195 protein-coding genes, 4 tRNA genes and 3 pseudogenes (1 of these 202 only partly in view) are annotated in these 230,686 nt (G+C 63.9%); 85 read left to right on the forward strand and 117 right to left on the reverse strand.

Features of this window, described 5'->3' with window-relative positions; translation table 11 throughout:
* Positions 1-453 precede the first annotated feature (453 nt).
* Positions 454-5,775 carry an RHS repeat-associated core domain-containing protein gene (locus AWB83_RS00555; protein WP_087042307.1) on the reverse strand — a complete coding sequence of 1,774 codons (5,322 nt, stop codon included), beginning with the start codon at positions 5,773-5,775 and terminating at the stop codon, positions 454-456.
* Between the two features lie 102 nt (positions 5,776-5,877).
* On the reverse strand, positions 5,878-8,589 hold the full coding sequence (locus tag AWB83_RS00560; RefSeq protein ID WP_087042308.1) for a beta strand repeat-containing protein: 2,712 nt from the start codon (positions 8,587-8,589) through the stop codon (positions 5,878-5,880).
* A gap of 249 nt (positions 8,590-8,838) precedes the next feature.
* On the opposite strand from AWB83_RS00560, the gene AWB83_RS37040 reads away from it, so the two are divergent.
* Entirely contained in the window at positions 8,839-9,348 is a 510-nt protein-coding gene (locus AWB83_RS37040; RefSeq protein WP_244197514.1) for a hypothetical protein, read from the forward strand.
* Positions 9,349-9,381: 33 nt separating this feature from the next.
* Positions 9,382-10,425, forward strand: coding sequence for a cytochrome-c peroxidase (locus tag AWB83_RS00570; protein ID WP_087042309.1), 1,044 nt, complete (start codon positions 9,382-9,384; stop codon positions 10,423-10,425).
* 21 nt (positions 10,426-10,446) lie between these two features.
* On the opposite strand, the gene AWB83_RS00575 is transcribed toward AWB83_RS00570, so the two are convergent.
* On the reverse strand, positions 10,447-11,052 hold the full coding sequence (locus tag AWB83_RS00575) for a TetR/AcrR family transcriptional regulator (protein WP_087042310.1): 606 nt from the start codon (positions 11,050-11,052) through the stop codon (positions 10,447-10,449).
* Positions 10,988-12,163 carry an iron-containing redox enzyme family protein gene (locus AWB83_RS00580; protein WP_087042311.1) on the reverse strand — a complete coding sequence of 392 codons (1,176 nt, stop codon included), beginning with the start codon at positions 12,161-12,163 and terminating at the stop codon, positions 10,988-10,990. The genes AWB83_RS00575 and AWB83_RS00580 overlap by 65 nt, the downstream gene beginning before the upstream one ends.
* A 297-nt stretch (positions 12,164-12,460) precedes the next feature.
* Here AWB83_RS00580 and AWB83_RS00585 point away from each other — a divergent pair, with 297 nt between their 5' ends.
* Entirely contained in the window at positions 12,461-13,561 is a 1,101-nt protein-coding gene (locus AWB83_RS00585; RefSeq protein ID WP_087042312.1) for an ornithine cyclodeaminase, read from the forward strand.
* Between the two features lie 30 nt (positions 13,562-13,591).
* Here the strand turns inward: AWB83_RS00585 and AWB83_RS00590 are convergent, their stop codons facing one another.
* The 8 genes and pseudogenes from AWB83_RS00590 to AWB83_RS00625 form a co-directional block, all read right to left on the reverse strand.
* Positions 13,592-14,782, reverse strand: a complete 1,191-nt coding sequence (locus AWB83_RS00590) for a porin (RefSeq protein ID WP_087042313.1) — start codon at positions 14,780-14,782, stop codon at positions 13,592-13,594.
* A gap of 148 nt (positions 14,783-14,930) precedes the next feature.
* On the reverse strand, positions 14,931-16,109 hold the full coding sequence (locus AWB83_RS00595; RefSeq protein WP_087042314.1) for an NAD(P)/FAD-dependent oxidoreductase: 1,179 nt from the start codon (positions 16,107-16,109) through the stop codon (positions 14,931-14,933).
* The gene (locus tag AWB83_RS00600; protein WP_087042315.1) at positions 16,106-17,497 is read right to left on the reverse strand and encodes an FAD/NAD(P)-dependent oxidoreductase; all 1,392 of its coding nucleotides are present in this window, start codon (positions 17,495-17,497) and stop codon (positions 16,106-16,108) included. Before AWB83_RS00600 ends, AWB83_RS00595 begins: the two co-directional genes overlap by 4 nt.
* Complete coding sequence (locus AWB83_RS00605) at positions 17,484-17,786, reverse strand: (2Fe-2S)-binding protein (protein WP_087042316.1); 303 nt, start codon at positions 17,784-17,786, stop codon at positions 17,484-17,486. The genes AWB83_RS00600 and AWB83_RS00605 overlap by 14 nt, the downstream gene beginning before the upstream one ends.
* Positions 17,783-18,577, reverse strand: a complete 795-nt coding sequence (locus AWB83_RS00610) for an ABC transporter permease (RefSeq protein WP_087042317.1) — start codon at positions 18,575-18,577, stop codon at positions 17,783-17,785. The genes AWB83_RS00605 and AWB83_RS00610 overlap by 4 nt, the downstream gene beginning before the upstream one ends.
* On the reverse strand, positions 18,574-19,473 hold the full coding sequence (locus tag AWB83_RS00615) for an ABC transporter permease (RefSeq protein ID WP_087042318.1): 900 nt from the start codon (positions 19,471-19,473) through the stop codon (positions 18,574-18,576). The genes AWB83_RS00610 and AWB83_RS00615 overlap by 4 nt, the downstream gene beginning before the upstream one ends.
* A pseudogene (locus AWB83_RS00620) lies at positions 19,466-20,536 on the reverse strand (ABC transporter ATP-binding protein). The gene AWB83_RS00615 and the pseudogene AWB83_RS00620 overlap by 8 nt, the downstream one beginning before the upstream one ends.
* A 69-nt stretch (positions 20,537-20,605) precedes the next feature.
* Positions 20,606-21,661 (reverse strand): ABC transporter substrate-binding protein, encoded by a 1,056-nt coding sequence (locus tag AWB83_RS00625; RefSeq protein ID WP_244197515.1) that lies wholly within the window; start codon positions 21,659-21,661, stop codon positions 20,606-20,608.
* 126 nt (positions 21,662-21,787) lie between these two features.
* Between AWB83_RS00625 and AWB83_RS00630 the strand changes: the two genes are divergently transcribed.
* The 5 genes and pseudogenes from AWB83_RS00630 to AWB83_RS37810 all read left to right on the forward strand — a co-directional run.
* Positions 21,788-22,717, forward strand: a complete 930-nt coding sequence (locus AWB83_RS00630) for a LysR substrate-binding domain-containing protein (protein ID WP_087042320.1) — start codon at positions 21,788-21,790, stop codon at positions 22,715-22,717.
* A gap of 92 nt (positions 22,718-22,809) precedes the next feature.
* Complete coding sequence (locus AWB83_RS00635) at positions 22,810-23,598, forward strand: AbiJ-NTD4 domain-containing protein (protein ID WP_143749998.1); 789 nt, start codon at positions 22,810-22,812, stop codon at positions 23,596-23,598.
* Entirely contained in the window at positions 23,595-26,909 is a 3,315-nt protein-coding gene (locus AWB83_RS00640) for a nuclease-related domain-containing protein (RefSeq protein WP_087042322.1), read from the forward strand. The genes AWB83_RS00635 and AWB83_RS00640 overlap by 4 nt, the downstream gene beginning before the upstream one ends.
* Positions 26,910-26,922: 13 nt before the next feature.
* Positions 26,923-27,081: pseudogene (locus tag AWB83_RS00645) on the forward strand (DUF1525 domain-containing protein); the annotation flags it as partial.
* A gap of 20 nt (positions 27,082-27,101) precedes the next feature.
* Positions 27,102-27,236 (forward strand): annotated as a pseudogene (locus AWB83_RS37810) (TIGR03756 family integrating conjugative element protein); the annotation flags it as partial.
* 48 nt (positions 27,237-27,284) lie between these two features.
* Here the strand turns inward: AWB83_RS37810 and AWB83_RS00655 are convergent.
* The 4 genes from AWB83_RS00655 to AWB83_RS00670 all read right to left on the reverse strand — a co-directional run bounded on the left by AWB83_RS00655 (position 27,285) and on the right by AWB83_RS00670 (position 30,503).
* On the reverse strand, positions 27,285-27,977 hold the full coding sequence (locus AWB83_RS00655) for an SDR family NAD(P)-dependent oxidoreductase (protein ID WP_087042324.1): 693 nt from the start codon (positions 27,975-27,977) through the stop codon (positions 27,285-27,287).
* A complete protein-coding gene (locus AWB83_RS00660) occupies positions 27,974-28,426 on the reverse strand; it encodes a DOPA 4,5-dioxygenase family protein (protein ID WP_087042561.1) in 453 nt (150 codons plus the stop codon). The genes AWB83_RS00655 and AWB83_RS00660 overlap by 4 nt, the downstream gene beginning before the upstream one ends.
* 185 nt (positions 28,427-28,611) lie before the next feature.
* Entirely contained in the window at positions 28,612-29,658 is a 1,047-nt protein-coding gene (locus AWB83_RS00665) for an aldo/keto reductase (RefSeq protein ID WP_087042325.1), read from the reverse strand.
* A gap of 92 nt (positions 29,659-29,750) precedes the next feature.
* The gene (locus AWB83_RS00670; protein ID WP_087042326.1) at positions 29,751-30,503 is read right to left on the reverse strand and encodes an SDR family NAD(P)-dependent oxidoreductase; all 753 of its coding nucleotides are present in this window, start codon (positions 30,501-30,503) and stop codon (positions 29,751-29,753) included.
* A gap of 164 nt (positions 30,504-30,667) precedes the next feature.
* On the opposite strand from AWB83_RS00670, the gene AWB83_RS00675 reads away from it, so the two are divergent.
* The 6 genes from AWB83_RS00675 to AWB83_RS00700 all read left to right on the forward strand — a co-directional run bounded on the left by AWB83_RS00675 (position 30,668) and on the right by AWB83_RS00700 (position 36,223).
* Positions 30,668-31,243: a TetR/AcrR family transcriptional regulator gene (locus tag AWB83_RS00675; RefSeq protein WP_208636683.1), complete on the forward strand. Its 576-nt coding sequence runs from the start codon at positions 30,668-30,670 to the stop codon at positions 31,241-31,243.
* Positions 31,244-31,674: 431 nt separating this feature from the next.
* Positions 31,675-31,998, forward strand: coding sequence for a TIGR03757 family integrating conjugative element protein (locus tag AWB83_RS00680; protein WP_244197517.1), 324 nt, complete (start codon positions 31,675-31,677; stop codon positions 31,996-31,998).
* Positions 31,995-32,936, forward strand: a complete 942-nt coding sequence (locus AWB83_RS00685) for a TIGR03756 family integrating conjugative element protein (RefSeq protein WP_087042329.1) — start codon at positions 31,995-31,997, stop codon at positions 32,934-32,936. Before AWB83_RS00680 ends, AWB83_RS00685 begins: the two co-directional genes overlap by 4 nt.
* 8 nt (positions 32,937-32,944) lie before the next feature.
* Entirely contained in the window at positions 32,945-34,360 is a 1,416-nt protein-coding gene (locus AWB83_RS00690) for an integrating conjugative element protein (RefSeq protein WP_374729036.1), read from the forward strand.
* Positions 34,361-34,386: 26 nt separating this feature from the next.
* On the forward strand, positions 34,387-34,704 hold the full coding sequence (locus AWB83_RS00695; RefSeq protein ID WP_244197518.1) for a hypothetical protein: 318 nt from the start codon (positions 34,387-34,389) through the stop codon (positions 34,702-34,704).
* 13 nt (positions 34,705-34,717) lie between these two features.
* Positions 34,718-36,223 carry a conjugal transfer protein TraG N-terminal domain-containing protein gene (locus AWB83_RS00700; protein ID WP_087042331.1) on the forward strand — a complete coding sequence of 502 codons (1,506 nt, stop codon included), beginning with the start codon at positions 34,718-34,720 and terminating at the stop codon, positions 36,221-36,223.
* A 7-nt stretch (positions 36,224-36,230) separates the two neighbouring features.
* Here AWB83_RS00700 and AWB83_RS00705 read toward each other — a convergent pair whose 3' ends face one another.
* Positions 36,231-36,599 (reverse strand): DUF3742 family protein, encoded by a 369-nt coding sequence (locus AWB83_RS00705; protein WP_087042332.1) that lies wholly within the window; start codon positions 36,597-36,599, stop codon positions 36,231-36,233.
* A gap of 200 nt (positions 36,600-36,799) precedes the next feature.
* On the opposite strand from AWB83_RS00705, the gene AWB83_RS00710 reads away from it, so the two are divergent.
* From AWB83_RS00710 to AWB83_RS00720, 3 genes are all read left to right on the forward strand, one after another.
* Positions 36,800-37,558, forward strand: coding sequence for a type IV toxin-antitoxin system AbiEi family antitoxin domain-containing protein (locus AWB83_RS00710; protein WP_087042333.1), 759 nt, complete (start codon positions 36,800-36,802; stop codon positions 37,556-37,558).
* Entirely contained in the window at positions 37,551-38,471 is a 921-nt protein-coding gene (locus AWB83_RS00715; protein WP_087042334.1) for a nucleotidyl transferase AbiEii/AbiGii toxin family protein, read from the forward strand. The genes AWB83_RS00710 and AWB83_RS00715 overlap by 8 nt, the downstream gene beginning before the upstream one ends.
* A 184-nt stretch (positions 38,472-38,655) precedes the next feature.
* The gene (locus tag AWB83_RS00720; protein WP_143749999.1) at positions 38,656-39,111 is read left to right on the forward strand and encodes a hypothetical protein; all 456 of its coding nucleotides are present in this window, start codon (positions 38,656-38,658) and stop codon (positions 39,109-39,111) included.
* A gap of 7 nt (positions 39,112-39,118) precedes the next feature.
* Here AWB83_RS00720 and AWB83_RS00725 read toward each other — a convergent pair whose 3' ends face one another.
* A complete protein-coding gene (locus AWB83_RS00725) occupies positions 39,119-41,035 on the reverse strand; it encodes an MASE1 domain-containing protein (RefSeq protein WP_341866671.1) in 1,917 nt (638 codons plus the stop codon).
* An 86-nt stretch (positions 41,036-41,121) separates the two neighbouring features.
* Here AWB83_RS00725 and mobH point away from each other — a divergent pair, with 86 nt between their 5' ends.
* The 3 genes from mobH to AWB83_RS00740 all read left to right on the forward strand — a co-directional run bounded on the left by mobH (position 41,122) and on the right by AWB83_RS00740 (position 45,902).
* A complete protein-coding gene (gene mobH / locus AWB83_RS00730) occupies positions 41,122-43,011 on the forward strand; it encodes a MobH family relaxase (RefSeq protein ID WP_087042337.1) in 1,890 nt (629 codons plus the stop codon).
* 201 nt (positions 43,012-43,212) lie between these two features.
* Complete coding sequence (locus AWB83_RS00735; RefSeq protein ID WP_087042338.1) at positions 43,213-44,799, forward strand: hypothetical protein; 1,587 nt, start codon at positions 43,213-43,215, stop codon at positions 44,797-44,799.
* A gap of 11 nt (positions 44,800-44,810) precedes the next feature.
* Positions 44,811-45,902, forward strand: coding sequence for a DUF3800 domain-containing protein (locus AWB83_RS00740; RefSeq protein WP_087042339.1), 1,092 nt, complete (start codon positions 44,811-44,813; stop codon positions 45,900-45,902).
* Positions 45,903-46,224: 322 nt separating this feature from the next.
* Here AWB83_RS00740 and AWB83_RS00745 read toward each other — a convergent pair whose 3' ends face one another.
* From AWB83_RS00745 to cysS, 9 genes are all read right to left on the reverse strand, one after another.
* Positions 46,225-49,347: a hypothetical protein gene (locus AWB83_RS00745; RefSeq protein WP_087042340.1), complete on the reverse strand. Its 3,123-nt coding sequence runs from the start codon at positions 49,345-49,347 to the stop codon at positions 46,225-46,227.
* A 187-nt stretch (positions 49,348-49,534) separates the two neighbouring features.
* Complete coding sequence (locus AWB83_RS00750; protein ID WP_087042341.1) at positions 49,535-54,721, reverse strand: NACHT domain-containing protein; 5,187 nt, start codon at positions 54,719-54,721, stop codon at positions 49,535-49,537.
* Positions 54,722-54,938: 217 nt separating this feature from the next.
* Positions 54,939-58,025 (reverse strand): TrlF family AAA-like ATPase, encoded by a 3,087-nt coding sequence (locus AWB83_RS00755; RefSeq protein ID WP_087042342.1) that lies wholly within the window; start codon positions 58,023-58,025, stop codon positions 54,939-54,941.
* Between the two features lie 377 nt (positions 58,026-58,402).
* Positions 58,403-58,495: transfer RNA gene (locus tag AWB83_RS00760), tRNA-Ser, on the reverse strand.
* A gap of 182 nt (positions 58,496-58,677) precedes the next feature.
* On the reverse strand, positions 58,678-59,928 hold the full coding sequence (locus AWB83_RS00765) for an aspartate kinase (protein WP_087042343.1): 1,251 nt from the start codon (positions 59,926-59,928) through the stop codon (positions 58,678-58,680).
* 321 nt (positions 59,929-60,249) lie between these two features.
* Complete coding sequence (gene tilS, locus AWB83_RS00770; RefSeq protein WP_087042344.1) at positions 60,250-61,677, reverse strand: tRNA lysidine(34) synthetase TilS; 1,428 nt, start codon at positions 61,675-61,677, stop codon at positions 60,250-60,252.
* Positions 61,678-61,706: 29 nt separating this feature from the next.
* Positions 61,707-62,678, reverse strand: coding sequence for an acetyl-CoA carboxylase carboxyltransferase subunit alpha (locus AWB83_RS00775; RefSeq protein ID WP_087042345.1), 972 nt, complete (start codon positions 62,676-62,678; stop codon positions 61,707-61,709).
* A gap of 140 nt (positions 62,679-62,818) precedes the next feature.
* Positions 62,819-63,871, reverse strand: coding sequence for an endonuclease III domain-containing protein (locus AWB83_RS00780; protein ID WP_087042563.1), 1,053 nt, complete (start codon positions 63,869-63,871; stop codon positions 62,819-62,821).
* Positions 63,872-63,918: 47 nt separating this feature from the next.
* The gene (cysS, locus tag AWB83_RS00785) at positions 63,919-65,316 is read right to left on the reverse strand and encodes a cysteine--tRNA ligase (protein ID WP_087042346.1); all 1,398 of its coding nucleotides are present in this window, start codon (positions 65,314-65,316) and stop codon (positions 63,919-63,921) included.
* Between the two features lie 489 nt (positions 65,317-65,805).
* On the opposite strand from cysS, the gene AWB83_RS00790 reads away from it, so the two are divergent.
* The 4 genes from AWB83_RS00790 (at position 65,806) to AWB83_RS00805 (ending at position 68,687) form a co-directional block, all read left to right on the forward strand.
* A complete protein-coding gene (locus tag AWB83_RS00790; RefSeq protein ID WP_244197528.1) occupies positions 65,806-66,606 on the forward strand; it encodes a tetratricopeptide repeat protein in 801 nt (266 codons plus the stop codon).
* A 111-nt stretch (positions 66,607-66,717) separates the two neighbouring features.
* The gene (locus tag AWB83_RS00795) at positions 66,718-67,299 is read left to right on the forward strand and encodes a peptidylprolyl isomerase (RefSeq protein ID WP_087042347.1); all 582 of its coding nucleotides are present in this window, start codon (positions 66,718-66,720) and stop codon (positions 67,297-67,299) included.
* Positions 67,300-67,381: 82 nt separating this feature from the next.
* On the forward strand, positions 67,382-67,873 hold the full coding sequence (locus AWB83_RS00800) for a peptidylprolyl isomerase (RefSeq protein ID WP_087042348.1): 492 nt from the start codon (positions 67,382-67,384) through the stop codon (positions 67,871-67,873).
* Between the two features lie 13 nt (positions 67,874-67,886).
* On the forward strand, positions 67,887-68,687 hold the full coding sequence (locus AWB83_RS00805) for a UDP-2,3-diacylglucosamine diphosphatase (protein ID WP_087042349.1): 801 nt from the start codon (positions 67,887-67,889) through the stop codon (positions 68,685-68,687).
* Between the two features lie 42 nt (positions 68,688-68,729).
* Here the strand turns inward: AWB83_RS00805 and cysE are convergent, their stop codons facing one another.
* From cysE to AWB83_RS00820, 3 genes are all read right to left on the reverse strand, one after another.
* Positions 68,730-69,527 (reverse strand): serine O-acetyltransferase, encoded by a 798-nt coding sequence (gene cysE, locus AWB83_RS00810; RefSeq protein ID WP_087042350.1) that lies wholly within the window; start codon positions 69,525-69,527, stop codon positions 68,730-68,732.
* 199 nt (positions 69,528-69,726) lie between these two features.
* The gene (locus AWB83_RS00815) at positions 69,727-70,497 is read right to left on the reverse strand and encodes an RNA methyltransferase (protein ID WP_087042351.1); all 771 of its coding nucleotides are present in this window, start codon (positions 70,495-70,497) and stop codon (positions 69,727-69,729) included.
* Between the two features lie 85 nt (positions 70,498-70,582).
* Positions 70,583-70,780 (reverse strand): hypothetical protein, encoded by a 198-nt coding sequence (locus AWB83_RS00820; protein ID WP_087042352.1) that lies wholly within the window; start codon positions 70,778-70,780, stop codon positions 70,583-70,585.
* Here AWB83_RS00820 and AWB83_RS00825 point away from each other — a divergent pair.
* The 5 genes from AWB83_RS00825 (at position 70,779) to AWB83_RS00845 (ending at position 77,967) form a co-directional block, all read left to right on the forward strand.
* Positions 70,779-71,582 carry an inositol monophosphatase family protein gene (locus tag AWB83_RS00825; protein WP_087042353.1) on the forward strand — a complete coding sequence of 268 codons (804 nt, stop codon included), beginning with the start codon at positions 70,779-70,781 and terminating at the stop codon, positions 71,580-71,582. The genes AWB83_RS00820 and AWB83_RS00825 overlap by 2 nt on opposite strands.
* Before the next feature lie 199 nt (positions 71,583-71,781).
* On the forward strand, positions 71,782-73,080 hold the full coding sequence (gene lplT, locus AWB83_RS00830) for a lysophospholipid transporter LplT (protein WP_087042354.1): 1,299 nt from the start codon (positions 71,782-71,784) through the stop codon (positions 73,078-73,080).
* Between the two features lie 202 nt (positions 73,081-73,282).
* Complete coding sequence (locus tag AWB83_RS00835; protein WP_087042355.1) at positions 73,283-73,651, forward strand: ElaB/YgaM/YqjD family protein; 369 nt, start codon at positions 73,283-73,285, stop codon at positions 73,649-73,651.
* A 286-nt stretch (positions 73,652-73,937) separates the two neighbouring features.
* Entirely contained in the window at positions 73,938-76,640 is a 2,703-nt protein-coding gene (gene mutS, locus AWB83_RS00840) for a DNA mismatch repair protein MutS (RefSeq protein ID WP_087042356.1), read from the forward strand.
* On the forward strand, positions 76,627-77,967 hold the full coding sequence (locus AWB83_RS00845; RefSeq protein WP_244197519.1) for a hypothetical protein: 1,341 nt from the start codon (positions 76,627-76,629) through the stop codon (positions 77,965-77,967). The genes mutS and AWB83_RS00845 overlap by 14 nt, the downstream gene beginning before the upstream one ends.
* A gap of 57 nt (positions 77,968-78,024) precedes the next feature.
* Here the strand turns inward: AWB83_RS00845 and AWB83_RS00850 are convergent, their stop codons facing one another.
* Complete coding sequence (locus AWB83_RS00850) at positions 78,025-78,579, reverse strand: FKBP-type peptidyl-prolyl cis-trans isomerase (protein ID WP_087042357.1); 555 nt, start codon at positions 78,577-78,579, stop codon at positions 78,025-78,027.
* Between the two features lie 33 nt (positions 78,580-78,612).
* Here AWB83_RS00850 and AWB83_RS00855 point away from each other — a divergent pair, with 33 nt between their 5' ends.
* Both AWB83_RS00855 and AWB83_RS37045 read left to right on the forward strand, forming a co-directional pair.
* A complete protein-coding gene (locus AWB83_RS00855; protein WP_087042358.1) occupies positions 78,613-79,851 on the forward strand; it encodes a cupin domain-containing protein in 1,239 nt (412 codons plus the stop codon).
* A 268-nt stretch (positions 79,852-80,119) separates the two neighbouring features.
* Positions 80,120-80,374, forward strand: a complete 255-nt coding sequence (locus AWB83_RS37045; RefSeq protein WP_074168913.1) for a hypothetical protein — start codon at positions 80,120-80,122, stop codon at positions 80,372-80,374.
* A 104-nt stretch (positions 80,375-80,478) separates the two neighbouring features.
* Here the strand turns inward: AWB83_RS37045 and AWB83_RS00870 are convergent, their stop codons facing one another.
* Positions 80,479-81,252, reverse strand: coding sequence for an MBL fold metallo-hydrolase (locus AWB83_RS00870; protein ID WP_087042359.1), 774 nt, complete (start codon positions 81,250-81,252; stop codon positions 80,479-80,481).
* 37 nt (positions 81,253-81,289) lie between these two features.
* Complete coding sequence (bamC, locus tag AWB83_RS00875; protein ID WP_087042360.1) at positions 81,290-82,432, reverse strand: NlpB/DapX family lipoprotein; 1,143 nt, start codon at positions 82,430-82,432, stop codon at positions 81,290-81,292.
* Between bamC and AWB83_RS35925 the strand changes: the two genes are divergently transcribed.
* Entirely contained in the window at positions 82,431-82,664 is a 234-nt protein-coding gene (locus AWB83_RS35925) for a hypothetical protein (RefSeq protein ID WP_143750001.1), read from the forward strand. The two genes, bamC and AWB83_RS35925, sit on opposite strands and share 2 nt — an antisense overlap.
* Here AWB83_RS35925 and dapA read toward each other — a convergent pair.
* The 8 genes from dapA to AWB83_RS00915 all read right to left on the reverse strand — a co-directional run bounded on the left by dapA (position 82,616) and on the right by AWB83_RS00915 (position 89,673).
* Positions 82,616-83,521: a 4-hydroxy-tetrahydrodipicolinate synthase gene (gene dapA, locus AWB83_RS00880; RefSeq protein WP_087042361.1), complete on the reverse strand. Its 906-nt coding sequence runs from the start codon at positions 83,519-83,521 to the stop codon at positions 82,616-82,618. The two genes, AWB83_RS35925 and dapA, sit on opposite strands and share 49 nt — an antisense overlap.
* A 63-nt stretch (positions 83,522-83,584) precedes the next feature.
* Positions 83,585-84,169: a class I SAM-dependent methyltransferase gene (locus AWB83_RS00885; RefSeq protein ID WP_087042362.1), complete on the reverse strand. Its 585-nt coding sequence runs from the start codon at positions 84,167-84,169 to the stop codon at positions 83,585-83,587.
* Positions 84,169-85,371 carry a tryptophan--tRNA ligase gene (locus AWB83_RS00890; protein ID WP_087042363.1) on the reverse strand — a complete coding sequence of 401 codons (1,203 nt, stop codon included), beginning with the start codon at positions 85,369-85,371 and terminating at the stop codon, positions 84,169-84,171. Before AWB83_RS00890 ends, AWB83_RS00885 begins: the two co-directional genes overlap by 1 nt.
* A gap of 4 nt (positions 85,372-85,375) precedes the next feature.
* Positions 85,376-86,041, reverse strand: coding sequence for a site-2 protease family protein (locus AWB83_RS00895; RefSeq protein ID WP_087042364.1), 666 nt, complete (start codon positions 86,039-86,041; stop codon positions 85,376-85,378).
* A 141-nt stretch (positions 86,042-86,182) separates the two neighbouring features.
* Entirely contained in the window at positions 86,183-86,812 is a 630-nt protein-coding gene (locus tag AWB83_RS00900) for an L-threonylcarbamoyladenylate synthase (protein ID WP_087042365.1), read from the reverse strand.
* A gap of 152 nt (positions 86,813-86,964) precedes the next feature.
* Positions 86,965-87,795, reverse strand: a complete 831-nt coding sequence (locus AWB83_RS00905) for a 3',5'-nucleoside bisphosphate phosphatase (protein WP_087042366.1) — start codon at positions 87,793-87,795, stop codon at positions 86,965-86,967.
* A 93-nt stretch (positions 87,796-87,888) separates the two neighbouring features.
* On the reverse strand, positions 87,889-88,773 hold the full coding sequence (locus AWB83_RS00910; RefSeq protein WP_087042367.1) for an alpha/beta fold hydrolase: 885 nt from the start codon (positions 88,771-88,773) through the stop codon (positions 87,889-87,891).
* Positions 88,774-88,833: 60 nt separating this feature from the next.
* Complete coding sequence (locus tag AWB83_RS00915) at positions 88,834-89,673, reverse strand: ferritin-like domain-containing protein (protein WP_087042368.1); 840 nt, start codon at positions 89,671-89,673, stop codon at positions 88,834-88,836.
* 193 nt (positions 89,674-89,866) lie between these two features.
* Here AWB83_RS00915 and AWB83_RS00920 point away from each other — a divergent pair, with 193 nt between their 5' ends.
* The 3 genes from AWB83_RS00920 (at position 89,867) to AWB83_RS00930 (ending at position 91,915) form a co-directional block, all read left to right on the forward strand.
* Positions 89,867-90,391, forward strand: coding sequence for a gamma carbonic anhydrase family protein (locus tag AWB83_RS00920; protein WP_087042369.1), 525 nt, complete (start codon positions 89,867-89,869; stop codon positions 90,389-90,391).
* Between the two features lie 53 nt (positions 90,392-90,444).
* On the forward strand, positions 90,445-91,395 hold the full coding sequence (gene hslO, locus AWB83_RS00925) for an Hsp33 family molecular chaperone HslO (RefSeq protein WP_087042370.1): 951 nt from the start codon (positions 90,445-90,447) through the stop codon (positions 91,393-91,395).
* 163 nt (positions 91,396-91,558) lie between these two features.
* Positions 91,559-91,915: a hypothetical protein gene (locus tag AWB83_RS00930; protein WP_087042371.1), complete on the forward strand. Its 357-nt coding sequence runs from the start codon at positions 91,559-91,561 to the stop codon at positions 91,913-91,915.
* A gap of 85 nt (positions 91,916-92,000) precedes the next feature.
* Here AWB83_RS00930 and ftsB read toward each other — a convergent pair whose 3' ends face one another.
* The 9 genes from ftsB to AWB83_RS00975 form a co-directional block, all read right to left on the reverse strand.
* Positions 92,001-92,471 carry a cell division protein FtsB gene (gene ftsB, locus AWB83_RS00935; RefSeq protein WP_087042372.1) on the reverse strand — a complete coding sequence of 157 codons (471 nt, stop codon included), beginning with the start codon at positions 92,469-92,471 and terminating at the stop codon, positions 92,001-92,003.
* Positions 92,472-92,573: 102 nt separating this feature from the next.
* A complete protein-coding gene (gene eno, locus AWB83_RS00940) occupies positions 92,574-93,857 on the reverse strand; it encodes a phosphopyruvate hydratase (RefSeq protein WP_087042373.1) in 1,284 nt (427 codons plus the stop codon).
* 414 nt (positions 93,858-94,271) lie between these two features.
* Complete coding sequence (gene kdsA, locus AWB83_RS00945; protein ID WP_087042374.1) at positions 94,272-95,126, reverse strand: 3-deoxy-8-phosphooctulonate synthase; 855 nt, start codon at positions 95,124-95,126, stop codon at positions 94,272-94,274.
* The gene (gene pyrG, locus AWB83_RS00950) at positions 95,123-96,817 is read right to left on the reverse strand and encodes a CTP synthase (RefSeq protein ID WP_087042375.1); all 1,695 of its coding nucleotides are present in this window, start codon (positions 96,815-96,817) and stop codon (positions 95,123-95,125) included. The genes kdsA and pyrG overlap by 4 nt, the downstream gene beginning before the upstream one ends.
* A gap of 170 nt (positions 96,818-96,987) precedes the next feature.
* Positions 96,988-97,809, reverse strand: coding sequence for an alpha/beta fold hydrolase (locus AWB83_RS00955; protein ID WP_087042376.1), 822 nt, complete (start codon positions 97,807-97,809; stop codon positions 96,988-96,990).
* Between the two features lie 30 nt (positions 97,810-97,839).
* Positions 97,840-100,362, reverse strand: a complete 2,523-nt coding sequence (locus AWB83_RS00960; RefSeq protein WP_087042377.1) for a ComEC/Rec2 family competence protein — start codon at positions 100,360-100,362, stop codon at positions 97,840-97,842.
* A gap of 76 nt (positions 100,363-100,438) precedes the next feature.
* Positions 100,439-101,227 (reverse strand): TatD family hydrolase, encoded by a 789-nt coding sequence (locus AWB83_RS00965; RefSeq protein ID WP_087042378.1) that lies wholly within the window; start codon positions 101,225-101,227, stop codon positions 100,439-100,441.
* Between the two features lie 42 nt (positions 101,228-101,269).
* On the reverse strand, positions 101,270-101,983 hold the full coding sequence (gene lolD, locus AWB83_RS00970) for a lipoprotein-releasing ABC transporter ATP-binding protein LolD (protein WP_087042379.1): 714 nt from the start codon (positions 101,981-101,983) through the stop codon (positions 101,270-101,272).
* Entirely contained in the window at positions 101,976-103,229 is a 1,254-nt protein-coding gene (locus tag AWB83_RS00975; protein WP_087042380.1) for a lipoprotein-releasing ABC transporter permease subunit, read from the reverse strand. Before AWB83_RS00975 ends, lolD begins: the two co-directional genes overlap by 8 nt.
* Before the next feature lie 268 nt (positions 103,230-103,497).
* Between AWB83_RS00975 and AWB83_RS00985 the strand changes: the two genes are divergently transcribed.
* The 6 genes from AWB83_RS00985 to AWB83_RS01010 all read left to right on the forward strand — a co-directional run bounded on the left by AWB83_RS00985 (position 103,498) and on the right by AWB83_RS01010 (position 112,417).
* Entirely contained in the window at positions 103,498-104,592 is a 1,095-nt protein-coding gene (locus tag AWB83_RS00985) for a regulator (protein ID WP_087042382.1), read from the forward strand.
* A gap of 22 nt (positions 104,593-104,614) precedes the next feature.
* A complete protein-coding gene (gene recJ / locus AWB83_RS00990) occupies positions 104,615-106,318 on the forward strand; it encodes a single-stranded-DNA-specific exonuclease RecJ (protein ID WP_087042383.1) in 1,704 nt (567 codons plus the stop codon).
* A gap of 83 nt (positions 106,319-106,401) precedes the next feature.
* A protein-coding gene (prfB, locus tag AWB83_RS00995; protein ID WP_208636685.1) for a peptide chain release factor 2 occupies positions 106,402-107,506 on the forward strand; the annotation gives its coding sequence in 2 pieces (ribosomal slippage) (positions 106,402-106,473 and positions 106,475-107,506; 1,104 coding nt in all).
* Positions 107,507-107,591: 85 nt separating this feature from the next.
* Positions 107,592-109,118 carry a lysine--tRNA ligase gene (gene lysS, locus AWB83_RS01000; RefSeq protein WP_087042384.1) on the forward strand — a complete coding sequence of 509 codons (1,527 nt, stop codon included), beginning with the start codon at positions 107,592-107,594 and terminating at the stop codon, positions 109,116-109,118.
* 288 nt (positions 109,119-109,406) lie between these two features.
* Positions 109,407-110,174 carry a glycine zipper 2TM domain-containing protein gene (locus AWB83_RS01005; protein WP_087042385.1) on the forward strand — a complete coding sequence of 256 codons (768 nt, stop codon included), beginning with the start codon at positions 109,407-109,409 and terminating at the stop codon, positions 110,172-110,174.
* 386 nt (positions 110,175-110,560) lie between these two features.
* On the forward strand, positions 110,561-112,417 hold the full coding sequence (locus AWB83_RS01010; protein ID WP_244197520.1) for a hypothetical protein: 1,857 nt from the start codon (positions 110,561-110,563) through the stop codon (positions 112,415-112,417).
* Between the two features lie 93 nt (positions 112,418-112,510).
* Here AWB83_RS01010 and pssA read toward each other — a convergent pair whose 3' ends face one another.
* From pssA to AWB83_RS01035, 5 genes are all read right to left on the reverse strand, one after another.
* Entirely contained in the window at positions 112,511-113,377 is an 867-nt protein-coding gene (gene pssA, locus AWB83_RS01015) for a CDP-diacylglycerol--serine O-phosphatidyltransferase (RefSeq protein ID WP_087042387.1), read from the reverse strand.
* Positions 113,378-113,390: 13 nt separating this feature from the next.
* On the reverse strand, positions 113,391-114,035 hold the full coding sequence (locus AWB83_RS01020) for a phosphatidylserine decarboxylase (protein ID WP_087042388.1): 645 nt from the start codon (positions 114,033-114,035) through the stop codon (positions 113,391-113,393).
* Positions 114,036-114,142: 107 nt separating this feature from the next.
* Positions 114,143-115,159, reverse strand: a complete 1,017-nt coding sequence (gene ilvC, locus AWB83_RS01025) for a ketol-acid reductoisomerase (RefSeq protein WP_087042389.1) — start codon at positions 115,157-115,159, stop codon at positions 114,143-114,145.
* Positions 115,160-115,236: 77 nt separating this feature from the next.
* Positions 115,237-115,728, reverse strand: a complete 492-nt coding sequence (ilvN, locus tag AWB83_RS01030) for an acetolactate synthase small subunit (RefSeq protein ID WP_008341906.1) — start codon at positions 115,726-115,728, stop codon at positions 115,237-115,239.
* A 109-nt stretch (positions 115,729-115,837) separates the two neighbouring features.
* Positions 115,838-117,601 carry an acetolactate synthase 3 catalytic subunit gene (locus AWB83_RS01035; RefSeq protein ID WP_087042390.1) on the reverse strand — a complete coding sequence of 588 codons (1,764 nt, stop codon included), beginning with the start codon at positions 117,599-117,601 and terminating at the stop codon, positions 115,838-115,840.
* 409 nt (positions 117,602-118,010) lie between these two features.
* On the opposite strand from AWB83_RS01035, the gene AWB83_RS01040 reads away from it, so the two are divergent.
* The 10 genes from AWB83_RS01040 to AWB83_RS01085 all read left to right on the forward strand — a co-directional run bounded on the left by AWB83_RS01040 (position 118,011) and on the right by AWB83_RS01085 (position 125,311).
* Positions 118,011-118,574, forward strand: coding sequence for an RNA polymerase sigma factor (locus AWB83_RS01040; protein WP_087042391.1), 564 nt, complete (start codon positions 118,011-118,013; stop codon positions 118,572-118,574).
* Complete coding sequence (locus AWB83_RS01045; RefSeq protein WP_087042392.1) at positions 118,571-119,023, forward strand: DUF3619 family protein; 453 nt, start codon at positions 118,571-118,573, stop codon at positions 119,021-119,023. The genes AWB83_RS01040 and AWB83_RS01045 overlap by 4 nt, the downstream gene beginning before the upstream one ends.
* 28 nt (positions 119,024-119,051) lie before the next feature.
* Positions 119,052-119,819, forward strand: a complete 768-nt coding sequence (locus AWB83_RS01050; protein ID WP_087042393.1) for a DUF3106 domain-containing protein — start codon at positions 119,052-119,054, stop codon at positions 119,817-119,819.
* A 16-nt stretch (positions 119,820-119,835) separates the two neighbouring features.
* A complete protein-coding gene (locus AWB83_RS01055; protein ID WP_087042394.1) occupies positions 119,836-120,360 on the forward strand; it encodes an RDD family protein in 525 nt (174 codons plus the stop codon).
* A 113-nt stretch (positions 120,361-120,473) separates the two neighbouring features.
* Positions 120,474-121,439, forward strand: a complete 966-nt coding sequence (locus AWB83_RS01060; protein ID WP_374729039.1) for a UDP-2,3-diacylglucosamine diphosphatase — start codon at positions 120,474-120,476, stop codon at positions 121,437-121,439.
* A gap of 80 nt (positions 121,440-121,519) precedes the next feature.
* Positions 121,520-122,551, forward strand: a complete 1,032-nt coding sequence (locus AWB83_RS01065) for a glycosyltransferase family 4 protein (RefSeq protein WP_087042395.1) — start codon at positions 121,520-121,522, stop codon at positions 122,549-122,551.
* Positions 122,548-123,099: a diacylglycerol kinase gene (locus AWB83_RS01070; RefSeq protein WP_087042396.1), complete on the forward strand. Its 552-nt coding sequence runs from the start codon at positions 122,548-122,550 to the stop codon at positions 123,097-123,099. The genes AWB83_RS01065 and AWB83_RS01070 overlap by 4 nt, the downstream gene beginning before the upstream one ends.
* A 143-nt stretch (positions 123,100-123,242) precedes the next feature.
* The gene (locus AWB83_RS01075; protein ID WP_087042397.1) at positions 123,243-123,968 is read left to right on the forward strand and encodes a TetR/AcrR family transcriptional regulator; all 726 of its coding nucleotides are present in this window, start codon (positions 123,243-123,245) and stop codon (positions 123,966-123,968) included.
* Complete coding sequence (locus tag AWB83_RS01080) at positions 123,968-124,552, forward strand: LOG family protein (protein ID WP_087042398.1); 585 nt, start codon at positions 123,968-123,970, stop codon at positions 124,550-124,552. The genes AWB83_RS01075 and AWB83_RS01080 overlap by 1 nt, the downstream gene beginning before the upstream one ends.
* Positions 124,553-124,564: 12 nt before the next feature.
* The gene (locus tag AWB83_RS01085) at positions 124,565-125,311 is read left to right on the forward strand and encodes an SDR family oxidoreductase (protein WP_087042399.1); all 747 of its coding nucleotides are present in this window, start codon (positions 124,565-124,567) and stop codon (positions 125,309-125,311) included.
* A gap of 22 nt (positions 125,312-125,333) precedes the next feature.
* On the opposite strand, the gene AWB83_RS01090 is transcribed toward AWB83_RS01085, so the two are convergent.
* The 6 genes from AWB83_RS01090 to sugE form a co-directional block, all read right to left on the reverse strand.
* Positions 125,334-125,924 (reverse strand): DUF924 family protein, encoded by a 591-nt coding sequence (locus AWB83_RS01090; protein WP_087042400.1) that lies wholly within the window; start codon positions 125,922-125,924, stop codon positions 125,334-125,336.
* A 2-nt stretch (positions 125,925-125,926) separates the two neighbouring features.
* Positions 125,927-126,658, reverse strand: a complete 732-nt coding sequence (locus tag AWB83_RS01095) for an alanyl-tRNA editing protein (RefSeq protein ID WP_087042401.1) — start codon at positions 126,656-126,658, stop codon at positions 125,927-125,929.
* Positions 126,659-126,764: 106 nt separating this feature from the next.
* A complete protein-coding gene (locus AWB83_RS01100) occupies positions 126,765-127,187 on the reverse strand; it encodes a group II truncated hemoglobin (RefSeq protein ID WP_087042402.1) in 423 nt (140 codons plus the stop codon).
* A 21-nt stretch (positions 127,188-127,208) separates the two neighbouring features.
* On the reverse strand, positions 127,209-129,725 hold the full coding sequence (locus AWB83_RS01105; protein ID WP_374729040.1) for an ABC transporter permease: 2,517 nt from the start codon (positions 129,723-129,725) through the stop codon (positions 127,209-127,211).
* A gap of 83 nt (positions 129,726-129,808) precedes the next feature.
* Positions 129,809-130,438: a DUF4126 domain-containing protein gene (locus AWB83_RS01110; protein WP_087042404.1), complete on the reverse strand. Its 630-nt coding sequence runs from the start codon at positions 130,436-130,438 to the stop codon at positions 129,809-129,811.
* 253 nt (positions 130,439-130,691) lie between these two features.
* Complete coding sequence (gene sugE, locus AWB83_RS01115) at positions 130,692-131,012, reverse strand: quaternary ammonium compound efflux SMR transporter SugE (RefSeq protein WP_087042405.1); 321 nt, start codon at positions 131,010-131,012, stop codon at positions 130,692-130,694.
* Positions 131,013-131,257: 245 nt separating this feature from the next.
* Between sugE and AWB83_RS01120 the strand changes: the two genes are divergently transcribed.
* Complete coding sequence (locus AWB83_RS01120; RefSeq protein ID WP_087042406.1) at positions 131,258-132,724, forward strand: cytochrome ubiquinol oxidase subunit I; 1,467 nt, start codon at positions 131,258-131,260, stop codon at positions 132,722-132,724.
* A gap of 44 nt (positions 132,725-132,768) precedes the next feature.
* Positions 132,769-133,776: a cytochrome d ubiquinol oxidase subunit II gene (cydB, locus tag AWB83_RS01125; protein WP_087042407.1), complete on the forward strand. Its 1,008-nt coding sequence runs from the start codon at positions 132,769-132,771 to the stop codon at positions 133,774-133,776.
* 2 nt (positions 133,777-133,778) lie between these two features.
* Here cydB and AWB83_RS01130 read toward each other — a convergent pair whose 3' ends face one another.
* The 3 genes from AWB83_RS01130 to AWB83_RS01140 all read right to left on the reverse strand — a co-directional run bounded on the left by AWB83_RS01130 (position 133,779) and on the right by AWB83_RS01140 (position 136,258).
* Entirely contained in the window at positions 133,779-134,261 is a 483-nt protein-coding gene (locus tag AWB83_RS01130) for a hypothetical protein (RefSeq protein WP_087042408.1), read from the reverse strand.
* Positions 134,262-134,291: 30 nt separating this feature from the next.
* Complete coding sequence (locus AWB83_RS01135; RefSeq protein WP_087042409.1) at positions 134,292-134,849, reverse strand: peroxiredoxin; 558 nt, start codon at positions 134,847-134,849, stop codon at positions 134,292-134,294.
* Between the two features lie 110 nt (positions 134,850-134,959).
* Complete coding sequence (locus AWB83_RS01140; RefSeq protein WP_087042410.1) at positions 134,960-136,258, reverse strand: EAL and HDOD domain-containing protein; 1,299 nt, start codon at positions 136,256-136,258, stop codon at positions 134,960-134,962.
* Positions 136,259-136,734: 476 nt separating this feature from the next.
* Between AWB83_RS01140 and AWB83_RS01145 the strand changes: the two genes are divergently transcribed.
* Positions 136,735-138,660 (forward strand): putative bifunctional diguanylate cyclase/phosphodiesterase, encoded by a 1,926-nt coding sequence (locus AWB83_RS01145; RefSeq protein WP_087042411.1) that lies wholly within the window; start codon positions 136,735-136,737, stop codon positions 138,658-138,660.
* A gap of 152 nt (positions 138,661-138,812) precedes the next feature.
* Complete coding sequence (locus AWB83_RS01150; protein WP_087042412.1) at positions 138,813-140,285, forward strand: HDOD domain-containing protein; 1,473 nt, start codon at positions 138,813-138,815, stop codon at positions 140,283-140,285.
* Between the two features lie 29 nt (positions 140,286-140,314).
* Here AWB83_RS01150 and AWB83_RS01155 read toward each other — a convergent pair whose 3' ends face one another.
* Both AWB83_RS01155 and AWB83_RS01160 read right to left on the reverse strand, forming a co-directional pair.
* Positions 140,315-140,764, reverse strand: coding sequence for a hypothetical protein (locus AWB83_RS01155; protein ID WP_087042413.1), 450 nt, complete (start codon positions 140,762-140,764; stop codon positions 140,315-140,317).
* A 156-nt stretch (positions 140,765-140,920) separates the two neighbouring features.
* Positions 140,921-142,582 (reverse strand): methyl-accepting chemotaxis protein, encoded by a 1,662-nt coding sequence (locus tag AWB83_RS01160; RefSeq protein ID WP_087042414.1) that lies wholly within the window; start codon positions 142,580-142,582, stop codon positions 140,921-140,923.
* 336 nt (positions 142,583-142,918) lie between these two features.
* Between AWB83_RS01160 and AWB83_RS01165 the strand changes: the two genes are divergently transcribed.
* The gene (locus AWB83_RS01165) at positions 142,919-144,187 is read left to right on the forward strand and encodes an MFS transporter (RefSeq protein WP_087042415.1); all 1,269 of its coding nucleotides are present in this window, start codon (positions 142,919-142,921) and stop codon (positions 144,185-144,187) included.
* An 85-nt stretch (positions 144,188-144,272) separates the two neighbouring features.
* Here AWB83_RS01165 and AWB83_RS01170 read toward each other — a convergent pair whose 3' ends face one another.
* The 5 genes from AWB83_RS01170 to AWB83_RS01190 form a co-directional block, all read right to left on the reverse strand.
* Positions 144,273-146,165: a propionate--CoA ligase gene (locus AWB83_RS01170; protein WP_087042416.1), complete on the reverse strand. Its 1,893-nt coding sequence runs from the start codon at positions 146,163-146,165 to the stop codon at positions 144,273-144,275.
* Positions 146,166-146,302: 137 nt separating this feature from the next.
* A complete protein-coding gene (locus AWB83_RS01175) occupies positions 146,303-146,752 on the reverse strand; it encodes a hypothetical protein (RefSeq protein WP_244197522.1) in 450 nt (149 codons plus the stop codon).
* A gap of 26 nt (positions 146,753-146,778) precedes the next feature.
* The gene (locus AWB83_RS01180) at positions 146,779-147,066 is read right to left on the reverse strand and encodes a hypothetical protein (RefSeq protein WP_087042418.1); all 288 of its coding nucleotides are present in this window, start codon (positions 147,064-147,066) and stop codon (positions 146,779-146,781) included.
* Between the two features lie 128 nt (positions 147,067-147,194).
* Positions 147,195-147,947 carry a 5'-methylthioadenosine/adenosylhomocysteine nucleosidase gene (locus AWB83_RS01185; protein ID WP_087042419.1) on the reverse strand — a complete coding sequence of 251 codons (753 nt, stop codon included), beginning with the start codon at positions 147,945-147,947 and terminating at the stop codon, positions 147,195-147,197.
* Positions 147,944-150,310 carry a UvrD-helicase domain-containing protein gene (locus tag AWB83_RS01190; protein ID WP_087042420.1) on the reverse strand — a complete coding sequence of 789 codons (2,367 nt, stop codon included), beginning with the start codon at positions 150,308-150,310 and terminating at the stop codon, positions 147,944-147,946. Before AWB83_RS01190 ends, AWB83_RS01185 begins: the two co-directional genes overlap by 4 nt.
* A gap of 174 nt (positions 150,311-150,484) precedes the next feature.
* Here AWB83_RS01190 and AWB83_RS01195 point away from each other — a divergent pair, with 174 nt between their 5' ends.
* Entirely contained in the window at positions 150,485-153,352 is a 2,868-nt protein-coding gene (locus tag AWB83_RS01195; protein WP_087042421.1) for a valine--tRNA ligase, read from the forward strand.
* A gap of 78 nt (positions 153,353-153,430) precedes the next feature.
* Positions 153,431-154,312, forward strand: coding sequence for a UTP--glucose-1-phosphate uridylyltransferase GalU (galU, locus tag AWB83_RS01200; RefSeq protein WP_087042422.1), 882 nt, complete (start codon positions 153,431-153,433; stop codon positions 154,310-154,312).
* A 511-nt stretch (positions 154,313-154,823) separates the two neighbouring features.
* On the opposite strand, the gene AWB83_RS01210 is transcribed toward galU, so the two are convergent.
* On the reverse strand, positions 154,824-155,051 hold the full coding sequence (locus AWB83_RS01210; protein ID WP_087042423.1) for a sulfurtransferase TusA family protein: 228 nt from the start codon (positions 155,049-155,051) through the stop codon (positions 154,824-154,826).
* A 181-nt stretch (positions 155,052-155,232) separates the two neighbouring features.
* On the opposite strand from AWB83_RS01210, the gene AWB83_RS01215 reads away from it, so the two are divergent.
* Positions 155,233-155,577 carry a type II toxin-antitoxin system RelE/ParE family toxin gene (locus tag AWB83_RS01215; RefSeq protein WP_087042424.1) on the forward strand — a complete coding sequence of 115 codons (345 nt, stop codon included), beginning with the start codon at positions 155,233-155,235 and terminating at the stop codon, positions 155,575-155,577.
* The gene (locus AWB83_RS01220; protein WP_087042425.1) at positions 155,574-155,909 is read left to right on the forward strand and encodes a helix-turn-helix domain-containing protein; all 336 of its coding nucleotides are present in this window, start codon (positions 155,574-155,576) and stop codon (positions 155,907-155,909) included. Before AWB83_RS01215 ends, AWB83_RS01220 begins: the two co-directional genes overlap by 4 nt.
* Positions 155,910-155,966: 57 nt before the next feature.
* Here AWB83_RS01220 and AWB83_RS01225 read toward each other — a convergent pair whose 3' ends face one another.
* Genes AWB83_RS01225 through AWB83_RS01235 form a run of 3 tightly spaced genes read right to left on the reverse strand, consistent with a single transcriptional unit; the run spans position 155,967 to position 158,852 of the window.
* Positions 155,967-156,983, reverse strand: coding sequence for a Gfo/Idh/MocA family oxidoreductase (locus tag AWB83_RS01225; RefSeq protein ID WP_087042426.1), 1,017 nt, complete (start codon positions 156,981-156,983; stop codon positions 155,967-155,969).
* Entirely contained in the window at positions 156,980-157,984 is a 1,005-nt protein-coding gene (gene iolG, locus AWB83_RS01230) for an inositol 2-dehydrogenase (protein ID WP_087042427.1), read from the reverse strand. The genes AWB83_RS01225 and iolG overlap by 4 nt, the downstream gene beginning before the upstream one ends.
* Positions 157,974-158,852 (reverse strand): MurR/RpiR family transcriptional regulator, encoded by an 879-nt coding sequence (locus AWB83_RS01235; RefSeq protein WP_087042428.1) that lies wholly within the window; start codon positions 158,850-158,852, stop codon positions 157,974-157,976. The genes iolG and AWB83_RS01235 overlap by 11 nt, the downstream gene beginning before the upstream one ends.
* Before the next feature lie 228 nt (positions 158,853-159,080).
* On the opposite strand from AWB83_RS01235, the gene AWB83_RS01240 reads away from it, so the two are divergent.
* From AWB83_RS01240 to iolB, 7 genes are all read left to right on the forward strand, one after another.
* Entirely contained in the window at positions 159,081-160,133 is a 1,053-nt protein-coding gene (locus AWB83_RS01240; protein WP_087042429.1) for a sugar ABC transporter substrate-binding protein, read from the forward strand.
* Between the two features lie 142 nt (positions 160,134-160,275).
* Positions 160,276-161,442: an ABC transporter permease gene (locus AWB83_RS01245; protein WP_087042430.1), complete on the forward strand. Its 1,167-nt coding sequence runs from the start codon at positions 160,276-160,278 to the stop codon at positions 161,440-161,442.
* Positions 161,443-161,455: 13 nt separating this feature from the next.
* Positions 161,456-162,244: an ATP-binding cassette domain-containing protein gene (locus tag AWB83_RS01250; RefSeq protein WP_087042431.1), complete on the forward strand. Its 789-nt coding sequence runs from the start codon at positions 161,456-161,458 to the stop codon at positions 162,242-162,244.
* Between the two features lie 20 nt (positions 162,245-162,264).
* Positions 162,265-164,274, forward strand: coding sequence for a bifunctional 5-dehydro-2-deoxygluconokinase/5-dehydro-2-deoxyphosphogluconate aldolase (locus AWB83_RS01255; protein ID WP_087042432.1), 2,010 nt, complete (start codon positions 162,265-162,267; stop codon positions 164,272-164,274).
* On the forward strand, positions 164,271-166,166 hold the full coding sequence (gene iolD / locus AWB83_RS01260) for a 3D-(3,5/4)-trihydroxycyclohexane-1,2-dione acylhydrolase (decyclizing) (protein WP_087042433.1): 1,896 nt from the start codon (positions 164,271-164,273) through the stop codon (positions 166,164-166,166). Before AWB83_RS01255 ends, iolD begins: the two co-directional genes overlap by 4 nt.
* Before the next feature lie 160 nt (positions 166,167-166,326).
* Positions 166,327-167,229: a myo-inosose-2 dehydratase gene (gene iolE / locus AWB83_RS01265; protein ID WP_087042434.1), complete on the forward strand. Its 903-nt coding sequence runs from the start codon at positions 166,327-166,329 to the stop codon at positions 167,227-167,229.
* The gene (iolB, locus tag AWB83_RS01270; RefSeq protein WP_087042435.1) at positions 167,226-168,038 is read left to right on the forward strand and encodes a 5-deoxy-glucuronate isomerase; all 813 of its coding nucleotides are present in this window, start codon (positions 167,226-167,228) and stop codon (positions 168,036-168,038) included. The genes iolE and iolB overlap by 4 nt, the downstream gene beginning before the upstream one ends.
* On the opposite strand, the gene AWB83_RS01275 is transcribed toward iolB, so the two are convergent.
* The 9 genes from AWB83_RS01275 to alaS form a co-directional block, all read right to left on the reverse strand.
* The gene (locus tag AWB83_RS01275; protein ID WP_087042436.1) at positions 168,035-168,733 is read right to left on the reverse strand and encodes an ABC transporter ATP-binding protein; all 699 of its coding nucleotides are present in this window, start codon (positions 168,731-168,733) and stop codon (positions 168,035-168,037) included. The two genes, iolB and AWB83_RS01275, sit on opposite strands and share 4 nt — an antisense overlap.
* Positions 168,730-169,470, reverse strand: coding sequence for an ABC transporter ATP-binding protein (locus tag AWB83_RS01280; RefSeq protein WP_087042567.1), 741 nt, complete (start codon positions 169,468-169,470; stop codon positions 168,730-168,732). Before AWB83_RS01280 ends, AWB83_RS01275 begins: the two co-directional genes overlap by 4 nt.
* Positions 169,467-170,561 carry a branched-chain amino acid ABC transporter permease gene (locus tag AWB83_RS01285; RefSeq protein WP_087042437.1) on the reverse strand — a complete coding sequence of 365 codons (1,095 nt, stop codon included), beginning with the start codon at positions 170,559-170,561 and terminating at the stop codon, positions 169,467-169,469. The genes AWB83_RS01280 and AWB83_RS01285 overlap by 4 nt, the downstream gene beginning before the upstream one ends.
* On the reverse strand, positions 170,554-171,435 hold the full coding sequence (locus AWB83_RS01290; protein WP_244197530.1) for a branched-chain amino acid ABC transporter permease: 882 nt from the start codon (positions 171,433-171,435) through the stop codon (positions 170,554-170,556). Before AWB83_RS01290 ends, AWB83_RS01285 begins: the two co-directional genes overlap by 8 nt.
* Before the next feature lie 69 nt (positions 171,436-171,504).
* Positions 171,505-171,942: an acyl-CoA thioesterase gene (locus tag AWB83_RS01295; protein ID WP_087042439.1), complete on the reverse strand. Its 438-nt coding sequence runs from the start codon at positions 171,940-171,942 to the stop codon at positions 171,505-171,507.
* A 13-nt stretch (positions 171,943-171,955) separates the two neighbouring features.
* Positions 171,956-173,104 carry a 4-hydroxybutyrate dehydrogenase gene (gene gbd, locus AWB83_RS01300; RefSeq protein ID WP_087042440.1) on the reverse strand — a complete coding sequence of 383 codons (1,149 nt, stop codon included), beginning with the start codon at positions 173,102-173,104 and terminating at the stop codon, positions 171,956-171,958.
* A 92-nt stretch (positions 173,105-173,196) separates the two neighbouring features.
* The gene (locus AWB83_RS01305) at positions 173,197-174,252 is read right to left on the reverse strand and encodes a threonine aldolase family protein (protein ID WP_087042441.1); all 1,056 of its coding nucleotides are present in this window, start codon (positions 174,250-174,252) and stop codon (positions 173,197-173,199) included.
* A 132-nt stretch (positions 174,253-174,384) separates the two neighbouring features.
* On the reverse strand, positions 174,385-174,621 hold the full coding sequence (locus tag AWB83_RS01310) for a hypothetical protein (RefSeq protein WP_087042442.1): 237 nt from the start codon (positions 174,619-174,621) through the stop codon (positions 174,385-174,387).
* Between the two features lie 134 nt (positions 174,622-174,755).
* A complete protein-coding gene (alaS, locus tag AWB83_RS01315; RefSeq protein WP_087042443.1) occupies positions 174,756-177,380 on the reverse strand; it encodes an alanine--tRNA ligase in 2,625 nt (874 codons plus the stop codon).
* Positions 177,381-177,626: 246 nt separating this feature from the next.
* Between alaS and AWB83_RS01320 the strand changes: the two genes are divergently transcribed.
* Entirely contained in the window at positions 177,627-178,847 is a 1,221-nt protein-coding gene (locus AWB83_RS01320) for a CaiB/BaiF CoA transferase family protein (RefSeq protein WP_087042444.1), read from the forward strand.
* A gap of 27 nt (positions 178,848-178,874) precedes the next feature.
* Here the strand turns inward: AWB83_RS01320 and AWB83_RS01325 are convergent, their stop codons facing one another.
* Positions 178,875-179,087 (reverse strand): ornithine carbamoyltransferase, encoded by a 213-nt coding sequence (locus AWB83_RS01325; RefSeq protein ID WP_087042445.1) that lies wholly within the window; start codon positions 179,085-179,087, stop codon positions 178,875-178,877.
* 382 nt (positions 179,088-179,469) lie between these two features.
* Here AWB83_RS01325 and AWB83_RS01330 point away from each other — a divergent pair, with 382 nt between their 5' ends.
* Positions 179,470-181,179, forward strand: a complete 1,710-nt coding sequence (locus AWB83_RS01330; protein ID WP_087042446.1) for a glutamine--tRNA ligase/YqeY domain fusion protein — start codon at positions 179,470-179,472, stop codon at positions 181,177-181,179.
* Positions 181,180-181,299: 120 nt separating this feature from the next.
* Positions 181,300-182,289: a transporter substrate-binding domain-containing protein gene (locus AWB83_RS01335; RefSeq protein WP_087042447.1), complete on the forward strand. Its 990-nt coding sequence runs from the start codon at positions 181,300-181,302 to the stop codon at positions 182,287-182,289.
* 18 nt (positions 182,290-182,307) lie between these two features.
* Here AWB83_RS01335 and AWB83_RS01340 read toward each other — a convergent pair whose 3' ends face one another.
* The 3 genes from AWB83_RS01340 to AWB83_RS01350 all read right to left on the reverse strand — a co-directional run bounded on the left by AWB83_RS01340 (position 182,308) and on the right by AWB83_RS01350 (position 184,688).
* Positions 182,308-182,757 (reverse strand): NUDIX hydrolase, encoded by a 450-nt coding sequence (locus tag AWB83_RS01340; RefSeq protein WP_087042448.1) that lies wholly within the window; start codon positions 182,755-182,757, stop codon positions 182,308-182,310.
* Between the two features lie 19 nt (positions 182,758-182,776).
* Positions 182,777-183,175 carry an RT0821/Lpp0805 family surface protein gene (locus AWB83_RS01345; RefSeq protein ID WP_087042568.1) on the reverse strand — a complete coding sequence of 133 codons (399 nt, stop codon included), beginning with the start codon at positions 183,173-183,175 and terminating at the stop codon, positions 182,777-182,779.
* Positions 183,176-183,323: 148 nt separating this feature from the next.
* On the reverse strand, positions 183,324-184,688 hold the full coding sequence (locus AWB83_RS01350) for a cytochrome-c peroxidase (protein ID WP_087042449.1): 1,365 nt from the start codon (positions 184,686-184,688) through the stop codon (positions 183,324-183,326).
* A 247-nt stretch (positions 184,689-184,935) separates the two neighbouring features.
* On the opposite strand from AWB83_RS01350, the gene AWB83_RS01355 reads away from it, so the two are divergent.
* Positions 184,936-186,498, forward strand: coding sequence for an acid phosphatase (locus AWB83_RS01355; protein WP_087042450.1), 1,563 nt, complete (start codon positions 184,936-184,938; stop codon positions 186,496-186,498).
* An 82-nt stretch (positions 186,499-186,580) separates the two neighbouring features.
* Here AWB83_RS01355 and AWB83_RS01360 read toward each other — a convergent pair whose 3' ends face one another.
* Positions 186,581-187,282 (reverse strand): GntR family transcriptional regulator, encoded by a 702-nt coding sequence (locus AWB83_RS01360; RefSeq protein ID WP_087042569.1) that lies wholly within the window; start codon positions 187,280-187,282, stop codon positions 186,581-186,583.
* Positions 187,283-187,456: 174 nt separating this feature from the next.
* On the opposite strand from AWB83_RS01360, the gene AWB83_RS01365 reads away from it, so the two are divergent.
* On the forward strand, positions 187,457-188,647 hold the full coding sequence (locus AWB83_RS01365; RefSeq protein ID WP_087042451.1) for an amidohydrolase family protein: 1,191 nt from the start codon (positions 187,457-187,459) through the stop codon (positions 188,645-188,647).
* On the forward strand, positions 188,644-189,894 hold the full coding sequence (locus tag AWB83_RS01370; RefSeq protein WP_087042452.1) for a cyanate transporter: 1,251 nt from the start codon (positions 188,644-188,646) through the stop codon (positions 189,892-189,894). Before AWB83_RS01365 ends, AWB83_RS01370 begins: the two co-directional genes overlap by 4 nt.
* A gap of 27 nt (positions 189,895-189,921) precedes the next feature.
* Here AWB83_RS01370 and AWB83_RS01375 read toward each other — a convergent pair whose 3' ends face one another.
* The 3 genes from AWB83_RS01375 to AWB83_RS01390 form a co-directional block, all read right to left on the reverse strand.
* Positions 189,922-190,377 (reverse strand): response regulator, encoded by a 456-nt coding sequence (locus AWB83_RS01375; protein ID WP_087042453.1) that lies wholly within the window; start codon positions 190,375-190,377, stop codon positions 189,922-189,924.
* 395 nt (positions 190,378-190,772) lie between these two features.
* Positions 190,773-190,849: transfer RNA gene (locus tag AWB83_RS01385), tRNA-Arg, on the reverse strand.
* A 92-nt stretch (positions 190,850-190,941) separates the two neighbouring features.
* Positions 190,942-191,772 carry an undecaprenyl-diphosphate phosphatase gene (locus tag AWB83_RS01390; protein WP_087042570.1) on the reverse strand — a complete coding sequence of 277 codons (831 nt, stop codon included), beginning with the start codon at positions 191,770-191,772 and terminating at the stop codon, positions 190,942-190,944.
* A gap of 567 nt (positions 191,773-192,339) precedes the next feature.
* On the opposite strand from AWB83_RS01390, the gene AWB83_RS01395 reads away from it, so the two are divergent.
* The 3 genes from AWB83_RS01395 to AWB83_RS01405 all read left to right on the forward strand — a co-directional run bounded on the left by AWB83_RS01395 (position 192,340) and on the right by AWB83_RS01405 (position 194,409).
* A complete protein-coding gene (locus AWB83_RS01395) occupies positions 192,340-193,242 on the forward strand; it encodes an aldose epimerase family protein (protein ID WP_087042455.1) in 903 nt (300 codons plus the stop codon).
* Between the two features lie 124 nt (positions 193,243-193,366).
* The gene (locus tag AWB83_RS01400; RefSeq protein ID WP_087042456.1) at positions 193,367-194,059 is read left to right on the forward strand and encodes a peptidoglycan DD-metalloendopeptidase family protein; all 693 of its coding nucleotides are present in this window, start codon (positions 193,367-193,369) and stop codon (positions 194,057-194,059) included.
* Positions 194,060-194,088: 29 nt separating this feature from the next.
* Positions 194,089-194,409: a hypothetical protein gene (locus AWB83_RS01405; protein WP_096059345.1), complete on the forward strand. Its 321-nt coding sequence runs from the start codon at positions 194,089-194,091 to the stop codon at positions 194,407-194,409.
* Positions 194,410-194,442: 33 nt separating this feature from the next.
* Here AWB83_RS01405 and AWB83_RS36645 read toward each other — a convergent pair whose 3' ends face one another.
* From AWB83_RS36645 to AWB83_RS01410, 3 genes are all read right to left on the reverse strand, one after another.
* The gene (locus AWB83_RS36645) at positions 194,443-194,595 is read right to left on the reverse strand and encodes a DUF2147 domain-containing protein (protein WP_167389043.1); all 153 of its coding nucleotides are present in this window, start codon (positions 194,593-194,595) and stop codon (positions 194,443-194,445) included.
* 302 nt (positions 194,596-194,897) lie between these two features.
* Positions 194,898-195,068: a hypothetical protein gene (locus AWB83_RS36650; RefSeq protein WP_167389044.1), complete on the reverse strand. Its 171-nt coding sequence runs from the start codon at positions 195,066-195,068 to the stop codon at positions 194,898-194,900.
* Between the two features lie 96 nt (positions 195,069-195,164).
* Positions 195,165-195,241 (reverse strand) — tRNA-Pro (locus AWB83_RS01410).
* Positions 195,242-195,376: 135 nt separating this feature from the next.
* Between AWB83_RS01410 and AWB83_RS01415 the strand changes: the two genes are divergently transcribed.
* Together AWB83_RS01415 and AWB83_RS01420 are read left to right on the forward strand one after the other, a co-directional pair.
* Positions 195,377-195,835, forward strand: coding sequence for a SixA phosphatase family protein (locus AWB83_RS01415; protein WP_087042458.1), 459 nt, complete (start codon positions 195,377-195,379; stop codon positions 195,833-195,835).
* Positions 195,836-195,975: 140 nt separating this feature from the next.
* Entirely contained in the window at positions 195,976-196,800 is an 825-nt protein-coding gene (locus AWB83_RS01420) for a GNAT family N-acetyltransferase (RefSeq protein WP_087042459.1), read from the forward strand.
* A gap of 64 nt (positions 196,801-196,864) precedes the next feature.
* On the opposite strand, the gene ppx is transcribed toward AWB83_RS01420, so the two are convergent.
* Positions 196,865-198,376 (reverse strand): exopolyphosphatase, encoded by a 1,512-nt coding sequence (gene ppx / locus AWB83_RS01425; protein ID WP_087042460.1) that lies wholly within the window; start codon positions 198,374-198,376, stop codon positions 196,865-196,867.
* Positions 198,377-198,615: 239 nt separating this feature from the next.
* Between ppx and ppk1 the strand changes: the two genes are divergently transcribed.
* A complete protein-coding gene (gene ppk1, locus AWB83_RS01430) occupies positions 198,616-200,679 on the forward strand; it encodes a polyphosphate kinase 1 (RefSeq protein ID WP_087042461.1) in 2,064 nt (687 codons plus the stop codon).
* Between the two features lie 737 nt (positions 200,680-201,416).
* On the opposite strand, the gene phoR is transcribed toward ppk1, so the two are convergent.
* The 11 genes from phoR to AWB83_RS01490 all read right to left on the reverse strand — a co-directional run bounded on the left by phoR (position 201,417) and on the right by AWB83_RS01490 (position 213,705).
* Entirely contained in the window at positions 201,417-202,730 is a 1,314-nt protein-coding gene (gene phoR / locus AWB83_RS01440; RefSeq protein WP_087042463.1) for a phosphate regulon sensor histidine kinase PhoR, read from the reverse strand.
* A 63-nt stretch (positions 202,731-202,793) separates the two neighbouring features.
* Positions 202,794-203,495 carry a phosphate regulon transcriptional regulator PhoB gene (gene phoB, locus AWB83_RS01445; RefSeq protein ID WP_087042464.1) on the reverse strand — a complete coding sequence of 234 codons (702 nt, stop codon included), beginning with the start codon at positions 203,493-203,495 and terminating at the stop codon, positions 202,794-202,796.
* Between the two features lie 51 nt (positions 203,496-203,546).
* Entirely contained in the window at positions 203,547-204,251 is a 705-nt protein-coding gene (phoU, locus tag AWB83_RS01450; protein WP_087042465.1) for a phosphate signaling complex protein PhoU, read from the reverse strand.
* A gap of 39 nt (positions 204,252-204,290) precedes the next feature.
* Complete coding sequence (gene pstB / locus AWB83_RS01455) at positions 204,291-205,166, reverse strand: phosphate ABC transporter ATP-binding protein PstB (protein ID WP_087042466.1); 876 nt, start codon at positions 205,164-205,166, stop codon at positions 204,291-204,293.
* Positions 205,167-205,181: 15 nt separating this feature from the next.
* Entirely contained in the window at positions 205,182-206,069 is an 888-nt protein-coding gene (pstA, locus tag AWB83_RS01460) for a phosphate ABC transporter permease PstA (protein WP_087042467.1), read from the reverse strand.
* Positions 206,066-207,049, reverse strand: coding sequence for a phosphate ABC transporter permease PstC (gene pstC / locus AWB83_RS01465; RefSeq protein ID WP_087042468.1), 984 nt, complete (start codon positions 207,047-207,049; stop codon positions 206,066-206,068). The genes pstA and pstC overlap by 4 nt, the downstream gene beginning before the upstream one ends.
* Positions 207,050-207,170: 121 nt before the next feature.
* Positions 207,171-208,202: a phosphate ABC transporter substrate-binding protein PstS gene (gene pstS / locus AWB83_RS01470; RefSeq protein WP_087042469.1), complete on the reverse strand. Its 1,032-nt coding sequence runs from the start codon at positions 208,200-208,202 to the stop codon at positions 207,171-207,173.
* Between the two features lie 207 nt (positions 208,203-208,409).
* The gene (gene glmM / locus AWB83_RS01475) at positions 208,410-209,771 is read right to left on the reverse strand and encodes a phosphoglucosamine mutase (protein WP_087042470.1); all 1,362 of its coding nucleotides are present in this window, start codon (positions 209,769-209,771) and stop codon (positions 208,410-208,412) included.
* Positions 209,772-209,887: 116 nt separating this feature from the next.
* Entirely contained in the window at positions 209,888-210,715 is an 828-nt protein-coding gene (folP, locus tag AWB83_RS01480; protein ID WP_087042471.1) for a dihydropteroate synthase, read from the reverse strand.
* A gap of 254 nt (positions 210,716-210,969) precedes the next feature.
* Positions 210,970-212,856: an ATP-dependent zinc metalloprotease FtsH gene (ftsH, locus tag AWB83_RS01485; protein WP_087042472.1), complete on the reverse strand. Its 1,887-nt coding sequence runs from the start codon at positions 212,854-212,856 to the stop codon at positions 210,970-210,972.
* A 186-nt stretch (positions 212,857-213,042) separates the two neighbouring features.
* Positions 213,043-213,705, reverse strand: coding sequence for an RlmE family RNA methyltransferase (locus tag AWB83_RS01490; RefSeq protein WP_087042473.1), 663 nt, complete (start codon positions 213,703-213,705; stop codon positions 213,043-213,045).
* 295 nt (positions 213,706-214,000) lie between these two features.
* Between AWB83_RS01490 and AWB83_RS01495 the strand changes: the two genes are divergently transcribed.
* Positions 214,001-214,546 (forward strand): YhbY family RNA-binding protein, encoded by a 546-nt coding sequence (locus AWB83_RS01495; protein ID WP_087042474.1) that lies wholly within the window; start codon positions 214,001-214,003, stop codon positions 214,544-214,546.
* A 57-nt stretch (positions 214,547-214,603) separates the two neighbouring features.
* Here AWB83_RS01495 and AWB83_RS01500 read toward each other — a convergent pair whose 3' ends face one another.
* From AWB83_RS01500 to gloB, 7 genes are all read right to left on the reverse strand, one after another.
* On the reverse strand, positions 214,604-215,119 hold the full coding sequence (locus tag AWB83_RS01500; protein WP_087042475.1) for a DUF4149 domain-containing protein: 516 nt from the start codon (positions 215,117-215,119) through the stop codon (positions 214,604-214,606).
* Positions 215,119-215,595 (reverse strand): transcription elongation factor GreA, encoded by a 477-nt coding sequence (gene greA, locus AWB83_RS01505; protein ID WP_087042476.1) that lies wholly within the window; start codon positions 215,593-215,595, stop codon positions 215,119-215,121. The genes AWB83_RS01500 and greA overlap by 1 nt, the downstream gene beginning before the upstream one ends.
* 113 nt (positions 215,596-215,708) lie before the next feature.
* Entirely contained in the window at positions 215,709-218,963 is a 3,255-nt protein-coding gene (gene carB / locus AWB83_RS01510; protein ID WP_087042477.1) for a carbamoyl-phosphate synthase large subunit, read from the reverse strand.
* Positions 218,964-219,005: 42 nt separating this feature from the next.
* On the reverse strand, positions 219,006-220,148 hold the full coding sequence (carA, locus tag AWB83_RS01515; RefSeq protein WP_087042571.1) for a glutamine-hydrolyzing carbamoyl-phosphate synthase small subunit: 1,143 nt from the start codon (positions 220,146-220,148) through the stop codon (positions 219,006-219,008).
* Positions 220,149-220,510: 362 nt separating this feature from the next.
* Entirely contained in the window at positions 220,511-221,767 is a 1,257-nt protein-coding gene (locus tag AWB83_RS01520; RefSeq protein ID WP_087042478.1) for an MFS transporter, read from the reverse strand.
* Positions 221,768-221,881: 114 nt separating this feature from the next.
* A complete protein-coding gene (locus AWB83_RS01525; RefSeq protein ID WP_087042479.1) occupies positions 221,882-223,537 on the reverse strand; it encodes a transglycosylase SLT domain-containing protein in 1,656 nt (551 codons plus the stop codon).
* 162 nt (positions 223,538-223,699) lie between these two features.
* The gene (gene gloB, locus AWB83_RS01530) at positions 223,700-224,542 is read right to left on the reverse strand and encodes a hydroxyacylglutathione hydrolase (RefSeq protein WP_087042480.1); all 843 of its coding nucleotides are present in this window, start codon (positions 224,540-224,542) and stop codon (positions 223,700-223,702) included.
* An 18-nt stretch (positions 224,543-224,560) separates the two neighbouring features.
* Here gloB and AWB83_RS01535 point away from each other — a divergent pair, with 18 nt between their 5' ends.
* From AWB83_RS01535 to AWB83_RS01550, 4 genes are all read left to right on the forward strand, one after another.
* Positions 224,561-225,394, forward strand: a complete 834-nt coding sequence (locus AWB83_RS01535) for a class I SAM-dependent methyltransferase (RefSeq protein WP_087042481.1) — start codon at positions 224,561-224,563, stop codon at positions 225,392-225,394.
* On the forward strand, positions 225,394-225,855 hold the full coding sequence (gene rnhA, locus AWB83_RS01540) for a ribonuclease HI (protein ID WP_087042482.1): 462 nt from the start codon (positions 225,394-225,396) through the stop codon (positions 225,853-225,855). Before AWB83_RS01535 ends, rnhA begins: the two co-directional genes overlap by 1 nt.
* A 27-nt stretch (positions 225,856-225,882) precedes the next feature.
* On the forward strand, positions 225,883-226,620 hold the full coding sequence (gene dnaQ, locus AWB83_RS01545; RefSeq protein WP_087042483.1) for a DNA polymerase III subunit epsilon: 738 nt from the start codon (positions 225,883-225,885) through the stop codon (positions 226,618-226,620).
* 69 nt (positions 226,621-226,689) lie between these two features.
* Positions 226,690-226,764 (forward strand) — tRNA-Val (locus AWB83_RS01550).
* A 107-nt stretch (positions 226,765-226,871) separates the two neighbouring features.
* Here the strand turns inward: AWB83_RS01550 and AWB83_RS01555 are convergent.
* The 3 genes from AWB83_RS01555 to AWB83_RS01565 all read right to left on the reverse strand — a co-directional run bounded on the left by AWB83_RS01555 (position 226,872) and on the right by AWB83_RS01565 (position 229,536).
* Positions 226,872-227,345, reverse strand: coding sequence for a DUF2214 family protein (locus AWB83_RS01555; protein WP_208636687.1), 474 nt, complete (start codon positions 227,343-227,345; stop codon positions 226,872-226,874).
* A 78-nt stretch (positions 227,346-227,423) separates the two neighbouring features.
* Positions 227,424-228,254 (reverse strand): hypothetical protein, encoded by an 831-nt coding sequence (locus tag AWB83_RS01560; protein ID WP_087042484.1) that lies wholly within the window; start codon positions 228,252-228,254, stop codon positions 227,424-227,426.
* 217 nt (positions 228,255-228,471) lie between these two features.
* A complete protein-coding gene (locus AWB83_RS01565; RefSeq protein ID WP_087042485.1) occupies positions 228,472-229,536 on the reverse strand; it encodes a glycosyltransferase family 4 protein in 1,065 nt (354 codons plus the stop codon).
* A 914-nt stretch (positions 229,537-230,450) separates the two neighbouring features.
* On the opposite strand from AWB83_RS01565, the gene AWB83_RS01575 reads away from it, so the two are divergent.
* Positions 230,451-230,686: the beginning of an ABC transporter ATP-binding protein gene (locus AWB83_RS01575; RefSeq protein ID WP_087042487.1), read on the forward strand. Its footprint extends 1,588 nt past the window's final position; the window shows 236 of its 1,824 coding nt (coding positions 1-236); it begins with the start codon at positions 230,451-230,453; its stop codon lies off the right edge, out of view.

A 230,686-nucleotide genomic window follows, 5' to 3' on the forward strand; every position in this document is an offset into this window, starting at 1 on the left:
CGCCATACTTGAACCCATATCTGATTGAGCGATTCTTTAAAAGCGAGGCCATTACGTCAGACCACTGCTCGATGGCTTGCTCGCGTGACGTCGAGGTCTGCGATAGTAACGGGCGATTTTTATCGCTCATCGCTTTGCTTGTGGAATGTGTCTACTTGGCATCAGGTGGAATGAGTGGCATGTCGCTGTAAGTCACGACGCCCAAACGAGCAAGCTTCGCTTGCTCGTCCCGCTTAGCGGTGTGCTGGCATCAAGAGTGCGCTTAACGGAACTCCAGTAGTCCGCTTACTCAGCTGTCCTTCTTTCGATCTTCCCATTCCGCGATCAATCCATTCAGCAAAAGTGACGCCGCAGCCAGCCCTAGCGCAATCCAAAAATTCATGCCAAGGAGATATCTAGCAACAACGCCAACAACACAACAGATAAGGGCAAATACGATGAAATGTCGAATGCTCATTTGCAGCCACACCCCGTACCATTAATGTCCAAATTAGAAAAATAGCCAGCTACAGCATCAGCGGCGGGCGCATTAAACAACGTAGACGTGCGGCCTGCCGCAGCTTGCACAGCCTCATCAGTTCCATATTTACCCAGCATTTGCTCATAGGTATATGCACGATAGCTTGTAGCGATGCCGCCGCGGAAAACAGCCTTCAACGCATTGCGTCCAGCACTGGCTGCTAGACCGTCAACTGCCACCTTCGAGATTACTTTAGCCGAGGCCGCATAACCAAGACGCCCTACTCCAACAAACAGGGAAGCGTACCCGCCGTATTTGTACGCCTCAGAACAACGATCTGGACCAGCAATATCGTATTCAGCCCGAAGCAATGGACCGATGCCAAAAGAAAGATCATCGGCCATGCCAAGGGCAAAATTATAAATAGGGGTGGGGATTGCTGGAGGAAGCCACAGGCCATAGGGATCGTTGTAATCCAAAGGATCTGCACCGGCGTAACCATAAAACGTGAGCTGCCCGCCTAGGAACTCCGCAGGATCTTCACTGATATATCCGCCCATCATCGGGCTGTAATATCGCGCGCGGTAGTAGTAGAGCGCCGACGTATCGGCTTCGCGGCCGGTGAACTGGTACGGGTTCGTGAATCCCGTCGTCGTATCATTCGGCGTGACGTTGCCGTACGGGTCGTAGCTGTATTGCTGTTTGATCGCCCCCATCGAATCAGTCAACGCAATCGTGGTGTTGAGCAGGTCCGCTAGGAAGTACGTTCGCCCAGTCACGTCGTTTCGCGCAAATCGCTCATCAACGCCGAGCCCCACCAGAATCGGATTGATCGCGCTCCCTTGCGTTTCTTGCACGGCGTTATTGCCGTCATACAGGAACTGTGTTGCCGTTCCTTGCATCGTCTTGCTGATACGACGGCCTAACGCGTCATAGCTGAAGCTCAGTCGTGCGGTTCCACCCTGGCTGATCTGCGTTAACTGATTGCGCGCGTTCCACGTATAGGTGTTCGTGCCGTCACTGGTCAGGTTGCCGTTCGCATCGTACGTCAGCGCCTGACCGCTGAAGCTCGTCTCCCGATCATTAAGGTCGAACGTCGCCGGCTGCGTGGTGGCGGTCGGCAGCACGTCCGTCGCAAACGTGCCGCTCTTGCTGATGATCCGGCCATCGGCATCGTAGCCGTATGTCAGGTTGCCTAGGCTGGTGCCGTTGTTCTGGTTATACGTGAGCCCGGCTAACTCACTGGCATTGTCATAGCCGTAGTTGACAGTGATACCGTTGGGCAGCGTCAGCGTGGTGCGGCGATTATCGGCGTCGTACGCCAGTTGCACCGTTTCGCTGCCTTGGGTGATACCGGTCAAGCGATTGGCGTTGTCGTAGGTGTAAGTGGCGGTCGCCTGCGCAGCCGCCGTCATGCCGGTGCGTCGGCCGGCCGCATCGTACGTGTAGCTGAGACTACCTTGCGCGCTGCTGGTGCCGGTGACGCGGTCCAAGTCGTCGTAGCCCCAACTCAAGGTGCCGCTGGCGGAGTCCACGAGGCTAGTCAGGCGGTTGCCAGCATCGTAGTTGGCTTGGGTGCCGGAGCCGTCGGCGTAGGACACCAGGCTGCGCCGGTTGAGCGCGTCGTAGCTGATTTCCGTGATCTGCCCTTTGCGGTCGGTGTGGGTGAGCACCTGGCCCAGGCCGCTATACGCCCACGATTCGCTTTGGTTCATCGCATCCGTGCGGGTGATCAGCCGGTTGCGGTTGTCGTAGACGTAGGTAATGACGCCGGTGTTGGGCAGCGCCACGCTCGTGAGGTTGCCGTTGCCGTCGTAGTTGAGCGTGGTGGTCTGGTTGAGCGCGTCCGTAGCCGACACTACACGGTCATTGGTGTCGTAGGCGACCAACGTTACATTGCCCAGAGGATCGCGCGTCGCGGTGCGGCGACCGAGCGTATCGGTCACATAATGGATGCTTCGGCCCAAAGGGTCGGTGATGCGGCTCAAGTCGTAACCGTTGTAACCAAAGCTCACTTTGTTACCCAATGCGTCGGTCGCCGCGCGAGGCTGGCCAGCGGTATTGCAGGTAATTGTGCTCGCGTGGTTGAGCGGGTCAGTGACTTGCGTGAGGCAGCCGTTGGTGTAGCCAAACTGCGTGACGTGACCCAGCGGATCGGTGACCGAGGCCAGTTGGTTGTAGTCGGTGGTGTAGGTTAATTGCGTCGTCACGGCATTCGTCGTCCCGGCTAAACGCGTCACACTGGTAACGTTGCCGAGTGCATCGTAGCTATAGGCCGTTTTTCGGCCCAGCGCATCGGTTTCGCTATCGACGAGACCGGACGCCTCACGGACGTAGGTGGTGGTTTGCGCCAAGGCGGTGCCATAGGCATAAGTGTCCGTTGCGGTGTAACCACTGACCGGATCGAAGGTGACGTTTTCGTTGTTGCCGTTGGGGTCCGTGATGGTGGCCGCGGTCACGTTGTTATGGGTGTCCGTCGTGTACACAAATTGGTAGGCCGTATGATCCGCATACGTCTGCATGCTTACACGGCCGTTGGCGTCGTAGACGTTCGTCACCCACGCATTGCCGCGCCGATCCTGCATGGTCAGCATGCGTTTGTTACTGTCGTAGGTGTATTTCTCGCTAGTTTTATCAGGAAAATCCACCTCGGCCAACGTGCCGGTACTGTTATAGCGGTAGCTGATGGCACGACCGCTATTATCGGTGGCGGTGCTGATGCGGTTGCCGCTGTCGTAGTTGAGCGTGATGCTGCGGCCACTGGGCGATATCAGTTGATCGACCAGACCACCGTTGTAGTTCAAGGTCAGCGCGTTGCCGAAGCGGTCTTTTATCCATAGCAATTGATTGGGCACCTCGGACTGAAAGCCCATGGTGGTGCCGTCTTTCAGGGTAATGATCCAGATTTCGCTAGGACTGTTGAAGAACTGCAGCGTTGCGCCGTAGAAGGCCGAGTCGGTACCGGTGTGTTCCCATACAGTGCCGGCTAACGGCCAGGTGGTCTGTGTGCCAGCCACGATATTGAAGACGAGGCCCTCGCCACTGGCCAAGACCAATTGCAGCGTGTTGAACGAGCTATCCGCACTGTACAGGTGCATACCAAAGAACGCATTGGCGCCAATGCCGAACACATGCGAATTGCTGTCCGCCGAGGAATACTTGCGGTCCAGCGACAAGGGCATGATGTCATTGACCTTCAAGTCGTTCCACGTGTTGTAGAACGCACCGGTTTGCACGTCGATAGGTTCTGCGACTGCTTTGTTGTTGGGCTTTTGCGTGGTGGGCGGATTGGCATTGCCTGCCGACACACCTGCGCCCATCGCCCATACGAGAGCGACGCCGGGATCCGGTGCCATATGCAAACCGTCCCGCGTCACATGGCCGCCGCCGTACATCCTCCATCCATCCTGCGCACTGTAGACCCAGAAATTACCAGGGGTATTGGGTTTGTCATGGCCATAGTTGGGATAGACCACGCGCATGCCTTTGGCCGCATCTGGCGTTAGGCCCTGTACCACCGCATCGCCCGGCTGGATGGTGAAGTACATCGGGAAGTTGTCAGGCAGCGGGAAGGGAGCGTGGTCGACGGGTGTGGGCACAATGGCGACATGCGTAAGGACATGGCCATCTTTGTCTTTGAACACCGCTCCGGCGGGGATGCGCAGCTCCAGGCCGGGCATGTCCGGATGTTGCAATACCACTTCGCGCGTGGTTGGTGACGGCAGAGTGATCTCATCGCGCGGCAAGATACGCGGCAAGTACATCACGTACGGCATGTGCGTGATGGCCTTGGCTTTGACATCTGCACCCACGAGAAACCGGCCATAGTGCACGTCGTCGTGACTGGCAGGAGCGCCATCGACGAAGACATGCTCGCGACCTTCATGCAGTCCCTTGAGCACAAACACGCCACGCGCATCGGTGTAGACCGTCTCATCACCGACGCTTATGGCCACATGAGCGACGGGCTTTTCATCGATCTGACGAACCTGTCCAATCAGCACAGTGTCGTCCTTGCTCAAACGCGCCTCCAAGGCACGGGTGTCGGGGAGGCTTTGATGGGCGGCATATAAGCGCCAGTGGTCGCCGGTGGACGTGGGCGCGTTATTCTGGCCTGGATAAAACGCGCCATCGCGCACATAGCCGTGAGCGCGACAGAGTTGATCGTCGTGTAGCGTGCAAGACTGCACGCCACCACCGGCCATCAGAGACAACGGCGGTTCATTGCTCTCATATGAAGTTGGCAGCGTTGGCGACGGCATGGCACCCTGCCCGGCCATCACCACACCCGTGGCAACATGGCGTGCGGTGGTGAAACCGACCGCCGTATAAGGCACGAGATGACCGCTCGCGGTCTGCAACCCTTTGACGAAGAGTGTATAGCGTGACCCTGGATAGAGATCATCGGGCAATTGCACGAAGGCTTGACGACCCTCATTAGTCGCAACCACGTGAATCGGCACCGCACCTTCCGGACCGATCAGGGTGACGGTTTTGGGATCGAGCGTGCGCACGTCCATGGCCGTGCCAAAGCGCAGGTTTAATGGCCCCTGCAACGGTGCCGATTTCACGTCGACGTCCGGCAGTGCTGCGATCAGCGGCGCCGAAGTTCGAGTAGCGGCAACGGCGCTTAGGCGTTGTGTATGCAGATCGAAGCGTTCCGCCACAGCCACCGGCAAACCGCGTGCATCCACACCGCCTTCCAAGCGAATCGAGCCATCGGGTTGCAGGTCAGCATCGCCGTCGATACGTGGGATTGAGGCATCATGCACCACCGCGACTTGATGCGATTGAGGTGCCCATACCAACGCCTCGGTCGCCGGCCTGCCATCGGCGGACCAGCCACCGGTCATCAACAAGGACCCATTGCTCAATACCGTGAGGCTGTGACCGGCCCGGGCAGGCAAACCCAAAAGACCGGTCGGCACGAATCGCTCTCTGCGGGGATCGAACCATTCGCCGGTGTCCAGCACATGGCCCTTAGCATCAATGCCCCCCCAAAACAGCACTTGGCCGCCAGGCATCACAGTGACGGAGGCGAAGCGCCGAGTTTCAGGTAACGGCAGGCGCTTACGACCCGTTTTGTCGCTGATGTAGGCAGTACCTTCAGTCCCGGCAACATTGAGCATACGCCCATCCGGTAGCAGGACGCGGCTGGTTTCAGCACTATCCGGCACGGCGTAAAGATGGCCGTTGATGATCACGTGTTCCGGCGACTTTGCTGCAGGCAGCGATAGCGCAGCGGTTGTGAGCAGGCCGAACGTCACCGCTGCAAATACGGTCGCACGACCGATCGTCATCCCTTTCACATTCATTGCCGAATCCTCAGGCCTGTCATCGTGTACAGCGACATAAACGTATCCATGCCCTCGTAAAAGCTACTTTCCATCGTGGTGCCTTCCATCTGCTGGCTCATATCAGTTGGCCGGGGCGGGCTTGAGTGACAGCTGTGCGCTGGAAGCCTGCGCATCACCGGTATAAGTAATTACCGTGTACGTGCCCGCGCTCAGGTTCGATAGGTTGACGGTGTTGGAGCTTGTTGCGTTGAAGCTGGTGGATGCGTTTGTTGGCGTGATGGTGCCGACGCTTGGGTCGTACACATTTACATAAACGGTATCCGACGAAACGCCAGAGAGCGTTAGCGTGTAGGAGTCGCCCGTGTTGGCGGTAAACGTAGTACGTTCTACTTGACCGACGCCTAAGGCGACATTTGATGTTCCGCCTGCGATTAGTGCCGGTCCCACCACATCCGGCTGCACCGTCGCATTGAACGCCACCACATCATTGCTGTACCACGGCACGACCTGGATCGTGTACGTCCCGCCCGCCAGGTTCCATACCGGCAACCGGCACTCGCTGGTGCTGCCCCGGCAGCTGCCGCTGGCGAGGTTCGTGCCGTTGGCATCGAGCACGTTGATGTGGACCGGATCGCCGTTGGTGTTTTGCAACTGGTCGATCAGCACTTCCAGGTTGTCGCCTGCGTTCGCGGTGAACGGCACGTTGGCCGTTTCGCCGGCCAGGTACCCTGTATAGGTGCCGGCCTGCCCATTTGTTGACGCTGTCACCGCCGCCAGTGTCATCTGCAACGAGGCGGGCAAGCCGGTGGTGGACACCACCACCGTGTACGTGCCCGTCGCCGGCAGGTTGCTCAGTTGCAGCGTGCCGCTGCCGGTGTAACTGGTACTGAGCAACGCATTGGTCGTCAGGATCGTGCCCGGGCTGTAGACCGATACCTGCACGGGCTGGCCGCTCGGCGTGGTGGTGATCCCGGCGATACTGAGCGACAGGTCCTGACCGGCGGTGGCATTGAGCGTGAACCGTTCGACCTGGCCGTTAGCCAGCGTCGCCGTCACTGGCGTGTTGAGCGCCAACGCTCCGCCCACGACATCCGGCTGCACCGTCGCATTGAACGTCACCACGTCATTGCCCCACCACGGCACGACCTGGATCGTGTACGTCCCACCCGCCAGGTTCCATACCGGCAACCGGCACTCGCTGGTGCTGCCCTGGCAGCTGCCGCTGGCGAGGTTCGTGCCGTTGGCATCGAGCACATTGATGTGGACCGGATCACCGTTCGTGTTCTGCAGGTGATCGATCAGTACTTCCAGGTTGTCGCCTGCGTTTGCGGTGAATGGCACGTTCGCCGTTTGGCCGGCTGAGTATCCTGAGAAAGCTGCCGAAGCTTCACCGACTACCACGTTGTCACCGGATACAACGGCAGCCTGTGCAGTGCCCGTTGCATTCGCTCCGGGCGAAACGATGAGCTGGTAAGAGCCCGTCATAGGAACAGGGATCGGCAGCGTCGCTATGGTAGCGGTGGCTACGCTCGTGAGCGCCTGATAGGCAGGAGTCAAAATCGCGTAAGAGATGAGCTGATTTGCTGGATTCGTGGATAGTGTACTAACCTGCAACGTCAATGGTTGACCCGCGACCGCGGGAACTATCAGTCGCTCGCTCTGACCGGCAAAAGCCGTCGTCACACTAGATTGTGAGGCAGATACAGTGCGGTCTTTTTCGGATGTAACGACGAATTGCACGCCAGAAGCAGCCGACTGAAACGCTACAAGGTACGTACCGCCTACGCTCAATTGATGAACGTGAATAGATGAGTTTGATGCCGAAACAGTACCCTGTTGAACAACTGCGTTAGTAGGACTGTAGATCGAGTAAGTCAACGTTCCAGCAGTTGTGGCGATGTTTGCCAACTGCAAACTAACCCACGCGCCTGATTGACCATTGAAAGTCACCAACCCTTCCTGACCAGCAGAAGCGATCGTCACGGTCGCGTTTGTGACACTGCCCTGCAGATAACTCACGCTTGAGACATTGCTTGCGGACATACCGCCCGGAAGCACGATTATCGGGTTAGCGCTCCTGGCTTTTCCGTAAGGGTTAGCGACAGTTACGTAGCCGCTCTTTGTACTATTTGAAACAGGAAATTGAATCTGCGTATCCGACACCAGGCCAGGAATCACTGTGGCGCCGCCCATGTCCGTGTCAGGCGCCATACCAGATGGCTCAAAATGCGATCCGGCCACGGTAACGGTGCCACCGACACTGACCAAAACCGGAGCAATCGAAGTTATGACGGGTGCGAGACCGGTGCCATCCACGGAAAAAGACGTGGCGCTTGTTGCCGCCTGTGAATCCGCCGCAATGGAGATGGGGCCGCTGGTTGCTCCTGCAGGAACGTGCACGGTCAATTGCGACGCAGTCGCCTCCGTTACCGGCGCCGTCGTTCCATTGAAGGCGACCACGTCGTTGGCCGCGTTAGGATCAAAATCCTGCCCCTGGATAATGACTTCAGTGCCCAATTCGCCATGCGTAGGCGAAAACGCAAAGATCGCCAACTGACTCGTGGCGATCGGCGTACTGACTTGGCGGGTATGGCCGAGGGTGTTGTAACCGTACTGGGCGCTAGTGCTGTTCCCCGCGGTCACCGCCACAATACGCCCATTGGCATCGTAGACGTAACCGGTCGATTGGGCTTGAACGGCGCCGCTCCCGAACGCGGCACTACAGAGCAACCAGAAAATCCAAGCGATCAGGTGTTCTCCTGATCCGTATCGCCACGTCAAGCCAAATCGACGGATACGGCCCCGGCCTGCTCCGCTGCGCTGCGACTTCATATGCACGTCCCTATCTGCCGCTTCCTTGGAAACGGTCGGCTTGATATGAAAACTTGAACCCCTTAAAAAGCCCCTCGTCCCTCTTCCACGGCGTGAAAGGACCGTGAAGCCATCACGTTGTCATCGCAACAAATTCAGCGTGAAGAATTTGTGAAATTTCACAGTAGGCAGACGCAGTGTTGTTGTGGTCTCATGGAGCGGCCTTGTAATGGGATGAGGCACGCTGGGACTGACCGCCTCGAGGGAATCATGCACCGCCGTTTAGGACACCTGTCGCTGACCGTCACGCTGGGAGCACTGCTTGCTGCGTGTAACCATCCAACCACGCCCGCCCTCACCTCTTCCAACCCCTCGATAGGCTCCAGCGCGCTGGCCCAGCCAGCCGCAACCGCCAGCGACAGCACATGGGGCAACTACCTTGCTGGGCAAGGTAAGCTTTACGGCAAAGATGTGAGCATGCGGCCCTATATCTACGTGATTCCGGCCGGCGCGAACCCCGCCGCCAAGGCAAGACGCCAAAGCGAAGTCGATTCGGTGGTACACAGCATCGGGTCCATCGTGTTACCAGGCGGCATGCTGATCGTTGGCGGCTCCGATCCCAAGCAGACCACTGCGTTTCTCGGCGACGTGGCCAAACAGGTAAAGGCTGATTCGCTTAAAGGCATCGTGGTGATGGTGGTGAGCGATGCCTCCGAGCAAGCGGCGGTGACCGGCACGCTCAAGGCCAGCGGCGCGACCGTGCGCTTCGTGACGATGTAATCAAGCTCACGGCAGAAGGGAGCGCTGCGCAGGATGTCGCGTCTACGTTGGATGGGGGAATTTATCGCAGGCGCTGTAGCCTGCGCGGCCGTTATTGTCGCGGTTCGCCCGCTGGCCCACGCATCGCCTGATGCGACATGGCTCACTCAGCGTGTCGCGTTGGGCAAGCAGTTGTTCAACGATCCTTCGTTGAGCGCTGATGGCACGGTACGCTGCGCGTCCTGCCACATCCCGGAGAAAGCCTATACCGACGGGCGCGCGGTAGCCATTGGCGTATATGGGCATGCGGGTACGCGCAACACGCCGAGCCTTCTTAACATCGCCACCGCAAGCGAATCGGCCTTCTTTTGGGATGGTCGTCGTACGGCGCTGGAACATGCCGTGCTCGATCCACTCACTAATCCGGTGGAGATGGGTCTTCACGATCAATCGGAACTGCTGCAACGGATTACGCAAAACAACGCGTATCGCGTGGCGTTTTCTCAAGCATTCCCGAATGACCGCGGATCCCTCACATCTGCCGAAGTCGGCGCGGCGCTCGCCGCCTACATACGTTCGCTGGCACCATCTCAAAGCGCGTTCGATCACTACCTACACGGCGACCGCACAGCGTTGAATCCCCGTGCGCAGCTCGGATTGGCGCTTTTCCAAGGCAAGGCTGGCTGCGCCGAATGCCACCGGCTCGACGACTCGCCACCCACGTTGACGGATCATGGCTACCATCGCACTGGCGTCGGTCTGGATGGCATCATGGCCAACCTGCCTGTTCTCACGGAGGGGGTGATCGCGCGTTCGTTGCAAGGCGCGGCGATCGGTGATGGTGTCGCTACACACGCAGATGAAGCGCAGCTCGGACGCTTCAACGTGACGCAAGATCCGGCGGACATTGGTCTCTTTCGTACACCCTCGCTGCGTGGTGTCGCGCACACCGCGCCCTATATGCACGACGGCAGCGTATCTACGCTCGAAGATGCGATCGATCGCGAGGTCTATTACCGCAGTTTGCAAACCGGTCGACCGTTGAATCTGAGCGTGGAGGAAAGATTGGATCTCGCCGAGTTCCTGCGCTCGCTATAACGGTGACAAACTTCCTACATGTCAATGCGCGGAACGCTGACGTGCCTCGGCCAACAACGCCTGCATTGCCCGCCACGCCTGCCGTGCCATGCGCGGATCGCGGAACGCTCGCGCATGCGCTGTGGCGCCGTCGATCAACATGAGAATAACGCTGGCCAGTCGTTTAGCTTCACCCGCATCGAACTCTTCACGTAAGACCTCTTCGAACAGATTCAACAGGGCTTTCTTATGCCGTACCGCGACGTCTGAAACATCGGGTTCGCTCATGCCGTATTCGGCGATGGCGCGCTCGAACAGACATCCGGAAAACACTTCGCTGGTGAACCATACCTCGTGCCAGTCGAAGATCGTTTTGAGCTTGGCATCGACACCTTCCACGGCAGCGATGCGCGCAGTGAGTTCCTCGATCACTCCACGGTGCCTCCATTCGAGCACTTCCTTGGCCAACGTCTCCCTTCCCTCGAAGTTGTTGTACATCGACTGGAAGGCCACACCGGCCTCCCGGGTAATCTGACGCACGCTGACCGCATGAAATCCATAGCGGCCGAAGAGCTCCGCGGCTTTACCCAGTACCTTCGTGCGTGCTCGGCGACGGGCGAGATCGTTTTTTTCGTGGATGATGGTCATGGTCGTCCCCGGCCTGTGAGCCCTCGACGCGCGTCATCAATGACACCTGCCGATGCAGGGCATCGTAGTAGTCGTTGCAACTGGCGAGCCGGAGCATACACCCAACCCATACCTCGGACATGGCACGCGGTTCACGCCGTGCGAGTGGCCGAATCACGTTTTCGAGCCAACCTTCGCCGTGTATGTCATCGACCGTGATGTGCTCGTCGTAATACCGTGTCGTCGACGGGCCGAGACCCAGCCGGCGACACCCGACGATGAGCTTGCGGTACTGCGGCGGGTCCAGCAGTTCGGTGGCCGCCATCACGCCCAGCAGTTTGTAATAGTGCTGCCGGTTCAAGGCGCACAGCATGAACAGGTTGTACCCGCGCAGCCCCTGCCAGGTCAGCGTCGATGCAAAATCGTCGCCGGAGGGCGTGATACCGACGTCAAGCAGGAGTTGCCGGAATAACTGCACATGGCTGCGTTGCGGATCGCCCCGCCCCACTTCGTCCCAAAAATTCGAGGCCAGTTCTTTCCGGGCCTCGGGGCGTGAGCCAATCATCGACATCACGATCAGATCAAAAAAACGGACGTTGAGCGCGGTGTCACTCCGAAAGAACCGTTCGAGCTGTTCCCGTGTGGCGCCCGCCTCGAGCAGGTCGAACAACGGATGATGCGACGCAGGGTGTGCGGCGACCACCTTGCGCACGGCAGCGATCAAAGCGTCTGGCGTCTCGAAAACCGGTACGGCGCCGATCCGCTGGTGTTCGGCCGCAAGCCAATGCCGTTCGATCGTACCGCGCAGCCCGGTCAGGAACGGATCGAACTGATTGATCGCTGCCGGCGTCGCCGGATCGGCCACATGCAAGTCGTACAGCGTGAACAACGCGCGATGCACGTCCGCCAAGGCGACCTCGTCCCCCTCTCCGAAGGCGCGGCGCAGCAACCGCGCGAGACGAGCGTGCAATCGCGCCGCCAACCGGTCGTCACCTTGCACGGTCCGATCGAAGCGCGGTGTGCGTGTCAATGCGGCGATCGCTTCGCCGACTGGCAAGGCCAGCAGGTCCGCCCGTGACAGGGGCGGCATGAACGCCTTGGATCCGGCCTGCGTTTCCCAATCCGTGAACATCGTGAGGTGTCCTCCACACTGATCGTCTCAGCCTGGCACGAACTGGATCATGTGCTCTAGCCCATCACCCGTCTCGTGCCCATCACATGGCGATGCAGCCTCCGCGACCGCTGGATGCGCGCGACGCAGGAAGGGCGACGTTGCCCCATCTCGCGGGAGGAAAATACGACATGTGTCACAAAAATGACATGGTCCCGTTGACATCCCCTACGCGAAGGTCCGAACTGGCGCCCCACGAAAATGGATCAATCGTTCTAGTCTTCACAGGCCATCCATGGGCCTTTCCGGAGGCGACGCATGCGTGAGACATCGGAGTCAGAGGATGCAGGGGCGGCGGCGGGATCGCCGTGCGAGCCACGCGGTACCGTCCTGCGCGGACCCGCGAGCCGCGTCACGGTCGCACCGCTCGCGCCGCGCCTCGTAGGGCAACGCGTGCGGGCTGCGCTGCGAGCGCTACGCGACGGCGAGGCTTATGGCACGAAGGCGGTGCTCGAACCGGATTCGGACGAATTGCGCGCCTTGCTCGGTGAGGCAGCGAGTGCTGCGTATGCCAACGGCGAGCGGCCGAACTGGAAGCTCAGCGCGCTCGTCAGCATCAACCCTTCGTACGGCGCCGTGAAGATCGTGGGCTCACACACCTACAATCGCCTGCACGGCGTGCCGCGCTCGACGTCGACGGTGCTGCTGTACGACAAGCTCACCATGCAGGCCGTGGCGATCCTGGATGGTTCGACGTTGTCGGCGCAACGCACGGGTGCCTACGCCTCGATCGTTGTCGACCGGCTGTTGCAGCCTCGTGCGCGGTTTTCGGTCTTTCTGTTCGGCGCAGGCCGCGTGGCACATGCCGTCGTCGAGGATCTCCACGCTCATCACCCCGAACGCGTCGACACGCTGTATGTCCGAAGCCGCACGCAGGCTAGCGCTGAAGCCTTCGTCGCCGGACTCACGCCCCATGTGTCGTTTCCGCTCGTCGCCGCGCCCACGCTCGATCCGTTGCCCGACTGCGCGCTGATCATCACCGCCTCGAACGCCAGTGCGCCCCTCTTCGAAGCCTGGCAGGTCGGCGACGCGTCGGTCGTGCTGCATCTGGGCGGCGATGAAACACCGAACGAACTGATCCGCTACCTGCTCGAAGCCGGGACGGTGATTTGCGACGACATCGAAACGGTCGCGCATCGTCGCTCGCAAAGTCTGCCGCTCTTCTTCTTGCGTACGGGCCGTTCGCTGGAGGCGATGGCCGATGCCTATCAGATGCGCAATCTCTGGCAGATGCTGGACGACGCCACGCCGTATCGGTTGCCGGCACTCGTCACCTGCGTGGGCTTGCCGGTGCTGGATCTTTATCTGGCTCAACACGTGTACGAAACGGCGCGCGACTCGGAAACCGGACCCGACTGACGCGCGCCAACCGCGGCCGCTCACTCATGGCTAGAACCGATGACGCACGCCGGTCGCAATGGTGAACTGCGTGTTGGTGGACGAGGCGCCGCCCGCGGCCGTCATGGCGGCGATCGGCACGTAGTGACCGGCAACGAGCGTCGATCCATCACCCAGTGCCTTCTGATAGCCCGCCGTGACATACAGCTCCGTGCGTTTAGACAACAGATAGTCGACCGCCAGATTCACCTGATGCCACGTCGGCTTGAGATCGGCGCCTCCGGAACCGGGCAGTCCCATCGCGCGGCCCTCGGTGAATGTGTAGTCCGCAATGATCATCCACGGCGCACTCAGCCGGTAGCGCAGATTCGCGTCGTAGTTGTTGAGCTTGCGTGTCGCGCCATCGTTGTAGTCGAGCTGCACGTGACTGAAACCCAGCCCCACGGTCGCCGGCCCCCACGCGACATTGCCACCGAGCGCCGCGATGCGCTGCCGCGCCACACCGCCATCGATACCGTAGAAGAATCCGGAGCTGTAGTCATCGCCCGTGGTCGAGGATGCACCACCTACCGCGCCGCTCGTATTGCTGGTGGCATTTGGGTGATTGAGCTGCATGTAGCCGCCACCGAACGACACCGGGCCTTGCGTGTAGTTGGTGGCGAGCGCCCACGCGTTGTTGTTGGCGAAGCCTTGCGAGCCGCTGCCCGAGGCCTGGTTGCTGAAGCCATACAAGGCGTCGACTTGCCAGCCGCCAAAAGACTCGGAGCGGACCTTCACGGCATTGTTGATGCGAAAGGACTGGTCGAGGTTGTCGTTGTCGCCCACGTGCGTGGACGGTATCCAGAAACCGGACCCGAAGTACGGCGCGATGAGATCGGCCAACGGGTCATATTGGCGGCCAAACGTCACCGCACCGACGTCTTGTTTGGACAGCCCCACAAACGCCTGCCGGCCGAACACGCGTCCGCCCTGCCCGAGCGTCCCGTTGGTGGAATAGAAACCGCTTTCGAGCGTGAAGACAGCAGCAAGTCCCCCACCGAGATCCTCCGTACCCTTCATGCCCCAGCGGTTACCGCCAAGCTTGCCGGAAGTTTCCTGCCACAGCGAACCGCCCTTGACGTTGTTGGTATAGGAAACGCCGGCGTCGATGATGCCGTACAACGTGACGGTGCTTTGCGCCATGGCGCTGGACATGAGCAACGACAATGCACTCCCTGTGGCGATGAGACATCCCTGTTTCATGGTGGTGATTCCCCCGTAGTGAGGTGGGTTGATGAATCCTTCGTCGAGCCATGGCACGTACCGAAGTGCAGTGCGTACCTAGCTAGTAGTCCTTAGTAAGAAATCTGTGTTGATATCGGATTGGCGACGGTGTGCCGCGGTTTGCGTGTTACGCGGCGGTTCCGGTCACACCCCGCGACACGGTGGCGGGTTCCATGTCGTGTGCCCTCGTCTCGTCAAAACGATCGACACGAAAGGCGTCAAGCGGCAACGACGAACGCCCTTCGCTGATGAATTCGGCCAGGAGTTGCCCGACCATCGGCCCGAGCTGAAAGCCGTGCGCCGAGAAGCCGAACGCGTGAAACGCGGACGGCGACGCGCGGCTCGGCCCGATCACCGGCAATCCATCCGGCAGGAAACCCTCGATGCCCGACCAGAACCGCACCGCGCGCGCCGTGCGCATGATCGGAAACAGATCGATCGCCGTGCGCGCAGCGCGTGCCAAACCATCGAGGTCGAGCGAAGTGCCGTTCGTGTCGAGATTCACCGCCGCGCGATGACCGCCGCCGATCAGCACCGTGCCATTGGGAAACTGCTTGAACGAGAGCGAGCGCCCTGCCGCCCCCACGACCGGCCCGACGAACGGCGACATGCGTGCCGTCACCATCAACATCGAACCGTTGGGCGCGAGCGGCACGGGATCGCCGAGTGCTTCGGCCAGTCGTCCACCCCATGCGCCCGATGCGTTGACGAGTGTCGCGGCGCGATAGCACGCGCCATCCGACGTGCGCACGGTCCACAGCCCCCGCTCGTACTCCGGCATCGCGGCGGTCACGCCTTCATGGATGTGCGCGCCGAACCGTTCGGCCTGACCCTGGAAAGCGCGCGTGGTGGCGTACGGCAAGGCGTACCCGTCGTCGTCCACCAGCAAGCCACCGACGCAATGCGATGCCAACGCCGGCAATCGCGCGTAGAGCTCGCTCGCGTCGATCACGCGTTCGGTGTAGTCGAGCCCCAGCCTCGCGACCGTTCGACTACGCGTGCGCAAGCGTTCGAGTTGTTCGTCGGTTTCGGCAATGCGGATCTGTCCGACCGGCCGAAAACCGCCATCGCTACCGACGAGGTCGGGCAAGGTATGCCACAACCGTTTGGCCGCGACCGACAGTGGCAATTCGGGCAGTGCGCGTCCGAGCGTGCGCACCCCACCGGCATTGACGCCCGACGCGTGTCGCGCCACGTAATCCTTCTCGATCACGCGCACCGACATGCCGCGTCGCGCGAGATGCAAGGCGGTTGAACAACCAATCAACCCGCCTCCGATGATCAACACGTCCGTCGCTCCCGTCATCGCATCACCTCATCCGCCTCGCGCAACCCCGCCAACTCATCGAGGGGAACCGGCACGATGGGAGGACGGGCACGCAACGGCGACGGCATCCCTTCGCCGGGCGACGTCCCCGCCATCAGATGACTCAACGTCAACGCACACATGCGCCCCTGGCATGGCCCCATGCCGCAGCGCTGGGTACTTTTCATCTGGTTTGGATCGCGGCCGCCGCTTGCGACGAAGCGCTGCACATCACGCACGCGAACGTCCTCGCAACGACAGACGAACGTGTCGGCATCCGTCGGCGCGAGGCACGCATGGGCGGGGTGATACAGCGTATCGAGGAACGGCCGTACGGCCGCATCACGCGCGAGGTCGCGCTGCAGGCGATGACTCGTCGCTGCAAAGGTATCCTCGCCCACCTTGCCAAGCTCATGCGCGATCGCCAGCGCCGCGAGGCGACCGCGAGGCGGCGCGGAGGCAGCGCCTGTGATCGCGGCCGCATCGCCCGCCACAAACACCTGTGGTTGCGAGGTCCTCCCGTAGGCATCCCTGACGAGATGCCAGCACGATGTACGTGCGTCCCAGCGTCGTTCACAACCGGCCGCCAGCGCGGCGTGAATATGCGGCACCACGCCCTGATGCAAAAACAAACCGGTCACGCCTTCCAACCGGCGATGGCGTCCCCGATGCTGAAACGTGATCGCTTCCAGTGTCTCCCGGCCGAACGCACGCACATCGCGAACACCGGTGAACACAGGTGTACCCGAGCGACGCAGTTGCCACAGCAAACCGATGCCGCGCCGCAGGTACGCAGGCGTGCGCATGGCCGCCGGGAAATACGGCACGGCCTGCGCGTAATGCGCAAGCGGCGTGGTGTCCAGCACCGCACGCACCGGCACGCCCAGGCGCCGATACTGCACAGCGACGAGATACAGCAAGGGGCCCGATCCCGCGAACACCGCCTCGCGATGCACGAGACCCGTGGTTTTCAGGAGGATTTGCGCGGCACCGGCCGTCATCACGCCGGGCAAGGTCCAGCCCGGCAGTGGCCATGGTCGTTCCATCGCGCCGGTGGCGAGCAGCACGCGACGCGCGCTCACCCGATGGGCCTGCCCCGCTACGGCAAACACCACCTCGCCGTTCGGCGCGAGGAACCATACTGACGCGCCAGACCGATAGTCGGCACCGCACGCGCGAAAACGCGTCGCGAGTTCCTTCCCCGTCGCGGAACCGAGATCGAGTTGCGCATGGCGCTCGGCGTGCGCTTCGATGCCGCGATAGATTTGCCCACCCGGCGCGGGCTGTTCGTCGAGCACCAGGACCGACAGACCCCACTCGCGCGCCGCGACGGCGGCACCCATACCCGCCGGTCCCGCACCGACGATCACCAGGTCATACGCGGTCATGCGGGCCTCCCAAGGTGATGCGCATGCCGGCGCGCACGGGTGTCAGACAGGTGCGGCAATTAGGCTGATCGTCGATCTGCGCGACGCACTCGAAGCACACACCCATCAGGCAATACGGTGCGCGCGGCGTGCCCGACACGGCCGAGCGTCGCCACGGACGGCGCTGTTCGATCATCAGTAACGCCGCCGCGACGGTGAAATCCTCGGGCACCGCGACCGGCACCCCATCCACGATCACCGTGACCGTCCGCATCGGCGGCGTGCCGGCGGAAAACATGGGCGTGCTCATCGCGACCCCACAAACAGGCGTTCCAGCCCGATCAGACGATCGATCACGAGGATCAGCACCAAGGCGCCTCCGATCAGCAGGGTCGATACGGCCGCCACGGTCGGGTCGATCGAATCCTCGATGCGCAGGTACAGCCGCACCGGCAGCGGCGTCATCGTGGGCGACGCGATGAACACGCTCGTCGTCAGCTCATCGAAGCTGTGGATGAAGGCAAGCAGCCACCCGCTCGCGAGCCCCGGCACGAGCAGCCGCAGCGTGATGCGCCGGAACACCGTGGCCACCGAAGCGCCCAGCGACATCGCCGCCTGTTCGAGCGAGGGATCGACATCCCCCGCCGAGGTCATGCACAACCGCAGCGCGTAGGGCATCACGATGACGGCATGCGCGACGACCAAGGCGGCGAAGCTCCCGTTCACGCCGAGATCCGTGAAGAAGCGCAGGAACGCCACGCCCAGCACGATGTGCGGCATCAACAGCGGCGACATCAGCATGCCGTGCACCATCGCACGGCCCGGAAACGACCACCGGGTCAGCGCCAACGCCGCAGGTACGGCCAGCACCAGCGCGAGGCTCGCCGACGTGAACCCAAGACCGAGACTCGTGCGCAGCGCGGTGGCGAATTCCGGTACGCCCAGCAAGGCGCGATACCAGCGCAACGACGCGCCGTCGAACGGCATCGCCAGATACCCCTTCGCCGTGAACGACACCAGCACGATAACGATCAGCGGTGCGGCAAGAAACAGCAGGAACAGCGCATGAAAGACGAGCGCCATCGGTCCGTTCTTTTTCATGAGGTCACCTCCTCCATGACGATCGGCGCGGGGGTGCGCGATCGCGCGCTGTGCCTTCGTTCGCCGAGACGTTGCCAGGCCGCAAGGATCGCGAGGTTCGCGAGCAGCAAGGCGACCGCGAGCGCCGCGCCTTGCGGCCAATCCATCGAGCCGAGGAAGGCGTCGTAGATCGCGGTGGCCGCCACCTTGAGACGCCGGCCGCCGATGATCGCGGGCGTCGCGAACGAGGTGGCCGCGAGCGAGAACACGATCACCGCGCCCGACGCGATGCCCGGCACAATCTGCGGCAGCACCAGGCGCCGGAAGATCATCACTTCGCTTGCCCCGAGCGATGCCCCGGCCCGCTCGACATCCGGATCGCAGCGCTGCAACGCGACCCATACGGCGATCAACATGAACGGCACCAGGACATGCACCAGCGCGATCACCATGCCGGTCATCGAATACATCAGCACCACCGGACCGTCGGTCAGCCCGAGTGTCTGCAACACGCGGCTGATGAACCCATCCCCGCCAAGCAACACCGCCCAGCCGAGCGTGCGTACGACGACCGAAATCAAGAACGGCGCGAGGATCGCCACGAGGCAGAGGCTTCGCCACGGCGCACGCATGCGCGACAGGATGATCGCCTCCGGCGTGCCGAGCAGCGCGCACAGCGCCGTGACGATGGCGGCGAGTGCGAAGGTGCGTGCGAAGACGGTGTGGAAGTACGGATCGCCGAACACGGCGACGTAGTTCATGCCGCCAAGCCCCGACCAGGTCGCGTGCGCGCCGTCGAACACTCGCAGGCTCAGCAGCAGCGTGGCCGCAAGCGGCACGGCCAGCAGCAATCCGTAGAACACGAGGGCCGGCGCGCTCAGCGCATAGGCCGGCCACCGACGCGAGGACTCATGCATGGTCGTCTCCCCCAACGATGCGCAAATCCTCCGGCTGCCAATGCAGGCCGACGCGCTGCCCTTCCTCGATGGGCGCCGCACCGTTCTGGCAGCGGGCGAGCAACGCACCCAGCGGACTGTCGACTTCGTAGAGCCAGTGATCGCCGCCGAAGAGGCGCAGGCGCACCGTGCCGGTCAGTTCGCTCGCCGCGGCCGCGATCGGCCCAGGAACCAGGGCGATCTTTTCGGGACGCAGGCTCACGCGAATCGGTCCCGTGGCGGCGGACGGCGCCGTGATCGGAAAGCGATGGCCGCGCGCAGCCACGATGGCGGTGCCGTTCGCGCCCGGTTCGAGCTGTGCATCGAAGAGATTGGTCTTGCCGAGAAACGTCGCCACGAAGCCTGTGCACGGATGGTCGTAGACCGTGCGCGGCGCATCGACCTGCTCGATGCGTCCCGCGTTCATCACCGCGATGCGATCGCTCATCGCCATCGCTTCGGCCTGGTCGTGCGTCACCATGATCGTGGTCGTGCCAACGGTGCGCTGGATGCGCCGCAACTCCACCTGCATGTCTTCGCGCAGCTTGGCGTCGAGGTTGGAGAGCGGCTCGTCCAGCAGCAGCACGGGCGGCTCAATTACCAACGCGCGTGCGAGCGCGACGCGTTGACGCTGGCCACCGGAAAGTTGCGATGGATAGCGATCACTCAGGTCACCCAGGCGCACGAGTTCAAGCGCCTGTGACACGCGCCGTGCGCGTTCGCCGGCCGCGATACGTCGGGTTTCCAAGCCGAACGCGATGTTCTCGCCAACGGTCATGTGGGGGAACAGCGCATACGACTAGAACACGACCCCCAGACCGCGTGCGCTCGCCTTGATGCCGGCGAGATCGCGCCCATCGAGCCGGATAGTGCCGGCACTGGGCGACACGAAGCCGGCGATCATCTGCAGCGTCGTGGTCTTGCCACAGCCGGAGGGGCCCAGCAGCGAGAGGAACTCGCCGCGTTCGACCGCGAGCGACACGTCGTGCACCGCGGTCGCGTGCGGGTAGCGCTTGGACAGCGCCTGAAGTTCGAGAAAAGCCATGATGGTCTTCTAAAGCGAGGCCGATAACGCATGCGGCGCCATCGACGAAGTTGGCCCGCGCGTGGGCAATCAGCGTTCGATCTCGCGCATCCAGCGCGCTGTCCACGCTCCGCGTTGTGCGTTGACCGTCTTCCAGTCGACAGGGACGAGGTGCGCCACGGCGTCGGCGCCGTACACGACGGTTTTCGCCACCGAGGGATCGAGCGTCACGGTCTTGTTGGTAGGTCCCCAACCGGCTTGCGCGGCCAGGACGCGCTGCACACGTGGCGAGACCAGGTCCTGCACTAGCGCCTGCGCGCGTGCGGCGTGCGCGCTGCCGTTGACGACACACGCCGTCGTGAGCAACGCCTGCGCGCCCTCCTTCGGCACGACGAATGCGACCGGAAAACCGGTGCGCGCCAAGGCCAGCGTGCGGCCACTGCCCCACACGCCCAGCACCACCGCGCCGGTCTGAAAGAGTTCGGAGATGGTGCCCGATGCGGTTTCGAAGCTCAGCACCGACGGCGCCACGTGCTGCGCCATGTATGCGAAACCCGGATCGATGTGCTGCGCGTCCCCGCCTGCGGCATGCGCGACGGCCAGCAGCGTTTGCAGGCCGTAGGTGTTGCTGATCGAGGGCACCAGCACGCGCCGGTGAAAGCGCGGATCACCGAGCGCTGTCCACGAGGTGGGCGGCGCCCATCCCCGCGCGGCAAACACCTTGGTGTTGTAAGCCAAGCCCGTGGCGACGATGCCAATACCCACCCGCATCCCTTCGCCGTTGACCTTGGCGATGTCATAGAGGTCCGCATACACCGATGCCGCGGCGAGCGGTTGGCACAAGCCCATGGTGACGGCCTGCTGCATCGGGCCGTCGTCGAGCACCGCCACATCGATTTGCGGATGCGCGCGCTGCGCCTGCAGACGCGCCAGGTTGGTGGCCGAGGTGCCGGCCACATAGGTGATCGACACGCCGTGCGCCTGCGCGAACGGCGCGAGCACCTCCGTGCGAAACATAGTTTCGGATGAGCCGCCGTATCCGGCGACGACCAACGTCGGTGCTGCCACTGCAACGCCCTGCCATGCCGTGACGGCGAACGCACCGATCGCCGCGAACCACCGGCGACAGCGCGCGCGCCGCGGCATCCTTGCCTCGTTGCGCATAATCTTCTCTGATCGAAAAAGCTATGGAAATCAGAGGATAAGAAGCCAAAAACGATCGCGTCAAAGTCGAAAAATGCGACAATTCATGCCAAAAATCTATGAACTGTCATGTCCTCTGTCAGTGTTCGGCAACTGGAAGCCTTTCGCGCAGTGATTCTTACCGGCTCGGTCACGGGCGCGGCGGAACTGCTGCATCTGACGCAACCCACCGTCAGCAAGCTGCTGGCGGAGCTGGAGTACCGCACGGGCCTTGTCCTGTTCGATCGCGTGCGGCAACGGCTCGTGCCGCGACCGGAAGCGCATAGGCTGTTTCAGCGGGTCGACAAGACGTTCGCGGCGCTGGAAGAAGTCACGCGCGATGCGCGCCGGCTCGCGCACGGGCAGAGCGGTCACCTGCGCATCGTGGCGATGCCCGCGTTTGGGCTGAGCGTATTGCCGCGCGCGGTGGGCGCGTTCCTGCGTGAGCGCCCCGATGTCACGGTGGATTTCAACATCCGCGCCTCGACCTATGTCACCGAATGGGTGGCCAATCGCCAGGCGGACGTGGGGTTTGCAACCGCGACGCCTGTGAGCTCTGGCGTGACGTTGCAACCGTTCGAGCGTTTGCAGGGCGTGTGCGTGCTACCAGCCGATCATCGGCTGACCGGGCAAACCGTGATCCAGCCGAAGGACCTGGAGGGTGAGCGGTTCGTGTCGTTCGGACGGGAATCGGCGTTTCGGCATCTTATCGATGAGGTGTTCCGCGTGGAAGGTGTGGCGCGGCGAATCGTGATCGAGGTGGGTTATGCGGCGGCCGCCTGCGCACTGGTTGCGAACGGCACGGGTGTCGCCATTATTGATCCGCTCTCCGCGCTGGATGCGTGGCATGCGGGTGGTGTCGTGCTCGCGCCGTTCGACGCGGATGTGCCGTTTGCGGTGGACACGGTGTTTCCCGCCGCGACGGCCTCATCGGTGCTCGCGGAGCAGTTCCTCGATACCGTCAAAGCCACACTGCAGGAGATGAACAAAGCGGTCACTGACGCCTGTCGTGCACGCTAAGAAATTGCGCGACTCGTGTCGCCGTTCCGACGCTTGTCATGGCATCGTCCGCAGCAAGGTATGCTATGCGCCAAAACTCGGGGGAGAACCGCATGGACTCGTTCTCACAACGTCATGGTCTCGTCCGCCCCGACGCGGAGATCACCATCAGGAATGACGCGCCACCACAGATGCGCGATGCGGCAATTCAAATCGCCTATCGGTCTGGCCTGAAGCCGAGCGACTTACGAGCGAGTTTGTGCCAAATCCTCTTTCGCGCACCTGACAGGAATAATTGGTCCGAGTTTCCAAACATCGACGGCGAGGTCTATGAGCTGATCGACGATTGCGAATGGTTTGAAGTTTACGACCTGATCGAAATGCTCGCGGCGAAAAGCGCACACCGAGGGCAAAGCTACGCTGACGAGATGAATCGTTTTTTTCGAGCCGCTGGTGTTGGCTGGCAGCTCGTCGATAACCGCGTCGAGACCCGCGGCACCGAGGTTTTTGAAGCTGCGGTACGTCAAGGTCAGATGGAATTGCTTCGGCAAGGGCGGAAGACCGCCGCAACCGAACTGCATGAAGCGCTGAATGATCTCTCCCGACGTCCGCAGGCAGAAACAACCGGAGCGATTCAGCACGCCATGGCAGCGCTCGAATGTGTAGCGCGCGACGTGACTGGCAGCAAGGACACATTGGGACAACTGATCCAACGCAATCCTGGGATCTTTCCGCCGCCTGTCAATCAGATCATCGAGAAGGCCTGGGGGTACACCTCGAACTACGGCCGCCACTTGACCGAGGGGATGCCCCCTGAATTCGAAGAAGCGGAGTTGATGGTAGGTCTCAGTGGCGTACTTTGCCGCTATCTTGCGCGAACCGTTCCGGGGAACTCGCCATGAACCTCGCTCAGGAATCGAGCGACCGTGTTCGCGTCTACGTTGGTGCTCAGATCGAGCACCAGTCTGACATTGACGTACTTCGCACCGTCCACGCAGCTGTCGTCCAATCGCGTGGATGGGCCTATATTTTTGCAAACTTCCATGTGTGCGGCCGTCAGATCGATCTTGCCGTCTTTACCGATACGACGACCCTCGTTATCGAAGCAAAAAGTTACAGCCAACCTATCCAAGGTGGGATGAACGGGCCGTGGACCCAACTTGGGCCCTTTGGTACAAGGCGAATTGGGAACGCCTACGAACAGTCTCTCGGGGCAAAGAACCGTCTGCGCGACGCCATCCAAGACATCGCAAACGTTGATGGGTATCCGAATGGTCTGGTCGCCGTCATGCCGGATATCCCGAACGGCTCGGAAGTAACCTCAGGCGATTTCAAAGTCGCGGTCGGTGGCGCGACGCAAATCGCGCAGATGCTGACGCAACGCTCCGGAGCGATTCTCACCGCGCAGCAGTGCGAGGCACTGGCGCGTCGATTGCATTTGGAAGCTATCGCGACCCTTGATGGTGCATTCGATCAAAGGGTTCTGTTGTCTGAGCGATTGTGCGCTACTTATTTAACGTCCTTTGCGGATTTTTATGGCCCGCAGGCCGCCAAGCTCGTAGCCGACGAGTACGATTCGGAACAGGGTGCTATTGCACTCGCAGATATCCAATCCATGGTTGCCAGTACCAGCGATTGCGTCGTGATTTCGGGCCCCTCTGGTTGCGGGAAGACCTTGCTGACAACCTCATGTGCGATGTCATGCATCGAGCACAACTGCGTACCTATATTCGTTTCCGCAAGGGACTTCGACCGTCGGCTTCAAGGCCTTCTCGACCTCGAGGCGTCGCTGCTCGATACTCGCTCGATAAGCAGCATCGTTAGCGCATGCCGGCTCCTGGAAAAACGCATCGTACTTTTCGTGGACGGCTACAACGAATGCCGTGATGACCTCAAGATCGCGCTGACACGAAGCCTCAGGGCGTTTTCGTTGCGCTTCGGTGCAGGCCTTGTTATCAGCACGCAACACGATCCCTCGTGCGCGGACCTGCTGTCGTTAAAGAGGATCTTGGTCCGGCGCCCGTCCGATGAACTAAAAGCAGCTCTCGCCAGGATCGGGGAGCTCGGTAGTCAAACTGCCAATTGCGCGGCGCTTCTTCGTGCCGCACGCTCAGGCCTCGAGGCGGCACTCATTGGGGAAGCCTGCGAGCTACTGCCGGCAGGTGCGAGTAAGTTTGCGCTTTTTGACGCCTATTCGAGGAAGAAACTGGGAAGTGCCGCTCGCGATGGTATTCGGCTACTGACTGTCCTCGCCAGCACCCTCACCGAAAGAGCCTGCTTCAGCGTTTCCATTCGAGAATTTGACCGACTTGCTGACTCAATCTCGGTCGGCGGTGATGCGCGAGACGCTGTGTTTCGTATGGAACTCCTCTACTTGCGTGGCGATAGGGTGAGCTTCTCGCACGAGCTGTTCTATGCAGCGTTCGCGGCCGAATCCGTCATTCGCACTTCCGGGAACAATGCCTCGCAGATACAGTTGGCTCTCTGCTCTCCCCGATTCCAGTCATCGCGCACCTTCATCATTGGCGGCCTCGAGGACACTCGCATCGTCAATGATGTGCTTGAGAAAACAACGAACGACGGCCTCTTGGCGGAATGTCGCCGAGGGGAATGCGGCACCATAGCTCTGTCGATCGTGACGCGACGGATCGATGCTGTCTTGAATGCCATGGTTGCCGAGTCACGAGCGATCCAGTTCGAGTTGATTGGCGAGGGATGGAAAGGCGTCGCTGTTGCCGGGAACTCGATCCGGGACGATACGAGAGATTGCACCCGTTACCTTAAAGCAATTGGCGATGGTCTCATGGACGGGCAGTACATCGATGTGGTCATGGCCGCCTGTGGTCATATGGACGAAGCCATATCAGCCGCTTCGAAACAGCTGTCGGCCGCGGCCAAGGAACGAAAAATCCCCCTTCGCCACGCGACGTTCTCACAGGCATACGTCATGGCCCGAACGGCTGCCATATCGCAGTTGGTCTACTCCATTCATAGCGGGTTCCCTTCGCATCGCGGGCCACCAGGCGATGACTTCGGCGTCGCCATCAGAAGCGCATGGTCAGTTGCAAAAACGCCGGGGCAGTTCTACTTTTTAATCGGACTCACGAGATCGACCGAGTACGCTACCGAGGTTGCGCCTTACGTGCGAACCTTGCTTCAGAACATACGAGGCTGCCCCTACCACCTCCAGCTCGATCTGCTGAACTTCGTGCTTTACCTCCGCGACGCGGGAGAGCCGTATCGCAGCGAGATGATCGACGCCCTTGAGGCCTCGCTCGACAAGCTCGGGGTAGTGATGAACTCATTAATCTTCGAAGCGCTTCAGGCACTCGGCGGGTTACAAGAGGCCGAGCACGATCACACGGAAGTCGTTCACCACGAAATCGAGGAAGCTCTGAACAGCGAAGGGGCCGATGCAGATAACGCCGCGTGGGGCCTCTTTTCCTGCCAGTTTGATCACCCCTTTGACTCGGCTTACTGGGAGGTCATACAAGGACTCGATCCCGTACGTAAGAAGGCCCTACTCACCAAAGCGTGCCGTGGTGCGACGCGTCCGTACCTTTCCTTTCTGGGAATTCTCATCCGACAGTTATCCGACTTTAACGACCCCACAGTGGCATCAGCCATTGCACCTTGGACGACGCTTCCCGACGAAAAGGCTTTTATGCCACAAGAAGCGATCGAAGTGTTTGTTGCCGCGCACGAATGCTTGGGCCATTTGGGCGCTGATCTTCCGCTCGCGCGAGGCGACGTTACTTCCGACGCTCAGCGGGCGTTGCTGGCATGCGGCGAGCTTCTGTATTGGTCAAGTCGAGGAGACGTACAGAGCCCTCAAACTTCCAGCCATACTAGCAACGCCAGATCCATCCTCCTCGATCACGCCAGGTGTGCGAGCGCAGGTGCTTTTGAGCTCGTTACGTCTGCTCGTATCTGGGATCGCAACGCACGACGATCCCTCTTAGACACCTATCCCGATTTGGCCGTACGTGTCTGCCGTGACGCGCTCGAGAAGCGACAGGCCCAGGTCTCGTACTACGACTTCGGACTTCATAGTGGCCCTATCGGCATTGCCAACTTTTGCATTCAGGTACTGGGAGAATTGGGAGACGGACATGATCTGCTTGCTCTCAATGGACTTTGCGATGACTCCGATTGTGGCGTGAACGCGTTAGACGCCATCAGGAAGATAGAGACACGAGTCAACTTCAAATAAGTGCACCGCGCCACGTTACGGGCCTCCCGATCAGCGGATTGCCGACTCCTGGCGTATCGGCGTCACGAAAATCCCTGCCGTTGTCGTCGATCAACGCTACGTAGTCTATGGCGATGCTGATGTGGCTCTTGTGGTCGAACGCATTCAAGCTTACCGCGAGACACATCCATGATGCGCCCGGCGCGACGTTACATGCGCTGGGGCTCGCCTCTCACGGTACTCGGCACAACCCTGCCCGCGTTCGCCATCGACACCGCTACACTAATTTCGTCGGCGCTGTCACCCGATTGCCTGGCATGGCGCGTCGTTGGTGTGTGCTACTGGCTGCCAAAGCTCACGACAGTCCATATCGCGAAGTCCAATGAGGTCGCATAGTCAAAAATTCTCTACCCAAGGCCGCACCTCGATTTCCCACGACCAGACACTGCGGTGTTGTCGCAAGAGATCGATATAGCATTGGGCAATGGCGTCCGGATCAAGCGTGCGGTCTGATGGGTCCGCGCGGCCGCTCGCCCGCACACTGCCGTCCACGATTACATGGGCCACGTGGATGCCTTGAGGCGCAAGTTCACGGGCGGCACTCTGGGCCAGTCCCCGTAGGGCAAACTTACCCATCGCAAAAGGTGCGGAACGGGCAAATCCTTTTATGCCGGCGGTTGCGCCGGTCAATAGGACTGCGCCTTTCCCCGCGGGAACCATGTACCTGGCAGCTTGCTGTATCGCGTGAAATGCACCCAATGCGGTGATAGACACTGCGTGCTCAACCTGCACCGGGTCCAGGTCAGCGATCGGACCGCGGACGAAGCTGCTGGCGTTATAGATGACAATCTCGGGCGGTCCGATTCGCGCCTCCGCCTCCTTGAAAAGCCGCGCGACCTGGCCGGCGTCGGAGGCATCGACCTGCAGCGCGACGGCTCCCGTCTCGCTCACCAGCGGCGCCAATCTATCGGGGTTTCGCGAGGCGATGATGACGGGAAGGCCTGCGGAACGCAGCGCCCGCGTAAGGGCCGCGCTGATGCCAAAACCGGCCCCGATGATCAGCGCATTGCCGTAAGGAATATCACTCATGGCTTCACCGTTGGTCGAGTGTTGGTGACGAGATCCGGCTCCGGTCCTTCGTCGACGGGAAGCAGATGCCGGTTGAGGATGTCGAGCACTTCGCCCATCCAGACCGGATGGTCGAGGTGGTCAGCGAGTGGACGGCCGGTATTGGGATGAACGAGTACAGTCAGTCCGCAACGATTCATCATCAGCCAAGGTACGAAGCTGCCGAAGTCACGTGACGAAAAGGCGACCTGATACATTGGCTTCGCATGAGGGCCAATTGGTTGATCGTGCCAGCGACCAAGAGTGACCGAAAAGCGTTGTGCGATATGTTCCCGCAGGACTTCGGCGTCACGTCGTTGCGCCGGTTCGTCAAAGTAAATATGCGCGTGATAGCTGCGTATCGCTTCGAGTGGCTGTACTTTCAAGTGTTCCTGCGAGTCTGCCGGCGTCACTGAATCGGTTTCAAGCATTAGCATCTCCTTCCTTTACGCTCCCGCGCCGTTTAAGCCGCGTCGAACAGCGTTTGAGGCATCGCTGGGAAAACGTTTCGCGCCCAGCGTTTGCGGCAGTGGGATCAGCGCAATTGCAGCAAGAATGTTCTGTGCATGGCGTCTCGCAGACGCCATGCTGGCTTCCCGGCTATTGAAACAATGCCTCAAGCGACCGACACTGCAGGCGGATCGAACTCGTCGGCCTTGCCGCCGGTATAGCCCTGGCGGGTTTGCGCTGCATCGATCACCGTGTACGGGAAGATGGGAGTAATCGCGCTTGCCATGTCGAGGCGGCCGATCTGCTCTGCCGAAAGTGTGACTTTCGTCGCGGCCAGATTGCTCTGCAGCTGCGCCAACGTGCGCGGCCCGATGATAGGCTGCACGCCCTTTTTGGCAACCCATGCGATGGCGATTTCTCCGGGAGTCACGCCCGCTTCGTCTGCAACGGCAATCAGCGCGTCAACGATCGCCGTACGTTGCGGGGTATTTTCGGGCTGGAACACGTTGCCGCCGAAACCTTCTCGTCTCCCGGTTTCGCCATTGCGATACTTTCCGGTAAGCATGCCGCCGCCCAACGGTGACCAGCCGACGATCCCCAGTCCTAACGCCTTGCCGGCCGGAAGAAGCTCATGCTCGCTGCTACGTTCCACAAGGCTGTATTCCAGCTGGAGACCCGCGACAGGCACCGTACCACGCAGTTCGGCGATGGTTGCTGCACGAGCCACCCGCCAGGCGGGGAAATCGGATAGACCCGCATACAGGATCTTGCCGGCACGCACAAGATCGTCGAATCCTCGCATGAGCTCTTCAAGCGGCGTCACACCATCGGACATGTGCGCCCACAAAAGGTCGATGCGGTCGGTGTTGAGTCGCTTCAAACTGGCTTCCAAGGACGCCACCATGGCTTTGCGGCTGTTGCCCGTAATGAGAATGCCGTCCTGAGGCGTGGAGCGATAAGTGAATTTCGACGCCAGCACAAATTCGTCCCGGTGACCACGAAGTAGCTCGCCGAGAATCTCCTCGGACTCCCCGAACTGATATCCGTTAGCCGTATCGATGAAATTGCCGCCCGCTGCCGCGTAGGCTTCAAAAATGCGGCGCGCCTCCGCCGGCTCGGCACCGTGGCCCCAGCGCGTTCCGAAATTACCCGCACCAAGTACCAGTTCGGAGACCCGCAGGCCCGTATGTTGTCCGAACAGTTTGTATCGCATGAACGTTGCTCCTCAACATTGCTGGAGTGCCGAAGCCGGACCCGCCCTGAAATCGGGGCGAACCAGGCTTCGACGATGTCTCCCCGACGGGATCAGATCTGGCTGGCGCCGCCGTCTACAGGTAACTCGACGCCATTGATGTACGCGGCTTCGTCGGAGGACAGAAACACGGCGACAGCGGCAATGTCACCCGGTTGCGCAATGCGGCCCAAGGGAATTTGCGATGCCACATGCGCTTTCATTCCTGCCGCCGCATTCGGATCACCGACCAGGCCGTCAATCGCTGGTGTGTCTACCATGCCGGGGCTGATGACGTTGACGCGAATTTTCTTTGCCTTCAAGTCCAGGAGCCAACCGCGCGCCAGCTGCCGGATCGCCGCCTTCGTCGCGCTGTACACACTAAATGCTTCCATCCCCTTATAGCCCGCTGTCGACGAAGTGAGGATGATTGAGGCGCCTTCAGAAAGCAGGGGAACCGCGTATTTGACGGTGAACACGACGCCCTTCAGGTTCGTATCGACGATGCTGTCGTAATGCTCTTCAGTGATTGCTGGGAGCGGCACAAACGCTGCAATTCCGGCATTCGCGAACAACACATCAAGCCTGCCACTCTTGTCGCGAATCGTGGCATATACCCGTTCGAGATCCGCCACGATAGAGGAGTCAGCACGGATAGCGACGACCTTGCCGCCTATCTCGGCCACTGCTTTATCCAGGGCGTCCTGCTTGCGCCCCGTGATGTAGACGATCGCCCCTTCCGCAGCGAAACGCTTCGCCGTGGCCAACCCGATACCCGAACTCCCACCCGTCACCAGGGCCACTTTTCCATTCAATTGACTTGCCATCTGCCTCTCCGAAATGTCAGTTTGCTTACGTACTTCTGTACCGCTCGGTAAGTATCTCGGACTCGACATCGCGCTGTCAAGGACTTAACATACCGAACGGTAAAAAATTATTGGGTGCTCAAATGGCGATCGGTAGGCCGCGGGAATTCGACGCAGATAAGGCGTTGGACCAAGCCCTCGTGCTCTTCTGGGAAAAAGGGTATGAAGGAACCTCGCTGACGGATTTAGCCGAAGCGATCGGTGTCAATAAGCCGAGTCTCTATGCTGCTTTCGGAGGAAAGGAGCAGCTTTTCTTCAAGGTTCTCGCTCGCTACCAAGAACGGCTCGGCGCATTCGCAGCGCCATCATTGGAGCTCCCATCAGCACGTAAGGGCCTAGAAGCTTTCCTTCGAGCCTTGGCAACGTTTCAAAGCGCAGAAGGCACGCCTCAGGGCTGCTTGCTGGTGCAAGGAGCCCTTGCTGGAAGCGAGGAATCCAGGCAGGTGGCTCGAGTTCTGTGCGAAGTCCGCGAATCGGGCGTTGAGATGATTCGACAATGTTTGGAAGGTGCTCGTAAGCGGGGGGAACTGCCACAACATACCGACATCGGCGCTTTGGCGCGTTTCTTCGGTACCGTCTCTCAAGGCATCTCGGTTCAGGCCGCGAGCGGTGTTCCAACCAAAGAGCTTCACAAGACAATCAGCATTGCAATGCGGAGTTGGCCCGAGACTCCGCCTCCCAAGGCCAAAGGTACTCGGTAAGCAATTGGCTTTTAGTTCGGGGAAACGTTCAGCCGAACAGTAGGCGCTGGTTTGGCTCACGAGCGTCCGTCGTGGCGTGCGAGCGTACATGAGCGACCCGGTCATCGCTGGAACCGTCGACGCATGCAAACTGAAGCTGCGCGCCGCCTGGGGCAGCCGTCCGTGACCTTTCCCGATGTTTGACCGTCTACGCATCCCAGCCAAACCGCTCGATAGGGAACGCATAAAGCGGTAAAGCGGCATTTCCCTTTTCAGGCAGCGCAGCGTGTGCGGATCTGGCCCACTGAAAGTCCCCGTCACGCTGCTTGCCTGCGATCATGTGTTGTCGCCTTCCCGTGTTGCTGCGTCCCGCGCGCCCTGCTCTCGTTCTGCTATTCGTCACGATGCTTGGATCGCGGGCCTGTCTGGCCCTTGGCACGGATATCTGGATCGTGACGGACCAGCAGCATCGTGTTCACGCGCCCTCTCATGCACGCGTGATCGAACTCGATGCGCCGACACAGATCGAGACGACCTTATCGCAAGGCTTGCCCGCCAACCCCAGCGATGCGGCGGCAGAAGTGCGCGACCGACTTGGAAACCGAGCCGTCTCCCAGCAACTCACTGCCGCCTATCAGGGTGTTACTGATGCATGGCGTATCGGGATCGCGAAAATCCCTGCCGTCGTCGTCGATCAACGCTACGTGGTCTACGGCGAGCCCGACGTCGCTCATGCGATGGCACGCATTCAAGCTTACCGCGAGACACATCCATGACGCGCCTGGCCCATCGTTACATGCGCTGGGGCTCGGCCTTCGTGCTACTTGGCACAACCCTGTCCGCATTCGCGATCGACACCGCCACGCTGATTACATCGGTGCTGTCGCCCGATTGCCTCGCTTGGCGCATCGTCGGGGTGTGCTACTGGCTGTCATGCTCCGCCTTCGGCTGCACCGTGCAAACCTCCGTGAAAGTACGCCACTACGTGCCCGATGCGGTCGTTTCGAGCTACAGCCGAACGGGCGGCAACCCGTGGACCGACGTGTCCTTCATGAGCGCACCACTGCCCTTCGCGCAAGGCGGCGGCAACGGCACGACAAACGAACCGCACGAAAACAATCTCGCCGTCTTCAAGAACGCTGACGTCATCGGCCATCCGGGCATGGCGGCGTTCAGCCGCTTCGCCAGTCAGTTCGGCATGACCTGTACGGGTGCAGGCGTGCCGTTCGATCCGTACCTGCTCAGTACCTTCGATACGATCGCGTGGCGTGATGGCATTCCCGAGAGCCTCTATCCCGAGTCGCTGACGCCGGGTGTACGCGAAATCGGCAGCCGTGTCTCCGCGAATCTCTGGGGCAGTGTGTATCCACGCGAAGGGTTTCTCCATCAGGTAGACGACTTCAAAAGCGCGGCGGTGGTTGCACAACGCGCTGGCGACATCGTCACACGCTCCGGCCAGCCGCACGTGTATCAGCCACTGCTCGCACAGCCCTATGACGGCTACTGGCCCGCGGGCGCGCTGATCGAAAGCGACGTCCGAACCGGCAAATGGCAGCCCCTGACTCCACAACTCTCGATGACGTGCGCGGTGTTTCCGAATGCCCGGCCCGCCGTGCAAGCCTCCGATGGCGGCTACGCCTGGACGCTGTGGCGGCCCTACGCCTGCTGCAAACGTATGGGTCAGATTTTTCTTGGCAGCACAGATGTCGAGTGATAGCGATCATGAACCGCCTGTCCTTTACTCTGCGTCGCGTCTCGCCCCCTCGCACGATCGCCTTCGGAGCGATGCTTGCGCTCGCGATCACGCTAACCAGCGATGCGATCGGCCAGAACCATCCGTCGATCGGAACGTCTGGCAGCGTGCTGGGCGACGACGTGCTCTACACGATCGGCGGTGGCAGCGCCGTCGCGATGAGCTCCAGTGCGAACATGCAGGGTCTCGGCGTCGGCATCGGCTGGAACAACAACCTGATCTGCGGCAACCTGAGCCTGTCCGACACGCTGCAGAACCAGCTGAACGGCGTCACGAACGGCTTTCAGACCATCATGAGCCAGGTGATCCAGAACGCCACCAGCGCAGTTGCGTCGCTGCCAGCGTTGATCATCCAGCGCGCCGACCCGGGACTCTACAACCTGCTCACCAACGGCATCCTGCAGGCGCGGCTCGACTTCGATCGCTCCAAGGCCACGTGCCGCGCGATGGCGAACAAGATGGCGGATCTCGCCGGCGGTACGCTCGGCTGGGATCAACTCGCGCAGGGCCAAGCGCTCAAGACGGCCGTGACGAGCACGCAGGATGCCGTGGCCGCCACTGAGCAGGCGGAAAACCAACGTGGTAACGCTGGCGTACCGTGGATCGGCGGCAGCAACGCGGGTGGTGCGGGACAGTCGTCGATCAAGGTCGTCGGCGACGTGACGCGCGCGGGCTACAACCTGCTCAATGGCCGTGCGGTGAGTGATACCTCGTCCATCGATGCCAGCACCTGCGGCAACCGGCTCACCTGCAGCACCTGGAGTTCGCCCGATGCCGCCGCCGCATGGGCGACGCGCGTGCTCGGCGAGCAGGAGGAACGCACGTGCGACGACTGCACCAGTGCGCAGACCACACCGGGCGTCGGTCTCACGCCGCTGATCCAGGAAGAATACGACACCAAGTTGAAGGCCCTGCAGGATCTGATCGCCGGTACCAAGGCCACGACGCCCGACAACCTGCAGGCAGCCAGCAGTGACGCCTTGCCGATCACACGCGGCGTGGTCGAGGCGCTGCGTGACGAGCCCGATCAAACCGTGCTGACCCAACGCCTTGCCTCGGAAGTGGCGCTCTCCAGCGTACTGGAAAAAGCGCTGCTGCTTCAGCGCACGCTGCTCACCGGCAGCAAGGAACCGAACGTCGCCGCGAACCAGTTGGCCGATCAGGCGATCGGCCAGGACAACGATACGTTGGAACGGGAGATCACCAACCTCAAAACTGAACTGGACGTGCGTCGTGAACTCGCCGGCAACGCCACCGCGTGGATCATCGAACGGCAATACGCACGCGGTGAAGGGTCGCGCCGCATCTTCCAGGGCGACACGGTACCGAACCGGCTCGACCAGTTGCAAAAGCCGGCGAACGGTTCGAACAGCGCGGGACCGTGAGTATGCGAACGTTTCGTTGGTGGCGCATGCCTCGTTCGCTGGTCATCGTGCTGGCGATGCTCGCCGCCCTGACGGTGGTGACGATCATCCTCCACGTCGTGGGCATGCGACTCGTCGGCGGCATCGTCGCCTGGCAGCATTGGCTGCACGCGCATGCATGGCTGTTCGGCATTTGGCGGCTCGGGTTCTACGCGGTGATCGTGCGCGGCTGGTGGTGGATGCGCACTCGTGTGCGACAACGAGAACCCTCCGCCGAGGCGCGGCGACGGCTGGTGCGCGCGGAGATCGCGGCGGTGCTGGCGATCGCCCTGACGGAATGTGTCGCGATGCACTATCCCCTCTGAGCGAAGCACAGTCATGACGCTCACTACCACCGACTACCTCGAGTATTACCTCACGCTCGTGGGCTGGCTCGTGAACAACGGCATCTGGAACGTGCTGGTCGCCAGCGGCGTGTTCGCCCTGCCCTTTGCCGCCATCATCCTGCAAGAGTGGCTGCGTGCGCGAAGCGAAGGCGCGGACGAAGGCAACAAGGGCGTGCTGTCGGCCTTGCGCATCGAGAACCGCGTGTACGTCGCGATCGCCGTGATCCTGTTCGCGGGCATGCCGTTCATTCCCGTCAACCTCAGCACTCTCCAGTTCGATCAGACGCGTTCGCAGCAATGCCAGATTGATGCACCGAAGCCGACCGACACCGGCTGGAATACGGTCTTCACCACGCTCAACAACCAGAGCGCCCAGGTGCCGGTGTGGTGGTTCTTCATGCACGCGCTATCCAAGGCGATCACGGGCGCGGCGGTGGCCTCCATTCCGTGCGGCGTGGACCTGCAGCAGATCCGCATGGACATCGACAGCACGCGCATCAACGATCCAGTGCTGACGCAGGAGGTCGCCGACTTCACGCATGATTGCTACGGGCCTGCGCGAGCGCGGCTCTTCATGAACCGGCCCACATTGACCAATGCGCAGATGGACGACGTGAACTGGATCGGGTCGAGTTATTTCGTGAATACCGCGGGTTACTACGACCGCTACCATTCCAGTACGCCGCGCACGGCGTGGCCGTACGACGCCACGCGTGATGCGGGATTGGCCCAGGTCGCATCCGGCGGCGGCTATCCGACCTGCAACCAGTGGTGGTCGGATGGCGGCGTTGGCCTCCGAGCGCGGTTGCTACAACAGATCGATCCGGGGCTGCTCACGAAGGTCGCACAATGGGCCGGCTTCCTGAGCCAGAACCAGGTCGACGACGACGTGATCCGCACGATCGTCGCGCCACGCCAGCAGGTGCTCAATCAGGGCCAGGTCTACACGGATTACGGTGGACAGATCGGCATGACCTTGCCTAATGCGGTCGCACGTGGCGCGGGCGATCTGGGCCTGACGGTTGGCTCACTGGCGACGTTCCCGGCCATGGACGTGGTACGCCAGGCCCTGCCGATGGTGCTGTCGTTCCTGAAGATGGCGTTCGTGATCTGCCTGCCGCTCATGCTGGTACTCGGCACCTACGATCTCAAGGCGGTGGTCACCGCAAGCTGCGTGGAGTTCGCGCTGTTCTTCGTGGATTTCTGGTTCCAGCTCGCGCGCTGGGTCGACAGCACGATCCTCGATGCGCTCTATGGACACGGCTCGCCCCATGAGTCCTTTAACCCGTTCATGGGTCTCAACAACGCGATGGGAGACATGCTGCTGAACTTCGTGATGGGAGCGATGTTTCTAATCCTGCCGGCGTTTTGGGTTACATCGCTCGCGTGGGTCGGCGTACGTGCAGGAGGAGCCCTTCAAGGCTTGGCAGACGGAACCAAATCGGCAGGTCAAGCTGGCTCGAAAGGCTCCGATGTGACCATGAAAGCACTCAAGTAATGCCCGATCACTTGTCATCGAAGCGCGGATCAGGATCGTCGTTGTAGTTGATGGGATCGTAGAACAGGTTTTTCTTGTGATCCGATTCATCGCTGAGAGGCCGCTCCTCCCGCTCACTCCCATCGACATGACTCACCGCCGATCCCGCTATGACAAGCAATGCCAGCAGAAGCACCAGCCAGAATGCGAGATACAACAGAACCCCTAGCGCAAGCAGCTTCGCGACCCACGACACCGCGTTCGCCGCACGAGCTGGCAGCCCCTGCGTGGTCAGCCACGCCGCCGCGCGACGATCCTGCCGCGCCAGCCAGCGCCACACATGCCCAGCTCCCTCGCCGAACCGGTGAGCCCAGGATGGTTTCGATGCGATCGTCATGATGGTTGTCCTCCAGATATCAGGCTCATTCCGCCTTACTGAAGCTGCCGTTTCATCATAGGTCATGAGCCGGTGCCGGCGTCGACTGTGCTTCATAACGTGATTAGATTTCGTTCATGAAATATAGTTTTCTTGTATTTTTGAGTCAACTTCCAATCAAGTGATGTGCCAACGATTAGAATATGTCGTAAAATTCGCTCATGGAGCGACTTCCTCGACATCAGTTAATCAAGCGCCTGCAGACCGAGGTGCCCCGCGGCGCGCCGTTCGATCTCGCCACGCTGAACCAGCTTGGCGTGTCGACCCAGCTTGCCGCCCGGTATGTCAGCAGCGGCTGGCTGGTCCGGCTGGCATCGGGGGTGTACGCCTTTCCCAACGACGATTTCAACCTCCACGCCACGCTCCGGTTCCTGCAGCAGCGCGTCCCGGGGCTGCACGTCGGCGGCAAAACAGCCCTCGCCTGGCAGGGGGTGCGACACCAACTCGGCCGGCGCGAACCTCTGGTGCTGTGGGGCGATGAACGTTTCGTGCTGCCTTCGTGGTTCACCAGCCGCTTTCCCGCGCGCTACGTGTACGCCCGTCTGTTCGACTGGTCCGATCCCTCCCTTGCCGCCCGAACGCTCACCACGCCGCCGGATGTGCAAGACGGCGTCCAGGTCGCGGTTCCCGAACGCGCTGTGCTCGAGTTGCTGTACGACGCGGGCGTCCGCGAAGGACTCGAAGACGCTCACGCCGTGTTCGAAAGTCTGCGCAGTCCGCGCAAGGAACTCGTCGGCCAGTTGCTCGCCTGCTGCACCAGCGTGAAAACCGTTCGTCTGTGTCTGACCTGGGCGCGCGAGACCCACCTGCTTGATGTCGATGCCTTGCTCGCACAGTTCCGGCTCCCCACAGGCAGTAACCGGCGCTGGATGAGCCGTCTTCCCGATGGCACGCTGCTCGCCCTGAAACCGCATGGATAAATTCTTCGCCGATACTGTCCGGTTGCTGCTGCGCATCGCACCGGAGGTTTTTGCCAACGACGCCTTCGCGATGAAGGGCGGCACGGCCATCAACCTGTTCGTACAGAACATGCCGCGCCTGTCCGTCGATATCGATGTCGTCTATGTGCCCCGGCAGACACCGCGCGACGAAGCGCTCACGGCTATCCAGCAGGAACTGGCCGCCATCGAACAGCGATTGGCACCGCAGGGACTACGCACCCGTCTGGTCGGCAGCAAGGATCTCAGCGATACCAAGCTCCTCGTCGAGAACGACACCAGTCAGGTCAAGATCGAGGTCAACACGGTCTTTCGCGGTACCGTCCTGCCCATCGAACGCCACGCGTTATGCGAGAAGACGAGCGAGCAATTCGCGGCGGAACTGGCGTTACCCCTGCTCGCGTCCGACGAGCTCTATGGCGGCAAACTCGTCGCGGCCCTCGATCGACAGCATCCGCGCGATCTCTTCGACGTCTGGCAGCTTTTCCAAACCGGCGGACTGACGGAGGGCATGATCGAATGTTTCGTCGTGTACCTGGCCGGTCATAACCGTCCCATCCATGAAGTGCTGTTCGGCCGCGACAAGGACATCACGCGTGACTATGACAGCGGTTTCGTCGGCATGACCGAGGTGCCTTGCAGTCTGGACACCCTGCTGGAGACCCGCCTGCGGTTGCGACAGGAACTGCCGGCGCGCGTCACGCCCGCGCAACGGCAATTCCTGCTCGGCCTCGCACATGGCGAGCCAGACTGGTCCCACCTCGCCGTTCCCGGTGTCGCCGAACTACCCGCGCTGCGCTGGAAGCTCGCGAACCTCGACACCTTTCGTCAACGCCGCCCCGCCGTTTTCGCGCAACACGTCGAGGAACTCGAAGCCGCGTTTGCCCAACATTGAGATCGAGCGAAAACGGCATCGGTCGCAAAAGAATGTGTAGCGAACGTGAAGCATGATGCGCGGCATCGCGCTTCGCGTCGTTGGCAACGGGCACGCTGCGAGGAGTGATATCAGCCTCAACATGCCCCTGCTACAGTCTGCGCTCCCGGTAGGCCACTACCATCTCACCACGAAGGGGAAGCGCATGTCCTGCACTCACGGAAGCCTTTCACGCAAGCTCGCACTGGCTGGATGCATGGCGATCGGCATGACGTCCGCCGCGTTCGCACAAACCGTTACACCCGCCACGGGTCTGGGGCAATCGTGGCCCAATGCCACGGACCAAAGCCGCAGTCCCCAATGGCACGTTTACGTGTTTCATTTGAATGGCATCAAGTATGTTCAGATCAACGATCTGAACGGAACCGTGCATGCCGCCATCGGTACAGCGGGCGGGACGTCGATTGCATTGCCGGTCGGCAGCGACGCGTCCTACGTGCGCACGGATGCGGCATCAACGGCAAAGGCCACCACGCAGACAATCTATCGCGACAGCACGACCACGATCACGGCGACGCCTCAAAGCAACGGCACGACCGTGTTCACGACCGCGAACACCTGCCAGGACCCGTACAACTGCGGTGGCGGTGGCAGTCCGTAAGACGGGCTCAATGCACCCACAGGCGCAGAGGCTCCGCGGTTGTTCCGGCGTTCTCTGCGTCCTGCTGGACGTCGTAAAGGAAGATCGTCATGCGGACACCCGCCTTCCACGACCGTTCGTGCAAGGTGCCATCGAAGATGCGCGCATGGGCGTGCAACTGTTCGATGTCCAGCCCGCTTGCGCCAAGCTTTGTGGCGATCTGTTTGCGCTCGATGGATCGCACGACGGCATTCGCGACGCGATCATCCTCGTGTAGACCTTCCACACGTAACACCAGCCAACGCCTCCCATGAGTTTCACCGCCCCGCAACGTCACACCGACACGCGAGCAAGCCAGCCGTTTCGTGACCAGCACCACTGCTTCGCAGGCACTTCGATAGGCCGCCCCCAACACCGATGTCGACATGCGGGCGAAGCCGCGCCCGCTGATCACGCAGCGGTAGGCAATCCCGGCCTCGTCCAGCGCGCGTGAAATCGTTTGGCTGAACGCTGCAGGCAGCCCCCGTTCACGCCACGCAACGGGATGCAACGTTTCCGCCAGCGCGTACACGCGTTGCTGTGTAGCGGCCAGTTGCCGCTGATACGCATCCATCTCCGAACTGGGCACGACCCGGCGCAGTTGCTGCATCAGACGGCTGTTGGTCAGGTACAAGCTGCCGGCGAGAAATTCCAGCGTTTCGGACGTCTGCCGCCGTCGCTGCTCACTGATACGCAGCCCCTGTCTGGCCAGACGTTGAAGATGGATGTCCTCGCGCCGCTTGAGCTCATCCTGCCGCAACTGGACGCTGATCCGAGCACCCGTCGCCATGAGACAGGTAATCGCCAACGCGGTGAACGCCTGCGCTTCGAGAATCTGCGGATCAGGACGCGACTGTGTGGTTAGGCACGTACTGATGATCGCCAAGGTCCCACCGACGACCGCCGCACGCCAACCGTGTGTCAGGGTAACCCACGCGACCGGAAGGAACATGGCCATGCGCGCGATCTGCCGCATGTCGTTGTCGCCGTGGAGACTGACCACCGACAACACGGCGATCGACGGCACCACGAACAGGGCGATGTCCAGTGCCATCCGGCCGGACAGGGCGCGGCCCAATCGGTCCATCCATCCCTCGGTACGCGCATCCATCTTCATCATGAGCACCACCGGCACCGTCCCGAGAATCGCGATGTAATTGCCGATGAAGTACCCCAGCGCCATGACCGGTTTCGCATCAAACGATGCGATCTGGATAAGCGAAATCGCCAGATAGCTATAGGCCGTGCCGATCATCGTCACCGTCAGCACGCACAACATCAGGATTTTCATATCCACGAGATGCGGCGCCGGGAACAATCGCAACTTACGGCGACACCATGCAACGATCGGCATGGTGAGCAGGATGGGCGGAATGCAGCGGACGCTCACGAAGGCCAGTCCGTACAAGTCCCGGCAGGGCCATACCTCGTACGCGTTCGGCAGGGCTTCGCCCAGAAGCAACGCCGGCCAGTAACGATACGGCATGAGCAACAAGCAGGAGAGACGCAACCCGGACCGAAGCGCCCAGTGACCATCCGAGACCGGATGCAGGGCGATGTACATCAACGCATATCCCACTGCGACGGCACACTGCTTGAGCCAGTCGCTTCTCCACCATCCATTCCCCATTCCATGCCCCTCTGGCGAGATGTGGCGATGCCTGAATTGTTCCCCGGCCAGGCCGTCCGGATATCGGCCCATCCTTTGAATCTTTGAATGGGGGGCGTGAAATTTTTGTGTGCGACGCCCGCCGCGCCCACCGGCGCAAGGTCTCCAGCCAGCGTCAACGTCCCAGCGGTGCGCCAACAAAAGGAGTGCCGCGAAACCGGTTTTTATGCGGCATGCCCCACTGATTCGGATGTATCTCCAAAGGGGTGCGGCAAAGGGCCAAAGGACCAAGGGCATCAAGGGAATGGCGCACAAGGGGAACGGCCCTACCCGGAAAAGCGAAAAGGCAAAAGGCCACCGGCTTCCCGTCCATCCATTCGATCATGTTCACGCTGTTCCATCGTCCAAAGGGTCCACCGCCCTCCCCGGCTCCCGCTCCTGCGGCAACGCCCCAAGGGTTACTGCGGCCGGAGTCGGCTGCGACTTTGTTGGCGACGCCTCGCCGACAGAAGCTGCTGGAACACATTTGGCAACGCACGTCGCTGTCGCGCGCGCAGTTCGCCACGCTCTATCGCGCACCGCTGGAACGCTACGCCGCGCTGGTCCAGCAGTTCCCGGCTTCCGAAAGTCACCACCACGCCTATCCCGGCGGCATGCTGGACCACGGTCTGGAAATCGTCGCGTACGCGCTGAAGTTGCGGCAGTCACGTTTGCTGCCGGTGGGCGCACCGCCCGAAGCGCAGGCTGCGCAAGCGGAGGCGTGGACGGCGGCAACGGCCTATGCGGCACTACTGCACGACATCGGCAAGATCGCTGTCGACATACACGTTGAATACGCGGATGGCGAGCGCTGGCAGCCATGGCATGGCCCACTCACTCGTCCGTATCGTTTCCGGTATCGAAAGGACCGCAGCTATCGGCTGCATGAAGTCGCGACCAGCCTGCTCACCATGCAGGTCCTCGATCGCGCAGTTCTGGACTGGCTCAGCGGATGCCCCGAGCTGTGGTCGGCACTGCTCTACGTCCTCGCCGGCCACAAGGAGCAGGCCGGCGTGCTTGGCGAACTCGTGACGCAGGCCGACCAGGCATCCGTCGCGCAGGAACTCGGCGGCAATCCGCAGAAGGCGCTGCTCGCGCCGAAACAGGCGTTGCAGCGCAAGCTGCGCGATGGATTGCGGCATCTCGTGCGTAACGAATTGAAGTTGAACCAGCCTCAAGCGTCCGATGGCTGGTTGACCCAGGACGCGCTATGGCTCGTCAGCAAGACCGTCGCCGACAAGCTGCGCGCATCATTGCTGGCTCAGGGTATGGAAGGCATTCCCGACAGCAATCCGACGCTGTTCGACGTGTTGCAGGAGCACGGCATCGCGCAACCGACCGCCGACGGCAAAGCCGTCTGGAAGGCGACTGTCGCGAGTTCGAATGGTTGGACGCAGAGCTTTACGTTCCTCAAACTCACGCCCGCCTCGATATGGGATACCGACGACCGACCTTCGCCATTTACCGGCACGGTGCGCATCGAGCAAGGCACTGCTGACGATGCTCGCGATACGGCCGAAAAAACATCGATAACGACGATAACCCCTATCGCGGGCAATACGGCCCTGTCGCCAACGACAAGTCTCTCGGCATCTTCCCCTCCCGCCCCTGCCACCGACACCATCGATGCGTTGCTCGATCTGTTCGGCGGCTCGCCGCTAACACCCGTTGCCGATGCACACGGCGATCCATCGACGTCACCTCAACCGACGCCCGCGAACGACGTGCCGCCTCAGCCATCAATAGCGCACACTGAAGCACCATCGTCCATCGAGCCTGCTGCAGCACCCGCCCCCTCCGTTGGGACGACACCATCCGGAGAGCATTTCATCGCATGGCTGCGAGACGGCATCCAGGCACGGCGCCTGATCGTCAACGATGCAAAAGCGCTGGTGCATACCATCGCCGGGACAGTTTTCCTCGTGAGTCCAGGCATTTTTCAGCGCTATGCACAAGAACATCCCGAAGTCGCCCGGTTCGCCAAGCAAGAGCAACAAGCCGAATGGGCATGGATGCAGAAGCGCTTCGAGCGCCTCGGGATCCACCGCAAGCAGGACAATGGTTTGAACATCTGGACCTGCGAAGTCGCCGGCCCTCGTAAGAGTCGCCGGCTACACGGTTATCTTATGCGCACGGCGTCGCTCGTTTTTGCCGACGTCCCGCCCACGAATCCCTATCTGAAGATCATCAACCAGGACGCGCCGCCGGCGGTTGGCTGTGGCAAAAAAACATAAGCCTTGCACGCCCGACCGTGATGCGCGAATCGCAACGCGAGAGCGATGGTGGTCGCTACCGCGATGACAATGCACACCAATCAACCGCGTGCCGCGGACGCTGTACCACGACGGCAACCCCTGTCGCGAGAAGCCCGAACGAATGCATTATGATCCATCATCTGAATCAACTCGCGGCTATCCAATTGGCCCGATTCCTGAATGTCTTCGAATACCGAACCCGACGACACGATCCGACGTCTTTTCGACCTTGCAGAGTCCGAAGGTGTCAACGCGTCAGAGCGCGTTCTCACCGCGCTATGCCGCAAGTCGTTTCTTCGTCTCTGGTCCCAGACCAACGTGTTCACCGACGAGGGTTTCAAGGATGGCAAGGGGAGTACACGAGAGCTGTGTGACGCCCTTGTCATCTTCGGGGACGACGTCATCATCTTCTCCGACAAGCACATCAGGTTTCACGCTGACAAAGACCTGCCCATCGCATGGCCCCGCTGGTACAAGCGCGCTGTGTTCGACTCGTGCAAGCAACTGCATGGCGCCAAATCGTGGCTACAACGCTTTCCTCAGCGGGCCTATCTGGATGCGAAATGTACTCGTCCGCTGGCCGTACCCGTGCCGGCCCAGGATTCCACGAGATTTCATTTGGTCGCGGTTACCCGAGGCAGCCGCGAGGCTGCTCTGGCCCATCACGAAGGCAATGGATTGGGTTCTTTCGGACTAAACAGCGCGATCGAGGGCGACGACCATCTCCGGACACCGTTCATCGTTGGGCGCCCGCAGCCTGACAAACACTTCGTGCACGTCTTCGACGAGGTATCCATTGAACTGGTACTGGGCGAACTCGACACCACGGCCGACTTCCTCGCGTATCTCAGCAAACGAGAGGGCCTGCTCGGACAAGCCAACACCCAAGTGACGGCCTACGGCGAAGAGGAACTGCTCGCGGCGTACCTAAGGACTATGGATGCCGATGGGATTGAACATGTCTTTTTCGACGCTCCCGAGGGCGACCGCCAGCCCGAAGTGATTTTCTTCACCGAGGGCTTTTACCAAGCCCTTCACGATGATCCGGGCTACAAACGCAAGAAGCTGGTCGATCGCATCAGTTATGAATGGGATCACCTCATTGACCGCTTTCTTGAGTACGGTGATCCGAGCTTGCATGAAAAGTACGTGGATCAGAGTCCCGGAGAAACGGAGCAGGCCCTCCGGTTGATGGCTGCGGAAACCCGGTTCCGCCGGCGCCAGCTCGCTGAAGCGTTCATTGGCGCTTTGCAGCGCGTGGCGCCCGGAGATAGGCTTGGTCGGCTTGTCTACGGCGGCGTTCCCGGCGAGACGGTGTACGTCTTCGTCGTTGTTGCAAAACGGCGAGATGAGACCTACGACGAATACCGTCAATATCGCATGGCTATCCTGCACGCTTATGTCCAGACAGCGAGGCTAAAAGCACCGTTGGGAACCACGTTCGTTGGCATCGCATTTGACAACCCACATAAGGAATATGAAGGCTCAACAGAAGATCTCTTTGCGCTAACGAAGGAAACGTGGACGGTCGAGGAGCTTGCGGAACTCGAAAGAATGCGCCGCGAACTGGGGCTATGGGGCGATGCAATGGAATTCTGGCAATATCGCCAAGACGAATTCCCTCAAGCTGATCAGAGGATAGCGCTACGACGTGTTACGCAATTCCCTCAGGAGGCTTCGCAACAGCCTCGGCGAGATAGGAAGAAAGCGGAAAAGCGCCTGAAGAGAATGCGGAACACTTCAAAGCGGCGAAACCGTCGGAAATAGCAGGCGGGGATATGACTTGCTCCTTTTACATCGATGAAAGCGGCCACAGCGGGGATCTCGTAAAATCCGGCACAGCGTATGATTTCCTGGACCAACCGTACTTTGCGCTGGCGTGTGTTGGGGTCGCAAACGAGGAAGCGCTTGCAACCCTCGTCACTGGGCTAAAAGCCAAACACCGCCTACCGGCCGGCGAACTTAAATCGAAGAGTCTCACCAGCAAACCCGCATTCGCTGCTGATCTCATAGAAGCGCTCCTAAGCGACGGCTTGCCCGTCTTCGCTGAGGTGGTCGACAAGCGATACTTTGTATGCATTCAACTTGTGACCAGCCAACTCCTGCCTGCTCTTCTGGGGTTTGGCCATGACCAAGCGTCCGACTTCCTCCGCAATACGCTTGTGGACTTTCTCTACGACCATGTATCGGATCATGTTCTGGACCGGTTCGTCGAATCGTGTCTTAACCCATCGGATCATTCGCTGATGAGCGCATTTGGCAGCCAATTTCGGTTGGCTCAAACGCTCCAGCAACACGATCGCACGCGAGAGTTCGGGCTTTCGATCGAAGCCATGGCACGGGAGGCTATTACCGAATACGGGGAAATGCGAAAGGACGATCCCCTTGCCCACCTCCGATTTCTTCCGCGGCCCGACATCAACAAGCACGGAAAGAACGTGTGGATGTTACCCAATCTGACATCCCTCACGAACATCTATGCGAGAGTCAATTATTTTCTTAAGCGACAGCTGGCGGGCGTACGGATCGTCCACGATCAGCAACTTGAGCTTGAGCATATTCTTCGCCAGGCCAAGCTAGATGCTGAAGCCCTAAAAGAAGTCGGCGAGGTACCGTATGTTCCCTTTGCCGACTACCATTTCACGCACTCGGCGTGCATGGAATTCAGCCACTCGCATGAGTCACTGGGCATCCAAGTGGCCGATGTTATGGCGGGTACGATAATGCGCTACTTTCGTTCGTTGCAAACGGACCCGTCGGCGATCGCTCCTGAAATCTCTCGCGCAATGAAAGCATTGCGCGACTCGGGCAATCCGCGAACCGGGCACGGCCTAAACCAAGTCGTGCCAACGAGAATGGCGCTTTGGTAGGCTGCGTCATCGAGAACCCGCGTTAGAGACGATGGCCGCGGCACGGATGCCTTTGGCAAGTGACAGGAGCAACAGACTGAATTGGCATCGGTGCATACCCGACTGCCCACGCATCGTGCCAACGACATCGCGGCGCTGCTTCCGCATCGCTGGACGCTCGCCGCGGCTTGATCAGCGGCACCTCACGAGCCTCGGTGCGTTTACCGGGTGCTTACTCAGTGGCCGCCTGAAGGCAGGCTCATGTGTGTTGCATATAGCCCCCACCCAATCATGAACAGCGTCGTAGCGCCTCCACCACTACTCCCAGCCATCGTCGGCGTGCTCACTTTATAGGCTCGGTTAAGTCAATCGGCTCAACAGTCTTGGCGGAAGGTACGGACTTGCTAGGAAAGTCACGCCGTAGTTGACGCGCAAGTTCGCCGACAGCGTCATTGCGATCAAGCGCGTGCTGTATCAGCAAAGAAACGACCTGCCGTGCTTGCGCCTTTGCGCCAGGCTCACGATTGTTCTCGAGTCCGCGAATCGCGTTGCGCCAGCCAATTTGGGCTTTCTTAACATCAATGTGATCCAGCACCCGAGTCGACCCAACAGGCTCGACTTGTACGAGAAGGCGTAGAAAAAATAAGCCGTCATTGTAGAAAGTCGGGCTAGGCTGCGAAAGCGCCTCCGCCAATCCACAATAGTGTGGTTCAAGTAAAACCGGAACAAGCGTCAGCTCAGACTGAACCACCCTTATCAAGACCAATGCTCCCAGTTGCCAATCGACGTGGCCTCCCTGGCAAAGTGCGATGCGTCTTCCTGCCGCTACATGACGTAGCGCGCTAGCGGGGGCGAGCGCCGCAAGATGCGCGGACATAGTGACGATACGCGACTCGTTGCGTTCAACCATTGCTTGGATTTCGAATCGCGCTGCAGGTACGGTATACGCGACGCCCAGCAGCATCTTTGCATTGCCGATCCCTTCTGCCCAATCTGCACCTATTGTCTGATCGATCTTGTTCCAATCGAGTGCGAGTATGGTCGCCTCGAACTGCTTTGGCGACGCCTTGTGCATGAAGCTGAGGAGCCCCGCAGCCGCTTGGAAGTTTCGGTGCGTGCTGCGCGACAGTTCGGTTGCAAGATTTTTTGGCGACCAACAAGCGCAGATCTTGCGACCCACCTGACGCATACGTCGAGAGGGCGCCAACTTACCTACATAGATGTGAAGTGGATCGTAGAGTCTCAACGCGTTCCACACGATATCGCGCAATTCGTCGAACGCATCTTGAGGATTAGCTCGTAACCGATCAGCAATAGCCGGGATCAGTACTTCGATCAGCGTGAATCCGAACTCTTGCTCGAAGTAGCAAAAATGTTTGCAGAAATCGGCTACGACCGACAGGTAGGCATCCTGCGGCCAGGTTGAGGTCAGACGGCGACACGCATCGCGGTCGATGTGTTCGAGATAACAAGCCTTCCATTCATCATCTCTTCCAGCTCCGATCGTGGAAAGCAAATCGGCGATCTCGCCAGCGTGTAATGGGGACGCGGTACTAATAGCCCGAGCCATGACGCATGGATCAACCAGCGCGACGATGCTTTCGCCAAGCGTCTTATCGGTATTGAGTACATGATTGACGACGCGGGCAATCGCATAGCATGCACCTTCGGGCGCCGCCTCTATCCATTCTGCAAGAGTTTCCTTGTGGCTGGCAATCTGGCTCATCTCATCCGACATGTAACCATGCAGGTTGCTGAGTACCCAACACGCATGTCGAATATCGAGTGGGTCTGTCGCGGCCCAGCAGCGCGCCAGAACGGGGGGCAGCCATTCCTGCTGGACCAGCCAACGCCACTGCCCATACCCATCTGCCATCGACAGTTCGCCCAGCAGCACAGCTAGGCCGCCTAACGGCATCCCACCGTCAGCGAGCACCGTTTTGAGCACGCAGGCAACCATCTGACGCTCTTCGGCCGATTGCCCGTCGAGAATGCGCGCAAGAAGAACACTGGCGAGACGCTGATGCGGACAGCGAAGGTCGTCAAAACTCAACAAAAATCGCTGCGCTACCAACCAGTTGATCGCAGCGTTGCTTTCGGCAATCGGCAACGCGTCGCCAACTAATCGCAGCAATGCGTCGCGCGAACAGTGTGCATCACGGGCTGCCAACTGACGGATCGCCACAGCGGCAAGCAGCAGGTCTGCCCCAGCTGCACGGGCGGTGCTTGCCAATGCGCTTGCCCGCCTCCACCCTCCTCCCAGGATGAAACAAAACTGCCACGGGTAGAGCGCCTGCTCCGCCGCGTGTTCGAGCCGCAGATCGAACCGTTCGTCTCCTGGGCGATCGCCGATCCGATCATCGGCGCGACGAACGGCCGCAAGCGTCGCCTCGGGAGAAGACCGCAAGCCGTCCGCAATGACCCGGACAGCACGTTTAGCATCAAGCTGAATGGCACCAGGAAAGCCGCCCTTGTCGTCGGAGATCGTGTAAGCGCTCAACACCCAGCACGATGCGGTCGCCCGTTCTTCCAACTCGCGAAGTAACGCGGGGCGGGTCAGATGCGCGTCATCGACGATATAGAGGGTTCGATTTGAGCTCTCATCAAAGGGCGGCACTCTTCCCATCGGATCAGCCAACCGTAGAACCCTCCAGCCGCGGTCATGCATTTGGCGCGCTACCTGAAGGATTGAAATTGACTTCCCGGCGCCGGGCACGCCTGCGAGGCGGGCAGAGCCAGCCCGCTCTAGATCAGCAGTCAGCAGAGCTACCTCCGGAAGCGTGGGACACGCCGCGACATCTGCCGGCCCGAGCGAGCGCCCCATCAATGCAGGTCCGAGATCACGCGCAACCTCGAACTGAACCTCGGACCACTCCGAAACCTCGGTCTCGACTACCGCTGATCGTGGCACGAACGCGATGAGGCTCCGCCGCATCTGATCGAGTTCGTCAGCTCGTGGTAGCGCACGTAACGCTGCCATGATCTTGGGGAGATCACCTGCATGCTCAGGATAGAACTCCTCCACCACTGTCTGATGACTGGACAGCAGCGCTTGAATCGTGTCCCAGCCAATGGCAACGACAGGAAACTTTCCTTCCTTCTCACGGCGCTCGGACACGAGCCGGGCATGTTCCTGAAGTGTTGCGTCGTTGGGGGCTGTGGTAGCAAACGTCCAATGTCCAAGCGCAGGTTTGAATTTCTCCGCTTTTGCAAGTTCTGCATCGAATTCCGCGATGGTCGCTTTGGCTCTGTAGCCTTTGTTCTTCCCCTTACATTGCACGCCAAAATTCTTGCCTGGCGCAACCTCTGGCGTACCATAGATATCGACGCCGTGCTGCTGTTGACCAGATCGGCCATTCTTCTGAGCGAGAGGCGCCTTCCACACTGCGGCAAACAATGCGCGAGTCAAATCTTCGAACTTCTCCCACGACTTTGGCGGTGGAATCTGCTTTTCGATAAAGTCCATTGCACGGGTCACTCTGTTTGTATTCCTACGTCTTCTTCCTAGCACTGGAGATCGAATGCACGTAGATGAGGTTCCTCGTCTGCGCGGTTTTCACCGTGCATTCGACCACAACGTCCAACGTGCCCATATGTGCGGAATCAGCGCGAGCGTATTCCCCACGTTACTTGAAAATAGGAAAGCTTGAAGTTCATCGGCCACTTGGACCGTTGAGTAATTCCTCCAGTCGGTTCGCTTCAGGAACGCCAAGGCCAACCAACTCTGCCACGATATTGGCCACGTCGACCCGAATTGCCGCGTCGGCGTCGATCACCACAGGGTCCAGAATATGAATTCTCTCGACGATTCCGCACCATCGCTTACCGAAACTATGATCGACCCAAAATGACCGAAAGTCAGGATACGTTTTGAGCCAGATGTTCCCTGCTTGAACGAGTAGACCGAGACATTCCGCGCGCGGCGCAACTTCTAAAAGATTGAGTAGTACGAGGGCGACAAAGGGCGACGGTCCAGCAAGAGTGAGCCGGGCCAGAACTGGCAGAAACGGCCCGAGCCGCTCCACGCCCTTTTCGAGGAGATAGCTCTTCGTGGGTGCGACACGGTTGTAGTCGTTAAAGAATAGCGTGGCGATCGCCGGGGCAATGTGCCATTCAATAGACGTTTCCTTGGTGCCTTTTAGACGCCTCCATCCCCAGCTTTCCATCATGCGGTCAGCGAACCCTGATCGAACGGCAACAGCAACAGAAGCGTCCATATTGCCACCACCAAAGTAGACCGCGTCAAAGCTCCGTAGGAAGTCGGCGAGAACGTCGAAGAAGTTCTGCTCGGGTAGCGCGGCAATCGGTCTCACGATATCTGCGACCTGGGCCACGCCGAGACCAACCGTGCAGCGGGCTGTTAGCGCGAAGAAGACGTTATTCCATTCCGAGGGTGTGTCGTCAGCTTCCTCTCCGTCAGTGAGGTCGCCACCGTTCGCGGCAATCGTCCAAGGCATGTAGGCATCGGCAACATCGCGAAGCCATGGACACTTGTCTGCGTTGCCAAGTCCCTGCACCTGACGGAGCCATAACGCTGCCGTTTGGTGGTGTACCTCCTCTTCAACTTCAGTCGGATCTTCAAACTGCATGGGAGCCACGGGCAATCGAATATGTCGTCTGGGACGGATGTGCTCCTTAGGAAAAATGGGCCAAGCAGGCTCGAGCCCAGCCCCTTCCAGCCAAACCATTTCCGCATCAACGGCAGCCAATGCGGCCGCCTTCCGCCGCTCGTCACGAACCGCCTTCTCCTCCTCAGCGATGTCCCACTTGCGAACGGGGACGACGCACGCACGGAGCGCACAGCGAAGAATTGCCCGAGGCAGGCGTTCATCAACTCCCAATAGCGCTTCGATTGCAGCGCCAAAGCCGTGAGCAGCCGCGTGATGACCTTCTGCCGCCACCGCGAGCAAGGCCCTCACGTCTTCTTGAGTGTTGCTGTGGACTGCGGCGTAGATCAGTCCTGTATAGGCGATTGCAACCGGGTTAAAGCGAAGGCCAGCTCGAACTTGATGCACGGGATCATGGATATCGGACGCGAGCGCGTCCTGCAACCGGGCACGTGCCCAGTCGCCATATGCATTCCTCAAGTTGGTATCCCCGTCTCGCATGACCATCATCGCAGCGGCAAGCACTGCTTCCCACCGCATGCTTAGCGAGGTGTCATCGCTATCATCACTCGTCGATGCCGTAGGTTCCGGAGCGGGTCTGCTGGCCCAGGCTACCGCGGCTTGGAGTTGATCTGGCGAGAAACGGGAAGGATCGTCGATCCCGAGAGTGATCGCGCTCTGGATCGCGAAGTCGGACGAGTTGACTGACGCAGCGTCCCGTAGCGCTTGCAGGTGATTTTGTTCTGCAGCTGGAGATATGTACTGGCGGGCCTTACCTGTCGAACCATCCTCACGCGGCACATCGACCTCATGCCAGTTTGCTGGATCGGCAAGGTTCAACGCATGCAGAACCATGAACTCCGGATTGCCGAGATCGGCTTGGGCTCCGGCTGGTCCCAGGCGATCAGCCGCATCGCGTAGCAGTCCTGTTAGCTTTTGCAGTTGCTCAGGGTCGGTTGACAGAGCGCAGCTGCCGATCAGCCCATCGAGCGTCACGCGCCTGGACAACCGATTGTTCAGTTCGGCGGCACTGACCATCCCGAGCGGTTCGGTCTGCATCGCTTTCAGCCCGAAGAAGTCCGGGCTCTCCAACTGATCATGAACTTGCCGCGTATGGTCCAAGCATAGGAGTTCGGGGCATCCAAGAAACTCTGCAGCAGACGTGGCCGACTTTGGCCAATGCGAGATGATCAGGTCCACCGCCACAAGCAAATAGGCCGCGCACGATCCTGGTGGCCCGAGTACATCTTTTAGAACGGCATCGAAGGCTTCACCGGCTTCGATACGTCGATGGGCCCATGCTTCCAAGGCCATAAGCGCCGATGTTATGGCGTAGTAGCCGCTGTTCCTAGACCAGAAATAGGTGCCTGTCCAAGGAAAGACGCGTGTGCCATCCGCATACGCCAACCTGATTGCGTTGGCGCCGGCGTCACGACCACGAGTGCCGTGGACGACCGCATGGTCCACCAAGCGATGAATCAGCGGGAGTCCATCTGCTGGCGAGTGCAGCAGCAGTTCGAAGAACGGACCTTGCGCTGGAGAGGCTGGAAGAAACTCGTGATCGATGAAGGTGAAGGCCTCTTCCCGCTCGTCACGGAACCGGCGACGGCGGGAACGCGGCTTTTCAATCAATGCCTGTTCGGTCAGCCGGGCCAGCTCAGAGGGAGCCGCCAACGCCAAAGTCCCACGCATCTTCAGGATGCTTCGGATCAAGTCGTCGTTATGCTCGCCCTGCGCGACAGCCCGAAGATATTTGGCGGCCACATCAGGGGTGGTGCGTGCGAACATGATGAATCCGTTGTGCAGATCTCGCCGGACCGACTGCACTTGATCGCGCTCAAAGCCTTCCCAGAATCGGGATCCTTCATTTGAGCCAAACGGGCTGTTCCTCGGTTCCATCAATCTCAGCCATCGATACAGCTGTCGCGTTGTAAGCGGCGTGATGGCCGTGAGCCCAAGTGTCCCCATCGAGAAGCTCGTATACAGATCAACCACTTCTGGAATAGCCTCGCCGGGAACGCCGTCGCCGATGCTCAGGAGCCACAGCACGAGGGCGAGCCAAGCGGGACCCTTCGGTATCGTCATCCCCGCCGGCATGAGATTGGGATCGACGCCAGCAGCAGCAAAGGCCGTCGAAGCCGGTGCAACTTCGACGGCCATGACCGTGCGAAGGAGTTCACGGAGCAGCAACGCCTGATTGGCAAACAAGAGAGACTGGACGCGTGGTAGTACGGCAGCGGCCGCTTCAGAGCGAGCCAGCGCAAGCATGGCCGCGCGCCGCCAGGACTTGTGCACGCCGTCACCGCTCAAGCGCTCCAAAAAGCTGTTCCACCCAGAACCATCTGTTGCGCGCTCAGCCATCATCCTGGCAGCTAGCTCGATGCCGCGCGCAAGCGTTGCGACTGCGGGGCGTTTCAGATCCAGCCGGTCGATGAGGCCGACATCAGCATGCAGTGCGCAGGCAATAGCCCATTCGCGCAGCACGTCATGGCGGAAGGAGACGCGGTTCGGGCCCAGGCTGCGCAATGTGCCACTCTGGACCAATGCATCAATGGGCTGTGCCGGCTGTGTACTGACATCAAGATCGGCAGTTCCTGTGAGCGTCTGCTGGGCCAGATCACTCAGCAAACGAGCCCGGTCTCGCCATCCGGTGCCACGCTCGCCATCAGCCGTGAACCACCACTGGCTGGCCATCTCAGCTTCTGTGTGTGGCAAAGGGTCGGTCGCAGGCTTACTTGCGACGCGAGCGAGCCGGAACAAATTCCTTGTCACCTGTCGGGCAGGATGGTTCTCGCTGAGCAATGGGCTCAATGCTCGATCGCTGCTTGCGAGTTGTTCGATCTCCGCCTTGCTCAATGCATCGATCATCACCGGCGACGCCCGCTTCAATCTATCGAGTGCGTCCTCAGGCAACCAACTGGGCTCCTCCACGCCAAATTCGGTTCGAGCGGTGGCGAGAACCGATACGCCTGAGACATCTGCAGCAGCTCGGAGCATGTCCACAACGGTGAGACGCTCCTCGTCGCTGAAAGAGTCAAGGTTGTCCACAAACAAGATCACGCCGCCGTCATTGGCAAGCTCAACCAAAAGCTCATGGGCGGTACCTTCAAAGCCGATCTGCGCGCGCATGGCTGTCCAGCCGCGCGGAACGCAACGACCAGGGCTCAAGACAAGAACCTGCCCCTGGGTCTGCAAGGACTCCGCCACCTGACGCAACACGCCGGACTTACCCACGCCAGCGTCGCCACGAATCTCGACATAACGTCCAACATCAAAAGCCTCGTGCACCGCTGCCACACGTTCATGGCGCGCAAGGACGACCTTGCCTACACGGTTGTCGATGTCGTCGAGCGCTTGGCGGGCATGTTCAACCAGCGCTGCCCGTGCGCTTATATACCGCCGGTCTGCGGCGAAGCGAAATCCGCGAGGATGCAGAGACTCCAAAAGCGTCGCGTGATTTCTGTCCCCTCCGTTCTTGGCTACATTGATGGCCAGCTCGACAAGATTTCCCCAGAACGCATCCACTCGCGAGGCATCATCGGCATGTAACGTCCGGAGTGCTCGCTCTCGAACGAGATCCTCCGACACGGAGCCTGGGGCTGTGAAGTCAAACGTGAGAATCTGAAGCCGCCGTAACAATTTCCAAGTCGTTTCGTCGTCGTGAGGCGCCCCCTCTTCCTTAAGGTGCCCCTGGAACGTCTCGACAAAAGTTCGCATGTCGCCGTTTGCGACACCAGGAAGCTTGAGTTGCGCGGTGAATGTCTCCGCATCTCCGATTTGTCGCGCCAGTGTCAGTACGTCCTGATACGGACCATCTATCTTGCGCGACCCTCTGGCCGTAGCGATTGCCAAGCCATACTGAGTTGACCAAAAGTTCGGGCGGCGCACGGCCTCGGCAATCTGGCCTACAACTTTTCGGAACACTGAGTCCGCAGGGGTGAACGTGATCGTCCGCTTTACCTGTATTTCCAGCACCGCGGGTCTGCCGGAAGCATCGACTGCATGAACGATCACGTCGTCAAGCGGTCGCCCGGTGTTCGCTTGTTGAAGGGCAATTCGATCGATCGTTGTGCCGGGAAGACCACGCGGCGGCGCTCCGCAAAGCATTGCAAGCAGATAAAACGCTGCAACCTGCCCTTCAAAGTGGGCTCCAGCAGGCCCACTAGCGGCCGTACTCGTTCCCTGTTGATCATGCATGCCGGATTTATCGCCCTCAGGTTGCGTCTTTTCCATAGCTATCTTTCCACGTCGGCTTGAAATTGCAGTTCTTCGAGCTCAATGGTCTCTCAGAAAACAGCAGCTCAACGATTGCAACGCTGGGTGGTGCGTGCGGAGCGCCTTATAGGCCTGAGTAAGCGTCGCATCGTCCGCAATCACGATCGCGCCATCCTGACACGCTGATTTCAGGTATCCCTTGCGCCGTTGGCCCGACAGGCCGACTCCAACGCCGTTAGTGATATTTGATCCGCCGATTATTGAATGCCGGCTTCGTACCCTCCAGCACGTCCACCACGCGGCGGTTGATCGACGGATTCTCGATGGAGCCTCCTGCGTATGAGATCCTTGGCCCGCCCTTTCGATCAAAGCTGCACCAGATCACCTGCTCCGCGTCGCATACCACCGCAAGGTTCGGATTGTGCGTCACCATGATGATCTGCCTGCGCGTCTTGGCTTCGGTAAGCACAGGCACAAGCAGGCCGACGATCGTCTCGTTATCGAGATTCTCTTCCGGTTGATCCAGGATGATCGGGTTCCGCCCTTTGTCAACGAGCAGGTAGAAGATAAGCAGCAGCGCGCCGCGCTGCCCTGGCGACAATTGCTCGATCTTGGTGTTCTGAAAAAGGAGAGAGTAACGTGGCTCGAGAAACGACAGCCCGAACAGCAAGTCATATACGTCAGTGGCTGACTTGTCCTTGCGCAGCATGCCTCCAATACCGACGGACGCTTTCGCGCTGTTCCCCGAAGCGGCTGCGACGATCTTGTCGTGAAGTGCGGCCACAAAATTAACGGTATCGCTGCGTTGATTGAAGTCATACTGTTCTGCCAGCTTGCGGACAACCCCGAAGCTTTCGTCATCGCCGCCTCGAAACTCGCCTGCATTTTGCTTGATCAGCACAAACAGGTCTTCCGATAGCAGATCAATTGACCCACCGAGCGTTGCCTGGAACTGCAGCTTGTACTCGTCCCGGATGAGACGGTTGCCCTGAATCAGGTCCTGCACCGGCTTAAACAACCGCTCACGTGCCTTCCGCTGCGCCTCGAGCACATCGAAGATTTCGCCTGTTAGCCCTTCCCGTGTCGCACGATAGCCGTTCAGCACACCCGGCAGTTCATCTAGCTGCGTGATCCTTGCCCGCAAGCCTTCCAGCGTATCAGGCGCGTCGGCTGAGCCGACCAGCTCGGCCAGTTTGACATTCCAGTTTTCGATCGCCCTCAGATTTTGCTGGTGGAGAAGCTGTGGCGCGTCGAGCTTCGCCTGAAGGCTGGCCTGCTCCTTCAACAACGCCTCTTTGCTCGTAACGTCAGCGTCGACCGACTGACCAAGCTTTGCCTGCGCATTCGCTACGTGCGTCTCGACGTCGTCTAACGGCTCGGACATGACGGAGAACGTCACAAGATCGTGCGCCTTCAGGCCCATCGTGACAAGATCAACGGTCGTATCATCCACAAACTGCTTGTAGGCACGCTCAAGGAGTCGCAGGTGCTCCCTCGTATTTTGTGCCGCCTTGGACTTGCCGGCGAGTTGCGACCGGGTCGCGGCTGCCTGAGTTGCACGCTCGTCGAGGCTTCGGAGCTTTTCGGAGACCGCAGCCAGGGCGGCTGTCGCGGCTTGCTGCTCGGGCGACAACTCATCGCTAGGCGCAGCGACCGGAGCCGGCTTGATCTTGTCGTGCTCCTCTATCTGCCGGGTCTTGAGTGCGAGCAATTCCTCCAAGGTTCGCCTCACCTGCGCCTGAAGTTGCTCTTCGCAGGCGGTGATCCGCTGGTTGACCCCACGAAGCTCTTTGCGAAGCTCGTTAAGCTGGGAACGAAACGTTCTTTCCTGCTGTTCCACAAGCTGATCGAAATCGAGCGCCCCCAGCCGAATGGAGTCATCGGCATGCGAGAAGATTACGGCGCGCAATTCCTTTTCGAAGGCATCGGAACGGCCGGACACGTGTGCGTTGCAGAGCTCCTCGAAGTGGCCTTGCGGGATATACCGCACCATTTCCACCTTATCTGGTGGCGGGTTTTCATTGAGATTGCGATGTTCGCTATTGCCGTCGAGCCACGACAGCGTACCAACGAAATGCCTTGCGGGGTCGCCCGACTTGCCCCGGAAGCGTTCCTTCTTGAGAAAAGAGAAGTGCGCCGTCTGACGCGAATTTCCGAGCAAGGCCAGCACGTCCGCGAGCGCACTCTTGCCGCTTCCCTTGTTCCCGATGATCGCGACCAAGTCGGGGTTCAGTGGCAGCTTGATCCCATCAAGCCAGTTTCCGACGGCACTGGTGCCGTCCGCCTTGCGGACCTCTACGGCATCGATGAAGTACGTTTTGTTGGCGTCGATCTCTTCCCGTTTAGGAGGACGCTCACCAACGTAGGACCGCTTTGATGGCTCCAGGATCGCTTGCTGCAGCCCCTGAAAGGTGGGATCGGCCTTGATCCAGGTCGCCTTTCCGGACGGGTAATCGCCATAGCCCCGTCGATCGTTGTCGCCTTTAATGCCCACAAAGCAGTGCGCATCACTTCCGGACACAACCAGCCGGGGAACGTGATTCAAACCCGCCTGAAAATTCTTGAAGAACTTCGTATTGCCCAGCGTTTCCTCGCCGACAAACGCGTCGCGAAGATCGCGATTCCTGGACTCAAAAATCGGCGAGCTCTGAAAAAGGCCAAGGAAATAGGCGTAGTGGTCCTGCCATTTGACTTCGCCGAGTCCATCACTCGTATCGTACGGCATAAACCCAATGGCATTTCCGTTCGGCACCTGCCTGATCGCCTTCTTGTAGGATTCGCAATTGATTTCAGCGATCGTCGATCCAGCACGCAAGGCGGTTGCATCGTCCTTATCGACTTGGGTTTTGTCAAAGCCGTGATGCTTGAGCTTGTCGGCACCGACTTGGCGCGCCAACGCGACGAGCGCCGCATCGGACAAGGGGCGCTCGACTAGCTCTATTTTCAGGGCCGATTTGAAATCATGGAGCGACTGGTCATCGATCTCGTTCGAGAACAGAACGTGCGCATTGAGCCGACAATTGGTGGGTGCCGCCAACCGCAGCTCAATGCCAGGGAAGACCGTTTTCTCCAGCGTCGGAGCATCGGACTCCTTCAATCGTCGACGAAGCGCAAACCAGCCGTCGAAAGTCCAGTAATCCATGAGTGCGAACACCGCCGGTTCGGCCGTATTCAGCACCTTAATCATCTCATCGACGAGGGTCCGATTGGAAGCAGACGTAGGATCGGAATCAAACCGCTTACCCTTCCAATGAAACGACGCTGGTGTGTGAATATGCAGGTCCCACTGCCGCCACTCTGAACCACGTTCGTACTTGGTCATCCGCGCCCCCGTTCCTTATGAACCGCGTTCCGTTCTTTTGCCCTCGACCGCGATTATCACTGGTTTTCGGTTCGCCCGGATGGGTGCCCGCAAACGGCCGCAGCCTTAACGCGCTCTCAGACGGTCCATCATCTACCGCCACAAGGGTTTTCATCGCCACCTGGCGGTTTCGAACCTGCGTCGGCGCCAGGCCGGCGAGGGCGCGCCAAGAGACTCTCCACCTTAGGGTATTCTTACTTTCTGGAACCATGGAGGTCCGCTGGATTCCGGTGGGAATCCGCTTTCCAAGCACCGATCGTTTTGATAGTCGGTTTGCGAGTCGCCAGAAAACAAAAACCCCGTGAAGCCTAGACTTCACGGGGTTTCGCCGCCATTGCTGGCGGAGACGGAGGGATTCGAACCCTCGATCCAGTTTTTAGCCAGATGCTCCCTTAGCAGGGGAGTGCCTTCGACCACTCGGCCACGTCTCCCAAACTTTTCGTTACGCCGGGAGTGCAGCGCAACGAGATCGAGATAATAGCGTGTTCGCACGCGGCGGTCAAATTCGCATGACGATTTTTTTGAATTCGTCGATGCCGAAACGCCGCCCAGGCGACCACGAAGCACAAAGGCGCGAAGGCCCGCGAGCCTTCACGCCCGTGTCATACGACAGTTACGCCCGATCCAGCTCGAACGCCTTGTGGAGTGCGCGCACGGCGAGCTCGGTGTACTTCTCGTCGATCAGCACCGAAATCTTGATTTCGGAGGTCGAGATCATCTGGATGTTGATGCCCTCTTCCGACAGCGTGCGGAACATCGTGCTCGCGATGCCCACGTGTGAGCGCATGCCGACGCCCACCACCGACACCTTCGACACCTTCGGGTCGCCCAGCACGGTTTCCGCCTGCACGTGGCCCTTCACCTGGTTGTTCAGGATTTCGAGCGCACGCTGGTAGTCGCCGCGGCCTACCGTGAACGTGAAGTCGGTCTTGCCGTTCACGCTCTGATTCTGAATGATCATGTCGATGTCGATGTTCGCATCGGCGACCGGTCCGAGAATCTGATACGCGACGCCCGGCTTGTCGGGCACGCCCATGACCGCGATGCGCGCTTCGTCGCGCTGGAACGCGATGCCAGAAATCACTGCTTTTTCCATGTTCTCGTCTTCTTCAAAAGTAATCAGGGTGCCCGAGTGCATCTCGTCTTCGAGCGGCATCAGCGGATCGGTCAGGCTGGAGAGCACGCGCGTCTTCACCTGATACTTGCCGGCGAATTCCACCGAGCGGATCTGCAGCACCTTGGAGCCGAGGCTCGCCATCTCCAGCATTTCCTCGAAGGTCACGCGATCGAGCCGGCGCGCTTCTTCCACCACGCGCGGGTCGGTCGTGTAGACGCCGTCGACGTCGGTGTAGATCAGGCACTCGTCCGCGTTCATCGCCGCCGCGATCGCAACCGCCGAGGTGTCCGAGCCGCCGCGGCCGAGCGTCGCGATATGGCCCTCGGGATCGACACCCTGGAAACCCGTGATGACCACGACCTTGCCCGCATCGAGGTCCTTGAGCACGCGCTCGCCGTCGATTTCGCTGATGCGCGCCTTGGTGAATGCGCTGTCCGTCTTGATCGGCACTTGCCAGCCGGCGTAGCTCACGGCGTCGAGGCCTTCGGCGTGCAGCGCGATGGCGAGAAGCCCCACGCTCACCTGCTCGCCGGTGGAGGCAATCATGTCGAGTTCGCGCGGGTCCGGATCGGCCTTGATGTCTTTCGCGAGACCGAGCAGGCGATTCGTTTCGCCGGACATCGCCGAGGGCACGACGACCATCTTGTGGCCGGCCCGGTGCCATTTGGCGACGCGCTTGGCGACGTTCTTGATGCGCTCGACCGAGCCCATCGAAGTGCCGCCGTATTTGTGTACGATGAGTGCCATTGTCGTTTTGAACTGGAGGGAAAACAGCGCTTCACGCGCTCAATGCACGGCGCTGAAACTCGCGCTCGATCGCTTCGGGGGATGTTGAAGCCAGTACGATACGCGGGCGATGCCGCACGCCCGTCGCGCGCTCGCATGGATGCTTATATGCGTCGCTGCGGGCGAAATCGAGTCTTTTGAACGGAGATGCCGCGCAAAAACGCGCTTGGGCGAAAACGAGTTACCGTACCCGATCGAGGCTGAAATTACAAGATGGAGCGCCGGTCACGGCGATTTTACCGGCTTCGGCGCCGAGCTTCCCGAAACGGCCTTCGGCCACGTTCAAGTCAACAGCAGATCCGGCCGCCACGAGATGCGGCGCAACGGACCGTGCTCCGCGCTGGGCGCCGCTTCCCGGTTCACCCCGAGGTGCGGCACGAACAGCAGCGCCCCGCCGATGAAAAGCAGCGGAACGTCGCGTTTCCACGCCGGCACGCCGCGCTCCTGAAACAGGTTCTTGAGCGTGCGGCTCGGCGCCTGCGCCGCCACGCGCATGCGCTCGCCGCCCGAACGCGAGCGGGCGACGAGCGGCGCCGCGCGCAGCACGCCCTCGCCGACCACGTCGTCGGCGGGCGAAGTGACCGGTTCGAACACGAACGAGCCGCGCCAGTGCGGCAGACGCCAGACTTCCTCGCCCTGCCACTGCAGTTCCACCGCGGCCCTGGGCGCGGATGCGCCTTCGTCGAGATCGGGCGCGTCGCCGCTGTCGCCCGGCTCCCAGAACAGCGCGTTGCGATAGGCGCGCAGGCAATGCCCGGCGTGATCGACGCGCAACGCGTGACCGTCGCGCGCGCCGGCCGCATCGCGCAACTGACGCAGCATGTCGGCGATCCGCGCGGTCGATGCCGCCTGCAATCCGCACGAACGAATCCAGTGCCGCACGAGGTTGATCGCCCGTTCGTCGTCGAGCGCGAGCAGCGCGTCGAGCTTGAGCGCGCCTTCCTCGCCGGCGCTTTCGACGCGTTCCAGATCGATGCGCGCGAGCTGATCCAGCAGCCGCTGCGCCGACGCCGCGTGCGATGCCGTGCGCGCGAGCGCATCGCGAAAACCGGGGAAATGCACGGCGAGCACGGGCAGCACGTCATGCCGCAGCGCGTTGCGCGAATAGCGCGTGTCGGCGTTGGATTCGTCGTCGATCCAGCTCAGGTCGCGCTCGTGCGCGTATTGCTCGAGTTGCGCGCGCAACAGCCGCAAGAGCGGCCGCAGACGCGGCACCGCGCCGTCCGCCCGCTGCGGCGCCATCGCCGCGAGGCCCGCCACGCCGGCGCCGCGCAGCAATTGCAGCAGCACTGTTTCGGCCTGATCGTCGGCGTGATGCGCGATCAGCAGCGCGCTTGCGCCGTGCTCGTCGCAGAGCGCGTCGAGCGCCCGATAACGCGCCTCGCGCGCCGCCGCTTCGAGGCTCTCGCCGCCCGAGCGCGCGACATCCACATGACGCTCCGCGTAACGCACGTCGAGCGACGCAGCAATGCTTTCGCAATGCGCGGCCCACGCGTTCGCATTCGGACTCAGGCCGTGATGAACGTGCAGCGCGACGACGCGCGGCGCGCCGAAACAACGGACGGCCGCATCGAGCAGAACGGTGGAGTCGAGTCCGCCGCTCAGTGCGACGGCGAGGAGAGATTCGGCGGGAAGATTCGCATCCGAAACTGCCGCGCGCACCGCCTCGAGCACGAGGCGGCCGGCCGGGGTTTCGTTATCGGAAATCACGAGAGATCGTGAGACGAAAGAGGGCGGGATTACACGCCCGGGATCGATTCCTTGAACTTGCCGTAGGCCATCAGCTTGTCGAAGCGACGCTCGCGCAAGTCGTTCACGCTCATGCCCTGGAACTGGCGCAGCGAATCGGCGAGCGCGCGGCGCAGGAGCGCGGCCATGCCCTTCGAATCGCGATGCGCGCCGCCGAGCGGCTCGTTCACGATCTTGTCGATGAGACCGAGCGCCTTCAGGCGATGCGCCGTGAGACCTAGCGCCTCGGCCGCTTCCGGCGCCTTCGCCGCGCTCTTCCAGAGAATCGATGCGCAGCCTTCCGGCGAGATGACCGAGTAGGTGGAGAACTGCAGCATCATCACGACGTCGGCGACGGCGATCGCCAGCGCCCCGCCCGAGCCGCCTTCGCCGATGATCGTCGTGATGATCGGCGTCTTCAGCTCCGCCATCACGTACAGATTGCGGCCGATGGCTTCCGATTGCCCGCGCTCTTCCGCGCCGATGCCGGGATACGCGCCCGGCGTATCGACGAAGGTGAAGATCGGCAGGCTGAACTTCTCGGCGAGGCGCATCAGGCGCTCCGCCTTGCGATAGCCTTCCGGACGCGGCATGCCGAAGTTGCGCAGCGCGCGCTCTTTCGTGTCGCGGCCCTTCTGATGGCCGATCACCATGCACGGCTGACCGTTGAAGCGCGCGAAACCACCGACGATCGCGAGGTCGTCGGCGAAGGCGCGGTCGCCATGCAATTCGTGGAAATCGGTGAACAGCTCGTTCACGTAGTCGAGCGTATACGGACGCTGTGGGTGACGCGCGATTTGCGAAACCTGCCACGGCGACAGGTTCGCGTAGAGATCCTTCGTGAGTTGCTGGCTCTTCTTCGACAGCCGCTCGATTTCTTCCGAAATATCGACGGCCGAATCGTCCTGAACGAAGCGGAGTTCTTCGATCTTCGCTTCGAGTTCAGCGATCGGCTGCTCGAAATCCAGAAACGTGGTCTTCATGTGTTCGAGTCCTAGAACATCGGGCAGCGCGTATTCTAACCGCGTCCGTCCCTCAAAAATTCGCGCGGGAACTATCGATTATAAAGCAACGATAGTTCGCCCCTCCGCGCCTTGCATGCGCGTGCTTGCGCGCGGGTATCTCAGTGATCTGCCGGGATCGGATTGAGGCTGCGCCACATGTACCAGGTCGCGACCGTGCGCCATGGCTCCCAGTTCGCCGCCACTTCGCGCGCCTCGCTGCGCGTGACCGGCTCGCCGCTGAAGTAGTTGACGCTGATCGCCTGGATCAGGCCGAGATCGTCGAGCGGCAGCACGTCCGGGCGCGACAGGTTGAAGATGAGGAACATCTCCGCCGTCCATCTGCCGATGCCGCGGATCTGCGTGAGCTCGGCGATCACGGCTTCGTCGTCCATCGACGTCCAGGCGTCGACGTGCAGCGCGCCCGATTCGAAATGCTGCGCGAGATCCAGGATGTACTCGGCCTTGCGCCTGGACAGGCCGCACGCCTGCAGCTTCTCGTGACCGAGGCCGATGAACTGCGCCGGATGAATTTCCGGGCACGCCCCCTTCACGCGTTCCCAGATGGCTTGCGCCGCCTTCACGGAAATCTGCTGACCGGCCACCGAGCGCGCGAGCGTCGAGAACGGATCGCCCAGATTGACGAGGTGGATCTCGCCGAACTTCGGAATCAGCTTCTTGAGGATGCGGTCGCGCTTCATGAGGTCGGCGCAGGCGCGGTCCCAGTAGTCGGGACGAACGACTTCGCGCGTGAGTCCGCCGACCTGGACCGGCACCGCCGCGTCGGACGTGACGACGCGCGACTTGCGGACGACTTCGCCCTCGCGCGTATCCGACACGAGCGACTGCGCGTTCGCGCCATCGCCCGCGACCGCGCGTCCGTTGCCTTTCGCGGGAGACGCTTCGGCCTCTTCCGTGCCCGCCTTCAATGCGCGCGCGGCGCCGTTCAGGCGCACCGCCTTCTCCGGCTTCGCGGCCTTGAGCGCGGCGCTTCGGGTCGGCGCGCCGCCGATGCCCGCACGCTTGACCGCGGACTTGCGGCCGCTCGCCGCGCCGGCGCCATCGATCTTCTGCGTGTTCGTTTTCATTTGCGCGGCGCGCGTTCTCTTCGTTGCGCCCGACGCATCGCTAACAGACGCGGGTCGTTTGACCGGCGTCTTCCTGGCCGTTGCCATCATGCCTCCTGCCTGGTGAGTCGATCAGAGGGTTCGAAGGGCCGCGCTCAGACGCGACGCCATTCGGTCGACCCACCCGGTTTGTCTTCAAGCGCAATCCCGGCTTCGAGCAGCTCAGCGCGAATCCGGTCTGCTTCGGCATAGTTCTTCGCCTGCTTAGCGGCGACGCGCGCGGCGATCTTCGCTTCGATCTCGTGCGGAGCGAGCCCCTGCTCCGCACCCGTACCGCCCGCCTGCTGCAGGAAGGCGCGCGGCTCGCGCCCGAGCAGGCCGAGCACGCCGGCGAGACCCTTCAGCTGGCGAGCAAGCGCGGGATCGCGCGTGCGGTTCACTTCGCTTGCGAGATCGAACAGCACCGACACGGCCACCGGCGTGTTGAAGTCGTCGTTCATCGCAGACTGGAAACGCTGCGCGTTCGCCTCGTTCCAGTCAAGTTGCTGATTGTCCGGCTCGACATCCTTCAACGCCGTATATAGGCGAGTGAGTCCGTTCTTCGCATCGTCGATATGCACATCGCTGTAGTTCAGCGGCGAACGATAGTGTGCTCGTGCAATAAAGAAGCGCACCACCTCGGCATCAAATTTTTCCAGGACCTCGCGGATCGTAAAGAAGTTGCCGAGCGACTTGGACATCTTCTCGTTGTCGATCTGCACGTAGCCGTTGTGCATCCAGTAGTTCACGAAGGTCTTGCCGGTCGCGCCCTCGCTCTGCGCGATCTCGTTCTCGTGATGCGGGAACTGCAGGTCCTGGCCGCCGCCGTGAATGTCGAAGTGCTCGCCGAGCAGGGTGCAGCTCATCGCGGAACATTCGATGTGCCAGCCGGGACGCCCGCGGCCCCACTTCGAGTCCCAGCCGGAGTCGGCGGGCTCGTCGGCCTTCGCCTGCTTCCACAGGACGAAGTCGAGCGGATCTTCCTTCGCGTCGTTCGCGGCGACGCGCTCGCCCGCGCGCAGGTCTTCGATCGACTTGCCGGAGAGCATGCCGTAGTCCGCGAACTTGCGCACCGCGTAGTTCACGTCGCCGTCCTTCGCCTGATACGCGTAGCCGTTCGCCTGCAATGCATCGATCATGCCGAGCATCTGCGGGATGAAGTCGGTCGCGCGCGGTTCGATATCCGGACGCGCGACGCCGAGCGCATCGGCGTCCTCGTGCATGGCATCGATGAAACGATGCGTGAGCGACTTGATCGGCTCGTTGTTCTCGACCGCGCGGCGGATGATCTTGTCGTCGATGTCCGTGATGTTGCGCACGTACGTGACCTTGTAGCCGAGCGTACGCAGCCATCGCTGCACGATGTCGAACACCACCATCACGCGCGCATGACCGATGTGACAATAGTCATACACCGTCATTCCGCAGACATACATGCGTACTTCGCCGGCTTGGCGCGGCGTGAAGGTTTGCTTGTCACGGGCGAGCGTGTTGTAGATGCGCAGCGAATTCATAGAAGGCGAAACGTAGACCGGAATCAACCGTGTGCCGGCGGCAGCCGATGTGGGCGATGCGTGCGGAAGCAAAAGAGACGCACACGCGAGCGCGAACACGACGGTCATGCGACCAGGACGGAGACGGCCACGGGTGGCAAAAGACAGTCTGGCGCCGACGCCGCATGCACTGCTCGCAAGAATCAGGCAAGCGAGGCAAGCGCAAGACACGTGCGCGGGACGTGCAGACCTTTTGTTAGAATGGGTCGGAGTATAACACCGGGACTTGAGCCTATGAAATCTCCAGGCGGCCGCGCAGCGGGCATTGCAAGCCGCGTTCCGGGCCGGGCGGAAAGCCTGGTGGGACAGCGCGCCGCGGCGGTCATTTCAACGCGTGTTCCGGTCCGTGCGTCGAAGCTCTCGTCGACTCTTTCGCCGCTTTTCCGGCTTCCTTCGCTGCATCATTCATTGAATCGATTCCAAGTGACTCATCGCCCAGCGCGCACGCCTCTGCAACTCTCCTGCCGGCTCGCTCCCCGGACCTTCAGCACATTCGCCGCCCGCACGCTCGCGATCGCGGCCATCGGCGCGGCCGCATGGCTCGGCGCGTCGACCGCGGCGCTCGCGCAGACCTCGCCCGCCAAGCGCGACGACACCCCGCAGGCCGACGCGGCCATCGCGAACAAGGACTGGAGCGCGGCGCTCAAGGAGCTCGATGCGCGCATCGCGAGCAATCCGCGCGACGCGCAGGCGAAGTTCAAGCGCGCCACCGTGCTCGCGCGCCTGAACCGCGACGACGAAGCGATCGCCGCGTTCACCGAGCTCACGCAGGCGTATCCCGAGCTGCCCGAGCCGTACAACAATCTCGCCGCGCTCTATGCGAAGAAGGGCCGCTACGAGGATGCGCGCGTCGCGCTCGAAACCGCGGTCAAGGCGAACCCCGGCTACGCGCTCGCCTACGACAACCTCGGCGATCTCTATCTGCGTCTCGCGAGCGAATCGTACAAGCGCGCGCAGACGCTCGGCTCGAAGAGCCCGCTCACGAGCCAGCGGCTCGCCGCGATTCAGAACATCTATACGCCCCCGCCGAAGAAGCGCGCGAGCGCGGCAGCGGCGGCGTCCGACGCGGCAGCCGCATCCGGCGCGCGCGGCGCGACGGCTCCGCGGACGGCCGCGGACGAGTGGGCGCCGGCATCCGGCACCGGCGGCGCCACGTCGACGATGCCCGCGCCCGACGCGTACTCGCCATTCGGCGGCCCGAGCGGCCCGCTGCCGACGGCGCCGTACGTCGCGCCGAACGCGCAGCCGTAAGCGCACGAGCTTGCGCGCGCGGTAAGCTGTCGCCTCGCTTCACCGTTTTCCGCGCGCGCTCGCCCCTTCGCGGTTGACTCTTTGCAATCACCACACGAGGATCGATCCTTCATGAAATTCCTGATGTTGGCGCTCTCCGGCGCCGCCCTGATCGCGAGCGCGCCGGCGTTTGCACAGCCGAACGCGCAGGCCGCGCACCCGAGCGTGCTCTTCAAGACCACGCAGGGCGACATCAAGGTCGAGCTGTATCCCGAGAAGGCGCCGAAGACGGTCGCGAACTTTCTCGACTACGTGAAATCCGGCCAGTACAGCGGCACGATCTTCCATCGCGTGATTCCGGGCTTCATGATCCAGGGCGGCGGCTATAGCACGAGCTTCGCCGAGAAGCCGACGCGCGCGCCGATCCCGCTGGAGAGCAAGAACGGCCTGAAGAATGCCGCGGGCACGATCGCGATGGCGCGCACGAGCGACCCGAACTCGGCCACCGCCCAGTTCTTCATCAATACGGTCGATAATGCGGGTCTCGACTATCCGAACCCGGACGGCAACGGCTATGCCGTGTTCGGCAAGGTCGTCTCGGGCATGGACGTCGTGAAGAAGATCGAGGGAAGCCCGACCACCACGCGCGGCCCGATGCAGGACGTTCCGCAGAAGCCGGCCGTGATCGAGTCGGCCACCGTGGTCTCGCAGTAATACGAAGCGCCCTTCACGCCGTGAACATGAACGCGCACGCGTCGCGTCACGGCTCAACCAGACACATTGGAGAGAACACATCATGGTCGAACTGCATACGAACCACGGCGTCATCAAGCTCGAACTGGACGCCGAGAAGGCGCCGAAGACCGTCGAAAACTTCCTCAACTACGTGAAGAAGGGTCATTACGACAACACCGTGTTCCACCGCGTGATCGACGGCTTCATGATCCAGGGCGGCGGCTTCGAGCCGGGCATGAAGCAGAGGCCGACCGATGCGCCGGTCAACAACGAAGCCAACAACGGCCTGAAGAACGACGCCGGCACGATCGCGATGGCGCGCACCAACGATCCGCATTCGGCGACCGCGCAGTTCTTCATCAACGTGAAGGACAACGACTTCCTGAACCACTCGTCGCCGACGCCGCAGGGCTGGGGCTACACCGTGTTCGGCCGTGTCGTCGACGGCATGGACGTGGTCGAGAAGATCAAGAAGGTCAAGACGGGCTCGAAGGGCTTCCATCAGGACGTGCCGGTCGACGACGTGGTGATCGAGAAGGCCGTCGTGGTCTGATCGCGGTCATTGCATGATCGATACGAAAACTTCTTTCGATCGCGAAGCAGCGGGCGCAGCGCAACGCGCGCGCCCGCTGTTTTTCATTTCCGACCTGCACCTCTCCGAGGCGCTTCCGAACACGGTCACCGCGTTCGAGCATTTCATCGAGGTCACGGCGAACGAGGCGGATTCCGTCTTCATTCTCGGCGACCTGTTCGAATTCTGGATCGGCGACGACATCCTCGACGCACCCTCGACGGACGCGCGCGCCGGCTTCGCGCGCCGCATGGCGCGGCTGATGCACACGCTCTCCGAGCGCGGCATCGGCCTGTACGTGATGCACGGCAATCGCGACTTCCTGCTGGGCCCGCGCTTCATGAAGGACGCGGGCGCCATGCTCCTGCCCGATCCGTTCGTGATCACCGGCTTCGGCAAGCGCATCGTGCTCGCGCACGGCGACGGCCTGTGCACGGCGGATCGCGCCTATCAGCACTTCCGACGGCTCGCGCGCAACCGGTTCGCGCAGCGGCTCTTTCTCGCGCTGCCGCTCGACACACGCCTCGCGATCGGCCAGCGCATGCGCACCAAGAGCGCGGGCGCGCGCATGACGGGCCTGTCGTCGAAATACGACGTGACGAAGAAAGCCGTGGCCGAGCTCTTCATCGGCAGCCACACGCACACGCTGATTCACGGCCACACGCACCGGCCGGCGATGCATCGCGAGGTCGAAGGCGTGCGCTGGGTCCTGCCCGACTGGGAGCTGGACCACGGCACGCCGCGCGGCGGCTATCTGCGCCTCGACGAAACCGGCCTGCACGCGCTGCCGCTGTAACGCCCTGCGCTTTAACGCGTCAACGCTTCAACGCTTCAACGCTTAGCGCCCGACCGACGCGGCCCGCTCCTCCGTCTTGCCGTCCATCGACGTGCACAGGCGCTTGAGATCGACGAGCGCGGCGCCGTCCACGCCATTGAGCGCCTCCACGCGCGCCCCGAGCCGCTCGAGCGCCGCGACGATGTCGTCGATGCGCTGCGTCTGGGTCGACGCGTGATCGATCAGGCCGTGGATCGCGAGCGACACCGGATCGTCCGCGTTCGGCGTGATGCCGTAGGCGCAGAAGCCGCTCTTCGCCGGCTCGCCGGTCTTTTTCTTCTCGACGGCGGGCATCACGATGCGCGCCGGATTGCCGACCGCCGTGCCGCCCGCCGGCACGGGCTTCACGACCACCGCATTCGAGCCGATCTTCGCCTCCGCGCCGACCGTGAAGCCGCCTAGCACCTTCGCGCCCGCGCCGACGATCACGCCGCGCTCGAGCGTTGGATGGCGCTTCGCGCCGCGCGTGAGCGACGTGCCGCCGAGCGTCACGCCCTGATAGATCGTGCAGTCGTCGCCGATTTCGGCCGTCTCGCCGATCACCACGCCCATGCCGTGATCGATGAACACGCGCCGCCCGAGCGTCGCGCCCGGATGGATTTCGATGCCGGTCAGAAAGCGCGCCAGTTGCGACACGAAGCGCGCGAGCCAGCGCCATTGCCCGCGCCAGCACGCGTGCGCGAAGCGGTGCAGCTGAATCGCGTGCAGGCCCGGATAACAGGTGACGACTTCCCAGGCGCTGCGGGCGGCGGGATCGCGCTCGCGGATGGCGGCGATGTCTTCGCGAAGTCGGTCGAACATGGCGATGTCTCGAATGGGGAAAGGGGCGCGCGCCGTTCCGTGCCGCGCATGCGTCCAAAGCACGAAACGCGCAAAGCTTATATCGGCTTGCACCGTTTTTCGCCGATTGTAGGACGAGCGCGCGGAGTCTGCCCGATGCCCACGATGACAGCGCGGTCGCTGCTCCGGCACCGCCCCGAGACCGCCGCCGCACGCGCGTTCAGTCTTTCTTCGTTTGCAGCAGGATGTGCTTGGCGATGCCGCGCAGGATGTTCACCTCTTCGCGCTCGAGTCCCGAGCGCGCGAAGAGCCGCCGCACGCGGGACATCAGCTTCTTCGGGTTGGCCGGATCGAGAAAATCCAGCGCGACGAGCGCCTCTTCGAGATGCGCGTACATGCCTTCGATTTCATCGCTCGACGCGCTCTGCCCCGCAGTCCCGACGACGGCGAGCGTGCTCGCGGGCGCCTGGAACGCGAGGCGCAGCTCGTAGGCGAGCACCTGAACCGCCTGCGCGAGATTGAGCGAGCTGTAGGCCGGATTGGCCGGAACGTGCGCGAGCGCGCTGCAGCGCTCGACGTCCGCGTTGGACAGCCCGGTGCGCTCGTTGCCGAATACGAGCGCGATGTCACCATGGCGCACGAATTCGTGGGCGCGCTCGGCCAGCGCACGCGGCGGCATCTGCGGCGGGCCGAACTCGCGCATGCGCGCGGTCAGCGCGACCGACCAGCGCACGCCGACGAGCGCATCCGCGAGCGTGTCGACGACGTGCGCCGAGGCGAGCACGTCGTCGGCGCCGGAGGCCATCGCGATGGCTTCGGGTTCGTTCTTGACATCGGGCACGCGCGGCGCGACGAGCACGAGCCGCGCGAAGCCCATCGTCTTGAGCGCGCGCGCGGCCGCGCCGACATTGCCCGGATGGCTCGGCTCGACGAGGATGAAGCGCGTGGACGTGAAGCCGCCGGCGGGCGCGGAAAGATCGTTGGGTTCCAAGGCTCGAGTCGTGCTGAAGTAGGGTGAACCCACAATGTTAACGCGCTTCGGCGGCACTTCCCACACACGTGTCGATGCGCGGGGCTTAATGGCGACTTTCGGGTAAAATGGCCCCCTCGCGCGCCGCGAACGGTTTCGGAGTCGGTCGAACCCTTCGCGCGAGCGCCTCGCTCTTATTCAATTCGTCTTTCGTCGACATAGTCGTTGTCGCCAACTTTTTCGCCTGCGCGTTCTCCATGACAAACATGAGGAGCACGCCCGGCGGCCAGAGGATTTCGCTCATGCATCCGATGCTCAATATCGCTGTCAAGGCCGCGCGCCGCGCCGGACAGATCATCAACCGCGCGTCGCTCGATCTGGACCGCGTCCAGGTCAGCAAGAAGCAGCACAACGACTTCGTGACGGAAGTCGACAAGGCGTCCGAGGCCGCGATCATCGAGACGCTGCACACCGCCTACCCCGACCACTCGATCCTCGCCGAAGAGTCCGGCCGCGACGATCGCGAGTCCGAGTATCAGTGGATCATCGATCCGCTCGACGGCACCACCAACTTCATCCACGGGTTCCCGTACTACTGCGTGTCGATCGCGCTCGCACACAAGGGCGTCGTTCAGCAGGCCGTCGTCTACGATCCGACGCGCAACGACCTCTTCACCGCCTCGCGCGGCCGCGGCGCGTATCTGAACGAGCGGCGCATCCGCGTCGGCAAGCTGGATCGTCTGTCGGATGCGCTGATCGGCACGGGCTTTCCGTTCCGCGACGGTCAGGGCCTCAACGCCTACATGCGCCTCTTCAGCGAAATGACGCTCTCGTGCGCCGGGCTGCGCCGTCCGGGCGCGGCGGCGCTCGATCTGGCGAACGTCGCGGCCGGGCGTCTGGACGGCTTTTTCGAGCAAGGCATCCACCCGTGGGACGTGGCGGCGGGCAGCCTGATCGTGACCGAAGCGGGCGGACTCGTCGGCAACTACACCGGCGAATCGGATTTCCTGTTCCAGAACGAGATCGTCGCGGGCAATCCGAAGGTGTATGCGCAGATGGTCAAGATTCTCGACCTGTACTCGCGCACGCGCCTGACCGGCGAATAAGATGCATCGAAGGGCGCGCGCGTGCGCGCCCTTGCACCACCCCTCTTCACAGCGCCCCGGGCGCGCCGCGTGCCCTGCATCGATTGCGGGGCTCCGTTACAGTGCAATCTTTTGCCCTCGCATCACCGGGCGACGCGCGCTTCATCCTGCCTTTTCCGCAATTGTCCCGTCGCGCGCCGCGCCACACGCTGATCCCGCCATGAAAAAAGGCTTCTACACGATCATCGCCGCGCAGTTCGTTTCGTCGCTCGCCGACAACGCGCTCCTGATCGCCGCGATCGCCATGCTCGCCGTCGTCCATTCGGCGCCGTGGGTCACGCCGCTCCTGCAGATCTTCTTCACGATTTCCTATGTGGTGCTCGCTCCATTCGTCGGCGCATTCGCCGATGCGATCCAGAAGCGCCACGTCATGTTCATTTCGAACGCTCTCAAGGCGGCCGGCTGCGCGATGATGATCGCGGGCGTGCACCCGATGATCGCGTACGGCGTCGTCGGCCTGGGCGCCGCGGCGTATTCACCCGCGAAATACGGCATCCTCACCGAGCTTCTGCCGCCGCAGAAGCTGATCGCGGCGAACGCGTGGCTCGAATCCGCGACGGTCGGCTCGACCATCCTCGGCACCGTGGTCGGCGGCGCGCTCGTGAGCCAGGTGGTCGCGCGCTGGGTGACGCACGCGCACCTGCCGTTCATGAGCACCGCCGCGCACGCCGCCCTCTTCACGGTGATGCTCATCTATGCGTCGGCGGCGGCCATCAACGCGTTCATCCCCGATACCGGCGCGCGCTACCCGAATCTCCTGACCGAGCCTACCCGGCTCGTCAACGATTTTTCGCACAGCTTCATGGTGCTGTGGAAGGACAAGCTCGCGCAGATCGCGCTGTGGGTCACGACGCTGCTCTGGGGCGCGGCCGTCACCCTGCAATTGCTGGTGCTCAAATGGGCCGACGCGAATCTCGGGCTGTCGCTGTCGAAGGCGGCCGTGCTGCAGGGCGTGACGGGGCTGGGCATCGCGCTCGGCGCGGCGGCGGCTTCCGCGTGGATCATGCTGCGCCAGTCGCTCAGGGTGCTGCCGGTGGGCGTGCTGATCGGCGCGGTGGCAGTCGCCATGGCGTTCTACAACAAGGATCTGTTCCCGGCGGGCGCCGGCGTGCAGATCGGTCCGCTCTTCGCGCCGGCGTACATCCTGATGGCGTACCCGCTGATGATCGCGCTGGGCGGCCTGTCCGGCTTTTTCATCGTGCCGATGAACGCGATCCTGCAGCATCGCGGCGCGACCCTGCTGTCGGCCGGCTACTCGATCGCGGTGCAGAATTTCAACCAGAACCTGGCCGTGCTGGCGATGCTCGGCGCCTACGCGCTGCTCCTGACGATCAAGATGCCGGTGCAGTGGATCATCGTCGTGTTCGGCCTGTTCGTGTGCCTGATGATGACGCTCGCGATGCGCCGCCAGAGCCAGAACGAACGCGAGGCCGATCTCGGCGCGCTCGTCGAGGAATGATCCTTGCTCGACGGTGTATTCTGGGTTCATGCCCCGGCGCCGGCGAACGAGGAAGAAAGGGAGGGAACGCGGGCGGCGGGTGCAAGTCGTAAGGTTGAAGCGGTCAGGCTGCAAGCGGTGCGCCGCGGCGAGGCCCGTGATACGACTGGAACCGGACCCGGCGTCATTTATTCCTCGGCAACGTCAATAAAGGAGCAAGGAAATGGGATTGTTCACACGTTCGACGCTCGACAGCAAAATCAATGGCGCAGCCAATCTCGGCGAACGCGCGGTGCGCGGTGCGAGCGACGCGGTCGATTCGGCCAGCAGCCAGTTGCGTAGTCTGCTCGACGATCTGGAAAGCTCGATCCAGGGCGCGAAGGACATCGATGCCGACAAGCTGCGCAAGGATCTGCAAGCGAAACTGAAATCCGCGCGTTCGCAAATGAACGGCGCGAGCGGCGTGTTCGCGGGCAAGCTGGGCGACGCGGCCGGCTATGCCGATGACTTCGTGCACGACAAGCCGTGGCATACGCTCGGCGCGGTGGCGGGGCTTGCCTTGCTCGTCGGATTCCTCGCCGGGCGCGCATGACGCGGCCGCTCTTCTGATCCACGTATTTGCCGCTGGAACGGCGCCCGTTCGTTTCAGCGGCCGACTCCGTTCTCGCGGCAAGCGTGCGGGGCGCCTTCGTTCGCGCCTGCGCGATCCAGGCCCATTCGCGTCGCGACAGCAGCGTTCGGCCTTGACGCTCCATCGGTCATTCGGCCGACTCCGCCCGTCCCCCACGACAGGTTAAACTCATGCCCTATCGGCTGACTTGCGGCCGGCGCACGTCGCGCCCGGCCATTTGGTCGTTCCGGCTCTCACAGCACGCAAGATGGGCAATCACACGGCAACTCCCGACACATCCAGCGACCCCGCAGCGCAAGCGGACCTGTCGCAGCACACGCCCATGATGCAGCAATACCTGCGCATCAAGGCGGAGCATCCCGGCACGCTCGTCTTCTACCGGATGGGCGATTTCTACGAGCTCTTCTTCGACGACGCCGAGAAGGCCGCGCGCCTGCTCGATCTCACGCTCACGCAGCGCGGGGCGTCGGGCGGCAATCCGATCAGGATGGCGGGCGTGCCGCATCACGCATGCGAGCAATATCTCGCCAAGCTCGTGAAGCTCGGCGAGTCTGTTGCGATCTGCGAGCAGATCGGCGATCCGGCGACATCGAAAGGACCGGTCGAGCGCAAGGTGGTGCGCGTCGTCACGCCGGGCACGCTGACCGACGCCGCCCTGCTCTCGGACAAGAGCGACGTCTATCTGCTCGCGCTCTGCCCCGCCCACAACCGGCGCGGCGTGGTGACGAGCGTCGGGCTCGCGTGGCTCAATCTCGCGAGCGGCGCGCTGCGGCTCGCGGAAGTCGCGCCGGCGCAGGTGAGCGCGGCGCTGGAGCGCATCCGTCCCGCGGAGACGCTCGTCGCCGATTCGATCACGGACATGCAGGCGTCGCTCGGCGTGACGAACCCAGGCGCCACCACGCGCGTGCCGGCGTGGCACTTCGATGTCGGCTCGGGCACGCAGCGTCTGCGCGAGCAGCTCGACGTCGCGAGCCTCGACGGCTTCGGCGCGCAGACGCTCACCTGCGCATGCGGCGCGGCGGGCGCCCTGCTGCTCTACGCCGCCGCGACGCAAGGCCAGCAGTTGCGCCACGTGCGCAGCCTGAAGGTCGAGTACGAATCCGAATACATCGGGCTCGATCCCGCCACGCGGCGCAATCTCGAGCTTACTGAAACGCTGCGCGGCACCGAATCGCCGACGCTCTTCTCGCTGCTCGACACCTGCTGCACGACGATGGGCAGCCGGCTGCTGCGTCACTGGCTGCATCATCCGCCGCGCGATGCATCGGTCGCGCAGGCGCGCCAGCAGGCGATCGGCGCGCTCATCGACGCGCCCTCGGGCGGCGGCCTCGATACGCTGCGCACCGCATTGCGCCGGGTCTCGGACATCGAGCGCATAACGGGGCGCCTCGCGCTGCTGTCGGCGCGCCCGCGCGATCTGTCGAGCCTGCGCGACACCTTCGCCGCGCTGCCCGATCTGCGCGCGCTCGTCGCCGGCGTCGCCCGCGAGACGTCCGCGCTGGAACGCATCACTGCCGCGCTCGAGCCGCCGCACGAATGTCTCGATCTGCTGACGAACGCGATCGCGCCCGAGCCCGCCGCACTGATCCGCGACGGCGGCGTGATCGCACGCGGCTACGATCCCGATCTCGACGAGCTGCGCGATATTTCGGAGAACTGCGATCAGTTCCTGATCGATCTCGAAGCGCGCGAGCGCGCGCGCACGGGCATCGCGAATCTGCGCGTCGAGTACAACAAGGTGCACGGCTTCTATATCGAGGTCACGCGCGGCCAGACCGACAAGGTGCCCGACGACTATCGCCGCCGTCAGACGCTCAAGAACGCCGAGCGCTACATCACGCCGGAGCTGAAGGCCTTCGAGGACAAGGCGCTTTCCGCGCAGGAGCGGGCGCTGGCCCGCGAGCGCGCGCTCTACGATGCCCTGCTGCAGAACCTTCTGCCTTTCATCGCGGATTGCCAGCGCGTCGCCGGGGCGCTCGCCGAGCTGGATCTTCTGTGCGCCTTTGCCGAACGCGCGCGCGCCCTCGACTGGGTCGCACCGGAATTCGCCGCCGATGCGGGCATCGATATCGAACAGGGAAGGCATCCGGTCGTCGAAGCGCAGGTCGAGCAGTTCATCGCCAACGACTGCTGTCTGAGCCAGGACCGCAGGCTTCTGCTCATCACCGGCCCGAACATGGGCGGCAAGTCGACCTTCATGCGCCAGACCGCGTTGATCGCGCTGATGGCCCATGTCGGCAGCTATGTGCCGGCCAAGCGCGCGCGCTTCGGCGCGCTCGATCGCATCTTCACGCGCATCGGCGCGGCGGACGATCTCGCGGGCGGGCGCTCGACCTTCATGGTCGAGATGACCGAGGCAGCGGCGATTCTCAATGATGCGAGCGCATCGAGCCTCGTGCTCATGGACGAGATCGGGCGCGGCACCTCGACGTTCGACGGCCTCGCGCTCGCGTGGGCCATCGCGCGGCATCTGCTCACGCACAACGGCTGCTACACGCTTTTCGCGACGCACTACTTCGAGCTCACGCAGCTGCCTGTGGAATTCGCGCAGGCGGCGAACGTGCATCTGTCGGCGGTCGAACACGATCACGGCATCGTGTTCCTGCACGCGGTGAGCGAGGGCCCGGCCAATCAGAGCTACGGCCTGCAGGTCGCGCAGCTCGCGGGCGTGCCGGCCGCCGTGATCCGCGCGGCGCGCAAGCATCTCGTGCATCTGGAGCAGCAGTCGATCGGCCAGCCGACTCCGCAGTTCGACCTGTTCGCGAGCCAGCCGTATTCGCCTTACGACGACGCGCAAGCCGACGATCCGAAGCAGGACGAAGCGCCCGAACACCCCGTGATGGAAAAGCTGCGCGCGCTCGATCCGAACGAACTGCGTCCGCGCGATGCGCTCGATCTGCTCTACGAACTGCATGAACTGGCGAACAACCCGCCGGATGCCTCGCGTTGAGCGTGCCGTCGCCGCGCGCATGTCGGGTGTGTCGCGCCTGACGAGCGCGGCCACGATATTCGCCGCACTCCTGTGCGGCGCAATCGCGCATGCGCATGCCGAAAGCGGTACGCCGCTCGGCTTCGCCGTGATCGCGGACGCGCTCAGCCGCCCCGCCGACGAAGCGCCGGTGCGCCGCATGCTCGATGCCATCGGGCGCGACGCGAACATCGCGTTCATCGTCTACGACGGCAATTTCAAGGGCGCCGCAGAACCGTGCCACGACAGCATCTATCAAGCGCGTCACGACCTGCTCGACGCGTCGCGCACGCCGCTCGTTCTGTTGCTCGGCCAGCACGACTGGGCCGATTGCGGCCAGGCTCATGCGGGCGCATACGATCCCGTCGAGCGGCTCGATTTCGTTCGCCAGCTCTTCTTCGCCGATGCGAGCTCGCTCGGACAATCTCCGCTCACGCTGTCGCGCGAGAGTGACGTCGCGCGCTTTCGGACGTTTCGCGAGATGGTGCGCTGGCAGGCGCAGGGCGTCGCGTTCATCGGTCTCAACGTACCGAGCCCGAACAACCACTATCTGACCGCTGGCGGACGCAACGGCGAATTCGAGGACCGCGCCGTCGCGACCACCTTCTGGCTGGAACATGCGGCGGAATCGGCGCGGCGCGCGGACATGCGCGCGCTCGTCATCATCCTTCAAGGCGACCCGGACTTCTCGCGCTACGAGCGGCGCGAACGCTTCGCATGGCTGCGCTTCTCGCGCTCGAATCAGCCGCGCGACGGCTTTCTCGAACTCAAGCGCAGTCTCGTGAAGGCGGCGGAGGCGTTTCGCGGGCCGGTCATCGTGATTCACGGCACCGATGCCCCCGAGCTGAACGGCTTTCACATCGATCAGCCGTTGCGTAACGATAAAGGCCTGATCGTCACGAATCTCACGCGCATCGCGATTGCATTCAGGAAGCCGCAATCGCAGTGGCTCGAAGTGCAAAGCGGTGCGCAATGGCATCCGCCGTTTCGCCTGCGCGTGCGCAACGTGCACGAGGCGCGCGCGGGCGAAACGAGCGGGCCGGCGTCCGAGGCGCCGGCGCAATCGAGCGCGCCTTCCCTGCCTTATTACCCAGTGCCGCAACCGACGCAGCCTGCATCGATGCCGCGCAACGACCTGCCGGCGTCCCTGCCGGCACCGCCCACGATGCCGCTGCCGGCGTCCGATCTTCCGCCGATCCTCACACCGCCGCAGTCCTTGCCGCCGATTCTTCCCGCGCCCGCATCGGGCGTGCAGAACGGCGCACCGCCAACCGCGCCGAAAGGCAACGACGACGACAGCGGGCCATAAAAAAAGCGCAGCCGAAGCTGCGCTTTTCTCACGATTCGATGTTCCTTGTTCGCGCGCTCAATGCAGCGTCGGACCCGCATCCTTGCGCGGCTCGCCTTCGTCGTCTTCGTCGTCATCCTCATCGACGACATGCAGGCCGTCCGCGCCATGCGCATGCTGATGCACGATCTCGTCTTCGGTCGCCGTGCGCACTTCCTGCACCGACAGCGCGAAACGCAGCGCCATGCCCGCGAGCGGATGATTGCCGTCGAGCACGACCTTGTCCTCGGCGACATCGGTCACGGTGTAGATGAGCGAATCGAGTTCGTCGTCGCCGTCTTCGGGCGTGCCTTCGAACTGCATGCCGACTTCCAGCGGCTCGGGAAAGCGGCTGCGCTCCTCGACCTTCACGAGCTCCGGATCGTACTCGCCGAACGCGTCCTGCGGCTCGAGCTGAATGAGCGTTTCATAGCCGGGCTCGCGACCGTCCAGCGCTTCCTCGATCTTGGGGAACGTGCCATCATAGCCGCCGTGCAGATAGACCATCGGCTCGTCGCTTTCCTCGATCAGATTGCCTTGCGCATCCGATAGCTTGTAAGCAACCGAAACGACAGTGTCTTTCGCAATTTTCATTGGATCCTCCAAGATACAAGCCTCGATTATACGATGCCCAAGCGGCCCCACGACGCAACACCACCCCCCGATTCCGGCCTTCCCGAGCATGCCCGGGCGCCCCTGCCAGACGAACCCACACCCTTGTTGGGCAACCGCACGCCGCGTCAGTTCATGCGGCGATACTGGCAGAGAAAGCCGCTTCTGATCCGTCAGGCGATTCCCGGCATCACAGCCCCGCTCGCGCGCGACGAACTCTTCGAACTCGCCGATCTGGACGACGTCGAGTCGCGTCTCATCACCCATTTTCGCAACACGTGGAATCTGGAGCACGGCCCCTTTGCGCCCGACGAATTGCCTTCGGCGAAGAAACGCGAATGGACGCTGCTCGTGCAAGGCGTGAACCTGCATGACGATCGCGCGCACGCGCTGATGAGCCGGTTCCGCTTCATTCCCGACGCGCGCCTCGACGACCTGATGATCTCCTATGCGACGGATGGCGGCGGCGTCGGGCCGCATTTCGACTCTTATGACGTGTTTCTGCTTCAGGTTCATGGCAAGCGCCGCTGGCGTATCGGAGCACAACGCGATCTTTCGCTAAAACCCGGACTGCCGTTGAAAGTTTTACAGCACTTCGAGCCCGAGGAGGAATGGGTGCTGGAGCCGGGAGACATGCTTTATCTGCCGCCGCATATCGCGCACGACGGCATCGCCGAGGGCGAATGCATGACCGCATCGATCGGCTTTCGTGCACCTTCGGAGCACGAACTCACGGCGCAGTTCCTGTATCACCTCGCGGAACGTGCCGGCGAGGCACCCGATGGCGCCCGCGCCAACGCGCGCTATCGCGATCCCGGCCAGGCGCCCGTAGCGAATCCGGCCGCCCTGCCCGCGATTCTCGTCGAGCGTGTTGGCGCGATCCTTGCGGACGTGGACTGGAGCGAAAAGGACGTCGCCGCTTTTCTGGGCAGCTATTTGAGCGAGCCGAAAGCCAACGTCGTATTCGACCCGCCCGAGCGCGCGTTGAACGAGCAGCGATTTCTGGAGCGAGCGAAAAAAACCGGCGTCAGGCTGGATAGAAAGACGATTTTGCTCTATGACGGAAGGTCGTATTTCGTGAATGGCGAAGCAGCACTGTTATCGTCGAAGCTGAAAAAGTGGCTCCCTGAATTGGCCGACACACGGCGTCTGGAGGCGAAACGCTTTGTAACACTTACAGACGATTCGACAATGACAGCGTTGCTACACGAATGGTATCGTGCGGGCTGGATTCGGATGGGCGCTTTGGCTTGACAGGCTTGCTCGACGAGGCTTCCAGACATGCTGCGGATGTTAGAATTTTGCTGTTCCGCAATATGAAAGTTTGTATGAGAAAGACAACGTATCGGCCCCTGATTTATCGACGGTCGTTACGAAAGTGCCTATAATTTCCGGCCAAGCCGTAGGAAGTCTCACACCAAAAAAGAATTGTGAGTCTCCACAGCGGCCCAGGTCGGTGTTGGAGCACACATTACCGGTACTTTGCGCTGTTGCTTACCTTTAACCATAAAAGGACGTGATCATGAAGAAATCCCTCCTCGTAGCATCCCTGTTGGCTGCTGTTGCTCTGGCTGCATGCAACAAGTCTAGCGAAACGGCTGCTCCGAGCGCTGCAAGCGATACGTCGGCTGCTTCGGCTCCGGCTGCTGCTGCTTCGGACGCAAACGCTGCTGCATCGAGCGCTTCGGCCGCTGCAAGCGACGCAGCTTCGGCTGCTGGCGCTGCTTCGGACGCTGCCGCTTCGGCTGCTGCTCCGGCATCGGGCGCAAGCCAGTAAGGCTCAGGCGCTACGTTGCAGGCCGCCGAGGCGGCCTGCCAACGAAAAAACCGGCTTTCAGCCGGTTTTTTTGTATCTGCTTCCAGCCCTTTCGAGCAGCGTCGTCAGAGCGTGAGCCAGTCGAAGCCCTCCGCTTGCGTCGCCACTACGACGTCGATTGACGAAGCACCCAGCACCGCCGCCAGCGCGACCTGCGCGAGATGCGGCAGATTGTTTTGCTGACTGAGATGCGCGGCCACGAGATGACGCAGCCTCGAACGATCGAGCGACGCGAGAATGGCCGCCGCCGCATCGTTGTTCAGGTGCCCGTGCGTTCCGCCGATGCGCGCCTTCAGCGAGGGCGGATAGCGGCTCGCCGCGAGCATGTCGACATCGTGATTGGATTCCAGCACGAGCGCGTCACAGCCGCTCAGAACGCTCGTGATATGCGGCGTCGCCGCGCCCACATCCGTAAGCACGCCGAGACGGCAGGCGCCATCGGAGAACACGTATTGCAGGGGTTCGCGGGCGTCGTGCGGCACGGTGTACGGCAGCACGCTCACATCGCCGATGGCGACGCTTTCATCGCCCCATAGCACGTTCAGTTCGACACTGGCTTCATCGGCGCCGGTGGCGCGCGCCGTGCCCCAACTCATATGCAACGGGATGGACCATTTGCGGGCGAGCGTCAGCGCACTGCCGATGTGGTCCGTGTGCTCGTGCGTGATGACGATGGCGTCGAGATCCTCGGCGCGGCAATCGAGCCGCGCGAGGCGCCGCTCGACTTCCTTCGCGGAGAAGCCGCAATCGAGCAGCACGCGCGTGGTGGTCGTGCCGCTCGACGCCTCGACGAGCAATGCATTGCCTTCGCTTCCGCTGCCGAGACTGGCGAATCTCACAATGAACCCTTGATCAACCGATGCCTTGCGCCGTCGTCTAGTTCAACTGAGCATGCAGCAGCGACACGATGCGCTGCGCATCGGACGACGTATCCGGCTGGCCGTTGGCATCGACCACGCCGATCTGGGTGACCGAGTCCGCTTTCGGCTTCACGTTGACGAGGAACTGGCGCGTCGGCTTCGGCGAGTTGCCCGAGAAGAACTTGCCGAAGAGACCATCCTTCTTCAACTCCGCCATGGAGTCCGAATAATGGACGTAGTAGATGCCCTTGTCGCGATCGCGATTGTCGACCGTGAAGTTGGTGCGATCGAGCGCGAGGCCAACGCGCAGCCATGCGCGATCGAACGGCTCGGCGAGATCGAGCGTCGAACCGCCCGCGCTCGGGTCCACCGCCACCTTCGCGCCCGCCGGACGCGCCTGCGCGATCAGCTTCTTCGACTGGTCTTCGGTAAGGCCGAACTTCTGCATCAGCTTCGTGAGGATGGCGGCTTCGAGCGCCGGATTGCGCGGACGCGTTTCCCAGCGCGATGACGTCTTGTCCTGGCCGGTCAGCACTTCTTCCATCGCGCTGTGCGTGATGGAGATGTCGGTCGAGCCGTCGGCCGCGCGGTCCACCTGAGTGCGGAACATGTCGCGCGTGCCCGACGAGTACGCGAAATCGAGCAGCTTGCCCACGCTGTTTCTGAACCAGTCGTTCGGAATGTTCGCGCGGTTCTCGGCCCAGTCGGTCGCCATGATGCCGGTCTGCGGCGCGTCGGTCTTGAGCGTGAAGCCGTTTTCTTCCCAGAACTCCTTCAGCTGCGGCCAGACCTGATCCGGCGAGCGGCCATCGACGACGAGCCAGCGGCGATCGCCGTCGCTCTCGACGTGCATGCCGTACGGGTCCTGCGCGGTCGGCACGCCGAGCGTCGCGTTGCCTGCCGGTGTGACCGAACGTTCGGCGGCGCCGCCGAGCGAGTTGATCTTCGGCGGCGCGGCATAGCGCTGGCTGATGTCGGCCGTGGTCAGATCGGAGGGAACGTTGAGCGAGGGCGCGGTTTCAGCAGTCTTGTAGTTGACGCGATCCGGCGCGAGCCAGTCGTTGAGCGTATCGCAACCCGCGAGCGCAAGGACCGCGCTGGCGCCGAGCGACAGCACGCTCAGGCGTTTGACTTGAGTAAGAAGAGCGGAACGTTTCATGAGGTCCTTCGTTGCTGCTGATGACGCCTTGCCTCGCGCCGATCCCGCTCCGGACGAGCGGGTCATCGAAGCCAATGTTGAGGCCAACGAGCGGCGGTTGATGACTGACGGTGTGGTTCATTTCGATCACGTGCGGCGGCGCGGCTCTTCGATTCCCCGACTGTGGCGCGCCGCCGCATGTGATCAGGCGAGCAGCCCGGAGTCGCGCAACGCGTCGCGCACCACGTCGTGATAGCGCGCGTCGAGCGGCGTGAGCGGCAGGCGGATGCCGCCTTCCATGCGGCCGAGCGCCTGGAGCGCCCACTTGGCCGGAATCGGATTCGATTCGCAGAAGAGTTGCTTGTGCAGCGACAGCAGCTTCAGATGGATGCGGCGCGCCGTGACGGCGTCGCCTTCGATCGCCGCGCGGCAGAGCTGGCTCATTTCCTTCGGCGCGACGTTGGCCGTCACCGAGATGTTGCCGTGGCCGCCGAGCAGCATCAGCGCGATGGCCGTGGGATCGTCGCCGCTGAAGATCGAGAAATGCGCCGGCGCGTGCTTGATGAGATGCGCCGCGCGATCGATGTTGCCCGTCGCTTCCTTCACGCCGATGATGCCCGGCACTTCGGCCAGGCGCAGGATCGTCTCGTTGCTCATGTCGGCAACGGTGCGGCCCGGCACGTTGTAGAGGATCACCGGCAGGTCGACCGCTTCCGCGATGGCGCGGAAATGGCGGTACATGCCTTCCTGCGTCGGCTTGTTGTAATACGGGACAACTTGCAGCGTGGCGTCGGCGCCGACTTTCTTCGCCTGCTTCGAGAGTTCGATCGCTTCGGCGGTGGAATTGCCGCCCGCGCCCGCGATGATCGGGAAACGCCTGGCCGTGTGCTCGACGGCCGTCTGGATCATCAGAATGTGCTCTTCGACCGACAAGGTGGCCGATTCGCCGCTCGTGCCGACCACGACGAGACCGTTCGACCCTTGCTCGACGTGCCAGTCGATCAGTTTTCGAAACGCCGGCAGATCAAGACTACCGTCCTCGTGCATCGGGGTGACGATGGCAGGGATGCTGCCGCGGATCTGGATGCCGCCGTGTGTTCCGTTTGTCATGAAACTCTATGAATTTAATCGTAAATTTAATCGCGAAACGCGATCTACCGCGATTGTAGCGGATTAGCCGGTCAACGCGTAACGCGGCGGGCCCGGGGGTGTGTTACCAATCGTGAGCGCTTTTTCCGCCGGCCGCGGTTCGCGGACCGCGCACATCCGCTGCACGTAGGCAGGACGCGGGTTTTCGAGGAATCCGTCCTCGTAGGCGGTCACGCGCAGCCGTCCTCGCACCGCTTCCAGCAGCTCGCCGGGTTCGAGCAGAAACGCGGGGTTCGACGGCTTGCCGACGCTCGCGTTGCCCGCCGCGAAAGTTTCGTAGATCAGGACGCCGCCGGGCGCGAGCGCGTCGAGCAAATGCCCGAACAGCGGGCGATGGAGATAGTTCGTGACGACGACCGCATCGAACGTTCGGTCACTTGGAAGCGGCCACGGGGCGTTTTCGATATCGGCCGTCAGCGTCTCGATACCGGCGCAGGCGTGCATCGACGCGAGCGCGCCGGCGTCGCGATCGAGCGCGAGCACGCGAAACCCGAGCGAGGCGAGCCAGCGCGCGTGCCGCCCGCTGCCGGCGGCGACGTCGAGCACCGTGCCGCCGGGCGCGACGAGATGCGCCCAGCGCGCGACCCAGGCGCTCGGTACGCCTTCCATCAGTTGTAGGACAGGCCCATGGCCTCGCGCACCTCGCGCATCGTCTCCGTGGCGAACTTGCGGGCCTTGTCGCAGCCGTCCGCGACGATCGCGCGCAGCAGCGACGGATCGTCCATGTACTTCTGCGCGCGCTCGAGCATCGGCTGCTGCTCGCGCAGGATGCCCTCGATCACCGGCTGCTTGCATTCCAGGCAGCCGATGCCCGCGCTGCGGCAGCCCTTCTGCACCCATTCGTGCGTGGCCTCGTCGGTGTAGACCTGATGCAGCTGCCAGACCGGGCACTTGTCCGGATCGCCCGGATCGGTGCGGCGCACGCGCGCCGGGTCGGTCGGCATGGTGCGGACCTTCTTCGTGATGGTCTCGGCGTCCTCGCGCAGGCCGATGGTGTTGCCGTAGGACTTCGACATCTTCTGCCCGTCCAGACCCGGCATCCGCGACGCTTCCGTCAGCAGCACCTGCGGCTCGACGAGAATGATCTTGCGCGAGCCCTCCAGATAGCCGAACAGGCGTTCGCGGTCGCTCATCGACAGGCTTTGCGACTCCTGCAGCATCGCGCGCGCTTGCTCGAGCGCTTCGTCGTCACCCTCCTGCTGGTAGGCGACGCGCAGCTCGTGATACAGCTTCGAGCGCTTGCCGCCGAGCTTCTTCGCGGCTTCCATCGCCTTTTCCTCGAAGCCCGGCTCGCGGCCATAGAGGTAGTTGAAGCGGCGCGCGATCTCGCGCGTCATTTCGACGTGCGGCACCTGGTCTTCGCCGACCGGCACGAGCGAGGCGCGATATAGCAGGATGTCCGCCGCCATCAGCACGGGATAGCCGAGAAAACCGTAGGTCGAAAGATCCTTCTCCTTCAGCTTCTCGATCTGCTCCTTGTAGGTCGGCACGCGTTCGAGCCAGCCGAGCGGCGTGCCCATGCCGAGCAACAGCGAGAGCTCGGCGTGCTCGGGCACGCGGCTCTGGATGAAGAGCGTCGCCTGCGCCGGATCGATGCCGGACGCCAGCCAGTCGATGAGCACTTCCCAGACGTTTTTCTCGATGACCTCGGGCGTCTCGTAGTGCGTCGTGAGCGCGTGCCAGTCGACCACCGCGAAGAAGCACGGGTATTCGGACTGCAGCCGCACCCAGTTTTTCAGCACGCCGTGATAGTGGCCGAGGTGCAGCGACCCGGTGGGCCGCATGCCGGAGAAGATACGGTCAGGGAACATGATGTTATGGAAAGAGTGAAGCGAGGGGATTCAGAATAGCCGACACCGCCGCGTAGCCGACGCTCACGAGCGGCCCGAGCCAGAAGCGCGTCAGCACGCCCGTCACGACGAGCGCCATCACGATGAAGAAGCCGTAAGGCTCGAGCTTCGAGAACGCGATCGACGCGCGCACCGGCAGCAGCGCCATGAGCACGCGCCCGCCGTCGAGCGGCGGCAAGGGAAAGAGATTCAGCACGCCCAGCACGAGATTCACGCCGACGCCCGCCGCCGCCATGCGCGTGAAAAACGGCTCGTTGACGTGAAAGACGGCGAGCAGCACCGCGAGCACGCCCCAGACGAGCGCCTGCACGAAGTTGCTGCCGGGCCCGGCTGCGGCGACCCAGAGGCTTCCCCAGCGCGGATTGCGCAGATTGCCGAACGCCACCGGCACGGGCTTCGCGTAGCCGAACATGAAGGCGCCGCTCGTCACGAAGTACAGGACGATCGGAATCAGGATCGTGCCGATCGGATCGATGTGGCGCATCGGATTCATGGAGACGCGGCCCAGGACGTAGGCCGTGTTGTCGCCGAGCAGACGCGCGGCGTAACCATGCGCGGCCTCGTGCAGCGTGATCGCGAAGATCACCGGGAGCGCGTAGACCGCGATGGTTTGTATCAGGGAAGAATCCATAAGGCGGTATTGTATCAAGCAGTATCAAGCAGGCAGGTCTGATCAGACGCGCGCAGTGAGGCCGCGCGCGCACGGTGGCGCCTCATGATGAGCCATAACGCTTAATCGGGTCTTAGGCCCGTGCGCGTTGCTGCGCGGCGACTACGCCGCCAGCCCGAACGGTTCGAGACTGCCTCTCCCCGCGCGCACGAGCACCGGCTCCCCCGCCGAAAGGTCGATCACCGTGGAGGGCTCCGCCGGACAAGCTCCCGCGTCGATCACGAGCTCGATCTGCTTTTCCAGCCGCTCGCGGATTTCCTCGGCATCGTTGAGCGGCTCGGTGTCGGGCGGCAGGATCAGCGTCGAGGCGAGCAGCGGCTCGCCGAGCGCCTCCAGCAGCGCGAGCGTGATGGCGTGATCCGGCACCCGCAGCCCGATCGTCTTGCGCGACGGGTGCGAGAGCCGGCGCGGCACTTCCTTGGTCGCCTGCAGCACGAACACGTACGGCCCCGGCGTCACCGACTTGATGAGCCGGTACTGCCGGTTGTCGACCATCGCGAAGTTCGAGAGCTCGGAGAGATCGCGCACGAGCAGCGACAGCAACTGCTTGTCGTCGATGCCGCGAATGCGCCGCAGGCGCTCGATCGCGTCCTTGTCGTCGAGATGACAGGCGAGCGCGTAGCTCGAATCGGTCGGCAACGCGACGACGCCGCCGTCGCGAATGATCTGCACGGCCTGATTGATGAGCCGCGGCTGCGGATTGTCCGGATGAATGCGAAAGAATTGAGACATGGCGACGCCTTATTGTTTCGATCCTGCCCGGGAAGGACGCGCGCGACGCGCTGCACGCGCGGTCGCGAATTCACGGGGTATGCGTGTGGAAAATACCGGTGATGCAAAGACCGTGCGCGCCGGAAAAAGAGGCGCGCCCGCGCCGGGGAACGTTATAGCCAGCGCTCCCACACGGGCTTGAGGTCGTCCGGCAGCGGCGGCAGTTGGCCCAGATCGACGCGCCCTTCCCCCACGCCGTGGAAGTCCGAGCCGCGCGACGCCTCGAAACCGTAGCGGCGCGCGACGTCGGCGTACTCGCGGTATTGGTCGGGCGTGTGGCTGCCCGTCACGACTTCGATCGCGTGGCCGCCCAGCTGAATGAATTCGTCGAAGAGCGCCGAGAATTCGACCGGCGTGTAATCGTAGCGGCCGGGATGCGCGATGATCGGCTCGCCGCCCGCATCCTTGATCCACTTCACGGCGTCCGCGAGCTTCGCCCAGCGATGCCCGACGAAACCCGGCTTGCCATCGCCGAGATAGCGCGAAAACACGTCGGACGTGGACTGCGCGTAGCCCGCCTCCACCAGAAAGCGCGCGAAGTGCGTGCGCGAGATCATGTCGGGATCGTCGGTGAAGCGCAGCGCGCCTTCATGAGCGTTCGGAATGCCGATCGCCGCGAGCGCCTCGCCGATCGCCACACCGCGCGCCGCCCGCCCGTTGCGCGTCGATTCCAGCCCCTTGAGCAACGCGTCGTTGTTCGGATCGACATTCATGCCGACGATATGCACCGTGCGCGACGCCCACGTCACCGAAATCTCGACGCCCGCCAGATAGCTCATGCCGAGCGCTTCGGCCGCCTCGCGTGCTTCGCGCTGCCCGCCCAGCTGATCGTGATCGGTGAGCGACCACAGCGTCACGCCGTTCGCATGCGCGCGCGCGGCGACCTCGGCGGGCGCGAACTGGCCGTCGGACACGGTGGAATGGCAATGCAGATCGGCGTTCATCGTCGGCTCATGAGTTTCACTGACATTCTACTGTAACGGCATGACACGCCGATCATGCAGGCGCGCCCGCGCACACCGCGCGAGCCGCGCCGCTCACGCGCAGAACGACTCGATCAGCGCGGCGATGCGTTCCGGCTGGTCGTGATGGATCATGTGCCCGGCGTCGTCGACGATTTCCTCGCGCCAGTCGGGAAACGCGGCGAAGCGCGTCTTGAATTCGGCGACCGGCATCTGGCCCGCGAATGCCGCGAGTGTCGGCGAATCCTTTGCCTCGACGTGCAGCACAGGCGCCTGCACGCGCGACCACGAGGCGCTCACCTCGTCCAGACGATACAGCGTCGGCCCGCGCATCTTGTGCGCCGGATCGGCGAGCAGATGGAAGCGCCCGTCCGCTTCCTCGCGCGACCAGTGGGGCGCGAGATAGCGCGCGCGGGCGAGCGGAAGACGCGGATTCGTGCGGATCAGCCGCTCGGCAACTTCATCGAGGCTCGCATAGCTGCGCAGCACGGGCGGCGCGCGCTGGTCGTCGAGCCATTGCGCGAGGCGCCCCGGCGCCTGCGACGCGCGCGCGGCCGGCAACCCGAAGCCTTCCAGATCGACCACTCGTCGCACGCGATCGGGCCGCACGCCCGCATAGAGCAGGGAGACGTTCGCCCCCATGCTGTGGCCGACGAGATTCACCGGCGCGCCGGGCGCGTAGCGGTCGAGCAGCACGTCGAGGTCGGCGAGATAGTCGGGGAAGTAGTAGTGGCCGCCGCCCTTCTCCGCAACCGGCCAGTCGGAGAGACCGAAGCCGCGCGCGTCGGGCGCGAGCACCTGCCAGTCGCCGGCGAGCGCGTCGACCACGAACTGGAACGACGCGCCCACGTCCATCCAGCCGTGCAGCATGAAGAGCATCGGGGCGTCGGACGAGCCCCAGCGGCGCACGTGCAGACGCACGCCGCGCGCATCGACGAATTCGGAGCGCGCTTCTTTCATGTCTCGCCTCGGATCGGTGAAAAAGGATGATCGTTCGATTATAGCGGCGATGCCCGCCCGTCACTCCCCTTCGTCGAGACCGGCGAGCGCGCGGAGTTCGGCTTCGTCGAAGCCCGCGTCGCGGCGGGCCTCGAAATTGAACGGGCCGCGCAGCTTCGGCGCGTGGTACTGGGCGGCGAGGCGTTCGTAGGTCGAATGAGGATCGAGCGCCTGCGCATCGCACAGAAAGCGGAACCAGCGGTTGCCGATCAGCACGTGACCGATTTCGTCGCGCAGGATCACGTCGAGAATCGCCGCCGACGCGTGATCGCCCGCCTGCGCGAGTCGCTTGCGGATCGGCGGCGAAGCGTCGAGGCCGCGCGCCTCCAGCGTGCGCGGCACGAGCGCCATGCGCGCGAGCACGTCGCCGCGCGTGCGCTGCGCCATTTCCCAGAGGCCGTCGTGCGCGGGAAAATCGCCGTAGGCGTGGCCGAACTCCGCGAGGCGCGCGCTCAGAAGCGAGAAATGGTGCGCTTCCTCGGCCGCCACCTTCAACCAGTCGAGATAAAAGTCCTCGGGCATCGAAGCGAAGCGCCAGACGGCATCGAGCGCGAGATTGATCGCGTTGAACTCGATGTGCGCAAGCGCGTGCAGCAGCACCGCGCGCCCGGCCTCGGACTGCATGCTGCGGCGCTTCAGCGACGACGGCTCGACGAGTTCAGGCCGCGCGGGCCGACCAGGCAGATCGCCGGGATCGGCAAGCGTGGCGTGCGGGTCGATGCGCGACGGGTCGGCGCGCACCGCTTCCCGCAGCGCGACGGTCCGCGCGGCCTTCGCGGCGGGGTCGCGCTCGCGCAGGATGTCGAGCGCCGCGCGGCGCGCATTGGCTTGGGTTTCGGCGGGAATCGGAAGGTCGTGCATCAAACTATCTTGAAAACGGCGTGCGAAACGCCGGTCGGGCGGACACGTACTGCAAACGGCTAAAATGGTAACCCCGGCGAATGCCGCGCATCGCGCAACAATGCCGCGAGACGCCAGCCAGGCGCGCATTTTAGCGCCGCGCCGGCGCAGCGGCCCCGCGCCCCGTCCTCACGAAACAACGCCAGGAGACAAAGTGGCCATCTACAAACTCGGCGACGACGCCCCCACCATTCACGAAAGCGTGTTCCTCGCGGATACCTCGACCATCATCGGCCGCGTGACGCTCGAGGAAAACGCGAGCGTCTGGCCCGGCGCCGCGCTGCGCGGCGACAACGAGCCGATCGTCGTGGGGCGCGGCAGCAACGTGCAGGAGGGCGCCGTGCTGCACGCGGACCCGGGCTTTCCCCTGACGATCGAAAACGACGTCACCGTCGGCCATCAGGCGATGCTGCACGGCTGCACGATCAAGGAAGGCTCGCTGATCGGGATTCAGGCCGTGGTCTTGAATGGTGCGGTAATCGGCCGCAACTGTCTGGTTGGGGCGGGCGCCATCGTCACCGAAGGCAAGGTGTTCCCGGACAACACGCTGATTCTCGGCGCGCCCGCGAAGGCAGTGCGGGAAATCGGCGAGGCGGACATCGCCCGCATGCGCGCGGCCACGGCAAGCTATGCCGACCGGCGCGAATATTACAAGGCGCAGCTCGTGCGCATCGGCTGAGCGGCTGTCCGTCGAGACGGCACGCCCGAGCCTCAACACCCCAAGGAAGAGTTGTGAACGACCAGTTGCAGAAATTCATGTTCAACGCGGCGCCCGTGCGCGGCGAAATCGTATCGCTGCGTCACACGTGGCAGGAAGTGCTTGCGCGCCGCCCCTATCCGGCAGCCGTGCGCAACGTGCTCGGCGAGATGATGGCCGCGTGCGCGCTCCTGTCGGCGAACCTCAAGTTCGACGGCACGCTCGTCATGCAGATCTACGGCGACGGCCCGGTGAAGATGCTGGTCGTGCAGTGCAATTCGAACCTGTCGCTGCGCGCCACGGCCAAGCTCGCCGAAGGCGCCGAAAGCGAGCTCGGCAACGAGATGTCGCTCGCCGAGCTTCTGAACCGCCACGGACGCGGGCGCTGCGTCATCACGCTCGATCCCGCAGACAAGAAGCCGGGGCAGCAGCCGTATCAGGGCATCGTGCCGCTCTCGGGCGAACACGGCCCGCTTGCGTCGATGGCCGAAGTGCTCGAGCACTACATGCATCATTCCGAGCAGCTCGATACGCGCCTGTGGCTCGCCGCGGACACCAACCGCGCCGTCGGCATGCTGCTGCAGAAGCTGCCGGGCGACGGCGGCATCGTCCCGCATCCGGGCGAGCACGACGCCGATACCTGGCAGCGCGTCTGTCATCTCGGCAGCACGCTTTCGACGGAGGAATTGCTGAAGGAAGAACCGGAGACGGTCTTCAAGCGGCTCTTCTGGCAGGAGAACGTGCAGCACTTCGATCCCGCGCCCGCGCGCTTCCAGTGCACCTGCTCGCGCGAAAAGGTCGGCGGCATGCTGAAGATGCTCGGCCGCGAGGAAGTCGACAGCGTGATCGAGGAACGCGGCGGTGTCGAAGTGCACTGCGAATTCTGCAACCAGCGCTACGACTTCGACCCCGTCGACGTTGCGCAACTTTTTGTCGCAAAAGAACTCTCACAAGGCGTGAGCCCGGCGTCGGATCAGCGGCACTGAAAGCGGCCGGAGCCTTGTCCAGCGGAGCTTGCGCAGCGTGCGCCGGGGGCTCCGGGAGCACGGCGCGCGTTCGTCGCTCCGCCCGCGGCACGCGCCTCGCGACACGCGACGCAGGCTATGATTGGACTCCTGCTTAGTTGTCCGACCCGCTGGAGGTCGCAAAATGAAAACCGCACTGCTCAACTGGAAACTTGCATCGTGCATCCCCGGCGTCGCGCTCGTCGCCGGCTGCATGATGGACCCGCCCGGCCCCTCGCCGATCTATAGCCGCCTGCCCGATACACCGCCCGCGCCCGAGCAGACGCTGACGACGCAACAGCAGATGGAACGCTACAACGCCATCGACAAGCAGGCGCTGAACGAATCGCAGCAGGCCGCCGCCGCGGGCAACGCCGCGAAGACGATGTCGCAGTTCTACACGCCCGCGCCGGTCTCGGTGTACGGCGGTTATTCGAGCGGCGGCTGGGGCGGCCCGTACTGGGGCACCGGCGTCGGCTTCGGCACCGGCTACTGGTGGTGAGCGAAGCGGCAATCCGCCTCCGCCGATAGAAACAAAATGGCGCGGTCGATGACCGCGCCATTTTTTCGCCACGACAGCGGAGACGTCAGTTCGCCGCGCCAGCCTGCTGCTTCTTCTTCGCTTCAGCCGCCTTTTCCTTCTGCGCTTTCTTGTCCAGATCGCGCAACTCCTGCTTCGAACGCGACACCGGATTGGGCACCACGCGCAGCGGCGCCGCCGAGACCTGGCCGCGCGTCGAGCCGTTCATCCCGGGCACGTTCGCGGAGTTGACGGGCGCGGTCGTATTCGGCGAGACGAACTGCACGAACACCTCGCTGTCCTTCACCATGCCCATCTCGTAGCGCGCGCGCTCTTCGACGGCCGCGGTGCCGCTTTGCAGGTCCTGGACTTCCCCCTGCACGCGCTCGTTGCGCAATCTCAGGTTCGTGTTCTTTTCGGTCTGCTGCGCGAGCTGCTGCTGCAATTCGTGCACGCGCAACCAGCCGCCGTGCCCCCACCAGAGCGGGTATTGGATCAGCACCAGCAACAGAACCAGAACGACAGTTACGAGCCGCATTCAAGTAGCCGAAATAAGCGCCGCCCGGCGGCTTTTTAGGCCGTGGGCGGCGGGCTGAAAATAAGACTGACGAGTCCCTTATCGACTAAAGCGGCGAAAGCTTTAGCGCAAGTTGTAGAACGCCGACTTGCCCGGGTAGCTGGCGATGTCGCCGAGATCTTCCTCGATACGCAGCAGCTGGTTGTACTTCGAGATGCGGTCGCTGCGCGACAGCGAACCGGTCTTGATCTGTCCGGCGTTCAGACCGACGGCGATGTCCGCGATGGTCGAATCTTCCGTCTCGCCCGAGCGGTGCGAGATCACGGCCGTGTACGACGCGCGCTTGGCCATTTCGATCGCCGCGAAGGTTTCCGTCAGCGTGCCGATCTGGTTGATCTTGATGAGGATCGAGTTGGCGATGCCCTTCTCGATACCTTCCTTCAGAATGCGCGTGTTGGTGACGAAGAGATCGTCGCCAACGAGCTGGATCTTCTTGCCGAGGCGGTCGGTCAGCGTCTTCCAGCCTTCCCAGTCGCTTTCGTGCATGCCGTCCTCGATCGAGACGATCGGGAACTTGTCGGCCAACGTCGCGAGGTAGTCGGTGAACTCGCCCGAAGACAGCTGCAGGCCTTCGCCCGCCAACTGGTACTTGCCGTCGTGATAGAACTCGCTCGCCGCGCAGTCGAGCGCGAGCAGCACGTCTTCGCCGGCGCGGTAGCCCGCTTTCTCGATGGCCTGCAGGATGGTCGAGAGGCACTCGTCGTTGCTGCCGAAGTTCGGCGCGAAGCCGCCTTCGTCGCCCACGGCGGTGCTCATGCCGCGCTCGGCCAGGATCTTCTTCAGCGCATGGAACACCTCGGCGCCGCAGCGCAGCGCCTCGCGGAAGGTCGGCTGGCTCACCGGCACGATCATGAATTCCTGGATGTCCAGGCTGTTGTTCGCGTGCGCGCCGCCGTTGACGATGTTCATCATCGGCACCGGCAGTTGCATCGCGCCCGAGCCACCGAAGTAGCGGTACAGCGGCAGGCCGGCTTCCTCGGCCGCGGCCTTGGCGACCGCCATCGACACGGCCAGCATCGCGTTCGCGCCCAGGCGCGACTTGTTGTCGGTGCCGTCGAGCTCGAGCAGGGTCTTGTCGAGAAAAGCCTGTTCCGAGGCGTCGAGGCCCATGATGGCTTCGGAGATCTCGGTGTTGATGTGTTCGACGGCCTTCAGCACGCCCTTGCCGTTATAGCGGCCGGCTTCGTCGTCGCGCAGTTCGATGGCTTCGCGCGAACCGGTGGACGCGCCCGACGGCACCGCCGCGCGGCCCATCGTGCCCGATTCGAGCAACACGTCGCATTCGACGGTCGGATTGCCTCGCGAATCGAGAATCTCGCGGCCGATGATATCTACGATAGCACTCATGGTTTCCTCAAGAAATGACGATGAATTCTGTCAGTCACTACGACGCGGCGCGGCGGGACAGGCCCGTGCGCTTGCGCTTTGCTGGCTTCGCTCAGACCTCTTGCACGACCAGCCGGTTCATTTGCGCCGCGCCTGCCTGGCACCTGTGACGGGTGCAGATGCGTAGTCCGGTGCGATGCGTCGGTGCAATGCTGAAACGCCTGGCCGGCGCGGAGTCGGCAAATTCGGTCACGATAGTACGCGCGCGACCGCGTATTGCTCCGGGTTCGTCATATCGGCATCGCCCTTGGGGCTCTGCACGCTCCTCCCTTCGTATCTGATCGCTTCGCGCAACCTATTTTTCGAGATGCGGGCGCCGAGTGAATCGCCCGCTATCGTACTGCCGTACTGCGATACTGCGATTGCTGCGGATGCTCAGTTGAAATCGCTCTCGAGGAACGGGCCGCTCTTCACGGCGCGATCGATCGTGATGAGCGTGGTCAGCAGCGCTTCCATGCGATGCAGCGGCACCGCGTTCGGGCCGTCGGACTTCGCGCAGGCCGGGTCCGGATGCGTCTCCATGAACAGGCCCGCGACGCCCGTCGCGACCGCCGCGCGCGCCAGCACCGGCACGAACTCGCGCTGGCCGCCCGAGCTCGTGCCCTGCCCGCCCGGCAGCTGCACCGAATGGGTCGCGTCGAACACGACGGGCGCGTTGGTCTCGCGCATGATCGCGAGCGAGCGCATGTCGGACACGAGGTTGTTATACCCGAACGACACGCCGCGCTCGCATGCCATGAAACGGTCTTCCGAGAGACCCGCTTCGCGCGCGGCGTCGCGCGCCTTGTCGATCACATTCTTCATGTCGTGCGGCGCGAGGAACTGGCCTTTCTTGATGTTCACGGGCTTGCCCGAACGCGCGCACGCGTGGATGAAATCGGTCTGACGGCACAGGAACGCGGGCGTCTGCAGCACGTCCACGACCGACGCGACCGCTTCGATCTCATGCTCGGCGTGGACGTCCGTGAGGACGGGCACGCCGAGTTGCTTCTTCACTTCGCCGAGAATGCGCAGGCCTTCGTCCATGCCCAGGCCGCGGAACGACTTGCCTGAGCTGCGGTTCGCCTTGTCGTATGACGATTTGTAGATGAACGGCACACCGAGCTTGTCCGTCATTTCCTTGAGGCGTCCAGCGACGTCGATGGTCATCTGCTCCGATTCGACGACGCACGTGCCCGCGATCAGGAAGAACGGCTTGTCCAGACCGGCTTCGAAGTGACACAGCTTCATGCTTGCGCTCCCGCGGTGGCCACGGCCCTGGCCGGCGCCTTGGCGCCGCTCGCTTCGGCATGCGCGCGCGCCGCTTCGACGAACGCCTTGAAGAGCGGATGCCCGTCGCGCGGCGTCGAGGTGAATTCCGGGTGGAACTGCACGCCCACGAACCACGGGTGCAGCGACTGCGGCAGTTCCATCATTTCGGGCAGATCCTCGCTCGGGGTACGGGCGCTGATGATAAGCCCACCCGCCTCGAGCTGGGGCACGAAACGGTTATTGACCTCATAACGGTGACGATGACGCTCGTTCACATCGCTGCCGTAGATGCGCTCGGCCATCGTGCCGGGCTTGATCGGGCACTTCTGCGAGCCGAGGCGCATGGTGCCGCCGAGATCCGACTCTTCGCTGCGCTTCTCGACACGGCCCGCGCGGTCGTACCACTCGGTGATGAGCGCGACGACCGGGTTCTTCGTTTCGGGATCGAACTCGGTGCTGTTCGCATCCGCGAGGCCGGCGACGTCGCGCGCGAACTCGATCACCGCGAGCTGCATGCCGAGGCAGATGCCGAGATACGGCGTCTTCGATTCGCGCGCATAGCGGATCGCCTTGATCTTGCCTTCCGTGCCGCGACGGCCGAAGCCGCCCGGCACGAGCACGGCGTCGAGATGCTTCAGGCCTTCCGTGCCTTCGGCTTCGATCTGCTCGGAATCGATGTATTCGATGTTGACCTTGGTCGACGTATGAATCGCGGCGTGACGCAGCGCTTCGATCAGCGACTTGTACGATTCGGTCAGCTCGACGTACTTGCCGACCATGCCGATGGTCACTTCGTGCTTCGGATGCTCGAGCTTCTCGACGAGGTTCGCCCACATCTTCAGATCGGCCGGCTGCGGCGAGAGCTTCAGCTCTTCGCAGATGATCTCGTCGAGGCCCTGATCGTTGAGCATCTGCGGAATCTTGTAGATGCTGTCCGCGTCCCATACGGAGATCACGGCGTCCTGCGGCACGTTCGAGAAGAGCGAAATCTTCTGGCGCTCGTCGTCGGGGATCGGGCGGTCGGCGCGGCACAGGAGCACGTTCGGATAGATACCGATCTCGCGCAGCTTCTGCACGCTGTGCTGCGTGGGCTTGGTCTTCAGTTCACCGGCCGTGGCGATGAACGGCACGAGCGTCAGGTGCACGAAGCACGCGCTGTTGCGGCCCATGCGCAGGCTCATCTGACGCGCGGCCTCGAGGAACGGCAGCGATTCGATGTCGCCCACCGTGCCGCCGACTTCGACGATCGCGACGTCCGGCTGCCCGCACGTCGCCGCGGCGGCGCCGCGCTCGACGAACGCCTGAATCTCGTTGGTGATGTGCGGAATGACCTGCACCGTCTTGCCGAGATACTCGCCGCGGCGCTCCTTGCGGATCACCGATTCGTAGATCTGGCCGGTGGTGAAGTTGTTGGCCTTGCGCATCTTCGTGCTGATGAAGCGCTCGTAGTGGCCGAGGTCGAGGTCCGTCTCCGCGCCGTCTTCCGTCACGAACACTTCCCCGTGCTGGAACGGGCTCATCGTGCCGGGGTCGACGTTGATGTAGGGATCGAGCTTGAGGAGGGTGACTTTGAGACCGCGCGATTCGAGGATCGCGGCGAGGGAGGCGGCGGCAATACCCTTGCCGAGGGAAGACACTACGCCGCCGGTGACGAATACATATTTGGTCATCGCTAGATGCTCGCGGGAAAAACGGATTATACCGTAAAGGCAGGTTCCCACGAAGCGCGCGCGAGCCGGAAATTGGCTGCAAATGTGCGCAATTCGCCGACATTCCGGATGATCATTTCGCCGCGCGCCCGTCAAGCCCCGCGCGCGTGCTCGTGCCCTTTTGTACGCCCCTAGAGCGACGACTGCATCGACGTGAGCAGGCGCTGCACGGCGCGCGCCGTGTCGATCGGGCGTTCCATCGGAAAGAGGTGGCTGCCTTCCATCCAGTCGAGCCGTTCGCCCGTGATGCGCCGCGTCATGCCGAGTCCCACCTGGCGCACCTCGCGCGAGCGCGTGCCCGCGATGAAGCCGACCGGCACCGGCGCGCCGTGCGCGAGCCGCGCGCCGAGCGTGTGTGGCAGCGTGCGGTAGATCAGATATTCGATGTGCCGGTCGAACGCCAGCGTGCGTGCGCCGCCCGGGTGCGCCTCGCGCATGCCGAAGTCGACGTAGTCGGACAACATGCGTTCGTCCCAGCGCGCAAACGCGGGCTTCGACCGGAAGTGCCGCCACGCCTCGTCGCGATTCGCCCAGTGCGTGCGGCGCTTTCTCGTCGCGGCGGCGGGCGACAGCCGCTCGTCCAGCCCGGTCCACTGCGTGACGCGCAGAAGACCGCTCTTCCAGCCCGCGATCACCGGCGAGTCGAGCATCACGACGCCCTTCACCCATTGCGGCCGCTTGAGCGCCGCCATCAGCGACAGATAGCCGCCGAGCGAATGACCGACGAGCCATACCTTCGGATGCTCGCCGTCCGCGCGTTCGCGATAGCGGCTCATATCGTCGATGAGCTGATCGACGAGATACGGCCAGTCGCGCGTCACGGGAAAGCGCGGGTCATGACCGATGCACTCGATGCTGCGAATCTCGTATTCGTCGGAAAGCTCCGCGAACATCGTGCGATACGTCGACGCCGGAAAGCCGTTCGCGTGCGAGAAGTGGATGATGTCTTTCAAGCGTGGATCGTCTCCGTTCTTGTTCTGTTCTCAGCGCCCCATCCAGTAGCGCGCGTGCGTTTGCCTGAAGCGCTCGAGCACGATCTCCGAGCCGATGTCGATGCGCGCCGCGCCATCCTCGTCGCTGCGTGAAAGTGAGATCGCGCGCAGTCCGTAGCGCGCGAACACGGTCGCGTTCGGATGGCGAAAGCGGTTGCGATAGCCTACCTGAAATATCGCGGCGCGCGGCTCGACGGAATCGAGGAAAGGCTCGGTCGACGACGTGCGGCTGCCGTGATGCGGCGCGATCAGCACATCGGCGCGCAGCGCCTCGTCCTCGCGCGAGATCAATGCGCGCTCGACGTCCGCCTCGATATCCGCCGTGAAAAGCGCCGATGTCCCCGTCGCGCTCGTCACCTTGAGCACGCACGACTGATGATTCGGCTTGCCGGCGAGCGGCCCCGGCTCGGGCCACAGCATGCGGAACTCGACGCCGTCCCAGGTCCAGCGCTGGCCGGCCGCGCAGCGCAGCGTCTGCGCGCCGCGGGCGCGCGCGCCGGACCAGAGCGCGTCCTTCGCGGGCAGCGACGCGAGCAATTGCCGCACGGCGACGGACTCGAGCACGGCGGGCGCGCCGCCCGCGTGATCCGAATCCGAATGACTGACGACGAGCGTATCGAGCGCGCGCACGCCCGCCGCAAGCAGATACGGCGCGACGATGCGCTCGCCCGCATGGGTCGATTCCGGACCGGGGCCGGCGTCGAAGAGCAAGGTGTGCCGCGCCGTTTCGACGACCAGCGCCGAGCCCTGCCCGATATCGAGCGCAGTCACGCGAAACGCGCCATGCGCCGCGGGATGCGGCGCGGGCGCGAGCAGCGGCAGCCAGGTCAGCGGCGCGGCAAAGCGCAGCGGCCAGCCGCGCGGCGCCAGCGCCCACGCGATGCCCACGCACGAGGCCGCGAGCGCGCACGCATCCGGCCGAGGCAGATGCCAGAGCGACGACGGCGCCGAATCGGCCAGGCGCGCGAGCGCGTCGCAGAGTATGGAGAGCGCGGCATGCGCGGCGTGGAGCATCGGTGCGTCGAGCGGCGCGGGAAGCAGCAGACCGGCGAGCGTCGCGGGCGTCACGAGCACGCTGATCCACGGAATCGCGAAAACGTTCGCGAGCGGCCCGAGCAAGGGAATTTGCGAGAACCAGTAGACGGTGAGCGGCGCGAGCGCGATCGTCACCGCGTATTGCACGCGCGCGCCCGACGCGACGTGACGTCGCATGCGCGTGAAGAGGAAGTGACAGAAGCGCGCCGCGACCGCGGGCGGCGGCCTGCGTGTTCCCGACGACTCCGGCCGCTGCCCCACTTCGCTCGGATCGGTTCGATCCCACTCGTCGATGTCCGCTTCATCCCGTGCCTGCGCCTTCGATTCGATCCTGCCCGCCGCGGCGATCGCATACAGGATCGCGGCGACCGCGCAAAACGAAAGCCAGAAACCGGGCGCCGTCACCGCCCACGGATCGGCGATCAGCACGAACGCGAGCGCCCATAACAGCACGAGCGATGACGCCGGCCGTCGTCCGCAAAGAAACGCGACCGCGAAGATCAAAAGCATCCACAGCGTGCGCTGCGCGGGCACGTTGAATCCTGCGAGCGCCGCATAGAACGCAGCAAACACGGCCGCGCCGAAAGCAGCCACCTTCGGCGCGGCGACGATCAGCGGCGCGGGCGTGCCGCGCAGCCTCATCCGCTTCCAGACGAAGCCGCAGATCAACGCCGCAAGCCCCGCGACGAATCCGATGTGCAACCCCGAGATCGCGACGAGATGACTCGTGCCGGTCGCACGCATGACGGCCCAGTCTTCATCGCTGACGGCGTCCTGCGCGCCCACCGCCAGCGCCACGATGATCCCGCGATGTGCCGCGCCCCCGAGCACGGCTTCGATGCGCTCGCGCACGCGAGCGCGCATGCGGTCGATCGTCAGAAGCGGGCCGGTCGCATCGGCGCTCGCACGGTGCGGCGAACGCGCGAGCGATACGTAGCCCGTCGCGCGAATGCCGCGTTCGAGCAATATCACTTCGGTGCCGCGCAAGCCGAAGTTCGCGTTTCCGTGCGCACGCTTGAGCCGTGCGCTCAGGGTCCAGCGTTCGCCCGCCAACAGCTTCGGCGGCGCTGGAACATTCGCGTTCGCGCGTCCGTTCGCGGTCCACAGCAATCGCACGAGGCGCGGAAATTCCCGCAATCCCGCGCCGTTCGCCTCGACCTCGAAGACAAAACGCGTGCCGTCCGCCCGATGCTCGGCCAAGCCACGCACGAAACCGGTCAGTTCGATATCGCGCTGCTCGTATTCGACGGGCAACGGCGGATGCAGCCGCGCTTCGGCGCGCATCGCGGCGTACGCAAAGCCCAGCGCGCAAGCTGCAATCGTGAAGAAACCCGTGCGCCAGCGCGGCCTGACGATGCCAAGCGCCAGCGCGATGACGAACCACGCACAGCACGCCAGCCAGACGACCGAATCCGGCAAGCGAGCCTGCTGCTGCAACCACCAGACGCCCAACGCAAATCCCAGCAGAATCGCCCGCACTTCTTCCTCTTCGTTCTTCGTGACCGCGAACGCATGCCGCCAGCCATGTGAGCGGGCAGCGCGTCATGAAAAACGATTATGCGGAGGCGAGCGCGAGCCGTGGCAGCGCGGCGTGAGCGCTGGCCGTTGTGCCTAGGGAAAGCGCGCTTTCGTCGATGCCGCGCAGTTGCGCCAGCACCTTCGCGATGCCGGCGACCTGATCCGGCGTGTTGCGCCGCCTGTAGAGCCAGGAAGGCGCGATGTCCGGCGCATCGGTTTCGAGCACGATCGCATCGAGCGGAAGCTCGGTCGCGAGCCGCCTGATCTGCAGCGCGCGCTCGAAGGTCAGATTGCCGCCGAAGCCGAGCCGCATGCCCTGCGCGATGAACGCCTCGGCTTGCTGAAAACTGCCGTTGAACGCATGCGCGATGCCTCGATGGACGTCATGCACGCGCAGGCCCTTCAGCACCTTGTCCTGCGATTTGCGCACGTGACAGATCACTGGCAGATCGAACTCGCGCGCGAGTTTGAGTTGCTCGTTGTAGAAGAACTGCTGGCGCGCGTCGTCGAGCGACGGCACGAAGTAATCCAGCCCGATCTCGCCGATGCCGACGAAGCGCGGATCGTCCAGGCTCGCTTCGATTTCCTCGCGCAGCACGCGCAGGTCGTCTTCGTGCGCGCGCGGCGTGAACAGCGGATGGATGCCGAGCGCATACGCGCCGCCCGCGATGCGATGCGCGAGCGCGCGCACCGTCGCGAAGTTGCCGCGCTCGACGCCCGGAATCACGATGCGCGTCACGCCCGCAGCGAGCGCCGCGCCGGCGACCGCGTCGCGGTCGGCGTCGAACTCTCCGGCATCGAGATGACAGTGCGTATCGATCCACATGGCGGCCTCCCGCTCGCGGCGTGCCTTATCGCATCAATCGCATCAGACCGGCACCGGCGGCTCTTCGTGCAGCACGCCGTCGCGCAGGCGCATGATGCGGTCGCAGCGCGCGGCGAGATCCGGATCGTGCGTCACGATCACGAAGCTCGTCTCGAGCGTCTGCGACAGCTCCAGCATCAGATTGAAGACAGTGTCCGCCGTGCCGCCGTCGAGGTTGCCGGTGGGCTCGTCGGCGAGCACGCACGCGGGGTGCGTGACGAGCGCGCGCGCGATCGCCACGCGCTGGCGCTCGCCGCCCGAGAGCTCGCCCGGCCGATGCTTCGCGCGATGCCCGATGCCCACCCGCTCGAGCATCTCCTGCGCATGCCGGCGCGCATCCTCTTCCGGCATGCGGCGGATGCGCAGCGGCATCGCGACATTATCGAGCGCCGTGAATTCCGGCAGCAGATGATGGAACTGATAGACGAAGCCGAGCGCGCGGTTGCGCAGCTCGTTGCGCTCCTTCTCCTTGAGCTCCGTGAACGGCTTGCCAAGCAGCGAGACCTTGCCCGCGCTCGGCTCGTCCAGGCCGCCGAGCACGTGCAGAAGCGTGCTCTTGCCCGAGCCCGACGCGCCGACGATCGCGAGCTTTTCGCCGCGCTTCACTTCGAGTTGCGCGTTGTTAAGCACCGGCACGTTGAAGCCGCCCTGCACGAACGCCTTCGAAATGGCCGACGCCTGCAGCACGATATTGTTGGCGGGAATCAAGTCACTCATAGCGCAGCGCCTCCGCCGGACGAACCTTCGCGCCGCGCCAGCTCGGATAGAGCGTCGCGAGCGACGACAACAGGAACGCGATGACGCCGATCTTCGCGACATCGCCCGGCACGAGCTCCGACGGCAGCTCGCTGATGAAATACACCGAGGACGGCAGGAACTGCACGTTGAAGAGATGCTCGATCATCGGCACGAGCCATGGAATGCTCCACGCGATCAGACAGCCGAGCGCCACGCCGAGCGCCGTGCCGATGAAGCCGATCGTCACGCCCTGCACGACGAAGATCTTCATGATCGAGCCGGGCTGCGCGCCGAGCGTGCGCAGGATCGCGATGTCGGCCTGCTTGTCGGTGACGGTCATCACGAGCGAGGACACCAGATTGAACGCCGCCACCGCGATGATCAGCGTGAGAATGATGAACATCATGCGCTTTTCGATCTGCACGGCGGAGAACCAGGTCTTGTTCTGCTGCGTCCAGTCGCGGATGTAGAGGTCGCCCGAGAGCGTGCGCGAGAGCTGGCGCGCGACTTCGGGCGCGCGCTGCATGTCCTTCAGGCGCAGGCGCACGCCGGTCGGCGCGGGCAGGCGGAACAGCGCCTCGGCGTCGCGGATGGAGATGAGCGCGAGCGTCGAATCGTATTCGTAATGGCCCGACTCGAAGACGCCGACCACCGTGAACTGCTTGAGGCGCGGCATCATCCCGGCGGGCGTGATCGTGCCTTCGGGCGCGACGAGCGTGATCTTGTCGCCGGTCATCACGCCGAGATTGGCCGCGAGGTCCTTGCCGAGCACGATGCCGAACTCGCCCGGCACCAGATCCGCGAGCTTGCCCGCGCGCATTTCGCGGCCGATGTCCGATACTTCCGGCTCGAGCGACGGTTCCACGCCCCGCAGCGCGACGCCGCTTACCGCGCCCTGACGCGTGAGCAGCGCCTGCGCCTCGACATAGGGCGCCGCGCCGATCACTTCCGGATTGCGGCGCGCTTCCTGCGCGGTCAGCTGCCAGTCGGGCATGGAGCCGGTCGGCGAAAAGATCTCGACGTGCGCGAGCACGGAGAGCATGCGGTCGCGCACTTCCTTCTGGAAGCCGTTCATGACGGAGAGCACGACGATCAGCGCGGCGACGCCGAGCGCGATGCCCGCCATCGACACGAGCGCGATGAAGGAGATGAAGCCGTTGCCTGTGGTGCGTTTGCTGGCGCGTGTGTAACGCCAGCCGATCTGCCATTCGTACGGAAGTTTCAAGCGAATCCTTTCTGCTGCTGTTACAGCGTTGTTGTGCCCCGGTGGCGCGGCGGGTGGCGCTTGCCCGACATCCCCGGCATCGTGTGAATACGCTGCGGCGGGCCTCGCGGATGCACGGCGACGACGGCGAAACATGCCGGCGCACCCGCTCCGAGCGCGAAATTTGCGAAAGTTTGCCATATATGGCGAAAGCCCCGCACGAGCATGCGTGGTTCGCACCGCGAGAACGGCGGGGCGGGCGTCATCGCCCGAAGCGCTTTGCCCTACAATGCCGAGCATCATGCCCGTTCACGACCTCCATCTCCTTCTGCCGTTCGCCCTGCCCTCGGCCGCGGACGCCGCCACCGCGCTGCACGGACTGGAGAGCGCGGCGCTCGACAAGCTGCTCGCCCGCGCCACGCTCGAGGAGCGCGTGATCGGCGAAGACTTCCAGCGCACGCTGCCGCACGAACGCTGGATCGCGCGGCGCTTCGGCGCGGTCACGCCCGCCGACAAGCGCTATTCCGACGATGCGCCGCTTGCGCCCTTCATGCTGCTCGCCGACGGCGGCACGCCCGGCGAAGCGCTCTGGGCCTGCATCGAGCCGGTTCACGTGCGCATCGCGCACGATCATCTGGTGCTGATCGATCCCGACACCCTCGGCGTGCATACCGAGGAAGCGCGCAAGCTGCTGGAAACCGCGCGCCCCGTGATCGAGGATCTCGGCGTGACGCTGCAGGCGCCGACGCCGCTGCGCTGGTACGTGTCGGGCGAGGCGCTGGGCGCGCTCGCGGGCGCGTCGCCGCTGCGCGCGACGGGCCGCAACATCGAAATCTGGCTGCCGCACGAAGCGCGCACCGGCGAGCGGTCGCGCGCATGGATGAAGCTGCAGAACGAAGTGCAGATGGCGTGGTTCGAGCATCCGCTGAACCTCGAGCGCGAATCGCGCGGCTTGCCCGCGATCAATTCGATCTGGTTGCACGGACAGGGCGCGATGCGGCCCGTGAAGAGCCCGTTCGCGCGCGTGATGTCCGGAGCCGCGGCCACGCGCGGCCTCGCGCTCGCGGCGGGCGTGAAGCCGTCGATGCCGCCCGAGTCGTTTGCAGCGCTATCGAAAGACGACGCACGAGGGACGACGCTCGTCGAGCTCGATCCGTTCTCCGCGCCGTTCATCGAGCAGGACTGGGCGCGCTGGAACGCATCGCTGAAAGCGCTCGAAGCCGCATGGTTCGCGCCCGCGCTCGACGCGCTCACGAACGGCTCGCTCGGCCGCCTGAGTCTCACGCTCTGCGGCGATACCGGCTCGGTCACGCTCTCCGTCACGCGCGCCGACCTGCGCAAGTTCTGGCGGCGCCGTCCGGTCGCGGCGCTTCTGATCGAATGAGCATCGAACAAGGCATACCTGAATGACGCGAATCGTTACGCGCGCCTCCTCTCCCGCCGACGCCGAAGCGCTGATGCGTCACGGCCTGCATCCCGTCATCGCGCGGCTGTACGCTTCGCGCGGCGTGACTTCTCCCGATGAAGTCGAAACGGAATTCAAGCGCCTGCACGCGCCCGCCGGTCTGAAAGGCTGCGACGAGGCCGCCGTGGTGCTCGCCGACGCGCTCGCCGCGGGCAGGCGCATGCTCGTCGTCGCGGACTACGACTGCGATGGCGCGACCGCGTGCGCGGTGGCCGTGCGCGGCTTGCGCATGTTCGGCGCGACCATCGACTATCTGGTGCCGAACCGCTTCGAATATGGCTACGGGCTCACGCCGGAAATCGTCGATCTGGCCGCGCGCTCGAAGCTCGGACCGCCCGATCTGCTGATCACGGTCGATAACGGCATCGCGAGCGTGGATGGCGTCGAGGCCGCGAATGCGCTCGGCATCGACGTGCTGGTGACCGATCATCACCTGCCCGGCGACGAGCTGCCGGCCGCGCGCGCGATCGTCAATCCGAATCAGCCGGGCTGCGAGTTTCCGAGCAAGTGCATCGCGGGCGTGGGCGTCATGTTCTACGTGTTGCTCGCGTTGCGCGCGGAACTGCGGCGCCGCGACGCGTTCGACGACGCGCATCCCGAGCCGCGTCTCGACGGCTTGCTCGATCTCGTCGCGCTCGGCACCGTCGCCGATGTCGTGAAGCTCGACTGCAACAACCGCATCCTCGTCGCGCAAGGACTGAAGCGGATTCGCTCGGGGCGCATGCAGCCGGGCATCGCCGCGTTGTTTCGCGCGGCCGGGCGCGACGCGCGCGTGGCGTCGGGCTTCGATCTGGGCTTCGCGCTCGGGCCGCGCCTGAACGCGGCGGGACGGCTCTCGGACATGTCGCTCGGCATCGAATGCCTGACGACCGACGACGTCGGCCGCGCATGGGAGCTCGCACAGCAGCTCGACGCGATGAACCGCGAGCGCCGCGAGATCGAAGCCGGGATGCAGCAGCAGGCGCTCGCCGAGTTGCAGACCTTCGATTGCGGCGAGCGCGCGACGCTCACGCTCTTCGATCCGGGCTGGCATCAGGGCGTGATCGGCATCGTCGCGGGGCGGCTGAAGGAGCGCTTTCACCGGCCGTCGTTCACCTTCGCGCACGCCGACGACAGCGGCACGCTCTGCAAGGGCTCCGGCCGCTCGATTCCCGGCTTTCATCTGCGCGATGCGGTCGATCTCATCAGCAAGCGCGAGCCGGGCCTGATCCACAAGTTCGGCGGCCATGCGATGGCCGCGGGCCTCACGCTCGCCACCGCCGACATCCCGCGTTTCACCGCAGCGTTCGAGGCGGTCGGCCGCGAATGGCTGACGGCCGACGCGCTCTCGCGCACCATCGAAACCGACGGCGAGCTGGAAGACGCCTATTTCACGCCGCAATTCGTCGAGATGCTCGATGCCGCCGTCTGGGGCCAGGGCTTTCCGGCCCCCACTTTTTCCGGCGAATTCGAAATCGCGTCGCAGGCGCTCGTCAAGGACAAGCATCTGAAACTGTCGCTCCTGCGTGGGCGCCAGCGCTTCAACGCGATCTGGTTCAACCACGTCGATCCGCTGCCGCCGCGCGCGACCGTCGCGTACCGGCTCGTCAGCGATTCATGGAACGGGGTCGCGCGGGTGCAGTTGATCGTCGAACACGCGCTCTGAGCGGGGTTTCGCGCACCCGCAACGCCGGGTGAACCCTGACGATCGGCTATAATTTCATCTTTTTACGAAGCCGAAGATCGACAATGGAAGCGGAACGTCTCAACGCGATCGAAAGCCTTCTGGCCGACCTGCGCCGCCGCGCGGGCGAGCTACGGGGGTATCTTTGACTACGACGCCAAGTCCGCGCGTCTGGCCGAAGTCAACAAGGAACTCGAAGACCCGAACGTCTGGAACGACTCGAAGAACGCCCAGGCGCTCGGTCGTGAAAAGAAGCTGCTCGATGGCGTCGTGACGACGCTCACCGACCTCGACAACGACCTGCGCGACGCGAACGATCTGTTCGAGATGGCACGCGAGGAAGACGACGAGGACACGCTCGTCGCGTGCGAAACCGACGCGGATGCGTTGCGCGCGCGCGTCGAGGACATGGAATTCCGCCGGATGTTCTCGAATCCGGCCGACCCGAACAACTGCTTCATCGACATTCAGGCCGGCGCCGGCGGCACCGAGGCGTGCGACTGGGCGTCGATGCTGCTGCGCCAGTACCTGCGCTACTGCGAGCGCAAGGGCTTCAAGACCGACGTGCTCGAAGAATCGGAAGGCGACGTCGCCGGCATCAAGAGCGCGACCATCAAGGTGGAAGGCGAATATGCCTACGGCTATCTGCGCACCGAAACCGGCATTCACCGGCTCGTGCGCAAGTCGCCGTTCGATTCGTCGGGCGGCCGTCACACGTCGTTCTCGTCGGTGTTCGTGTATCCGGAAATCGACGATTCGATCGAGATCGAAGTCAATCCCGCCGATATCCGCACGGACACCTATCGCGCATCGGGCGCGGGCGGCCAGCACATCAACAAGACGGATTCCGCCGTGCGTCTCACGCACATTCCGACGGGCATCGTCGTGCAGTGCCAGAACGACCGCTCGCAGCACCGCAATCGCGCGGAAGCCATGCAGATGCTGAAGGCGCGTCTCTACGAGTTCGAGATGCGCAAGCGCCAGGCCGAGCAGGACAAGCTCGAGTCGAGCAAGACCGATGTGGGCTGGGGCCATCAGATCCGCTCCTACGTGCTCGACCAGAGCCGCGTGAAGGATTTGCGCACCAGCGTGGAAATGAGCAACACGCGCGCCGTGCTCGACGGCGACCTCGACGACTTCATCAGCGCGAGCCTGAAACAGGGCGTTTAAACCGCCTGCGCGGATATCGGCTTCGATATCCGCGTTGTTCGTTTCGACTCACCGCGCATTCGCTTGTATTAAGCCAAGAATCATCATGACCGAACCGACTCAGACGAGCGCCGCTCCCGAACTGGAAGAGAACCAGATCATGGCCGAGCGCCGCGACAAGCTGCGCGCGCTGCGCGAGCAAGGCGTCGCCTACCCGAACGATTTCCGCCCGACACATCAGGCCGCCGCGCTGCAGGCCGAATACGCGGACACCGACAAGGACGCGCTCGAAGCGAATCCCCTGCCCGTCGCGCTCGCGGGCCGCATGATGCTCAAGCGCGTGATGGGCAAGGCCAGCTTCGCGACGGTTCAGGACGGCAGCGGCCAGATCCAGTTCTTCATCACGCCCGCCGACGTCGGCACCGAGACTTACGACGCGTTCAAGAAGTGGGACCTGGGCGACATCGTCGCCGCCAGGGGCGTGCTGTTCCGCACGAACAAGGGCGAGCTGTCGGTGCGCTGCACGGAGCTGCGTCTGCTCTCGAAGGCGCTGCGTCCGCTGCCGGACAAGTTCCACGGCCTCTCCGATCAGGAGATGCGCTATCGCCAACGCTATGTCGATCTGATCGTCACGCCCGAGTCGCGCAAGACGTTCATGGCGCGCACCAAGGCCGTCACGTCGATCCGCAATTTCATGGCGCAGGCGAACTTCATGGAAGTCGAGACGCCGATGCTGCATCCGATTCCGGGCGGCGCCGCGGCCAAGCCTTTCGTCACGCATCACAACGCGCTCGACATGCAGATGTTCCTGCGCATCGCGCCGGAGCTCTATCTGAAGCGGCTGATCGTCGGCGGCTTCGAGCGGGTGTTCGAGATCAACCGTAACTTCCGGAACGAAGGCGTGTCGCCGCGCCACAATCCGGAATTCACGATGATGGAGTTCTACGCGGCCTACACGGATTACCGCTGGCTGATGGACTTCACCGAGGAGCTGATCCGCCAGGCCGCGATCGATGCGCTCGGCACCGCGACCATCACGTATCAGGGCCGCGAGCTGGATCTCGCGAAGCCGTTCCATCGTCTGACGATCAATCAGGCGATCCAGAAATACGCGCCGCAGTACACCGATGCGCAGTTGTCCGATGCAGCGTTCCTGCGCACGGAACTGAAGAAGTTCGGCGTGGATACGACGCAACCCGCATTTCTCAATGCGGGCCTCGGTTCGCTGCAACTCGCCTTGTTCGAAGAGACCGCCGAGTCGCAACTGTGGGAGCCGACGTACATCGTCGATTACCCGATCGAAGTCTCGCCGCTCGCGCGTGCCTCCGATTCCGTGCCGGGCATCACCGAGCGCTTCGAGCTCTTCATCACGGGCCGCGAGATCGCCAACGGCTTCTCGGAGCTGAACGATCCGGAAGATCAGGCTGCGCGCTTCCAGAAGCAGGTCGACCAGAAGGACGCCGGCGACGAGGAAGCGATGTACTTCGATGCCGACTACATCCGCGCGCTCGAGTACGGCATGCCGCCGACGGGCGGCTGCGGCATCGGCGTCGACCGTCTGGTGATGTTGCTGACCGACAGCCCGAGCATCCGCGACGTGATTCTGTTCCCGCATCTGCGTCGCGAAGACTGAGTCTTTCGGACATCCCGAGCAGGATCCAAGGCGCGCCTTTCGAGGCGCGCTTTTTTTCGTCTGAGCGAATTGTTGTAACGGCTGGTAAAAGTTTCAAGGCAGATTTGACCGCCGGATCTCGCTGCGGCCGGCTTCCGGGCCTGGCACCGCTCGTGCTTCTCTTCAATGCATGCTGCGCCGCGAAATTGTTACAACCGGAAAAAGCGAAAAATCCAGGTTTCTCCGACAATGCGTTGTGACAGTAGTGACTGGCAGCGACACGTCGCCTCGAAAAGGAGGTTCGGAAAAATGGATAACGGGACCAACAAACTCAGCACGCCGCCCTCTTCGGGCGGCGGTCAGCCGCAGCAGCGGCGCCTACATCCGCTCATCGCCACGGCGGCGGGCGCGGTGGTCGTCGCGAGTCTCGCGGCAACGGCAGCGATGACGGGACTGTTCCCGAAGGCATCGAGCAATTCCGCGCAGAATCCGCAGACGCAGACGGCGGCCGTTGCCCAGCAGCCGGTCGTGGATTCGGCCGCCCCGAGCCCCTCGCAGCAACCGGGTGCCGCCCAGCAACAGGCGGCCCAGCAACAGGCGGCTCAACAGCAGGCCGCGCAGCAGCAGGCGGCGGCTCAGCAAGCCGCTGCGCAGCAGGCCGCCCGGCAGCAAGCGCAGCAGCCTCCGGTGCAACAACCGGCGCAGCCGTCGTATGCGCAGCAACCGCCGCAACATCCGGCGTATTGCTCGACGTGCGGCACCGTCGAGGCGATTTCCGCCGTCAAGCACGAAGGCCACGGAACCGGTATCGGCGCGGTCGGCGGCGCGGTGGCGGGCGGGGTCGTCGGCAATCAGTTCGGGCGCGGGGGCGGCCGCACCGCGATGACGCTGCTCGGTGCGCTCGGCGGCGGTCTCGCGGGCAACTCGGTGGAAAAGCATCTGCGCAGCGAAACCGATTATTCGGTGCGCGTGCGGATGGAAAACGGCAAGACCCGCTACTTCACTTACAAGAATCCGCCGCCGTTCGCGCAAGGTCAGCGCGTGCGCGTGGAAAATGGGACGCTCGTAGCCGGTTGATGCGGTCGATCTTGAACACCAGGGCAGCCCGAACCGGCTGCCTTATTTTTTGATCAAGCGCCCCCGAGACTATGAAAAGACGAGCGCGTTCGAATAAGAAATCGTCCAGTTCGCGCGCACACAAATGAGCCGAATTGCAAATTCATTCGCAATGCGCCAATGACTTTTCAAATACTTCATGCGGCGCGTGCGAGCATTGAAACAATGCTCCGCGGAGAGTGCTCATACGTCGAATAGGCGTGATATCCAGCCCAGCGCGTGCTATTGTCATTTGCAGCGGGCTTTCCCAATGCGGCAGGCTCGCAATTCACAGCCGCGGCAACAATATCAGAGATCGTTTCTGTCTTCCCGTAAGTCGAGTTCGAGTGCGGCAAAGCATTCAGTCTGTGACGGACAATCAATTCGCATTCAAAATCAAACTACAGCTCAATATCCGTTTTGCCTATCTGGTTGATATTGCGCATCGAACCGGATTCATGGGATTGCCAATGCTTATTTCATGTTGTTTGGCCTTCTCGGAGATAACCATGAATTGGCGTCTCGTAGTGCGAAAGCTCTTTTCGGTCATGCTATCGGGGACCGTGGCCGCCAGCGCGTGCATCACGGCGCGTTCCGCGAGCGCTCAAGGCACGCCGCCCGTCAACCCTTATCTGGCCGGCCCGGTCTACGCGGTTACGCACTTCGATTCCGCGCAGACCGACAGCTTTCCTTATCCCGTTTCGACGAGCGCCTACTCGATCGTACCCGGTCTTCTCCAGTTGCCCCAGACGCCGCAAATCGTGGCGGGCCCGATCAACCTGATGACGCTCGCGACGACTTCGCCCAACTTCATGTGGGGCGTGTCCTCGACGGGCGTAAATTATCTTTCTCTGGCGAGCAATACCCTTTCTTCCGCCGCCATCACGCCGTATCTGTTTCCGGGGATCACGCAGACGCTTCTCAACACCATTAACGGATTGCTTCAGAATCCGATCACCACGGTACAGCAGGCGCAAAATATCCTGTCCCAGCTAGGACTACCTTTTGCTTCGGGCGGGTTTCCGTCGGCTTATAGCGTAGTGGACAGCAATAATGTGCTCTATACCAATTATGGCAGCTCGATTTACGCGTTCCGCTTTCAGCCCGCGCTCGACTCCCTTGGCACGATTTCGGTAGCCGGCACCCTGGATACGACGACTTTCCTGCAGTCGGGCGAAACCGTGACCGGCGTGGTGATGACATATTCAGGCAAGCTGGCCATCATCGGTTCGCATTCTGTGAGCGTCGTGGGCGGCTCGTTCCTGAACGGACAAACGCCAACTATCCATACCATCGAAATAAGCAGCAGCGAGAGCATCAGCAATTCCGCAGCCGTCGACAATCACGATGGAATTTATTTCGTCTCCAACACGAATATGTACAAGGCGGTGTGGAACGACAGCCAGCAGAAGCTATCGCTCGACCCTGCCGATGGCGCATGGACGGCTCCCTACCCCAGCGGCGACACCTATTTCACGGCGTTCGGTTCAGGCTCGGGCAGTACGCCGACCTTGATGGGTTTCGACGACTCGCAAGACGAACTGGTGGTCATCACGGACGGCAAGGCGCGCATGCATCTGGCGGCCTTCTGGCGTAACCAGATTCCGTCCGGGGTGCCTGTGCCCGATCCAGCCAATCCCCGTCTGGCGGGGATCATCCAGGTCAACTGCGGCTTGCCCGCGAACGCCCAGATCCAGACGGATCAATCCGTCGCGGTGTACGGATGGGGCGCGTTCGTCGTCAATAACATCGCGAGTTCCAATTCGGGCACCAGCCCGCTCGTGGATAACCTGCTGCGCGGCACGGCGCTTTTCCCATCGCCTGTCGGCGTGGAGCGCTTCGCGTGGGATCCCGGTGCGCATCAATGGTCGTCGGTATGGGCGCGCCCCGACATTTCTTCCAACAGCATGGTGCCGACCATCAGCGCCGGCAGCGGCGTCGCGTCACCGCAAGTATTCGCCAGCGGCAATTACGCAAACACGCCGCAGGCAGCGCAGGCGGGGTTGTCAGGCGATGGCTGGGTCGTGACCGGCTTGGACTGGAACACAGGGGCCACGCGGTTCACCGGCATCTTCGGACCCGGCATTCTGGGCAATGGCTTCTACGCGCTGATTCAGTTTCTCCCGAACGGCGATCTGCTGTTCAACAGCCTGACGGGGCCGACGCGGGTCAGCATTCCGTCCTCTGGGCACACGGCGTATATCTACCCCTCGCTCCATTTGTGACCGCACGTTTTGACGGTCCATTTCAGTGCGGGCGGCGTGCATGGATGACGAAAGCGCACCGCCCCTTTTTCACTGTCCGTGGACCGCCGGCTGCTAATGGTCGCGCTGTGAGCTGCGCGCCGGATTGGGCCTGCCGCGCACCGCCATATAGGCCCACCAGACATAGCCCGAGAAGCCATACAGCACGAACAGGCAGAACAGCATGACGGGCGGATCCGACGACACCAGCACGAACGCCACCACGATCAGCAGCACGCCCGCGAACGGCACGCGATAGCGCACGTCCAGCGCCTTGCCGCTATAGAACGGCGCGTTCGACACCATCGTCACGCCCGCGTAGATCGTCAGCGCGAACGCGACCCACGGCAGCCAGACGAGCTTGAGCGGCACGCGGTTGTCGGTCGCGAGCCACACGAAACCCGCGATCAGCGCGGCCGCCGCCGGCGACGGCAAGCCCTGGAAGTAACGCTTGTCGACCACGCCGACGTTCGTATTGAAGCGCGCGAGCCTGAGCGCCGCGCCCGAGCAATAGACGAAGGCCGCGAGCCAGCCCCAGCGGCCGAGGTCCTTCAAGACCCATTCGTACATCACGAGCGCGGGCGCGACGCCGAACGACACCATGTCCGACAGGCTGTCGAACTGCTCGCCGAACGCGCTTTGCGTGTGCGTCATGCGCGCGACGCGGCCATCCATGCCGTCGAGCACCATCGCGACGAAAATGGCGATGGCCGCGATCTCGAAGCGCACGTTCATCGCCTGCACGACGGCGAAGAAGCCGCAGAAGAGCGCGGCGGTCGTGAATGCATTCGGCAGCAGATAAATGCCGCGCTTTCTCAGGAACTGCTGCCGCTTCGCGCGCCGCGTCTCCACGGCGCCGACGTCCTGCGCGGCCTTGTTGCGGCGGAACGCGCGCGGGGGCGTCGGGTTCACGCGGTTACGGCGCGGTTTGAATGCCGCCATCGAATCCTCCGCGTTATTCCGCGAACTCGGCGAGGATCGTCGACGAAGCCGAAACCTTCTCGCCGATCGAAACGCGCGGACGGCTGCCCAGTGGCAGATACACGTCGACACGCGAGCCGAAGCGAATGAAGCCGTAACGCTGACCGCGCGTGAGCGGCTCGCCCACATGCACGTAACAGAGAATGCGCCGCGCGATGAGGCCCGCGATCTGCACGGACGTCACGGTATGGCCGCTCGCCGTCTGCAGCACGACGGCATTGCGCTCGTTTTCGGTGGACGCCTTGTCCACGGCCGCGTTCAGATATGCGCCAGGAAAGTACTGCACCTTGGTGATCGCGCCGTCCACCGGCGAGCGTTGCGAATGCACGTTGAACACGTTCATGAACACGCTGATCTTGAGCGCTTCGCGGCCCGCGTAAGGATCGTGCGCGGTCTCGACCGCGACGATGCGCCCATCGGCCGGACACAGCACCGCGTTGGGCTGCGACGGAATCGGACGCGGCGGATCGCGAAAGAACTGGACGACGAAGATCACGATCAGCCAGAAAATCCAGGCGAAGCCAAAGCCGCCCATCGCCTGCACGAGGATGGCGACGACAGCCGCGATGGCGATGAACGGCCAGCCTTCGCGGGCGATGATCGGATGAGGATAGTTCATGAACGAGTTTTGTATTTTCTAAAAACCGTAGGATAGCAAAAGCCGCCCGGAGCACAGGGCATCCGGACGGCTTTTACTTGAGCAAGAATCGTGACGCTGAAATCGAATCAGTTCTTCGACTGGTCGACGAGCTTGTTCTTCGCAATCCACGGCATCATCGCGCGCAGCTTCGCACCGACCGTTTCGATCTGGTGCTCGGCCGTCAGGCGGCGGCGCGACTGCAGCGTCGGCGCGCCGGCCTTGTTCTCGATGATGAAGCTCTTCGCGTACTCGCCGGTCTGGATGTCCTTCAGGACTTCCTTCATCACCTTCTTCGTGTCTTCGGTGATGATGCGCGGACCCGTCACGTACTCGCCGTACTCGGCGTTGTTCGAGATCGAGTAGTTCATGTTCGCGATGCCGCCTTCGTAGATCAGGTCGACGATCAGCTTCAGCTCGTGCAGGCACTCGAAGTACGCCATTTCCGGCGCGTAGCCCGCTTCGACCAGCGTTTCGAAACCCGCCTTGATCAGGTCGACGGTGCCGCCGCACAGAACCGCTTGTTCGCCGAACAGGTCGGTTTCGGTCTCTTCACGGAAGTTCGTTTCGATGATGCCCGCACGGCCGCCGCCGTTCGCCGCCGCGTACGACAGCGCGACGTCGCGCGCCGAGCCCGACTTGTCCTGTGCAACCGCGATCAGGTGCGGCACGCCGCCGCCTTGCTGGTACGTGCCGCGCACCGTGTGGCCCGGGGCCTTCGGCGCGATCATGATGACGTCGAGATCCGCGCGCGGGATCACCTGGCCGTAGTGCACGTTGAAGCCGTGCGCGAACGCGAGGGCCGCGCCCTGCTTGGCGTTGTCGTGCACTTCGTTCTTGTACACGTCGGCGATCTGCTCGTCGGGCAGAAGCATCATGACGACGTCGGCGCCCTTCACGGCTTCAGCCACTTCCTTCACCTTGAGACCGGCGTTCTCGGCCTTGCTCCACGATGCGCCGCCACGGCGCAGGCCGACCGTCACGTTCACGCCGCTGTCCTTCAGGTTGAGCGCGTGCGCATGGCCTTGCGAGCCATAACCGATGATGGTGACTTGCTTGCCCTTGATGAGGGAGAGGTCGGCGTCCTTGTCGTAGAAAACTTTCATGGTGGTTCCTTGAGTCCTGATGATGCGTTGAAATTGGTTGCGCTACGTGTGCTGCTGATGAAGTGGACTGCCGCCCGCTATACCTTGAGGATGCGCTCGCCCCGGCCGATGCCGGAGCTGCCCGTGCGAACCGTTTCGAGGATCGCCGTGGCGTCGAGCGCCTGAATGAACGCGTCGAGCTTGTCGCTCGCGCCCGTCAGTTCCATCGTGTAGGTCTTCTCGGTCACGTCGATGATGCGGCCGCGGAAAATATCCGCCATGCGCTTCATCTCTTCGCGCTCCTTGCCGACCGCCCTTACCTTGATGAGCATCAGCTCGCGCTCGATGTGGGCGCCCTCTGTCAGGTCGACCACTTTCACCACCTCGATCAGGCGGTTCAGGTGCTTCGTGATCTGTTCGATCACGTCGTCCGAGCCAATCGAGACGATGGTCAGCCGTGACAGCGAGCTGTCTTCGGTCGGCGCCACCGTCAGCGTTTCGATGTTATAACCGCGCGCCGAAAAGAGACCGACGACACGCGATAACGCGCCCGGCTCGTTTTCCAGCAAAACGGAGATGATGTGTTTCATTGTCGTGATTCCCGATGTTTATCCAGAATGGCGTTTGTCGAAAAACCCGCGCGCAGCACTCGTCCTTTTTGAAGACAGGTGCGCGCGAGCCTCGCGAATCAAACCCGCGTTATAGATCCTCAGACCCGAGCAGCATTTCCGTGATGCCCTTGCCTGCCTGCACCATCGGGAATACGTTTTCGGTGGGATCGGTCTGGAAGTCGAGAAATACGGTGCGGTCCTTGAGACGCAGCGCTTCCTTGAGCGCCGGCTCGACGTCCGCGGTCTTTTCGACACGAATGCCGACATGGCCGTATGCCTCGGCGAGCTTCACGAAGTCGGGCAGCGCATCCATGTACGAGCTGGAGTAGCGCTTCTTGTATTCGATCTGCTGCCACTGGCGCACCATGCCGAGATAGCGGTTGTTCAGCGAGATGATCTTGACGGGCGTGTTGTACTGCTTGCACGTCGAGAGCTCCTGAATGCACATCTGGATGGAGCCTTCGCCCGTGATGCAGACCACTTCGTCGTCCGGATAGGCCATCTTCACGCCCATCGCGGCGGGCAGGCCGAAGCCCATCGTGCCGAGGCCGCCCGAGTTGATCCAGCGGCGCGGCTTGTTGAACGGATAGAACTGCGCCGCCCACATCTGATGCTGGCCGACATCCGAGCACACGAACGCGTTGCCGTCGGTCAGCTCCCAGAGCTTTTCGACGACGTACTGCGGCTTGATGATCTCGCTCTTGCGGTCGTAGGCGAGGCAATCCTTCGCGCGCCAGCCTTCGATCTCGTCCCACCACGTCTTGAGCGCCTGCGTGTCCGGGCCGTGCTCGGCGTGCTGAAGCTGCTCGATGAGTTCCTTCAGCACTTCCTTCACGTCGCCGACGATCGGAATATCGACCTTCACGCGCTTGGAAATGGACGACGGATCGACGTCGATATGGATGATCTTGCGCGGCGACGACGCGAAGTGCTTCGGATCGCCGATCACGCGGTCGTCGAAGCGCGCGCCGATGGCGATCAGCACGTCGCAGTTCTGCATCGCCATGTTGGCTTCGTACGTGCCGTGCATGCCGAGCATGCCGAGGAACTTCTTGTCGCTCGCGCGATAGCCGCCCAGGCCCATCAGCGTGTTGGTGACGGGATAGCCGAGCAGATCGGCGAACTGGTTCAGCTCGCGCGATGCATCCGCCAGGATGATGCCGCCGCCGGTATAGATATACGGGCGCTTGGCCGACAGCAGCAGTTGCACCGCCTTGCGGATCTGGCCCGAATGGCCCTTGGTGACCGGATTGTAGGAGCGCAGCGACACGCTCTTGAGCGGCTCGTACTTGCACGGCGCCTTCGACACATCCTTCGGAATGTCGATCAGCACCGGACCGGGACGGCCCGTGCGGGCAATGTAGAAGGCCTTCTTGACGGTCGCGGCGAGGTCGCGCACGTCCTTCACGAGGAAGTTGTGCTTCACGCAGGGACGCGTGATGCCGACGGTATCGCACTCCTGGAACGCGTCGAGGCCGATGGCCGCGGTGGGCACCTGGCCGCTGATGACGACGAGCGGAATGGAATCCATGTAGGCCGTGGCGATGCCCGTGACGGCATTGGTGACGCCCGGGCCGGAAGTCACGAGGCACACACCCACCTTGCCGGTGGAGCGCGAATAGGCGTCGGCGGCGTGCACGGCGGCCTGCTCGTGGCGCACGAGAATGTGCTGGATCTGGTCCTGCTTGTACAGCTCGTCGTAGATGTAGAGTACCGAGCCGCCGGGATAGCCCCAGATGAACTCGACGTTCTCGTCGGCAAGCGCGCGCATGAGCACGGTGCCGCCAATGGAGTCAGCTTCTTGAGGGGGAGTGGTATCCGACGTGGAGAATTCCGCGCTAGGCATGTTCATTCATCACCTTTCGAATTTTCGGCAAAAAATTGATCGGGTGCTCTCTACCGGGCTTGTGGCTCGGGTTCAAGCGGCGCGTCTTGGTTTGACAGGCGTGCTTCTTGGGCTCGCCTCAAATTAGACATTTCACTTTATGATGCGAGTCGGAAAATGTAGCCCGGCGCGCGCGGCGGGTCAAGCAAAAAGTTTCCGAACAGTCCGATGGCGGCTTTCCGCACGATTTTGCGGTAAAAGCGGCGCGCAAGCGCAACCTGTCGGACATACGCGCATTGCACCGGATGCGCGCCTCAAGTGGCAACAAAACCTCGCATTTTCTCCGGATGCCGCGAAACTTTGCTAGGATTCGCAGGTTTTCCTCGAACTCCACGATCCCTTTCGACGCAAATTCGTTGCGCCGGGTCCCCAACGGATGGCATCAGACAAGGAACTCGCCGATTTCCTGGCGGGCGTCGAAAGACGCGCGTTCAAGCAGACCGTGTACACCGTTCGCGACGACGACGCGGCGCTCGACGTCGTGCAAGACGCGATGATCAAGCTGGCCGAAAAGTACGGCGATCGTCCGTCGTCCGAGCTTCCGCTTTTGTTCCAGCGTATCCTTCAGAACGCGACGCACGATTACTTCCGTCGCCAGAAGGTGCGCAACACCTGGGTCAGCCTCTTCTCGTCCTTCGGCAGCGCGGACGACGACGAATTCGACCCGCTCGAGACCTTCGAATCCGGAGACGGCGCGGTCGGCAGCGAAAGCAGCGAGAACAAACTGGAGCGCGAACAGGTACTGAATCTGATCGACGCGGAAATCCAGAAACTGCCCGCGCGTCAACGGGAAGCTTTTCTCATGCGTTACTGGGAAGACATGGATGTCGCTGAGACGGCCGCCGCGATGGGTTGCTCCGAGGGCAGCGTGAAGACGCACTGTTCACGCGCCACGCATGCCCTCGCACAAGCCCTGAAAGCCAAAGGGATCACGCTATGAGTTCCGCTCTTGAAACAAAGGAAAACGAGTTCGCGCTGAAGCTGGTGCGCGCGCTGGACGAAAACACGTCGAATATTCCGACCGCGGCTGTCGACCGGCTGGCAGCGGCGCGGCGCGCCGCGATCGCGCGCAAGAAGCCGGAGAAAGCGGCCGTCGCGGTGGCCGCGCCCGCCTTCACGCCGGCGCTCGCCGGTGCGGGCGGCACGCTCGCCACGGGCGGCTCCGGAGGCGATCACCGCGCGAAGCGCCTGCTCGCGCGGCTCGGCGGACTCGGGCTCGCCTGGCCGCTCGCGGCGCTCATCATCGGGCTCGCGGGCATCGCGTACTGGGAAGACCAGCAGCGCAAGGCGGAACTGGCCGACATCGACGCGGCCATGATGAGCGACAGCCTGCCGATCGACGCCTATCTCGATCACGGCTTCAACGCGTACCTGACGCGCAATCATTAAGCACTGAATACAGCGGGGGAATTTTCGGGTGAGTTACAAGCGCGGTCTCGCGATTGTCTTTGGTTGCGCGATTGCGGGTCTCGTCGCGTTCGCCGCGACCTATCCGCGCTTCTACTCCACCACGGCCGCCGCGCCCACCGTCGCGGCCGCGCCGAGCGGCGGCTCGGTCACGGCCGCCGATTCGAATCTCTCGCCGCTGTCCACGCTGTCTTCCGAAGGTCCGCTGTCCTGGAGTCATCTGACCGAAGCGCAGCACGTCGCGCTCGCACCGTTCGCGACCCAGTGGGATTCATTTTCCGACGAGCGCAAGCAGAAGTGGCTGAAGATCGCGTCGCGGTTCCATCGCATGTCGCCCGAAGCGCAGAAGCATCTGCATCAGCGCATGGAGGAATGGGTGCGGCTCACGCCCGACCAGCGCAAGGTCGCGCGCGAGAATTATCAGGTTTCCAAGGCGGTGCCGCTGGAGAAGCGCGAAAAGGCTTGGGACGCCTATCAAAAGCTGTCCGAAGAGCAGAAGAAGAAACTGGCCGCGAGCGAACGCGTGCGCCGTCCGACCATCGTTTCCGCGCCGCCCACGGGCAAGACCGAAGTGAAGGACATCAATCGCCTCGTCACGGCGCGCGAGCAAGGCCACGTCGCGGGCTCCGCGGAAAGCGGATCGGGCGCGGCCCCACCGGCTGCGCCAGTCTCCGGCGTGCCCGCGCAGCCGGCCATTCCGAACGCCGCGAGCATCGTTCCGGCCACGCCGATTCCGGTGTCGCCGCAGCAGGCGCCCTCGATGTACAACGGCTCGTGAGCGCGCGTTCGACGGCATGAGCGCCCCCGCCGCCATCACCGACACCGTCCCGCCGATGCGCGCGCCCGCCCTGCGCCGCCGCCTCGCGACGATGGTCTACGAAGGCGTCATCCTGTTCGGCGTCGTGTTCATCGCCGGCTATCTCTTCAGCACGCTCACGCAGCAGCGCAACGGCCTCACGCATCACGACTGGCTGATGTCATGGATCGGCCTCGTGCTCGCCGCCTACTTCGTGTACTTCTGGACCCACGGCGGCCAGACCCTGCCGATGAAAACCTGGCGCCTCAAGGTCGTCGACGCGCACGGCCAGCCCGTCAGGCCCGCTCGCGCGCTTGCCCGCCATGCGCTCGCGTGGCTGTGGTTCCTGCCGCCGCTCGCGCTGCATCCGCTGCTCTCGCTCGCCGTGCCGCAGACGCTCGCCGTGTTCGCGGTGTGGGTCGTGCTGTGGGCCGCCGCCGTGTGGCTCGATCCCGCGCGCCAGTTCCTCCATGACCGCCTCGCCGGCACGCGCATCGTCGCCGTTCAGCCCGCCACCAAGTAAGTAATAAGAACTTCTTGTGACTGTCACGGCTCGGTCACAGCCGCATGGCGCAATGCGCATACCGAAACTCGATGCGCGAGCCAATGGCCTTCAACTCGTCAGCCCACCCGGCAATCGACCCGCCCTTCGAACCGACTTCCCCTTTCCGCTTCGGCAATGGCGACCTGCGCGCCGGTCCCTTCGCGCTTCGGTCAGAATCCACCGAATCCTCCGATTCCGCCTCCGCGAGCACGCCGGATTGCGCCGATGCGCGTCTCGCCGCGCCGGTGCACGACGGCGTTTCAGGCGACTCCCCCGACGCGCCGCACCGCTATCGCACGATCTGGCTGTCCGACATCCACCTCGGCTCGGGCGGCTGCCAGGCGCAGTACCTGCTCGACTTCCTGCGTCATCACGAGTCGGAGTATCTGTACCTCGTGGGCGACATCATCGACGGCTGGCAGCTTCGCAAGGGCTGGTTCTGGCCGCAGGCGCACAACGACGTCGTGCAGAAGATCCTGCGCAAGGCGCGCAAGGGCACGCAGGTCGTCTACATCCCCGGCAACCACGACGAAGCCGCGCGCCAGTTCTGCGACCTCGCGTTCGGCGACATCCACGTGCGCGGCGAAGCGTTCCACACGACGCTCGCGGGCAAGCGACTGTGGATCGTGCACGGCGATCTCTTCGACGGCGTGATCCAGCACGCGAAATGGCTCGCCTATCTCGGCGACACCGCCTACACCGTCATCCTGCTGCTCAACCGCTGGTTCAACCGCGTGCGCACCAGGCTCGGCTTCAACTACTGGTCGCTGTCGCAGTACCTGAAGCATCAGGTGAAGAACGCCGTGAACTTCATCTCGCAGTTCGAGCGCGTGATGACCGACGAGGCGCGCCGCCGCGGCTGCGACGGCGTCGTATGCGGGCACATCCACAAGGCGGAGATCCGCGACATCGACGGCGTTCTCTACTGCAACGACGGCGACTGGGTGGAAAGCCTCTCCGCGCTCGTCGAGACCTATGACGGTGAACTGAAGGTCATCTACTGGACCGTAATGCGCTCGCCCGCGCAGCGCGCCACGCGAGCGCGCGCGACGGTCTGAACGTCGCGCCAGCCAATCGAAAAAGCCGCAACCACCGCGCAGCAACCACAACGCAGCAACCAAAACCTGGGCCGAATCCGATGAAAATCATGATCGTTACCGACGCATGGGAGCCGCAGGTCAACGGCGTCGTGCGCACGCTCACGCAAACGACGAAGGAGCTCAGCGCGCTCGGGCATCGCGTGGAACTGCTCACGCCGCTCGAATTCAAGACGATTCCCTGCCCGACCTATCCCGAGATCCGCCTCTCGCTGATGCCGGGGCGACGTGTCGGCGAGCGCATCAACGCCTTCGAGCCGGACGCGCTGCACATCGCGACCGAAGGGCCGCTCGGGCTCGCCGCTCGCGCCTATGCACTGCGTCACAAGCTGCCGTTCACGACGGCGTATCACACGCGTTTTCCCGAGTACGTGAAGGCGCGCTTCGGCATCCCGCTCGCGATGACGTATCGCTTCCTGCACTGGTTCCACCGGCACTCGCAGGCGGTGATGGCGCCGACGCCCGTCGTGAAGAGCGATCTCGAGCGCTACGGCTTCACCAACGTCGTGCTGTGGACGCGCGGCGTCGATCTCGACATCTTCCATCCGATGGAGTCGAAGGTGCTCAACACCGCGCGGCCGATCTTCCTGTATGTCGGACGCGTGGCGGTCGAGAAGAACGTCGAGGCGTTCCTCAAGCTCGATCTTCCCGGCTCGAAATGGGTCGCGGGCGAAGGTCCGGCGCTCGCCGAACTGAAGTCGCGTTATACGAACGTCAACTATCTCGGCGTGCTGTCGCAGCCCGAGCTGGCGAAGGTTTATGCGGCGGCCGACGTCTTCGTGTTCCCGAGCCGCACCGATACCTTCGGCCTCGTGCTGCTCGAGGCGATGGCCTGCGGCACGCCGGTCGCGGCGTATCCGGTGACCGGCCCGATCGACGTACTCGGCGAGAACGGCCCGGGCGCGCTCCACGACGACCTGCGCGAAGCCTGCCTGCAGGCGCTGAAGATCGAGCGCGCCGATGCGCGCGCGTGGGCCGAGCGCTTTTCGTGGCGCGCGGCGTCGGAGCAATTCGCTTCGCATCTGCGGCAGTTCGGACCGCGCGAGACGAGTTCGGACCGGGCGGCCGCATGACCCGACGCGGCGTGGCGCAGGAACGGGCCGAAGCGAACGCGCGCGCAGCGCCGGGCCGCCCGCGCGAGCGTGATCCTTTCGACGACGACATCGACGACGTCGACGACACGCCGGCCCAGTCGCGCGAGCCGTTGAGCCCCGACGATCTGCCCTTCAATCCGTACAAGGGCAATCGCGGCCTCACGCGCGCCTGGCATGCGATGAAGAACTCGCTCTACGGCTTTCGCGTCGCGATCCGCGAGGAAAGCGCGTTCCGCCAGGAACTGACGCTCGCCGCGATCCTTTTGCCGTGCAGCCTGTTCGTGCCCGTCGCGCCCGTTGAGCGCGCGGCGCTGATCGCCTCCGTCCTGCTCGTGCTGATCGTCGAGCTGCTCAATTCGAGCGTGGAAGCGGCCATCGACCGCATCTCGCTCGAACGCCACGAACTCTCGAAACGCGCGAAGGATCTCGGCAGCGCGGCCGTGATGGTGGCGCTCGCCGTCTGCGTGCTCACATGGGGTCTGATTCTCTGGCCGCTTGCATCCGCGTGGCTGGCGCGTATCTTATAAATAACCAGACCGCCGCGCGAGGCCGCGTCCGTGCAGCCGAACGACCAGTTTATAATCGTCCGACATTCTCAAAAATAGCAACGGAAGCGGCCGCGCGAACGCTCATCCCGAGCCGCCGCGGCCCGATGCCAAGGTCGGACGACATGGAAGCCAAACCACCCCGCCGCACCCGCGAACGGATACTCGAGCTGTCGCTGAAGTTGTTCAACGATATCGGCGAGCCGAACGTCACCACGACGACGATCGCCGAAGAGATGGAAATCAGTCCAGGCAACCTGTACTACCATTTCCGCAACAAAGACGACATCATCAACAGCATCTTCGCGCAGTTCGAGCAGCAGATTCAGAAGCGGCTGCGCTTTCCGGACGATCATCGACCGACGATCGACGAGATGTGGTCGTACCTGCAGTACATGGCGGACTTCCTCTGGACCTACCGCTTCCTCTATCGCGACCTGAACGACCTGCTCGCGCGCAACCGCACGCTCGAGACGCACTTCAAGCAGATCATCACGCACAAGGTGCATTTCGCGAGCCAGCTGTGCGAGGCGCTCGTAGCCGATCAGGAGATGGTCGCCACGCCCGAAGAGATCAAGGTGATCGCGACGAACATGGGCGTGATCGCCACGTACTGGCTCTCGTACCAGTACGTGATGAATCCGCGCAAGTACAACGATCAGGAAGCGATTCGCGCGGAGCTGCATCAGGCGAGCCTGCACATCATCTCGATCATGGCGCCGTACCTGCGCGGACGCTCGCGCCAGCTCTTCGACGACCTCGTCTCCGGTAAGCTGCCGAAGCGCGAATTCGCGGACTTCCTGCCGCCGCGCGACGATGTATCGAAGACCGAAACAAAGGATTCCCGGTAATGAAAGCAGTGTGTGTCTATTGCGGCTCCGCGACCGGAGCCCGCCCGATCTATGCCGAAGCGGCCAAGGCATTCGGCCGCGCCCTGGTGCAAAACGATCTCTCGCTCGTCTATGGCGGCGGCCGCGTCGGCCTGATGGGCCTCATCGCCGATGAAGTGCTCGCCGCGGGCGGACGCGCGATCGGCGTGATTCCCGAACTGCTGCTCGCGAAGGAAGTCGGCCACACCGATCTGACCGAGCTGCACGTCGTGCCCGACATGCACGAGCGCAAGAAGATGATGGCCGATCTGTCGGATGCCTTCGTCGCCATGCCCGGCGGCGTCGGCACGTTCGAGGAGTTCTTCGAGGTCTATACGTGGGCGCAGCTCGGCTATCACCAGAAGGCGGTCGGCCTGCTGGATGTGAACGGCTACTACGATCCGCTCATGGCGATGCTGCGTCACACCGTCGAAGAAGGCTTCATGCGCGCGCCGTATCTGGACATCATCCAGGTCGCGGCCAGGCCGGAAGAGATGATCGCGAAGCTCGCGGCCTATACCCCGCCGGCGCACGACAAGTGGTCCGAGAAACGCAACGTCGTCTGAGGAACCTAATCGATGTCCAAAGTCATCCTGATTACCGGCGCGAGCCGCGGCATCGGCCGCTCGGCTGCCGTGCTCGCGGGCAAGCGCGGCTGGTCCGTCGGCGTGAACTATGCGTCGAACGCGGGCGCCGCGGATGAAACCGTCGCGGCGGTACGGGCGGCGGGCGGCAAGGCGATCGCCATCAAGGGCGACGTCAGCGACGAAGCCGCGATCATCGCGATGTTCGACGCCACCGAAAAGGCCTTCGGCAAGCTCGACGGCGTGGTGAACAACGCGGGCATCGTCGCGCCCGGCTCGGCGCTCGCGGACATGGACATCACCCGCATGAAGCGCATCTTCGACATCAACGTGCTCGGCGCGTATCTCTGCGCGCGCGAGGCGGCGCGGCGCATGTCGGTCTCGCGGGGCGGCAAGGGCGGCTCGCTCGTGAACGTCTCGTCGGCGGCGGCGCGCCTGGGCGGACCGAACGAATACGTCGACTATGCCGGCTCCAAGGGCGCGATCGATACGCTCACGCTCGGGCTGTCGAAAGAATTGGGCCGCGAAGGCGTGCGCGTGAATGCCATTCGCCCGGGTCTGATCGAAACCGAGATCCACGCGAGCGGCGGCAAGCCCGATCGCGCTCAGGTGCTCGGCGTGCAGACGCCGCTCGGACGTCCCGGCACAGCGGACGAAGTCGGCGAATCGATCGTGTGGCTGCTGTCGGATGAGTCGTCGTATGTGACGGGCGCGATTCTGGACGTGACGGGCGGAAGGTAACGCCCGGGCCGGCGGGCTGGATTCAGAACCCGCCGTGCTTCGCCAGCCAGGCTTCTTCCTCGGGCCGCATGTCGCGCCCGAGAATGCGATTGCGATGCGGAAAGCGCCCGAAGCGCTCGATGACTTCCGCGTGCTCCACCGCCGATTCGTAAAAGGACGTGACGCCGGTTTCGTCGGTCAGTTTCGCGAAGAGCCGCAGTGCCTCGCGCTGGCTTTCCATCGACTCGTCGTGCTCGAAGGGCATGTAGGCGAACGCGCGGTGATAGGCGCTCGGCAGGCGCCGATCGTCGCCCCGATCGACCAGTGTTCGCGCCAGCGCGAGCGCGCGGTCGTCACCCGCGAATGCGCGCGGCGTGTTCCGAAAGCAATTGCGCGAGAACTGATCGAGCAGCACGATCAGCGCGAGCATCGACAGCGGCGTGCGTTCCCACGCCTGCAGGCCGCCCTCGTGCGCGGCTTCGAGCAACGCGCCGAAGCGTTCGCTCAGCAGCGAATCGAAGGCGGGTTTCTTCTTCCACCAGAGCTTGCGATCGGTCCCGAACTCGGGTGAATCCGGCGCGCCGAACCAGAGATCGAGGATTTCCTGCGCGCGAGGATCGATAGCGGCGGACATGCTCAGGCCAGCTCCAGCACCAGCCGCCGCGTGCGCGCACTCTTCTTCTCCAGCCTGGCAATGCGCAGGCCGCCAATTTCGTCCGTGTTGCGCACGTGCGTGCCGCCGCACGGCTGCAAGTCCACGTTCTCGATGCGCAGCAGGCGCACGCGGCCGAGGCCCATCGGCGGCTTCACGCTCATCGTGCGCACGAGCTCGGGGCGCGCGGCCATTTCGTCGTCGGTGATCCACTCGGTGCTCACCGCATGCGATCCGCCGATCAGCTGGTTAAGCTTCGCCTCCACCGTGTAGCGCTCGATGGGCTCGACCGTCGCCAGATCGAGACGCGCGTATTCGCTCGTGATGCTGCAGCCGTCGACCGCAAACGGCAGCACCGCGCAGATCAGATGGCTCGCCGTATGCAGCCGCATATGGCGATAGCGCCGCTCCCAGTCGATCTGCGCGCCCACCTTGTCGCCGACTTTCAGCTTCGCAAGCGCTTCATCCTGGCCGGGCGCGGGAGCATGCACCGCGTCGTCGGGCGTCGCGCCTTCGAATTTGGCCTTGCGCGTATCGGCGATCGCGAGGACCGTGCCGTCCGCGAGCGCAAGCCGGCCCGCGTCGCCCGCCTGGCCGCCGCCCAGCGGATAGAACACGGTCTGATCGAGATGAATGCCCTGCTCGTCGATGGCGGTGACGGTCGCCTCGCAATGCGTCAGATAGGCGTCCTCGCGAAAGAGTGCGCGTGTGCTCATGATCTTGCTTCCTTGCTGTATTCGGGGATCGGCGCCCCACGAGCGCCTTCGAGCGGACATGATGCAGCAGACGCGCACCCGCCGACCCGATACAAAACGAAGCGAATCAACCGGGACGGTTGCGCATCCAGTCGGCGGTATCGAAGAAGGAATTCAGAAGACGCTCGCGCAACGCCTCATCCACGCCGATGTCCTGCATCGCCCAGGCCATGCAGCGCAGCCACTGGTCGCGCTCGCCCGAGGCGATCGCGAACGGCAGATGCCGCGCCCGCAGACGCGGATGCCCGAAGCGGCTGATGTAATGATCCGGTCCGCCCATCCAGCCGCACAGGAACCAGAACGTCTTGTCGCGCGAATTGTCGAGCGTCGGCGGATGCAGCGCCCGGATGCCGGCGAACTCGGGTTCGAGATCCATCAGATCGTAGAAACGATCGACGAGCGCGCGCACGCGCTCCTCGCCGCCGATCAGCTCGAAGGCGGTCGGCTTCTGCACTTCATCGTCGCGGGATTGGGAATTGACTTCGGTCATCGGTTGAAAGCGACAGAAAAACTACGCATCGCGCAGGGATTGCAATGCCGGACGCGCCAGCACGCGCCGCAGGCTCAGCCAGCCGCCGAGCGCGGCGCACGCGACGCCCGCCACGATGCCCGTGGGCACGAGCCACGGATTGAAATCGATGTGAAACTCGAACACGCGAGCGGCGAGCACGTAGCCGATGCCCTGCGCGCCGAGCGCCGCCATCAGGCCGGACAGCGCGCCCACGGCGACGAACTCCGCCACCTGCACCGAGCGCACCTGCTGGTGCGACGCGCCGAGCGCGCGCAGCAGCGCGGATTCGCGCATGCGCTCGTCGCGCGTGCCGGCGAGCGCGGCGTACAGCACGAGCACGCCCGCCGCGAGCGTGAAGAGAAAGAGGAACTGCACCGCGCCGATCACCTGCGCGAGCGTGCGATGGATCTGCGCGAGGATCGGCGTGACATCGATGGCCGTCACGTTCGGATAGCGCGCCACCAGGCCGTCGATCACGCGCTGTCCGCTCTCGGGCAGATGGAAGCTCGTGATGAAAGTGGCCGGAAGGTCGGCGAGCGCCTCGGGCGGCATCAGCACGAAGAAGTTGACCTTGAACGAGTTCCAGTCGACCTTGCGCACGCTCGTGACCGGCGCTTCGACCGGCAGCCCGGCGACGTCGAAACGCAGCATGTCGCCCAGCTTCACGTGAATGGTCTTCGCGATGCCCTCTTCGATCGACACCTGCGGCTTCGCGTCCGTGCCAAACCAGCCGCCCTGCGTCACGCGGTTGTCGTCCGGCAATTCGGTCGTATAGGACAGGTTGAATTCGCGGTCGACGAGCCGTTTCGCATCGGGCTTGTCGTAGTTGTCGGGATTCACCGGCTTGCCGTCGATGGCCACGAGCCGCGCGCGCACCATCGGCGAAAGCGCGGCGTCGGGCTGGCCGTGCGTGTGCAGATAGTCGAGCACTCCCTGCCGCTGGTCCGGCTGGATGTCGATGAGGAACTGGTTCGGCGCGTCGGGCGGCGTCGCGTCGCGCCAGCCCTTGATGAGATCGTTGCGCGTCATGCCGATGAGCAGAAGGCACATCAGGCCGATGCCGAGCGCGGTGATCTGCAGCGCGCTCGAGCCGCTGCGCCGCTCGAGCGACGCCAGCGCGTAGCGCCAGCCGACGCCCGCGCGGCTCCTCTCGCGGCGCACGAAGCGCGCCGCCGCCCAGAGCGCCGCGCGCGCGATTACGCCGAACACCAGGAGGCCCGCCGCGAAACCGCCGGCGACGATGCCGCCCAGCTTCAATTCTCCCGCCGCGAGAATCAGCAGCGCCGCGAACAGGACCACGCCGACGCCGTACGCCGCATGCGCGACGCGCTGCGCGTCGCCGAGCTCGCGGCGGATCACGTGCACCGGCGGCACCCGCGTGATCGGCAGAAGCGGCGGCAGCGCGAAGCCGAGCAACAGCACGAGGCCCATCGCGATGCCTTGCAGCGCCGGCCAGATGCCCGGCTGCGGCAATTCGACATCGACGAGCGAGCCGAGCCAGTTCAGGAGCACGAGATGGCCGCCGAAGCCGAGCACGACGCCCGCCACGCTGCCGGTCAGGCCGATCGCGAGGAATTCGTTCAGAAAGAGCGCGCGCAGCGTGCGCTGGCTCACGCCGAGGCAGCGCATCGCGGCGCAGCCGTCCAGATGCCGCCGCGCGAAACGGTGCGCGGCCATCGCGATCGCGACCGCCGCGAGCAGCGCGGTCAGCAGCGACACGAGCGTGAGGAAATGGCTCGCGCGGTCGATCGTCTGCCGCACTTGCGGCTGGCCGTCGGAGAGCGACTCCAGCGCGACGCCGCGCAGCTTGCCGCCATCGACGTTCTCGCGGGCGAACTTCGCGAACTGCGCCACCTGGTCGTCGGGGCCCGCGACGAGCAATCGGTACGTCACGCGGCTGCCGTAGCCGATCAGGCCCGTGCCCGCGATCTCGTCGGCGCGCATCATGAGGCGCGGCGAGAAGTTCACGAACGAGAAGCCGCGGTCGAGCTCGCGCGTGATGACGCCCGCGACCGTGAACGTGCGCGTGCCGACCTTGACCGTGCCGCCGACCTTCGTCTTGAGCGCGTCGAGCAAGGCGGGATCGACCCACACCGTGCCGGGCGCGGGAATGCCGTGCGCGGGTGCATCGGCGGCGTCGGGTCCGGGCGCGATGCGCAGCGCGCCGCGCAACGGATAGCCGGGCGTCACGCCTTTGATCGCCGCGAGCCGCGAGGCCGGCTGGGCGGACGTCGAGCTGATCATGCTGGGGAATATCGTGGTGCCCGCCGTCTCGAGGCCGAGCGACTTCGCCTCGGTCGCGAACATCGGATCGACGGGATGATCGGCGCGCACGACGAAGTCGGCGGCGATCATCTGGCGGCCGTCGCGCGCGAGCCCCTGGCGCATGCGATCAGCGAGGAAGCCGACGCTCGACAGTGCGGCCACGGCCAGCACGAGCGCGAGCAGGAGCATCGTGAGTTCGCCCGCGCGCCAGTCGCGCGCGGTCATGCGCCATGCCTGGCGCACCGTTTGCATGAGATCGAGCCGAACCGTGCCGTGGGTCGGGCCGGCCTTGTACGTCGCGCTACGCGGGGATGGATCGTCCTTGGCTGCCGTGCTCAATCGTGCTTGCTCCGCAGCCGGTTCATGCGCGTGTAGGTGCCAGGCAACATGTGCTTGGCCATGCGCGACACGCCGCCGTGCACGCCGCGCGCGAGCCGCGGCAGCGCCCAGCCCGCGAGCACGAGAAACACCAGCACGAGCACGAGGAACAGGAGCGGCACGAACAGCGCGAGCGTGATGCCCGCCAGCACGCCGACGTCCTCGGTCGCCGACGCGGCCCAGTTCGACACCGGCTCCGGCGAGAGATTGATGAGCGCGCGCGTGCCCGCCTTCGCGAAATGCGACGCGCCGGCGAGCGTGCCGCCCGCGAGCGCCGCGATGGTCAGCATGGCGGGATCGGCGTGGCCGAGCGATCCGGCCGCGAGCACGGCGCCCGCCGGAATGCGGATGAACGTGTGCACGGCGTCCCACAGGGAATCGACGGCGGGAATCTTGTCGGCGAGAAATTCGACGATGGTGAGCACCGCCGCGACGCCGATGACCCAGGGCGAGCCGAGTATGGCAAGCGAATCCGGCAGGTGGACGAGCCCCATGCGCTGGAACATGCCGGCGATGAAGACAGTGAGGTACAGGCGCAGCCCGCTCGCCCATGAAAGGCCCGCTGCGAGCGAAAGTGACTCAAGCATTGCCGCCTCCTTGATGCGCCAGCCGCCGGCATGCGCCGCTATCGGGCGATTTGGCCGGCATAAAAGAGCGGTCTTTCCGGAAGATATCGAAAAAAGCCGCCTATATCCACGAAGATACCTCGAATAGCCTCGGGACGTAGGAATCGGACGAAAACCGGTTGACCTCAGACCATTATATCCACGCAAACACGCGCGGTGCAGCAACGGTCCGGGCGATTGCCGTTCCCGGTGCGCCAGCGCAACGGAAGCGCTTTCAGTGCCCCGACGAGAGCTTGAGCCCGACGAGGCCCGCGACGATCAGCACCGCGCTCAGGACGCGCGCCGCCGACAACGCCTCGCCCATGAACATGATGCCGAACACGAAGGCACCGACCGCGCCGATGCCCGTCCAGACGGCGTAAGCCGTGCCGAGCGGCAGCTGGCGCATGGCCATCGCGAGCAGCACGAAGCTGCCAGTTGCCGTGACGAGGGTAAAGACGGAGGGCCAGAGGCGCGTAAAGCCTTCGGACGACTTGAGACCGGCGGCCCATGCCACTTCGAGCAGACCGGCGATGAAGAGAAGAAACCAGGACATCGAGCGACTCCCTTGAAAAAATGGGGCCGTCCCCGATGAAACGATGCGCATGCGGTCGTCCGCATGGCCTTGAGCCGAAAGCCGAAATTGTACCAAATTGGTGCATCCGCGGCGCGGCGTGCGCGACGCCTGGTCGCGCGGCGCGTGGCCGCTGTCATCAAAAGCGTGTATTAATGCGGAAAGCGCCCGCGCGAGGCGCACCCTTCGACATGTCCGGTTCAAGAAGCCAGAACAAAGGAGCGTTCATGGATGTCGATTCGGTCCTGCTCTCCCGCTTCCAGTTCGCGTGGGTCGTCGCGTTCCACATTCTGCTGCCGGCCTTCACGGTCGGCCTGTCGTGCTTCATCGCCACGCTCGAATTCAACTGGTGGGTCACGAAGCGCGACGTCTATCGGCGCCTCTCCGCGTTCTGGCTGAAGATCTTCGCGGTCTCGTTCGGCATGGGCGTGGTGTCGGGCATCGTGATGCCGTTTCAGTTCGGCACCAACTGGAGCCGCTTCTCCGATGCGACCGCCAACGTCGTCGGCCCGCTGATGGGCTACGAAGTGCTGACCGCGTTCTTCCTCGAATCGGCGTTCCTCGGCGTGCTGCTCTTCGGGCGCAAGCTCGTGCCGCAGTGGGCGCACGTGATGTCGGCGATCTTCGTCGCGGCGGGGACGGTGATCTCGTCGTTCTGGATTCTCGCGGTCAACAGCTGGATGCAGACGCCGCAAGGGCATCGCATGCTGCCCGACGGCCGCTTCGAGGTGGTGAGCTTCTTCGACGTGATCTTCACGCCTTCGTTTCCGTACCGGCTCGGCCACACCGTGAGCGCGTTTCTCGTGACCACGGGCTTCGTGATTCTCGGCGTCGGGGCGATGTATCTGCTGCAGCGGCGCGCGCTGGAAGAAAGCCGCGTGATGGTGAAGATGTCGCTGATCTTTCTCATCATCATGGTGCCGATCCAGATGGTGCTCGGCGACTCGCACGGTCTCAACACGCTGAAGCACCAGCCGGCCAAGCTCGCCGCGATGGAAGGCCTGTGGGAATCCGGCACGCGCATTCCGGCCAATATCTTCTCGATTCCCGATCAGGAAGAGGAACGCAACCACTTCGAGATCTCGATTCCGGTGCTCGGCAGCCTTTATCTCACGCACGATCCGAACGGCTTCGTGCGCGGCCTCAAGGACTTTCCGCGCGAGGACCGGCCGCCCGTCGCCGTCGTGTTCTTCGCGTTTCACATCATGGTCGGGGTGGCGCTCCTGATGTTCGTGCTGGTGCTGTGGGGCATCGTGATCTTCGCGCGCGGCAAGGTCGAGACGAGCACGCGCTGGCTGCGCTGCGCCACCTGGGCGATGCCGCTCGGCTTCATCGCCGTGATCGCCGGCTGGACGACCACCGAAGCGGGCCGCCAGCCGTGGACCGTGTACGGCATCCTGCGCACGAAAGATTCGGTGACGCCATCGCTCACCGCATCGGACGTCGGCCTGTCGTGGCTGCTCTACGTGCTCGCGTACTGCGTGATCTTCGGCGCGGGATTTTTCCTGCTGCGGCGGCTGGTGCGCGTCGGGCCGGCCGAGGCGGCGCATGCGCACGAAAAGGACGAACTCGATGCGAAGACGCGCGCGGCGCGCCCGCTCTCGGCGGTATCGGCGGTATCGGCGGGCGCGGACGGCGCATCGCGGCCGGTGAGCGATGACGATATCGTGCCGCCGGGACGCGGACGCAGGTAGACGCGCCTCGAGCCGAACAGGGACGAACGAAACCGGAGAACGCGATGCTCGATCTCGTGCCGTTGTGGGCTGCCATTCTCGCGCTGGCGGTGTTCATGTACGTGCTGCTCGACGGCTTCGATCTGGGCGTCGGCATGATGTTCCTGCTGCGCCGCGACGCCGAATCGCGCAACCTGATGATCAACTCCGTCGCACCCGTCTGGGACTTCAACGAGACCTGGCTGATCCTCGGCGGCGGCGGACTCTTCGCGGTGTTTCCGCTCGCGTTCGCGATCATCGTGCCGGCCGTCTATTTCCCGATTCTCTTCATGCTGCTCGGGCTGATCTTTCGCGGCGTCGCGTTCGAGTTCCGCGAGGTGATCGGCGCGCGCAAGTGGCTCTGGGATACCGCATTCGGCTGCGGTTCGCTCGTGGCGACGTTTGCGCAGGGCGTCGTGCTCGGCATGTTCATCCAGGGCTTTCCGATCGAAGGCCGCGTCTATGCGGGCACGAGCTGGAACTGGGTCGCGCCGTTTCCCCTGCTGGTCGGCGTGGGGCTGATCTTCGGCTATGCGCTGCAAGGCACGACCTGGCTCGTGCTCAAGACCGAGGGCGAACTGCAGGAATGGGGGCGCCAGATGGCGCGTTACGCCCTGCTCGGCGTGATCGCATTCATCCTGCTCATCAGCCTGTGGACGCCGCTCAAGGACGCGCGCATCGCGGCGCGCTGGTTCGGCTTCCCGCAGAGCTTCGTGTTCGCGCCGGTGCCGGTGCTCACCGTGCTGCTCGCGTGGACGCTCTGGTCGAGCCTCGCGAAAGGCCGCGAGGTCGTGCCGTTTCTATGCTCCATCGGACTCTTCTTTCTCGCGTTCACGGGGCTCGTCATCAGCCTGTGGCCGTTCATCGCGCCGCCGTCGGTCACGCTGTGGGATGCGTCCGCCGCGCCGCTGTCGCATCAGTTTCTGCTGATCGGCACGATGTTCCTTCTGCCCGTGCTGGTGATCTACGTGATCTGGTCGTACTGGGTGTTTCGCGGCAAGGTGCGCGGCGATATGGGCTATCACGCCGAATAGCGTCAGAGCCTTTGCCGGGTCGCGAGCGACAGGATGCGCGCCCACTTGCGCGCCTCGCCGCGATCGCGCATCGGCAGCTTCCATTCGCCGTGCTTCGCGTCCTGCACGTCGAGCACGACCTGCCACGCGCCGTTCGCGCTTCCCGGCTCCTGCATGCGCGCACCGCGCAAGTCCGCGAAGATGTAGCTGCCGCGCTCGTCGCCGACGCGCACGTCGCACAGGCGCTTGGCCGCCGCGATCCGCACGCCGCCCCAGTCGGTCTCGAGCTCGTGCGTCCAGTCGCCGTGCTCTCCCTTGCGCAGATTCGGCGCGATCTCGCGCCGGCTCGCGATCCAGCGCATGATGCCTGCCACGATGGCGAGCGCCACCATCACCGCGACGCCCACGGCCACGCCCAGGCCGAAATGCGCGTGCAGCGCGTTGAACGACCACACGGCGCCGTAGATCAGCAGCGCCAGGACGACGAATGCGACGACGATGGGCATGGCGAACTCAACCGGTCGAAACGGCGCGCATCACTGCGCCTTGTGCTTCGTGTTCCAGTCGCGCAGCGCCTGCAGCGTGTTCGCGACGTGCTGGTCGGGCGAGAGGCTCGTGTACTCGTAGATGACCTTGCCGTCCGGCGCGATCACGTAGGACACGCGATTGGCCATCGAGCTTTTCATCGGCATGGAAGCGTCGTAGGAGCGGATGATCTTCGAGTTCGCGTCCGCCGCGACCGGGAACTTGCTGCGGCACTCGCTCACCGAGAAGCGCTTCAGCGTGTCGATATTGTCGTGCGACACGCCGATGACCGTCGCGCCCTCCGCCTTGTACTGATCGACCGCCTCGGCGAACGCGTGCGCCTCGATCGTGCAGCCCTTCGTGAACGCCGCCGGATAGAAATACAGGACGACCGGGCCTTTCTTCAGCGCATCGGCGAGCGAGTACTCGTACACGTTGCCGCCGAGCGATGCCTGCGCGGTGAAGTCCGGCGCGGGATCGCCGGGCTTGAGCGTCGCGCCTGCCGTAAGCGGCCAGGCCGCGACCGCGCAACCGATCGCGGCCGTTATCGCCACGGCGAAACCCGCCATAAGCCTGGAAAACTTGCTCTTCATGCGCGCTCCTTGCGATGACATGGTTCATGTGAAGCCGGCGTTCATCCGCCTCGCGGGATGAACGCCGGCTTCGCTCCGGATTCTTCTCAGGCGTCGTCCGCGCGCTGGTCCATGCGATGTTGGGCGAACCAGGCCGCGGCCTCGACCTGCAGCTCCGCCAGCACGGCGGGCGTGAGCACGCCGAGCACCGGTTGCGCGCGCCCGCTCGCGTCGATGGCGGGCGCGTCGCCGCGCTCCGCCGCCCGCGCGATGCCGAGCAGCGCGCCGAGCGGACCCTCGCCGGTAAGAATCGCCGCGCGGATTTCCGCCGCCAGATGGAGCTTATCGAGAATTTCCGCCGGCTGCATGTCGAGCACGACATGCACGAGCGAGAAGATGCCGGTCATGAACGCGGCATCGGAGAAGGCTTCGTCCTCGGGACGCAGCATGCCGGCCGCGAGCTCCAGGAAGCGCGCGCGGGTGCCGACGAGCTGCAGGAGCGGGTCCGAGCGCCACGGCAGGCCGCTGCCTTCCGCATAGAGCAGAAGCTGGGCCCAGCGCATCAGCTGGCGCGTGCCGGCGGCCGCGATGGCCTCGCGCAACGAAGACACCCGCCGCCCGCGCGTCTGCGCGCTCGAATTGGCGAGGCGCATCAGCTGCACGACGATGTCCGGATTGCGTTTGAGCTCCGCCTCCAGCTCGCGCATGCCCCGCTCGCCGGCGAGCACGGCCATGAGGCGCAGCAGCGAGCCCCGCGCGGGGCTGGCGCGGCGCGCGGACAGCACTTGCGGCCGCGCGAAGAAATAGCCCTGGAAAAAATCGAAGCCGAGGTCTTTCGCCTGCGCAAAATCGTCGTGCGTCTCGACCTTCTCCGCCACGAGGAGCTTGCCGCTCCGCTTCAGCGCCGCCGCCAGCTCCGGCAGATGGGCGTGATCCGCCGCGAGGAAATCGACCTTGACGATATCGACCGAGGGGAGCGCGGCGAGCAGCGGATCGTCGAGGCGAACCACGTCGTCCAGTGCCAGGCGAAAGCCCGCGTCGCGCAACTGCGCACAGCGCTTGAAGAGCGCGTCGTCGAAGGTGATGCTCTCCAGCAGCTCCAGCACGAAGCGCTCCGGCTGCATGATGTGGACGATGTCGTCGAAGAGCAGCTCGCGGCTCATGTTCACGTAGCCCGGGTGCGGCCCGAGCACGGCGGCCACGCCGATCTCCCCCACCGTGCGCGCGACGACGTGCGCGGTCGCCTGCACGTCGTCGTGGACGCGGGCGCGGTTGTCGGGACTGTCGCGAAACAGCAGTTCGTAGGCGACCAGCGCGCCCTCGCCGTCGAGGATCGGCTGGCGCCCGACGTAGACGCTCTGTCCGCGCTTGGCGGGCGTCGCGCGCTTCAGGGAAGAATCGGGCATGACGGGAACCGATCGGAGGCGCGCCGGGACGCGAACGCGGCCGCCGGCGCTGCCGGGCCTGGCATGAAGGCCGGTTCGAGGACCCCGGCGGCGGCGCGGGCCGGCAACGTATTGGAATCGATCATGGAACGAACGAGTCGGACGAATTCTGAGAGTCAACAGCGCGGCGCCCTGCATCGATCGGCAATGGCGGGGAAACCGTTTCCACGGAAAACGCGCCACTGTAACCGAATTCGTCAGTCGACACGATACGAAACTCTCCTATCCGGAAATTGAGAAGAGTCCCGATCGCCCGACGGAATCGTTGCGACCGCGTGACCGGTTAAAGAAATCCCCGACAACGCCGATAACTCGCCTGATAGAGCGTGCCACGCCCGTTTCGGCACGCCCCGGCGGCAGGCCGCGCTGAAGCGGTTTTCCCGCGCGCCGCCGTTTGCCCGGCCGGGCGGGCGCCGCCGCCAGAACCCAACGAGAACATGCAAGCGAATCGGATCACCGCCTCACGCCGCGCACCGTGGCGCATCGCGCTCGATGCGCTCTCCCGCGCATGGGGAAGCGCCGCGCGCGCGGGCCGGGAAAGCGTGCTCGACTCGCATCCCGAACCCGGCGACGCGCCCTCGACGCCGGACGGGCAACCCGCATCAGCGGTGCCTGGCGCCGGCGCCATCGCGGCCGCCGCGTCCGGCGCTCCCGGTCCCAGAAACGCCGTCAGCGCGGGCGCATCCGAAGCCGCGCTCGGCGCCGTCGACTTCCTCGCGCAGCTCGACGACGCGCTGCGCTTCCAGTATGTGTCGGATGCGAGCATCGAGTTCATCGGCTATCACCGCGACTATCTGAGCATGCTGACGCTGCACGATCTCGTCGCATCCGAGGAGGCCGACGAGCTCCACGCGCTCGTCGCCCGGGCGCGCGCGAGCGGCAAGCTCGAATCGGCGACCCTGACCGTCGTGAAGTCGCTCACCTATCCGGTCTGCGTGGAGCTGCGCCTCATCTCGAGCGCCGCGCACGGCACGCCCGGCTTCGCGCTCGCCGCCTTCGACGTGTCGCACTGGCGCGAGCGCGAGACCTCGCTCACGCACGCGCTGAATCACGATCCGCTCACCGGTCTCGAGAACCTCGTCGCACTCAAGGCGGCGATCGGCGCGGCGCAGGCCGCGGCCGAGCTCACGCGCACGCACGCGGGGCTCGTGCTGCTCGACATCGACGACTATCAGCGCATCAACCGCGCGCTCGGCTACGACGCCGGTGACGAGTTGCTGCGCGAAACCGCGCGTCGCATCCAGCACACGGCGGGGCACGGCGAGCGCGTCGCGCGCGTGGCCGGCGACGAGTTCGCGGTGCTTTTGCCGCCGGGCACCACGGCGGAACTCGCCGAAAGTCTCGGGCGGCGCCTGCTCACCGCGATCGCGCAGCCGTACCGGCATCGCGGCCAGCACACGCACCTTTCAGCGAGCGTGGGCGTCGCGCTGTATCCGGACCAGGCCGGCAAGAACGCGCGAAGCGGCGCGCAAACGAGCCTTCTGCGCATGGCCGATCACGCGCTCGCGCAGGCGAAGGAATCGGGCGGCAACGCGCTCGTGTTCCACACGCTCGACGACAACCCCGCCGACGCCGAACGCCTGAAGCTCGAGGCGGACCTGTACGAAGCGGTGCGCAACGGCGAGTTCTCGCTCTTCTTCCAGCCGATCACGAAGATCCGCACGGGCGCCGTGGTCGGCGTGGAAGCGCTGATGCGCTGGAATCATCCGGTGCACGGGCTCGTGCCGCCGTCGACCTTCATCCCGCTCGCGGAATCGATCGGGCTCATCAACTATCTGGGCAACTGGGTGCTGAAAGCCGCCTGCATGCAGATCGTGCAGTGGGACGCAATCGGCATCCGGCTCGACTACGTGTCGGTCAACGTGTCGCCGCAGCAGTTCCGCGACAAGCGTTTCACCGCCGCGGTAAAGGAAGCGCTCGCGCTCACGGGCATCGACGCGCGGCGCCTCGTGTTCGAGATCACCGAGAGCCTTCTGATGCACGATCCGGAGGAAGCGACGCGCCTGCTCGAAGCGCTCACGTCGATCGGCATCCGCTTCGCCGTGGACGACTTCGGCACCGGCTATTCGAGCCTCGCGTACCTGCAACGTTTTCCGCTCTCGAAGCTCAAGATCGACCGCAGCTTTGTCGAGAACCTGATTACGTCCCGCAACAACCGCGCGATCGTGAGCGCGGTCGTCGGGCTCGCGCAGTCGCTCGGGCTCGAGCTCGTCGCCGAAGGGGTCGAAACGGAGGCGCAGCGCGACCTGCTCGCCGACCTCGGATGCGATCATATTCAGGGCTGGCTCATCAGCCACGCGTTGCCGTCGGACGAGCTGGCGCGATCGTTTCAGTCGAATTCGCTCGTGTTGCATGGAGCATGATGGAGCGGACAATTGTTCGTGTTCCAATCGAGGAATGCGCCGTAACTCCCTAATAACGTGTATCTTTCCATGTTATCGGGCGCTGGATTCGGTTTTGTCGGGCCGCCTCGGGTCAGCAGTCGCGTAAACGAGCAGGGTTCTTATTGTTAGCAATGGCACGCACCAAGGCCGAACTATTGGACAAGTTGTGGGCGCGCATGAGCGAGCGCGGGGATTTCCCCATGCTTTCTCAGGCACTGCGCTCGACCGTGTCCGCGATGAGCGATGACGACCTCGACTTCACGGCGCTCGTGCAGGTCGTGCTGTCGGACGTCGGCCTCACGCAGAAGGTGCTGCGCCTCGCCAATTCGGCGATGTACATCGCGTTCGGCGGCAACATCACCACGGTCACGCGCGCGCTGACGGTCCTCGGCATGGATGCGGTCGGCCATCTCGTCGTGGGCCTGAAGATCGTCGATCACTTCCATCAGAGCGCGCCGCGCCGCATCGACGCGAAGCTCGAACTCAACCGCACGCTGCTCTCGGGCGCGGTCGCGCGGCAGATCACCGAGCACTCGGACCTGCGCTCCGCTGAAGAAGCGGTCGTCTGCACGCTGATGCGGCAGATCGGCAAGCTGCTCGTCGCGTTCTATCTCGAGCACGAATGGGATCAGCTGCGGCGCAAGGCCGCGTCGGAAAACATCAGCGACAGCCTCGCGTGCGCGGCGCTGCTTGGCGTGACCTTCGACGAAATCGGCATCGAGGCCGCCGACCGCTGGCGTCTGCCCGAGACGATCCGCCAGGGCATGCGCGCGAGCGATCCGAGCGCGCCCGCCGATGAAACCGCGCCGAAGCACGTGCGCTGGCTGCAGGCCGTCACCAACTATTCGACCGAAGTCGCCGACGCGCTCACCGCGCAGAACGTCGCCGCCGACGGCCGCGAGTCGATGCTCGTCGACATCGCCAACCGCTACAGCGGCGCGCTCAACACCGATCCCGAAACGCTCGCGTCGATGAGCCTCGCGCTCGCCGACGAGGAAGCGAGCGACGGCGTGATCCGCGAAATCTCCGAATTGCAGGCGAACGCCGATGCGATCGCGCGCGCGAACGTCTCGGCCGAGGCGCGCATCGGCGCGAGCGTCGAGGACTTGCGCTCGCTGCCGTCGAAGAGCGCCCTGGCGCCCGCGCTCGCGCTCGCCTCCGAGTCGCTCCTCGCGAGCCTCCACCTCTCGCGCACCGTGGTGTTCGTGCGCCAGGCCAACAACGAATTCCACGCGCGCCTGGGGCTGGGACACGGCGTCGAACCGATGCTGCGGCAACTGCGCTTCTCGGCCGAATTCCGGCCGGACGTGTTCCATCTCGCGATCACGAATCCGGTGGGCATCTTCATCGAGAATGCGCACGACGCGCGCATCGATGCGCGCCTGCCGCGCTGGTACAAGGACACGCTCGGCGAGGCGCAGGCCTTCGTGCTCCTGCCGGTGAAATCGAGCGATTCGACCGTCGCGCTCGTCTACGGCGACTGGACGCATCCGCAGCACGTGCGCAAGATCTCGCCGCCCGAGATGAGCGCGCTGAACGAGCTCACCAAGGAGCTGAGCCGTTTTTTTTCCAGCGCGAACTGGAAGGAAGTCGAGCTGATCTGAGCAGCGGCTTCCTTCCCGCGCGCGTCACTTCACGCTGAATCGCGCTTCAGGATCGCCAAGGCCTGCGCGCCGTAGCGCACGATATAGCCGCCGTGCGCGCGCTGCCAGTCGAGCGCGTCGTGCTCGTTCGCAAACCAGTTCTTCTCGAAGTCGTTGAACGCGCCGGCATCGAGCCGATAGCGGTCGATCGCGGCGGCCGGGCATGCGTCGATATCGGCCTTGCATGCGTCCCAGCTCGCGTAGCCGAGCTCGGCGGCGAGCATCGCGAGAAGATGCTTCAGTTGCAGGTCGTCGCGAAGCGCGTGCAGGTCGGCGAGGCGCGCGGCACGCGTGATCTTCGCCGCGAGCAAGCGGCGCAGCACGGGCATGGCCGCGCTCGTGTCGCCGTCGCGGGCGTGACGAAGCAGGCGCCGCGCATGCTCGCGCAGATAGTCGCTATTGGATACGGAAGAAGAGATCGGGCAGGATGTTGACCACATGACGTTGTTCCCTTATTGCGCCGTTCTCGCTGCGGCTGAAAAGGTTCGACGTTGCGGTTTGATCCGGAAGACGTTCACTGCGCGGCAAGTGCGCAAGACTTTCGCGAGACCGGGCGCCCTGCCGCGCCCGTCCGCGATTCTATTCGATGTAGTGCGTCAGGCCAACTGGAATTTCCCGACCAGCGTCTTCAGCGCGCGCGCCTGATCGTCGAGCGATTGCGCCGCCGCGGCAGCCTGCTCGACGAGCGCGGCGTTCTGCTGCGTGCTCGCGTCCATCTTCGTCACGGCCTCGCCGATCGACTCGATGCCGGTCTTCTGCTCGGCGGACGCCGCCGAAATCTCGCCCATGATGTCCGTCACGCGGCGCACCGCCTTCACGACTTCGTCCATCGTCACGCCGGCTTCCTGCGCGTAGGTCGAGCCGTCCGACACGCGCGACACCGACGCGTCGATCAGCGCCTTGATCTCCTTGGCCGCCGCCGACGAACGCTGGGCGAGACTGCGCACCTCGCCCGCGACGACCGCGAAGCCGCGCCCCTGCTCGCCCGCGCGCGCCGCCTCGACCGCCGCATTCAGCGCGAGGATGTTGGTCTGAAACGCGATGCCCTCGATCACGCCGATGATGTCGCCGATGCTCTTCGCGCTCGTGTCGATGCGCTGCATCGTCTCGACGACGCGGCTCACCACCGCGCCGCCCTTCTCCGCGATTTCCGACGCATTCGCCGCGAGCGTGCTCGCCTGCTTCGCGTTGTCGGCGTTCTGGCGCACCGTGGACGTGAGCTGCTCCATGCTGGTCGCGGTCTTTTCCAGCGCGACCGCCTGCTCTTCCGTGCGGCGCGACAGGTCGACGTTGCCCGTCGATATCTCGCTCGATGCCGATGCGATCGCCGCAGCCGCCGCCGCGATATCGCCGACGGTGGCCGAGAGGCCTGCCTGCATTTCGGCGAGCGCGTGCAGCATGCTGGCGTCGTCGCGGCGCTTGAGCGTGATCCGGTACGCGAGGTCGCCCGAAGCGATGCGGCGCGCGATGTCCTTCGCGTAGCCGGGCTCGCCGCCGAGTTGTCCGGCGAGACGCCGCACGACCCATTCGGAGACGACGATCGCGAGCGCGAAGAGCGCGAGCGTCAGCGCCGACACCATCACGAACGACGAATGGAAGATGAACGCCGCGCCATCGATGGTGGCCTTCGCGGCGGCGCCACGGCGCGCAACGAGATCGTCGACCATCTTTTCGAGCTTGCCGGTCTCGACGAGCAGCGACACGTCCTGCGTGCCGACCTGCCAGTTCATCTGCGAGAGATCGAGCGGCTGCTCCTTCACGAGCTTGACGAAGGCGCGCAGGTTCTCGCTCCAGGTCGCGAGCGCGCCGGCGACACGCTTCTGCTGCGCGAGCGCGTCCTTGTCCGCGTGATCGATGTATTGCGCGAGCTGCGCCTGCTCCTTGTTGATGTCGGCGAGCGACTGCTCGATCTGCGCGCCGAGCTCGTCGCGCTCCTTGCCGGTGCTCGCGGTGAGGAGCATCTTCTGCGAGCGGCTCGCGCGCAGCAGATAGCCGCGCGTTTCTTCCGCCGCGCGGCTCGCGACGTAACCTTGCGTATAGATGGATTCGGTCGCGCCGTTCAGGCGGCTGATCTGTGTGAGCGAGATTGCGCCGATGGCGAGCGTGCCCGCCAGCACGAGCCCGAATGCCAGCCTGAGCGACGCCTTGACGGACAGCGTGCGCTTGCTCGCCGCGCGCTCGTGCAGTCCCGCGGATGCGGCTTCGGCGTTCGCCAGAAAGCCCGCGTCCTTTGCGCCGCGTAGCGAAAATAGTTTCATCGATCGATCCCCGAATTTGATCTGCGGACTTGGCCGTCGTGCGGTGCGTCCTGGTCTGGTCCCGCCGGTAGTACGGCAGTTTTGCCGGCTTTCTTGAGCCGTTTTTAATCGAAGCGAACAGGCGTTCGTTCACCATCATTTTTATAACCGGCCAAAAATCATTGCGTCAGACGAAATAACCCGCAGGCCGCGCGATCCTGTCCGATTCGCGACAAAGCTTGGCAGCACAACGCAACGAGGACATCCTACACTTGTCAGAAATTCAGTCCGCGCATAAATCATCGGGCCGAAAAAATAAAAAACCGGGACGACTTCCGCTTACACCAGCCATTCACCATGCAAACGAGTATCGACAAGGGCACGCTGTCGCCCGCCGGCGCGTCGGCCGGATCTTCCGCTGCGAATTCAACGGCGAACTCCGCGAATACGGGCGCGCAACGCACCGTTTATTCCGTCCTGGGCGCGATCAGCTTCTCGCACCTGCTGAACGACATGATCCAGTCGCTGATTCTGGCGATCTACCCGATGTTCAAGAGCGAGTTCGCGCTCACGTTCGGGCAGATCGGCCTGATCACGCTGACGTATCAGATCACTGCGTCGCTGCTGCAGCCGATCGTCGGGCTCTATACCGACAAGCATCCGAAGCCTTATTCGCTCCCAGTCGGCATGGGCTTCACGCTGTCGGGTCTGCTGCTGATGTCGGTCGCGGGGAATTTCGGCACGCTGCTCATCGCGGCGGCGCTGGTCGGCTGCGGTTCGTCGGTATTCCATCCGGAGTCGTCGCGGGTCGCGCGCATGGCCTCGGGCGGCAAGCACGGGCTCGCGCAGTCGCTGTTTCAGGTCGGCGGCAACGCCGGCTCGTCGCTCGGGCCGCTGCTCGCCGCGCTGATCGTCATTCCGCATGGACAGAAGAGCATCGCGTGGTTCTCGGTGGCGGCGCTCGTCGCGATGTTCGTGCTGGCCAATATCGGCCGCTGGTACAAACGTCATCCGGCGACGAAGAAAGGCCACGCGCAAGTGGCGCACGCGACGCTTCCGCGCAACAAGGTCGTCATGGCGATGAGCGTGCTCGTGCTGCTCGTGTTCTCGAAGTACTTCTATCTCGCGAGCATCACCAGCTACTTCACGTTCTATCTGATCAGCAAGTTCGGCGTCTCGGTGCAGACCGCGCAAATCCACCTCTTCGTGTTCCTCGCAGCGGTGGCGGCGGGCACGATCATCGGCGGTCCGGTCGGCGACAGGGTCGGACGCAAGGCGGTGATCTGGGTGTCGATTCTCGGCGTCGCGCCGTTCACGCTGCTGATGCCTTACGCGAACCTCTTCTGGACGGGTGTGCTGTCGGTGATCATCGGGCTCGTGCTGGCCTCGGCGTTCTCGGCGATTCTGGTCTATGCGCAGGAGCTGATTCCGGGCAAGGTCGGGATGGTCGCGGGCCTGTTCTTCGGTTTCGCGTTCGGGATGGGCGGCGTCGGCGCGGCGGTGCTCGGGCATCTCGCGGATGCCACCAGCATCGATTACGTCTACAAGGTCTGTGCTTTCCTGCCGCTGCTCGGCGTGCTGACCGTCCTGCTGCCGAAGATGCACGAGGCGCGTGCGAAGGCCTGATCGCGGCTTCTGATTCGTTCCGGCGGGCGCGCCGGTCCTTCAGCGGACCGCGCGCCCGTCGCGTTTTCGGCGCTTGGTTCGGCGCTCAGTTTCCCAACGCCTCCCGCACCTGCATCAATGCGCCCGGATCCTCGATCGTCGGCAACTCGCCCGGGTCGCGCCCTTCGGCCAGCGCGGCGATCGCGCGGCGCAGCAGCTTGCCGGAACGCGTCTTCGGCAGCATCGTCACGAAATGCACGCGAGCCGGCCGCGCGATCGCGCCGAGCTGCGAATCCACCGCGTGGCACAACTCCGACTCCATCCCCTCGCGCGCGCCCGGCGCATTGATGCGGTCGGCGTCGCGCAGCACGACGAACGCCGCCGCGGCCTGCCCCTTCACCGCATCGGCGATGCCGACCACGGCCACTTCCGCCACCGCCGGATGCGCCGACAGCGCCTCCTCGATCTCGCGCGTGCCGAGCCGGTGCCCCGCCACGTTGATCACGTCGTCGGTGCGCCCGAGAATCGACACGTAGCCGTCTTCGTCCTGCACGCCCCAGTCGAAGGTCGAGTAGACCATTTGATTCGGCACGCTCTTCCAGTACGTGTCGAAGAAGCGTTCGTCGTCGCCCCAGACGGTCTGCATGCAGCCCGGCGGCAGCGGATATTCCAGCGTGACGACGCCCTTCTCGCCCGGCGCGCAGACATCGCCCGTCGCCTCGTTGCGCAGCTTGAGATCGAAGCCCATCGACGGCACGCCCGGCGAGCCGAGCTTCGACGGCAATGCCTCGATGCCGCGCGGAATCGCGATCATCGGCCAGCCTGTTTCGGTCTGCCAGTAGTTGTCGATGACGGGCTTCTTCAGCGCGCTCTGGATCCACTGCGCGGTGGGCTCGTCGAGCGGCTCGCCCGCGAGAAAGAGCGTGCGCAGGCTCGACAGGTCGTATTTCTCCATCAGCGCCGGATCCTGCTTCTTGAGCACGCGGATCGCGGTCGGCGCGGTGAACATCAGGTTGATGCCGTACTGCTGCACGAGCCGCCACCAGATGCCGCCGTCGGGCCGGATCGGCGTGCCTTCGTACATCACGGTCGTCAGCCCCGCGATCAAGGGCGCGTAGATGATGTAGCTGTGTCCGACCACCCAGCCGATGTCGGATGCCGTGAACATCGTGTCGCCGGGCGCGCCCTGGAAGATATGCTCCATCGACGCCGCGAGCGCGACCGCGTATCCGCCGACGTCGCGCTGTACGCCTTTCGGCCTGCCGGTCGTGCCGGACGTATAGAGAATGTAGGAAGGCTCGTTCGATTCGAGCCATTCGCATGGCACGTGGGCATCGAAGAACTGCTCGCGCAGCGGCTCGTACGCGACGAGATAGCTCGCCTGCAGACGCTCCGGCGCAAGCTGCCGGTCGATCAGCAGCACCTGCGGCACCTTGAACTGCGCGCGCGAGAGCGCCTCGTCGACGAGCGGGGTGTAGTCGATCACCTTGCCCCCGCGCGCGCCGGCGTCCGCCGTGATGATGAGCGCGGGCTCGGCATCGTCGATGCGCGCCGCGAGATTGGGCGCGGCGAACCCGCCGAACACGACCGAATGAATCGCGCCGATGCGCGCGCACGCGAGCATCGCGAAGAGCGCCTCGGGGATCATCGGCAGATAGATGAGCACGCGGTCGCCGCGCTGAACGTGCAGCGAGCGCATGACGGCCGCCATGCGATTCACTTCCGCATGCAGCTCGGCGTAGGTGTAGCGGCGCTCGATGCCCGTTTCCGTCGAGACATAGACGAGTGCGTCCTGTTGCGCGCGCGAGGCCAGATGACGATCGACGGCGTTATGGCACAGATTCGTCCTGCCGCCGACGAACCAGCGCGCGAACGGCGGCTTGCTGCGGTCGAGCACCTGACGGAACGGAGTCTGCCAGTGGATGCGGCGGGCCTGCTCGGCCCAGAACGCTTCGGGCTCCTCGATCGATTGGCGATACGCTTCTCGGTAAGTCGGCATGCGCGTCCTCTGAAGGTGGAAGGCCTCGGCTCCGCTGCTGTGCATGGGACCGGAGCAAGCGCCAAAGGCGCCGACTCCGCTCGACACAGCATAGAGCAGCCCGCCGACCCCTGCTAGACAGGGCGCGCCCTGATCGTTCAGACCGCCTGGGTGCGCGTGCGCGCGGTGGACGCGTTTTCCGGAATCGAGTGCTTGAGCAGCACTGGCGCGAGCTCGCCCGCGACCCGCATGCTCGACACGACGACCGTGCGCACGCCGCTGCCTTCGGTCATCTTGCGCAGGGTTTCGCGCGTCGTCGCGCGCGCCTCGATGCGCGGCTCGATCACGATCAGGCCGCGGCAGAACGCTGCGAGCGTTGCGCGATGCGTGCGCATCCATGCCGCGCGCAGGCGCGCGTCGTCGGCGGTTTCGTGCTCGTCATGCTCGGTAACCAGCACGAAGGGCGTCCACAGCGCGACGAGCCGCCGCATCTGCGCGCTCCATGCGAACGCGTAGCCGGGCTTCACGGCACGCGGGCGCAGCCGCACGAGCGGAAAGCGGCTTGCATCGAAGAGACGCGCGTCGAGCGCGAGCGAGGGAAGTGTCACGGATTTCGAAGAGGAATCGGCGGCGTTCACAGCGGTTTCGGGCTCCAGTCATTCAGCGCGGCGACGAGGCTCGGCCAGCGGGAACGCCGCGGCACAACGCGCTTCTTCGGGTTCGATGCGCGCGGCGGGCGGCGCTCGGCTTTCACCTGCGTCTGGCTCGCATCGGCGTCGCGCCATGCGCGGCGCGTCGTTTCGAGCACCTTCGCGGCGTTCACGGATATTGCACACACCTCCTTCGGCTTACCCCGCTCGTCCGTCCCGCGTGCCGGGCGCGCCGCGCTCGCCGCGCCGATGGCGATGAAATCGTTGGTCATGTCCTCGGGCCTCCTGTTGTGCTCAGGCTGTATGAGCGATTGTATTGAGAATCATTCTCAACCACAAGCGGCAATTGAGGAAAGGAGAAATGGCGGAAAAGCCCTGCCCGCGCGGGCTTCGGGCTGAATCAGCCGGCCGCGCGCAGAAAGCGCGACAAAATGCCCGACGAGTAGGTTGCGGCAATCGCCGTGAGAAACTCGGCGAACGATGCGGGCGCGGCGGCGTCCGCCGTATCGGAGATGGTCCGCACGACGGCGCACGGTACATCGTGCTCGTAGCAGACCTGCGCGATGGCCGCGCCTTCCATTTCCACGGCGAGCGCGTCCGGCAGCGCGTCGCGCAGGGCGAAGAGCGCCTCGTGGCTCGCGATGAAGCGGTCGCCGCTCGCGACGAGACCGCGACGCATGCGCGGCGCGGCCACGGCGAAGCGCTCCGCGACCGTGGCGCCTTCTTCGGCGATGAACGCATCGGCGGCGGCGGCGAGCGCATCGGAAAGCGCGCGGTCGGCGTCGAAGCGCGCGCGGTCGAGCAGCGGCACTTCATAGCGCGGAAAAAGCGGCGACGCATCGAGATCGTGCTGCATCAAGGCATCCGCGACGACGATGTCGCCCACCTGCACGTCCGCGCGCAAGCCGCCCGCGACGCCCGTGAAGACGATCGCGTCGGCCTCGAAGACATGGATGAGCGCGCTCGCCGTCGCGGCCGCCGCCACCTTGCCGATGCGCGCGAGCGTGACGACGGAAGGCACGCCGTGCGCCTCGCCGACGTAGTACTCGCGCCGCCCGAGCGCGACCGTGCGGACCTCGCCCGCCGCCTGCATCTGCGCGATCAGATCGCCCAGTTCCTGCGGCAGCGCCGCCATGATGCCGAGCCGCTTCATTCGACGGCCTGCAGTTTCGCGACCGCGAGCGCGAGCCACTTTTCTCCGTGACGCTTGAAGCGCACCTGCGCGCGGGCGTCGCCGCCGGAGCCTTCGAGCGCCGTCACCGTGCCTTCGCCGAACTTCGTGTGGAAGACGGCCTGGCCGACCTTGAAGCCGGTATCGGCCGCGCGCTGCTCGTTGGCGAACGACGGCAACGCCTGTGTGGACTGCCCGCCGCCGTAGGAAGAGCCGCCGCGCTCCTGTCCCGGCCGCGCGAACCAGTCGCGGCCCCAGCCGGCGTTATCGGAGCGTCCGCCCCAGCGCGCGCCCGGCTCGATCTTTGGCGTGAGCCACTTGAGCGCGCCTTCGGGCAATTCGTCGAAGAAGCGCGAACGGATGTTGTAGCGCGTCTGCCCGTGCAGCATGCGGCTTTGCGCGAACGACAGATAGAGCCGTTCCTTCGCGCGCGTGATCGCCACGTAGGCGAGACGCCGCTCTTCCTCGAGCCCGTCCGATTCCTGCGCGCTGTTTTCGTGCGGGAACAGGCCCTCTTCCAGCCCGGTGATGAACACCGCCGTGAATTCGAGGCCCTTCGCCGCGTGCACGGTCATCAGCTGCACGGCGTCCTGGCCGGCCTGCGCCTGGTTGTCGCCCGCTTCGAGCGATGCATGCGAGAGGAAGCCGGCGAGCGGCGTCATGGTGTCGGGATTCTGCGCGGGATCGGTGATGCCGGGCGCATCGAGCACCTCGATGTCGCCGCCCACGCCCGCCGCCGCGATCTCCGGCGCGGCCGTCGCGCCCGGGCGCAGCGGAATGGAGCGCGCGGGCGTGTCGAGGCCATAGCCTTCCTCGCTCACGAACGCCGCTGCCGCGTTCACCAGCTCCTGCAAGTTCTCCAGGCGATCCTGGCCTTCGCGCTCGGTTTCGTAGAACGCGGCCAGACCGCTTGCGCGCACGACGTATTCGACCGTCTCCGGCAGGCTCATCTGCTGCGTTTCCGCACGCATCTTCGCGACGAGCGTCGCGAACGCGCCGAGGCTCGTTCCCGCCTTGCCGGTCACGTAGGGCACGGCCGCCGCCATCGAGCAGTTGTAGAGACGCGCGGCGTCGGCCAGTTGCTCGATGGAACGCGCGCCGATGCCCCGCGTCGGGAAATTGACGACACGCGCGAACGCCGTGTCGTCGTTCGGGTTGTCGATCAGGCGCAGATACGCGAGCGCGTGCTTCACTTCCTGCCGCTCGAAGAAGCGCAGGCCGCCATACACGCGATACGGAATGCCCGCGTTCACGAGCGTATGTTCGATGGTGCGCGACTGCGCGTTGCTGCGATAGAGCACCGCGATCTCGCCGCGCGAGACGCCCGTATTGATGAGCGCCTTGATTTCCTCGACGATCCAGCCCGCTTCCTGCGAATCCGTCGCGGCTTCATAGACGCGCACCTGCTCGCCGTGCCCCGCGTCGGTGCGCAGATTCTTGCCGAGCCGTCGCGCGTTGTTGGCGATCAGATAATTCGCCGCATCGAGGATATGGCCGTGCGAGCGGTAGTTCTGCTCCAGCTTGATGAGATTCCTCACGCGGAACTCGCGCTCGAAGTCGTGCATGTTGCCGACGTTCGCACCGCGGAAGGCATAGATCGACTGGTCGTCGTCGCCGACCGCGAAGATCGCGTTGTGCTCGCCCGCGAGCAGCTTGAGCCACGCGTATTGCAGCTTGTTCGTGTCCTGGAACTCGTCGACGAGAATATTGCGAAAGCGCGCCTGATAGTGCGCGCGCAGCGGCGGATTGTGCGCGAGCAGCTCGTAGCAGCGCAGCAGCAGTTCCGGAAAATCCACCACGCCTTCGCGCTGGCATTGCTGGTCGTAGGCCTGGTAGAGCTCGACGAACTTGCGGTTGAAGTCGTCGGTCGCGTCGACGTCCTTCGGACGCAGGCCCTGCTCCTTCGCGTTGTTGATGAAGTACTGGAGATTCTTCGCCGGATACTTCTCGTCGTCGACGTTCAGGCCCTTCATGAGCCGCTTGATGGCGGAAAGCTGGTCGGACGTATCCAGAATCTGGAAGGTCTGCGGCAGGCCGGCGTCGCGGTAGTGCGCGCGCAGCATGCGGTTGCACAGGCCGTGGAAGGTGCCGATCCACATGCCGCGCGTGTCGATCGGCATCATGGCCGACAGACGCGCCAGCATCTCGCGCGCGGCCTTGTTCGTGAAGGTGACGGCGAGCACGGTCGACGGCGACGCGTAACCGTGCTGGATCAGCCACGCGATGCGGGTGATGAGCACGCGCGTCTTGCCGCTGCCGGCGCCCGCGAGAATGAGCGCGGACTCGTCGGGCAGCGTCACGGCGGCGAGCTGTTCGGGATTCAGGTTGGCGAGCAAATCGGGCATGGAAAACCAGGACGCGGATAGAACGAGGCGGGCCGGTCATTATAAGACCGCGCCGATGGCAGCGTTCGGGCGCGGCGGGTCCGGGCGGGGCCCAATTCGTCCGGCGGCCTGCCCGGAACCTTATAATTGGGGATTCTCCGCATCTTTTCACGCATTTTTCGGCAGATTCCAACAATGAGCGACAGCACGCTTGCGAAGAGCTTCGAGCCTCACGAGATCGAGTCCCAATGGGGCCCGGAATGGGAAAAACGCGGGCTTTCCGCCCCCACGTTCAAGGAAGGCGCGAAGAATTTCTCCATCCAGTTGCCGCCGCCGAACGTCACCGGCACGCTGCACATGGGGCACGCGTTCAACCAGACCATCATGGATGGCCTGACGCGCTATCACCGCATGCTCGGCGAGAACACGCTGTGGGTGCCGGGCACGGACCACGCGGGCATCGCGACGCAGATCGTCGTGGAACGCCAGCTCGATGCGCAAGGCATTTCGCGCCACGATCTCGGCCGCGAGGAGTTCCTGAAGCGCGTCTGGGCGTGGAAGCAGCAGTCCGGCTCGACCATCACGAATCAGGTGCGGCGCCTGGGCGCGTCGATCGACTGGTCGCGCGAATACTTCACGATGGACGACAAGATGTCGGCCGCCGTGCGCGACGTGTTCGTCACGCTCTACAAGCAGGGGCTCATCTATCGCGGCAAGCGGCTCGTGAACTGGGACCCGGTGCTCGGCACGGCGGTGTCCGATCTCGAAGTGGTGAGCGAGGAAGAGAACGGCCATCTGTGGCACATCCAGTATCCGCTGCCGGACGGCTCGGGCCATCTGACGGTCGCGACGACGCGTCCGGAAACCATGCTCGGCGACGTCGCCGTGATGGTGCATCCGGAAGACGAGCGCTATCAGCATCTGATCGGCAAGACGGTGGTGCTGCCGCTGTGCGACCGCGAGATTCCGATCATCGCGGACGAATACGTGGACCGCGAGTTCGGCACCGGCGTCGTGAAGGTGACGCCCGCGCACGACTTCAACGACTACGCCGTCGGCCAGCGCCACAAGCTGCCGCAGATCGAAATCCTCACGCTCGACGCGAAGATCAACGACAACGCGCCCGAGAAGTATCGCGGCATGGACCGCTTCGACGCGCGCAAGCAGGTCGTGAAGGATCTGGAGGCGCTCGGCCTGCTCGAATCCGTCAAGCCGCACAAGCTGATGGTGCCGCGCGGCGACCGCACGCAGGTCGTGATCGAGCCGATGCTCACGGACCAATGGTTCGTCGCGATGAGCAAGCCCGCTCCGGAAGGCACGTTCAATCCGGGCAAGTCGATTACGGAAACGTCGCTCGATGTCGTGCGTAGCGGCAAGATCAGGTTCGTGCCGGAGAACTGGACCACCACGTATTATCAGTGGCTCGAGAACATCCAGGACTGGTGCATCTCGCGTCAACTCTGGTGGGGCCACCAGATTCCCGCGTGGTACGGCGAGAACGGCGAGATCTTCGTCGCGAAGACCGAAGCGGAAGCCCGCGCCGAAGCCGACGCGCAAGGCTACAAGGGCCCGCTCAAGCGCGATGAGGACGTGCTCGACACATGGTTCTCGTCCGCGCTCGTGCCGTTCTCGTCGCTCGGCTGGCCGAACGAGACGAGGGAGCTGAAGGCCTTCCTGCCCTCTTCCGTGCTCGTGACGGGCTTCGACATCATCTTCTTCTGGGTCGCCCGGATGGTGATGATGACCACGCATTTCACCGGCAAGGTGCCTTTCGACACCGTTTATGTGCACGGCCTCGTGCGTGACGCCGAAGGCCAGAAGATGTCGAAGAGCAAGGGCAATACGCTCGACCCGATCGACATCGTGGACGGCATCGACCTCGAATCGCTCGTCACGAAGCGCACGACGGGCCTCATGAACCCGAAGGCCGCCGCGCAGATCGAGAAGAAGACGCGCAAGGAATTCCCCGAGGGCATTCCATCCTTCGGCACGGACGCGCTGCGCTTCACGATGGCGTCGATGGCCACGCTCGGCCGCAACGTGAATTTCGACCTCGCGCGCTGCGAGGGCTATCGTAACTTCTGCAACAAATTGTGGAACGCCACGCGTTTCGTGCTGATGAACTGCGAAGGCCACGATTGCGGCTTTGCGAACCCCGGCGCGTGCAAGCCGGGCGATTGCGGCCCGGGCGGCTATACGGATTACTCGCAGGCCGACCGCTGGATCGTGTCGCTCCTGCAGCGCGTGGAAGCGGAAGTCGAAAAGGGTTTCGCGGACTATCGTTTCGACAACGTCGCGAGCGCGATTTACAAGTTCGTGTGGGACGAGTATTGCGACTGGTATCTGGAACTCGCGAAGGTGCAGATCCAGACCGGCACGCCTGAGCAGCAGACCGCGACGCGCCGCACGCTCCTGCGCGTGCTGGAAACGGTGCTGCGCCTCGCGCACCCGATCATTCCGTTCATCACGGAAGCGCTGTGGCAGAAAGTGGCGCCGTTGACCGACGCGTTCCCGGCGGGCGCCAAGGAGGGCGAAGTATCGATCATGACGCAGCCGTACCCGCGCGCCGAGCAGAAAAAAATCGACGAATCCGCGGAACAGTGGGCATCCGAACTGAAAACCGTCATCGATGCATGTCGTAATCTGCGTGGCGAAATGAATCTGTCGCCCGCGGTGAAGGTGCCGTTGCTCGCGCACGGCGACGCGGCGCGTCTTTCCGCGTTCGCGCCATACGTCGCCGCGCTCGCGCGTCTGTCCGAAGTGAAGATCATCGACGACGAAGCCGCGCTCGACCGGCAAGCGCACGGCGCCCCGGTCGCGATCGTGGGCAGCAGCAAGCTGGTGCTGAAGGTCGAGATCGATGTCGCGGCCGAGCGCGAGCGCCTGACGAAGGAAGTGGACCGTTTGAACAACGAAATTGCCAAATGTAACGCGAAGCTTGGCAATGAAAGTTTTGTTTCAAAAGCGCCGGCCGCTGTCGTTGAACAGGAGCGGAAAAGGCTGGCAGAATACGGAACCACTATCGAGAAACTTCAGGCGCAGTTATTGCGTCTGCCTGCTTGAATTGGGGGTTCGAATCACCAATCGAACGCACCCGGTTGTCTCGACGTTCTAAATGATTAAGAGGATCAGGGTTATCACATGCTAAAAGTTACCAAAGCGGTTTTTCCTGTCGCGGGTCTGGGCACGCGGTTTCTTCCCGCGACCAAGGCCAGCCCGAAGGAAATGCTGCCAGTCGTGGACAAGCCGCTGATTCAATACGCGGTCGAGGAAGCGATGGCGGCCGGCATTACCGAAATGATCTTCGTCACCGGGCGCAGCAAGCGCGCGATCGAAGATCACTTCGACAAGTCCTACGAGATCGAAGCGGAACTCGAGGCACGCGGCAAGGACAAGCTGCTCGAGCTCGTGCGCAGCATCAAGCCGAGCCATGTGGACTGCTTCTACGTGCGTCAGGCCGAAGCGCTCGGTCTCGGCCACGCCGTGCTGTGCGCGGAGAAGCTCGTCGGCGATAACCCGTTCGCGGTCATCCTCGCGGACGACCTGCTGTATGGCAAGCCGCCCGTCATGTCGCAGATGATCGAAGTGTTCGACCACTATCACAGCTCGGTGATCGGCGTGGAAGAGATTCCGCCGGAAGACTCGAAGTCGTACGGCATCATCGACGGCAAGGAGTGGGAAGACAACATCTTCAAGCTGTCGGGCATCGTCGAGAAGCCGGAGCCGGCAGTCGCGCCGTCGAACCTCGGCGTGGTCGGCCGTTATGTGCTGAAGCCGCGCATCTTCGATCACATCCGCGCGCTCAAGCCGGGCGCCGGCGGCGAGCTGCAGCTGACGGACGCGATTCAATCGCTGCTGTCGGACGAGCAGGTGCTTGCGTACAAGTATCACGGCACGCGTTTCGATTGCGGCAGCAAGCTGGGCTATCTGAAGGCGACGGTGGAGTTCGCGTTGCGCCATCCGGAAGTGAAGGCGGAATTCGAGGAATATCTGCGCACGCGTGCGCCGATTCTCGAAGGCTGAAAATAGTTCCCAGCTGTGGGAAATCAACGGGCAGGAAGAGCGGCCAACGCTCTTCCTGCCCGTTTCAATTTCAACCGGCCACGCACGCTTTTGCGGGTTGGCTCTCCGTCATCTCTCGAATTTCAGAGTAGTCGTTTAGACAGGATACCGAATTATCCATATAGTTTTTACGCGAGGCCGTGAATAAGAGCCAGCATCGCGTCAACAAAAACGATGGAGCATTCGGCATGAGGAACAAAGCACTTCGTCTGCGCTCGCTGCTACATCGATGTTGTCGGGTCTGAGTCTGTCCGCGGCGGCGGCGCCCGCGTCGTCCTTACTTGAAGGCCAGCGGTTCGCCATGAAATCCGAAGTGGCGAGCCTCCCGGCCGTTGAGACATAAAAGCTGGCGTTCGGTTACTGGATTTGCTCGGACTATGTGACTGAAACCGACTGCTTCTGGCTGCCGGGCGGCTGATCCTGGGGAGCGTGCCGGGCCTTTCGCCTTCAACTGTCTGCCCCCCACCGGCGCTTACCGACGCCGCATGAGAAAGGTGAATACCTTGTCCTGCGCCGTCGCTTCGACGATTTCATTGCCGGTCTGCTTGGCGAACGCCGCGAAATCGCGCTGCGATCCCGGGTCGGTCGCGAGCACCTTCAGAATCTGGCCGCTCGTCATGTCGGCGAGGGCCTTCTTCGCCCGCAGGATCGGCAACGGGCAGTTGAGCCCGCGCGCGTCGACTTCCTTGTGAACTTCCATCGCGATTGAACCTTCCGTATGCCTGTTGGGGCGTGCGCTCATTGAAGGCTCGATTTTAACGCAGGGTTCACAAATCCACCGCACGCCCGCCCTCATATGCCCGGCGCATCGCGCTTGACGACGCAACGAAAATTCTCCCCACACGCGAATAGTACGTCGCAGCCGTATAAAATTTTATACAATGAACAATGAGAAGGAAATCCGCTGGGTCGGCTCATCCTACGACGACATCCTCGAATTCCCAGCGGAGGCTCGCCGCGAAGCCGGCTTCCAGCTTGGCCGCCTTCAGGTCGGGCTCGATCCCGAGGACTGGAAGCCGTTTGACGACCTCGGTCCCGGCGTGCGCGAAGTTCGTATCCGGGACGCGCGTGGAATCTACCGTGTGATGTACGTGGCCAAGTTCGAGGAAGCGATTTATGTGCTTCATTGCTTCCAGAAGCAAACGCAAGCGACGTCCAAGCAGGACAAAGAAGTCACAGCGGTTCGCTATCGCGCGATCGTGCGGGAAAGGAAGGCGCAGACATGAAAAAAATGGACACACACGTGCGGCACGTGACGAAGCCCGGAGCGAACCTGTTCGCCGAACTGGGCTTTGCACCCGAAGAAGCGCGACGGTATCAAGCGGAGTCGCAGGCACTGATCGGTCAGACACTGATGCTCAAGGAACAGCTCATGGACGAGCTGGCTTCTTGGATCGAAGCACATCACCTCAAACAAGCCGAAGCAGCCGACATACTGCACGTCACGCGGCCGCGGGTGTCGGACGTCGTGAACAAGAAAACCAGCAAATTCACCATCGATACGCTGGTGGAGATGCTGGCTCGAATAGGTAAGCCGGTGAAGCTGGTGGTGGGCTAAAGGCGCACACCCGCCACACCGGCCTCGAAGCACGCTTTGACCGGCGACCCGGCACGCTCACAATTCCACCGCGCCCCCCGCCTCATACGCCTCGCGCATCGCGATGCCGATGCGCGTCGCCTCCCGCGCATCCTCCAGCGTAAGCCCGGTCGGCTTCCCTTCGACGAGCGCCGCGACGAAGGCCTGCGCCTCGCGCAGGAACGCATCCTCGAAACGCTCGAAGAACGTCGGCGTGCACGCATTGCGCACGCCGTGGGCGTCGGCGATCTCGACGCGGTTCGCGCGCGGATTGCGCCCGACCGACAGCGCGCCCGCCGTGCCGATCACTTCCGTCTGCGTGTCGTGGCCGTGCGCCATCGTGCGCGACGCGTAGAACACCGCGAGCCGCCCATCGTCGAACTCGACGACGCCCACGCCATTGTCGATGTCATTGCACTCGCGCAAGCCTTCGTGAATCGCGATGGTGCCGCTCGCATACACGCGCTTCGGCTTCGGATTGCCGAGGAGCCAGCGCGCGAGGTCGATGTCATGCACGCTGCAATCGAGAAAAAGCCCGCCCGAAGTCGGCGCGAAACGCACGAAGAAACCTTCGGGATCGTTCTTGTCGCAGGTCTGCGAGCGCACCATGAACGGCCGGCCGATCGCGCCCGCGGCAACGCTGTCGAACGCGTCGCGATAGCTCGCGTCGAAGCGGCGCACGAAGCCGATCATCACGTGCAGATGCGGATGGCGCGCATGCTCTTCGATCACGGCATCGCATTCGGCGAGATCGAGCGACAGCGGTTTCTCGCAGAACACATGCTTGCCCGCACGCAAAGCGGCGATGATCTGGGTCGCGTGCAAGGACGTGGGCGTGACGAGCCAGACGGCATCGATGGATTCGTCCGCAAGCAACTCATCGTAATCAGCATGAAGCGCGAGCTGGGGCAGGTGTTCCTGCGCCCAGTCCCGCTCCTCTTTCACGGGGCTGCAAGCCGCGACGAGTCGCGCGCCCGGCACATGCCACGCGAGATTCCCGGCGTGACGCCGCCCGAGCCGGCCCAATCCGACGATACCGAAGCGCACCGTATTCATGCGGCATTCTCCCCGAGCCTGACGATGCGCTTCTCGCGCCAGGAAAGCGTCGCGGCTTCAGCGAGTTCCAGCGCCTTCAGCCCATCCGCAACCGTCGTGCGAACCGGCTTGCCGTTGTTGACCGCGTCGAAGAAATGTGCGATTTCCGCCGCGTAAGCCGCGCGATAGCGTTCGAGGAAGAACGCCTCGGGCTTGTCGCTCGACACCGCGGTCTGCGTATAGGCGATGACTTCGGTCGGCCGCACATTGCCCGCCTGCAGCATGCCCTGGCTGCCGAGCAGCTCGAAGCGCTGATCGTAGCCGTACGCCGCGCGCCGTGCCGTGTTGATCTGGCACAAACGGCCGCGCTTCGTGCGGATCGTCACCGCGGTCGAATCGATGTCGCCCGCATCCGCAATCGCGGAATCGGCGAGGCAACTGCCCGTCGCGTGCAGCGTGTCGGCTTCGTCATCGAGAATCCAGCGGAAGATGTCGAAATCGTGGATCAGCATGTCCTTGAAGATGCCGCCCGAGTGCCTGATGTACTCGACGGGCGGCGCGCCCGGATCGCGGCTCGTCACGATGAGCATTTCCGGATCGCCGATCTCGCCCGCATCGATGCGCGCCTTCAGCGCCGAAAAAGTGGGATCGAAGCGGCGCTGAAAGCCGATCATGCAGACGACGCCCGCCTTCCGCACGGCATCGGCGCATGCGCGGGCACGCTCGATCGTCAGATCGACGGGCTTCTCGCAGAACACATGCTTGCCCTGCGCCGCGGACTTCAGGATCAAATCCGCATGCGTGTCCGTGCTCGAACATACGACCGTCGCGCCGACGGATGCATCGCCCATCGCGCCGTCGATGTCGGCTACCTGCGCGCCGTGTGCTTGGGCCAAAGCGGCAGCCGCGTCGCGGTTCACGTCGACGACGTATTTCAAACGCACGCCCGGCTGCCGCGCGAGATTCGCCGCATGAATCCTGCCGATGCGCCCTGCTCCGAACACCGCCACATCAATCGTCATAGCCACCTGTCTCCTTGGATTCCTCGACATTCAACTCGAGCCGGTACGCGAGCGCGATGAACAACGCCTGGCACAGGCAAATGGTGCTCGTGAGCGAGCGGAACGCGAACGCGCTGCCCTCCTTCACGAACAGGCTCGCGCTCGCGTGACGCGCGAGCGGCGAAAGCTGGCTATCGGTGATGACGAGGGTCTTCGCGCCGTGATGCTGCGCGGCGCGCACGCAGTATTGCGTCTCCTTGCCGTAGGGCGCGAAGCTGATCGCGACCACCACGTCCCCCTTCTTCACGCTGCGGATCTGCTCGCGGAACATGCCGCCGAAACCCGAAATCAGATGCACGCGCTTCTTCGTGTGCTGCAATGCATAGACGATGTAGCTCGCCACCGCGAACGAGCGGCGCACGCCGATCACATAGATGTTCTCGGCTTGCGAGAGCATCTCGACGGCGGCTTCGAACTGCTCGTCGTCGAGACCGGCTTCGAGCTCGTCGAGACCCGTGCGGCTCGCGGCGATGAACTCGCGCGCGACCGACACGCCCGACGCCTCGCCGGCTTTCTCGTCGATGAGCTTGCGGATGCGCTGCTGATAGCTCTGCTGCGCGCCGCCGCCGCCCGCGTAGGCCTGCCGGAACACCGCCTGCAAGTCGGAGAAGCCGGAGAAGCCGAAGCGCTGAGCGAAGCGCACGACCGCGGACGCATGCACGCCGCACGCGCTCGCGATATCGCTCGTGCGGTCCATCATCACGCTCGAGCGATGCTGCTCGATATACGTCGCGACGCTCTTCAACTGGCGCGGCAGCGAATCGTACGAGTCGGTGATCCGCTGCATCAGCTCCTCGACGCTCGGGACTTCGGTGCTTGTCTCATCCATATCAGCGCTCGTCTTTTACGCGCTCGAGGGCGAGCGCCGTGGAACCGATTATAGGAAGACGGCAAGCAAATTGGAATGTATTTTCCATTTGTCGAGCACGTAAAATTTCTATTGCAGACCACCGAAAACTGACCTAATCTTGGTCCTGAGCACGGCGCCGAATGTGTCCAACCCGGTGCCGGCTCGCGAAAACATCACACCAAACAACAACCGAGATAGGTGGAGACAATGACCCTTTGCAACGGTCGGGCCGCGCTGCGGGCGCTGGTGGCTGCTGCTGCGTTGTGCAGCGCAGCGTTGATCGCGTCGAGCCCCGCTCAGGGGGCGCCCGACGCGAAGTTCGTGCTGATCAGCCACGCCCCGGACTCGGATTCGTGGTGGAACACCATCAAGAACGCGATCAAGCAGGCGGACGAGGACTTCAACGTCCAGACCGACTACCGCAATCCGCCGAACGGCGATATCGCCGACATGTCGCGCCTGATCGAGCAGGCCGCCGCGCGCAACTACGACGGCGTCATCACCACCATCGCGGACTTCGACGTGTTGAAGAGCGCGATCAACAAGGTCACCGCGAAGAAGATTCCGCTCGTGACGATCAACTCCGGCACCGAGGAACAGAGCGCGCAACTGGGCGCGATCATGCACGTCGGCCAGCCGGAATACGTCGCGGGCAAGGCAGCCGGCGAGAAGGCCAAGGCCGCGGGCGTGAAGTCGTTCCTGTGCGTGAATCACATCGCGACGAATACGGTCTCGTTCGACCGCTGCCGCGGCTTCGCCGATGCGCTCGGCGTCGACTACAAGGCCGCGACGCTCGACTCGGGCCAGGACCCGACCGAAATCCAGTCGAAGGTCTCCGCGTTCCTGCGCAATCATCCGGACACGCAGGCGATCCTCACGCTCGGACCGACGCCCGCTTCCGCGACGCTCAAGGCCGTTACGCAAATGGGTTTGCAGAACAAGATCTATTTCGTGACCTTCGACTTCTCGGATGACATCGCGAAGGCGATCAAGGACGGCACGATCAAGTTCGCAATCGATCAGCAGCCGTATCTGCAAGGCTATATCCCGGTGGCGGTGCTCGCGATCGTGAAGAAGGACCATACCACCGACCCGGCGAAGATCCGTCAAATTCTCGAAGCGAACCCGAAGTTCAAGGCGCGCCTCGAAACCTACGGATTGCAGCCGTCGTACGGTCCGAAGAACATTCGTTCCGGCCCGGGTTTCATCACCAAAGAGAATCTCGACAAGGTCGTGAAGTACGCGGGCCAATATCGTTGATCCCCGCCTGACCTTCTTGGGGCGGCGCTCCCGACGCCGCCCGTCTTTATCAACGTTCATCGCTTCTTGCTGCGTCCGCTCGCGGACGCGGCGGGGGCGCGCACATCGGTACCGCAGCGAACTCAAGTCTCAAGGAGCCATCATGGGCGTAGCCGGCAAGCACTATCCTCCTCACGTGAACCCTCAGCAGGACAACGCTGAAACACCGGACAAGGCAAAGCCCTCGGATGAGCGCGTACGCCAGCAATCGTGGTTCGGCCATTTGCTGAATCGCCCGGAATTCGCCGCCATTTCCGGCACGGTGCTCGTATTCCTCGTGTTCGGCTTGAGCGCGGGCTCCTCGGGCATGTTCAATCTCGACGGCGTGATGAACTGGTCGCAGGTCGCCGCCTATCTCGGCCTGCTCGCGGTCGGCGCATGTCTTCTGATGATCGCGGGCGAGTTCGACCTGTCGATCGGCTCGATGATCGGCTTCGCGGGCATGATGGTCGCGCTGCCCGCCGTGTATTTCCACTGGCCCATTTCCCTGGCCATTCTCTTCGCGTTCGTCATGTCGATGCTGCTCGGCGCGCTTAACGGCTACCTCGTGATGCGCACGCGCCTGCCGTCGTTCATCGTCACGCTCGCGTTCCTCTTCATCCTGCGCGGCCTCACGCTCGCGCTCTCGATCATGTTCGCGGACCGCACCATCATCTCCGGCGTGGGCGATCTCGCGCAGAACGATCCGATCGCCAACGTGCTGTTTCACGGCGTCGCGTTCCATGGCGTATTCACCTGGCTCGCGCACATGGGTGTCGGCAAGCTGCTCGACAGCGGCGAGCCGCTCGTGCCGGGCATTCCGAAGGTCATCATCTGGTGGCTCGTGCTCGCGGCGATCGGCGCGTTCGTGCTCGCCAAGACGCGTTACGGCAACTGGATTCTCGCAGTCGGCGGCGATGCCAATGCCGCGAAGAACGTCGGCGTGCCGGTCAAGCGCGTGAAGATTTCGCTGTTCGTGCTGACCGCGTTCTGCTCGTGCCTCTTCGCCGTGCTGCAGGTGTGCGACATCGGTTCGGCCGCGGCGGATCGCGGGTTGCAGAAGGAGTTCGAAGCGATCATCGCGGCTGTCATCGGCGGCACGCTGCTCACGGGCGGTTACGGCTCGGTGGTCGGCGCATGCTTCGGCGCGTTGATCTTCGGCGTCGTGCAGATCGGCATCACCTATACGAACGTGAGCTCGGACTGGTTCCGCGTGTTCCTCGGCGTGATGCTGCTGATCGCCGTGCTCTTCAACCACTATGTGCGCCGCCGCGTCTCGCAGGCGCAATAAGGGGAGAACCGACATGAACGACGACAACATCCTCGCACTCGAGAACGTCAGCAAGTATTTCGGCAAGGTGATCGCGCTGAACGGCGTCACGTTGCGGCTGAAGCGCGGCGAAGTGCATTGCCTGCTCGGCGATAACGGCGCGGGCAAGTCCACGCTCATCAAGACTTTGGCGGGCGTGCATGCGCCCTCCTCCGGCGAATATCTCGTCGATGGCAAGCCGGTGCATTTCGAATCGCCGAAGGAGGCGCTGGACCTCGGCATCGCGACCGTGTATCAGGATCTCGCGCTCGTGCCTTTGCTTTCGGTGGCGCGCAACTTCTTCATGGGCCGCGAGCCGCAGAAGAAGCGCTTCGGCCTCTTCAGCGTGATGGACCTCGACCTTGCGGCCGTGACCTCGCGCGCCAAGCTCGCAGAAATGGGCATCAACGTGCGCGACCCGCATCAGCCGATCGGCACGATGTCCGGCGGCGAGAAGCAATGTCTCGCGATCGCCCGGGCGATTCACTTCGGCGCGCGCGTGCTGATTCTCGACGAACCGACCGCCGCGCTCGGCGTGAAGCAGAGCTTCAACGTGCTCAAGCTGATTCACAAGGCGCGCGAGAAAGGCATCTCGGTGATCTTCATCACGCACAACGTGCACCACGCCTATCCAATCGGCGATTCATTCACGCTGCTCAATCGCGGCCGCTCGATGGGCACGTTCACGAAGGACAGCATCAGCAAGAACGAAGTGCTCGACATGATGGCGGGCGGCGCCGAAATGCAGAAGATGATCAGCGAACTCGAAGGCGCGACGATCTGAAGACCCGAGGACCACAAGCCATGCCTGGACAAACCAACTCCCGCTTTGCACCGGATCGCACGCAAGATATCGTGTGCCTCGGGCGCCTCGCCGTCGATCTGTATGCGCAGCAAGTCGGCGCGCGGCTCGAGGACGTATCGACGTTCGCGAAATATCTCGGCGGCTCGTCCGCGAACATCGCCTTCGGCTGCGCGCGGCTCGGGCTCAAATCGTCGATGCTCGCACGCGTCGGCAACGATCACATGGGGCGCTTTCTCACCGAGACGCTCGAGCGCGAGGGCTGCGACGTGAGCCATGTGCGCATCGATCCCGAACGGCTGACCGCGCTCGTGCTGCTCGGGCTCGAAGACCGCGACACCTTTCCGCTCGTGTTCTATCGTGAGAACTGCGCGGACATGGCCGTCGATGAAAGCGATTTCGACGAGGCGTATATCGCATCGTCCAGGGCGCTGCTCATCACGGGCACGCACTTCTCGACCGAGCAGGTAAACCGCACGAGCCGGCGCGCGCTGGAATGTGCGCGGCGCCATCAGGTGCGCACCATTCTCGACATCGACTATCGCCCGGTGCTGTGGGGTCTCACCGGCAAGGCCGATGGCGAGACGCGCTTCATCGCGGACGAGGGCGTCACCGCGCATTTGCAGCGCATCCTGCCGCTGATCGATCTCGTGATCGGCACGGAAGAGGAGTTTCGCATCGCGGGCGGCAAGGAGCGTCTGATCGACGCGCTCGCGATGGTCCGCAAGGTGACCGGCGCGACGCTCGTCGTGAAGCGCGGGCCGCTCGGCTGCTCGATCATCGAAGGCGCGGTGCCCGCGTCCATCGACGATGCGCCGATTCACGGCGGCGTCGAAGTGGAAGTGCTCAACGTGCTCGGCGCGGGCGATGCGTTCGCCTCCGGCTTCCTGTCGGGATGGCTGCGCGATCAGCCGCTCGAAGCCTGCGCGCGTTCTGCCAATGCGTGCGGCGCGCTCGTCGTCTCGCGTCACGGCTGCGCGCCCGCCATGCCCACGCCCGCCGAGCTCGACTACTTCCTCGCGGCGGCGAAAGAAGATCCCGCGCGCATGCGCCGCCCCGATCTCGATGCGAAGCTCGCGCGGCTGCATCGCGTGAGCCCGAACCGCAAGCAATGGGACGAAGTGCTCGGCTTCGCGTTCGATCATCGCAACCAGTTCTTCGATCTCGCGCAGCAGACGGGTGCGAGCGAGGCGCGCATCTCGACGCTGAAGAACCTGTTCGTCGAAGCCGTCGCGCAGACCGAAAAGGAGCTCGGGCTCGAAGGACGCATCGGCGTATTGATCGACGATCGCTACGGCCAGGACGCGCTCAACGCGGCGACCGGGCGCGGCTGGTGGGTCGGACGTCCGGTCGAGTTGCCGGGTTCCCTGCCGCTCGTCTTCGATCACGGCCGCTCGATCGGCACGACGCTCGTGCAATGGCCGCGCGAACAGGTCGCGAAGTGCCTCGTGCAGTATCACCCCGATCATCCGCATGCGCTGCGTCTCGAACAGGAAGCGCAATTGCGCGCGCTCTACGATGCCGTGCAGGAAAGCGGCAACGAGCTTCTGCTCGAAGTGATCGTGCCGAAGAACGGGCCGCCTGTGGAAGACGACACGGTGTATCGCGCGCTGAAGCGTCTCTACAACCTCGGCATCTATCCGGAGTGGTGGAAGCTGGAGCCGATGAGCGCGAAGCAATGGCAGGCGATCGACGCGCTGATCGCCGAACGCGATCCGTATTGCCGCGGCGTCGTGCTGCTGGGCTTGTCGGCGGGCGTCGATCAGTTGCGCGACGGCTTCCAGGCGGCGGCATCGTCGAAGACGTGCAAGGGCTTTACGGTCGGACGCACGATCTTCCATGAACCGAGCCGGGCATGGCTCGCGAACGAAATCGACGACCGCGAACTGATTGCGCGCGTGCGCCGCACGTTCGAAGCCCTGATCGGCGCGTGGCGCGAGGCGCGTTCGTCGTGCCAGGGCGCGAAGCCACAAGCGAACGCCGATCACGTGAAACAGGAGCAGGCCGCATGAACCAGCGTGCAATGCAAACGGAAACCGCTGCGAACGCCACCGTGAACACTACCGTCCGACTCACGGCCGCGCAGGCCATCGTGCGCTACCTTGCGGCGCAGCGCACCGAGCATGGCGAGCCGCTGTTCGGCGGCGTATTCGCGATCTTCGGGCACGGCAACGTCGCGGGCATGGGCGAGGCGCTTTATCGGCATCGCGAGGAATTGCCGACGTATCGCGCGCACAACGAGCAGGCGATGGCGCATGGCGCGATCGCGTATGCGAAGGCGCACATGCGCCGCCGCATGATGGCGGTGACGACGTCCATCGGTCCGGGCGCGACCAATCTCGTGACGGCGGCGGCGCTCGCGCACGTCAATCGCTTGCCGGTGTTGTTCCTGCCGGGCGATATCTTCGTGTCGCGCGCGCCGGACCCGGTGCTGCAACAGGTCGAGGACGGTCATGACGGCGGCGTGTCCGCGAACGATGCGCTGAAGGCGGTGTCGCGCTACTTCGATCGCATCGTGCATCCCGCGCAGTTGCTGAGCGCGCTGCCGCGCGCGATTCGCGTGCTGAGCGATGCGGCGCTGTGCGGTCCCGTCACGCTCGCGCTGCCGCAGGACGTGCAGGCGATGGCGTACGACTACCCTGCTTCGTTCTTCGAGCCGCGCGTCGTCGAGTTTCATGCGCCGGCGCCGGTGCCGCGCGAGATCGAACGCGCCGCCGCGACGCTGCGTGCAGCGCGTGAGCCGCTCATCGTGTCGGGTGGCGGCGTGCTCTATGGTCTCGCGACCGATGCGCTGCGCGCGTTCGCGCACAAGCATGGTATTCCTGTCGCCGAGACGCAGGCGGGTAAAGGCGCGCTCGCCTGGGACGATGCGTTGAACGTCGGCGGCATTGGCGTGACAGGCGGTTCGGCCGCGAACGAGCTCGCGCATGCGAGCGATTGCGTGCTTGCCGTGGGCACGCGTCTGCAGGATTTCACGACCGGCTCGAACACGCTCTTCACGCAGGCGGGGCTCGTCGCGATCAACGCCAATCCGTTCGATGCGCTGAAGCAGAACGCCGTCGCGGTGGAGGCGGATGCGCGTCCCGCACTGGAGGCGCTTTCCGAAGCGCTCGGCGACTGGCGCGCATCGCCGCAATGGACGACGCGCGCGCATCGGCTCGCGAACGAATGGCGCGCGACCGTCGGGCACGTGACGAATACGCCCGTTGCCGATGGCCTCCTGCCGCGCGAAGCGGACGTGATCGGTGCGGTGCAGCGTTCGGACGATGATTCGCCTGCCGACGATATCGTCGTGTGCGCGGCGGGCACCTTGCCTGCCGACTTGCAGAAGCTCTGGCGCACGAGCAAGCCGGGCGGCTATCACGTGGAATATGGCTATTCGTGCATGGGTTATGAAATCGCGGGCGGACTGGGCGTGAAGCTCGCGCGGCCTGAGCGCGAGGTGATCGTGATCGTCGGCGACGGCAGCTATCTGATGATGAATAGCGAGCTGGCGACGTCGGTCATGCTTGGCGCGAAGCTGATCGTCGTGTTGCTCGACAATCGGGGCTTCGGCTGCATCAATCGACTGCAGCAGGCTTGCGGTGGTGCGCCGTTCAACAATCTCATCGACGATTGCAAACAGGGCGCGCTCGGTGCTCCGGAGATCGATTTCGCGATGCATGCGCGCTCGCTCGGCGCGTTATCGGAGCATGTGTCGAGCGTCGACGAACTGCAATCGGCGATGAAGCGCGCGCGCGCGGCGGATCGCAGCTATCTGATCTCGATCGACACGGATCCTTCGCGTCCTACCGAGGAAGGCGGATGGTGGTGGGAAGTCGCCGTGCCGGAGGTTTCGGAGCGCGCGGCGGTGGTCGTTGCTCGTGAGGCTTATGAGCGCGCTGTTCGGGCGCGGAAGGGGTGAGGTTTGGGTTTTGCTCTTTTTGATGAGGCTTCTTCTATGGAACCGGTATTCGTGTTGGTCTATTAGCACTGCCCCGCACAGGGGCAACGCTAATAGACCGACACGCCCACAGGATTCCACGAAAACCCAAAGCAACCGAAACGAAAAAGGACCCCAAACCATGCCATTGAAAGCCCGCATAGGAATCAACCCCTTGTCGTGGATGAACGACGACCTCCCTTCCCTCGGCGGCGAGACCCCACTATCGACCGCGCTCACGGAAGGAAAGCAAATCGGCTACGAGGGCTTCGAACTAGGCAACAAGTTCCCCCGCGAACCCGAAGCGCTGAAGGCATTGCTGGCGCAGTACGGCCTGGCGCTCGTATCAGGCTGGTACTCAGGAAAGCTCGCCGAGCGCAGCGCGGAAGAAGAGATCGAAGCCGTCGCCCCGCATCTCGACCTGCTCGCCAGGAACGGCGCCACAGTGATGGTCTACGGCGAAGTCGCCAATTCGATCCAGGGCGCGCCGCGACCGCTCTACCAGCGTCCGCGCTTCTTCTCCGACGCGCAGTGGAACCAGTACGCCGAGCGCCTGAACCGCTTCGCCGAATACACGCTCTCACGCGGCGTGCGTGTCGCCTATCATCATCACATGGGCGCGTATGTCGAAACGCCCGAGGACGTCGATCGCCTGATGGCGCTCACGAACGATGCGGTCGGCCTGCTCTTCGATGCGGGCCATATCACGTTCGCCGGCGGCGATGCGCTCACCGTCCTGAAGAAACATATCGCACGCGTGTGCCACGTGCATTGCAAGGACGTGCGCCCGGACATCGTGAAGCTCGCGCGCAATCGCAACTGGAGCTTTCTCGACGCAGTCATCAACGGCGCGTTCACCGTGCCGGGCGACGGCGCCGTGGATTATCCGGGCATCATCGCGTGTCTCGCGGCGCACCATTACAACGGCTGGCTCGTCGTGGAAGCGGAGCAGGATCCGGTGATCGCGCCAAGCTATGCCTATGCCGACAAGGGCTATCGCACGCTGCGCGCACTCGTCGACGAAACATACAAGGAGGCAGCATGAGCCTGCTAGTGAAGGCATCGCGCGAAGGCCAGACGATCGCGCGCGTGACACCCGATTCCGCGGGCTGGAAGCACGTCGGCTTCGCGGCATACCGCATGAATGCGGGCGACGTCGTGCATGTGTACGACGCGGATCGCGAAAGCTGCATCGTCGTGCTCACGGGCACGGTGAGCGTCGAAGCCGGCGACGAACATTGGCCGTCCATCGGCACGCGCGATAGCGTCTTCGAGGACTCGGCGCCCTATGCGGTCTACGTGCCGCCGAAGCTCGCCGCGATCGTGCATGCGGAGCGCGATGCGGAAGTCGCCGTGGCGAGCGCGCCCGCGACGGGCGTCTATCCGCCGCGTCTCATCGAGCCGTCGCAGATGAAGCGTTCGACGCGCGGCAAGAACGCGAATACGCGCTACGTATGCGACATTCTTCCGCAGACCGAGGCCGCGGAATCGCTCCTCGTGGTGGAAGTGCGCACGCCGGGCGGGCATGCGTCGAGCTATCCGCCGCACAAGCACGATCAGGACAACGTGCCCGTGGAGAGTTCGCTGGAAGAGACGTACTACCATCGGCTCGATCCGCCGCAAGGCTTCGCGTTCCAGCGCGTCTATACCGACGAGCGCGATCTCGACGAGACGATGGCCGTCGAGAACCACGACGTGGTGATGGTGCCGCGCGGGTATCATCCGGTCGTCGTGCCGTATGGCTACGACAATTACTATCTGAACGTGATGGCCGGCGACAAGCGCACGTGGCACTTCAAGAACGATCCGAAGCATGAGTGGATCGTGGAGCGGGATAGCAAGGCGTCGAGCTAGCCCACCGAGAGCCATTCGCGCACGACCTGCTCGTTGCGGGCAAGCGCCGCGAGTGGCCCATCGAACTGAATCGCGCCATGGCCCATCACCGCGACGCGCGCATCGAGCATGCGCGCGATCGTCAAACGCTCCTCGATCAGCAGCATCGCGACGCCGCGATCGCGCAGCATCGCGAGACACGCCCCGGTTTGCGCGAGCACCTGCGGCGCGAGCCCTTCGCCGGGTTCGTCGACGACGACGAGCGACGGATCGCCCGCCAGCGTGCGCGCGAGCGCGAGCATCTGCTGTTCGCCGCCCGATAGCGCGCCCGCCTTCACCGACGCGCGCGCTTCCAGTACCGGAAAGAGGCGATAGGCATCCCCGAGCGTGAAGCGCGCGCCTTTCCGTTCGCCGAGCAATAGATTCTCGCGCACCGTCAGCGCGGGAAACACGTCGCGCGTTTCGGGCACATAGCCAATGCCCAGCCGCGCGATGCGATACGGTCGCAAGCCCATGAGCGGCACGCCGCGATAACGCATGTCGCCCGCGCATCGCACGAGTCCCATGATGGCCTTCGCGAGCGTCGAGCGTCCCGAGCCGTTACGGCCGACGAGCGCGACCGCCTCACCTTCGTCGATCCGAAGATTCACGCCGTGCAGCACCTGCGCGGCGCCGTACCAGGCGCGCAGATTCTCGATAAGCAGTTGCGCGCTCATGGCGCCACGCCGCCGAGATAAGCTTCCTGCACGTCGCGGTTGGCGCGTATCGCGGCGGGCGCGCCGGTCGCGATCACGCGTCCCTGCACCAGCACCGAGATGCGATCCGCGAGACCGAACACCGCGTCCATGTCGTGCTCGATCACGAGCAGCGTGCGGCCTTCCGTCGTCGCGCGAAGCAATGCGAGCGCACGCGCCGCCTCCGCGCGATTCATGCCGGCAGTGGGCTCGTCGAGCAGGAGGAGCGGCGCGTCGGTCGCGAGCGCGATGCCGAGATCGAGCGCTCGCTGCTCCGCGTAGGCAAGACGCGCGGCGGGTTCGTCGGCGCGTTCCGCAAGGCCGATGGCGTCGAGCATCGCGTGCGCGCGCTCGTCGATCTTTCGCGACGGCAGCCATCGATCGACGAAGCGCGACGATGCCGCACCGAGCGCCGCGCAACGCAGGTTGTCGAGCACGGACAGTCCGCCGAACACGCTCGTCGTCTGAAAGCTGCGCGCGAGCACGCGGGAAACGCGCCGCGGCGGCTTGCCCGTCATATCCCTTCCAGCCACGACGATGCGCCCTTCATCCGGCCGCGTACGCCCCGATATCAGATCGAAGAGCGTGGACTTGCCCGCGCCGTTCGGGCCGATGAGCGCATGCCGCTCGCCCCTCGCGACACTCAGATCGACGCCGCGCAGCACGCGCGTCGCACCGAAGCGTTTGGCGATGCCGTGCAGTTCGAGCGCGGCGTTCATCGCGCGGGCTTCATGCGGCGCGCGAGCCACAGGCCGAGCGCCGCGCATGGCAGCGCGACGAGCCAGGCAACGCCCGGCATCGCGCCCGCTTCGGCCTGGCGCGCATAGAGCGTCTCGACCACCGCGACCACTGCCACACCCCACGCAACCGCGCTGAGCGTGCCGAGGCACAGAGACCGCGCATCGCGTCGGAACAGGCCGACGACACCCTGCGGCGCCGTCACGACAACCCACACGAAGAACAACCCGAGATACATCGGCCACGCGGGAGTCACGCTCGCCACCGCGACGCTGAAGAACGTGAGCAGCACCGCGCCGACGACCGGCCCGAAGAACGTGCCCGCGCCGCCGATCACCGTCGCGACGAGCACGCTCGTCGAACGGGCGAGGCCGACGCTCTCCGCCGACACCAGCTCGACGTTGATCAGCGCCAGCACGCCCGCGATGCCCGCGAAGCATGCCGACACGACGAGCATCGTGAAGCGCACCCGCGCGGGCGCGAAGCCGATCGCCGCGGCGCGGGCGGGGTCGTCGCGCACCGCGTTGGCGAGGCGGCACGTCGGCGTGCGGGAGAACGCGAACATCGCGAGCGCCGAGACGACGCACCAGCACGCGATCAGCGCATAGGCCTCGCGCAATGGCCCGAAGCTCCACGCAACGAGCGGCGGCCCGCTCGCGCGGTCGATCGTCACGCCGCCTTCGCCGCCGAACCAGCCCGGCACGAGCCACACGCAAGCGGCGACGAGCTCGCCGAGGCCAAGCGTGATCATCGCGAACGGCGTGCCGGAGCGCTGCGTCGAAAGCGCCCCGAAGACGACAGCGACGAGCATCGCAACGATTCCGCCGATGAGCGGCAGGAGCGCCAGGGGCACGCCGAAGCGATTGAACACGTGCGCGGCCGCGAACGCGCCGAGGCCCGAGTACACGGCATGCCCGAACGAGAGCAGGCCCGTCTCGCCGAGCAACAGGTTGTACGAGAGCGCGAAGACGATGAGCGTCGCCGTCTGCGCGAGATATGCGAGCAGCCACGATTGATGGAAGATCAACGGCGGCAGCGCGAGCGCGAGAATCAGCGCGATGAGCCTAGGCATCTCGCGTGTGCTCGCCGAAGAGTCCTCGCGGCCGCGCCGCCAGCATCGCGACGAGCAACAGGTACGGCAGCACGGGCGCGAGCTGCGTAACGGTGAGCGCGGCCCACGCGGGCGGCAGCGTCACGCCGAACGACGCGGCGATGCTGCCCGCCGACGCGCTCGCGCTCACGGCGAAGGTCTGCACGCAACCGATCAGCAGCGACGCGACGAGCGCGCCGCCAAGCGAACCGAGGCCGCCGATCACGACGACGACGAATACGATCGGCCCCATCGCGTCGGCCATCGCGGGCTCGATGACGGCGAGCGGCGCGCCGATCACGCCGCCGAGCGCGGCAAGCGCGGTGCCCACGGCGAAAACGATCGTGAACACGCGCGGCACGTCATGGCCCAGCGTTTCGACGGTCTCGGGATGCGTGAGCGCCGCGCGCACGACGAGGCCGGTCTTCGATGTGCGCAGGAGCAGCCAGAGCGCGCCGAGCATGAGGATGGCGAGCGCCATCATGAACACGCGATAGCGGGCCAACGCCGCGCCGTAGAGCGTGAAGAGCGGACCGTCGAGCACGGGCGGAATCGCGGCGGGCAACGGTCCGAGTCCCCAGACGAGCTTCACGCCCTCGCCGATCACGATGGCCGCGCCGAAGGTGAGCAGCAATTCCGCGAGCGCGCCGCGCGCATGCACGCGCCGCAACAGCAGGCGCTCGAACAACGCGCCCGCCACGCCGACGATCAAGGGCGCCGCGATCAACGCGAACCAGAATCCGCCGAATGCGGCCAGCGTCTGTCCGGCATAGGCGCCGAGCATATAGAAGCTCGCATGCGCGAAGTTGAGCACGCCGAGCATCGAGAAGATGAGCGTGAGGCCGGCAGACAGCATGAAGAGCAGCAATCCCACGCTCACGCCGTTGAGCAGATTCACGCTGAGCCACTGGAGCAAGACGCAACCTCAGCCGGAGATGAGCGGCGTCAACGCTGCGACGAGCGGCGCGGGCAGCGGCACCGGCCTGCGCGTCACGCGATCCACGTAGACATGCACGAAATGCCCTTGCGCGGCGGCTTCGTCGGAGTTTCGCACGAAGATCGCTACTTCGTAGCGCACGCTCGTGTTGCCGAGCTTTTCCACCCGCAGGCCCGCCTCGATCGGCTCCGGAAACACGACCGGCGCGAAAAAATTGCAGTGCGTCTCCACGACGAGGCCAATGGTCTCGCCCTCGCTGAAATCGAGCACGCCGTGACGCAGCAGATACTCGTTCACGACCGTGTCGAAGTAGCTGTAGTAGACGACGTTGTTGATGTGCCCGTACACATCGTTGTCCGACCAGCGCGTGCTGATCGCGAGAAAGTGCGCGTACTCGGCGCGCCGGGTGCGAACCGGTTTGGTCATCGTTCAATGAGGTTCAGAGCGACGCCATCAGCATGCGTCGATAATCGTCGGCACTCGCCTCGCGCGGATTCGTCTTGTGGCAATGATCCGCGAGCGCGCCCTTCACCACCTTGTCGAACATGCTTTCCTCGACGCCCATCTGCGAGAGATGCGTCGGCAGGCCGAGGCGCGCGGTCATGTCGTGCACGGCCTGCGCCACGTCGGCGTCGTCCGCGAGATTCATCACGCGGCGCATGCGCGCGAAGCGCCGCTCCGCGATGACCGTCGGCGCACGCTCGTTGAAGCGCAGGACGGCAGGCAGCACCACCGCGTTCAGCGTGCCGTGATGCAGCGAGGTGCGCCCGTTCACCGCGAGCCCGCCCAGCGGATGCGAGAGCGAATGCACGCAGCCCAGGCCCTTCTGAAACGCCATCGCGCCCTGCATCGACGCGCTCATCATGTTCAGGCGCGCATCGCGGTCCTGACCATCGTGCGTCGCCCGCTCGATGTTGGCCCACGCGCGTTCGAGTCCATCGAGCGCGATGCCGTCGGCAGGCGGATTGAACGCCGGCGCGAGAAACGTTTCGATGCAATGCGCGATCGCGTCCATGCCGGTCGCGGCGGTGAGCGTCGGCGGCAGGCCGAGTGTGAGCGACGGATCGCAGATCGCCGATTTCGGCAGCAGATGCCACGAATGGAAACCGAGCTTGCGCCCGTCGTTCAGGATGATGATCGCGCCGCGCGCCACTTCGCTGCCCGTTCCGGAGGTGGTCGGGACCGCGATCAACGGCGCCGCGCGCTCGGTGATCTTGTTGCTGCCGCCCTCGATCGTCGCGTAGGTCGTGAGCGGCTCGTCGTGCGTCGCCGCGATCGCGACGCCCTTCGCCAGATCGATCGACGAGCCGCCGCCCACCGCGATCAGGCCGTCGCAGCCTTCACGCCGGTATTGCGCGGCGGCTTGCAGGACCATCGCTTCGGTCGGGTTCGAGGGTGTGTCGTCGAACACGGGCAGCGCGCCGAGCTTCGCGTGCTCGATCGCGCGCGCGGCGAGCCCCGCGGCCGCGACGCCCTTGTCCGTGATGACGAGCGGACGCTTCATCCCGATGCGCGCGCTTTCGCTTTGCAGCAGCGCGAGCGAGTCGTAGCCGAGATGGATGTGAGTCAGATAGAAGATGAAGGCCATGGCCGGGAAACCGGTGGGTGGGGTGCGGCCATGTTAGGAGCCGCGCGCCGGGCGTGTCAATCGGGGTAAGGTCGACACGATGCGCCACACGTTCAGCGTGCCGCGCACAGCGCGCGCACCTCGTCGGCGAAACGCTCGACCGTCTCCTGCTTCGTATCCCAGGCGCACATCAGACGGCAGCCGCCCGAACCGATGAACTGATAGAAGCGCCAGCCCTTCGCACGCAGCGCCGCGGCGACCTGCGTCGGCAGTTCCGCGAACACCGCGTTCGATTCCGGCTTGAAAAGCAGGCTCACGCCGGGAATCTCGACGAGACGCTCGGCCATCAGCTGGGCCATCGCGTTCGCGTGGCGCGCGTTGCGCAGCCATACGTCGTTGTCGAGCAGGCCGAGCCACGGCGCGGAGATGAAGCGCATCTTCGAGGCCAGCTGTCCCGCCTGCTTCAGGCGATAGGCGAAATCGGCGGCGAGCGCCTTGTCGAAGAACACGACCGCCTCGCCCACCGGCAAGCCGTTCTTCGTGCCGCCGAAGCACAGCACGTCGACACCCGCGCGCCAGGTGATCTCCGATGGATCCACGTTCAGCGTCGCGACCGCATTGGCGAAGCGCGCGCCGTCCATGTGCACCAGCAGACGCCGGCGCTTGGCGATCGCCGCGATCGCGCGAATTTCCTCGACGGTGTACACGGTGCCGACTTCCGTCGCCTGCGTGAGCGTGACGACCTTGGGCTTCGGATAGTGGATGTCGGCGCGTCTGGTGACGAGCGCTTCGACTGCATCGGGCGTGAGCTTGCCGTTCTCGCCCGTCGCGGTGAGCAGCTTCGAGCCGCCGGAAAAGAACTCGGGGCCGCCGCATTCATCGGTTTCGATGTGCGCGAGCTCGTGGCAGATCACCGAGTGATACGACTGGCACAACGATGCGAGCGCCAGCGAATTCGCCGCCGTGCCGTTGAACACGAAGAAGACTTCGCAGTCGGTCTGGAAGAGGTCGCGGATGCGGTCGCAGACCTGCGCGGTCCAGGAATCGTCGCCATAGGCGGGCTCGTGGCCGCTCGTGTTGGCCTCGACGAGCGCGGCGAGCGCTTCGGGGCAGATGCCTGCGTAGTTGTCGGAGGCGAAGTGCTGGGTCGTGTCCGTGGGCGCTGTCATGGGGTCGCTGTGATGGCCGTGTTGAACGAGGCGCGCGCGAGCGGATGGCATCGCGCGGCCGGCGATCCGGCCATTCTAGCGGCTGGGACCGGCGCGCGCCGTGAGCGCCGATCCGCGTGGTCGTTACTTGCTTTACTTACTGTTTGGCGCGCTCGCCGCGTTGGCCTCTTGCGCCTTCTTTTCCTTCTTGCCGGCTTCGTGATGGCCGATCGCGCAGCCTCCGACCGCGCCCGCCGTGCCGTGCTTGCCCGCGACGTGTCCGGCCACGCCGCCCACCGCCGCGCCTTCGATGCAGCCCTTCGCCTGGGCCGCGCCGGTTGCGACGAGCATCGCGGAAGCAAGAGCGATCGATGCGAATGTGCGATTCATGGTTCGTCTCCCTTGGTTGTCGAAACGGTTGTTGAAACCATTGGGAGCGTCGCACGGGATGTGCCTGACAGGCTGTAATGAAAACGGCCCGATCAACCAAAGCCGATCGGGCCGTTCAACCTCGCCAGAGCGCCTTAAAGCTGCTGCTGCACCCACCCCGTCACGCCCGCGAGCGCGGCCGGCAGATTCGCCGGCTCCGTGCCACCCGCCTGCGCCATGTCGGGACGACCGCCGCCCTTGCCGCCGACTTGCTGCGCGACGAAGTTGACGAGCTCGCCCGCCTTCACCTTCTTCGACGCATCCGGCGTCACGCCAGCGATCAGGCTGATCTTGCCGCCTTCGACGGAGGCGAGCACGATCGCCGCGCTCTTCAGCTTGTCCTTGAGCTTGTCGACGGTTTCGCGCAGCGTCTTCACGTCCGCGCCTTCGAGCTGCGCGGCAAGCACGCGCACGCCGGACACCTCGACGGCCTGCGACACGAGCTCATCGCCCTGGCTCGATGCGAGCTTCGACTTCAGCGCGCCGAGCTCTTTCTCCAGCGACTTCACGTGCTCCTGCACCTGCGCGATGCGCTGCGTGAGTTCGGCAGGCTGCGCCTTCAGCACGGCCGCCGCCGCATTGATGCGGGAATCGAGCTCCTGCACGTAGCGCACGGCGTTGTCGCCTGTGATGGCCTCGACACGGCGAATGCCCGCCGCGACGCCGCCTTCCATCACGATCTTGAAGAAGCCGATGTCGCCCGTGCGCTGCACGTGCGTGCCGCCGCAGAGCTCGCGCGAGAAGCCGAGATCGAGCACGCGCACGGTGTCGCCGTACTTCTCGCCGAAGAGCGCCATCGCGCCGCCCTTAACGGCTTCGTCGTACGGCATCACGCGCACGACGCCCGGCGCGTTCGCGATGATCTCGTTGTTCACGATCTGCTCGACGCGGCGGATTTCGTCGTCCGTCATCGGCGCGTTGTGCGCGAAGTCGAAGCGCGTCTTGTCGGCGTCCACCAGCGAGCCCTTCTGCTGCACATGGCCGCCCAGCACTTCGCGCAGCGCCTTGTGCATCAGGTGCGTCGCGGAGTGGTTGCGCGCGGTGCGGGCGCGGCGCACGCCGTCGATTTCCGCCTTCACGACGTCGCCGACCCTGAGCGTGCCCTGCTCGACCGTGCCGTGATGGCCGACCACATCCGCCTGCACCTTCAGCGTATCGGCGACGGCAAAGCGCACGTTCGCGTTCGCGAGCACGCCCTGGTCGCCGACCTGGCCGCCGGATTCCGCGTAGAACGGCGTGTGATCGAGCACGACGACGGCTTGCTGGCCGTCCTTCGCTTCATTCACCGATGCGCCCTCGACATACAGCGCGAGGATCTTCGCATCGTCGAAGATTTCCTTCTCGTAGCCGTGGAAGGTGGACTTCGCGCCCGAGTATTCGAGGCCCGCCGCGAGCTTGAACTTGCCCGCCGCGCGGGCCTGGTCGCGCTGGCGCGCCATGGCGTCGTCGAACGCGGGTTCGTCGACGGTCACGCCGCGCTCGCGGCACACGTCCGCCGTCAGGTCGAGCGGAAAGCCGTAGGTGTCGTGCAGCTTGAACGCGAGTTCGCCGTCCAGTTGCTTGACGCCCTTCTTCTCCAGATCGGCCAGCTCGCCTTCGAGAATCGACATGCCGTGCTCGATGGTCTCGAAGAAGCGCTCTTCTTCCTGACGCAGCACGTCGGTCACGCGCTGCTGCGCGTCCGCGAGTTCCGGATACGCCGCGCCCATTTCCGCGACGAGATCCGCCACCAGCTTGTGGAAGAACGCGCCCTTCTGGCCGAGCTTGTAGCCGTGACGGATCGCGCGGCGCACGATCCGGCGCAGCACGTAGCCGCGGCCTTCGTTGCCGGGAATCACGCCGTCGACGATCAGGAACGAGCATGCGCGGATGTGGTCCGCGATCACCTTCAGCGAGTTGTTTTCCAGATCGGCCGTATTCGTCTCGCGGCCCGCCGCCTTGATGAGCGTCTGGAACAGGTCGATCTCGTAGTTGCTGTGCACGTGCTGCAGCACCGCGGCGAGCCGTTCGAGGCCCATGCCCGTATCGACGCACTGCTTGGGCAGCGGCGTCATGTTGCCCTGAGCATCGCGGTTGAACTGCATGAACACGAGATTCCAGATCTCGATGAAGCGGTCGCCGTCTTCCTCAGGCGATCCCGGCGGGCCGCCCCAGATTTCCGGGCCGTGGTCGTAGAACACTTCCGAGCACGGGCCGCACGGGCCGGTGTCGGCCATCTGCCAGAAGTTGTCGGATGCGTAGCGCGCGCCCTTGTTGTCGCCGATGCGGATGATGCGCTCGGCCGGCACGCCGATCTCCTTCGCCCAGATGTCGTAGGCTTCGTCGTCTTCCTTGTAGACGGTCACCGTGAGCTTCTCGGGCGGCAGCATGTAGACGCGGGTCAGCAGCTCCCAGCAATAGTGGATCGCGTCGCGCTTGAAGTAGTCGCCGAACGAAAAGTTGCCGAGCATCTCGAAGAACGTGTGATGGCGCGCGGTGTAGCCGACGTTCTCCAGATCGTTGTGCTTGCCGCCCGCGCGCACGCTGCGCTGCGCAGTGGTCGCGCGCGAGTACGGACGCGATTCGCTGCCCAGGAACACGTCCTTGAACTGGACCATGCCCGAGTTGGTGAAGAGCAGCGTCGGGTCGTTGCCGGGCACGAGGCTCGACGAACGCACGATCGTGTGGCCCTTCGATTCGAAAAACTTCAAAAATCTCTCGCGTATTTCGGCGGCTTTCATAGCGTACGGGCGTGTCTTCGGTTCTTTGATGGTGCCCGCGGGCGGCTCGTGACGAGCCTTGACCGGCGTGGCAAGGGTGATTGTCGATTATACGGGATTCGCCGCGCCGGGCCGGGCGTGCAGCGTGTCCACGGGTGCTTTCCCGGCGTCGCCGGCGGTCGCGCGCACGGCCGTTCTGTGCGACAGTCGCGAAACCGGCGTCACGGAACGCCACGATATCCAAGCGAAAAGGAAGCGAGCAAACGAATGGGAGCCTTGAGCCATATCCGCGTGCTGGACCTGACCCGCGTGCTGGCGGGACCGTGGTGCGCGCAGACCCTCGCCGATTTCGGCGCGGACGTCATCAAGATCGAGCGGCCCGAAACCGGCGACGACACGCGCCACTGGGGCCCGCCCTACCTGAAAACCCCCGACGGCGAGGACACGCGCGAGGCCGCGTACTACCTCGCGGCGAACCGCAACAAGCGTTCGGTGACGGTGGATATCGCCACGCCCGAGGGCCAGCAGATCGTGCGGGAGCTGGCCGCGCAAAGCGATGTCGTGCTGGAGAACTACAAGGCCGGGCAGCTGAAGAAGTACGGGCTCGACTACGAGACGATCAAGCACGTGAAGCCGGACATCGTCTATTGCTCGGTCACCGGCTTCGGGCAGACGGGGCCGTACGCGCAGCGCGCCGGCTACGATTTCATCGTGCAGGGCATCGGCGGGTTCATGAGCATCACCGGCGAGCGCGACGGGCAGCCCGGCGGCGGCCCGCAGAAGGCGGGCGTGGCGATCGCCGACCTCATGACCGGCATGTACGCGACAATCGGCGTGCTCACCGCGCTCGCGCACCGCGACCGCACGGGCGAAGGGCAATACATCGACATGGCGCTGCTCGACGTGCAGGTCGCGATGCTCGCCAACATGAACACCAATTTTCTCGCGAGCGGCAGGCCGCCGGTGCGCTGGGGCAACGCGCATCCGAACATCGTGCCGTATCAGACCTTCCAGACGAGCGACGGCTGGATCATCGTCGCCGTGGGCAACGACGGGCAGTTCCGCAAGTTCGTCGAGGCGGGCGGGCGCGCGGAGCTGGCGGACGATCCGCGCTTCGCGACCAATCCGTCGCGCGTGCGCAATCGCGATGTGCTCGTGCCGATTCTCGCCGGGATGGTGCGCTCGAAGGGCAAGCACGAATGGCTCGCGGCGCTCGAGGCCGCGGGCGTGCCGTGCGGGCCGATCAACGATCTGGGCGAGGTGTTCGAGGACCCGCAGGTGCTCGCGCGCAGGATGCAGATCGAGCTGCCGCACCCGACGGCCGGCGCGGTGAAGCTCGTCGCGAGCCCGATCAAGATGAGCGCGACGCCGCCCGAGGCGCGCACGCATCCGCCGTTGCTCGGCGAGCACACGTCGAGCGTGCTCGCCGACGTCCTCGGCTACGACGAGGCGAAAATCGCGCGGCTGCGCGCATCGAAGGCGATCTGAGCGCCCGGCGGGACGATCGGCGGCCGGTCAGTGCACGCCCGCGCCGATCAGGCCGCCCGCCGCCGCGCCGGCGACGGTGCCGACCGGCCCGCCCGTGATCAGATAGCCGAGCGCGCCGCCCGCGGCCGCGCCGACCCCGGCGTGAGCCTGCTGGCGCGACACGTTCGCGCAGGCCGCGAGGCTCGACACGAGCGCGGCGGCGGCCGCGAGCTTGAGAGTCGTGATGGCGATCTTGTTCATGGTTGGCTTCCTTCTGTTGTCGTTTTGATGTGTTGTGCTTTTTTGCAGCGGATCGGGCCGGTGCAGCGGGCTCGATCGAGCAGGCGAGCCGATCTTAAAAGTCCGCGCGTGCGCCTTTCAACGCGATTTACGTCCCGTTACGGTGGTTACGATCGGCGTGTCGCGCCGTCATCCGTGTAACGGAACTCGCGAAACGCCGAACCTGTGTGAATCGCGCGACGAAACTACCGGCAAGCCGTGGCGGAAAGGCGCCGCAGCCTGTCCCCGACGGTTGCGTAAGGTAGAATCGACACAATATTCAAGTCATTCGTACGCGTCTCCGAGTGCGGAACGCTTACCCGAGCTCACGCGCGCGAGCGCATCCGCTGGCACTCTTTTTCGCATGAACACCGATCGCAACGACGCCCCGGCGCCATCCAATTTCATTCGCAACATCATCGAAGACGACAACCGCTCCGGCAAATGGTCGCAGCGCGTCGAGACGCGCTTTCCGCCCGAGCCGAACGGCTATCTGCATATCGGCCATGCGAAGAGCATCTGCGTGAATTTCGGCCTCGCAGCGGACTACGGCGGCGTGTGTCATCTGCGCTTCGACGATACGAACCCCGAGAAGGAAAGCGTCGAATATGTCGATTCGATCATCGACGCCGTCGAGTGGCTCGGTTTCGACTGGAAGAAGGACGGCCGCGAACACAAGTACTTCGCGAGCGACTACTACGACAAGCTGTACGAGTTCGCCGAGATGCTCATCAAGAAGGGCCAGGCGTACGTCGACAGCCAGACCGCCGAGGAAATGCGCGCGACGCGCGGCTCGGCCACCGAAGCCGGCATCGACTCGCCGTATCGCGACCGCACGCCCGAAGAGAACCTCGAACTCTTCCGCCGCATGAAGGCGGGCGAGTTCAAGGAAGGCGAGCACGTGCTGCGCGCGAAGATCGACATGGCGTCGCCGAACTTCAACATGCGCGACCCGGTTATTTACCGCATCCGCTTCGCGCATCACTACCGTACCGGCGACAAGTGGTGCATCTACCCGATGTACGACTACGCGCACTGCGTGTCGGATGCGATCGAGAACATCACGCATTCGCTGTGTACGCTCGAGTTCGAGGATCATCGCCCGCTCTACGACTGGTTCCTCGCGCAACTCGCGGACGACGGCGTGTTCCAGCGCCCGCTTCCGCAGCAAATCGAATTCTCCCGCCTGAACCTGACCTACGCGATCACCAGCAAGCGCAAGCTGCTGCAACTCGTGCAGGAAGGCCACGTAGACGGCTGGGACGATCCGCGCATGCCGACCATCGTGGGCGTGCGGCGGCGCGGCTTCACGCCCGAAAGCATCCGCCTGATGGTCGAGCGCGTCGGCGTGACCAAGGTCGATTCCTGGATCGACATGAGCGTGCTCGAAGGCGCGCTGCGCGACGATCTCGACGAGAAGGCGCCGCGCGCGATCTGCGTGCTCGATCCGCTCAGGCTCATCATCGACAACTATCCGGAAGGACAGAGCGAGGAGTGCAGCGCGCCGGTGCATCCGCATCATCCGGATCGCGGCACGCGCACGTTCCCGTTCTCGCGCGAACTGTGGATCGAGCGCGAGGACTTCCAGGAAACGCCGCCCAAGGGCTATTTCCGCCTCTTTCCGGGCAACAAGGTGCGTTTGAAGTACGGCTTCGTCGTGGAATGCACGGGCGCGGACAAGGACGAGAACGGCAACGTGATCGCCGTTCACTGCAACTACTTCCCGGACAGCAAGTCGGGCACGGAAGGCGCGAACGCGTACAAGGTGAAGGGCACGATCCACTGGGTGAGCGCGGCCACCGCCTATGCGGCCGAAGTGCGCGTCTACGACCGTCTCTTCAAGGAGCCGCAGCCCGGCGCGGGCGGCGCCGAGTTCCTGGACGCGCTCAACCCGGATTCGAAGCGCGTCGTGAACGCGTACCTCGAGCCGAGCGCACGCGACGCGAACGCAGAAGACCGCTTCCAGTTCGAGCGCCACGGCTACTTCGTCGCGGACCGCGTGGATTCGAAACCGGGCAGGCCTGTATTCAACCGCATCGTCAGCCTGCGCGACAGCTGGGGCAAGCCGGCCTGACATCGGCCGGCGAAAGCAACAGAAATCCGACAGGACGCCGCGCGGCCACGCGGCGTCCTCGATGCGTCAGGTTCAAGCATCAGGCCGGACCCAACGCTCGCCGCCGCCAACGAGGACATCATGAAGCCGCCGCATTCCTTCGCGCACCGTTCACGGGCGCAACGAAGTGCCGCACTGAGCGCGTGCTGCGCCCTCGCCTCTTCGCTCGCGCTCGCGTCCGCTGACGCTCGCGCCGCCACCGCCGGGGAACTCGCCACGGCGCAGTCCGCGGTCGATCAGATGCCGCCTTCCGCCACGCTGCGCAAGATCGTGGAGAACGGCGCCATCGTGCTCGGCACGCGCGAATCGTCGGTGCCCTTCTCCTACACGGTGAAGCAGCAGCCGGTCGGCTATTCGTACGATATCGCGCTCAAGGTCGTCGACGAGATCAAGAAGCGCCTCAACATGCCGAATCTCGCGGTGAAGAACGTTCAGGTCACGTCGGCGAACCGCATCTCCTACGTGGTCAACAACCAGGTCGATCTGGAATGCGGCTCGACCGCGCACGTCGCGGATCGCGATCCGCTCGTCGCGTTCTCCAACAGCTTCTTTCAGTACGGCATCCGCATGGCCGTGAAGAAGAAGTCGGGCATCCGCGATTACAGCGATCTCGCGAACAAGACCGTCGCGACCACGGCGGGCACGTCGGACGAGCGCATGCTGAGGCAGATGAGCATCGACAGGAAGCTCAACCTGCGCATCATCAGCGCGCGCGATCATGCGGAAGGGTTCGCCGCGCTCAAGTCCGATCGCGCGGTCGCGTTCGTGATGGACGACCCGCTTCTCTACGGCAAGATCGCGCAGGAAGGCGCCGCGCGCAACGAATATACGGTGACCGGCACGTCGCTCGCGAACGAGGCGTACGGCTGCATGATGAGAAAGGGCGATCCGGTGTTCAAGCGCATCGTCGACGACGTGATCGCCGGCATGCAGCGCTCGGGCGAGGCGGCGAAGCTCTACGACACCTGGTTCATGCGCCCGATTCCGCCGGACGGCGTGAACCTGCAGTTCCCGATGTCGCCGGAGATGAAGGCGCTCTTCGCCAATCCCAACGACCGCACGCCGGACTGATCGAAGGACCGAAGCCCGTCAGAGCGTGTCGTGCAGTTCCGCGAGCAAAAGCGTGGTCTGAAAGAGCCGCGCCAGGCTGCGGCTCGCGAACTGGTCCACTTCCGCCGGGCTGACCCAGCGGTACGCGTCCATCTCGGGGATCATCGTGCCGTCGCTGTAGCGCGGGAAATACGACTCGCACACGCAGTTCTCGAGCTGCACTTCGTCGTCGCTCACGCGCACGGCGAAGAGATGCAGGTCCTTGTCGCGGCGATAGACGAAGCGGCCGAGATCCTTCAGACGCTCGGCAGGCAGAACGATGCCCGTCTCCTCGACGAGCTCGCGCAACGCCGCCTCGCGCGGGCTTTCGCCCGGGTCGGCCGCGCCCTTGGGCACGTCCCAGTGCGAGGTTTCCGTAGCGTGGCAGAGCAGCACGTCGCCTTGCGTGTTCAGGATGACCACGCCGCACGATATGGTGCGGCCGGTCATCGACCGCGTTCCCCGTTCATCACTGTTTCTTGAGTTTCCACTTGCCGTCACTTGCCTTGCAGGCGACCGGCGTCCAGGTCTGCGTCTGCCCTTTGGCGCGCGCGACGAGCGTGATCTTGCGGCACTTGACGCCGTCCGATTCGAAGGAGTTCTGCGGCGTTACCGTGCCATCGATCGGGACCGTGTTGCCCGTGCCCTTGTTGTTCCAGTCGAGTGATTCGCCGTCCTGCTTCGTGTCGAGCGCTTTCTGCGCGGCGTTGTTGAGCGCCTGCAGGTCACGCTGCTTCATGTAGGTGATCGGCGTGTTGTTCAGAAAGCCCAGATTGGCGGCCCCGGCTTCCGCGCACACGACGACGAGCGAGGCGGCCGCGATCGTCAGAAGAGACGCGCGAGCGAGGGCTCGATGTTCGATCGGCATTGGGTTCTCCTCGTTGCGAATGAATATGGCCGCCTGCTTGTGCAACCAGAGCGGCAACGGCGATTCACCAACGTCAGCCCGCGTGAGCGGGCCGCAACGAGGATAGCATGACGCGGAGCTTTCGGCCGCCCCGCCCGGCTGCACGCGGTCAGTTGGCGGCGGACTTCATCTCGTCGATGCCCGTGCCCTTCTGCGCGTCCTTGTCCTTTGCCGAATCGTAGCCGTCGGTGAGCGTGCCCAGAAACGCGACGACGTCCCTGATCTCGGCCTCGTCGAGCGCGGGCTTGTCGCCCTTTTTGCGATCGAACGGCGGATCGGTGTTGATGTTGTCCCAGTAGCGTTTCGGCAGATCGTCGAACTTCTGCACGACGCCCTGCTTCGACACGGGATAGAACTTCTCCGGGTTCGTGTCGCGCTCCACATAGAAGCGCACGACGTCTTCCAGCGAGTGATAGATGCCGTTGTGGAAGAAGGTCTTGCGCGTGGCGACGTTGCGCAGCGACGGCGTACGGAAGATGCCGCAGTACTCGTCCATGCCCTTCAGGTCCCGGCGCTCGGGACCGCATGCGCCGAGATCGTGGAAGTTCGGGTTCCTGTTGACCGGCAGCGCGCGGTTGCGCGGCACGCCTAGCGCGATCAGGCCGAAGTCGCTGAACTGCGGCGGCGTGCCGTCCTTCGCACGCTGGCTGATGTGGCACGACGCGCAGTTGCCCTTCTTCTCGTCGTTGAAGAGCTCGAGCCCGTGCAGCTCGGCGTCGTTGAGCTTCGCGCGGCCGGCGAGGAACGCGTCGAACTTGCTCGTATAGGGATAGAACTTGCCCGGGGTCTGCTCGAACGCTTCGAGCGATTCCAGCACCGACGCGAACGCCTTGTCGTCGTTGTCGAACACGTGCGCGCCGAATGCCTGGCGGAAATCCTCGGCATAGGGCGAGGCCTTCACTGCCTCGGCGACCTTCGCGGGCGTGCTGCCCATCTCGAACGAGGACAGCAGCGGAATGCGCGCCTGGTCCGAGCCGTGATCGACGCGGCCGTCCCACGTCAGGCCGCCGGTCGGGCCCGCATCGACGCTTTCGTCGCCTTCGTCGTCGGAATCGTGGAAGTGCCGCGTGAACGCCGGCACCGATTGCAGATACTTGAGCGAAGGCACCGCACGAAAGCCCGGCTGACGCATGTCGCTCCCGCCGAGCTGCACGGACAGCGCGTTGGGCGGTCCGAAAGCGTGGCTCGGGCTATGGCACGACGCGCAAGCGAGCTTGCCCGAACCCGACAGCGACGGATCGAAGAAGAGCTTCTCGCCGAGCGCCGTCATCTGCTTCACATGCGCATACACCTCCGCGCGCGTCTGACCACGCGGCGCCGCGTTCGCCGCCGCCTGCACGGCTGCGCTCGATGCCGCCTGCATCTGCCCGCTCGCGTTCGTGCTGGCCGCGCGCGAATCGCAGCCGCTCACCGCCACGCACGAGGCGGCGAGCGCGAGGAAACAGAGAACAAACGGCAGACGCATCGAAGACATGGAGTTGCGGCGCGGAATTGAAAGATGCCGAAGCGTATGTCGTGCGTGTGTCTCTCAGATGACAAGCCTCGTCCGCGCCACATCGCCGCCGCTGCCTGCAATTAATCAGGCAGACATTACGCATTCGAAAGCCTTATTACATTGCCGCGTCAAAGTGAATTGCCACACTGCGCACGCCGGCGGGCAAAGGCTTTTTGACGACGAAGCTCGCGTCGTGCGCCGGTCCCCAACACAAGAGAGAATCCCAATGAACAAGAAACTCGTTTGCGCGGTGCCGCTTCTGGCCACTGCCGCATTCGGCCTCTATGCATGCGGCGGCGACGACCATCACGACAACGACATTTCCTCGGTGAAGAACGTCGTCGTGATCTACGCGGAAAACCGCAGCTTCGATAACCTGTACGGGCACTTCCCGGGCGCAAACGGCCTGCAGAACGTGACGGCCGCCAGCGCGCAGCAGCTCGATCGCGACGGCAGCGTGCTCGCGACCCTGCCGAAGATCTGGACCGGCCTGACGGCGACCGGCGTGACGCCCGTGATCACCGAGGCGATGACGGCGAACCTGCCGAACGCGCCGTTCGCGATCGACGATCCCAAGGGCTTCAACACGCAGCTCAACGTCACGACGCGCGACCTGTATCACCGCTTTTACGAGAACCAGATGCAGATCGACGGCGGCAAGAACGACAAGTTCGCCGCATGGGCCGACTCCGGCGGCCTCGTGATGGGCCACTACGACACGCCGCCCGACAAGCTGCCGCTCTACAAGATCGCACAGCAGTACACGCTCGCGGACAACTTCTTCATGGGCGCGTTCGGCGGTTCTTTTCTGAATCACCAGTGGCTCGTCTGCGCATGCACGCCGACGTATCCGAACGCGAATACCAGCGTCGCGAAGGGATCGATCTCGGTCGTGAATCCGGACGGCGTGTCGCTCACGGTCGCGTCGAACTCGCCGGCGTCGGCGCTGAGCGGCATTCCGAAGTTCGTGAACTCGGGCAACCTCACGCCTGACTTCTACGCGGTCAACACGATGCAGCCGCCGTATCAGCCGAGCGGCAACGCGCCGGCTTCCGGCGGCGATCCGGCGCTCGCGGACCCGAGCGTGGCCACCACGCTGCCGCCGCAGACGCAGCAGCATATCGGCGACCTGCTGAACAACGCCGGCGTGAGCTGGGCGTGGTACGGCGGATCGTGGGGCGCGGCGCTGCAGAGCCGCACGGTCATCGGCGGCGCGACGAACTCGGTGCCGAACTTCCAGACGCACCATCAGCCGTTCAACTACTTCGCCGATCTCGCGCCGGGCACGGCCAACCGCGCCCAGCACCTGCTCGACGGCGGCACGAACGGTTCCGAGTTCATCAAGGCAATCGACGCGGGCACGCTGCCGCAAGTCGCGTTCTACAAGCCGCAGGGCAACCTGAACGAGCACGCGGGTTACACCGACGTGGCATCGGGCGACCAGCACATCGCCGATCTGATCTCCCATCTGCAGAACAGCCCGCAGTGGAAGAACATGGTTGTCATCGTGACCTACGACGAAAACGGCGGCTTTTGGGATCACGTCGCGCCGCCGAAGGGCGACCGCTGGGGTCCGGGCACGCGTATTCCGGCGCTCATCGTTTCGCCGTACGCGAAAAAGGGCTTCGTCGATCACACGCAGTACGACACCACGTCGATCCTGCGCTTCATCACCAAGCGCTTCAACCTGCCGGAGCTGCCGGGCCTCAAGTCGCGCGACGACGCGCTCGTCGCGAACGGCGGCAAGGCGATGGGCGACCTGACCAGCGCGCTCGACTTCTCGCGGTAAGCAGCGCGCGTCGCAAAGGCCGTGCTACGGGACGGGCCGCGGTCTTTACGCCGCGGCCCGTTTTCGTTCGATTGCCGGCGCCTCACGCGCCGGCGAACAGCGCCGCCAGATCGCTCGTCTGCGCTCCGCCCGCCTGCGCGAGCACGCGAGCTTCCAGTTCGCCGATATGCGCGCGCATCGTCGCGAGCGCGGCATCGAGCTCGCCTTCTTCCAGCGCGTCGACGAGACGGCCGTGTTCGTCCGATGCGCAGTTCGACACCTTCGACGGATCGAACAGCGCCTTGTACAGCTCGGTCTTCGCGACGAGCTTGGCAAGAAACGCGTGCACCTCCGGCGCGCCCGCCAGTTCCGCGAGCAGCAGATGGAAGTGCCCCGCGAGGCGCACGCATTCCTCCACGCTGCCCGCCTTCACCGCGCGCCGCTCGGCCCTGATGTGCGCGCGCAAGGCGCGTTTCGTCGGCGCACTCAGGCCGCCGCACAGCGCCGCGACGATCCCCGCCTCCACCACCTGCCGCGCGCGATAGACCTCGCGGATGTCGGCGACCGTCGGCGACGGCACGAACGCACCGCGATTGACCTCCAGCGTGAGCTTGCCTTCCGCGCCGAGCCGCGCCAGCACCTTGCGGATCGTGCCGCGCGTGCAGTCGAATGCGGCGGCGAGCTCGCGCTCGACGAGCTGCGCGCCCGGCGCGAGCCTGCCGTGCAGAAGCGCGGATGTGATCGCCGCGTAGACGCGCTCGTCGGGCGGCGTTTCGTTCGGTGAAGTGTCCTTGCGTGATGCCATGATGCCTGTCGTGCTTGTGTTGTCTCGCATTGTAGCGAGTGCATCGGCCGCTGGCTCGATGCGCGGCCCACCGGCGCGAACGAATCCGGGTTATCAGGCTCGCCGTATTCTTGGTTGACCATAAACCTGTAAAATGGTCAACCAAATTGTCGGAAAGCAGGAGGGCCAGATCGTATGAAACCATCGACATGGATCGTCAACGCGCGACCGTTCGGAGGCGCGCCAGCGGATGTGCGCATCGCCGGCGCGACGATCGACGCGATTCTGCCGCACGGCGAGCGCCAGCCCGCGCCCGGCGACACCGTCATCGACGGCGCGCTCGGGCTGCTGCTGCCCGGCTTCATCGAAGGGCACACGCATCTGGACAAGACCACGTGGGGCATGCCGTGGTATCGCAACGCGGTGGGGCCGCGACTGGTCGATCGCATCGAGAACGAGCGGCGCTGGCGCGCCGAGAGCGGCCACGACGCCGCGAAGGCTTCGCGCGCGCTCGCGCTTGCGTTCCTGCGCGAAGGCACGACGCGCCTGCGCACGCACGTCGATATCGATACCGACGCGGGGCTGCGTCATCTCGAGGGCGTCGCGTCGACGCGCGCGGCGCTCGCCGACGTGCTCGACATGCAGATCGTCGCCTTTCCGCAATCGGGCGTGATGAAGCGCCCCGGCACGCGCGAATTGCTCGACGCCGCGCTGGCGCATGGCGCCGACGTGCTCGGCGCGCTCGATCCTGCCGCCATCGACGGCGATCCGGCGGCGTCGCTCGACATCACGTTCGCACTCGCGACGAAGCACGGCAAGCCCATCGACATCCATCTGCACGAGCCCGGCGAGCTCGGCGCGTTCACGTTCGAGCTGCTGCTCGATCGCGTGGAAGCGCTCGGGCTCCAGGGACGCGTCGTCGTGAGTCACGCGTTCTGCCTCGGCGCGCTGCCCGATGCGCGGCGCGGCGCGCTGCTCGAACGCATCGCGCGCACGAACGTCGCGTTGCTGACCACCGCGCCCGCCCCGGTTTCCGTGCCGCCGTTCCGTGAGGCTCGCGCGGCGGGCGTGATGCTCTTCGGCGGCAACGACGGCATCCGCGACGCCTGGACGCCCTTCGGTTCGCCCGACATGCTCGAGCGCGCGAGGCTCATCGCGATGCGCTACGACCTGCGCCGCGACGACGATCTCGCCGCCGCATTCGACTGCGTCGCAGGCGAAGCGGCGCGCGGCTGCGGTTTCGCGCGATACGGGCTTGCGGCCGGCATGCGCGCGGACCTCGTGCTCGTCGATGCCGAAACGGTCGCGCAGGCCGTCGCGATGCGTCCGCCGCGCCGCTTCGTCATGGCGAACGGCACGCCGATTTCAGCGGACTTCACACGATGAACCCGCGCACCTCGAACCTCGTCTGGCTTGCGGTGATCGTCGCGATCGGTTTGAACCTGCGGCCGCTGCTCACGTCGATCAGCCCGCTGATGGGCGTGATCCTGCCCGCGACGGGTCTGTCGTTCCGCGGCGCGTCGATGCTGACCGGGCTGCCCGTCGTCGCGATGGGCGTGTGCGCGTTCGGCGCGAGTGCGCTCTCGCGCGCGATCGGCAATGCGCGCGGCGTGGCGATCGGCCTCATCGCGATCGTCGCGGCCTGCGCGGGAAGGCTGTTCGCCGGGAATGCGGTTGCGCTCATCGCCAGCGCGGCGGTCGCGGGCACCGGCGTGGCGATCATTCAGGCGCTGTTGCCCGGCGTCATGAAGACGCGCTTCGCCACGCGCCTGCCCTTCGCGATGGGCCTCTATTCCGCATCGATCATGGCGGGCGGCGGACTCGGCGCGAGCATCACGCCGGGCGTGGCGTCGCGCGCGTCGTGGCAGGCGGGGCTCGCGTTCTGGGCGCTGCCCGCGCTCATCGCGCTGGCAGTGTGGCTGATGCTGATGCGCGTCGATGCTTTGCCCCGCGCATCGTCGACGCGCCGCGCGGCGCCTGCGCCCTCACTCTTTCTCAACCGTCGCGCGTGGATGCTCGGCATCTTCTTCGGGTTCGTCAACGGCGGCTATACGAGTCTCGTCGCGTGGATGCCGGCGTACTATCAGCAACTCGGCCGCGGCGTGAGCGAAAGCGGCGCGCTGCTCGCGATGCTCACGGTCTTTCAGGCTTCGTCGGCGTTGCTGCTGCCGATGGCGGCCTCGCGCTTCGGGCGCGGGTTCGGACACGAGAAGGACCGGCGTCCATGGATCGCGGCGGGTCTTGTCGCGCAATTGTTCGGCTTCGGCCTGCTGCTCTTCGCGCCGCTCGCCGCGCCCATCGCGGCGGTCGCGCTGCTCGGCGGCGGCCTCGGCGGCGTGTTCGCGCTCACGCTCGTCCTGACGCTGGATCACGCCGACGATCCCGAGCTCGCCGCGCGGCTTGTCGCGTTCGTGCAGGGCGTGGGCTTCGTCATCGCGGCGCTTGCGCCGGTCGTCGCGGGCATCGTGCGCGATGTCAGCGGCAGCTTCTCGATGTCGTGGACGATGCTCGCCGCAAGCCTCGTCGCGATGATCGCGCTCAATCTCGTCTTCGGGCCGAACAGCTATGCACGCGCGATGCACCAGCGCGACCACGTGCGGCGCCGGGCCGCGCCGGGCACGTTCGCGCGCTAGGCGAACTCGACGGACCGCGCGGCACGCTCAACGGACCGCGTGGCACGCGAAGAATTCGTCGAGCAAATCGGTCATCTGCCACACGGGACAGGGGCGGCGGCAATGGCCGTCGTAGCCCGCTTCCTTGAGCAACGCGATCGGCTCTTCGGGCAGGAAGCCGCTCATCGCGATGATGAGGCGGCCCGCGCCGTCCTCGGCTTCGCGCAGCTCGCGCGCCAGGGCGTAGTTGCCGCAGCCGCTCACGCGCGTGTCGAGGAAGAGCACATGCGGACGCCACGCTTCGATCGCGCGCCTGAGCGACGATGCATCCACCGCAAGTTGCGCCGGAAAGCCCTTCAGTTCGAACAGCGAGGCAAGCGATGCGCCGAGCACGCGCTCCGGCAACGCAAGCAGCACCCGCCGCGCTTCCGGTTGCAGGCGCATCTGCTTGCGGTTCCATAGCGAGCATTGCGCCGGGCTGGTTTCGTATGCTCGATTGTTCAAGTCATCCCTCTTCCATCGATGAGGCGTGCGCCGCGTCACCGTTATGGCGCGCCGCGCGCCACCATGACGCACGCGCGCACCGCAAGCGGGCGGCGGGCCATCCTGTACGAGACGGTTAATTTCTTCCGATGCGTTGCGAGGCGCGGGATTGCGGGGAGCGGCCGCGCGCGCTCGTGAAGGCACGATGCCGGGATGGGCAGGAAGCGGGCCAGCGGAGGGGAATCGACATTCGCACGCTCCATTTTTCGCATCATGGAGTTGATACGCAGCACGAAGCAATGGTCAGTCGATATGCGATATTCGGAGATATGGCCATATCGCCGGCCAGGTCCCTGCGCGGAACCCGAAACGCAAAAAGCCCAGTCATGACGACTGGGCGTGACGCAAAAATCAGCTGGCCCGCCCTACACGATTCGAACGTGTGACCTACGGCTTAGAAGGCCGTTGCTCTATCCAACTGAGCTAAGGGCGGATGACCGGAACGCGGCCCGTACAGGTGCAGGGCCGTCGATCGGAAGAGACGGCGATTTTACCTCATTCGCCGCCGCGCGCGTCCCGTGTCCGTCACACCGGCTGCGGATGCATCATGAACCAGCCGAGGAAGCAGACCCCCGCGATCACGCAATACACGCCGAACGACGCGAGCTTGCCGTGGCCTTCGAAGTAGCGCATCAGGAAGCGCACGCTCAGGTACGCCGCAATGCCCGTCAGCACGCCGCCCAGCACCGAGTCGAACAACTGCCCGGGCGCGTGAAAGAGCTTCGGCAGTTCGAGCACGCCCGCCGCGAAGATGATCGGCGTGCCGAGCAGGAACGAAAACTCCGCGGCCGCCTCGGCCGTCAGGCCCGCGCCGACGCCCGCGATCATCGTCAGGCCGCTGCGCGAAAAACCGGGAATCAGTGCGCCGATCTGCGCGAGGCCGACCAGGAACGCCTGCCTGAAGGTGAGCTTCTCGGGCGCCCGCATCGCGCGGCTTTTCTGCAGACGGTCGCCGAACCACAGCAGCGCGCCGTTGACGATCAGCGCCGCCGCCACGATCCGCAGATCGTGAAAAATTGCCTCGAGCCGCTTTTCGAGCAGCAGTCCGACGATGCCCGTCGGAATCGTCCCGATGATGAGCGCCCACATCATGTGGCCGTCGTCGTTGCGGCGGCCGCCGAGCGACGCGAAAAAGCCGCGGATCAGCGCGATCCAGCGGTCACGGAAATACCAGAGCAGCGCGATCGCAGTGCCGAGATGCAGCGCGACGAGAAACGGCAGCAATTGTGGCGCATGCTTGTCGATATGCATGCCGATCAGGCCGGGAACGAGCAGCGTATGGCCGAGACTGCTGACCGGAAAAAGTTCGGTCACGCCCTGGAGCACGCTCAGGAATACGAGAAACCACAGAGTCACGCGTCGGTCCTTTTCTTGAGAGATGAAGGACGCGCCGTGCAATTCCATCCCTCGCATCGCGCGAAGCCAGACGAAGCGAACGGGGAAGAAGAAGCAGGAAGGAAAAGTTGGTACGGCGCGCAAACCGGACCGATTATGCCGGTGGCGAAATCGGGCGCCAAGGGTTTACCGCACACAAATTGTACCGACAGTCAATCGTCGGCAAAACGAAGAGCAACCGAAAGAAAGATGCGACACATTCGAAAGGAAACGCGTCCGGAGCGCCGCTCGGAGTCCGAGGACCGCGACTGACGCTCAGGCCTTCAGCTTGTAGAGAAAGATTGCCGTGCTCGCGCCGAAGAGGCCGAACATCGCGACTCCCATTGCCATCGCCAGATCCATGGTTGTTCCTTGTCCGTCTGATTTCCAACATTGGGAGCATATAACAACATATCGAATGACCGTTGGTCAGTCGCAATTTCCCGCAAAGGGTTTTTCCGTAGAAAATTCCAAGGCAGAATTCTCGGCTTGCGAGCCGCGCCGCTTTTTCGCGCGGCATCGCGTCATTCAACGGAGTGCAAGGCCATCATGTCACCGGAAACAGACGTCATCGAAATCGAGCGCGACGGCGCCGAAATCCTGCTCGCGCCGCACGCGGGCGGGCGGCTCATGACCTGGCGCGTCGGCGGCGAGCCGGTCATCCATTGGCCCGACGCGCCCGACTGGTCCAATCCCGCGAAGATCCGCGGCGGCAATCCGCTGCTCTTCCCGTTCCTCGGGCGGCATTTCGTGGACGGCGAAATCGGCAAATGGCGCGATCCCGACGGCAACGTGCATGCGCTGCCGACCCACGGCTTCGCGCGCAACCTGCCCTTCTCCTGTACGCGCGATGCGGACGGCCACGGCCTGCGCATGACGCTCGTCGACAGCGACGCGACCCGCGAGGGCTATCCGTTCGCGTTCCGCTTCGAGGCGGCGTATCGCATCGTCGATGCGCGCACGCTCGAGGTCGAGCTCACGACGTCGAATCCGGGCGAAGTCGCGCTGCCCTGGTACGCCGGGCATCACTTCTACTTCCACTTGCCGCACGGCGAGCGCGGCGAGAGCAGCGTCGAGCTGCCGCGCACGGAACGGCGCCGCCAGCTTCCGGACGGCTCCATCAGCGAGGCCGAGCCGGGCCTGCCGCGCTATTCGCTGGCCGATCCGGGTATCGTCGATACCTTTCACTGCCTCACGCGGCAATCGGACGAGCCCGTGCTGCTGAATCTGCCGGGGCTCAGGCGCACCGTCAGCTTCGAGCTGAATCAGCCCGATTCGGTGCCGTGGTACGCCGTCACGACGTGGACGGAATCGGACACCTCGGACTTCTATTGCGTCGAGCCGTGGATCGGCCTGCCCGACGCCATCCACAACGGCCGAGGCCTGCGCTGGCTCGCGCCGGGCAAGACGGAGACGGCGTCGCTGAGGCTCGTCGTCACGCCCGGCGAGTAAGGCGTGAGCGCTCGCTCGAGGCGCCTTTCTGTTCGGGGAAACCCGAGACGGTAAAATCCTGGCTTTCGATTCGCCGCGCGGCCGTGTTCCCGACCTGGCGCGGCGACGCTTTGCGAGGTCAGGTTTGCATAAAGGAATTCGACGGCTCGTCTGCGCATCGCTCATCGCGGTACTGGCCGCTTGTGGCTCGGGCCCGGTGGCGCCGGGCTTCTACCGCGTGGAGCGCGGCGACACGGTGAGCAAGATCGCTCGCGAAAACCGCACCACGGTCGCGAACATCAAGCGATGGAACGGGCTCGTGAACCCCGACGCCATCGAGGTCGGAAAGGTGCTGCGCGTCGCGCCGCCCGCAGGCAGCGCGACAGCGGCGGATTCGCAAGCTTCGGGCGCGGCGGGCGGCGCGAAAAGCGACGCCAGCGCGCAGGCCCTGGCGGCAAACAAGGCCGGACCGGGCGTGTCGCTCATCTGGCCGGCTCAGGGCAGCGTGATCCGCGGCTTCGACGGCAAGAACTCGAAGGGCATCGACATCGCCAATGCGGCGGGCACGCCCGTCGTCGCCGCCGCCACCGGCAATGTCGTGTACGCGGGCAATGGCTTGCGCGGCTACGGCAACATGCTGATCGTCAAGCACGACGACGACTATCTGACCGCCTACGCGCATAACCGCGTGCTGCTGGTGAAGGAAGGCCAGACTGTGCAGCAGGGCCAGCAGATCGCCGAAATGGGCGATACCGACAGCAATCGCACGATGCTGCATTTCGAAGTGCGCTACATGGGCCGCTCGACGGACCCGGCGCGCTATCTGCCGCCGCGCTGAACGCCCGGCGGACGTTACGAGGAAGATTGATGAGATTGACGAAGAGGATGAACGCGGCCGCCATCTGCGCGGCGCTGGCTCTGACGGGAACGCTCGCCGGATGCGCGCATACGACGACGATGACCTACCTGCCCTCCGGCGACACCGGTTTCGCCATCAACTGCAGCGGCAGCGACGCGAGCACGACCTGGGCTGCCTGCTACAAGCAGGCGGGCGAAACCTGCGGCGCGTACGGCTATGACGTGATTTCGAAGGATGCCGACAATGGCGCAACGGCCGGCGGCTCGGTAGGCGGGATCTTCGGGGCGAACATCAAGAACCGCTCGATGGTGATCCGCTGCAAGCAATGACGCTTGCCGGTTTTGTCTGACCGGCGCGCGCCGTCAGATGTCGGAGGCGCTCGCGGCGGCGTCCTCGTGGCGCTTGGCGTCAGGCGTGCGCCAGTGACCCGACAGCGGGTCGATATGCGCGGCGAACGCAATGAGCGATGCCAGAGCAAGCGGCGCGACGGCGGCGAAGACCCATAGCAGATTCATGGCAGATACAATTTGAAACAAGTTTGCTGGATGATACATGCCAGGTAAATTTTTCGCTTGAACGACTCCTCCACTGTGTGCGGTAGGTAGCCCTTTCCGACCTTGCTGCGTTGGGTCGCGCACGCAGGGCGCGGGACGTCCTGTCTTTCAACCCGTTACGCTCCGAAACAAGCGCATACAGCCGCGCGCGGCAGGCACTCCTAGAATGAGGTCAGCCCGTGCCCGACTCCCCGCGCGAACGGCAGGCGCGGGTCAGAAGCCCCGGTGTGCCCGCATCGGGGCTTCGCTTTCTCTGCGGGAAATTATTGCGGTTGCGCCGGCGCGATGATCATCGGCGGCGTCATGTCCGTCGGCACGCCCTTGTAGTCGGGTGGATCCTGCGGCGGATGCTTGTGACTGGTGGAATCGGCGCAAGCGGACAGGCCGAGCGCGACGGATGCGGCACAGACGAAGGCGAGAACGATACGCGGCATGAAGCTCCCGGTTGGCGTCGAGTGAGCGTCGGAAAAGACGAAGGGATGAAAGACAAAGGGGTTACAAGCCGTAACTTGTAACCCCTTCGTGTATCGTGGTCGGAGCGAAAGGATTCGAACCTTCGACCCTCTGATCCCAAATCAGATGCGCTACCAGGCTGCGCTACGCTCCGTCGAGCCGCAGATTGTAACGTGCTTGATGCGCGCCCGCAACGTCGGATTCGCACGTGCCGAAACCGGGGCCTCGTGCACGCAATGCGCTCGTCGAAGAGAAAGCCGGAAGCGAACCCCATCACCGGAGACGATCGATGAACCTCATTCTCTGGCGCCACGCCGAAGCGGAAGATCATGCGTCGAGCGACCTCGCGCGACAGCTCACGCCACGCGGACGCAAGCAGGCGCAAGGCATCGCGAAGTGGCTGAAGCCGCGCGTCGGCGACGACGCCATCTTTCTCGCCAGTCCCGCCACGCGCACGATCCAGACCGCCGAAGCGTTCGGCGACCGCTATCGCGTAGTCGATGCGCTCGCGCCCGGCAACGGCGCGCAGGCCGTGCTCGATGCCACCGGCTGGCCCGACGGCATCGGCGAGACGGTCGTCGTGATCGGGCATCAGCCGACGCTCGGGCGCGTGGCCGCGCTGCTCATGACCGGTCACGAAGCCGAATGGTCGATCAAGAAGTCGGGCGTCTGGTGGTTCCAGTCGCGCACCCGCGGCAGCGACGGCCAGACCGTGCTGCGCGCGGTCATCACGCCGGACCTGCTCTGAGCGCCGGGCAGGCGGCGTAAGCTCGTATTCATCCTGATGTCGTTTCATCGAAACGTCATTGCGATGCCATGCGAGCGTCATCGCGCATTACTACATTGGCGAGGACTCAAGCCACAGACACGTCCTGTCGAGGAACGCCAATGCAAGATCTGCCGACGCCTTTCCTGCAACTCGGAGCGTCATCGCTCTCGCTCGATTCGCGCCGCCACCTTCCGCGCACTTCGGAAACCGTCACGGGCCGTGAGCGCCTGCAAGTCTCGTGGGCCCGCGACGAAGACGCCCTGCGCGACGCGCAGCGCCTGCGCTATCGCGTGTTCTCCGAAGAGATGGGCGCGCGCCTTTCCGGCCCCGCCGGCCTCGATGTCGATGCCTTCGACGCCTACTGCGATCACCTCCTCGTGCGCGATCTCGACACGCTGCAAGTGGTCGGCACGTATCGCGTGCTGCCGCCGCATCAGGCGGCGCGCATCGGCCGTCTGTACGCCGAGAGCGAGTTCGACGTGTCGCGCCTCACGCACCTTCGCCCGAAGCTCGTCGAGGTGGGCCGCTCGTGCGTGCATCCCGACTATCGCAACGGCGCGGTGATCATGTCGCTGTGGGGCGGACTCGCCGCGTACATGATGCAGAACGGCTACGAGACGATGCTCGGCTGCGCGAGCGTCGGCATGATCGACGGCGGTCACTACGCCGCGAATCTCTATTGCTCGCTTCCCGCCGATGCGCTCACCGCGCCCGAATACCGTGCCTTCCCGCATACGCCGCTGCCGGTCGAGGAGTTGCGCACGGGCGCCAGTGTGAGCCCGCCGCCGCTCGTGAAGGGCTATCTGCGGCTTGGCGCGAAGATCTGCGGCGCGCCGGCGTGGGATCCCGACTTCAACACGGCCGACTTCCTCACGCTCTTCCGTCTCTCCGAGATCAACGCGCGCTACGCGCGTCACTTCATCGGCGACGTGCAGGGGCGCTGAGCATCAGGCAGTCAAATGAAAATGGCCCCGTCGCTTCATGCGCGGGGCCTTCGCACATCACGGCTCAATCGTCCGTGTACACCACGCGATACGGCCGGCCGATCTTCTCCCATTCCATTGCTTCCTGAATCAGGCTGTAGTCGGTGAGCGGATTGTTCGTCACCCAGTCGTTCGGCAGGCGCACTTCGAAGCCGCCGCCCGCCGCCCTCACCTCGATGCCCGGCAGACCGACATCGGCGCGACGGCGCGACAGCAATGCCGCGAGGCGCAGGCAGAAGAGCAACGTCCAGTCGATGTCGCGCGCCTGCGCGAGCTTGCCGAGCTTGCCCGCGTGTCCCAGCACGAGCGCGGCGAGCCGCGCCTGATCGGTGCGCGAGAAGCCGGGCATGTCGGCGTTGCTGGCGATATACGCGGAATGCTTGTGATAGGCGCTATGCGCGATCGACAAACCGATCTCGTGCAGCGACGCCGCCCACGCGAGGAACATGCGGTTCTCTTCACGCACGTCCTCGTCGGGCTCGCCCAGCTGATCGTAGAAGCTGATCGCCAGCTCGCCGATGCGGTCGGCCTGCGCGGCATCGACGCCATAGCGGCGCTTGAAGCCTTCTACCGTCACCGTGCGCATGTCCTGATGCTGCGAGCGTCCGAGCAGATCGTAGAGGACGCCCAGACGCAGGGCGGCGTCGGTCGTGTCGGCATATTCGATGCCCAGCTCCTCGAACACCCCGAGCATGATCGACAGGCCGCCCGCCAGCACCGGCACGCGGTCCGGCTTGAGCGCGATGAGCTTGAGACGGTTCACGTTTTCCGCCTTGATGAGCGCGCGCTTGAGGCGCTCGAGGCCGCCGCGCGAGATGCCGTGCGTCACGCCCTCGTCGTTGAAGCCGTTTGCTTCGATCAGTTCGGCCAGGGCGCGCGCCGTGCCCGACGAGCCGATCGCCTGATCCCAGCCCGTCTGCTTGTATTCGCTCGAGATGATCTGGATTTCGCGCTTGGCGGCGAGCTCGGCCTGGCGCATCGTGTATTCGTCGACGTTGCCTGCGGGAAAGAACTGGCGGCTATGGCTCACGCAGCCGATATAAAGGCTCTCCATGTGGATCGGCGTGTAATGCGAGCCGATGATGAACTCCGTCGAACCTCCGCCGATATCGACCACGAGCCGCTTGCCGGCGCTCGCCGGCACCGAATGCGCGGCGCCGGCGTAGATGAGGCGCGCTTCCTCGCGCCCGGCGATGACTTCGATCGGAAAACCGAGCGCCTCTTCCGCCTCGACGAGGAAGTCGTGCGCGTTCTTGGCGACGCGCAGCGTGTTGGTGGCGACGGCCCGCACCTGGTCGGGATGAAAATCGCGCAGGCGTTCGCCGAAGCGCTTCAGTGCGTCCCAGCCGCGCACCTGCGATGCGCGGTCGAGCATTTTGTCTTTCGAAAGGCCTCCGCCGAGCCTGACGGGTTCGCGCAAGGCATCGACCTGATAGATCTGGCTGCCCGCGGGCGTTTCCTCGACCCGGCCCACGATCAGGCGGAAACTGTTCGATCCGAGGTCGACCGCGGCAAGTAGATGGGGATGTGTGACCATCGGATATCCAGAAATCGTGAAGTGGAGAAAGCACTGTCACAGCGGCGCTGTTGCAGCGCACGAATTCTATTCTATGCCCCCGCGGCGCGCGCCCGTTCGGTACCGCGCCCGCGCTAGCGACGCTATTCGCATTGTGAGTAGAATTTGTGACAATCGTTCTGTCATAAAAAACACATCATACTGTGAGAGCATCCGAGCGTTCCCTTGCCCATCTGATAGAGACACCCTCCCTACCGCCGATGTCCATCCGCTATCCGTTATTCAACCGCGAACTGGGCATACTGGGTTTCAATGAGCGCGTCCTGGCGCAAGCCGCCGACACGACGGTTCCCCTGTTGGAACGCCTGCGTTTCATCTGCATCACCAGCAGCAATCTCGACGAATTTTTCGAAGTCCGTATGGCGGGTCTGCAAGAGCAGATGCGCGACAACCCCGGCTCGCTCTCGCCGGACGGCATGTCCCTGCAGCACGTCTACGATCTCGTTTCCGAGCGCGCCCAGCGCCTCGTGCGCCAGCAATACACAATGCTGCACGACATCGTGCTGCCCGCGCTCGAAATGGAAGGCATCTACTTTCACGGTGCGGAAGACTGGACCGAGCAGCAGACCGCATGGGCGCGCGAGTACTTTCGCAGCGAGCTTCTGCCGGTGCTCACGCCGATCGGGCTCGATCCCGCGCATCCGTTTCCGCGCGTATTGAACAAGAGCCTGAACTTCGTGGTCGAGCTGGAGGGCACCGATGCCTTCGGCCGTCAGGCGATGATGGGCATCGTGCAGGCGCCGCGCGCGCTGCCGCGACTCGTGCGCATGCCCGAGTCGCTGTCTGGCTATCCGCACGGCTTCGTGCTGCTGAGCTCGTTCATGCAGCACTTCGTGAACGATCTGTTTCCGCATCTCGTCGTGCGCAGCTGCAATCAGTTTCGCATCACGCGCAACAGCGAGCTCTTCGTCGACGAGGACGAAATCACCAATCTGCGCGTCGCGCTGCAGGGCGAATTGCCGGCGCGGCATCTCGGCAATGCGGTGCGTCTCGAAGTGTCGGCGGAGACGCCGCCCCATCTCGTGCAGCGCCTGCTCGACGAAAGCCAGTTGAGCGAGCGCGATCTGTATCGCGTGAACGGCCCGGTGAATCTCGTGCGACTCATGCAGTTGCCCGAGATGGTCGACCGGCCGGACCTCAAGTTCGTGCCGCACATTCCGTCGGTGCCGAAGGCGATCGCCAATGCGTCGAACCTGTTCGATGCGATCGATCAGGGCGACGTCCTGCTGCATCATCCGTACGAGAGTTTTCAGCCGGTGCTGGAGCTATTGCTTCAGGCGGCCAAGGATCCGCAGGTCGTCGCGATCAAGCAGACCATTTATCGCACCGGCACCGATTCGCCGCTGATGGACGCGCTCATGCAGGCCGCGCGCAACGGCAAGGAAGTGACGGTCGTGGTGGAGCTGCTCGCGCGCTTCGACGAGGAAACGAACATCAACTGGGCGTCGCAGCTCGAAGCCGTGGGCGCGCACGTGGTGTATGGCGTGGTCGGCCACAAGTGCCACGCGAAGATGATGCTGATCGTGCGGCGCGTGTCGCAGGGCGGCAAGCTGGTGCTGAAGCGTTATGCGCATCTGGGCACGGGCAACTACCATCCGCGCACGGCGCGTCTCTACACCGACTTCGGCCTGATGACGTCCGATCAGGAAATGTGCGAGGACGTGCATCACGTGTTCCAGCAGCTGACGGGCATCGGCGGGGAGATTCCGCTGCATCAGCTCTGGCAATCGCCGTTCACGCTGCACGCGAAGCTCATCGATGCGATCCGTGCGGAAGCCGAGCACGCGCGCGCGGGCCGGCGTGCGCGCATCGTCGCGAAGATGAATGCGTTGCTCGAGCCCACGGTGATCGCCGCGCTTTATGAGGCGTCGCATGCGGGCGTGAAGATCGATCTGATCGTGCGGGGCGTGTGTTCGCTCAAGCCCGGCGTGGAGGATTTGTCGGAGAACATCACGGTTCGGTCGATCGTCGGGCGCTTTCTCGAGCATCATCGGATCTTTTATTTCTATGCGAATGGCAGGGAAGATGTGTTTCTGTCCAGTGCGGACTGGATGGACCGCAATTTCTTCCGGCGCGTGGAAGTCGCCTTTCCGATTCGGGATCGGCGGTTGAAGCGGCGCGTGATTGCTGAAGGATTGTCCGTTTGCCTCGGCGACAATCAGTCGGCGTGGGTCATGCAGAGTGATGGGCATTATCGGAAGCGGCGGCCTGGTAAGGCTATTCGCAATGCGCAGTTGGGGTTGCTTGCCAAGTTCTGTTCTTGATGGTTTTTTTTGGCTTGCGCTTGGGCTTTCGCTTTCGCTTTCGCTTTCGTGGAATCCTGAATTCTTAGTGGTCTATTAGCACTGCCCCTGTGCGGGGCGGCAGTCACTTTCTTTGCTGCTGCAAAGAAAGTAACCAAAGAAAGCAGCTTTGGCCCGGAGTGCTTGAGACGGGCGCGTCGTCATGGTTCGGCGTGGCCCAGCCCCTAAGTGTCGCCCTCAAAGGACTCACGCGCCGTGGCTCGCGCACGGTCTGCCCCATCGTATTGCATGACTGACTGGTTCAGCACCAGCAAGCTCCAGCCCGCTGCGCGGCCGATGGGTCCATCGGGTGTGCGCGTGCTTCTTGGCTAACGCCTCCATCTCACCGCATTCGCTAAAGGTTGGTTTCCCTTGCCTACCCTACGGCAGCGCGTAGCGCTGTGCCGGAACGCTTTGGGGCTGAACCAGCACCCTTGGATGACTAGCTCGTCAGATCGTGTGCGAGCCAAGCCGGGTCAGTCCTATGAGGGCGACACTTAGGGGCTGGGCCACTCCGAACCATGACGACGAGTCTGCCTGGGCCCAAAGCTGCTTTCTTTGGTTGCTTTCTTTGCAGCAGCAAAGAAAGTGACTGCCGCCCCGCACAGGGGCAACGCTAATAGACCACTAAGAACTCAGGATTCCACGAAAGAACAAGCAAAGCGAAAGAGAAAGAAAAAGAGAAAGCCAAGACGCACGGCAACCGAAGCAAAACCCCTCTATGCTGCCAACGACTTCCTCATCGCCGTCCGCGCAGCGGGAAACCGCACGATGAACGTACTCCCCCGCCCCACTTCACTCTTCACGTCGAGTTCCGCATTGTGCCGTTGCAACACATGCTTGACGATGGCAAGACCCAGACCGGTGCCACCGGTATCCCGCGAACGGCTGCGATCCACGCGATAGAAACGCTCGGTCAGCCGAGGAATATGCTCGGCCGGAATGCCGAGCCCGCTGTCGCGCACCGTGAACACCGCGCGATCCTTCACGCGCTGCCACGACACATCGATCGCACCGCCGTCCGGCGTATAACGCACCGCGTTCGTGACGAGATTCCCGAGCGCGCTCATCACTTCCGTCTCCGCACCCGCGATGGTCAGCGCATCGTCGCTGTGAAACGCAATGCGATGCCGCCCGCTCGACAAGTTGTTCGCATCGTCCTCCAGATGGCGCATCACCGCACGCATGTCGAGCAACTCGTCGCCTGGCGGACGCATGTCGCCTTCCAGATTGGCAAGCACCAGCAGATCGCGCACGATGTTCTGCATCCGCGACGCCTGCTGCTCCATCATGTCCAGATATCGCATGCGGTCGGCTTCGTCGAGCGGCAGCTCGCGCATCGTTTCGAGAAATCCGGAAAGCACCGTGAGCGGCGTCTTCAGTTCGTGCGAGACGTTGGCGACGAAGTCGCGCCGCATCGAATCCGTGCGCTCGAGTTCGGTAATGTCCTGCGTGAGGATGAGCTTGCGGTTGTCGCCATACGGAAACACCTGCACCGAGACCGTGTATTTGCGGTGCACGCCCATGCCGCGCATCACGAGCATCTCTTCGTAATAGTGCGAGTTCAGATAACGGATGAAATCCGGCTGACGCACGAGATGCGTGATGTGCTGGCGCAGATCACGCTTCGCATCGAGACCGAAATGCTCCTCGGCAATCGCGTTGCACCACTCGATCTGATCGTGATCGTCGAGCATCGCGACGCCATTGGGCGATGCCTGGATGGCCTGAATGAAACGCGCATGCTGCTGCTCGACCTGGCGCACTTGCGCATGCCAGCGCTTCGCGAGCTTGTGCAGGCGGTAATAGATTTCACCCCAGACGCCGAGCGCGCTCGGCACCTCGCCGTAGACCGGCGCCTCGAGCAGACGCCACAGCCGCTGCATGTGATACGTGACAAAGAAGCCCTGCACGACGAGCATGAGCACCGCGAAGGCGAGCGCGACGCGCACCCCGGCGAATGCGCCGATCGCGACGCAGAGCGCGGCGAGCAGCGCGAGGGACACGATGGCACGCGTCCAGATGATGTTCATGTTGTCGGTGAATCTGAGTGACGTTGATACGGCAGTGTCGAACGAAGTTCGTCAGGCCCGGGCTCAGGCACTCTTCGCAAGCCGGTACCCGCTGCCGCGCACCGTCTCGATCATAGCATCGCAGCCCGCGGGCTTGAGGGCGGCACGCAGACGCTTGATATGCACGTCGACCGTGCGTTCCTCGACGAACACGTGATCGCCCCACACCTGATCCAGCAATTGCGTGCGGCTGTGCACACGCTCCGGATGCGTCATGAAGAAATGCAGCAGCCGGAATTCAGTCGGGCCGAGATCGAGCTTGATGTCGTTGCCCGAGTGATTCGCCGCGACACGATGCGTCGCCGGATCGAGGCGCAGGCCGTTGATCGCGACCACGTCTTCCGTCAGCTGCGGCGCGCGCCGGCGCAGGACCGCCTTGATGCGCGCCATCAGCTCCTTCGGCGAGAAGGGCTTGGTGACGTAGTCGTCCGCGCCGATCTCGAGACCGAGCACCTTGTCCTGCTCGTCGCCGCGAGCCGTGAGCATGATGATCGGAATGTGCTTGGTGCGCTCGTTGTTGCGCAGCTCGCGCGCGAACGCGATACCCGACTTGCCCGGCAGCATCCAGTCGAGCAGCACGAGATCGGGCAGCACGTCGCTGATCAGGTTTTGCGCCTGTTCCGCGTTATACGCACGAATGGGGCAATGTCCCGCATGTTGGAGATTCACCGAGATCAGTTCGGAGATCGCGGGTTCGTCTTCGACGACGAGGATACTGCTGGGCATCGGCACCTCTTGACCTTTTGCTTTGAGTGAAACGTTTTGCGCGAGCAGTAATCAGTTCAGCGCCTCGCGCTCGAGCTGGTCGCGCGAGACATGCCGCACGTCCGTGCCCTTGACGATATAGATGATGAACTCGGCGATGTTCTTCGCGTGATCGCCGATGCGCTCCACCGCCTTCGCGATGAACAGATAGTCGAGGCCCGCCGAGATCGTGCGCGGATCTTCCATCATGTACGTCACGAGCTTGCGCACGAAGGCGCGGAATTCGTCGTCGATCGCCTTGTCGTCGCGCACGATCTGCGCGGCGGCCACCGTGTCGAGACGCGCGAACGCGTCGAGCGCGCGGCGCAGGATCGACACCGCCATCTCGCCCGACAGCTTGATTTCGGCGATATTCACGTTGCGGCCCGCGCCGTCTTCGTTGATGCGCTTCACGCGCTTGGCGATCTTCTCGGCCTCGTCGCCGGCGCGCTCGAGGTTCGTGATGGTCTTCGAGATCGCCATGAGCAGGCGCAGGTCGCGCGCGGCCGGCTGACGGCGCGCGATGATGTTGCTGCACTCCTCGTCGATCTCGACTTCCATCGTGTTCAGGCGCACTTCGGCCGCGATCACCTGATCCGCGATGCCGATGTCGAACTCGTTCAGCGCCTGCATCGCCGCAATGATCTGCGATTCGACGAGACCGCCCATTTCCAGCACTTTCGACGACACCGCATTGAGGTCTGCGTCGAACTGGCTCGAAAGATGTTTATCGGACATATATGCTCCTTAAGCCTTTCTGTTTCACCTGGCTGAAGATCAGCCGAAGCGGCCCGTGATGTAGTCTTCCGTTTCCTTGCGGCCCGGCTTGATGAAGATCTTTTCGGTATCGCCGAACTCGATCAATTCACCCAGGTACATATAGGCAGTGTAGTCCGAACAACGCGCCGCCTGCTGCATGTTGTGCGTGACGATCACGACCGTGTAATCGCTTTTCAGTTCGGCGATCAGCTCTTCGATCCGGCCCGTCGAGATCGGGTCGAGCGCCGAGCAAGGTTCGTCGAGCAGGAGCACTTCCGGGCGGATCGCGATGCCGCGCGCGATGCACAGACGCTGCTGCTGGCCGCCCGACAGGCCGTAGCCGCTCTGCTGCAGCTTGTCCTTCACTTCGGTCCAGAGCGCGGCTTTCGTCAGCGCCCACTCGACGCGGTCGTCCATCTCCGAGCGCGAGAGCTGCTCGAACATCTTCACGCCGAACGCGATGTTGTCGTAGATCGACATCGGAAACGGCGTCGGCTTCTGGAACACCATGCCCACGCGCGCGCGCAGCAGCGAAATATCGCGTGTCGTGTCGAGCAGGTTCGCGCCGTCCATCAGGATCTCGCCTTCGGCGCGTTGCTCGGGATAAAGCGCGTACATCTTGTTGAAGGTGCGCAGAAGCGTGGATTTGCCGCAACCCGAAGGCCCGATGAAGGCCGTGACCTTCTTCTCGGGAATGCGCAGGTTGATGTTCTTCAGCGCGTGATACTTGTTGTAGAAGAAGTTGAGGTTCTTCACCTCGATCTTCGGCCTGATCGAATCCGCCGGCTGCGAGCCATGCGTCGGGCGCACGCTGCCCGGCAGCGGGCCGCGCTCGATGGGCGCCGCTTCAGTCTTCGCATTCAGGTGGTTGACACCACTTTCGACCATATTCATGGAATCACTCCGCCCTTATTTCTTCGAGAAGATCGCGCGCGCCAGGATATTCAGACCCAGCACGCCGAGCGTAATCAGGAACACACCGGCCCACGCGAGCGATTGCCACTGCGGGAACGGACTCATCGCGAACTTGTAGATCGTCACCGGCAGGTTGGCCACCGGCTGATTCATGTCCCACGAGAAAAATTGATTGGACAGCGCCGTGAACAGCAGCGGCGCAGTTTCGCCGGCGATACGCGCGACGGCCAGCAGCACGCCCGTCACGATGCCGCCCACCGACGCCTTCAGCGTGATCGACATCACCATCTTCCACTTCGGCGTGCCGAGTGCGAACGCGGCTTCGCGCAAGGCGTTGGGCACGAGCTTCAGCATGTTCTCCGTCGTGCGGATCACGATCGGAATCTGCAGCAGGCCCAGCGCGATCACACCGGCCCAGCCCGAGAAACGGCCCATCTTCGCGACGACGAGCGCATACACGAACAGGCCGACGACGATCGAAGGCGCCGACAGCAGAATGTCGTTGATGAAGCGGGTGACGTTCGCGAGCCAGCGCTTCTGGCCGTACTCCGCGAGGTAGACGCCGGCGAGAATGCCGAGCGGCGTGCCCACGCAGGTCGCGAGCACGACCAGCAGCAGGCTGCCGACGATCGCGTTGGCGAGACCGCCGCCATCCGTGTTCGGCGGCGGCGTCGACTGCGTGAACAGATCGACCGACAGGCCGCCGATGCCGAGCTTGAGCGTCGTGTAGAGAATCCAGACGAGCCACACGAGGCCGAAGGCCATCGCGGCGAGCGAGAGCGTCAGCGCGACCGCGTTGGTGCCGCGACGGCGGCGCTGCAGCTTCAGGCGCGTGGCCTGCACGCGCGCCGGATCCTGACTGAACGTGGCGGGACGGCTCATTTCCTGCCCTCCCCGCGTTCCATGCGCAGCAGCATCAGTTTCGAGAGCGCGAGCACGAAGAACGTGATCACGAAGAGAATCAGACCGAGCTCCATCAATGCCGACGTATGCAGGCCCGCGCTCGCTTCCGCGAACTCGTTGGCGAGCGCCGAGGTGATGCTGTTGCCGGGCGAGAAGAGCGACACGTTGTCGAGCAGGTTCGTGTTACCGATCACGAAGGTCACCGCCATCGTCTCGCCGAGCGCGCGGCCGAGGCCGAGCATCACGCCGCCGATCACCCCGGCGCGCGTGTACGGCAGCACGATCTTCCACATCACTTCCCAGGTCGTGCAGCCGATGCCGTACGCGGATTCCTTCAGCAGTACCGGCGTGACTTCGAACACGTCGCGCATGACGGACGCGATGTACGGGATGATCATGATCGCGAGAATCACGCCCGCGCACAGAATGCCGATACCGATCGGCGGGCCCTGGAAGAACATGCCGATGACGGGCACATCGCCGAGCAGGTGGCCGAGCGGCTTCTCGAAGTACGTCGCGAAGATCGGCGCGAACACGAGCAGACCCCACATGCCGTAGACGATCGACGGAATCGCCGCGAGCAACTCGATGGCGACGCCGAGCGGACGGCGCAGCCACGCGGGCGACAGCTCGGTCAGGAAGAGCGCAATGCCGAAGCTCACCGGCACCGCGATGATGAGCGCGATGATCGACGTCGCAATCGTGCCGTAGATCGGCACGAGGGCGCCGAAGGCCTCGCTGGGCGGATCCCACTCGGCGCGCCAGAGGAACGAAAGACCGAATTTCTGGATGGTCGGCATCGACGCGACGAGCAGCGAAACGATGATGCCGCCAAGCAGAAGCAGCGTCACGACGGCCGCAAGCCGGGTGACACCACCGAAAATGATGTCGCCGATACGGCTCGGCGCGCGCTGCGTATGCGCCGCTGGTGGTGCCGACGCTAAGTTGATGTCCGACATGGGAGCCTTGGTTTCGCTACGTGTCAGACCGCGCGGCAAGCCTTTCGGCCTGCCGCGCGGTTTTTTGCGCTGCTGACTGTCCGCGCTTTCAGCAGCTTAGGACAGTTTCAAGCTACTCGTCTTACTCTGCAACCGACTTGCCCGACGCGTCCTTGACCTTCGCCTTCCATTGCGTGCGGATTTCCGCGACGACCGAATCCGGCAGCGAGATGTAGTCGAGATCGTTCGCCGCCTGGTTGCCGTTCTTGAACGCCCAGTCGAAGAACTTCAGCGTTTCCGCGCCTTGCGCCGCCTTGTCCTGCGTGGCGTGCAGCAGCACGAAGGTCGCGCCGACGATCGGCCATGCGTTCTGGCCCGGCTCGTTCGTCAGGATCTGGTAGAACGACTTCGACCAGTCCGCGCCGGCAGCCGCCGCCTTGAACGTGTCGGTCTTCGGCTCGACGACCGTGCCGGCCGAGTTCTTCATGCCGACATAGGTCATCTTGTTCTGCTTCGCATAGGCCCACTCGACGTAGCCGATCGCGCCCGGCAGACGCTGCACGAATGCCGCGACGCCATCGTTGCCCTTGCCGCCCGTGCCGGTCGGCCAGTTCACGGTCGAGCCTTCGCCGACCTTCGACTTCCACTCCGGGTTCACCTTCGACAGGTAGTTCGTCCAGATGAAGCTGGTGCCCGAACCGTCGGCGCGGCGAACCACGGCGATATCCGTGTCCGGCAGCTTGACCTTCGGATTCAGCGCGACGATCGCCGGGTCATTCCACTTCTTGATCTTGCCGAGGTAGATGTCGCCGAGCACTTGGCCCGACAGCGTCACCTCACCGGCCTTCACGCCCGGCACGTTGATCACCGGCACCACGCCGCCGACCACCGTCGGGAACTGGAACAGGCCGTCCTTCGCGAGTTCGTCGTCTTTCAGCGGAGCGTCCGAGCCCGCGAAATCAACCGTCTTCGCGATGATCTGCTTGATACCGCCCGACGATCCGATGCCTTGGTAGTTGACCTTGCCGCCGCCGTTTTTCTGATAGGCATCCGCCCACTTGGTGTAGATCGGAGCTGCGAAGGTACTACCCGCGCCGGTGATATCGGCTGCTTGCACGGAGATGGCGAACAGTGCGCCAATTACGCCGGCCAGCGCGGTTTGCATCAATTTCATGAGACCTCCAGGGTTGTGAGCGTGTGAGACGACACCGCGAAATATAGGAGGAGTCTGTGACAGTAATATGACTAATCGTGAAGCCAGCATGTCATTCTGCTTACGCGCCGAAAGTTTGATCACACGCGGCTTGTCAAGCGGTTGACGAAAATAAAAAAGCGGGCTGTTGCCCGCTTTTAGCGAATTGTGCCTAGTTTCAGTAAACGCCTACGAAGTCGCCTCTTTCACGACCTGCGCAATCGTTTCCGCGTGACGAACCGCGTCCTGCTGCGCCGACGCTTCCACCATCACCCGCAGCACCGGTTCGGTTCCCGAGGCGCGAATCAAGACCCGGCCGTGCGATTGGAGGGAACGCTCGGCTTGCTCGACCGCGCGGCGAATCGCGTCGCTGCTCTTCCAGTCGGCGCCCGCGTTCATGCGCACGTTGATCAGTTTCTGCGGGAAGAGACTCACGCCATCGAGCAATTCGGCGAGCGTCTTGCCGCTGCGCTGGATCGCCGCCAGCACCAGTAGCGCCGACACGATGCCGTCGCCGGTCGAATGACGGTCCAGCGACAGAATGTGCCCCGAGCCTTCCGCGCCCAGCTGCCAGCCGTTCTCGCGCAGCTTCTCGAGCACGTAGCGGTCGCCGACGGCCGCGCGCACGAACTGCACGCCCGCTTCCTTCAGCGCCACTTCGACGGCCATGTTGGTCATCAGCGTGCCGACTGCGCCCTCCACCTTGCCGTCGGTCGCGATGCGGTCCTTGACGAGCACGTAGAGCAGCTCGTCGCCGTTATAGAGGCGGCCGGTCGAATCGACGATCTGCACGCGATCCGCGTCGCCGTCGAGCGCGATGCCGAGATCCGCCTTGTGCTCCAGCACGGCGCGCACGAGCGCATCGGGTGCGGTCGCGCCGACGCCGTCGTTGATGTTGAAGCCGTTCGGCGACACGCCGATCGACACCACCTCGGCGCCCAGTTCATGAAAGACGTGCGGCGCGACGTCATAGGCGGCGCCGTGCGCGCAATCGACGACGAGCTTCAGCCCGCGCAGGTCGAAGCTCGCGGGAAATGTGCTCTTGCAGAACTCGATGTAACGGCCGCCCGCGTCGTCGAGACGGCGCGCCTTGCCCAGACGCTCGGACGGCGCGCATTCCATCGGCTGCTCGAGCTGCCGTTCGATTTCCAGTTCGACTTCGTCGGGGAGCTTGTTGCCGTCGGCCGAGAAGAACTTGATGCCGTTGTCGTTATACGGATTGTGCGACGCGCTGATCACCACGCCCGCCGACAGCCGCAGCGCGCGCGTCAGATAGGCGACGCCCGGCGTCGGCATCGGGCCGGCCAGCATCACGTCGACGCCTGCCGCCGAAAAACCCGATTCGAGCGCGGCTTCGAGCATGTAGCCGGACACGCGCGTGTCCTTGCCGATCAGCACCGTCGGGCGATTGCCCTTTTTCTGCTGCGCACGGTCGGCGCCCGCGAGCACCTTGCCCGCGGCATAGCCCAGCTTGAGTACGAAGTCCGGCGTGATCGGCGCGACGCCTACACGCCCCCGAACGCCGTCGGTTCCAAAATATTGACGTGCCATTGTTGCTTGACCCTCCTCGCGGACGTATGGCGCCTGTTATGAATCCGCGATATTTAGTTGACGTTTGTACCGGCGCGCGCGCCTGCGCCGTAATCCTTGCCGATCAGAGCCAATTGTCAATGGTACCCATCGAGGGCAGCATTCTTTGTGGCCAGCCAGACCTTCAGTGCATCGACGGTTTCGGCGACATCGTGCACGCGGATGATCGCCGCGCCCCGCTCCGCCGCGCAAACCGCCGCGGCGATGCTCGCCGCGAGGCGCTCGCCGGCGCCGCGTCCGGTCACGGCGCCCAGCATCGATTTGCGCGACATGCCGGCAAGCATCGGATAGTTCGTGCCGGCGGGCCGTATCGAGCGCAGGTGCGCGAGCAGCGCGTAATTATGCTCCACTGTCTTTCCGAAGCCGTAGCCCGGATCGAGACTGACGCGCGCGGCCGACACTCCGGCCTGCTCGAGCGCGGCGATGCGCTCCTCGAAGAACGCGCGCACCTCCGCGACGACATCCTCGTAGAACGGCTCATGGAGCTGCATCGTGCGCGGCTCGCCCAGCATGTGCATCACGCAGAGGCCGCAATTGCTGTCCTTGACGGCATCGAGCGCGCCTTCCTGACGCAAGCCCCAGATGTCGTTGATCATGTCCGCGCCCGCGTCGAGCGCGGCGCGCATCACGGCGGGCTTGTAGGTATCCACGGAAAGCGGCACCTGGACGTCGCGCAAGGCCTCGACGATCGGCACGACGCGCTCGAGCTCTTCATCGAGCGGAACGGGCGGCGCGCCGGGGCGTGTCGATTCGCCGCCGATGTCGATCATGTCGGCACCGTCGGCGAGCATTTTCCTGGCGCGAGCGAGTGCGGCATCGCGGGAAAGGAAGCGGCCGCCGTCAGAAAACGAATCCGGCGTGACGTTGAGGATGCCCATGACGAGCGGGCGTTCGAAAGTCAGCATGAAGCGGCCGCACTGAAGCGGCGCAGCTGAAGGCAGAGGTCGGGGTGATGTGATCAAGCGAGTCGAGCGAGGCAAATGACGAAAACAGGGTCGACGCTCTCGTAAACGGCAGACGAACGTCCGGGACCGATTGGATTCGAAGCGAACGGAGCACTATCCGGGCGCCGCGTTCAGCACCTGATTAAGACGAAACCCTGGAATTGAAAATGGGCCGGCGTGCAAAGCACACCGGCCCATGAACGGATGGGAGAAACTCAGGCCGTCGCCGGCGCGCTGCCAGGCTTGACCTCGGTGCCGCTGCTGCCACCCGGCGGCGTGTCGCCGGACGGAGGCGGCATGTTCTTCGGCGGACGCGGCGGACGATCCGCCATGATGTCGCTGATCTGGTCGGCGTCGATGGTTTCCCACTCGAGCAGCGCCTTGGTCATCGCCTCGACCTTGTCGCGGTTGTCTTCCAGCAGCTTGCGGGCGAGCGCGTATTGCTCGTCCAGGATGCGGCGGATTTCCGCATCGACCTTCTGCTGCGTGGCTTCGGACACCGTCTTCGAGCCGAGCTTGCCGAACATGCCGTCCGGTTCGGTATCGACATAGACCATGGTGCCGAGCACATCCGACATGCCGTAGCGCGTCACCATGTCGCGCGCCATCTTGGTTGCGCGTTCGAAGTCGTTGGAAGCGCCCGTCGACATCGAATTCAGGAACACCTCTTCCGCTGCGCGGCCGCCGAACAGGATCGCGATCTCTTCCAGCATCTTGTCGCGGTACAGGTTCACGCGGTCATGCTCCGGCAACTGCCAGGTGACGCCCAGCGCCCAGCCGCGCGGCATGATCGTGACCTTGTGAACCGGATCGGCGTGCGGAAGCAGCTTCGCCACCACCGCGTGACCCGATTCGTGATACGCCGTGTTGCGGCGCTCTTCCTCGCGCATGACAGCCGACTTGCGCTCCGGACCCATGAAGATCTTGTCCTTCGCGTCTTCGAAATCCTGCATCTCGACGATGCGCTTGCCGCGGCGCGCCGCAAACAGCGCGGCTTCGTTCACGAGGTTCGCGAGATCGGCGCCCGAGAAGCCCGGCGTGCCTCGCGCGATGACCGATGCGTCCACGTCGTTCGCGATCGGCACCTTGCGCAGGTGCACCTTCATGATGTGCTCGCGACCGCGGATATCCGGCAGACCGACATACACCTGACGGTCAAAACGGCCCGGACGCAGCAGCGCCTTGTCCAGCACATCCGAACGGTTGGTCGCCGCGATCACGATGACGCCCGAATTCGCCTCGAAGCCGTCCATCTCGACGAGCATCTGGTTCAGCGTCTGCTCGCGCTCGTCGTTGCCGCCGCCCATGCCGGCGCCGCGATGACGGCCGACCGCGTCGATTTCGTCGATGAACACGATACACGGCGCATGCTTCTTCGCCTGCTCGAACATATCGCGCACGCGGGCCGCGCCCACGCCGACGAACATTTCCACGAAGTCCGAACCCGAGATGCTGAAGAACGGCACCTTCGCTTCGCCCGCGATGGCGCGCGCCAGCAGCGTCTTCCCGGTACCGGGAGGACCGACCAGCAACACGCCGCGCGGAATGCGGCCGCCCAGCTTCTGGAACTTCTGCGGATCGCGCAGGAAATCCACCAGCTCGGACACTTCTTCCTTGGCTTCGTCGCAGCCTGCGACGTCAGTGAAATTGATTGCGTTGTTGTTCTCGTCGATCAGCCGCGCTCGCGACTTCCCGAACGAAAACGCCCCGCCTTTGCCGCCCCCCTGCATCTGCCTCATCATGTAGAACCAGAAGCCGATGATCAGGATCGTCGGTCCGAGGTAGTACAGCGCGGAGACGAGCGCGTTCGGTTCATCGTCAGCCTTGCCGCTGACCTGAACGCCGTATTTCATCAGATCGCCGACCATCCAGATGTCGCCGGGCGACACGATCTGGTATTTCTGGCCATCTGCCGGAGTGACCGTTAGATTTCGGCCCTGAACGGTGACGTTCTTGACTTTGCCGTTCTTAGCGTCGTCCATGAACTGCGAATACGACACACCTTCCTGGACGCGGGGCTTATCGAACTGCTTGAACACCGTAAACAGCACCAGTGCGATCACGAGCCACACTGCCGCTTTAGAGAACATATTGTTGTTCAAAGCACCACTCCTCACTCATAGACGGGCGCCTACATAATCCTTGCGACGCCACTAAAGCATTCTAATCCAGACCGCTAACCCCCGCCATAAGGTTTATCTACCGTACAAATAGCGGCAGACGGGGCATTTTCGGCATAATCCGCGAAAATATCGCCGATTTTCGCCGACATTGTTTAAGCGGGCCGATCAACTCGGATGCTTGAGCCGCCGTCCGAGGATAAATGTCTCCGACGATTTGTCGCGAGACGCCTTGGGCTTGCGCGGCGCCACCACTTTGAACTGGTGCTTGAACTTCTCGACGATCTGACTATAGCCGCTGCCATGAAAACATTTGACCAACAGCGCACCGTCCGGTTTCAGATGGTTCTGGGCGAACTCCAGCGCCAGATCGCAGAGATGCTCGATGCGAGCCGCATCCGCGCTCGCTACGCCTGAGAGGTTGGGGGCCATGTCCGAGATTACAAGGTCCACTTGCCGCTCGCCCACGATTTCATCCAGTTTCGCGAGCACTTCTTCCTCGCGGAAATCGCCCTGAATGAACTCGACGTCCGCAATCGGCTCCATCGGCAGAATATCCAACGCGATGATCGTGCCGTCGATGCCGCCTTCGCGCTGCGCGTCCCGCTTCGCGCTCTGCGCGAGCTTGTTGCGCGCGTACTGGCTCCAGCTGCCGGGCGTCGAACCGAGATCGACGATCACCATCCCCGGCTTGATGAGCTTGTCCTGATCGTCGATCTCCTTCAGCTTGTATGCGGCGCGCGCGCGATAGCCCTCGCGCTGCGCCATCTTGACGTAGGGATCGTTGATGTGGTCGTGCAACCACGACTGATTGAAACGGTTCTTTGCCATTGAAACTGAGATCATGTGGCGCCAGCGACGAAAGCGCGCTGCGCGCCCGGTGCGCATTTTGCTCCATTGCGCGATGCTTTTAGCGGATAATACGCGTCTTGTCGGCCGGACCGGTCCTCGGGCGCGCGCGCGCCGAAACTCGGCATCCGGCCCATTTTGTTTTATGGCGGGTGGCGGCGCGATCCATGCGCCGGATTTCCGGCAGCCTCGAATCGATGCAACGTGCGGCGCGCTCGCGCCGCTTGCCATGCCGTACCTCACGCCGCCCACATTTTAGTCGAGTCCCTAATTTCTCATGCCAGCTCTTAAACTCTCCCCCGCCGAGCGCGCCGACCTGCGCTCCCAGGCCCATGCGCTCAAGCCCGTCGTGCTCGTCGGCGCGGAGGGTCTGACCGATGCCGTGCTCAAGGAGATCGGCGTGCACCTCGAGGCGCACCAGCTCATCAAGATCCGCGTGTTCGGCGACGACCGCGAGGCGCGCGTGGAAATCTACGACGAAATCTGCGATCGCCTGAACGCCGCGCCTGTTCAGCATATCGGCAAGCTGCTCGTGATCTGGAGGCCCGAAGGCGCCGCGCCGAAGAGCCGCGCCACGCGCACGCGCAGCACGATGCCGCCGAGCGCGGGCGAAGCCGCCGAGCGCCCGGAGCGTTCGACCAAGGGACGCGCCCCGCGCATCGTCAAGGCGGTGAAGATCACGCGCGACGCGCCGGTCGTCAGAAAACCGAAAAAGCAGACGCTGAAAGTGCTCGGCAACGAGCGCGTCACGGCCGGCGGCAACGTCAAGCGTGCAAAGAAGCGGCAAACCAGCGCGAAGCGCCAGCATCAGGACGCGAAATGATGGAACGGCGCGTGTGCTTCGAGAGAAGCGCGCGCGCCGCCGCGACGGAAAGCGAGACTAGCTGCGCGCGCGCTTGGCCGCCATCTTGGCCGACTTGTTCTTCGGCACGATGGCGACAGGCCCCGTGCCCGGCAAACGCCAGACGAGCGCGAGCCCGAACAGGCATTCGATCAGATAGATCGCGCTCGACACGCCGTGCAGCATGCCGAACTGCTTCGCATAAGGCGAGTTCGCCAGATCCATGCCGGCTTCCTGCGCGGCCATGCGCAGCGAATTCATGAACGGCTGCAGGCCAAAGTAGCCGATCAGCACACACAAGAGCATCACCGCGACAATCCACCGCACGCGCTTGTAATCCGCGACGCCGCTTTTCACGAAGCGATTGCCGATGAGGATCAGAATGAGTGCGCTCACCACGCCGATGATCGCCTCGATTCTGAAGAGCTGCGCCGCGACCGAGCCGGCCGACGTGCGATCGAGCATCGAGAACAGCACCGGCGCCGCGATGAGACCGAGGGTCAGCAGGCTGCCGACCCACACCATGGAAACGAGGCGAAAAAACCGGTGCGCCATCAGACGTAGCGAACCGCGATGATTTCGTATTCGCGCGCGCCGCCCGGAGCCTGCACGGACGCCACGTCGCCTTCCGACTTCGAAATCAGCGCGCGCGCGATCGGCGAGCTGACCGAAATGAGGCCGTGATCGATGTCGGCTTCGTCATCGCCGACGATCTGATACGTCACCATGCCGCCCGACTCGAGATCCTCCAGTTCCACGGTCGCGCCGAACACCACGCGGCCTTCCGCTTCGACTTGCGTCGGGTCGATCACCTGGGCGGCAGCCAGCTTCGATTCGAGCTCGGCGATGCGGCCCTCGATGAAACCCTGCTTTTCCTTTGCGGCATCGTATTCCGCGTTTTCCGACAGATCGCCCTGCGCGCGCGCTTCCGCGATCGCGTTGATGACCGCCGGACGCTCGACAGCCTTCAGGCGTTGCAATTCGTCGCGCAGCAACTCCGCGCCGCGCTTCGTCAAGGGAATCGTGCTCATAGACAACCCAAAAAACAAAAACAGCCTTAAAAAAATTACCGCGGTTAAGCGCATCTCCCGAAGGAGACGCCGCTTAACCGCGGCTCGTGATGCTTGGACCAGTAATCGAAGCCTTAGTTTAGGCGAGCATGCAAGCCTTGTAAATCATAGACTTCCAAATCGCGCAGATAACGCAGGCCTTCGACCGCCGCGCGCGCACCCGACATGGTCGTGTAGTACGTGACCCTGTTGGCCTGCGCGCTCATGCGGATGGAACGCGAATCGGCGATCGCCGCGCGCGTTTCGTCAACCGTCGTAAAGACGAGTGCGATCTCGCCGTTCTTGATCATGTCGACGATATGCGGACGGCCGTCCTTCACCTTGTTGACGACCTTCACCGGCACGCCCGCCGCCGCGATGGCCGCCGCCGTGCCCTTCGTCGCGACGATCGGATACCCGAGCTCGTGCAGCATGGTCGCCACTTCGACGGCCTTCGGCTTGTCGGCGTCCATCACGGTCAGCAGTACCGTGCCCGATTCCGGCAGGCGCGAGCCCGCCGCCAGTTGCGACTTGAAGAGCGCCTCGCCGAAGGTGCGGCCCACGCCCATCACTTCGCCGGTCGAGCGCATTTCGGGCCCGAGGACCGGATCGACCGCCGGGAACTTGACGAACGGGAACACCGCTTCCTTCACGCTGAAGTACGGCGGAATCACTTCCTTCGTGACGCCTTGTGCTCCAAGCTTCTGACCGACCATCGCGCGGGCGGCGATCTTCGCGAGCGGCAGGCCCGTCGCCTTCGACACGTACGGCACCGTGCGCGATGCGCGCGGATTCACTTCCAGCACGTAGATGACGTCCTTCTTCGAGCCGTCGTCCTGCGGAACCTGCTGGATCGCGAACTGCACGTTCATCAGGCCGACGACGTTCAAAGCCTTCGCCATCGCGGCAGTTTGCCGCTTCAGCTCGTCGACGGTTTCCTTCGACAGCGAATACGGAGGCAGCGAGCAGGCCGAATCGCCCGAGTGCACGCCCGCCTGTTCGATGTGCTCCATCACGCCGCCGATGAACACGTCGTCACCATCGGAGATGCAGTCGACATCGCACTCGATCGCGTCGTTCAGGAAGCGGTCGAGCAGCACCGGCGAATCGTTCGACACCTTCACGGCCTCGCGCATGTAGCGCTCGAGGTCGCGCGGCTCGTGGACGATTTCCATCGCGCGGCCGCCCAGCACGTACGACGGACGCACGACCAGCGGATAGCCGATTTCCTCAGCCAGCGCGAGCGCTTCGTCTTCGGTACGCGCGGTGCGGTTCGGCGGCTGGCGCAGGTCGAGATCCTTCAGCAGCTTCTGGAAGCGCTCGCGGTCTTCCGCGGCATCGATCATGTCCGGCGACGTGCCGATGATCGGCACGCCGTTCGCCTCGAGGTCCAGCGCGAGCTTGAGCGGCGTCTGGCCGCCGTACTGCACGATCACGCCGACGGGCTTTTCCAGATCGACGATCTCGAGCACGTCTTCCAGCGTCAGCGATTCGAAGTACAGACGATCGGACGTGTCGTAGTCGGTGGAAACCGTTTCGGGGTTGCAGTTGACCATGATGGTTTCATAGCCGTCCTCGCGCATCGCGAGCGCGGCGTGCACGCAGCAATAATCGAACTCGATGCCCTGCCCGATTCGGTTCGGGCCGCCGCCCAGCACCATGATCTTCTTTTTGTCGGTCGGATTCGCTTCGCACTCTTCCTCGTAGGTCGAGTACATGTAGGCGGTCTTCGTCGCGAATTCGGCGGCGCACGTATCGACGCGCTTGTACACGGGGCGAACCTTCAGTTCGTGGCGACGCTTGCGCACATCGGCTTGCGTGGAGCCCGTGAGCTTCGCGAGACGGCGATCCGAGAAGCCGCTCTTCTTCAGATACAGCAGCTCGTCCTTCGTGAGGCTTTGCAGCGTGCGGCCTTCGAGCGCCTTTTCCTTCAGCACGATCTGCTCGATCTGCGCGAGGAACCACGGATCGATCGAGGTCTCTTCGAAAATCTCTTCCATCGTGAGGCCGAGACGGAACGCATCGCCGAGATACCAGATGCGGTCCGGGCCGGGCTCGCCGATCTCGCGGATGACTTCGTCGCGGCTCGTGGTCTTTTCGTCGAGACCGTCGACGCCCACTTCCAGACCGCGCAGCGCCTTCTGGAACGATTCCTGGAAGGTGCGGCCCATCGCCATGACTTCGCCGACGGACTTCATCTGCGTCGTCAGGCGCGAATCGGCTTCGCGGAATTTCTCGAACGCGAAGCGCGGCACCTTCGTCACGACGTAGTCGATCGTCGGTTCGAACGATGCCGGCGTCTGGCCGCCGGTGATTTCGTTCTTCAGTTCGTCGAGCGTGTAGCCGCATGCCAGCTTCGCCGCGACCTTCGCGATCGGGAAGCCCGTCGCCTTCGACGCCAATGCGGATGAGCGCGACACGCGCGGGTTCATCTCGATCACGACCATGCGGCCATCGCGCGGATTGATCGCGAACTGCACGTTCGAGCCGCCCGTATCGACGCCGATCTCGCGCAGCACCGCGAGCGACGCGTTACGCAGAACCTGATACTCCTTGTCGGTCAGCGTCTGCGCGGGCGCGACGGTGATGGAGTCGCCGGTGTGCACGCCCATCGGGTCGAGGTTCTCGATCGAGCAGACGATGATGCAGTTGTCCTTTTTATCGCGGACGACTTCCATCTCGTACTCTTTCCAGCCGAGCAGCGATTCCTCGATCAGCAGTTCGCGCGTGGGCGAAAGATCCAGGCCGCGACGGCAGATTTCCTCGAACTCTTCCTTGTTGTACGCGATGCCGCCGCCCGAGCCGCCCAGCGTGAACGACGGGCGAATGACGGTCGGATAACCGCCGCTGCCGGTCGCCGCGGCGATTTGGGCCTGCACGGCGAGCGCTTCTTCCATCGAATGCGCGATGCCCGACTTGGCCGAGCCGAGGCCGATCTTCGTCATCGCGTCCTTGAACTTCTGGCGGTCTTCCGCCTTGTCGATCGCTTCCGGCGACGCGCCGATCAGTTCGACGCCGTACTTCTCCAGCACGCCGTGATGGAAGAGATCCAGCGCGCAGTTGAGCGCGGTCTGTCCACCCATGGTCGGCAGGATCGCGTCCGGGCGCTCCTTCGCGATGATGCGCTCGACCACTTCCCACGAGATCGGCTCGATGTAGGTGACGTCCGCCGTGTTCGGGTCGGTCATGATCGTCGCCGGATTGCTGTTGACGAGGATGACCTTGTAGCCTTCCTCACGCAGCGCCTTGCATGCTTGCGCGCCCGAATAGTCGAACTCGCACGCCTGGCCGATGATGATCGGGCCCGCGCCGATGATGAGGATGCTCTTGATGTCTGTGCGCTTCGGCATAACTGCTCTCGATGTATATGTGCTGTGTTCTGTTCTTTGCTTTCAAGCGGCGACCTTCGCCGTCTCCATCAGCTTGATGAAGCGGTCGAACAGATACGCGATGTCGTGCGGGCCGGGCGATGCCTCGGGGTGGCCCTGGAAGCAGAACGCCGGCTTGTCCGTAAGCGCGAAGCCTTGCAGCGTGCCGTCGAAGAGCGAGACGTGCGTGACCTTCGCGTTGGCGGGCAGCGTCGAAGCGTCGACCGCGAAGCCGTGGTTTTGCGACGTGATCACCACGCGGCCGTCGTCCATGTCCTTCACCGGATGGTTCGCGCCGTGGTGGCCGGTCTTCATCTTCATGGTCTTGGCGCCGACGGCGAGGCCCATGATCTGATGGCCGAGGCAGATGCCGAACGTCGGAATGCCGCGCTCGATGAATTCGCGCGTCGCCTCGATCGCGTAATCGCACGGTTCCGGATCGCCGGGGCCGTTCGACAGGAAGATGCCGTCCGGATGGAGCGCGAACGCGTCGGCGGCGGTCGCTTGCGCGGGCAGCACGGTGACATGGCAGCCGCGCTCGGCGAGCATGCGCAGGATGTTGTACTTCACGCCGTAATCGAACGCGACGACGCGGAACTTCGGCGCTTCCTGCTTGCCGTAGCCGCTGCCGAGACGCCATTCGGTCTGCGACCACTCATAGGTCTTTTCGGTCGACACGACCTTCGCGAGGTCCATGCCCGCGAGACCGGGAAACGAGCGCGCGAGACCGAGCGCCTTCGATTCGTCGTCGCTGCCGGCGAGAATGCAGCCGTTCTGCGCGCCCTTGTCGCGCAGGATGCGGGTGAGCTTGCGCGTGTCGATGCCTGCGATCGCGACGACGCCCTGCGCCTTCAGATAATCGGAGAGCGTCTGCTCGGAACGGAAGTTGGATGCGAGGACCGGCAGGTCGCGGATGATGAGACCGGCGGCATGGACTTTGGTGGCTTCGACGTCTTCGGCATTGACGCCGACATTGCCGATATGCGGATAGGTCAGCGTGACGATCTGGCGGGCGTAGCTCGGATCCGTCAGGATTTCCTGATAGCCGGTGATGGCAGTGTTGAACACCACTTCACCGATCGTCGAACCAGGCGCGCCGATCGATTGACCACGAAAGACCGTGCCGTCGGCAAGTGCGAGAAGTGCGGGGGAAAATGACGGCAACACGGGAAACTCCTTGGGAGACACCCTGTTACCGACCTGTCTGTCCGAAATTCAGGCTTGGCCGCCCGTCGCTCGAAGAACGCGGGTTTCCTTCGCGCAGTGACTGCGGCGGCTCGCGAGGCGCGCATCGCGATTCGGACCGGCTCGCTTGCGCAGGGCAAACGGGGTATCGAAACGGGCGATTGGCGGCGTGCGGCGCGCGCTGACTGGCGCAGCGAACGACGGTGAATGGGAGGTAGGCGCTAGGGTGCGGGTTGATATGCTCAAACCTTCGAATTATAGCTTGAAACCGACGTATTCGCCAGATTTGGGAAACTTCCGCTTGCAGCCGGCTTGCAGGCCGCTTGCGCGTTGCGCCCCTGGGTTCAGGAGGCGACGCGCTCCGCTTCATGATCGCGTTCGCGCTTGTGGAGCGCGCGGCTCGGCAAGAAATACCAGGCCGCGCTCGCCACCTGCAGCGCGATGAGCGTGATCCACACCGTCAGATGCGCCGTCACCGGGTAGCGGCCGCCCTCGGACGGCCACAGCGAGAGCATCGCGCCGACGCCGACCTGGAAACCGAAGATCAACAGGAAGATCACGAGCGTCAGCGTGGTGTGCGCGCGTCCGATCTTGTGGGGCGGAAAGTATTCCGCGGCGACCGCATAGCTCAGAATGCCCGTGCCGCCGAAGATGCCGTAGGCCGCGAGCAGCACGGACGGCGGCAGCGGCACGCGCAGCACCATCAGCACCTGTGTGGCGACGAACAGCGCCATGCCCGCTCCGCAGAACGCGTACACCGAGACGCCGCGCCGCTCCATGCCGCGCGCCGCCGCGCCGAAACCGATGCAACCGGACATCATCGCGAACCCGAGCACCGAGACGAGCGCGGCGGCGTGCGCGGGCGCGAGGCCCATCGCGTCGAGCAAATAGGGGCGAATCCAGAGCGACTGCATCGCAAAAAAGACACCCTGCGTGACGACCGAGAACGAGGCGATCTTCCAGAACACGCCGCTCTTTAGAATGTGCCAAGTGCCCTTGAACTGCGTGATGACGTCCGCGCGATGGTGGGCATCGGTTTCGGCCTTGCGCGGCGCAAGGAGGACGATCGCCGCCGCGACCGCGAGCGTGAACACGCCCAGCCCGACGCACACCTGTCGCCAGGTCGCGACATGCAAGAGCGACGCGAGCGGCGATCCGACCGCGACGCCGCCCAGGCCGCCGACGGCCATCGTGAATCCGTTCACGAGCGGCAGGCGCGCGAGCGCAAAATGCTGCGCCGACGCCTTGAAGGCCGCGCTCAGGCACACCGACACGCCGGCGCCGATCAGAAGCCGCCCGATCATCAGCCCGCCGAGCCCGCGCGCGGCGCCGAAGATCCAGATGCCCGCTGCCGCGAACACAAGCATGCCAGCGGTGACGCGACGCGGGCCGAAGTGATCGAGCAACACGCCCACGGGGATCTGCGCGACGGCAAAGCCGATGAAATAGAGCGAGGTCAGAAGGCCGAGATCGGCCGCGGACAAGCCGAGGTCGTGCGTGATGAGCGGCGCGAAGCCGAGGTTGACGCCGCGAAACACGTACGAGACGAAGTAACCGGCGGCGAACAGGAAAAAGACGCGGAGACGAACGGAGGACGGCATGCGAGACGGGCGATTCTTCGATTCTTCTGGAATGCCAGTGTAACGGGGCCGCCAAATGAAAACGCCGTCACCTTGGTGACGGCGTGGGATAGCGTTTCGGCGAACGCCCTTGCCTTACTTCTTCTTGCCGCTCTTCGTGCTGGCGGCCGGCTTCGCGGTCTTCGTCGCGGCGGCGGGCCTGGTGGCGTGCGACGCCGTCGACGCCGACACCTTCGTCACTTTTGCCGGCGCACGTGCGGGCGCCTTGCCGCCGCGCGACGACTTCGTCTCCGGCACGCGCGTGCCGATCTTCGACACGCCGCCCGACGAACGGCTCGACGCCGCCACCGTCTCCACGCGCACCGGACCCGGCTCGGCGGGCACCGGACGACCGTACGGCACATGCAGGACGACCACCTGTCCCGGCATGACCAGGTCGCCGCGCGTGCGGTTCCAGGCGCGCACCTGCGCCGCCGAAACGTTATAACGGTCCGCCAGCGTCGTGATCGCTTGCTTGCGGCGCACGCGGATCACCAGCCTGCGCGTATCGGGCACGTCTCGCTCGACGGCGAGCATCGCGTTTTCGGCGACGTCCGCGCTGATGTCTTCGTCGTCGTCATCCGTGCGCGGCACGACGATCGTCGAGCCGGGCTTCAGGCGCATGCCCGCGGGGATGCGGTTGACGGACATCAGCGTGTCCGCGTCGACGCCGATCTTCTCCGCGATCGCCGCCGGGCGCGCGCGCTCGGTCACGGTATAGGTGGTCCAGGACGAGAGCGCGCCCGTGTACGACGACAGATTGCGCTGGAACGAAGCCGCATTGTCGAACGGCAGCAGGATCTGCGGATTGGTCGCGCCGAGAATCACCGGTTTCGAGAACGAGGGGTTGAGCGAGCGGAACTCCTCCACGCTCATGCCGGCGAGCTTCGCGGCCATCGTCACGTCGATGTCGCGCGCGGTCGTGACCGTCACGAAATACGGGTGGTTCGGAATGTCCGGCAGCGTGAGCCCGTACATCTGCGGATTGCTGACGATGTTCTTCACCGCCTGCAGCTTCGGCACGTAGTTGCGCGTCTCGTTGGGCATGCGCAGGCTTTCGTAGTCGGTCGGCAGGCCCGCCGCTTCGTTGCGCGCGATCGCGCGCTGCACGTTGCCCTCGCCCCAGTTGTATGCGGCGAGCGCGAGATGCCAGTCGCCGAACATGTCGTGCAGGCGCGAGAGATAGTCGAGCGCGGCGCTCGTGGACGCGAGCACGTCGCGGCGCTCGTCCTGCCACATGTTCTGCTTGAGGTTGTAGTCGCGGCCGGTGCCCGGCACGAACTGCCACATGCCCGCGGCCTTCGCCACGGACAGCGCCTGCGGGTTGAACGCCGACTCGATGAACGGCAGGAGCGCCAGTTCCGTCGGCATGTGGCGCTGCTCCAGCTCCTCGACGATGTGATACAGGTACTTCTGCGAACGCGTCGTCATGCGCTCGACGTAATCCGGGCGCTGCGCATACCAGTTGACCTGCATGTCGACGAGATCGCTTTGCAGATCCGGAATCTGGAAGCCACCGCGAATGCGGCTCCAGAGATCGGCCGAACCCGCCAGCGAAGTGACGGGCGTCTTGTCGACGTCGATGGTTTCCTTGGCTGCTGCAGTGCGGCGAATCGTGTCGGCGACCTGTTGCTGCTTTTGCTGCGAGGCGGTGGAAGTAGCTGAAGCTGAAAGAGGATCGGACGCTGTCGGCCCTTGGCTCGCACAAGCGGCGAGCATCAGGACGGACAGCGCGCTAAGAATTAGTCGCATGGAACGTCTCGGCTTCCAAAAGATAATGCTTGGAAATTTGCAGCCGATGGTACGGAACCGCACTTAAGACGTCAATAAGAATGCACGCAAAACCCCTGCAAAATCCGTCATCTAACAGCGTTTCCAACGTTTCGGATTAAGTTGACCACAAAAAGGCTCGGGTCAGCGGAACTTATCCTTCCAACCTCGCATCATTCGGAACGCTTCCAGCCGGTCCGAAACCGGCGTGCCGAACTGCGAAGAAAGCACCGCCTGGATCGCCGGGACATGCGCGCGCAGGAACGGATTCACCGCTTTCTCGTGGCCGATGCTTGTCGGCAAGGTCGGCTTGCCGGCGGCGCGCAGCGCCTGCGCGTCGTCGTTCCAGCGCATGAGCGCGTCGTTGTCCGGCTCGCATGCCCGCGCGAAACGGATGTTCGAGAGCGTGTATTCGTGCGCGCAGTGAACCTGCGTATTCTCGGGCAGCGCCGCGAGCGCGTCGAGCGAACTGAGCATCTGCTGCGCCGTGCCTTCGAAGAGACGCCCGCAGCCGCTCGCAAACAGCGTATCGCCGCAGAAGAGATGCGGCGTGCCCTGCTGGTCGGCCGCCTGAAAGTACGCGATATGGCCGGCCGTATGGCCAGGCACGTCGATCACCGAGAGTTCCATCGCCGGGTGTTCGATGCGCACCGTATCGCCGCCCGAGAGGCGCTCGGTCAGATGCTCGATCCGCTCGCCGGCAGGGCCGTAGACGGGAATCCCGCCCTCTGCCTTTCGGCTATCGAGCAGCGCTTTCACGCCGCCGACATGGTCCTGATGATGGTGCGTGAGTAAAATAGCGGTCAGCCGCCAACCGCGCCTGGCGAGGTAGGCTTCGACTGGCGCGGCGTCGCCCGGGTCGATCACGACCGCATCGCGCGAGTCCGATACGAGCCAGATGTAGTTGTCCTCGAACGCCGGAACCGGCACGTATTCGAGCGCATCCCGAGCAGGCGAATTCTTGGTAAGCGAATCCATGGCGATCATCTATGCGGCAACCCGAACATGTCTGACCGAGCGATTATAGACTGGCCCACCTGGACGAGCTCAGCGCCCGGACGCTACGTGCTCGACTGGGAGCAGGCGCAGCTCGATCACGTGGTGTCCGACATCTTCGGCTACCACGCGCTTCAGCTCGGCATGCCGCAGCTCGACGCGTTGCGGGAGAACCGCATGACCGGCCGCGCGCTCGTGCTCGACGCGGAAAGCGCATCGAGCGCGCCCTACACGCCGCCGCGCGCGACCACGCCGGGCGTGAGCGCGCTGCCCGCCGCGAGCGCGCCGGACGGCCGCAGCACCGTGTGGTGCGACCTGCTCGACCTGCCGTTCGAAGCGCAGAGCGTCGATCTGCTCGTGCTGCCGCACACGCTGGAATTCTCGCCCGACCCGCACCGCCTTCTGCGCGAAGCCGAGCGCGTGCTGGTGCCCGAGGGCCAGCTGATCATCCTCGGCTTCAATTCGCTGAGCCTGTGGGGCGCGCGGCAATCGCTCGGCAAGGTGGCGGGACGGCCGTTCGTGCCGTCGGCGCATGAGATGATCGCGTTCACGCGCATCAAGGACTGGATCAAGCTGCTCGGCTTCGATCTTGAACGCGGGCGCTTCGGCTGCTATCGTCCGCCGCTCGTCACGGAAAAATGGCTGCAACGCTACCGATTCATGGAAGCCGCCGGCGACCGCTGGTGGCCCATCTTCGGCGCGGCGTACATGATCACCGCGGTGAAGCGCGTGCGCGGCATGCGCCTCATCGGTCCGCGCAAGCTGAAAAAAACCGCGCTCGCGCCCGGCCTCGCGCCGGTCGCCGCTCCGCACACGCGCAACGAGACTCGCAACGAGCATTGATGACTCAAGAATCCGCATCGAACAAGATAATCGACATCTACACGGACGGCGCCTGCAAAGGCAATCCCGGCCCCGGCGGCTGGGGCGCCCTGCTCCGTTTCGGCTCGCTGGAAAAGGAGCTGTTCGGCGGGGAAGCCGCGACCACGAACAACCGCATGGAACTGATGGCGGTGATTTCCGCGCTCGAGGCCCTGAAACGGCCGTGCCACGCCGTGATCCACACCGATTCGCAATACGTGCAGAAAGGCATCAGCGAATGGATTCACGGCTGGAAGAAGAAGAACTGGATGACGGCCGCGAAGACGCCCGTCAAGAACGCCGACCTCTGGAAGCGGCTCGACGATCTCGTATCGCGCCACCAGATCGAATGGCGCTGGGTCAAGGGCCATGCCGGCCACCCCGAAAACGAACGCGCCGACGCGCTCGCCAATCGCGGCGTGACCTCGCTCGCCGATAGTTGAATTGCAAAACCCGACGACAGACATGACATGCGCCAACTGATACTGGACACGGAAACCACCGGCCTGAACGCCAAGACGGGCGACCGGATCATCGAAATCGGCTGCGTCGAGCTGATCAACCGCCGGCTCACCGGCAACAACCTGCACATCTACGTGAACCCGGAGCGCGACAGCGATCCCGGCGCGCTGGCGGTGCACGGCCTCACCACCGAATTCCTGAGCGACAAGCCCAAGTTCGCGGAGATTGCCGCGCAACTGCGCGACTTCATCACGGATGCGGAGCTGATCATCCATAACGCGTCCTTCGACGTCGGCTTCCTCGACATGGAGTTCGCGCTGCTCGGCATGCCGAAAGTGTCGGAGCTGTGCGCCGGCGTGATCGACTCGCTCGCGCAGGCCAAGCAGATGTTCCCCGGCAAGCGCAATTCGCTTGACGCGCTGTGCGACCGCTTCGGCATCAGCAACGCGCATCGCACGCTGCACGGCGCGCTGCTCGACTCGGAGCTGCTCGCGGAGGTCTATCTCGCGATGACGCGCGGCCAGGAAAGCCTGGTCATCGACATGTTGGGCGATCAGCCCGTCGAAGGCGCGGCGGCCGCGCCGCGCATCGCCTTCGACGATCTCGACCTGCTGGTGATCTCAGCCAGCGCGGACGAGCTGTCGGCGCACGACGCGGTGCTCAACGAGCTCGACAAGGCGATGAAAGGCGCGAGCGTGTGGCGCACGGAGCCGGCGCCTGCCGAGGGCGATGCCGTCGCTGCGTAATTTTTTCGAATTTGCTTAAAGAAGCCCTTTACGAAACGCGAAACGCCTGACATAATCTCGTTTCTCTTCGGGTGGTTAGCTCAGCGGTAGAGCACTGCCTTCACACGGCAGGGGTCACTGGTTCGATCCCAGTACTACCCACCAGGATTCTGGTGCTGGTAACGCCAAGACACCGAAGATCAAAAGGCCCGGGTCTCACGACCCGGGCCTTTTTCATTTTCCGGCGCCAGAATGGCAAGGCACGAAGAAAACTACGAAGCCCACACCCCTCGCGCCATCCCGCTTGCCGCGATCGCCATCACCATCACGAGTCCGGCTTCGAGGTCGCTCATCCACGCGAAACGCCGCGCGCGCGTGAGATCGATCGCCCCGCCCTGCGCGAGCGCGACGCGCCAGCGGATCAGCGCGAGCATCGGGGACACCTCGATCAACAGGATCGCGACCAGCGCCGTCATCTTCAGATGGAACAGCGGCTCATGCAGATAGTAGGCGCCGCCCTTCTCGAACCCGCCGAACGCGCGCATCACGCCCGTCACGATCAGCACGATCGCGGTGATGCCCCACACCGCGTCCGAGCGGAACACGTCGCGCAGGCGCAGCTCGTTCGCCTGGATCGACTGCGCGGCATCCAGGCGGCGCAACGCGCGCGCACGCGCCAGCACGGAGCCGAGCGCGAAACCGAAAGCGAGAAGATGAAGCGCGGCCAGCAACCAACGTATCAGCATCCTTTCCTCCCGGAACGACAAGAAAGACGTGAACGGCAAAGTCGGGCTCGACGCCCTCGGTTGAAAGCAGCGGGCGCGTCAGATCTGGCGCAGCGTCGCATCGAGCGCGCGCGCCGCGTTGCGGTCGCTGTCGCTCGAAAGCGGTGCGCGAAACACCGTAGTGCGATTGTGGCCCGCGGCGGCGGGCGAATCCCACAGGAGCTCGACTTTCGGGCGACGCGCAAACACGCTGCGCCGGGCTTCGCCGCTCGCGCGGACGGAAGCAGCGGCGGGCTCGGTCGCCGGCGCGAGGATCGTCGTCGATGGCGTGGTGCTCGCCGGCGGCTCCGGCCATTTCACCGACAGCTCGCGCGCATCGTACTGGCCGAGCTTGCGACTCTCGGCCCACACCACCGCCGTGCGGGTGACGGGATCGAGCGAGATTGCATAGCGTCCGATCGCGAAGCGCCGCGCCGCGATATTGGTGCGCCAGAGCGCACGCGGCCGGCAAACCCACATGACGACCGCGTAGAGCGCCGGCCCGACCACGAGCCAGCCGTTGGTCTCGGCAAGGGAATGCACGAAGCGCCGCCAGCCGGCGCTCCAGACGAACGCGCCGACGGAGAACAGGGCGAAACCGAAGGTGACCAGCGCCAGAAGGCGCAGCGCCTGCCGCAGCCATTGCGGCAACGGATGGAGCGGACGCTCCACGCGCGCCCTCGCGCCCGGCAGCACGACGAGCAGGAAGATCAGCACGACGTTCAGGCACGCCCACGGCGACGAAGTCATCGCGCGCAGCGAGGACAGATAGCCCATCTGCGACATCGAGAACGCCCACCGCGCCGCAAGCACCAGTCCGATGGCCCGCAATGCGAACACGGTGCCGGCGCCCGGTGCCGGACTCGCGCTGGTTTGCTTGGGTCTCGCCAAAAGAAACTCCTGTCCACGTACGATGCATGCCGCTCCGCTCGTTGCGAAGCCCGGTCATTATAGGGAGATTACGGATGTCGTCAGAGGTTTCACAACCGTAGCGCGGTCTGACGCTCCAAAGGCATGCCCGAATGTGCTATTACGACAACGCCCCGCGCGCCTTGAGGCGCGCGGGGCGTTGTTTGCAGCCGATGCCGCGCTCGGCGGCAAGACTTGCTCAGCTCGCGTTGACTTCGCGCAGCACCGTGCGACGCTTCTGGCGCAGCAGTTCTTCGTACACGGTGACGTAGTTCGCAGCCATCACCTTCGACGAGAAGCGCTTTTCGAACGCGGCGCGGACCTTCTCGCGCGGCAGCGTGTCGAGACGCTTCACCGCGGCGATCGCGCTGAGCTCGTCTTCGACGACGAAGCCCGACACGCCGTTCTCGATCACTTCCGGCACCGAGCCGCGGTTGAACGCGATCACCGGCGTGCCGCAGGCCATCGCTTCGATCATCACCAGACCAAAGGGCTCCGGCCAGTCGATCGGGAACAGCAGCGCGTGCGCGTTGCCGAGGAATTCGGTCTTCTCGGCCTCGCTGATTTCGCCGATGTACTCGACGTGCGGCAGCGCGAAGAGCGGCTTGATCTCTTCTTCATAGTACGCGCGGTCGGCCTTGTCGAGTTTCGCGGCGATCTTGATCTTCATGCCGGCGGCCTGCGCGATGCGGATCGCGCGGTCGACGCGCTTTTCCGGCGAGATGCGGCCGAGGAACGCCAGATAGCCCGGCTTCACGTTCGGGATCGGCTTGAGCAGGTTTTCCGGCAGGCCGTGATAGACCGTCGACAGCCAGTTCGCTTGCGGCAGCGGCTGGCGCTGGTTGTCCGAAATCGAGATGACCGGCACGTCGTTGAACGTGCTGAAGATCGGCTGCAGTTCGGGCAGGTCGAGACGGCCGTGCATGGTCGTCAGGAACGGCACCGGCTGGCGCGCGAACAGCGAGAACGGGTAGTAGTCGATGTGGAAGTGCAGCACGTCGAACTCGTCGGCGCGGCGGCGGACTTCCTCGAGCAGCAGCATGTGCGGCGCCATCGTGTCGCGGATGGTCGGGTCGAGGCGCAGCGCCTGCGGCCAGAATGCTTCGAGCTTTGCGGACGTCTGCGAATCACCGCTCGCGAAGAGCGTGACGTCGTGTCCTGCATCAACGAGCGCCTCGGTCAGGTAAGACACCACGCGTTCCGTGCCGCCATACAGCTTCGGCGGTACAGCCTCGTGGAGGGGCGCGATTTGAGCGATTCGCATGTCGTGAAACTCCTAGAAAAAATCAGGCAAAGACTACTGTCGTGTTGACGTTGGAGAGCGAATCGCTCGGCTCGGGCGAGAGCCTTCCGCGGCGCTCTGGCCGCGGCGCAAGGGCTGATGCTCGAGTAAAAAAGCGTGGTCGCTGATCACAGGGTTCCGCGCAGACGATCGGACAAAGCAAGTGCGATTCCATATCAAAAAAATGTCGCGCGCCAGCAATTAACGCACGTCCGCCAAGGCGGTTGACTGGAACTTGCAGAAACCTGTCGACGACCTAGGGACAAACCCGAGCGGATTATGGAGCTTTTTACAGGGACGCGCTGGCAGTCATTTCAACTTATTTACCTTGTTACAAGGGGGATACACTTTGCAAACCCCTGTTTATTAAGGTTGTTCTACATTGGAGCACGGGTTCCGCCGATGCCCGGGCGACAGCACGCACCTCGGGGCGGCCAGGCGCCCGGATTGGCCGGCTTCACGGCGCCCCGCCCCGATGTCTGGCGCGGCGCGTGCTTTTCTCACGTTGCTGCATGGATTCTGCGCTTGCCTCAGCACGCACTTCAGGCGCAAAAAGTTGCGCAATGTGCTTACAATGCGCGCCCATGCCGTGAGCCGTGCGCCCGGCGGCGACGATGCCTTCGAACGGGCTCGTCGACGGACTCGCAAGCGGTACGCCGCAGCTCGCTGTATGCCGTGGCGATGTTCGGATGGCCACATGCGCCGAGCATCATATGCCCGAAGACGCCTTGCCCCTCCGCGATACTGGCTACAATTCAGTGATGGAGACGGCGCAGCGTCGCTCGTTTGACGTCGTCGCGCCGGATCGGTCGGCGTAACGCATGCCGGCGGCGATCCGCCGATGGCACTGCCCTAAGGCGCAACGCGCTCAACTGCTCTACGACCAAAAAAGACCATTGGACCAACTCACCGTCTCCCAGCGTAACGCGTACAACGCGAAGCTCGCGAGCTACGCGCATCGCCCGCTCGCGTTCCTGATGCGCTTCATCCGCCGGCATCCCGTTGCGCATGCCATCGTGCTCTTCAGCGTGTTCGCGGCGGTCGGCTGCGCCCTCGCCTCGCAATATGCGATCAAACATCTGATCGACGTGCTCGGACAGGGCCGCGGACACCCCGGCCCGCTCTGGGGCGC

This window comes from Caballeronia ptereochthonis (assembly GCF_001545075.1).
GTDB classification, from domain to species: Bacteria; Pseudomonadota; Gammaproteobacteria; order Burkholderiales; family Burkholderiaceae; genus Caballeronia; species Caballeronia ptereochthonis.

Coding starts and splice junctions, on each gene's coding strand:
- AWB83_RS00555 (WP_087042307.1), bottom strand. CDS start 5,775: ATGAATGTGAAAGGGATGACGATCGGTCGTGCGACCGTATTTGCAGCG.
- AWB83_RS00560 (WP_087042308.1), bottom strand. CDS start 8,589: ATGAAGTCGCAGCGCAGCGGAGCAGGCCGGGGCCGTATCCGTCGATTT.
- AWB83_RS37040 (WP_244197514.1), top strand. CDS start 8,839: ATGCACCGCCGTTTAGGACACCTGTCGCTGACCGTCACGCTGGGAGCA.
- AWB83_RS00570 (WP_087042309.1), top strand. CDS start 9,382: ATGTCGCGTCTACGTTGGATGGGGGAATTTATCGCAGGCGCTGTAGCC.
- AWB83_RS00575 (WP_087042310.1), bottom strand. CDS start 11,052: ATGACCATCATCCACGAAAAAAACGATCTCGCCCGTCGCCGAGCACGC.
- AWB83_RS00580 (WP_087042311.1), bottom strand. CDS start 12,163: ATGTTCACGGATTGGGAAACGCAGGCCGGATCCAAGGCGTTCATGCCG.
- AWB83_RS00585 (WP_087042312.1), top strand. CDS start 12,461: ATGCGTGAGACATCGGAGTCAGAGGATGCAGGGGCGGCGGCGGGATCG.
- AWB83_RS00590 (WP_087042313.1), bottom strand. CDS start 14,782: ATGAAACAGGGATGTCTCATCGCCACAGGGAGTGCATTGTCGTTGCTC.
- AWB83_RS00595 (WP_087042314.1), bottom strand. CDS start 16,109: ATGACGGGAGCGACGGACGTGTTGATCATCGGAGGCGGGTTGATTGGT.
- AWB83_RS00600 (WP_087042315.1), bottom strand. CDS start 17,497: ATGACCGCGTATGACCTGGTGATCGTCGGTGCGGGACCGGCGGGTATG.
- AWB83_RS00605 (WP_087042316.1), bottom strand. CDS start 17,786: ATGAGCACGCCCATGTTTTCCGCCGGCACGCCGCCGATGCGGACGGTC.
- AWB83_RS00610 (WP_087042317.1), bottom strand. CDS start 18,577: ATGAAAAAGAACGGACCGATGGCGCTCGTCTTTCATGCGCTGTTCCTG.
- AWB83_RS00615 (WP_087042318.1), bottom strand. CDS start 19,473: ATGCATGAGTCCTCGCGTCGGTGGCCGGCCTATGCGCTGAGCGCGCCG.
- AWB83_RS00625 (WP_244197515.1), bottom strand. CDS start 21,661: ATGCCGCGGCGCGCGCGCTGTCGCCGGTGGTTCGCGGCGATCGGTGCG.
- AWB83_RS00630 (WP_087042320.1), top strand. CDS start 21,788: ATGTCCTCTGTCAGTGTTCGGCAACTGGAAGCCTTTCGCGCAGTGATT.
- AWB83_RS00635 (WP_143749998.1), top strand. CDS start 22,810: ATGGACTCGTTCTCACAACGTCATGGTCTCGTCCGCCCCGACGCGGAG.
- AWB83_RS00640 (WP_087042322.1), top strand. CDS start 23,595: ATGAACCTCGCTCAGGAATCGAGCGACCGTGTTCGCGTCTACGTTGGT.
- AWB83_RS00655 (WP_087042324.1), bottom strand. CDS start 27,977: ATGAGTGATATTCCTTACGGCAATGCGCTGATCATCGGGGCCGGTTTT.
- AWB83_RS00660 (WP_087042561.1), bottom strand. CDS start 28,426: ATGCTTGAAACCGATTCAGTGACGCCGGCAGACTCGCAGGAACACTTG.
- AWB83_RS00665 (WP_087042325.1), bottom strand. CDS start 29,658: ATGCGATACAAACTGTTCGGACAACATACGGGCCTGCGGGTCTCCGAA.
- AWB83_RS00670 (WP_087042326.1), bottom strand. CDS start 30,503: ATGGCAAGTCAATTGAATGGAAAAGTGGCCCTGGTGACGGGTGGGAGT.
- AWB83_RS00685 (WP_087042329.1), top strand. CDS start 31,995: ATGACGCGCCTGGCCCATCGTTACATGCGCTGGGGCTCGGCCTTCGTG.
- AWB83_RS00690 (WP_374729036.1), top strand. CDS start 32,945: ATGAACCGCCTGTCCTTTACTCTGCGTCGCGTCTCGCCCCCTCGCACG.
- AWB83_RS00695 (WP_244197518.1), top strand. CDS start 34,387: ATGCCTCGTTCGCTGGTCATCGTGCTGGCGATGCTCGCCGCCCTGACG.
- AWB83_RS00700 (WP_087042331.1), top strand. CDS start 34,718: ATGACGCTCACTACCACCGACTACCTCGAGTATTACCTCACGCTCGTG.
- AWB83_RS00705 (WP_087042332.1), bottom strand. CDS start 36,599: ATGACGATCGCATCGAAACCATCCTGGGCTCACCGGTTCGGCGAGGGA.
- AWB83_RS00710 (WP_087042333.1), top strand. CDS start 36,800: ATGGAGCGACTTCCTCGACATCAGTTAATCAAGCGCCTGCAGACCGAG.
- AWB83_RS00715 (WP_087042334.1), top strand. CDS start 37,551: ATGGATAAATTCTTCGCCGATACTGTCCGGTTGCTGCTGCGCATCGCA.
- AWB83_RS00720 (WP_143749999.1), top strand. CDS start 38,656: ATGTCCTGCACTCACGGAAGCCTTTCACGCAAGCTCGCACTGGCTGGA.
- AWB83_RS00725 (WP_341866671.1), bottom strand. CDS start 41,035: ATGCCCTTGGTCCTTTGGCCCTTTGCCGCACCCCTTTGGAGATACATC.
- mobH (WP_087042337.1), top strand. CDS start 41,122: ATGTTCACGCTGTTCCATCGTCCAAAGGGTCCACCGCCCTCCCCGGCT.
- AWB83_RS00735 (WP_087042338.1), top strand. CDS start 43,213: ATGTCTTCGAATACCGAACCCGACGACACGATCCGACGTCTTTTCGAC.
- AWB83_RS00740 (WP_087042339.1), top strand. CDS start 44,811: ATGACTTGCTCCTTTTACATCGATGAAAGCGGCCACAGCGGGGATCTC.
- AWB83_RS00745 (WP_087042340.1), bottom strand. CDS start 49,347: ATGGACTTTATCGAAAAGCAGATTCCACCGCCAAAGTCGTGGGAGAAG.
- AWB83_RS00750 (WP_087042341.1), bottom strand. CDS start 54,721: ATGGAAAAGACGCAACCTGAGGGCGATAAATCCGGCATGCATGATCAA.
- AWB83_RS00755 (WP_087042342.1), bottom strand. CDS start 58,025: ATGACCAAGTACGAACGTGGTTCAGAGTGGCGGCAGTGGGACCTGCAT.
- AWB83_RS00765 (WP_087042343.1), bottom strand. CDS start 59,928: ATGGCACTCATCGTACACAAATACGGCGGCACTTCGATGGGCTCGGTC.
- AWB83_RS00775 (WP_087042345.1), bottom strand. CDS start 62,678: ATGAAGACCACGTTTCTGGATTTCGAGCAGCCGATCGCTGAACTCGAA.
- AWB83_RS00780 (WP_087042563.1), bottom strand. CDS start 63,871: ATGGCAACGGCCAGGAAGACGCCGGTCAAACGACCCGCGTCTGTTAGC.
- cysS (WP_087042346.1), bottom strand. CDS start 65,316: ATGAATTCGCTGCGCATCTACAACACGCTCGCCCGTGACAAGCAAACC.
- AWB83_RS00795 (WP_087042347.1), top strand. CDS start 66,718: ATGAAATTCCTGATGTTGGCGCTCTCCGGCGCCGCCCTGATCGCGAGC.
- AWB83_RS00800 (WP_087042348.1), top strand. CDS start 67,382: ATGGTCGAACTGCATACGAACCACGGCGTCATCAAGCTCGAACTGGAC.
- AWB83_RS00805 (WP_087042349.1), top strand. CDS start 67,887: ATGATCGATACGAAAACTTCTTTCGATCGCGAAGCAGCGGGCGCAGCG.
- cysE (WP_087042350.1), bottom strand. CDS start 69,527: ATGTTCGACCGACTTCGCGAAGACATCGCCGCCATCCGCGAGCGCGAT.
- AWB83_RS00825 (WP_087042353.1), top strand. CDS start 70,779: ATGCATCCGATGCTCAATATCGCTGTCAAGGCCGCGCGCCGCGCCGGA.
- AWB83_RS00820 (WP_087042352.1), bottom strand. CDS start 70,780: ATGAGCGAAATCCTCTGGCCGCCGGGCGTGCTCCTCATGTTTGTCATG.
- lplT (WP_087042354.1), top strand. CDS start 71,782: ATGAAAAAAGGCTTCTACACGATCATCGCCGCGCAGTTCGTTTCGTCG.
- AWB83_RS00835 (WP_087042355.1), top strand. CDS start 73,283: ATGGGATTGTTCACACGTTCGACGCTCGACAGCAAAATCAATGGCGCA.
- mutS (WP_087042356.1), top strand. CDS start 73,938: ATGGGCAATCACACGGCAACTCCCGACACATCCAGCGACCCCGCAGCG.
- AWB83_RS00845 (WP_244197519.1), top strand. CDS start 76,627: ATGCCTCGCGTTGAGCGTGCCGTCGCCGCGCGCATGTCGGGTGTGTCG.
- AWB83_RS00850 (WP_087042357.1), bottom strand. CDS start 78,579: ATGAAAATTGCGAAAGACACTGTCGTTTCGGTTGCTTACAAGCTATCG.
- AWB83_RS00855 (WP_087042358.1), top strand. CDS start 78,613: ATGCCCAAGCGGCCCCACGACGCAACACCACCCCCCGATTCCGGCCTT.
- AWB83_RS37045 (WP_074168913.1), top strand. CDS start 80,120: ATGAAGAAATCCCTCCTCGTAGCATCCCTGTTGGCTGCTGTTGCTCTG.
- AWB83_RS35925 (WP_143750001.1), top strand. CDS start 82,431: ATGAGGTCCTTCGTTGCTGCTGATGACGCCTTGCCTCGCGCCGATCCC.
- bamC (WP_087042360.1), bottom strand. CDS start 82,432: ATGAAACGTTCCGCTCTTCTTACTCAAGTCAAACGCCTGAGCGTGCTG.
- dapA (WP_087042361.1), bottom strand. CDS start 83,521: ATGACAAACGGAACACACGGCGGCATCCAGATCCGCGGCAGCATCCCT.
- AWB83_RS00885 (WP_087042362.1), bottom strand. CDS start 84,169: ATGGAAGGCGTACCGAGCGCCTGGGTCGCGCGCTGGGCGCATCTCGTC.
- AWB83_RS00890 (WP_087042363.1), bottom strand. CDS start 85,371: ATGTTCCCTGACCGTATCTTCTCCGGCATGCGGCCCACCGGGTCGCTG.
- AWB83_RS00895 (WP_087042364.1), bottom strand. CDS start 86,041: ATGGATTCTTCCCTGATACAAACCATCGCGGTCTACGCGCTCCCGGTG.
- AWB83_RS00900 (WP_087042365.1), bottom strand. CDS start 86,812: ATGTCTCAATTCTTTCGCATTCATCCGGACAATCCGCAGCCGCGGCTC.
- AWB83_RS00905 (WP_087042366.1), bottom strand. CDS start 87,795: ATGAACGCCGATCTGCATTGCCATTCCACCGTGTCCGACGGCCAGTTC.
- AWB83_RS00910 (WP_087042367.1), bottom strand. CDS start 88,773: ATGAAAGAAGCGCGCTCCGAATTCGTCGATGCGCGCGGCGTGCGTCTG.
- AWB83_RS00915 (WP_087042368.1), bottom strand. CDS start 89,673: ATGCACGACCTTCCGATTCCCGCCGAAACCCAAGCCAATGCGCGCCGC.
- AWB83_RS00930 (WP_087042371.1), top strand. CDS start 91,559: ATGAAAACCGCACTGCTCAACTGGAAACTTGCATCGTGCATCCCCGGC.
- ftsB (WP_087042372.1), bottom strand. CDS start 92,471: ATGCGGCTCGTAACTGTCGTTCTGGTTCTGTTGCTGGTGCTGATCCAA.
- eno (WP_087042373.1), bottom strand. CDS start 93,857: ATGAGTGCTATCGTAGATATCATCGGCCGCGAGATTCTCGATTCGCGA.
- kdsA (WP_087042374.1), bottom strand. CDS start 95,126: ATGAAGCTGTGTCACTTCGAAGCCGGTCTGGACAAGCCGTTCTTCCTG.
- pyrG (WP_087042375.1), bottom strand. CDS start 96,817: ATGACCAAATATGTATTCGTCACCGGCGGCGTAGTGTCTTCCCTCGGC.
- AWB83_RS00965 (WP_087042378.1), bottom strand. CDS start 101,227: ATGTGGATCGATACGCACTGTCATCTCGATGCCGGAGAGTTCGACGCC.
- lolD (WP_087042379.1), bottom strand. CDS start 101,983: ATGAGTGACTTGATTCCCGCCAACAATATCGTGCTGCAGGCGTCGGCC.
- AWB83_RS00985 (WP_087042382.1), top strand. CDS start 103,498: ATGCCGAGCATCATGCCCGTTCACGACCTCCATCTCCTTCTGCCGTTC.
- recJ (WP_087042383.1), top strand. CDS start 104,615: ATGACGCGAATCGTTACGCGCGCCTCCTCTCCCGCCGACGCCGAAGCG.
- lysS (WP_087042384.1), top strand. CDS start 107,592: ATGACCGAACCGACTCAGACGAGCGCCGCTCCCGAACTGGAAGAGAAC.
- AWB83_RS01005 (WP_087042385.1), top strand. CDS start 109,407: ATGGATAACGGGACCAACAAACTCAGCACGCCGCCCTCTTCGGGCGGC.
- pssA (WP_087042387.1), bottom strand. CDS start 113,377: ATGGCGGCATTCAAACCGCGCCGTAACCGCGTGAACCCGACGCCCCCG.
- AWB83_RS01020 (WP_087042388.1), bottom strand. CDS start 114,035: ATGAACTATCCTCATCCGATCATCGCCCGCGAAGGCTGGCCGTTCATC.
- ilvC (WP_087042389.1), bottom strand. CDS start 115,159: ATGAAAGTTTTCTACGACAAGGACGCCGACCTCTCCCTCATCAAGGGC.
- ilvN (WP_008341906.1), bottom strand. CDS start 115,728: ATGAAACACATCATCTCCGTTTTGCTGGAAAACGAGCCGGGCGCGTTA.
- AWB83_RS01035 (WP_087042390.1), bottom strand. CDS start 117,601: ATGAACATGCCTAGCGCGGAATTCTCCACGTCGGATACCACTCCCCCT.
- AWB83_RS01040 (WP_087042391.1), top strand. CDS start 118,011: ATGGCATCAGACAAGGAACTCGCCGATTTCCTGGCGGGCGTCGAAAGA.
- AWB83_RS01045 (WP_087042392.1), top strand. CDS start 118,571: ATGAGTTCCGCTCTTGAAACAAAGGAAAACGAGTTCGCGCTGAAGCTG.
- AWB83_RS01055 (WP_087042394.1), top strand. CDS start 119,836: ATGAGCGCCCCCGCCGCCATCACCGACACCGTCCCGCCGATGCGCGCG.
- AWB83_RS01065 (WP_087042395.1), top strand. CDS start 121,520: ATGAAAATCATGATCGTTACCGACGCATGGGAGCCGCAGGTCAACGGC.
- AWB83_RS01070 (WP_087042396.1), top strand. CDS start 122,548: ATGACCCGACGCGGCGTGGCGCAGGAACGGGCCGAAGCGAACGCGCGC.
- AWB83_RS01075 (WP_087042397.1), top strand. CDS start 123,243: ATGGAAGCCAAACCACCCCGCCGCACCCGCGAACGGATACTCGAGCTG.
- AWB83_RS01080 (WP_087042398.1), top strand. CDS start 123,968: ATGAAAGCAGTGTGTGTCTATTGCGGCTCCGCGACCGGAGCCCGCCCG.
- AWB83_RS01085 (WP_087042399.1), top strand. CDS start 124,565: ATGTCCAAAGTCATCCTGATTACCGGCGCGAGCCGCGGCATCGGCCGC.
- AWB83_RS01090 (WP_087042400.1), bottom strand. CDS start 125,924: ATGTCCGCCGCTATCGATCCTCGCGCGCAGGAAATCCTCGATCTCTGG.
- AWB83_RS01095 (WP_087042401.1), bottom strand. CDS start 126,658: ATGAGCACACGCGCACTCTTTCGCGAGGACGCCTATCTGACGCATTGC.
- AWB83_RS01100 (WP_087042402.1), bottom strand. CDS start 127,187: ATGACCGAAGTCAATTCCCAATCCCGCGACGATGAAGTGCAGAAGCCG.
- AWB83_RS01105 (WP_374729040.1), bottom strand. CDS start 129,725: ATGCAAACGGTGCGCCAGGCATGGCGCATGACCGCGCGCGACTGGCGC.
- AWB83_RS01110 (WP_087042404.1), bottom strand. CDS start 130,438: ATGCTTGAGTCACTTTCGCTCGCAGCGGGCCTTTCATGGGCGAGCGGG.
- sugE (WP_087042405.1), bottom strand. CDS start 131,012: ATGTCCTGGTTTCTTCTCTTCATCGCCGGTCTGCTCGAAGTGGCATGG.
- AWB83_RS01120 (WP_087042406.1), top strand. CDS start 131,258: ATGGATGTCGATTCGGTCCTGCTCTCCCGCTTCCAGTTCGCGTGGGTC.
- cydB (WP_087042407.1), top strand. CDS start 132,769: ATGCTCGATCTCGTGCCGTTGTGGGCTGCCATTCTCGCGCTGGCGGTG.
- AWB83_RS01130 (WP_087042408.1), bottom strand. CDS start 134,261: ATGCCCATCGTCGTCGCATTCGTCGTCCTGGCGCTGCTGATCTACGGC.
- AWB83_RS01135 (WP_087042409.1), bottom strand. CDS start 134,849: ATGGCGGGTTTCGCCGTGGCGATAACGGCCGCGATCGGTTGCGCGGTC.
- AWB83_RS01140 (WP_087042410.1), bottom strand. CDS start 136,258: ATGCCCGATTCTTCCCTGAAGCGCGCGACGCCCGCCAAGCGCGGACAG.
- AWB83_RS01145 (WP_087042411.1), top strand. CDS start 136,735: ATGCAAGCGAATCGGATCACCGCCTCACGCCGCGCACCGTGGCGCATC.
- AWB83_RS01150 (WP_087042412.1), top strand. CDS start 138,813: ATGGCACGCACCAAGGCCGAACTATTGGACAAGTTGTGGGCGCGCATG.
- AWB83_RS01155 (WP_087042413.1), bottom strand. CDS start 140,764: ATGTGGTCAACATCCTGCCCGATCTCTTCTTCCGTATCCAATAGCGAC.
- AWB83_RS01160 (WP_087042414.1), bottom strand. CDS start 142,582: ATGAAACTATTTTCGCTACGCGGCGCAAAGGACGCGGGCTTTCTGGCG.
- AWB83_RS01165 (WP_087042415.1), top strand. CDS start 142,919: ATGCAAACGAGTATCGACAAGGGCACGCTGTCGCCCGCCGGCGCGTCG.
- AWB83_RS01170 (WP_087042416.1), bottom strand. CDS start 146,165: ATGCCGACTTACCGAGAAGCGTATCGCCAATCGATCGAGGAGCCCGAA.
- AWB83_RS01180 (WP_087042418.1), bottom strand. CDS start 147,066: ATGACCAACGATTTCATCGCCATCGGCGCGGCGAGCGCGGCGCGCCCG.
- AWB83_RS01185 (WP_087042419.1), bottom strand. CDS start 147,947: ATGAAGCGGCTCGGCATCATGGCGGCGCTGCCGCAGGAACTGGGCGAT.
- AWB83_RS01190 (WP_087042420.1), bottom strand. CDS start 150,310: ATGCCCGATTTGCTCGCCAACCTGAATCCCGAACAGCTCGCCGCCGTG.
- AWB83_RS01195 (WP_087042421.1), top strand. CDS start 150,485: ATGAGCGACAGCACGCTTGCGAAGAGCTTCGAGCCTCACGAGATCGAG.
- galU (WP_087042422.1), top strand. CDS start 153,431: ATGCTAAAAGTTACCAAAGCGGTTTTTCCTGTCGCGGGTCTGGGCACG.
- AWB83_RS01210 (WP_087042423.1), bottom strand. CDS start 155,051: ATGGAAGTTCACAAGGAAGTCGACGCGCGCGGGCTCAACTGCCCGTTG.
- AWB83_RS01215 (WP_087042424.1), top strand. CDS start 155,233: ATGAACAATGAGAAGGAAATCCGCTGGGTCGGCTCATCCTACGACGAC.
- AWB83_RS01220 (WP_087042425.1), top strand. CDS start 155,574: ATGAAAAAAATGGACACACACGTGCGGCACGTGACGAAGCCCGGAGCG.
- AWB83_RS01225 (WP_087042426.1), bottom strand. CDS start 156,983: ATGAATACGGTGCGCTTCGGTATCGTCGGATTGGGCCGGCTCGGGCGG.
- iolG (WP_087042427.1), bottom strand. CDS start 157,984: ATGACGATTGATGTGGCGGTGTTCGGAGCAGGGCGCATCGGCAGGATT.
- AWB83_RS01235 (WP_087042428.1), bottom strand. CDS start 158,852: ATGGATGAGACAAGCACCGAAGTCCCGAGCGTCGAGGAGCTGATGCAG.
- AWB83_RS01240 (WP_087042429.1), top strand. CDS start 159,081: ATGACCCTTTGCAACGGTCGGGCCGCGCTGCGGGCGCTGGTGGCTGCT.
- AWB83_RS01245 (WP_087042430.1), top strand. CDS start 160,276: ATGGGCGTAGCCGGCAAGCACTATCCTCCTCACGTGAACCCTCAGCAG.
- AWB83_RS01250 (WP_087042431.1), top strand. CDS start 161,456: ATGAACGACGACAACATCCTCGCACTCGAGAACGTCAGCAAGTATTTC.
- AWB83_RS01255 (WP_087042432.1), top strand. CDS start 162,265: ATGCCTGGACAAACCAACTCCCGCTTTGCACCGGATCGCACGCAAGAT.
- iolD (WP_087042433.1), top strand. CDS start 164,271: ATGAACCAGCGTGCAATGCAAACGGAAACCGCTGCGAACGCCACCGTG.
- iolE (WP_087042434.1), top strand. CDS start 166,327: ATGCCATTGAAAGCCCGCATAGGAATCAACCCCTTGTCGTGGATGAAC.
- iolB (WP_087042435.1), top strand. CDS start 167,226: ATGAGCCTGCTAGTGAAGGCATCGCGCGAAGGCCAGACGATCGCGCGC.
- AWB83_RS01275 (WP_087042436.1), bottom strand. CDS start 168,733: ATGAGCGCGCAACTGCTTATCGAGAATCTGCGCGCCTGGTACGGCGCC.
- AWB83_RS01280 (WP_087042567.1), bottom strand. CDS start 169,470: ATGAACGCCGCGCTCGAACTGCACGGCATCGCCAAACGCTTCGGTGCG.
- AWB83_RS01285 (WP_087042437.1), bottom strand. CDS start 170,561: ATGCCTAGGCTCATCGCGCTGATTCTCGCGCTCGCGCTGCCGCCGTTG.
- AWB83_RS01290 (WP_244197530.1), bottom strand. CDS start 171,435: ATGCTGTCTGCCGGCCTCACGCTCATCTTCTCGATGCTCGGCGTGCTC.
- AWB83_RS01295 (WP_087042439.1), bottom strand. CDS start 171,942: ATGACCAAACCGGTTCGCACCCGGCGCGCCGAGTACGCGCACTTTCTC.
- gbd (WP_087042440.1), bottom strand. CDS start 173,104: ATGGCCTTCATCTTCTATCTGACTCACATCCATCTCGGCTACGACTCG.
- AWB83_RS01305 (WP_087042441.1), bottom strand. CDS start 174,252: ATGACAGCGCCCACGGACACGACCCAGCACTTCGCCTCCGACAACTAC.
- AWB83_RS01310 (WP_087042442.1), bottom strand. CDS start 174,621: ATGAATCGCACATTCGCATCGATCGCTCTTGCTTCCGCGATGCTCGTC.
- alaS (WP_087042443.1), bottom strand. CDS start 177,380: ATGAAAGCCGCCGAAATACGCGAGAGATTTTTGAAGTTTTTCGAATCG.
- AWB83_RS01320 (WP_087042444.1), top strand. CDS start 177,627: ATGGGAGCCTTGAGCCATATCCGCGTGCTGGACCTGACCCGCGTGCTG.
- AWB83_RS01325 (WP_087042445.1), bottom strand. CDS start 179,087: ATGAACAAGATCGCCATCACGACTCTCAAGCTCGCGGCCGCCGCCGCG.
- AWB83_RS01330 (WP_087042446.1), top strand. CDS start 179,470: ATGAACACCGATCGCAACGACGCCCCGGCGCCATCCAATTTCATTCGC.
- AWB83_RS01335 (WP_087042447.1), top strand. CDS start 181,300: ATGAAGCCGCCGCATTCCTTCGCGCACCGTTCACGGGCGCAACGAAGT.
- AWB83_RS01340 (WP_087042448.1), bottom strand. CDS start 182,757: ATGACCGGCCGCACCATATCGTGCGGCGTGGTCATCCTGAACACGCAA.
- AWB83_RS01345 (WP_087042568.1), bottom strand. CDS start 183,175: ATGCCGATCGAACATCGAGCCCTCGCTCGCGCGTCTCTTCTGACGATC.
- AWB83_RS01350 (WP_087042449.1), bottom strand. CDS start 184,688: ATGTCTTCGATGCGTCTGCCGTTTGTTCTCTGTTTCCTCGCGCTCGCC.
- AWB83_RS01355 (WP_087042450.1), top strand. CDS start 184,936: ATGAACAAGAAACTCGTTTGCGCGGTGCCGCTTCTGGCCACTGCCGCA.
- AWB83_RS01360 (WP_087042569.1), bottom strand. CDS start 187,282: ATGGCATCACGCAAGGACACTTCACCGAACGAAACGCCGCCCGACGAG.
- AWB83_RS01365 (WP_087042451.1), top strand. CDS start 187,457: ATGAAACCATCGACATGGATCGTCAACGCGCGACCGTTCGGAGGCGCG.
- AWB83_RS01370 (WP_087042452.1), top strand. CDS start 188,644: ATGAACCCGCGCACCTCGAACCTCGTCTGGCTTGCGGTGATCGTCGCG.
- AWB83_RS01395 (WP_087042455.1), top strand. CDS start 192,340: ATGTCACCGGAAACAGACGTCATCGAAATCGAGCGCGACGGCGCCGAA.
- AWB83_RS01405 (WP_096059345.1), top strand. CDS start 194,089: ATGAGATTGACGAAGAGGATGAACGCGGCCGCCATCTGCGCGGCGCTG.
- AWB83_RS36645 (WP_167389043.1), bottom strand. CDS start 194,595: ATGAATCTGCTATGGGTCTTCGCCGCCGTCGCGCCGCTTGCTCTGGCA.
- AWB83_RS36650 (WP_167389044.1), bottom strand. CDS start 195,068: ATGCCGCGTATCGTTCTCGCCTTCGTCTGTGCCGCATCCGTCGCGCTC.
- AWB83_RS01415 (WP_087042458.1), top strand. CDS start 195,377: ATGAACCTCATTCTCTGGCGCCACGCCGAAGCGGAAGATCATGCGTCG.
- AWB83_RS01420 (WP_087042459.1), top strand. CDS start 195,976: ATGCAAGATCTGCCGACGCCTTTCCTGCAACTCGGAGCGTCATCGCTC.
- ppx (WP_087042460.1), bottom strand. CDS start 198,376: ATGGTCACACATCCCCATCTACTTGCCGCGGTCGACCTCGGATCGAAC.
- ppk1 (WP_087042461.1), top strand. CDS start 198,616: ATGTCCATCCGCTATCCGTTATTCAACCGCGAACTGGGCATACTGGGT.
- phoR (WP_087042463.1), bottom strand. CDS start 202,730: ATGAACATCATCTGGACGCGTGCCATCGTGTCCCTCGCGCTGCTCGCC.
- phoB (WP_087042464.1), bottom strand. CDS start 203,495: ATGCCCAGCAGTATCCTCGTCGTCGAAGACGAACCCGCGATCTCCGAA.
- phoU (WP_087042465.1), bottom strand. CDS start 204,251: ATGTCCGATAAACATCTTTCGAGCCAGTTCGACGCAGACCTCAATGCG.
- pstB (WP_087042466.1), bottom strand. CDS start 205,166: ATGAATATGGTCGAAAGTGGTGTCAACCACCTGAATGCGAAGACTGAA.
- pstA (WP_087042467.1), bottom strand. CDS start 206,069: ATGAGCCGTCCCGCCACGTTCAGTCAGGATCCGGCGCGCGTGCAGGCC.
- pstC (WP_087042468.1), bottom strand. CDS start 207,049: ATGTCGGACATCAACTTAGCGTCGGCACCACCAGCGGCGCATACGCAG.
- pstS (WP_087042469.1), bottom strand. CDS start 208,202: ATGAAATTGATGCAAACCGCGCTGGCCGGCGTAATTGGCGCACTGTTC.
- glmM (WP_087042470.1), bottom strand. CDS start 209,771: ATGGCACGTCAATATTTTGGAACCGACGGCGTTCGGGGGCGTGTAGGC.
- folP (WP_087042471.1), bottom strand. CDS start 210,715: ATGCTGACTTTCGAACGCCCGCTCGTCATGGGCATCCTCAACGTCACG.
- AWB83_RS01490 (WP_087042473.1), bottom strand. CDS start 213,705: ATGGCAAAGAACCGTTTCAATCAGTCGTGGTTGCACGACCACATCAAC.
- AWB83_RS01495 (WP_087042474.1), top strand. CDS start 214,001: ATGCCAGCTCTTAAACTCTCCCCCGCCGAGCGCGCCGACCTGCGCTCC.
- AWB83_RS01500 (WP_087042475.1), bottom strand. CDS start 215,119: ATGGCGCACCGGTTTTTTCGCCTCGTTTCCATGGTGTGGGTCGGCAGC.
- greA (WP_087042476.1), bottom strand. CDS start 215,595: ATGAGCACGATTCCCTTGACGAAGCGCGGCGCGGAGTTGCTGCGCGAC.
- carB (WP_087042477.1), bottom strand. CDS start 218,963: ATGCCGAAGCGCACAGACATCAAGAGCATCCTCATCATCGGCGCGGGC.
- AWB83_RS01520 (WP_087042478.1), bottom strand. CDS start 221,767: ATGCCGTCCTCCGTTCGTCTCCGCGTCTTTTTCCTGTTCGCCGCCGGT.
- AWB83_RS01525 (WP_087042479.1), bottom strand. CDS start 223,537: ATGCGACTAATTCTTAGCGCGCTGTCCGTCCTGATGCTCGCCGCTTGT.
- gloB (WP_087042480.1), bottom strand. CDS start 224,542: ATGATCGCCATGGATTCGCTTACCAAGAATTCGCCTGCTCGGGATGCG.
- AWB83_RS01535 (WP_087042481.1), top strand. CDS start 224,561: ATGTCTGACCGAGCGATTATAGACTGGCCCACCTGGACGAGCTCAGCG.
- rnhA (WP_087042482.1), top strand. CDS start 225,394: ATGACTCAAGAATCCGCATCGAACAAGATAATCGACATCTACACGGAC.
- dnaQ (WP_087042483.1), top strand. CDS start 225,883: ATGCGCCAACTGATACTGGACACGGAAACCACCGGCCTGAACGCCAAG.
- AWB83_RS01555 (WP_208636687.1), bottom strand. CDS start 227,345: ATGCTGATACGTTGGTTGCTGGCCGCGCTTCATCTTCTCGCTTTCGGT.
- AWB83_RS01565 (WP_087042485.1), bottom strand. CDS start 229,536: ATGCGAATCGCTCAAATCGCGCCCCTCCACGAGGCTGTACCGCCGAAG.